The organism is Longimicrobium terrae (assembly GCF_014202995.1).
GTDB lineage: Bacteria > Gemmatimonadota > Gemmatimonadetes > Longimicrobiales > Longimicrobiaceae > Longimicrobium > Longimicrobium terrae.
Genome location: NZ_JACHIA010000006.1, coordinates 173,014 through 350,866, shown reverse-complemented (window position 1 = coordinate 350,866; position 177,853 = coordinate 173,014). Strand labels below are relative to the sequence as shown.

At 69.5% G+C, this 177,853-nt stretch carries 160 protein-coding genes (1 of these 160 cut by a window edge); 94 read left to right on the top strand and 66 right to left on the bottom strand.

What is annotated here, in order from left to right; translation table 11 throughout:
- The first annotated feature begins 793 nt into the window (after positions 1-793).
- The 3 genes from HNQ61_RS13240 to HNQ61_RS13230 all read left to right on the top strand — a co-directional run bounded on the left by HNQ61_RS13240 (position 794) and on the right by HNQ61_RS13230 (position 2,981).
- Positions 794-1,216: an SCP2 sterol-binding domain-containing protein gene (locus tag HNQ61_RS13240; protein WP_170033606.1), complete on the top strand. Its 423-nt coding sequence runs from the start codon at positions 794-796 to the stop codon at positions 1,214-1,216.
- 244 nt (positions 1,217-1,460) lie between these two features.
- Positions 1,461-2,396, top strand: coding sequence for a magnesium/cobalt transporter CorA (gene corA / locus HNQ61_RS13235; protein ID WP_170033604.1), 936 nt, complete (start codon positions 1,461-1,463; stop codon positions 2,394-2,396).
- Between the two features lie 390 nt (positions 2,397-2,786).
- Positions 2,787-2,981, top strand: a complete 195-nt coding sequence (locus HNQ61_RS13230; protein WP_170033602.1) for a hypothetical protein — start codon at positions 2,787-2,789, stop codon at positions 2,979-2,981.
- Here the strand turns inward: HNQ61_RS13230 and HNQ61_RS13225 are convergent.
- The 4 genes from HNQ61_RS13225 to nfi all read right to left on the bottom strand — a co-directional run bounded on the left by HNQ61_RS13225 (position 2,978) and on the right by nfi (position 7,446).
- On the bottom strand, positions 2,978-4,252 hold the full coding sequence (locus HNQ61_RS13225) for a tetratricopeptide repeat protein (protein WP_170033600.1): 1,275 nt from the start codon (positions 4,250-4,252) through the stop codon (positions 2,978-2,980). The genes HNQ61_RS13230 and HNQ61_RS13225 overlap by 4 nt on opposite strands.
- Before the next feature lie 853 nt (positions 4,253-5,105).
- Positions 5,106-6,023: an anti-sigma factor family protein gene (locus HNQ61_RS13220; RefSeq protein WP_170033598.1), complete on the bottom strand. Its 918-nt coding sequence runs from the start codon at positions 6,021-6,023 to the stop codon at positions 5,106-5,108.
- Positions 6,020-6,517 carry an RNA polymerase sigma factor gene (locus HNQ61_RS13215; RefSeq protein WP_170033596.1) on the bottom strand — a complete coding sequence of 166 codons (498 nt, stop codon included), beginning with the start codon at positions 6,515-6,517 and terminating at the stop codon, positions 6,020-6,022. The genes HNQ61_RS13220 and HNQ61_RS13215 overlap by 4 nt, the downstream gene beginning before the upstream one ends.
- 239 nt (positions 6,518-6,756) lie before the next feature.
- Positions 6,757-7,446: a deoxyribonuclease V gene (nfi, locus tag HNQ61_RS13210; RefSeq protein ID WP_170033594.1), complete on the bottom strand. Its 690-nt coding sequence runs from the start codon at positions 7,444-7,446 to the stop codon at positions 6,757-6,759.
- Between the two features lie 177 nt (positions 7,447-7,623).
- Between nfi and HNQ61_RS13205 the strand changes: the two genes are divergently transcribed.
- The 5 genes from HNQ61_RS13205 (at position 7,624) to HNQ61_RS13185 (ending at position 11,768) form a co-directional block, all read left to right on the top strand.
- Positions 7,624-7,989: a hypothetical protein gene (locus HNQ61_RS13205; protein WP_170033592.1), complete on the top strand. Its 366-nt coding sequence runs from the start codon at positions 7,624-7,626 to the stop codon at positions 7,987-7,989.
- Between the two features lie 570 nt (positions 7,990-8,559).
- Positions 8,560-8,829, top strand: a complete 270-nt coding sequence (locus tag HNQ61_RS13200; protein ID WP_170035913.1) for an autorepressor SdpR family transcription factor — start codon at positions 8,560-8,562, stop codon at positions 8,827-8,829.
- Positions 8,826-9,473, top strand: a complete 648-nt coding sequence (locus HNQ61_RS13195) for an SdpI family protein (RefSeq protein ID WP_170033590.1) — start codon at positions 8,826-8,828, stop codon at positions 9,471-9,473. Before HNQ61_RS13200 ends, HNQ61_RS13195 begins: the two co-directional genes overlap by 4 nt.
- Positions 9,474-9,499: 26 nt before the next feature.
- Positions 9,500-10,855, top strand: coding sequence for an alpha/beta fold hydrolase (locus HNQ61_RS13190; protein WP_170033588.1), 1,356 nt, complete (start codon positions 9,500-9,502; stop codon positions 10,853-10,855).
- Positions 10,856-11,009: 154 nt separating this feature from the next.
- A complete protein-coding gene (locus HNQ61_RS13185; protein WP_170033586.1) occupies positions 11,010-11,768 on the top strand; it encodes a DUF2461 domain-containing protein in 759 nt (252 codons plus the stop codon).
- An 89-nt stretch (positions 11,769-11,857) separates the two neighbouring features.
- Here the strand turns inward: HNQ61_RS13185 and HNQ61_RS13180 are convergent, their stop codons facing one another.
- The gene (locus HNQ61_RS13180; protein WP_170033584.1) at positions 11,858-12,172 is read right to left on the bottom strand and encodes a tetratricopeptide repeat protein; all 315 of its coding nucleotides are present in this window, start codon (positions 12,170-12,172) and stop codon (positions 11,858-11,860) included.
- 138 nt (positions 12,173-12,310) lie between these two features.
- Between HNQ61_RS13180 and HNQ61_RS13175 the strand changes: the two genes are divergently transcribed.
- The 6 genes from HNQ61_RS13175 (at position 12,311) to HNQ61_RS13150 (ending at position 16,930) form a co-directional block, all read left to right on the top strand.
- Positions 12,311-12,580 (top strand): hypothetical protein, encoded by a 270-nt coding sequence (locus HNQ61_RS13175; RefSeq protein WP_170033582.1) that lies wholly within the window; start codon positions 12,311-12,313, stop codon positions 12,578-12,580.
- A 10-nt stretch (positions 12,581-12,590) separates the two neighbouring features.
- The gene (locus HNQ61_RS13170; protein WP_170033580.1) at positions 12,591-13,793 is read left to right on the top strand and encodes an MFS transporter; all 1,203 of its coding nucleotides are present in this window, start codon (positions 12,591-12,593) and stop codon (positions 13,791-13,793) included.
- Positions 13,790-14,716 carry a S66 peptidase family protein gene (locus HNQ61_RS13165; protein ID WP_170033579.1) on the top strand — a complete coding sequence of 309 codons (927 nt, stop codon included), beginning with the start codon at positions 13,790-13,792 and terminating at the stop codon, positions 14,714-14,716. Before HNQ61_RS13170 ends, HNQ61_RS13165 begins: the two co-directional genes overlap by 4 nt.
- A gap of 14 nt (positions 14,717-14,730) precedes the next feature.
- Entirely contained in the window at positions 14,731-15,456 is a 726-nt protein-coding gene (locus HNQ61_RS13160; protein WP_170033578.1) for a type II toxin-antitoxin system HicB family antitoxin, read from the top strand.
- Positions 15,457-15,869: 413 nt separating this feature from the next.
- Positions 15,870-16,469: a cob(I)yrinic acid a,c-diamide adenosyltransferase gene (locus HNQ61_RS13155; RefSeq protein WP_170033577.1), complete on the top strand. Its 600-nt coding sequence runs from the start codon at positions 15,870-15,872 to the stop codon at positions 16,467-16,469.
- A gap of 44 nt (positions 16,470-16,513) precedes the next feature.
- Positions 16,514-16,930: a BrxA/BrxB family bacilliredoxin gene (locus HNQ61_RS13150; RefSeq protein ID WP_170033576.1), complete on the top strand. Its 417-nt coding sequence runs from the start codon at positions 16,514-16,516 to the stop codon at positions 16,928-16,930.
- A gap of 294 nt (positions 16,931-17,224) precedes the next feature.
- Here the strand turns inward: HNQ61_RS13150 and HNQ61_RS13145 are convergent, their stop codons facing one another.
- Together HNQ61_RS13145 and HNQ61_RS13140 are read right to left on the bottom strand one after the other, a co-directional pair.
- Positions 17,225-19,207: a glycine betaine ABC transporter substrate-binding protein gene (locus HNQ61_RS13145; RefSeq protein WP_276510204.1), complete on the bottom strand. Its 1,983-nt coding sequence runs from the start codon at positions 19,205-19,207 to the stop codon at positions 17,225-17,227.
- 38 nt (positions 19,208-19,245) lie between these two features.
- Positions 19,246-19,974, bottom strand: a complete 729-nt coding sequence (locus HNQ61_RS13140) for an ATP-binding cassette domain-containing protein (protein ID WP_205761365.1) — start codon at positions 19,972-19,974, stop codon at positions 19,246-19,248.
- A gap of 341 nt (positions 19,975-20,315) precedes the next feature.
- On the opposite strand from HNQ61_RS13140, the gene egtB reads away from it, so the two are divergent.
- From egtB to HNQ61_RS13120, 4 genes are all read left to right on the top strand, one after another.
- The gene (egtB, locus tag HNQ61_RS13135) at positions 20,316-21,635 is read left to right on the top strand and encodes an ergothioneine biosynthesis protein EgtB (protein WP_170033573.1); all 1,320 of its coding nucleotides are present in this window, start codon (positions 20,316-20,318) and stop codon (positions 21,633-21,635) included.
- Entirely contained in the window at positions 21,628-22,590 is a 963-nt protein-coding gene (gene egtD, locus HNQ61_RS13130) for an L-histidine N(alpha)-methyltransferase (RefSeq protein ID WP_170033572.1), read from the top strand. Before egtB ends, egtD begins: the two co-directional genes overlap by 8 nt.
- Before the next feature lie 2 nt (positions 22,591-22,592).
- On the top strand, positions 22,593-23,855 hold the full coding sequence (locus HNQ61_RS13125; RefSeq protein ID WP_170033571.1) for a glutamate-cysteine ligase family protein: 1,263 nt from the start codon (positions 22,593-22,595) through the stop codon (positions 23,853-23,855).
- Positions 23,856-24,394: 539 nt separating this feature from the next.
- Entirely contained in the window at positions 24,395-24,790 is a 396-nt protein-coding gene (locus HNQ61_RS13120; protein WP_183685651.1) for a DUF4870 domain-containing protein, read from the top strand.
- Positions 24,791-24,867: 77 nt separating this feature from the next.
- Here the strand turns inward: HNQ61_RS13120 and HNQ61_RS13115 are convergent, their stop codons facing one another.
- From HNQ61_RS13115 to HNQ61_RS13095, 5 genes are all read right to left on the bottom strand, one after another.
- Entirely contained in the window at positions 24,868-25,038 is a 171-nt protein-coding gene (locus tag HNQ61_RS13115) for a hypothetical protein (protein ID WP_170033569.1), read from the bottom strand.
- 264 nt (positions 25,039-25,302) lie between these two features.
- Positions 25,303-26,058, bottom strand: a complete 756-nt coding sequence (locus tag HNQ61_RS13110) for a CDP-alcohol phosphatidyltransferase family protein (RefSeq protein WP_205761354.1) — start codon at positions 26,056-26,058, stop codon at positions 25,303-25,305.
- Positions 26,055-27,182 carry an endonuclease/exonuclease/phosphatase family protein gene (locus tag HNQ61_RS13105; RefSeq protein WP_170033568.1) on the bottom strand — a complete coding sequence of 376 codons (1,128 nt, stop codon included), beginning with the start codon at positions 27,180-27,182 and terminating at the stop codon, positions 26,055-26,057. Before HNQ61_RS13105 ends, HNQ61_RS13110 begins: the two co-directional genes overlap by 4 nt.
- 248 nt (positions 27,183-27,430) lie before the next feature.
- Entirely contained in the window at positions 27,431-29,431 is a 2,001-nt protein-coding gene (locus tag HNQ61_RS13100) for a S9 family peptidase (RefSeq protein WP_170033567.1), read from the bottom strand.
- A gap of 333 nt (positions 29,432-29,764) precedes the next feature.
- Entirely contained in the window at positions 29,765-30,223 is a 459-nt protein-coding gene (locus tag HNQ61_RS13095) for a hypothetical protein (protein WP_170033566.1), read from the bottom strand.
- 587 nt (positions 30,224-30,810) lie between these two features.
- Between HNQ61_RS13095 and HNQ61_RS13090 the strand changes: the two genes are divergently transcribed.
- From HNQ61_RS13090 to HNQ61_RS13055, 8 genes are all read left to right on the top strand, one after another.
- The gene (locus HNQ61_RS13090) at positions 30,811-32,124 is read left to right on the top strand and encodes a S8 family serine peptidase (RefSeq protein ID WP_170033565.1); all 1,314 of its coding nucleotides are present in this window, start codon (positions 30,811-30,813) and stop codon (positions 32,122-32,124) included.
- A gap of 180 nt (positions 32,125-32,304) precedes the next feature.
- Complete coding sequence (locus HNQ61_RS13085; RefSeq protein WP_170033564.1) at positions 32,305-33,630, top strand: APC family permease; 1,326 nt, start codon at positions 32,305-32,307, stop codon at positions 33,628-33,630.
- A gap of 254 nt (positions 33,631-33,884) precedes the next feature.
- Positions 33,885-34,355, top strand: coding sequence for an AAA family ATPase (locus HNQ61_RS13080; protein WP_170033563.1), 471 nt, complete (start codon positions 33,885-33,887; stop codon positions 34,353-34,355).
- Positions 34,356-34,387: 32 nt separating this feature from the next.
- Positions 34,388-35,158 carry a L,D-transpeptidase family protein gene (locus tag HNQ61_RS13075; RefSeq protein WP_170033562.1) on the top strand — a complete coding sequence of 257 codons (771 nt, stop codon included), beginning with the start codon at positions 34,388-34,390 and terminating at the stop codon, positions 35,156-35,158.
- 45 nt (positions 35,159-35,203) lie between these two features.
- Positions 35,204-35,755, top strand: coding sequence for an RNA polymerase sigma factor (locus HNQ61_RS13070; protein WP_170033561.1), 552 nt, complete (start codon positions 35,204-35,206; stop codon positions 35,753-35,755).
- The gene (locus HNQ61_RS13065; protein ID WP_170033560.1) at positions 35,756-36,109 is read left to right on the top strand and encodes a hypothetical protein; all 354 of its coding nucleotides are present in this window, start codon (positions 35,756-35,758) and stop codon (positions 36,107-36,109) included. It begins immediately after the preceding gene.
- Between the two features lie 31 nt (positions 36,110-36,140).
- The gene (locus HNQ61_RS13060) at positions 36,141-36,548 is read left to right on the top strand and encodes a hypothetical protein (RefSeq protein WP_170033558.1); all 408 of its coding nucleotides are present in this window, start codon (positions 36,141-36,143) and stop codon (positions 36,546-36,548) included.
- A 35-nt stretch (positions 36,549-36,583) separates the two neighbouring features.
- Entirely contained in the window at positions 36,584-37,018 is a 435-nt protein-coding gene (locus HNQ61_RS13055; protein WP_170033556.1) for a DoxX family protein, read from the top strand.
- Positions 37,019-37,147: 129 nt separating this feature from the next.
- On the opposite strand, the gene HNQ61_RS13050 is transcribed toward HNQ61_RS13055, so the two are convergent.
- Positions 37,148-37,558 (bottom strand): hypothetical protein, encoded by a 411-nt coding sequence (locus HNQ61_RS13050; protein WP_170033554.1) that lies wholly within the window; start codon positions 37,556-37,558, stop codon positions 37,148-37,150.
- A gap of 348 nt (positions 37,559-37,906) precedes the next feature.
- A complete protein-coding gene (locus tag HNQ61_RS13045) occupies positions 37,907-38,968 on the bottom strand; it encodes a ligase-associated DNA damage response exonuclease (protein ID WP_170033552.1) in 1,062 nt (353 codons plus the stop codon).
- A 208-nt stretch (positions 38,969-39,176) separates the two neighbouring features.
- Between HNQ61_RS13045 and HNQ61_RS13040 the strand changes: the two genes are divergently transcribed.
- On the top strand, positions 39,177-40,481 hold the full coding sequence (locus HNQ61_RS13040; RefSeq protein WP_170033550.1) for a hypothetical protein: 1,305 nt from the start codon (positions 39,177-39,179) through the stop codon (positions 40,479-40,481).
- Between the two features lie 32 nt (positions 40,482-40,513).
- Positions 40,514-41,707: a tail fiber domain-containing protein gene (locus HNQ61_RS13035; RefSeq protein WP_170033548.1), complete on the top strand. Its 1,194-nt coding sequence runs from the start codon at positions 40,514-40,516 to the stop codon at positions 41,705-41,707.
- A 287-nt stretch (positions 41,708-41,994) separates the two neighbouring features.
- Here HNQ61_RS13035 and HNQ61_RS13030 read toward each other — a convergent pair whose 3' ends face one another.
- Positions 41,995-42,288, bottom strand: coding sequence for a hypothetical protein (locus HNQ61_RS13030; RefSeq protein WP_170033546.1), 294 nt, complete (start codon positions 42,286-42,288; stop codon positions 41,995-41,997).
- Between the two features lie 448 nt (positions 42,289-42,736).
- Between HNQ61_RS13030 and HNQ61_RS13025 the strand changes: the two genes are divergently transcribed.
- Positions 42,737-43,006, top strand: a complete 270-nt coding sequence (locus HNQ61_RS13025; protein WP_170033544.1) for a hypothetical protein — start codon at positions 42,737-42,739, stop codon at positions 43,004-43,006.
- Between the two features lie 45 nt (positions 43,007-43,051).
- Here HNQ61_RS13025 and HNQ61_RS13020 read toward each other — a convergent pair whose 3' ends face one another.
- The gene (locus tag HNQ61_RS13020) at positions 43,052-44,098 is read right to left on the bottom strand and encodes a 5-methylcytosine restriction system specificity protein McrC (protein ID WP_170033542.1); all 1,047 of its coding nucleotides are present in this window, start codon (positions 44,096-44,098) and stop codon (positions 43,052-43,054) included.
- Complete coding sequence (locus HNQ61_RS13015; protein ID WP_170033540.1) at positions 44,095-46,341, bottom strand: AAA family ATPase; 2,247 nt, start codon at positions 46,339-46,341, stop codon at positions 44,095-44,097. Before HNQ61_RS13015 ends, HNQ61_RS13020 begins: the two co-directional genes overlap by 4 nt.
- Before the next feature lie 235 nt (positions 46,342-46,576).
- Here HNQ61_RS13015 and HNQ61_RS13010 point away from each other — a divergent pair, with 235 nt between their 5' ends.
- From HNQ61_RS13010 to HNQ61_RS12970, 9 genes are all read left to right on the top strand, one after another.
- Positions 46,577-48,496, top strand: a complete 1,920-nt coding sequence (locus tag HNQ61_RS13010) for an ABC-F family ATP-binding cassette domain-containing protein (RefSeq protein ID WP_170033538.1) — start codon at positions 46,577-46,579, stop codon at positions 48,494-48,496.
- A gap of 771 nt (positions 48,497-49,267) precedes the next feature.
- Positions 49,268-52,435 (top strand): lantibiotic dehydratase, encoded by a 3,168-nt coding sequence (locus HNQ61_RS13005; protein ID WP_170033536.1) that lies wholly within the window; start codon positions 49,268-49,270, stop codon positions 52,433-52,435.
- Positions 52,432-53,481, top strand: a complete 1,050-nt coding sequence (locus HNQ61_RS13000) for a thiopeptide-type bacteriocin biosynthesis protein (protein ID WP_170033534.1) — start codon at positions 52,432-52,434, stop codon at positions 53,479-53,481. Before HNQ61_RS13005 ends, HNQ61_RS13000 begins: the two co-directional genes overlap by 4 nt.
- 32 nt (positions 53,482-53,513) lie before the next feature.
- Positions 53,514-55,574 (top strand): lanthionine synthetase LanC family protein, encoded by a 2,061-nt coding sequence (locus HNQ61_RS12995; protein WP_170033532.1) that lies wholly within the window; start codon positions 53,514-53,516, stop codon positions 55,572-55,574.
- A 102-nt stretch (positions 55,575-55,676) separates the two neighbouring features.
- The gene (locus HNQ61_RS12990; RefSeq protein WP_170033530.1) at positions 55,677-55,832 is read left to right on the top strand and encodes a hypothetical protein; all 156 of its coding nucleotides are present in this window, start codon (positions 55,677-55,679) and stop codon (positions 55,830-55,832) included.
- A 169-nt stretch (positions 55,833-56,001) separates the two neighbouring features.
- Positions 56,002-57,855: an ABC transporter transmembrane domain-containing protein gene (locus tag HNQ61_RS12985; protein WP_170033528.1), complete on the top strand. Its 1,854-nt coding sequence runs from the start codon at positions 56,002-56,004 to the stop codon at positions 57,853-57,855.
- Positions 57,856-57,868: 13 nt separating this feature from the next.
- Positions 57,869-59,068 (top strand): HlyD family secretion protein, encoded by a 1,200-nt coding sequence (locus HNQ61_RS12980; RefSeq protein WP_170033526.1) that lies wholly within the window; start codon positions 57,869-57,871, stop codon positions 59,066-59,068.
- 5 nt (positions 59,069-59,073) lie between these two features.
- A complete protein-coding gene (locus HNQ61_RS12975; RefSeq protein ID WP_240978652.1) occupies positions 59,074-59,853 on the top strand; it encodes a S8 family peptidase in 780 nt (259 codons plus the stop codon).
- Between the two features lie 249 nt (positions 59,854-60,102).
- Entirely contained in the window at positions 60,103-60,675 is a 573-nt protein-coding gene (locus HNQ61_RS12970; protein ID WP_170033522.1) for a DUF2721 domain-containing protein, read from the top strand.
- A gap of 600 nt (positions 60,676-61,275) precedes the next feature.
- Here the strand turns inward: HNQ61_RS12970 and HNQ61_RS12965 are convergent.
- The 5 genes from HNQ61_RS12965 to HNQ61_RS12945 form a co-directional block, all read right to left on the bottom strand.
- Positions 61,276-62,091 carry a helix-turn-helix domain-containing protein gene (locus HNQ61_RS12965; protein ID WP_170033520.1) on the bottom strand — a complete coding sequence of 272 codons (816 nt, stop codon included), beginning with the start codon at positions 62,089-62,091 and terminating at the stop codon, positions 61,276-61,278.
- A 124-nt stretch (positions 62,092-62,215) separates the two neighbouring features.
- A complete protein-coding gene (locus HNQ61_RS12960; protein WP_170033518.1) occupies positions 62,216-62,950 on the bottom strand; it encodes a nuclear transport factor 2 family protein in 735 nt (244 codons plus the stop codon).
- Positions 62,951-63,426: 476 nt separating this feature from the next.
- Positions 63,427-63,693 carry a hypothetical protein gene (locus HNQ61_RS12955; protein WP_170033516.1) on the bottom strand — a complete coding sequence of 89 codons (267 nt, stop codon included), beginning with the start codon at positions 63,691-63,693 and terminating at the stop codon, positions 63,427-63,429.
- 72 nt (positions 63,694-63,765) lie between these two features.
- Positions 63,766-65,502, bottom strand: a complete 1,737-nt coding sequence (locus HNQ61_RS12950) for an alpha/beta hydrolase (protein WP_170033514.1) — start codon at positions 65,500-65,502, stop codon at positions 63,766-63,768.
- A gap of 114 nt (positions 65,503-65,616) precedes the next feature.
- A complete protein-coding gene (locus HNQ61_RS12945; RefSeq protein ID WP_170033512.1) occupies positions 65,617-66,363 on the bottom strand; it encodes a metallophosphoesterase in 747 nt (248 codons plus the stop codon).
- 472 nt (positions 66,364-66,835) lie between these two features.
- Between HNQ61_RS12945 and gcvP the strand changes: the two genes are divergently transcribed.
- From gcvP to HNQ61_RS12930, 3 genes are all read left to right on the top strand, one after another.
- Positions 66,836-69,703, top strand: coding sequence for an aminomethyl-transferring glycine dehydrogenase (gene gcvP, locus HNQ61_RS12940; protein ID WP_205761352.1), 2,868 nt, complete (start codon positions 66,836-66,838; stop codon positions 69,701-69,703).
- 447 nt (positions 69,704-70,150) lie between these two features.
- A complete protein-coding gene (locus HNQ61_RS12935; RefSeq protein ID WP_170033510.1) occupies positions 70,151-70,453 on the top strand; it encodes a type II toxin-antitoxin system MqsR family toxin in 303 nt (100 codons plus the stop codon).
- 6 nt (positions 70,454-70,459) lie between these two features.
- The gene (locus HNQ61_RS12930; protein ID WP_170033508.1) at positions 70,460-70,873 is read left to right on the top strand and encodes a type II TA system antitoxin MqsA family protein; all 414 of its coding nucleotides are present in this window, start codon (positions 70,460-70,462) and stop codon (positions 70,871-70,873) included.
- Positions 70,874-70,959: 86 nt separating this feature from the next.
- Here the strand turns inward: HNQ61_RS12930 and HNQ61_RS12925 are convergent, their stop codons facing one another.
- From HNQ61_RS12925 to HNQ61_RS12910, 4 genes are all read right to left on the bottom strand, one after another.
- On the bottom strand, positions 70,960-71,595 hold the full coding sequence (locus HNQ61_RS12925) for a hypothetical protein (protein ID WP_170033506.1): 636 nt from the start codon (positions 71,593-71,595) through the stop codon (positions 70,960-70,962).
- A complete protein-coding gene (locus HNQ61_RS12920) occupies positions 71,592-73,394 on the bottom strand; it encodes a BamA/TamA family outer membrane protein (protein WP_170033504.1) in 1,803 nt (600 codons plus the stop codon). The genes HNQ61_RS12925 and HNQ61_RS12920 overlap by 4 nt, the downstream gene beginning before the upstream one ends.
- A gap of 169 nt (positions 73,395-73,563) precedes the next feature.
- Entirely contained in the window at positions 73,564-74,928 is a 1,365-nt protein-coding gene (locus HNQ61_RS12915) for a sigma-54-dependent transcriptional regulator (protein ID WP_170033502.1), read from the bottom strand.
- A gap of 1,023 nt (positions 74,929-75,951) precedes the next feature.
- The gene (locus HNQ61_RS12910) at positions 75,952-77,205 is read right to left on the bottom strand and encodes a sensor histidine kinase (RefSeq protein WP_170033500.1); all 1,254 of its coding nucleotides are present in this window, start codon (positions 77,203-77,205) and stop codon (positions 75,952-75,954) included.
- A gap of 107 nt (positions 77,206-77,312) precedes the next feature.
- On the opposite strand from HNQ61_RS12910, the gene HNQ61_RS12905 reads away from it, so the two are divergent.
- Positions 77,313-77,990, top strand: a complete 678-nt coding sequence (locus HNQ61_RS12905; RefSeq protein WP_170033498.1) for a class I SAM-dependent methyltransferase — start codon at positions 77,313-77,315, stop codon at positions 77,988-77,990.
- Between the two features lie 433 nt (positions 77,991-78,423).
- On the opposite strand, the gene HNQ61_RS12900 is transcribed toward HNQ61_RS12905, so the two are convergent.
- The gene (locus tag HNQ61_RS12900; protein WP_170033496.1) at positions 78,424-79,602 is read right to left on the bottom strand and encodes a M20/M25/M40 family metallo-hydrolase; all 1,179 of its coding nucleotides are present in this window, start codon (positions 79,600-79,602) and stop codon (positions 78,424-78,426) included.
- 84 nt (positions 79,603-79,686) lie between these two features.
- Positions 79,687-80,286, bottom strand: a complete 600-nt coding sequence (locus HNQ61_RS12895) for a hypothetical protein (RefSeq protein WP_170033494.1) — start codon at positions 80,284-80,286, stop codon at positions 79,687-79,689.
- 206 nt (positions 80,287-80,492) lie between these two features.
- Here HNQ61_RS12895 and ispG point away from each other — a divergent pair, with 206 nt between their 5' ends.
- Positions 80,493-81,734: a flavodoxin-dependent (E)-4-hydroxy-3-methylbut-2-enyl-diphosphate synthase gene (ispG, locus tag HNQ61_RS12890; protein WP_170035910.1), complete on the top strand. Its 1,242-nt coding sequence runs from the start codon at positions 80,493-80,495 to the stop codon at positions 81,732-81,734.
- Between the two features lie 472 nt (positions 81,735-82,206).
- On the opposite strand, the gene cax is transcribed toward ispG, so the two are convergent.
- A complete protein-coding gene (cax, locus tag HNQ61_RS12885; RefSeq protein WP_205761348.1) occupies positions 82,207-83,334 on the bottom strand; it encodes a calcium/proton exchanger in 1,128 nt (375 codons plus the stop codon).
- Positions 83,335-84,264: 930 nt separating this feature from the next.
- On the opposite strand from cax, the gene HNQ61_RS12880 reads away from it, so the two are divergent.
- The 3 genes from HNQ61_RS12880 (at position 84,265) to thiO (ending at position 86,871) form a co-directional block, all read left to right on the top strand.
- Positions 84,265-84,822, top strand: a complete 558-nt coding sequence (locus HNQ61_RS12880; protein ID WP_170033492.1) for an FHA domain-containing protein — start codon at positions 84,265-84,267, stop codon at positions 84,820-84,822.
- A complete protein-coding gene (locus HNQ61_RS12875) occupies positions 84,819-85,571 on the top strand; it encodes a protein phosphatase 2C domain-containing protein (protein WP_170033490.1) in 753 nt (250 codons plus the stop codon). The genes HNQ61_RS12880 and HNQ61_RS12875 overlap by 4 nt, the downstream gene beginning before the upstream one ends.
- Before the next feature lie 148 nt (positions 85,572-85,719).
- Positions 85,720-86,871, top strand: a complete 1,152-nt coding sequence (gene thiO / locus HNQ61_RS12870; RefSeq protein ID WP_170033488.1) for a glycine oxidase ThiO — start codon at positions 85,720-85,722, stop codon at positions 86,869-86,871.
- Between the two features lie 508 nt (positions 86,872-87,379).
- Here the strand turns inward: thiO and HNQ61_RS12865 are convergent.
- Entirely contained in the window at positions 87,380-87,766 is a 387-nt protein-coding gene (locus HNQ61_RS12865) for a winged helix-turn-helix transcriptional regulator (RefSeq protein WP_170033486.1), read from the bottom strand.
- Positions 87,767-87,806: 40 nt separating this feature from the next.
- On the opposite strand from HNQ61_RS12865, the gene HNQ61_RS12860 reads away from it, so the two are divergent.
- From HNQ61_RS12860 to HNQ61_RS12825, 8 genes are all read left to right on the top strand, one after another.
- Positions 87,807-88,616, top strand: a complete 810-nt coding sequence (locus tag HNQ61_RS12860; RefSeq protein WP_170033484.1) for an SDR family NAD(P)-dependent oxidoreductase — start codon at positions 87,807-87,809, stop codon at positions 88,614-88,616.
- A gap of 108 nt (positions 88,617-88,724) precedes the next feature.
- Positions 88,725-88,946 carry a sulfur carrier protein ThiS gene (thiS, locus tag HNQ61_RS12855; RefSeq protein ID WP_170033482.1) on the top strand — a complete coding sequence of 74 codons (222 nt, stop codon included), beginning with the start codon at positions 88,725-88,727 and terminating at the stop codon, positions 88,944-88,946.
- Positions 88,943-89,728: a thiazole synthase gene (gene thiG, locus HNQ61_RS12850; protein WP_338088119.1), complete on the top strand. Its 786-nt coding sequence runs from the start codon at positions 88,943-88,945 to the stop codon at positions 89,726-89,728. Before thiS ends, thiG begins: the two co-directional genes overlap by 4 nt.
- On the top strand, positions 89,725-90,300 hold the full coding sequence (locus tag HNQ61_RS12845) for a thiamine phosphate synthase (RefSeq protein WP_205761345.1): 576 nt from the start codon (positions 89,725-89,727) through the stop codon (positions 90,298-90,300). The genes thiG and HNQ61_RS12845 overlap by 4 nt, the downstream gene beginning before the upstream one ends.
- Positions 90,301-90,444: 144 nt before the next feature.
- Positions 90,445-93,840: a type I restriction-modification system endonuclease gene (gene hsdR, locus HNQ61_RS12840; RefSeq protein ID WP_170033480.1), complete on the top strand. Its 3,396-nt coding sequence runs from the start codon at positions 90,445-90,447 to the stop codon at positions 93,838-93,840.
- A 16-nt stretch (positions 93,841-93,856) separates the two neighbouring features.
- The gene (locus tag HNQ61_RS12835; RefSeq protein ID WP_170033478.1) at positions 93,857-95,296 is read left to right on the top strand and encodes a class I SAM-dependent DNA methyltransferase; all 1,440 of its coding nucleotides are present in this window, start codon (positions 93,857-93,859) and stop codon (positions 95,294-95,296) included.
- Positions 95,289-96,755, top strand: coding sequence for a restriction endonuclease subunit S (locus HNQ61_RS29565; protein WP_170033476.1), 1,467 nt, complete (start codon positions 95,289-95,291; stop codon positions 96,753-96,755). The genes HNQ61_RS12835 and HNQ61_RS29565 overlap by 8 nt, the downstream gene beginning before the upstream one ends.
- Positions 96,756-96,836: 81 nt before the next feature.
- Positions 96,837-97,865 (top strand): restriction endonuclease, encoded by a 1,029-nt coding sequence (locus tag HNQ61_RS12825; protein ID WP_170033474.1) that lies wholly within the window; start codon positions 96,837-96,839, stop codon positions 97,863-97,865.
- A 69-nt stretch (positions 97,866-97,934) separates the two neighbouring features.
- On the opposite strand, the gene HNQ61_RS12820 is transcribed toward HNQ61_RS12825, so the two are convergent.
- The 7 genes from HNQ61_RS12820 to HNQ61_RS29560 all read right to left on the bottom strand — a co-directional run bounded on the left by HNQ61_RS12820 (position 97,935) and on the right by HNQ61_RS29560 (position 107,611).
- Complete coding sequence (locus HNQ61_RS12820; RefSeq protein ID WP_170033472.1) at positions 97,935-98,741, bottom strand: L,D-transpeptidase; 807 nt, start codon at positions 98,739-98,741, stop codon at positions 97,935-97,937.
- A gap of 340 nt (positions 98,742-99,081) precedes the next feature.
- Positions 99,082-101,649 carry an ATP-binding protein gene (locus HNQ61_RS12815; RefSeq protein ID WP_170033470.1) on the bottom strand — a complete coding sequence of 856 codons (2,568 nt, stop codon included), beginning with the start codon at positions 101,647-101,649 and terminating at the stop codon, positions 99,082-99,084.
- A 436-nt stretch (positions 101,650-102,085) separates the two neighbouring features.
- Complete coding sequence (locus HNQ61_RS12810; protein ID WP_240978644.1) at positions 102,086-102,889, bottom strand: lytic transglycosylase domain-containing protein; 804 nt, start codon at positions 102,887-102,889, stop codon at positions 102,086-102,088.
- A 498-nt stretch (positions 102,890-103,387) separates the two neighbouring features.
- Entirely contained in the window at positions 103,388-103,774 is a 387-nt protein-coding gene (locus tag HNQ61_RS12805) for a hypothetical protein (RefSeq protein WP_170033466.1), read from the bottom strand.
- 135 nt (positions 103,775-103,909) lie between these two features.
- A complete protein-coding gene (locus HNQ61_RS12800; RefSeq protein WP_170033464.1) occupies positions 103,910-104,692 on the bottom strand; it encodes a hypothetical protein in 783 nt (260 codons plus the stop codon).
- Positions 104,693-105,020: 328 nt separating this feature from the next.
- Positions 105,021-106,976: a DNA topoisomerase (ATP-hydrolyzing) subunit B gene (gyrB, locus tag HNQ61_RS12795; protein ID WP_170033462.1), complete on the bottom strand. Its 1,956-nt coding sequence runs from the start codon at positions 106,974-106,976 to the stop codon at positions 105,021-105,023.
- Between the two features lie 320 nt (positions 106,977-107,296).
- Entirely contained in the window at positions 107,297-107,611 is a 315-nt protein-coding gene (locus tag HNQ61_RS29560) for a DciA family protein (RefSeq protein ID WP_170033460.1), read from the bottom strand.
- 248 nt (positions 107,612-107,859) lie between these two features.
- On the opposite strand from HNQ61_RS29560, the gene HNQ61_RS12785 reads away from it, so the two are divergent.
- Positions 107,860-108,363 (top strand): hypothetical protein, encoded by a 504-nt coding sequence (locus tag HNQ61_RS12785; RefSeq protein ID WP_170033458.1) that lies wholly within the window; start codon positions 107,860-107,862, stop codon positions 108,361-108,363.
- Positions 108,364-108,498: 135 nt separating this feature from the next.
- Here HNQ61_RS12785 and recF read toward each other — a convergent pair whose 3' ends face one another.
- The 6 genes from recF to HNQ61_RS12755 form a co-directional block, all read right to left on the bottom strand.
- Positions 108,499-109,626 carry a DNA replication/repair protein RecF gene (gene recF / locus HNQ61_RS12780; protein WP_170033456.1) on the bottom strand — a complete coding sequence of 376 codons (1,128 nt, stop codon included), beginning with the start codon at positions 109,624-109,626 and terminating at the stop codon, positions 108,499-108,501.
- A gap of 80 nt (positions 109,627-109,706) precedes the next feature.
- A complete protein-coding gene (locus HNQ61_RS12775) occupies positions 109,707-110,099 on the bottom strand; it encodes a DUF5615 family PIN-like protein (RefSeq protein WP_170033454.1) in 393 nt (130 codons plus the stop codon).
- Positions 110,081-110,779 carry a hypothetical protein gene (locus HNQ61_RS12770; protein ID WP_170033452.1) on the bottom strand — a complete coding sequence of 233 codons (699 nt, stop codon included), beginning with the start codon at positions 110,777-110,779 and terminating at the stop codon, positions 110,081-110,083. Before HNQ61_RS12770 ends, HNQ61_RS12775 begins: the two co-directional genes overlap by 19 nt.
- Positions 110,780-110,856: 77 nt before the next feature.
- Positions 110,857-111,390 (bottom strand): methylated-DNA--[protein]-cysteine S-methyltransferase, encoded by a 534-nt coding sequence (locus tag HNQ61_RS12765; protein ID WP_205761343.1) that lies wholly within the window; start codon positions 111,388-111,390, stop codon positions 110,857-110,859.
- Between the two features lie 69 nt (positions 111,391-111,459).
- A complete protein-coding gene (locus tag HNQ61_RS12760; protein ID WP_170033450.1) occupies positions 111,460-112,266 on the bottom strand; it encodes an enoyl-CoA hydratase-related protein in 807 nt (268 codons plus the stop codon).
- A 100-nt stretch (positions 112,267-112,366) separates the two neighbouring features.
- The gene (locus tag HNQ61_RS12755) at positions 112,367-113,872 is read right to left on the bottom strand and encodes a deoxyribodipyrimidine photolyase (RefSeq protein ID WP_170035905.1); all 1,506 of its coding nucleotides are present in this window, start codon (positions 113,870-113,872) and stop codon (positions 112,367-112,369) included.
- A gap of 250 nt (positions 113,873-114,122) precedes the next feature.
- Between HNQ61_RS12755 and HNQ61_RS12750 the strand changes: the two genes are divergently transcribed.
- On the top strand, positions 114,123-114,452 hold the full coding sequence (locus HNQ61_RS12750) for a hypothetical protein (RefSeq protein WP_170033448.1): 330 nt from the start codon (positions 114,123-114,125) through the stop codon (positions 114,450-114,452).
- 348 nt (positions 114,453-114,800) lie between these two features.
- Positions 114,801-115,130 (top strand): hypothetical protein, encoded by a 330-nt coding sequence (locus tag HNQ61_RS12745; protein ID WP_170033446.1) that lies wholly within the window; start codon positions 114,801-114,803, stop codon positions 115,128-115,130.
- Positions 115,131-115,281: 151 nt separating this feature from the next.
- Here the strand turns inward: HNQ61_RS12745 and HNQ61_RS12740 are convergent, their stop codons facing one another.
- Positions 115,282-115,653, bottom strand: coding sequence for a VOC family protein (locus HNQ61_RS12740; protein WP_170033444.1), 372 nt, complete (start codon positions 115,651-115,653; stop codon positions 115,282-115,284).
- Between the two features lie 91 nt (positions 115,654-115,744).
- On the opposite strand from HNQ61_RS12740, the gene HNQ61_RS12735 reads away from it, so the two are divergent.
- The 10 genes from HNQ61_RS12735 to HNQ61_RS12690 all read left to right on the top strand — a co-directional run bounded on the left by HNQ61_RS12735 (position 115,745) and on the right by HNQ61_RS12690 (position 124,287).
- On the top strand, positions 115,745-116,167 hold the full coding sequence (locus tag HNQ61_RS12735; protein WP_170035904.1) for a MarR family winged helix-turn-helix transcriptional regulator: 423 nt from the start codon (positions 115,745-115,747) through the stop codon (positions 116,165-116,167).
- Positions 116,168-116,439: 272 nt separating this feature from the next.
- Positions 116,440-117,009, top strand: coding sequence for a hypothetical protein (locus HNQ61_RS12730; RefSeq protein WP_170033442.1), 570 nt, complete (start codon positions 116,440-116,442; stop codon positions 117,007-117,009).
- Between the two features lie 276 nt (positions 117,010-117,285).
- Positions 117,286-117,954: a hypothetical protein gene (locus HNQ61_RS12725; RefSeq protein ID WP_170033440.1), complete on the top strand. Its 669-nt coding sequence runs from the start codon at positions 117,286-117,288 to the stop codon at positions 117,952-117,954.
- Positions 117,955-118,063: 109 nt separating this feature from the next.
- Complete coding sequence (locus HNQ61_RS12720) at positions 118,064-118,714, top strand: hypothetical protein (protein ID WP_170033438.1); 651 nt, start codon at positions 118,064-118,066, stop codon at positions 118,712-118,714.
- Between the two features lie 208 nt (positions 118,715-118,922).
- Positions 118,923-119,486, top strand: a complete 564-nt coding sequence (locus HNQ61_RS12715; RefSeq protein ID WP_170033436.1) for a hypothetical protein — start codon at positions 118,923-118,925, stop codon at positions 119,484-119,486.
- A gap of 160 nt (positions 119,487-119,646) precedes the next feature.
- Positions 119,647-121,089, top strand: a complete 1,443-nt coding sequence (locus HNQ61_RS12710; protein ID WP_170033434.1) for a S1C family serine protease — start codon at positions 119,647-119,649, stop codon at positions 121,087-121,089.
- Positions 121,090-121,348: 259 nt separating this feature from the next.
- The gene (locus HNQ61_RS12705) at positions 121,349-121,504 is read left to right on the top strand and encodes a hypothetical protein (RefSeq protein WP_170033432.1); all 156 of its coding nucleotides are present in this window, start codon (positions 121,349-121,351) and stop codon (positions 121,502-121,504) included.
- Positions 121,501-121,944, top strand: a complete 444-nt coding sequence (locus HNQ61_RS12700; RefSeq protein ID WP_205761337.1) for a hypothetical protein — start codon at positions 121,501-121,503, stop codon at positions 121,942-121,944. Before HNQ61_RS12705 ends, HNQ61_RS12700 begins: the two co-directional genes overlap by 4 nt.
- A 147-nt stretch (positions 121,945-122,091) precedes the next feature.
- Positions 122,092-123,450, top strand: a complete 1,359-nt coding sequence (locus HNQ61_RS12695) for a DUF2254 family protein (protein WP_170033430.1) — start codon at positions 122,092-122,094, stop codon at positions 123,448-123,450.
- 33 nt (positions 123,451-123,483) lie between these two features.
- Entirely contained in the window at positions 123,484-124,287 is an 804-nt protein-coding gene (locus HNQ61_RS12690; RefSeq protein WP_170033428.1) for an SDR family NAD(P)-dependent oxidoreductase, read from the top strand.
- 532 nt (positions 124,288-124,819) lie between these two features.
- Here HNQ61_RS12690 and HNQ61_RS12685 read toward each other — a convergent pair.
- The 3 genes from HNQ61_RS12685 to HNQ61_RS12675 form a co-directional block, all read right to left on the bottom strand.
- Complete coding sequence (locus HNQ61_RS12685; protein WP_170033426.1) at positions 124,820-126,211, bottom strand: CHAD domain-containing protein; 1,392 nt, start codon at positions 126,209-126,211, stop codon at positions 124,820-124,822.
- Complete coding sequence (gene sixA, locus HNQ61_RS12680; RefSeq protein WP_170033424.1) at positions 126,208-126,720, bottom strand: phosphohistidine phosphatase SixA; 513 nt, start codon at positions 126,718-126,720, stop codon at positions 126,208-126,210. The genes HNQ61_RS12685 and sixA overlap by 4 nt, the downstream gene beginning before the upstream one ends.
- A gap of 622 nt (positions 126,721-127,342) precedes the next feature.
- Positions 127,343-127,618: a CPXCG motif-containing cysteine-rich protein gene (locus HNQ61_RS12675; protein WP_221239685.1), complete on the bottom strand. Its 276-nt coding sequence runs from the start codon at positions 127,616-127,618 to the stop codon at positions 127,343-127,345.
- Positions 127,619-128,065: 447 nt separating this feature from the next.
- Between HNQ61_RS12675 and HNQ61_RS12670 the strand changes: the two genes are divergently transcribed.
- Positions 128,066-128,680: a DUF2911 domain-containing protein gene (locus HNQ61_RS12670; RefSeq protein WP_183685657.1), complete on the top strand. Its 615-nt coding sequence runs from the start codon at positions 128,066-128,068 to the stop codon at positions 128,678-128,680.
- A gap of 8 nt (positions 128,681-128,688) precedes the next feature.
- Positions 128,689-129,300, top strand: a complete 612-nt coding sequence (gene pdxH / locus HNQ61_RS12665; RefSeq protein ID WP_205761335.1) for a pyridoxamine 5'-phosphate oxidase — start codon at positions 128,689-128,691, stop codon at positions 129,298-129,300.
- Positions 129,301-129,661: 361 nt separating this feature from the next.
- Here the strand turns inward: pdxH and HNQ61_RS12660 are convergent, their stop codons facing one another.
- From HNQ61_RS12660 to HNQ61_RS12640, 5 genes are all read right to left on the bottom strand, one after another.
- Positions 129,662-130,222, bottom strand: a complete 561-nt coding sequence (locus HNQ61_RS12660; RefSeq protein WP_170033418.1) for a flagellar biosynthesis protein FlhF — start codon at positions 130,220-130,222, stop codon at positions 129,662-129,664.
- 109 nt (positions 130,223-130,331) lie between these two features.
- Positions 130,332-131,276 carry a MaoC/PaaZ C-terminal domain-containing protein gene (locus tag HNQ61_RS12655; RefSeq protein ID WP_183685659.1) on the bottom strand — a complete coding sequence of 315 codons (945 nt, stop codon included), beginning with the start codon at positions 131,274-131,276 and terminating at the stop codon, positions 130,332-130,334.
- Entirely contained in the window at positions 131,273-131,671 is a 399-nt protein-coding gene (locus HNQ61_RS12650) for a secondary thiamine-phosphate synthase enzyme YjbQ (RefSeq protein ID WP_170033416.1), read from the bottom strand. Before HNQ61_RS12650 ends, HNQ61_RS12655 begins: the two co-directional genes overlap by 4 nt.
- A gap of 325 nt (positions 131,672-131,996) precedes the next feature.
- The gene (locus tag HNQ61_RS12645; RefSeq protein ID WP_170033414.1) at positions 131,997-132,410 is read right to left on the bottom strand and encodes a DUF6941 family protein; all 414 of its coding nucleotides are present in this window, start codon (positions 132,408-132,410) and stop codon (positions 131,997-131,999) included.
- A 16-nt stretch (positions 132,411-132,426) separates the two neighbouring features.
- Positions 132,427-133,536, bottom strand: a complete 1,110-nt coding sequence (locus tag HNQ61_RS12640; protein ID WP_184430735.1) for a hypothetical protein — start codon at positions 133,534-133,536, stop codon at positions 132,427-132,429.
- Positions 133,537-133,677: 141 nt separating this feature from the next.
- On the opposite strand from HNQ61_RS12640, the gene HNQ61_RS12635 reads away from it, so the two are divergent.
- Positions 133,678-134,559 (top strand): LOG family protein, encoded by an 882-nt coding sequence (locus HNQ61_RS12635; RefSeq protein WP_170033410.1) that lies wholly within the window; start codon positions 133,678-133,680, stop codon positions 134,557-134,559.
- A 52-nt stretch (positions 134,560-134,611) separates the two neighbouring features.
- Here the strand turns inward: HNQ61_RS12635 and HNQ61_RS12630 are convergent, their stop codons facing one another.
- Positions 134,612-134,974: a four helix bundle protein gene (locus HNQ61_RS12630; RefSeq protein ID WP_170033407.1), complete on the bottom strand. Its 363-nt coding sequence runs from the start codon at positions 134,972-134,974 to the stop codon at positions 134,612-134,614.
- 108 nt (positions 134,975-135,082) lie between these two features.
- Between HNQ61_RS12630 and HNQ61_RS12625 the strand changes: the two genes are divergently transcribed.
- Together HNQ61_RS12625 and HNQ61_RS12620 are read left to right on the top strand one after the other, a co-directional pair.
- On the top strand, positions 135,083-136,246 hold the full coding sequence (locus tag HNQ61_RS12625; RefSeq protein WP_170033405.1) for a homospermidine biosynthesis protein: 1,164 nt from the start codon (positions 135,083-135,085) through the stop codon (positions 136,244-136,246).
- 179 nt (positions 136,247-136,425) lie between these two features.
- On the top strand, positions 136,426-137,562 hold the full coding sequence (locus tag HNQ61_RS12620; RefSeq protein ID WP_170033403.1) for a tetratricopeptide repeat protein: 1,137 nt from the start codon (positions 136,426-136,428) through the stop codon (positions 137,560-137,562).
- Positions 137,563-137,768: 206 nt separating this feature from the next.
- Here the strand turns inward: HNQ61_RS12620 and HNQ61_RS12615 are convergent, their stop codons facing one another.
- From HNQ61_RS12615 to HNQ61_RS12605, 3 genes are all read right to left on the bottom strand, one after another.
- Complete coding sequence (locus tag HNQ61_RS12615; protein WP_170033401.1) at positions 137,769-138,404, bottom strand: phosphatase domain-containing protein; 636 nt, start codon at positions 138,402-138,404, stop codon at positions 137,769-137,771.
- A complete protein-coding gene (locus tag HNQ61_RS12610; RefSeq protein WP_170033399.1) occupies positions 138,404-139,129 on the bottom strand; it encodes an SDR family oxidoreductase in 726 nt (241 codons plus the stop codon). Before HNQ61_RS12610 ends, HNQ61_RS12615 begins: the two co-directional genes overlap by 1 nt.
- A gap of 251 nt (positions 139,130-139,380) precedes the next feature.
- Positions 139,381-140,025, bottom strand: a complete 645-nt coding sequence (locus HNQ61_RS12605; RefSeq protein ID WP_170033397.1) for a radical SAM family protein — start codon at positions 140,023-140,025, stop codon at positions 139,381-139,383.
- 568 nt (positions 140,026-140,593) lie between these two features.
- Here HNQ61_RS12605 and HNQ61_RS12600 point away from each other — a divergent pair.
- Positions 140,594-141,325: an SIMPL domain-containing protein gene (locus HNQ61_RS12600; RefSeq protein ID WP_170033395.1), complete on the top strand. Its 732-nt coding sequence runs from the start codon at positions 140,594-140,596 to the stop codon at positions 141,323-141,325.
- Between the two features lie 115 nt (positions 141,326-141,440).
- Here the strand turns inward: HNQ61_RS12600 and HNQ61_RS12595 are convergent, their stop codons facing one another.
- The 3 genes from HNQ61_RS12595 to HNQ61_RS12585 form a co-directional block, all read right to left on the bottom strand.
- Positions 141,441-142,385, bottom strand: coding sequence for a DUF4249 family protein (locus tag HNQ61_RS12595; RefSeq protein ID WP_170033393.1), 945 nt, complete (start codon positions 142,383-142,385; stop codon positions 141,441-141,443).
- Positions 142,386-142,473: 88 nt separating this feature from the next.
- Entirely contained in the window at positions 142,474-143,271 is a 798-nt protein-coding gene (locus tag HNQ61_RS12590) for a hypothetical protein (RefSeq protein WP_170033391.1), read from the bottom strand.
- 195 nt (positions 143,272-143,466) lie between these two features.
- Entirely contained in the window at positions 143,467-145,935 is a 2,469-nt protein-coding gene (locus HNQ61_RS12585; RefSeq protein ID WP_170033389.1) for a TonB-dependent receptor, read from the bottom strand.
- A gap of 195 nt (positions 145,936-146,130) precedes the next feature.
- Here HNQ61_RS12585 and HNQ61_RS12580 point away from each other — a divergent pair, with 195 nt between their 5' ends.
- From HNQ61_RS12580 to HNQ61_RS12560, 5 genes are all read left to right on the top strand, one after another.
- The gene (locus tag HNQ61_RS12580) at positions 146,131-146,457 is read left to right on the top strand and encodes a hypothetical protein (RefSeq protein WP_170033387.1); all 327 of its coding nucleotides are present in this window, start codon (positions 146,131-146,133) and stop codon (positions 146,455-146,457) included.
- Entirely contained in the window at positions 146,454-147,008 is a 555-nt protein-coding gene (pyrE, locus tag HNQ61_RS12575; protein ID WP_170033385.1) for an orotate phosphoribosyltransferase, read from the top strand. The genes HNQ61_RS12580 and pyrE overlap by 4 nt, the downstream gene beginning before the upstream one ends.
- Before the next feature lie 326 nt (positions 147,009-147,334).
- Entirely contained in the window at positions 147,335-148,393 is a 1,059-nt protein-coding gene (locus tag HNQ61_RS12570; protein WP_170033383.1) for an isocitrate/isopropylmalate dehydrogenase family protein, read from the top strand.
- 96 nt (positions 148,394-148,489) lie between these two features.
- Positions 148,490-149,563, top strand: a complete 1,074-nt coding sequence (locus HNQ61_RS12565; protein WP_170033381.1) for a nucleotidyltransferase domain-containing protein — start codon at positions 148,490-148,492, stop codon at positions 149,561-149,563.
- Positions 149,563-150,267 carry a TIM barrel protein gene (locus tag HNQ61_RS12560; protein ID WP_170033379.1) on the top strand — a complete coding sequence of 235 codons (705 nt, stop codon included), beginning with the start codon at positions 149,563-149,565 and terminating at the stop codon, positions 150,265-150,267. The genes HNQ61_RS12565 and HNQ61_RS12560 overlap by 1 nt, the downstream gene beginning before the upstream one ends.
- A 91-nt stretch (positions 150,268-150,358) precedes the next feature.
- On the opposite strand, the gene HNQ61_RS12555 is transcribed toward HNQ61_RS12560, so the two are convergent.
- Positions 150,359-151,030 (bottom strand): TetR/AcrR family transcriptional regulator, encoded by a 672-nt coding sequence (locus HNQ61_RS12555; protein ID WP_170033377.1) that lies wholly within the window; start codon positions 151,028-151,030, stop codon positions 150,359-150,361.
- Positions 151,031-151,112: 82 nt separating this feature from the next.
- Between HNQ61_RS12555 and HNQ61_RS12550 the strand changes: the two genes are divergently transcribed.
- A complete protein-coding gene (locus HNQ61_RS12550) occupies positions 151,113-152,261 on the top strand; it encodes an FAD-dependent oxidoreductase (RefSeq protein WP_170033375.1) in 1,149 nt (382 codons plus the stop codon).
- Between the two features lie 52 nt (positions 152,262-152,313).
- On the opposite strand, the gene HNQ61_RS12545 is transcribed toward HNQ61_RS12550, so the two are convergent.
- Complete coding sequence (locus HNQ61_RS12545; RefSeq protein WP_170033373.1) at positions 152,314-153,507, bottom strand: TCR/Tet family MFS transporter; 1,194 nt, start codon at positions 153,505-153,507, stop codon at positions 152,314-152,316.
- Between the two features lie 346 nt (positions 153,508-153,853).
- Between HNQ61_RS12545 and HNQ61_RS12540 the strand changes: the two genes are divergently transcribed.
- Together HNQ61_RS12540 and HNQ61_RS12535 are read left to right on the top strand one after the other, a co-directional pair.
- Positions 153,854-154,492 (top strand): TetR/AcrR family transcriptional regulator, encoded by a 639-nt coding sequence (locus HNQ61_RS12540; protein WP_170035900.1) that lies wholly within the window; start codon positions 153,854-153,856, stop codon positions 154,490-154,492.
- Between the two features lie 295 nt (positions 154,493-154,787).
- On the top strand, positions 154,788-155,735 hold the full coding sequence (locus tag HNQ61_RS12535) for a DUF4394 domain-containing protein (protein ID WP_240978640.1): 948 nt from the start codon (positions 154,788-154,790) through the stop codon (positions 155,733-155,735).
- Positions 155,736-156,222: 487 nt separating this feature from the next.
- Here HNQ61_RS12535 and HNQ61_RS12530 read toward each other — a convergent pair whose 3' ends face one another.
- The 3 genes from HNQ61_RS12530 to HNQ61_RS12520 form a co-directional block, all read right to left on the bottom strand.
- Positions 156,223-156,402: a hypothetical protein gene (locus HNQ61_RS12530; RefSeq protein WP_170033367.1), complete on the bottom strand. Its 180-nt coding sequence runs from the start codon at positions 156,400-156,402 to the stop codon at positions 156,223-156,225.
- Positions 156,403-156,455: 53 nt separating this feature from the next.
- The gene (gene uvsE, locus HNQ61_RS12525; protein WP_170033365.1) at positions 156,456-157,439 is read right to left on the bottom strand and encodes a UV DNA damage repair endonuclease UvsE; all 984 of its coding nucleotides are present in this window, start codon (positions 157,437-157,439) and stop codon (positions 156,456-156,458) included.
- A gap of 96 nt (positions 157,440-157,535) precedes the next feature.
- Positions 157,536-157,925 (bottom strand): PAS domain-containing protein, encoded by a 390-nt coding sequence (locus HNQ61_RS12520; protein WP_205761333.1) that lies wholly within the window; start codon positions 157,923-157,925, stop codon positions 157,536-157,538.
- A gap of 288 nt (positions 157,926-158,213) precedes the next feature.
- On the opposite strand from HNQ61_RS12520, the gene HNQ61_RS12515 reads away from it, so the two are divergent.
- From HNQ61_RS12515 to zwf, 7 genes are all read left to right on the top strand, one after another.
- Positions 158,214-159,317 (top strand): PRC-barrel domain-containing protein, encoded by a 1,104-nt coding sequence (locus tag HNQ61_RS12515; RefSeq protein ID WP_170033361.1) that lies wholly within the window; start codon positions 158,214-158,216, stop codon positions 159,315-159,317.
- 93 nt (positions 159,318-159,410) lie between these two features.
- Positions 159,411-160,901, top strand: coding sequence for a gluconokinase (locus HNQ61_RS12510; RefSeq protein ID WP_170033359.1), 1,491 nt, complete (start codon positions 159,411-159,413; stop codon positions 160,899-160,901).
- Between the two features lie 368 nt (positions 160,902-161,269).
- Entirely contained in the window at positions 161,270-163,354 is a 2,085-nt protein-coding gene (gene tkt / locus HNQ61_RS12505) for a transketolase (RefSeq protein WP_170033357.1), read from the top strand.
- An 89-nt stretch (positions 163,355-163,443) separates the two neighbouring features.
- Complete coding sequence (tal, locus tag HNQ61_RS12500; protein ID WP_170033355.1) at positions 163,444-164,613, top strand: transaldolase; 1,170 nt, start codon at positions 163,444-163,446, stop codon at positions 164,611-164,613.
- 533 nt (positions 164,614-165,146) lie between these two features.
- The gene (locus HNQ61_RS12495; protein WP_170033353.1) at positions 165,147-165,959 is read left to right on the top strand and encodes a DUF4097 family beta strand repeat-containing protein; all 813 of its coding nucleotides are present in this window, start codon (positions 165,147-165,149) and stop codon (positions 165,957-165,959) included.
- A 379-nt stretch (positions 165,960-166,338) separates the two neighbouring features.
- Positions 166,339-167,262 (top strand): phosphogluconate dehydrogenase (NAD(+)-dependent, decarboxylating), encoded by a 924-nt coding sequence (gene gnd, locus HNQ61_RS12490; protein ID WP_170033351.1) that lies wholly within the window; start codon positions 166,339-166,341, stop codon positions 167,260-167,262.
- Positions 167,259-168,890 (top strand): glucose-6-phosphate dehydrogenase, encoded by a 1,632-nt coding sequence (gene zwf, locus HNQ61_RS12485; protein ID WP_205761328.1) that lies wholly within the window; start codon positions 167,259-167,261, stop codon positions 168,888-168,890. Before gnd ends, zwf begins: the two co-directional genes overlap by 4 nt.
- A 144-nt stretch (positions 168,891-169,034) precedes the next feature.
- Here zwf and HNQ61_RS12480 read toward each other — a convergent pair whose 3' ends face one another.
- Entirely contained in the window at positions 169,035-170,615 is a 1,581-nt protein-coding gene (locus HNQ61_RS12480; protein WP_170033349.1) for a multicopper oxidase family protein, read from the bottom strand.
- A gap of 282 nt (positions 170,616-170,897) precedes the next feature.
- On the bottom strand, positions 170,898-171,371 hold the full coding sequence (locus HNQ61_RS12475) for a Clp protease N-terminal domain-containing protein (protein WP_170033347.1): 474 nt from the start codon (positions 171,369-171,371) through the stop codon (positions 170,898-170,900).
- Positions 171,372-171,484: 113 nt separating this feature from the next.
- Here HNQ61_RS12475 and pgl point away from each other — a divergent pair, with 113 nt between their 5' ends.
- From pgl to HNQ61_RS12445, 6 genes are all read left to right on the top strand, one after another.
- Positions 171,485-172,216 carry a 6-phosphogluconolactonase gene (gene pgl / locus HNQ61_RS12470; RefSeq protein ID WP_170033345.1) on the top strand — a complete coding sequence of 244 codons (732 nt, stop codon included), beginning with the start codon at positions 171,485-171,487 and terminating at the stop codon, positions 172,214-172,216.
- A 510-nt stretch (positions 172,217-172,726) separates the two neighbouring features.
- On the top strand, positions 172,727-174,937 hold the full coding sequence (gene glgB / locus HNQ61_RS12465; protein WP_170033343.1) for a 1,4-alpha-glucan branching protein GlgB: 2,211 nt from the start codon (positions 172,727-172,729) through the stop codon (positions 174,935-174,937).
- A 49-nt stretch (positions 174,938-174,986) separates the two neighbouring features.
- A complete protein-coding gene (locus HNQ61_RS12460) occupies positions 174,987-175,844 on the top strand; it encodes a hypothetical protein (RefSeq protein WP_170033341.1) in 858 nt (285 codons plus the stop codon).
- Positions 175,845-176,070: 226 nt separating this feature from the next.
- Positions 176,071-176,607, top strand: coding sequence for an RNA polymerase sigma factor (locus HNQ61_RS12455; RefSeq protein WP_170033339.1), 537 nt, complete (start codon positions 176,071-176,073; stop codon positions 176,605-176,607).
- Positions 176,604-177,464, top strand: coding sequence for an anti-sigma factor (locus HNQ61_RS12450; protein WP_170035898.1), 861 nt, complete (start codon positions 176,604-176,606; stop codon positions 177,462-177,464). The genes HNQ61_RS12455 and HNQ61_RS12450 overlap by 4 nt, the downstream gene beginning before the upstream one ends.
- Positions 177,465-177,664: 200 nt before the next feature.
- Positions 177,665-177,853, top strand: partial view of a hypothetical protein gene (locus tag HNQ61_RS12445; RefSeq protein ID WP_170033338.1) — the 5' portion only. It continues 78 nt past the right edge of the window; 189 of the gene's 267 nt are visible here — the first part of the coding sequence; the start codon lies at positions 177,665-177,667; its stop codon lies off the right edge, out of view.

Here is a 177,853-nt window from a genome sequence, read left to right as displayed (position 1 = left end):
CAGATCCTCAGCGTCACTCTCTTCGAGAAAACCTCACTCGAACAGGCCTTTTCAGCCCCCGATTACACTATCCCCGTCCGCCCCGCTCCTAACCAATTGCAACTGTTCGACTTGTAAGCCGGACAGTAGTGGGGGGAGGGTTGGGGTGGCGGATGGTTCGGTGCGCGTGGGGGAGAGTGCCCGGAGTGAGCCGAATCCGTTGAGCGAATGAATCCGCCGCTCGAACCGCGGGAACCCCCGACTCACGGCCGCTGTCGCGTCCATGATCGGGGCTTCACCTGCATCGCGGGATCACGCATCCGGCGGTCGCCACAGTCCGCGGAGGCAGACTTCGTGTGTTTCGAGGCGCGGTTTCAACCGCCGGACGGAACATCGGGGCCGACACCTCGATCCACCTCCATCCACCTCCATCCACCTCCCCCACCGATCTTCATCAACCGTGGCCGCCTCTGCCATCCCTCCGCCACATCGATCGCGTCGTCCTCCGTCTCACCTCGACCTGCATCGGCCCGGGTTGATCTGCTCGACCTGCTGATCGCGCCGCCTGCATCGATCCGCGTCGTTCCTCATCGCCCACGTTGATTCCCTCAACCGTCGAGCGCATCCCTCGTCGCCATCGACCTGCATCGGCCTGCGTCGAGCCGCGGCGGGTGGCATCGGCGGCACTCCATCGAACGACCCTGATACGCAATCCCGCACCACGAACCTCGTCCCTGGGCTTTCCTTTCCGGCCCGGACCGTGTAGCCTGTCCGCTCCAGCCAGAGATCATCCTCACGAGTGACGGGAGCGAGCATGGAGGTGTTCACCGAGGCATGGTGCGTGGCCTGCTGCGAGCGGATGAACGAGAGCGAGGCGTACCGCCAGGCCGCCGCCACCTGGGAAGGGAGCGCCGTGCTGGTGATGACGGCGGACGCGACGCAGGGCGTTCCCGAAGAGCGCGCCGCCTGGCTGGACATGCACCACGGCGCCTGCCGGGGCACCCGCATGGCCACCGACGCGGACTTCGACGACGCCGCGTACGTCTTTGAGTCGGACCCGGCCACCTGGCGCCGGCTGCTGTCCGGCGACACCGACCCCGTGGCCGCGGCCATGGCCGGCAAGCTGCGGCTGACCAAGGGCAACCTGTTCACGCTGGCCAAGTACGCCCAGGCCGCCCGGGAAATGGTGGTCGCCGCCGGGGCGGCGGGCGGTACCTTCCCCGCCACGGCCGGCTGACCCACATCACTCTCCCGCCGCGGCGCCGCGGCGGGACTGCGCAGGAAGGTGCGTTCTGACGCTGCATCGCAGGGACCTGTTCCGACTGCCGCTGGAGCGGCTCACCTCCGGTCTTCACCTTCCGCACCGGCCCCCGCGCCGCGCGCCGGGGTCGGAGCCCGGGCTGCTCATTTCCGCGCCCGACGCCACGCCGCCGCGCATCAGCGTCATCGCCTACGGCCCGCTGGAAATCACCGAGTGCCCGGTGGACGAGTTGGGGCTGCTGGAGCGCATGCGGGGCAACTGGCCCGTGCTGTGGGTGAACGTGGACGGCGTGGCCCACGCGCCCACCATCGCCGAAATCGGCAGGATCTTCGGGCTGCACCGGCTGGCGCTGGAGGACCTGGGCGACGTGCAGCAGCGCCCCAAGGCCGAGGTGTACGACGACGAGCACCTGTTCATCACGGCGCGGATGGCGCGCATGACGCCGGCGCTGGACCTGGAGCAGATGGGAATATTCCTCGGCTCCGACTTCGTCATCACCTTTCAGGAGCGCCCCGGCGACCCGCTGGACCCCGTGCGCCAGCGCATCCGGCAGAACCGCGGCCGCATTCGCCGCTGCGGGCCGGACTACCTGGCCTACGCCGTCCTGGACGCCATCGTCGACAACTACTTTCCCGTCGCCGAGGCGTACGCCGACATGCTGGACGACCTGGAAGAGGAGGTGCTGGGCACGCCCACCCGCGCCACCATGGGCCGGCTGCACGGCACCCGGCGCGAACTGATGTCGCTGCGGCGCGCGGTGTGGCCCATGCGCGACGCCATCACCGTGCTGAGCCGGGACCAAGTGCCCCTGTTCACCCCCGAAACCCTGGTGTACCTGCGCGATACGCAGGACCACTGCATTCAGGTGATGGACCTGCTGGAATCCTACCGCGAACTCGGCTCGTCGCTCACCGACCTGTACCTGTCGTCGGTCAGCAACCGCATGAACGAGATCATGAAGGTACTCACCATCTTCGCGGCCGTGTTCATCCCCCTCAGCTTCATCAGCGGGATCTTCGGGATGAACGTGGACCACCCCGACCCCGTCTGGTGGTGGAACCTGCCCTTTGCGGCGGGGGTGATGGCCGGCACGGCGGCGCTGGTGCTGCTGTGGGTGGCGTCGCGCGGATGGATCGGGGGCGGCGGCCGGGAGTGACGGAACGGTGGGGGATGAAAAAAGGGGGGCGCACGGCGGTATCCCGTGCGCCCCCTGCCGTTCGGCCCCGCTCACGCCTCACGCCTCGCGGCTGTCCGTTTTACCGCTCCGGCCGCGCCGCGCTGGGGCGAAAGTTGGGAATTCTGCGCTCCCGTGGCCACTTTGTACATGTCCGGGTACCCGATCGGAGCGCATCGAATGTATCCTCACCCGCATCAACAGCTTACGACATTTCTTGCCGGAAGCTCCGATCCGGTGCTCCGCGGCGCGATATGTCTGGAAACATGCGGAAAGTGGTTGATTGTGTATCAGTAGCAGATGTAGCAAACGGTAGCTTTTGCCCAATGGCCCGCTGTAAGGTTTTTTGGCACTCCCTCCCAGAGCCGTCCCATGAAGATCCGCGCCGCTCTTTCGCTGCTCGCCGTTGCCGTCACCGTCTCGCTGGGTGCCTGTTCCGGATCGGTCACCGCGCCCGAGGTTCGCCCGGATGCACGCGTGGCGCTGGACAGCGTCGCTCCGCTGCTGGACAACACCGCCGGAGACTCCACCGGCCGCACCGGCGGCCCGATCGGTTCCGGAAACTAGGCGGCTCCCGCCGGCTGGCTGGTCCGCGTCAGCGCTGCCACGAACAGGTCGGGCAGCGGGGTGAACACGTCCCTGTTCGCCCGCGCTTCCAGTTCCGCCCGCCGCCGGATGGAGTGCAGCACGGATTCCGTGGCGGCGATGATCTTGCCTTCGCGCCGCTCGGTCGCGGAGCGCAGGGCGCGGTCGCCGTATTCTTCGGCCATGGACCAGTCCGACAGGCTCGCCGCGCCGTACGCAATGCCCAGCAGCGCGCGCGGCGCGGAGTCTTCCGCCGCGCCGCTGGCGAGAATGTCTTCCATCTGGTCCAGCGCGCGGTTGAACGCCGTGCCATCGCCCGCGCCGCCGGCCGCGCGGGCCACCATGCTGAGCACCAGCGCCTGCTCCGGAGCCCCGGTCAGGTGATCCAGAAGCACGGTGGCGACGCGCAGCGCCTCGGAAAAGCGCCCCTGCAGGATCCAGTAGTACGCCACGTCAAACGCCAGCCGAACGACTCCGGAGGTGTTGGAGTCGTACGCCTCCAGCGAGCTCTGGGCGAGCTGTTCGGTGTCCGGCCCCACACCCGTCTCCAGTTCGGTAATGAACAGGTCGTGGTACGCGCTCCCCTGCAGGTCGCTCAGGTGGGCGCGGCGCGCCGCGCGCAGGCACCGCATGTAGGCGCGCTTGGCCGCGGGGAAGTTGCCGCGCTGAAAGAACAGGTTTCCCACGCCGGAGTAGGAGCGCGCGTAGATGCGCGCGTCGCGGTTGCGGCGGGCCTGCACGATGGCGCGGGCATACCAGCTTTCCGCGCGGTCGTACTCGGCGCGGCGGCGGGCCAGGCGGCCCACGGAATACGCCAGCGCCGCGCTCTGCGGGGCCGCCTGCGCCGCCGCCTGCATGAACTCCAGCGCGGTGCCCAGGTACCCACGCTGCTCCGCCCACAGCGCCACCCGCCTGCACGCGTTCACCAGCCGCGCCGTATCCATGGCCGCGGGCGACTCCAGCAGCCGCTGCAGCACGGAAAACGGGGCCACCAGCTCCGTATCCAGCTGCAGCCCCGCAAGCTCCGCCTCGCGCGCGCCCGCCGCCGACCCGGCGAACAGCCCGCCGCGGCGCGAGGGCGGCGTGGAGGCCCACGCCGTCACGTTGCGCACGCACTTCCACAGCACCACGCCCAGCGGGCCGCGCACCTCGTCCAGAACCTCGAGCGCGGCCATGGGCTCCACGCCGCGGGTGATGGCGGGGGGCACGCGCGTGCGGCGCGAGGCGGGCTTGGCGGATTGGGACGCGGGCATCAGCAGGCTACCGGTGAGCGCATTGCAAGGGATACGGCCGGAAATGATTGCGCATGAGGTTCACCCCGCGGGGCCGAACGCGCAAGCCCGCGGCACGGCGGCAGCGCGGTTTTCCCCCGGTGGAGCGTGATCCGCGTGCTTCGCGGGCCAAAACCTGAAGCGGCACTCATTCCGCCGATGGACCGCACGTGGAACGTGGACGCCGTGGAAGACGGGCTCGTGGCCGTGGTGCGCGCGTTCGCCTGAACCGGGCGGCCAGCGAACATGTCTCGAGCGCTCCCGAACCGCGCGGCGTTGCAGGATGACGGCGGCGATCTGCATGTGTAACGACGATCCCCCTCACCGCGTCACATCGGACTGTCGACAAATTTCGCACCTCCACATCCGCTGAGTGCGGCAATGCCCGCAACCGGCGCTGCTGCATGCGGATGCGCTTGGGCGAGCCGGGCCGATCCGGCGCATTCAGGTGCGCCGGAAAGGGGTCATCGCCCGCTCACGCCGGCGGTCTCACGGCTGCGGGATCGATGGGGATGAACAGCGCGCGGCGGCATCCCCGATCGCGTCTTTTGATCGGTGGAACCGGCTGATCTGGATCCGCGGGACGACCGGATGGGACGCCGATGGACGGACCAGGATGACGGATCGGCCCCGGCGCCTTGTCGACGAATTCGCCGGGCGGGCTGCGATCCAGTTGTTTGGTCGAAAGCTGGATGGAAACGGATCGATGTGTGGGCGGCGCCGCCCCTCCTCAGGACCGACGGGCGGACCTGATCGGCGACGCACGAAGCTGATGTACGCCGGAGGGCGGAGAAGCGAGAAGGGCGCGCGGAACCGATCCGCGCGCCCTCCCTGTTCAGCGCTCCGCGGGGATGGCGTCCGCGGCGTCCAGGCTGACGGTCCACAGCCAGTCGCGTTTGGCGCGCGAGACGGCGATGACTGTTTCCGGCTCGTCGCCAATGCGCACCCGCACGAAGCGGTAGCTGGTAGGGATGGTGATGGTGTAGTCCGCCCGCGACGTGATGGAGTTGCGCACCAGCACGCCGTCCGCGGTGGGCTGCAGCACCTCGCCGCGGCGGCCGGACACCACCTGCCCCTCGCCGCTCGCCGTTTCGCGGATCCAGATGGCCGCCGAGCCGGCGCGCTGCCGCGAGGCGAAGCGCACCAGCACGTAGTTCACCGCGGGCCGGAACTGCACCGGCGCCGAGGTGCCCGGAGGCGGCCCCGGACGCGCCGTGGTGATGGCCGGATCGCGGCGGCGGGCCTGCGGTTCCGCCACCGCCTCCGCCGCGGGAGGGGCGGCCGGAGCCACGGCGGGCGCGGCGGCCACCTGCTCCTTGCGGCCCAGCATGTCCAGCAGCCCCCGCGCGAACGGGCCGGGGCTGTCGCCGGACAGGCGCTCCACCGCGCCGCCCACCCAGGCGCGCCCCGGCGGCGTGCCGAACGACACCGTCAGCAGCAGCGCCACGATGGCGGCGGCCTGCAGCAGCGCGCGCCGCTGCCCGCCGCCGGACCGCGCGCGGAAGCGGGCCGCCTGCACGGCGGCCAGCGCCTGTTCGCGGCGTTCCGGGTTCACCGGCACGTCCACCGCCGGCAGAAACGACGAAACATCCCGCGCCGTCCGCTGAAAGGCTTCCAGACGGGCGGCGCAGTCGGGGCAGGTGTTCAGGTGCGCCCGGGCCAGGCGCTGGCGATCACGATCCAGCCCTCCACCATCATATCCGGCAAGGTCGGCGTCTTCCAGATGGGAAGGCGACCCGATCCCGAAACTCATCGCAGACTCTCCGAGGTTGGGGCGAGCTCAACGGACAGCTTGTTGAGCGCGCGCGCCAGCATGGTGCCCACCGATCCCGTCGTCGTACCGACCGCCGACGCGATTTCGTGGTGGGCGAACCCCTCCTCTCTCATCAGCAGAACCGTGCGCTCCTTGAGGGAGAGACGGTCCAGGGCGGCGCGCACCACGGCGCGCCGTTCCGCGCCCTCCGCCGCGGCGTCGGGCGCGAGCGGCCGGTCGCCCATGGGGGCGCGGTCCGGCGACCCGCTGAGCAGCTTGAACCAACGCGAACGTGCACGCGCGTTGTCGCGCACCACGTTGGTGGCCACCGCGAACAGCCAGGCGCGAAGGTGCCTGTCCTGCGGCGGCCGCTCCACAAGGCGGACGAAGGCTTCCTGCGCGGCATCAGCCGCCAGGTCGCTGTCGCCCGTCAGGCGGACGAGATAGCGGAACAGCGCGTCGTAGTGCTCATTGAAGAGCTGCGTGACGTTCATGTGCTGTTCCGGTGAGGGCGAAGCAGGCGACAAGACGTTCCGTCCCTGAGCCGTGCGCTCACTGGTTCGGGTGGGAAACGATTGGACCGGCCGACTTCTGACCGGCGGGCGGACGGCGGGGAGAATTCCGGGGCATGTATGGCGCGGCCGGGAGGCCGCAACCCACGCTGTAACCTACGCGGACGCGGGCCCCGGCGGGAGGGGGCGCGGGGCGGTATTCCGAAAACTTTCCGGCCGCCTCACTCCGTCTTTCGGGCGCGGCGCAGGTCGTTGACCACCGCGTGCGCGTGGCGCGTCGTTTCCGGCAGGCGAAAGCGCGACAGGCGCAGCACCCACTCCACGGCCGTGGCCAGGTCCATCCGGTGCCCGGCGGAAACGTAGACGGGTTTGGTTCCGTCCCGCGTGCGCACGGCCATCCCAACCACTTCGTCCTTGTGGATGAGGGGCGCCGTATCCCCGCGTTCCATCCCCAGCTCGCCGTGTTCCCCCACCAGCAGCGTCTTGGCGCACCCGATGGTGGGCACGTCCCACAGCACGCCGCCGTGGCAGGCCAGCCCGAAGCGGCGCGGATGCGCGTAGCCCTGCCCGTCGAACACCACCAGGTCGGGTTTCGCCGCCAGCCGCTCCCAGCACGCGTGCAGCGGGGGAAGTTCGCGAAAGCTCAGGTAGCCCGGCACGTAGGGAAAGCGCAGTTCTTCTTCCGCCGTGGCGGTTTCGGCGACGGCGAGGGTCTGCGCGTCCAGCACCACCAAGGCGGCGTGGCCGAAGTGGCTGAAGCGCTCCATGGACACGTCCGCGCCGGCGATCCACCGCGGCGCAAAGCCGGCCGGTGGATGGGCGATCAGCCGCTCGCGAAGCTCCTGCTGCACGGTGCGCGCTTCTGCCACGGTCATCTCCCACCGGGGCGGCGTCGTGTCGTCGTAACTCATCGATGGATATCAGGTTGCGTGGTGCGTCCATTTTGGGCCAGCCGTGTGCCGGCGGGTACCGGGCTGGCCGCTTTCGCGCGCGGTGTAGACGCCCGGCGCGGGCGCGCTATCTTGCGGAAATCACCTGTCGCGGAGGGCCCCATGGCCTTCCTCTCACCCCTCGTCCGGAGCCGACCAATGGAGCGCACCCGCTTTGTGGACCACAAGGGCAAGCGCATCCTGCTGCTGGATTACTCCGGCATGACCAGCCCGGAGGACGAGATCACGGAGATCCGCCACTCCATCGAGGTCGTGGCGGGGCAGGCGCGCGACTCGCTGCTGGTGCTGACCGACGTGTCGGACGCGCGGTACAACGCCGCGTCGCTGCAGGCGCTCAAGGAACTGGCGGCGCACAACGCGCCGTTCGTAAAGGCCAGCGCGGTCGTGGGGATTACGGGGCTGCGGCGCATTGCCTACCAGGCCGTGATCGTATTTTCCAAGCGCAACATCAAGGCGTTCGACACGCGGGACGCGGCCAAGGACTGGCTGGTGACGCAGGGCTGACGGGCTCGCACGTCCCGCGCCTCGTCCGTAGGTCGGGTGAGATCACGTGCGTCACGCGAGGTTGGCTTGGCGGAAAGTAGATCCTTCGTCGGCGCCAGAGTCCGGTGTGGCGGAAGGTGCGTCCGGCGCCTCCTCAGGATGACATGGCTGGGAGCCGCTGCGGCGAACCGTACGCCCGCACGCCCGCACGCCCGCACGGCGTGAGTGGGGCTGTAACCTGATGCCGCACAAAACCATGTCATCCTGAGGGAGCGTGCGCCGCTCTCTCCGTTGCGTCGAACCGTGCGCGACCGAAGGATCTACCATGCGCCAAGCCAACGTGGCGCCACGCACGGCAGTTCTCACGGGAAAGTCGATCTTCCGTCGCCGCGAAGGTACGGCGTACCGCTGCGCGGCTCCTCACGGGCGGCGTGGGGCGTCGTGGCACCATCCAACGAAATTCATCGGCTGAATCTGACCCCGCGGGCCGCACAGGGCCGCGGGGTTGACTTGCATCATCCCCATCCCTGATATTTAGACCATCGTCTAATAGACGATTGGCTAAACGACGAACGAGGGTGCACCGGGATGCTGGACGCCACGCTGCGCGCACTGGGCGACCCCACCCGCAGGGAGATCCTGCGGGCGCTGCGCGCGGGCGACCTGACCGCGGGGGAGATTTCGTCGCGCTTTCCCATGACGGCCGCATCGGTTTCGCACCACCTGTCCGTGCTGCGCGAGGCGGGCCTGGTTCGCAGCGAGCGCAGCGGGCGCAACCTGGTGTACTCGCTGGAAACCACGGTTTTTCAGGATTTTCTTCAGCAGATGATGACCATGCTGGGAAAGGAAGGCGAGGAATGAGGAGCCGGTGGACGGCCGCGGCGCTGGTGGCGGCCATGTGGGCGATGACGCTGGCCGTGTACTCGCGCCTTCCCGCACGGATCGCGACACACTGGGACATGCACGGCACCGTGGACGGGTGGATGCCCCGCATGCCCGGCGCCTTTCTGCTCCCCTTCATCGCGGCCGCGAGCCTGGGGCTGATGCTGGGCCTGCCCCGCCTGGACCCGCGCCGCCGCAACGTGGAGCGCTTTGGCCCCGAGCGCATGCTGCTGCTGAACATGACGGCGCTGTTCATGGCCGCGGTCCACACGGCGACGCTCGCGTTCTCCCTCGGCTATCCCGTCGATATGCGGCGCGTGACGCTGGCCGCCGTGGGCCTGCTGTTCGTCGGGATGGGCAACTACCTGCCGCGGATAAAGAGCAACTACTTCATCGGAATCCGCACGCCGTGGACGCTGGAGAACGAGAACGTCTGGCGCCATACGCACCGCGTGGGCGGACGGGCGTTCGTGGGCGCCGGCCTCCTCTTTATCGTCGCGGCGATGCTGCCCGAGGCGGCGGGAATGGTGCTGGTGATGGCGGCGATCGCGATCGTGGTGATCGTGCCGATGGCGTACTCGTACGTGGCGTACCGGCGCGAGATGGCGGGCGGCTCGCGGTGAACGGCGGACTTCTACCGATCAGAGAGATGATGAACAGGGACGGATTCCGGCTCGCCGCGCGGGCCGCGGCGGTGATGATGGCGTTCGGCGCGGCGATGCCGCTGCGCGCGCAGGTGGACACCGCGGCGGCGGTGCGGGCCGCGACCGCGTGGGCGCAGCTGGTGGACGCGGGACGCTACGAGGACAGCTGGAACGCCGCCGCGCCGACGGTGCGCGAAAACGTTCCGCTCGCCGCGTGGACGTCCAGCCTGCAGCGCGCGCGCGCCGCCGTCGGCGCGGTGAGCGGGCGGACGCTGCAGACGGCCGCCGCCTTTGCCGCGCCGCAGGGCGCGCCCGCGGGGGAGTACGTGCGCATTCTGTTCGCGCTCACGGGCGCCAGCGGAAACGGCACCGAGACCGTGGTCATGATGCGCGACACCGGCGAATTCCGCGTGGGCGGCTACTTCGTGGCGCCGCGCGCGACGGAGCGGGCGGACTACTCGGCGCCGGCGGGCGCGCCGTACACGGCGGAAGAAGTGACGGTCACGCTGGCCGGGCGCACGCTGGCGGGAACGCTGACGATGCCGTCCGCGCGGCGGGGGCGGGTGCCGGCGGTGGTGCTCATCACCGGCTCGGGGCCGCAGGACCGCGACGCGGCATCGCCCGCCATCCCCGGCTGGCGCATGTTCCGGCAGATCGCCGACACGCTTTCGCGCAGAGGGATCGCGGTGCTGCGGCTGGACGACCAGGGCACCGGCGCCTCGCGCGGGATGGCGGCGCGGGTGACGACGGAAAGCTTCGCGGAAGACATCACCGCCGCGGTCGCGTTTCTGCGCGGCCGGGCGGAGGTGGACCCGGCGCGGGTGGCGCTGGCCGGACACAGCGAGGGCGGCCTGATCGCACCGATGGTGGCAGCTTCCGATCCCCGCGTTCGCGCGGTGGTGCTGATGGCGGGACCGTCGTGGAGCGGCGCGCGCGTGCTGGACTACCAGACGCGCAACGGGCTGGCGGCGGCGGGGCTGAGCGGCGCCGCGCTGGATTCGGCGCTGGCGGCGGCGCGGGTGCAGCGCGACTCGCTGGCGGCAGCGACGCCTTGGCTGCGGTGGTTCATGGATCACGATCCGCTGCCCACCGCGCGCCGGGTTCGCGCGCCGGTGCTGGTGATGCAGGGCGCCACGGACCGGCAGGTGACCCCGGAGCAGGCGCAGGAGCTTGCGGCGGCGATCCGCGCGGGCGGCAACCGCGACGTGACCGTGCGCGTGTTTCCGGAGACGAACCACCTCTTTCTGCACGATGCGGACGGGACGGCGGACGTGGCCCGCTACGCCGCGCTGCCGGACAAGAAGGCGTCGCCGGAGATCCTGGGCGCGCTTGCGGACTGGCTCGTCCTGAAGCTGCGCTGAGGGAAGAACAGCCGTTTCACACGGAGGGCGCGGAGGATGCACGGAGGTCACGGAGGAGTCGCTCCGTGGCCTTTCGCCTTTTCGGGGAAGCCGCGGTCACTGTTCATCCCCGGCGCGAGCGAGCCGTGCTTCAGAATGCAGACGGAGTGGATGGATGATGGACTTCCCCAGCCTGACGACCTTCCTGGCCGGCCTGGCCGAGAACAACCGCCGCGAGTGGTTCGAGGCGAACCGGCCGGAGTACCAGGCGCTGCGCGAGCAGTTTACCGCGTTCGTGGGCGAGGTCATCGAGCGCACCGCGGATTTCGATGACCGGGTGCGGTGGAAGAACCCCGCGGAGTGCCTGTTCCGCATCTACCGCGACGTGCGGTTCAGCAACGACAAGCGGCCGTACAAGACCACGTTCAGCGCGTACATCAGCGAGCAGAACCGCCGCCAGGCGCCGCCGGGGTACTACCTGGAGGTGGATGAAGGCGGGACGATGATGGCGGCGGGCGGCATCTGGCTGCCTCCCGCCGAGCCGCTGGCCCGCATCCGCGCCTACATCGCCGAGCACCCCGAGAGGCTGCAGAAGGCGCTGCGGTCGCGCGGGTTCGGCAGGATGTTCGGCGAGCTGCAGGGCGACTCGCTCACCCGCCCGCCGCGCGGCTACACGGCTGACACCCCGCTGATCGAGCACATCCGCCGCAAGAGCTGGATCGTCTGGCGCGAAACGGATGCACGCACGCTGGCCCACGACGACGCGCTGGCGTGGGTGACCGAGACGTTCCGCACCGCGCTTCCACTCGTGCGATGGGTGCGCGGCGCACTGGAGAGGCCCCCGCGGACGAGACAAACTGAAGGGCCTCCCGCAGAGACGCAGAGAAAAGAGGAAGACGGGTCTCACACAGAGTCAGCAGAGTTAACAGAGTGATTCTCTGTTGACTCTGTTAACTCTGTGTGAGGCTTTCTGTTTTCTGTTCTTTCTCTGCGCCTCTGTGTCTCTGCGTGAGACCCTTCTTTTCAGAAATCGTCGAGGATGTCTTCGAACTCGCCCGCCATGGTGGGGTGCCCGTGGCGCGTGGCGGCCTCGATGCCGCGGCGGTACGCATCCGCCGCTTCCTCGTGGCGGCCCAGGTGGCGGAGCGCGACGCCAAGGCGGCCCCAGGCGTTGCCCTCGTCGTCGGCGCGGGCCAGGTAGTCGCGCAGGGTCTGGGCGGCATCCTCCCACCGCTCCGCCTTTTCGTACTCCAGCGCCAGGCCGAACCGCGGGCGCGGGTCGTCGGGGTGGGCCGCCATCATCTTGTTCAACGCTTCGATCCGCGCTTCGGCACTCACGGGCTTTCCTCCAGGCTGGGGATGATGGTGATCGTCATCGCCCTACCCGCGATCCTCGTTCCGCGACGGCGGCGCGTTGTGGCCGGGAGCGCGGGGCGGTATCTTGTGGACTTGCAGAAACCCGTCCCGGAGAGGCACATGGCGCGTCCGCGAGAGCACATCGTCGCGAATCTCGAAGCGCTGTACCGCGAGGCCCATGGCCGCGCGCAGGCCGTCGCGGACCAGGCCGAAATGGCGCGCCTGGACTTCGGATTCCGCCGGGACCAGCTTTACCTGGAGGTGCTCCTGGACGTGCGCGAGCTGCTCGCGCCGGCTCCGGCGAGTCCCGAGGTGCAGAAGGGGGACAAGTCGGTCCTTGAGCAGATCAGCAATCTCCGCGACCTCACGCGGCTTCCGTTCGGACGCTGACCATCCGCGGTTGAAGCGGCCGGCCGGCACCGGGGGACGCTCGCCGCTGGCGGTGGTGTTCCTTACCGTGTTTCTGGACCTCGTGGGGTTCGGAATCGTCATTCCCCTGCTGCCGCTGTACGCCCAGCGGTTCGGCGCGGGGCCCGTGGCGGTCACCTGGCTGGTGGCCGTCTATTCGCTCATGCAGTTCTTTTTTGCGCCGTGGTGGGGGCGCCTGTCCGACCGCGTCGGACGGCGCCCCGTTCTGCTGGTGGGGATCGCCGGCGCCTCCATCTCGTACCTCGCCTTCGGCCTCGCGGGCTCACTGACGGTGCTGTTCATCGCCCGGGCAATCAACGGCGTGATGGGCGCAAACGTGGGCGTGGCGCAGGCCTACATCGCCGACATCACCCCGCCGTCGGAGCGCGCACGGGGGATGGGGCTGATCGGTGCAGCGTTCGGAATGGGCTTCATCTTCGGCCCGGCTATCGGCGGCGTGCTGTCGCGGGTGGATCCCGCCGCGCCCTTTCTGGCCGCGGCCGCGCTGGGCGCCTTCAACGGCGTGCTGGCCTGGTTCCGCCTCCCGGAATCGCTTCCCGCGAGCGTGCGCGCGACGATGCCGCCGCGCGAGACCGGCCTGCGCGCACGGTTTGCGACACTGACGGGCGCGGGCCCCCGGCTGCGCGGCCTGTACCTGACCTCGTTCATCACCACGCTGGGGCTGGCGGGAATGGAGGCGACCTTGGCGCTGTGGGCCGACCGGCGCTGGGGATTGACGCAGGAGACGGTCGGCTACGGCTTCGCGGTGATGGGCGTGGTGGCCGCGATCGCGCAGGGGCTGCTCGTGGGCAAGCTGGTGAAGCGCATCGGCGAGCGGCGTTCGGCGCTGCTGGGGCTGGTGCTGATGGCGGTGGGGATGGCGGGCATTCCGCTGGCGCCCTCGCTTCCGCTCGTCCTCGTGGCCGCCGCGGTGTTCGCCATGGGGCAGGGCGCCACCGTCCCCTCGCTGACGGCCATGATCAGCCACCAGGGCGGCCCGGCGGAGCAGGGAAAACTGCTGGCCGCGTCTCAGTCCCTTTCCGCCATGGGCCGGGTGCTGGGCCCGTGGCTGGGCGGGCTGGCCTTTGCGCACGTGGCGATCGCGGCGCCGTACCTGGCCGCTGCCGCGCTGGCGCTCTTTGCCCTCGTCGTGCTTTCCGCGACACTCAAGACGACCACGGAGGCTGCCGCATGATCCGTCCTCGCGCGCTGCGCGCCGGCTCCCGCATTGCCCTCGTCGCCGGGGCGGGGCCCATCCCACAAGGCAGCCTGGCCCGCGCGGTGGACCGCGTGCGCGGCTTTGGCTGGGAGCCGGTTCCCGGTGCATCGGCGGAGGCGCGCCACGGCTACCTGGCGGGCCCGGACGAGGCGCGCGCCGCGGACCTGAACGCCGCGCTCGCCGATCCCTCCATCGACGCCATCTGGTTCCTGCGTGGCGGCTACGGGACGATGCGCATCCTGGAGGCGGTGGACTGGACTGCGCTTTCCCGCCATCCCAAGGCGCTGATCGGCTTCAGCGACAACACGGCGGTGCACCTGGCGGCGCAGCGTGCGGGCGTCGTTTCGTTCCACGGCCCGCATCCGCACACCCCGGAGTTTCCCGACTTCGCGCGCGACACCTTTTATCCCATGATGACGCGAGCGGTGGCGGCTGGCGTACTGCCGTTTCCGGCAGACAGCGCGGGCGCTGCGGAAACGGTGACGGGCGGCGTGGCGGAGGGGCCGCTGGTGGGCGGAAACCTGGCGCTGCTGACCGCCACGCTGGGAACGCCGTACGCGGTGCGGGCGGAGGGCGCGATTCTGTTCATCGAAGATGTGGGCGAGCATGCGTTCCGGCTGGACCGCATGCTGACCCATCTGCGCCTGTCCGGCGTGCTGAAGCGCGTGGCGGGGATCGCGGTGGGCGCCTTTTCGGAGCAGCCGGACGCCGGGGACCAGGACGTGCCGCTGGCGCTGGAACTGGCGCGCGAGCGGCTGGGCGACCTGGGCGTGCCGGTGGCGATGGGATTCCCTTTCGGCCACGTGGATGACAACTGGACGCTGCCGCTGGGAGTGCGCGCGCGGCTGGACGCGGACCGCGGGACACTGGAACTGCTGGAACCGGCGGTGGCGGAGTGAGCGAAATGGATGGGATGACGAGGATTTCGGTCGGCTTGGAGCAGGGCGCGGACGGCGGATTGATGGCGTATGCGCTCTCGCTGCCGGGATGCGCGGGCGTGGGCGCCACACCGGAAGCCGCCATGGCCGCGTTCGAACGGTCGCTGGTGGACTGGCTGCGCTTTCTGGCCTCGGCGGGGGAGCGCGTGCCCCCGGCGGACGCGGAGCTGGAGGTGGCGGTAGACGAGTGGATGGAGACGGATGCCGCCGTCCTGTCCGGTGAAACCGCGGTGCTGTTCGTGGACGATCTGCGCCCGCTCTCGCAGGAAGAAGCAGAGGCGGGCGTGCAGCGGCTGGGCGACCTGCGCGGGCGAATGCTGGCGCGGGTGCGGCGGCGGCGCGACGTGAACCTGGACGTGCCCGCCGCGCCGGGGATCAGCGTGCGGCAGGTGCTGGAGGAACTGGCGCGCGCGCACTGGTGGACGCTCAGCCGGCTGGGGGCGAGCCCCATGGCCGGCGCGCCGGACCACACGCTGGCGCGGCTGGACACCTCCGCCGCGCTGGTTGTGGACCGCATGACGAGCCTGTCGGACGACCAGCGCGGGATGCGGATCGAGCTGGACGGCGAGGAGTGGACGGCGCGCAAGGTGCTGCGCCGGCTGCTGTGGCTGGAGTGGACGCTGGGCGGGATGGCGCTCGCGGGGCTGGCGGCCGCCGCGCCGGCGGAGCAGGCGACGACCGAGGCGGCGGAGAGCGCCTGAGCGGGGCTGGGCGTCAGGGCGGCCCCCATTCCGCTGCGAGAGCGGATAAATCCGCCGCTCCAAAAGCGGGAACCCCCGACACGGCGCTATTCGCGCGCCGTTCGGGGCTTCAACCGCATCGGAACCAGGCTACCCGCGCCGCAATCGACGCGGCGCTGAGGTCTCCCCTCTCCGTGCGGCTGTTTGCACGGGGAGGGGCCTCCCGGCCGCGGACACGCACCAAAACCTCCGTCCCGCACGATACTGGGGTGTGCTCCCTCTCCCACATCCGTTCGTGGGAGAGGGTCGTCGCGCGGAGCGCGCGGGGTGAGGGCCACAGCCCGCGGCCGCACGCCCATCCGCTGATCGAACGAAGCTCCATTGTCCCTGGTCCGTCGCACTAACGCACCCAGCACTCACGCACTTCCGTTCCCGTGACCCTTAAGATCTACACCAAAACCGGCGACCGCGGCGAAACCGGGCTCTTTGGCGGGCAGCGCGTCCCCAAGGACCACGACCGCGTGCAGGCGTACGGAGACGTGGACGAGCTCAACTCGCTGCTGGGCGTCGCCATCGTGCACCTGGAGGCGGACGGGCAGGCGGAGATCGCCGCCGGGCTGCGGGCCGTGCAGTCGGACCTGTTCACCGTGGGAGCCAACCTGGCCACGCCGGCCGTGGAGGACGGCGGGCGCGAAAGCGCGTGGATCCCCGTCCTCCCTCCAGGCCGCACGGCGGAGCTGGAGGCGTGGATCGACGCGGCCGAGGGTGAGCTGGAGCCGCTGAAGTCGTTCGTGCTCCCGGGCGGGGCGGCGGGGGCGGCGTATCTGCACCTGGCGCGTACCGTGTGCCGGCGGGCGGAGCGGCGCGTCGTTTCCCTCTCGCACATCGCGCACGTGGGCGAGGAGTGGATCATGTATCTCAATCGCCTGTCAGACCTTCTGTTCACGCTGGCGCGGCTTGCGAACCGGCGCGCGGCGGTGGATAATGTTCCGTGGGTACCGAATCCGCGCGGCGGTGTACAAGCGGGAAGTTGATCCACCGCGCGTGCGGTGACGCCACATAAAACGGAGAAAAAGCGATGCCGTATCCCGAGATGATGATCGCCCCCATGCGCCAGGAGCTTACGCGTCTGGGCGTGCAGGAGATGAAGTCCGCCGACGAAGTGCGCACCACGCTGGGCGAGGCCGCCGAGCCCACCCTGCTGGTCGTCAACTCCATGTGCGGATGCGCGGCCCGCAACGCGCGCCCGGCCGTGGCCATGGCGCTGCAGAACGACCGCAAGCCGGTGAAGCTGACCACGGTGTTCGCCGGCCAGGATCTGGATGCGACGGCCGCCGCGCGCCAGTACATCCACGGCTATCCGCCGTCGTCGCCATCCATTGCGCTGCTCAAGGACGGGGACGTGGCGTTCATGCTGGAGCGCCACCAGATCGAGGGCCGCTCCGCCGACGCCATCGCCGAAGACCTGGTGAACGCGTTCAACCAGTACTGCTGATCGTTTTTGGACGATGATGAACGCCCCCGCTCCGGATCTGGAGCGGGGGCGTTTTTCGTGGATGAACGGCAACACCGTTTCACGCGGGGGACGCGGAGGGAGCGGAGGTGCGCGGGGGGAACAGCGTGGGGAACAGCGGGAAGGACGGAGGACGATCACCCTGAATCTCCTCCACCTTCCCGTCCTCCGCGCCTCTGCTGCTCTGTGTGAGGCTTTCCGTTGGCTGTTCTCCGCGTTCCCCCGCTCCCCCCGCGTACTCCGCGTGAAATGGTGTAGGGCAGCCGCCACACGGAATCAGCCAAGGCCGCGCGGGCGGACGGCGCGCTCCACTATCGCCAGCATCGCATCCACGAGGAGCGCGAGCAGGGCGGCGGGAATGGCGCCGGACAGGATCATCCGCGTATCGCTCAACGCCAATCCCGCCACGATGGGATCGCCCAGCCCGCCCGCGCCGATGAACGCCGCCAGCGTCGCCGTCCCCACCGCGATCACGGCGGAAGTCCGCACGCCGGCCATGATGGACGGCGCCGCGAGTGGAAGCCGCACCTGCCGCAGCACCTGGCCGCCGCTCATCCCCAGCGCACGCGCGGCTTCCACGGCACGCGGGTCGGCATCGCGCACGCCCGTGTAGGAATTGCGGATGATGGGATACAGCGAGTACAGAAAGAGCGCCGCCAGCGCCGGCGCCGTCCCGATCCCCAGCAGCGGGATCATGAACGCCAGCAGCGCGATGCCGGGAATGGTCTGCAGCAGCCCCACGCCCCGAACCGCGCCCTCCGCCGCGCCCGCGTGCGCCCGCCCCAGCAGCACGCCCGCCGGAACCGCCACCGCCGCCGCCGCGGACAGCGACACCAGAACGAGCATCAGATGACGGAGCGTGAGGCGCCCCAGTTCCCCGCGCCGCGCCCACAGGTACGCGCCGAACGACCCCCGGCGCGCCGTCGTCTCTGTCCGCGCGGTGGCGGATGATGCGCTCCCGCCGAGGCCAAGCGCGCGCAGCGCATCCGCCGCCACCCGCGCCACCGGAACGCCGTCCACCTCCACGCGGCGGTTGAGGGCGCGCATGGTCGCCACGTCCAGGCGCCCGCTCAGCAGCGTCAGCTGTGCGACGGCATCGGGCCGTTCCCGCCACAGGCGCGACGACACCATCGCCGCCGCCTCGTACGGGGGAAAGAACGCGCGGTCATCCTCCAGCACCGTCAACTGGTAGCGGTCGATCATCCCGTCCGTGGAGTATCCGTCGATGACGTCCACCGCGGATTCCGCCAGCGCGGGGTATTTGACCGCTTGGACGAGCGGCCGGACGGAGCGCAGCCGCAGCCCGTACGCGGCCTGCAGCCCCAGAAGCCCGTCATCGCGCCCGATGAAGTCCGGCGTGAGCCCGGCCGTAAGCTGCGGCGCCGCACGGGCCAGGTCGCTGAGCGTGCGCAGCTTGTACTTCGCCGCCGTCTCGCGCCGGACGGCGATGGCGTACGTGTTCTCGAAGCCCAGCGGCGGCAGCCAGTGCATGTCCCACCGCGCCGCGAATTCGCGCGACACCCGGCCATAGACGGCGCCCGCGTCGCCCTCCGGCTTCTGGTTGAGGATGGCGAGCAGCCCGGTCCCCGTGTACTCGGGATACACGTCCACCGCGCCGGTGCGCAGCGCGCCGAACGCGATCTCCGTCGCGCCCAGCCCCGGCCGCCGGTCCACCGCAATCCCGCGCGCCTCCAGCAACTGCGCGAACATCTCCGCCAGGATGTACGACTCCGCGAACGGCTTGGACGCGATTACGACGGGGCGGTTGCGCGTCGCCGGAGCGGGGCGGGCCGATCGGGATGATGGAGCGGGACCACGGTTCTGTGCGAGCCGCGGGCTGTGGCCCTCACCCCGCGCGCTCTGCGCGACGACCCTCTCCCACGAACAGATGTGGGAGAGGGAGCACACCCCAGTATCGTGCGAGACGGAGGGCTCGGTGCGCGTCCGCGGCTGGGAGGCCTCTCCCCCGGCCCCTCCCCGTGCAAACAGACGCACGGAGAGGGGAGAACTGACACCGGGGCCTCCCGCCTCGCCGCGGTTGAAGCCCCGAACGGGGCGCGAATAGCGCCGTGTCGGGGGTTCCCGCTGTTTGAGCGGCGGATTTATTCGCTCCAGAGACTCTGGCGCCGCACCAATCCTTGCGCCCGCCACCAAACCATCCGCCCCGACCAACCCTCCCCCAGTCTTTTTTGGGGGAGGGTGGGCCGGTGGTGCCGGCCCGGGTGGGGGCCGCCCGTGAGATTCGCCCGCCGCGCTCATCAATCCCGCAATCACCATCGCCCCAACCAGAATCCGCCTCATCCGCCCCCCAGCCGTGCGCGCGCCACCAGCCCCGCCACGTACTCCGTCTCCGGCGCGCGGATCAGCGTGTCCGCGTCCCCGGTCTGCTCCACGCGCCCGCGGCGAAGGACCACGATGCGGTCGGCCAGGAGCGCGGCCTCGTGCAGGTCGTGCGTGACGAGGACGGCGGTGATGCCCAGTTCCCGCCGCAGCTGCGCGAACGCGGTCTGCAGGTCCGCGCGGGTGATGGCGTCCAGCGCGCCGAACGGCTCGTCCAGCAGCACGATCCCCGGCCGCGCCGCCACCGCCCGCGCAATCGCCACCCGCTGCCGCTGCCCGCCGGAAAGCTCGCGCGGCCACCGCGTCCCGAACTCCCCCGCGTCCATCCCCACCCACGCCAATGCCGCCGCCCCGCGCGCGTCCGCGTCCGCGTCGCCCGCCAGGCGCGGGACGAGCGAGGCGTTGCGCAGCACCGTCCAGTGCGGCAGCAATCCGCCATCCTGCTGCACGTAGCCGATCCGCCGGCGCAGCGCCACGGGATCCGCGGTGGCGGCATCCGCTCCGTCGACCATCACATTCCCGCCATCCGGGTCCGTCATCCGGTTGAAGCAGCGCAGCAGGGTGCTCTTTCCCGAGCCGCTCTCGCCCACCAGCGCCACGCACTCCCCCGCGCGCACCTCCACCGACACGCCGTCCAGCGCGCGGACGGCGCCATAGCGCTTCACCACGCCGTGGGCGGCGAGCATGGGACCAGCGATGTCGGAAGATGAATGCATGTCGGCCACGGCGAGAGATGAGCGTGAGCCCACACACTGGCGACGAACCGGGCCCGGCGGCAAGCGCCCGCGCCGGATTCCGTCCATCGGCGAACAACAATCGTTACCCGCCACACACCCGTTTCGGCGCGCATTGTGCAATTCGGCGCGCCGGCTGAGAGGGAGACGGTCATCCATCGAGAAGATTTGACAAACCTTCTCGCATCCCGTTCCTTGCAGTCAGCCGGAAAGCCTGCGCGGCATGGCGGAGACCCATTCCGCTGTGCCATCTTTCGCGCGCGGTCTTTCATCCTCTCGCCCCATCTCGCTCCATGGCCCAGTCCGAACCGATCACTCCGCATGAGGCGGCGGCGCTGCTGGCCGACGCCCGCGAACGCACGCTGCTGCTGGTGTCCGCCGTCCCCGAAGACGAGCTGATGAACCAGCACAACAAGCTGATGAGCCCGGTGGTGTGGGACATGGGCCACATCGCGCACTTCGAGGAGCTGTGGCTGGTCCGCAACCTGGAGGGGCCGGTGCAGTTCGGCGAAATGCCGGGAATGTTCAACCCGTTCGAGAACCCGCGCTCCACCCGCGGCGAGCTGGAACTGCCACGCATGGCCGATACGCTGGACCACATGGCCAACGCGCGCCGCATGGTGCTGGACCGCCTCCTGGACGGCGACTTCAGCGAGGCCGATCCGCAGCTGCTGGACGGCGGCTACATCTTTCGCATGGTGGCCCAGCACGAGTACCAGCACAACGAAACGATCCTGCAGGCGCTGCAGCTCAAGGACGAGGGCGTGCGCTACCGGGCCCCGCGCGCGCTGGCCACGCCCTCCGGCCGCCCCGTGCCCGCCGACGCGGACGGCATGGTGCGCTTTCCCGGCGGCCGCGTCGTCATCGGCACGGACGACCGCTCCGGGCCGTACGACAACGAGCGGCCCGCGCACGCCGTCGACGTCGCCCCGTTCCGCATCGGCGCGTGGGCGGTGACCAACGGCGAGTACGCGCGCTTCATCGAAGAAGGCGGATACGAGGACCGTACCTTCTGGAGCGAGGCGGGATGGGCGCACAAGGAGCAGGCGGGGCTGGTGGCGCCGCAGTTCTGGTCGATGGAAGACGGGCAGTGGTGGACGCGGTCGATGGACCGCGACATGCCCGTCGATCCGTATCGCCCCGTCTGCCACGTCTGCTGGTACGAGGCCGAGGCGTACTGCAGCTGGGCGGGCGGGCGCCTGCCCACGGAGCACGAGTGGGAAGCCGCCGCGTCGTGGGACCCCGCGACCGGCACCAAGCGCACGTATCCCTGGGGGGAGGAGGCGCCGACGGCGCTGGACGCCAACCTGGACCAGCTCTCGTTCGAGACGGCGCGCATCGGCGCGTACCCCCGCAACGTGTCCCCCATTGGCGCGTACGGGATGATCGGCGACGTGTGGGAGTGGACGTCCAGCGATTTCACCCGGTGGCCGGGATACCAGACGTTTCCGTATCCGGAGTACAGTGAACTGTTCTTCGGCCCGGACTACAAGGTGCTGCGCGGCGGATCGTGGGCCACGCGCCCGGGCGCCATCCGCAACACGTTCCGCAACTGGGACTACCCCATTCGCCGGCAGATCTTCAGCGGCTTCAGGATGGCGCGCGATGACTGACGCGCAGACCGTCACCGTGGCCGCCGACCCCGCCGCCGCCCGCGAGGTGGCGGATGGCCTGCGACGCCCGCAGCCGGAACTGCCGCCCAAGTTCTTTTACGACGAGCGCGGCTCGCGGCTGTTCGAGGACATTACCCGCCTTCCCGAGTACTACCTGACGCGCACGGAGCGTTCGCTGCTTCAGCGGTGGATGGCGGCATGGGTGCGTCCGCTGGCCCCGCGCGCCATGGTGGAGCTGGGCGCCGGGAGCGCGGAGAAAACGACGCTGGTGCTGGACGCCATCGCCGCCGCGTCGGAGTCCGCCGTGTACGTGCCGGTGGATGTGAGCGGCGACTTTCTGGATGAAACCGCCGCCCGCATCGGAGCGGCGTATCCATCCATCGACGTCGTTCCCGTGGTGGCGGATTTTACGGAGGCGTTCGATCTGCCGGACGGCGTACAGGGCCCCGTGCTGCACGCGTTTCTGGGCAGCACCATCGGCAACTTCGCGCCGGACGACGCGGTGCAGCTGCTGACCCGGGTGCGCGCGCGGATGGCGCCCGGTGACCGCTTTCTGATGGGCGTGGATCAACGGAAGAACCCGGAGCGCATCGAGGCCGCGTACAACGATGCGGCCGGGGTGACGGCGGAGTTCAACCTGAACATGCTGCGCGTCGTCAACACGCTGGCTGGAACCGATTTCGTGGTCGATGGATGGGAGCACCGCGCCTTTTACAACGGCGTGGACCACCGCATCGAGATGCACCTGGTTTCGCGCGCGGAGCAGACGGTGCGCGTGCCCGGCGCAGGCGCGTTCACCTTTGCCGCCGGGCAGACGATCCGCACGGAAATCAGCGCCAAGCACGACCGCGGCAGCGTGGAAGCCATGTTCGCCGCGGCCGGCCTGCGCACCGAGCACTGGGTGACGGACGCGGACGGCCTGTACGCGCTCGTACTGGCCAGCCCGGCGGACTGACCGTGATTGCCCGCGAAACCCTCCGCGCCGACCTCCGCGAGCACGTGTTCGGGCTCGGCCCCGCGCGTGCGGACGGGCCGCCTCGCATCGGGGCGGAGGTGGAGCTGATTCCGGTGGATGCGGACACCGGCGCGCAGGTGCCGATCCAGGCGGAAGAGGGACGGCCCACGCTTCCCCTCGTCCGCGCGCACGCGGCGCGAAACGGGTGGACGGAGGAGCCGAGCGACTACGGCGTGCCGCGCTGGATTCTGCCGGACGGCGGCATCGTGAGCTACGAGCCCGGCGGGCAGATCGAGATCAGCGCCGCCGTGTTCCCGGCCGCGACGGGGCTGGTCGACAGCCTGCGCGGCGCCGTCCTTCCGCTTTCCGCGTCGCTGGAGGACGCCGGCATCCGCCTGCTGTCTGTGGGGATCGAGCCGCGCGGCGGGATCGAACGCGTCCCCCTGCAGCTTCCCGGCGAGCGCTACGTGCGGATGACCGGCTTCATGCGGGCCATCGGCACGGGCGGCACGCGGATGATGCGGCAGACGGCGGCCATGCAGGTGAGCCTGGACTTCGGTGCCGATCCGCTCGCCCGGTGGCGGTTGTGGAATGGGATGGCACCTTACGTCACCGCGATCTTCGCCAACTCGCCCGTGTACCGCGGCGCGCCGACGGGCGATCGCAGCTTTCGCGCGCGCGTCTGGCGCGAACTGGATGGCGGGCGCACGGGCTGCTTCGCCTGCGCCGATCCCGTGGAAGAGTATCTGGATTTCGCGCTCGGCGCGCCGGTGATCCTGGCTCCGGCGCAGGCGGGCGCGACGTCGTTCTCCCCCTTTGCGGCGTGGAACGAGGCCGGATGCGTGTCGCTGGATGACTGGCGGCTGCACCTGACGACGCTGTTTCCCGAGGTGCGGCCCAAGGGCTATGCCGAGGTGCGGTCTGCGGATGCGGTGGATCCGCGCTGGTACGCCGCGCCCCTTGTTCTGCTCGCCGGCATCGCCTACCACACGCCGTCGCTGGCCGCCGCCGCGGAGCTTCTCGCCGCGTCCCCGGCGGATCTGCTGGTGGCGGCGGGTCGCGACGGCCTTTCCGATCCCGCCATCGCCGCGACCGCGGTGAGCCTCGCGGAGCTGTCGCTGGCCGGCGCGCGCGCGCTCCCCGGCTTCTTTTCGTCATCCGACATCGACGAGGCGGCGGAGTTCTTTGACCGCTACACGCGCCGCGGCCGCTCGCCCGCGGACGACACGCTGGACGCGCTCGCGAACCCGGCGCACGCGGGCTGACGGGAGTTGGGCGGATAAAAACTTGGGGCGATCGGAATCATCCGGTCGCCCCGATTTGTCGTATGAGGCTGATTGCGGATTGCGTCGAGTTCAGGGGAGCGGGGGACTGGGGAGACCATTCCTTGTTCATGCAATCGCTGGTGCGGCCGCGGGCAGCCCTCACCCCCCGGCCCCCTCTCCCGCAAGCGGGAGAGGGGGAGACCTGCGCGCCGGGGCAGCGTGCGGTTCGCTTCTGCCGCTCCGATGCAGTTGAAGCCCCGAACCGGACGCGCCAGCGGCCGGTGTCGGGGGTTCCCGCTGTTTGAGCGGCGGATTCATTCGCTCAGGAGGCTGGCGACCCGCGCCGGATTCCTCGTCCCGGTCCGGATGAAACTGCCCTCACGCGGGAGGACGCGGAGGCTTCGGAGGTACGCCGGGGTGGCGTTGGGTCGCATGACCCGTTCGCCGCGGCGGGGATGCCGGTTAGCATCATGGCGAACGTTTTCCGGCCGATGCGGGGCGGCCGAGCAACCGAAATCGTACGTCACAGCGAGGCATAGATGTCTGAGCAGATCCAGTCCCGGAGTGTCATGCAGCCCAACGTCGCCGCCACGATCGCCGCGGCCATGCCGCCCATCACCGGCGCGATCTTCTTTTTCGGCATGCGGGACCAGAGCCGGCTGGTGCGCTTTCACGCCGCGCAGAACATCGTTTTCGGCGTGGCGTGCATCGGGCTCAACATCGTGCTGTCCATCGTCTTCGGCGTGCTGATCCGCGTTCCGGCGCTGGGCGTGCTGTTCGCGCTCATCTCCATCCCCGTGTGGATCGCCTTCGCCGTGGCGAGCTTCGGCATCTGGCTGTACACGCTCATCAAGGCGTACGGCGGGGAGGAGTGGCAGATTCCCGTCATCGGCGCGCAGGCCCGCAAGCTCCTGCTCACGCCCGCCGCTGGCTGAAAACGGAAGCCCGCGCCCGCATCCTGGATGCGGGCGCGGGCTCGTTTGCGGGATCCCGACGGTCCCCGCGGACGGAATCAGCAGATGATCAGCGCGCAGGTGATTCCTTCGCAGGTGATGTCGGGGCACGACGGCGATCCGCTCGGCAACAGCGCATCGTGGGCGGCCACGGTGCCGATGGGGCCCGCGGCGCGCTGCGTGGTGCCGAACGTGGAGACCTTGATGTCGTCCAGCTTCAGCTTCTTCATGATCTGCCTGCCTTTCCGGAGAATGGGCTCAGCCTTATCGACCACCAGGACAGGCCGAACCTGTTGACGGTGACGTGAACTGCACGCTAAGACCTCAATGCTCCGTTTACAAGGACAAAATATCTTGTAAGGAGCGCACAAAATTGTATGAATCCCAGGCGTGCGGGTCATCGCCCACGGAGGACACGAATGCGGCGGGAACAGAACGGCGGGCAATCGGATCAACCGATCGCCCCCGTTTCGCGCCTCATCCGGCCTGAAACCTCAACTTCGCGCGGCTGAATCCGCGCGGCGCTTCAGGTAAAAGGACGCGAGCGTGTAGATGGCCGGGTACACGAGCGAGAGCGCGACGGCCCACTCCGGCACGTCATCCGGATAGCGCGGCAGAAAGGCCAGCAGCAGCACCAGCCACAGCGCCGCGCCCGCCAGCAGCGGCATCTTCCACGGCCGCGGCGCCAAGTTGGGATAGATGAACCACACCGGCGACACCGTCAGCACGGCCAGGATCACGAACATGGCCGCGTTGCCCCACGGCGACAGAAACGCCGCGTAGAACGCCGCGATGTTCCAGTAGCTGGGAAAGCCGCGAAAAAACCCGCCCGCCTCGTCCTTGGCCCCTTCGTTGGCGAACCCGAACAGCGAGGCCAGCAGCGCCGGCGCCAGCCACAGCCATCCCGGCTCCGGAATCCATTCCATCCGCCACACCAGCAGCAGCGGAAGAAAGGTGAAGGTCAGAAAGTCGACGATGTCGTCAATCGTACGGCCGTTGATGGCGGGCGCCGTCCGCTTGACGTCCCACATCCGCGCCAGCGGTCCATCCGTCGCATCCACCAGCACCGCCGCGACCAGGAACGCGAACACCCGGCGCGGGTCCGGCCGCGGCGCGCAGATCTCCGCCGCGGCAATGAACGCCAGCACCACGCCAGACGCCGTGTACAGGTGCACGGCGTGGCCGCGCACCCGCTCGCCGCGCGTCACCGGACGCGCGGGGTCCTTGGCCGGGGCGGGCGCGGCCTTCACTCCCGGCCCGGGCGGTCGTCGCCGGTCTGCGCGGCCTCGGCCTGCAGCTCCAGCTTTTCCTCCGCCTCTTCCAGGTCCTCGGCCTCCGGCTCCGGCATGGCCTGCTCCTCTTCCGCGTCCGGCTCGTAGCTGAGCTCGATCAGCATGGGGAAGTGGTCAGAGCCGATGCTGGGGCACCGCCGCAGCTCCACCAGCCGGAAGTGGCTGCTGTGAAACACGTGGTCCAGCGGGTAGCGCAGCAGCGGGTTGTTGGCGTTGTAGCTGTTGAACATCCCGCGCCCCACCCGCGGATCCAGCAGCTGCCCCAGCCGCACGAACAGTTCGCTGGTGGGCGACCAGGCCACGTCGTTCAGGTCGCCGGCCACCAGCGTCGGCACGTCTTCGTCCTCGCCGATGGCGCGGCCCACCATCACCAGTTCGGCGTCGCGCGGCGTGCTGTCCTGGTCGCGGATGGGCTCCGGCGGACGGGGATGCAGGCCGTGAAGCACCACCTGCGCGCCGCCCGGCAGCTCGATCCCCGTGTGCACGGAGGGAATGTCGTCCTGCACCAGGAACTCGATGCGCGGCTCGATCAGCGGCAGGCGGGAAAAGAGCATCATCCCGTAGTAGTTCTCCTGCGGCTGCCGCACCACGTACGGATAGGTCTCGGCCAGCGGCTCCAGCGCCTCGGCCCACCGCGCGTTGGTTTCCACCGCCATCACCACGTCCGGCTGCGCTTCTTCCACCAGCCGCAGCAGGCGCTCGTGCTGCGTGTTTTCCATCAGCACGTTGCTGATCAGCAGCCGCAGCGTGCGCGCGTCGGGGCGGGGCCGGTCGCGCGATGGCTTGACCCTGCTGCGCTCCACCTGCACGGGAACCAGCGCCGTGTAGGGGAGGATCTTCTTGAGCTGCCACGCGGCGGCGGCGGCCGTCATGGCCGTGAACGCCCAGTCCGCGGGGCGCCCGCGATGGTACCGGGCCGCGTGCACGCCCCCCGCCAGGGCGGCGGCGGCGGCGATCTGGATGCGGGGAAAGTCCCACATCCGCACCGACCAGTGCGGCGAGGAACTGAAGCCGACCACGGTTCCCACGCCGGCCAGCAGTCCTGCGGCGAGTGTGATGTCCTTCCCGGCGGGCTGTGCCACGCGCGTGTTCCTGTGTCTGAAGGAGAAGGTGGTTGACCCGCGATATGCGTAGCTCGTGCCAGAGTACCTTTGACAGAGGTTCGCTGCTGCCCCGGCGGCACGGCACTCGTTTCCGCGACGGTCGATCCTCGTCCCATCCGGACGGAGCGAACGGGCGCCGCAGCGTCTTCTCCCCGGAGTGGCCGGACGGGCCGCGGCGGGGGAGGGATCGAATCCGCCGCGGCATGTCGCCCCGCGGCGGATTCCGGTTACCGCGCGGGCGCGCCGCCGTGCGCGTCGAACCAGCCGATCATCCGCTCCAGGTAATCCTGGTGATGGCGCGGGCGAAAGTTGATGCTGTGCCCCTCGCCGGGGTAGCGCACCATCCGCGCTTCCACGCCCATCTTTCGCAGCGCCATGTACATCTCCTGCGCCTGGGTGATGGGGACGTCGTTGTCCGCCTCGCCGTTCAGAAACAGAACGGGCGTGCGCACGGCGGATACGTGGGCCAGCGGCGACCACTGCCACAGCAGGTTCCAGTCGTTCACCGGCACGCCGCCGAACTCCGTCTCGATCAGGTCCGGATACACGGACGTGCCGTAAAAGGAGACGAGGTTGCTCACGCTGGCGCCCGCCATGGCCGCGCGGAACCGAGGGGTGCGCGTCACGATCCAGTTGGTCATGAAGCCGCCGTAGCTGTGGCCGGCCACGTACAGCCGCGTGCTGTCAATCCACCCGTTTCGCGCCAGCGCCGCGTCCACCCCGGCCATCAGGTCGCCGTAGTCGCCGCCGCCCCAGTTGTTCACGGTGCCGTCGGCAAAGGTCTGCCCGTACCCCGTGCTGCCGCGCGGATTCAGGAACAGGACGGCGTACCCGCGCGCCGCCAGCAGCGGAAACGCGTCGATGAAGTTGTAGCCGTACATCCCGTGCGGGCCGCCGTGAACGTACAGCACCATGGGATACGACCGCCCCGCCGTCCATCCCGCCGGCTTCATCAGCCAGCCCTGCACCGGGGTGCCATCCGCGCCGCGCACCCAGATGGAATCCGCCACCGGAAGCTCCACCCTGGCGTGCAGCTCATCCTGTTCGCGGCTCACCTGGCGCGCCGCGCCCCCGTCCGCGCGCGCCGTCCACACCTCCGCCGGGTGCGACAGGTCCGTGCGGATGAAGGCGATGGCGGATCCGGCGCGGTCCATCGACACGGAACGCGCCTGAAACGGCCCGCGCACCACGGGCGTGATGCGCGCCGAGCGCGGGTCCACGCGGTGGATGGCCGTGGCGCCCTGGTCGTTGATGACGAAAAGCAGCGTCCCGCGCGGCTCCCAGGCCAGTTCGGTGACGCGGCGGTCCAGCGGCCGCGTCAGTTCGCGCCCCGTGCCGCCGGTGGCGGAAATCACGTACAGGTGCGTGTCTTCCGGCGCGCTGTCCTTGGTGTTGATCGTCCGCACGTTGGCCAGATACGCGATGCTGCCCCCGTCCGCCGACCACGCCGGCTGAAACTCCGTTCCCGCCGTGTTCGTCAGCCGCGTCTCCCGCCCGGAGTTCGCGTCCACGATCCACAGGTCGTCGCTGTAGTTGGCGTCCGGGTCCGCCGAGCGGTTGCTGATGAACACCAGCCGCGAGCCGTCCGGCGACCACGCCAGCGAGTGCTCGTCGTACGTGCCGGAGGTGAGCTGGCGGGGCGCGCCGCCCCCCGCGGGCACCACGTACAGGTGCGTGCGGCGGTCGTCCGAAAGGCCGGTCCGCGTCAGGTAGAGGATGCGGTCCACCACGCGCGGATCGGTGGGCGAGGCGGCGCTTTCCTCGTCCGCGCTGGTGTAGGCGATGCGCGACCCGTCCGGCGACCAGGCGAATCCCTTGACCGCGCGGTGGCCGAGAAAGTGTTCCGAGGTGCGCACGCGGGCCACGAAGCGCGCGCTGTCCGCGTCCAGATCCCACACCCAGATGCCGCCACGCTCGCCGCGCCCGCCCATGAAGGCGATCCGCCGCCCGTCCGGCGACCAGCGGGGCATGGAGCCGCGCGTGAGCCGCCGCGCCGCGCCGCCCGCCGCGGGAACGAGGACGATTTCGCCGCTGGTGCTGTCGGCCGCGTAGTCGAGCGTGGACGCGGTGTAGGCGATCCAGCGCCCGTCGGGGGAAAGGCGCGGGTCGTTCACGCCGCGCACCAGCGACAGGTCCGCCGGCGTCATGGGGTGCCGCTGCGCGGACGCGCCGGTTGCCGCCACGGCCAGCGCCGCCGCGAGCGGAAGAATGCGGAGAATCGGATTCATCAGGGGGACGTGTCCGGGGGTGGAGGCGTGCGCCGTCCGGCGCGGGAGGGGAATGCCGCTTTCACGCTTCTTCTCTGGATGACAGGCGCTGCACGCGGAACGTTGCGGGATGATGATGACGGGAAAGTGTAGCGGTGGCTAGCCCGCGAGACGGATGGCTGGCTCGGCCAGGACGCGGTGAGGTCTCCGGGTAGCCGCGGCAGAGGATTTCAGGCGAGTGCGGGTACAAATTGAGCCTCCCTCATTCCGGTCGGCACGAGGGAGGCTCAAATCTTCATCAAGCAGAACCAGGGCCGCGCGGACGCGCGATCTGCCTGCTGGGTTGCGAAGGCGTCACGCCATGAACCTGCCGACCAGCCGGAAGTCCGCGTCGTAAATGTCGACTGAGCTGTGGCCGTCGAAGTGGACGGTGCCGGTCACCTCGCGATGCCTGCTGACCGGAACGAGAAAGCGATTTCCTGAACGATAGAACGAGATCCGATCCTTCTCCGTCAGATTCGCGCCGCTCTCCACGATCGCGGTCCGCAGGGAGTCACACGTTCTCCGGTCGCACTCGTCCGTCAGCAGCAGCACGGTGTCCGCGGTCGCGGTACCGAAATCGTATCTCGCCCGCAGATCCGCGATCAGTGGCGTCGTGAGCAGACGACGGATGCGCGCTTCGGCATCCGTCTCGGGGGCCGGGCACCCGCCTTCCGCGACTGCGGGCGCCTGGGGAGCATCGGTGAATCCGGATCCCCGCGCGACATGGGGGCTGACGCTCAGCAGCACAAGAAGCGGTATGACGGTTCCCATCGTGCCACTCTGCTCTGGATGCTGTGAAGGAATGGGGATCAGTATCCGCAGCGGCCCTTCCGTGACACCGCTTCCCCGCCGGAAGGTGAATCCTGCATCAGCGATGAAGCCGCGGCCGAAGCCGAGGGTCTGGAGTCCGCGCTGATCGTCGATAGTATCGAACCCAGGGTACAGCCCGGAAGGAGTGCCCGGCTTCGCGCCAGAACACCGCCACCGCATGCACACATTCTCAGTCCGCACACGCTCCTTCCGACCGGAGCACTCCGAGCAACCTTCCACAGCCGAAGACGCTCTTTTCCGACGCGAATCAATCGACCGTCTCCCGTTGGCTGTCTGCACCGGGACGTTGCGGCCCATAGCCCTGAGCAGTGCACCATAACGGTGCGCACCGACTCGTTTCAGTGCCGGAAACCAGAATGGGGTGTAACGTTAAATGACCTATTAGCAAGCATTTACAAGGAAACAAATAGCGTACGGAACGTGGCGCGGTCGTTGCCTTATCCCACCGCGTCACCTTCGAACGGACGTTCCACCACTACGGCGTGGTTCTCTGCTCGCGGATGCCGCACCCTACTCAGGAGAAGTCGATGTCTCGTATCCGTTTGGCCGCCGCGGGAGTGCTCTCGCTCACCGCCGCCGCATGCTCCGACTCGCCGAACACCCCCGAGGCCGCTCCGATCCCGGTGCAGGCTGTCCGCGCCGTTGAGTCGGTGGTTCCGGGCGAAGTCATCGTGCAGATGAAGGCCAACTACTCGCTGAGCGTGCTGACCAGCGCCGCCAACGGCCCGCGCTTCAGCCGCTCGGTGGACGGCGCCAGCCGCGTGGCGGTGCTGAACGTGAGCCGCGGCATGGAGCGCGCCGAGGCCCTGCGCCTTGCCGCCGACCCGCGCGTGGAATACGCTGAGCCCAACTACCTGCGCCAGCCGACCGCCATCGACCCGCGCCTGTGGGCCTTCTACAACGCCGGCGGCCAGACCGCGTTCTTCAGCGATCCCACGCAGACCAACTACGGGCAGCCGCTTCCGGCCACCTACGGCTCCACGTCGGACTCGGACCTGGACGCCATCGCCGGCATCGGCGCCGGCGGAGCGCCGGTGGTCATCGGCGCCATCGACACGGGCGTGGACACCGACCACCCCGAGTTCACCGGCCGCCTGATCCTGGGCCGCGACTGGGTGAACAACGACGCGCTGCCGGAAGACGACGACGGACACGGCTCGCACACGGCCGGCACCATGGCCGGCCTGACCGTCGGCGTGGCCGGCGTGACCGGCGCCGCGCCCAACGTGCGCATCCACGTGCAGAAGGTGTGCGGACCCGTGGGCTGCCCCACCTCGGCCATCGTGAGCGCCATCCGCGCCGCGGCCGACTACCCGGGCATGGTGGCCATGAACCTGTCGCTGGGCGGCACCACCGAGTCCCGCGCCGAGAAGGACGCCATCGCGTACGCCAAGAGCAAGAACGTCCTGGTGATCGTGGCCGCCGGCAACAGCGGCTCCAGCAAGGTGGGCTGCCCCGCCTGCGACCCCAACGCGATGTCGGTGTCGGCCACCACGTGGCGTGACGGGCTGGCCGTGTACTCGCAGTACGGCAGCGGCCTCGACATCTCCGCCCCCGGCGGCGAAGTGTACAGCAACACCACCGACGAAATGGGCATCTACAGCGCCTACCTGAACGGCGGCTACACCTACATGCAGGGCACGTCGATGGCGACCCCGCAGGTGACCGGCGCCGCCGCGGTGGTGGCCAGCAAGACCGGCCTGCGCGGCGCGGCGCTCACCAACCGCCTGCTCACCACCGCGGATGACCGCGGCGTGGCCGGCTACGACACCAAGTTCGGCAACGGCCGGTTGAACGTGTACCGCGCCATCACCGGCACCTCGCTGGGCGCCGGCCTGTAAGCTCCGCCCCACGCAGGGCGGGTTGGCCGGGGCTCCACCCTCACGGGTGGGGCCCCGGCCCTTTTCGTCCCCCTCCGTTCCCCATCCCCGGTTGAACGCCGTCCTTGCGCGGCGCGGACGCGGGCGCGACGTTGCGCGTTCCATCCCATCATCGGCACCACACTCCCGGAATCCCCTCCCATGCCGGACCAGCAGACCAGCGCGGCCGACGCGCGCCTCGTACGCGCGCTCGGCGTGTGGGGGCTCGCGGCCAACATCGTCAACGTCACCATCGGCGGGGGCATCTTTCGCCTGCCGGCCGGGGTGGCGGCGCAGCTGGGCGGCGCGGCGCCGCTGGCGTACCTGGTGTGCGCGCTGGCCATGGGGCTGATCGTGCTCTGCTTTGCCGAGGCGGGGAGCCGCGTGGCGCTCACCGGCGGGCCGTACGCGTACGTGGAGGTGGCGTTCGGCCCCTTCATCGGCTTCATGGCGGGGGTGCTGCTGTGGACGGTGGGCACGCTGGCGCTGGCCGCCGTGGCCACCATCTTCGCGGATTCCATCGGCGCGCTGATTCCGGCGCTGGGCGGAACGGTGGGACGCGCGGCGGTGCTGATCGGCGTGTTCGTGCTGCTGGGCGCAGTGAACGTGCGCGGCGTGCGTCAGGGAACGACGCTGAACGCCGTGGCGACCGTTGCCAAGCTGATGCCGCTTCTTCTGCTGCTGGCGGTGGGCGCATTCGCGGTGCGCGGCGCCAACCTGGCGTTCTCGGCGCCGGAGTCCGCGGGCGACCTGGCGCGCAGCAGCATTCTGCTGATCTTTGCGTTCGCGGGGATCGAGAGCGCGCTGGTCCCCAGCGGCGAGGTCAAGAACGTGGCGCGCACCATTCCCCGCGCCATCGGCGTGGCGATGGTGACCATCACGGGGATGTACATCGCCCTGCACCTGGTGGCGCAGGGCGTGCTGGGCGCGGCGCTGGCGACATCGCAGGCGCCGCTGGCGGACGCGGCGGCGGTGGTGCTGGGGCCGTGGGGGCGCACGCTGATCCTGGTGGGCGCGGCGATCTCCATGTTCGGCTACGTGAGCGGCATGACGCTGGCGGTGCCGCGGGCCCTGTTCGCGCTGGGCCGCGACGGCTTTCTGCCGCGCGGGCTGGCCTCGGTGCATCCGCGCTTTCACACGCCGCACGTAGCGATCGCGGTGCAGGCCGTGGTGGTGCTCGTTCTCGCGCTGAGCAGCGGGTTTGAGCAGTTGGCGGTGATGGCGAACGTGTCGACGCTGCTGCTGTACGCGGCGTGCGCGCTGGCATCGTGGCAGCTGCGTCGCAAGGGCGTGGAGGCGGGCGGCATTCCCTTCCGCGTTCCCGCCGCGGGCGTGGTGCCCATCCTGGCGCTGGCGGTGATCGCGTGGATGCTGACCTCCATCAACGCGCAGGAATGGCTGGTGATGGCGGGCGTGCTCGTGGCGGCCGGCCTCATCTATGCCGCCACGGCCCGCAGCCGCTCGGCGAATCCCGTGGCGCAGCGCTGAATCCGTAAACTGCCGTTTCACACGGAGGGCACGGAGGAGGCACGGAGGTCACGGAGGACGGGAACTGACTGGATCACGCAGAGGAGCAGAGCCGCAGAGGAACAGCAGGAACAACATCAACAATGCTCTATGTGTTCTCTGCTTCTCTGCTGCTCTGCGTGAGGATCTTCTGTATCTGTTCCTCCGTGTCCTCCGTGCATCCTCCGTGACCTCCGTGTGAAACGGCAGTTCATCCGTCGCAGGGAGATTGCTGGATGGAAGCGGTGATCCTGGTGGGCATCCAGGCCTCGGGAAAGAGCACGTTCTACAAGCAGATGTTCTTCGATACGCACGTGCGCATCAGCCGCGACCTGCTGCGCACGAAGAATCGCGAGGCGCGCCTGCTGCAGCTGTGCCTGGAGACGCGCCAGCCGTTCGTCATCGACAACACCAACCCGCTGGCGGAAGAACGCGCGCGCTACATCGGCCCGGCGCGCGCGGCGGGGTTCCGGGTGACGGGGTACTTCTTCCGCACGGAGCCGCGGGCCGCCATCGCCCGCAACAACCTGCGCGAAGGCCGCGCCCGCATCCCCATTCCGGGCCTGCTGGGCACGTACAAGAAGCTGGAGGAACCGCGCGTGGACGAGGGATTCGACGAACTGAACCGGGTGACGCTCACGGCCGATGGACGGTTCGTGGTGGAGCCGCTGCATGGCCCCGGTCCCGCGGCCGACGGCTCCGCGTGAACTCCAGGCGTTTCCGCGCGTACTATCCGCCCATGCGCACTCTGCTCCCCCTTCTGGCCCTCGCCGCGATGCTTCCCGCCACGGCTCGCGCGCAGTCCGGGTACGTGTTTCCCTGGTTCGGCACCCGGCAGGTGATCGTGTCCACCACCGCGGACTGGGATTCCACCGCGGCCGTGCTGCAGCGCTATGAGTCCGACGGGGCGGACGGCTGGCGGGCCGTGGGCGAGCCGATCGCGGCCGCGGTGGGGCGCTCCGGGCTGGGGTGGGGTGAGGGGATGCACGGCGGGGTGGAGGACGCGGACGGACGCGCGCCGGCGGGGCCGCACCCCGTGAAGCGTGAAGGGGACGGGCGCGCGCCGGCCGGCGTCTTTCCGCTCAGCTCGGCGTTCGGGTACGCGGACGCGGCGGAGGCGTCGTGGATCCGCATGCCGTACGTGCAGTCCACCGCCGCCATCGAGTGCGTGGACGATGGGAATTCGCGCTTCTACAACCGGCGCGTGGACCGCGACACCGTGGCCGCGCCGGACTGGGCCAGCCACGAAGAAATGCGGCGGGAAGATCACCTGTACCGCTGGGGCGTGTGGGTGGACCACAACTCCTACCCGCCGCGCGCCATGGGCGGATCCTGCATCTTTCTGCACATCTGGTCCGCCCCCGGCGCCCCCACCAGCGGCTGCACCGCGATGGCCGAAGAAGATCTGCGCACGGTGCTGGCCTGGCTGGACCCGCGCGCCCGGCCGGTTCTTGTGCAGGTGCCGCGGGCGGAGCACGCGCGGATGCGCGGCGTGTGGGGCCTGCCGTGACGCGGCGCCAGCGTTTCGCCGCGCCCGCGTGTCATAGGGCGTGGGATGACTGACGACGCCGCGCGGCTGGTGGAGCTCGCCCTTGCTGGCGACGCCGACGCGGCCGACACCCTGGTGCGCCGGCACATGGGCGCCGCCTACGCGGTGGCGCTCGCCATCACCCGCAATCCGCAGGACGCGGAAGACGTGGCGCAGGACGCATTCGTGCTGGCGCTGGAGCGCCTGGCCGAGTGCCGCGACCCGCGCCGCTTCGCCGGCTGGCTGATCCGCATTGTCCGCAACCGTGCGTTCAACCACCGCCGCTACCTGGGCATCCGCGCCGCCGAGCCGCTGGACGAAGCGTTCCAGTCCCCCGGGGGCGCATCGCCCGCGGACGACGCGGAGCGCGCCGACCTGCGCGACCGGCTGAACGCCGCCGTCGCCGAACTTCCGCAGTCCCAGCGCGAAGTGCTCCTTCTGCACGACCTGGAAGGGTGGAAGCACCGCGAGATCGGCGAAGTGCTGGGAATGCCGGAAGGAACCGTACGCTATCACCTGTTCAACGCCCGGCGCGCCGTTCGAGGCCGCCTTCAGGCGCTGGTTCGCGAGGAGGACTGAATGCAGCCGGAGCCGTTTGACATCACCCCGCTGGACCTGAGCGCGCTGGCACTGCCGGCGCGGCGCCACGACCGCCTTTCCGCGGCCGTGCTGGCCCGCGCGCGGGTAGGTTCCGCGCCGCGCTCGCCCCTGGTGGAGCTGGCCGGATGGGCGCGCCCCATGCTGGCCGCCGCCGCCATGGTGGCCGCCGTGAGCGTGGGCTCGCTGGTGTGGTACGCCCGAACCCCCGCCACCCTCAGCGAGCCGCTGACCGTGGCCGACGCGCTGCGCATTCCCGCGCCGGTGGACGCCTGGGTGGTGGACGACCGCGCCCCGGCGGAGGCCGACCTTCTGGCGCACTGGGAAGACCGCTGACGTGCCTGACCATCACACCGGGAGACCGTCCGTGAACGCACCCCGACGCAGCCGCCTGGTGGGCATCGGGCTGCTGGCGCTCACCTTTACGGTGGGCATGCTGGCCGGCGCGGCCGGCTCCCGCGTGCTCAACGCGCGCGAGCCGGCCCGCGCCCAGGCCGAGCAGCCCAAGCCGGGTCCGCACTACCTGTTCGACGAGCTGGACCTGCAGCCCGGGCAGCGCGCCGCCATCGAGGGGATCATGTCGCGGCGCCGCGTGCTGATGGACTCCGTGTGGAAGGAGCACGGCGCCCCCATCCGCGCCGCGTACGACAGCACCCGCGCCGAAATCCGCACCGTGTTGACGCCGGAGCAGCGCGCGGAGTACGATGCACTGCGCGCGCGCCGCGAGCAGGAGCGCGAGCGCGAAAAGCAGGCGGCCCCGGCCGCGCGGCGCTGACCCTTTTCCCATCCACACCACTCCCGCGGAACACCATGGCTCGCACCTTCTTCATGCAGCGCTTCGAGGAGCCCGCGCTGGCGCTGCTGCGCATCGTCGCGGGCGGAATGCTGATGCAGCACGGCGCACAGAAGCTGTTCGGGGTGCTGGGCGGGTTCGGGGGCACGCCGGGAGCCAGGGCGGAGCTTGCATCGCAGATGGGGCTGGCGGGGGTGATCGAGTTCTTCGTGGCGCTGCTGGTGCTGCTGGGGCTGTTCACGCGGCCGGCGGCGTTCCTGACCTCGGGGATGATGGCGGCGGCGTATTTCATGGCGCACGCGCCCAACGGCTTCTTTCCGCTGGTGAACCAGGGCGAACTGGCCGCGCTGTACTGCTTCGTGTTCCTGTACCTGTCCGCGCGGGGCGGCGGAAAGTTCAGCGTGGACGCGATGCTGGAATCCCGCGCCGCCGTACGCCGCACGCGCATCTGATCGCGGATTCGCCGCACGCTCCTGGTCACTGACAACCACTGTCCGTACGTGTGGGCGGGACGAAGATAGACGAGGCCGGACGCATCGCGCGTCCGGCCTCGTTTCCGTTCATCCGCCGATGGATCGTCGTCAGCCGCCGGCGGGAGCGGGGTTGGGGGCGGTGGCCGCGTGGTAGCGGGCGTAGATCAGCATCAGGCGCTGGCCGCTGACGGGCGCGGCGCGGGCCAGCAGCGTGACGATTTCGTCGCGCTGGGCCAGGATGGCGTCCATCTCCTTCTGCTGCGCGGCGGGCACTTGGCCGCGAAGCTGTTCCAGATCGGCGAACACCTGCGTCATCAACTGGCGCGAGCGCTCGTAGTTGCTTCGCGACGCCTCGGTGAGCGCGGCGCCCATCTGCCCTTCCACGCGGGAGATGCGCAGTTCCAGCCGGGTCTGGCGCAGGTCCTCGCGCACCCCCCGCCCGATCATCCACTGCGGAAAGAACCCGATCAGAAAAGCCGCCACGGCGGCGGCGAGAATGAGCGTACGGCTGCGGTTCATGGGCCGGGAGCGGAGAGGGATGCGTGACTGCATGCGACCATCATGACGCCGCGAGCCGGGCAGCGGCAAGTGGCGGCGGACTTTCGTGTGTCATCAAGCTTTTACGGCATCTCACGCGGGGGCCGCGGGGGTCGCGGAGGTCGCGGGGAAAACAACGGATAAAAGGAGGAGGGAGAATTGCCGCATTCTCATTTCATCTCTCCCGCTTCTCTCCCTTTCCCTCGTTCCTTCTCTGCGGCTCTGTGTCTCTGCGTGAGGATCTTTCTGTTGCAGTTCCCCCGCGACCTCCGCGACCTCCGCGACCTCCGCGACCCCCGCGGCCTCCGCGTGAGATGCCGTTGCAGTTCCTCACTCTGCCTCCCGCTCAGTCTCCGCCACCGGAGCGGACGCGGGCGAAGCGGCATCCTCGGGAAGCACGTCGGCCTCGTCGCTTTCGCCCTCCCAGCGGCTGGCCACGGACTGCGCCTGCAAGCCATGCTCACGCAGCCACCGCACGACCGGTTCGCGGTATCCGTGCGTCACCCACACGCACTCGGCGCCCGTCGCCTGCACCGCGCCCAGCAGCGACGGCCAGTCCACGTGGTCCGAAAGCACGAAGCCGCGGTCCACGGACCGGCGCCGGCGCTGGCCGCGAACCCGCATCCATCCGCTGGCGAACGCTGTGGACCCCGCGCCGAAGCGGCGCATCCACGGGGTTCCCGCGGCGGAGGGCGGCGCCACCACGAGGCATCCGCCGAACTGCGTGCCCTTGGGCGCCGCCGCGGGATTGCGCGTCTCCGGCAGGGGCACGCCGCCCGCGCGGTAGTCCAGGTTCAGCCGCTCCACCGCGCCATGGGCGTAGATGGGGCCGATGGACGGATCCACTCCCGCCAGCAGCCGCTGCGCCTTGCCCAGCGCGTAGCCGAAGAGGAGTGACGCCCGCCCGGCTTCGGCGTTGGAGCGCCACCACGCGTTGATGCCCGCGAACACCTCCGCGTCCGGCACCCAGCGGTAGATGGGGAGTCCGAAGGTGCTTTCCGTTACGAAGGTGTGGCAGCGCACCGGCTCGAACGGCGTGCAGGTGGGGTCCGCCTCGGTCTTGTAATCGCCCGAGACCACCCACACCTCGCCCCCGTGCTCCACCCGCACCTGCGCGCTCCCCAGGATGTGCCCGGCGGGGTGCAGGCTGATCCGCACCCCGTTCAGCATCACCGTTTCGCCAAATTCCACCGCGCGGATGCGGGCGTCGGCGCCCAGGCGGGTGCGCATCACCCGCTCGCCCTCGCGCGAGCCCAGGTACGCGCGCGAGCCCCAGCGCGCGTGGTCGCCATGCGCGTGGGTGATGACCGCCCGGTCCACCGGGAGCCACGGGTCGATGTAGAAGTCACCCGCCTCGCAGTACAATCCGCGTTCGGTGCTGCGCAGGAGCATGGGAGCCGCGATGGATGGGGGAAAAGAAAAAGCTTGTGGAATGTTTGCGTAGCAGTATCTTGCTTCCCTCCAGACCCTGCTTCTGCTACACGGGCAGCGGGTGGGGCTTGTCGGCGCCGGTTTTCTGGCGCGTCCTTCCGCCGGTGGCGGCGCACTCCGCGCCGCCGGCCCCGGTTTCCTGCCGGGTCCACGCATTCCGCCCGACCTGATGACAACAAGAAGCCGCCTTGGGGCGTGCATCGCCGCCCTGCTGTGCATGACCGCCGCGGGGTGCACGGACCATTCCCAGAATCCGCTCACCCCCACGCCGGGCACCGAAGGCGGCGGCGAAGGCGGGGTTCCGCTGCGGGTGGCGCTGGACTGCCGGGCCAGCATGACCGCAGGCACCATCACCTGCGGCCCCGAGGCGCCGGAGACCGGCGGCGCGGCGGGCGACATCATCGTGGGCGGGCAGAACACGTTCGTCACGCTGGCCAGCAGCAACCTGGCCTACAACAGCGGCACCGGGCAGCTGACCTTCAACGTCACCCTGCGCAACCTGATCGAGCAGCCGATGGGGACGGTGGACGGCACCACGGTGTCCAACATCCGCGTCTTCTTTCACGTGTCGCCCACGGTCACCGGCGGAACCGGAAGCGTCGCGGTGATCCCCGACGGGTTCGGCGAGTTCACGGCCCCCGCGCAGCCGTTCTACAACGTTCCCCAGATCCTGGACCAGAACGAGACGTCGGCCACGGACACGTGGAGCTTCATCGTCCCGCCGACGGTGCAGACCTTCATCTTCAAGCTGTACGTCTCCGCCCCGGTGCAGTGGCCGGACGGATACGTGACGCTGGACGGCCTGCTTCCCGGCGCGGACGGCGGCGACCTGCGCCCCGGCGTGCCGCGCGCCACGGTGGCGGTGGTCAAGGACAAGGTGGGACGGGTGATGGCCGGCGCGCCGGTGACCTTTGGCACCAGCGACCCCGCCTGCGCCACCGTGGACGCCGCGGGCGTGGTGACCGGGCGGCGCGCGAGCACCTGCCAGGTGACCGCCACCTCCGGATCGCTCCCCGGCGGTGTGCGCGTGGACGTGACGGGAATTACGCGCCTGTGGACGGGCGCGGTTTCCACCGACTGGTCCGTGGACGGCAACTGGGCCGAGGGGTTGACCCCCGCCACGGTGGACTCGGTGAGCATTCCCGCGTCTGCGGCCAACATGCCCGCCCTGAGCACGCCGGTGACCATCGCCGGGGTGCAGGTGGCCGACGCGGCGACCCTGACTCTGGGCGCGCAGACGCTGACGGTGAACGCCGACCTGTTCACGGGCACCACCGGAGGCGTGCTGGGCGGCGGAGCCGGCGTGCTTGCGCTGGCCGGCACCGGCGGCACCGTGCAGGGCGTGGTTCCGGTCACCCTCGTCACGGGAACGTACGGCCTGAGCGGCGACCTGCGCGTGAACGGCGCTCCGCAGACCATCCGCGCGGGAGAGCTGCGCGGGCGTGGATACCAGCTTCGCATCGTGAACCAGTGACGTTTCCCTTTCTTCAGCCCCGGACCCGTGTCATGAAACTCCGTTCCCTTCTGCTGGCCGCCACGGCCGGCGTGCTCGCCTCCGGCGCCGCGGCGTCGGCGCAGTCCCCCGTCCTGCTGCGGCTGGAGTCCGGCGGCACGCTGAGTGACCGCTTCCGCGTGGACAGCAGCGGCACCTTCGTGGCGTTCGGCTTCGTGCGCGACGTGGGCAACACCACGGGGTGCGCGGCCCAGCTTCCCGCGACGGGCGCGGGCACGCGCTTCATGTGGCTGCCCTGCCGCGGCTCGCTGCGCTTCGGGCGTGTACCCATCGGGCAGACCAACTGGGACGACAGCAACCTGGACGACTTCACCTTCGCGGGCGGCAACCAGGTCACGGCCAGCGGCTACGGCGCCTTTTCTTTCGGCGACCAGGTGAACGTGTCGTCCACCGTGGGCGTGGGCTTCGGCAGCGGCGTAACGGTGAGCGGCACGGCCGGCTTCAGTGCCGGCGCAAGCAACGTGTGCTCGGGCTTTGCCTGCACCGCGATCGGCTACACGGTGCGCGCGGGCGGGCAGGGTTCCGTGGCTCTCGGCTACCGGACGACCGCCAACAACGACTACTCGGTGGCGCTGGGGTACCGGGCCAGCAACAACACCCACACCGGCACCATGGTGATGGGTGACGAGTCGACGACCGACTCCGTGCGCAACCAGGCGGACAACGAGTTCCGCATCCGCTACAACGGCGGCATCCGCCTGCGCGTAAGCACGGCGGCCAACGGCAACACGCCAGGTGCCGGCGGCAACGTGGGCTGCGACCTTACCGTCGCCGTGCCGTCGTGGACCTGCGCATCCAGCCGCACGCTCAAGGAGAACTACCTGAACGTGGACGGCGAGTATGTGCTGTCGCGCATTCGCGCCATGCCCATCACCACCTGGAGCATGATCGGGGCGGATGCGCAGGTGCGGCACCTGGGGCCGGTGGCGGAGGACTTCTATCGCGCGTTCGGTCTGGGCATCGGCGAGACGACGATCGGCATGGGTGACATCGACGGCGTGAACATCGCCGCGGCCAAGGCGCTGGAGGCGCGCACGTCGCGCCTGCGTGAGGAAGTGGAGATGCGCACCGCGCAGGTGAACACGCTCCAGGCGCAGGTGGCCGAGCAGGCGGCGCAGCTGCAGGCCGCCAAGCTGCGTTCGGACGCGCTCGAGGCCCGGCTTCAGGCGCTGGAAGCCAAGCCCTGACCGTTGCTCCTGAACGCTGAAAAGGCCGCCCTTGCTTTGGGGGCGGCCTTTTTCGTGTGCTCCGTCTCTGAAAACTGCCCTCACGCGGAGGCCGCGGGGGTCGCGGAGGTCGCGGGGAACTGCAACAGATCGGGATCACAGAGTCAGCAGAGTACAGAAACTTTACGGTTGACTCTGTGTGAGCCCTCTGTGTGTCGCTGTTCCTCCGCGACCTCCGCGTACCCCCGCGACCCCCGCGTGAGATGCGGTAGAAGCATCGGCGCGGACCGAGGCAGAGGATGCGGCGATCAGCGGCGGGCCGGGCTGGGCGGATCGGTGAGCGGCAGGGCGGGAGCGGGCGCGTTTCCGTCCGTGCGCGTCATGCCTTCCCATCCGCAGCGCGGGCACCAGCGGCGCTGCAGTTTGCCCATCATCATGCGCGACATCGTGCGCCCCGCCAGACCCATGCGGACGGGAAGCGTTTCCGCGTCGCACTCGTCGCAGGTGCGTTCGGCGGGAAAGATCAGGTAGCACATCGCTACCGCCAGCAGGAACTTGGAGACGAACGCGACGAAGATGAACGCGATCCAGAGCAGCAGCATCGGGTACCACGGTCCTGCGGTGATTGCGAACGGCGGAAGCGCCGGCCGGGGCGCATTCCTCATGCCGCCGGGCGTTTCCGTACGCCGGGGCGGAGCGATGGTTCCGGCAGCGCTCCGCCGCCGAATTGCATCCATCCCGGGGCATCACCAGCTTTCTGCCATCCACCGGCGCAGCCCGGACCCGTCGCCCCAGCCCCGGAGAGGAATGATGCCCCGCGTACGGCAAGCTCTGCTCGTTCTGGCGCTGGCGGGAGCCGCCGGCTGCGCGGGGAACCGCGCCGCGCGTCCCGGAGAGCCGGATGCGGCGTCCAACAGGTGGCGTGATCTGGCGGGGTGCTAAACCCTGGGCAACGAGCAGGTCGTACTGACACCGTGCCCGAAACGCGGCTCAACGCCGGGCGTCCCGGAATGCGCATCGCCCGCTTCGCGCCCACGGCGGCCGGCCGCCGTGGGCGCGTACTGGTACGTGTCGCGCGGCGGGGACGTGTGGCTGCTGCGCAACGACGGCCTGTGGGGGATGTCGTTCCAGTTCCGCGCGCGGAACGACAGTCTGGTGGGCACGCGGTGGATCGGCACGGACGTGCCCGGCGCCCGGCCCGAGCCCGCCGTCGCCGTCCGCACGGCATCCTGCCCGCGCCGGATGCTCCACCGTCCTGATCCGCCGCGACCCGCACGGCGCACCCACGGCGTCCGAACAGCGTCCGGGCGTCCGCGATGATTTCGGGATGAAAGTCCGGTTCGCGCCAGGCGTGGGTCCGGCCCGCTACGCCGCCGCGGAGGCTTTCCGGTTCGCGGGGGGCGGGAGCATTCCGAGCAGCTCGTTGTGAATCCCCTCCCACGGCTGGTTCAGGTTCAGCGAACGGATCGTGATGGGAAACCCGTTCAGCTGGTAGTTGAGCGCAATCCGCTCCGTCACCATGGGATACAGCAGAAAGCCCTCGTACGCGGCCTCGCCGTCAGCGGCCGCCGCATTCGCCAGGTAGGCGAGGAGCTGGTACAGGTGGCTGGAATTCACCGTCCCGCTCTTCAGCGGCTCGCCGTAGAACTTGCAGTCCAGAATGATGCGGCGCCCTGAGCCTTGCAGAACCAGGTCGGTCTTCATCTTCGGCAGACAGGCCCGGCTGGCGGGCGTTCCCCCCGCGTCGTGCCAGTCCAGGTGGGGCCGGGTGGGATCGTAGGCGCTCTGCTCGCGCTTCAGGAAGTTGAAGATGAACGCCTCAAACAAGCTTCCCATCTGCTGCGGGGTGGCCTGGAACCCGCGGAACTGGAGCGCCCCGCCGCGTCCCACCAGCAGATTGTCGTGCACGATGCGGCAGATTCCCAGCGCGAAGTCGTACGCGGAGTTGTTCCCGTGCAGCTGAACGCGGGTAAGGTCGCGGCCGGTGACCCTGACGTGCGACACCCCGCCCATCCGCTGGTCCAGCACCCTGAGCCGCTTTCTGTTCCTGTCGTCGAGTTCCGTGTCCAGCAGCAGCCGGATCGTCGCCCGGACGATGCGGTTGTGGAGCACGTCGTCGGTAAGCTCGTCAAACTCGCACCGCGTACGGCCGCGCGAATGCAGGTTCGATCTGAGCGTGGAGCCCAGGTCCAGCCTGCCGCGCACCCCCGCAACCTCGTCGCTCCGCAACTGGTAGCCGCGGTCCAGCCCGCGGGTCACCAGCGGGGTGACGGAATCGGCCAGCACGTGGGCAAACAGATCCTGATACCGGGTATAGCCCCGCCGCGACACCGCCTCCGTGTCCGCGTCGCGAATGCGGTCCCACGCGTACAGAAGCAGGTAGTACACGTTCTCCACCGGTACCGTGGTCACGAGAGCAGCCGCGCTACGTGTGCCTCCACCTGGTCCGGCTGGTCGAACCAGTATTCGCGCAGCAGAGGGCGGATCTCCTGCCGCACGATGTGTTCGTACCACGCGCCGTCCAGCTGCTCCGTTCCCTCCGCGGGGACGAAGTAGCTGTGCCCGATCTGGAAGCCCGGCCCCAGGTTGCGCTGGTCGTCGCTGATCACCTGGTTGAGTTCCACCAGCCGCCGGTTCACCCGGCGCACCATGTCCTCCTCCATCCCCCTGGCGATCAGGTGATTGATGAAGCGTTCACTGCCGAACGCCGGCTCCATGCGGATGAAGCTGAACCGGCGTCGCAGCGCGTAGTCCACCATCGCCAGCGACCGGTCGGCCGTGTTCATCATCCCCAGGATGTGAACGTTGGCGGGCACGTGAAACCGCTCGTCGGGCGAGTTGGCGAGCGTGGCGGTGAACTCGGGACCGCGCTTGTCCGCCTCGATCAGCATCAGCAGTTCGCCGAAGATCCTGCTCAGGTTGCCCCGGTTGATTTCATCAATGATGAACACGTACGGCCGGTCCGGGTCCGCGGCGGCGCGCGCGCAGAAACGGTGAAAGATCCCGTCGCGCAGCTCGAACCCGCCCGCGGCCGGCCGCCAGCCCTGCACGAATTCCTCGTAGCCGTACGATTGGTGAAACTGCACCAGTTCCACGCGCGCACCGTCTCTGGTCCCCATCAGCGCCCACGCGATCCGCCGGGCCGCGTAGGTCTTGCCCACGCCCGGCGCTCCCTCCAGGATCACGTTTTTTTTCCGCGCCAGGGCGTCCAGAATGGACGTGAGCACGTCTGCCTCGAGGAACACATCGCTCTCGGCGTCCTCGCGGGTGTAGGGCAGGGGCTCCGGCGGACCGGCGGAAACCTCGTGCCCGCCATCGACGGGCGCGACCGGCCCGTCCATCAGCCTGAACGCGGTGTGCACCCACTCCGGATACGGCGTGTACTCCGTGAGCGTCTTGGGTACCACGCCGTGCTCCGGCGGAAGCGTCCACGAGCCGAGCCGGCGCCAGTTCACGGACCTCGTGTGCTGATACTCCGACCGGCCCTCATCAAAGCGGTAGTCCGAGGTGACGATGCCGTAGCCCAGCAGGGTCTGCCGCCCCTTCTTGACGACCACGACGTCGCCGCGACGGACATCGTGGGAAAACTGCCAGCAGGCGTTGGCGTTGTTGGACGGATTGCCCCCTTCCTCCGCGCGGATCGCGGCGAGGACATCTTCGTGGCTGGCGAAGGACGAAAGGTCGCCCAGGTAGTCCCACCCGATGGCGACGATCCCGTTCTCGACGAACTCCGGCCACAGCCGCGCGCCCTCGCCCGCCGCGATGACCCACACGCGCACGTCGTAGGAGGCGGGAACCGGCTGGGCCGCGGGTTCGGCGGGCGTCACGCGCGCGCTGGCCGGGGGCCGGACCTTGGGGGCGAGCCACCGGCTGCGCAGCGGCTCCGTGTAGTAGTCCATCTCCGGGCCGTAGCGCTGCTGGAGGTCAGGGCGCAGTTCGTAGAGCAACTGATCCACCGCGGCGCGGTCGGCGAAGTTGATGTCGGCGTTGATGTGGCCGGTTTCCGGGAGCAGTTCATGGATGATCAACTCCTTGTGGCTGCCCGTGACCACGCGCTCAAAGTGTTCCGGAAAGAGCAAATACAGGAGCATGTGGCGGAACTGCCGCCCGCGGCTGGACGGAATGCTGTCCACCCAGCGCGCGAAGCTCCAGGGATCCTCGATCAACACACGCTGCACCGGGACCGGTTGGCGCTTCCAGCGCTGCGCCAAGTCGATGACGAACACCAGTTCGCGCCACCGGTGCGTCTGAAAGCCCGTTCCGGGGTTCGCCACGCCTTGGTCGAGAACTTCGCCCAGCACGGCCGGGGCGTGGGGCAGCGGCTCGCGGGACCACTGCCACGCGTCGCGGATCTGCAGCCGCTTGGTTCCGCCCCGCATGGAGGTTTCGCTTACACTCAGGTACAGCAGCCACAGCATCTCCGCGGCGAGCTGCTTGGCTTCGGGGGGAGCGGGCGCGAGCTGTTCCTGCAGCTTCTCCAGGAAGCGACCGGTTCCGGTGTCCAGGTTGCGGGTAAAGTACTGCTCCAGGTACGCCAGATTATCCAGTGTCCACAGGCTGCGGCCGGACAGGATGGAACCGTCCTGCATCAGACAGCGGTCGCGCCACTCGGCGGCAGCCTCCAGTACCTGCGGTGATCTGTGCCAGCGAGCCATGATCAACAGCCTTGATGAACGTTCGTGATAAACACGGATTCGGACACGTCTGGATCATTTACATCGCGGCAGATCGGGCGTCAACGGGCGGGGCCCGGATTCCGCCCGCGCCGACGGCTGCCCGGCTCCTCGGTGCCATGCCCGACGACGCGCCGCACCCCGTCGTCCGACCCGTCCTGTCCTATTCCCCATTCCCTATTCCCTATTCCCTGCCGTTCCGGTTAGTTTCGCCCCCATGAACGTTCTCAACGTACAGGAGCTCCGAAAGAGCTACGGCACCCGCGTCGTCTTCGACGGCGTCTCGTTCGCGCTCGACGAGGGCGAAAAGGTCGGCTTCATCGGCGTCAACGGATCGGGGAAGAGCACCCTGTTCCGCATCGTCGCCGGGCTGGAAGGGCACGAGGGCGGCACGCTGGCGTTTCAGCGCGGCATCCGCACCGGCTACCTTTCGCAGGAACCCGAGTTCGAGCCCGGCGCCACCATCCTGTCCACGGTCGCGGGCGGCAAGCCGGACCTGCTGGACGCCATCCGCGAATACCACGCGGTGGGCGAGGCGCTGGCCGCTGGCACTGGCGACGTGGACCGGCTGCTGGCCCGGCAGGAGCGCGCCGCCGGCCGCATCGACTCGCTGGGCGGGTGGGACTACGAGCACCAGATGGAAAACGTGCTCACCCGGCTGGGCGTGGAGCAGTGGGAGCGGCCCGTGGAAGGGCTGTCCGGCGGCGAGCGCAAGCGCGTGGCGCTGGCCCGCGTGCTGCTGCAGGCGCCGGAACTGCTGCTGCTGGACGAGCCCACCAACCATCTGGACGCCGACACCACCGCGTGGCTCGAGGAGCACCTGGAGTCGTATCCGGGCGCGGTCATGCTCATCACCCACGACCGCTACTTTCTGGACCGCGTGGTCACCCGCATGCTGGAGGTGTCCACCGGCGAGCTTGTGGGCTATCCTGGCGGATACACGGAGTACCTGGAGGCCAAGGCGGAGCGGATGGAGCGCGCCTCGGTGGAAGAAGCGAAGCGGCAGAAGCTGATTGCGCAGGAACTGGCGTGGGTGCGCCGCTCGCCCTCCGCGCGCACGGGCAAGCAGAAGGCGCGCATCGGGCGGCTGGGCGGGCTGGAGGCGGAGCAGAAGGAAAAGCGCCTGCCCAACCGCACCACGGTGGAAATGGCGATGAACGAGGCACCGCGCCTGGGCCGCACCGTCCTCAATCTGCACCACGTCCGCAAGAGCTTTGGCGAGCGCACGCTCATCCGCGATCTGGATACGATGCTGTCCGCCGGAGAGCGCATCGGCATCATCGGGCCGAACGGGGCGGGAAAGACTACGCTGCTGCGCATCATCCTGGGTCAGGAGCCCGCGGATTCCGGCGAGGTGGAGATCGGCAAGAATACGCGCATCGCCTACTTCGACCAGCGCCGTGAGGACCTCAATCCCGAGCACAGCGTCTACGAGGCCGCCGCGGATTCCGACTGGGTGATGGTGGCGGGGCAGCGCACGCACCTGCGCAGCTACCTGGAAACGTTCCTCTTTCCGCCGGAGAAGCAGCGGCAGGTGGTGCGCTCGCTGTCCGGCGGAGAGCGCAACCGGCTGCTCCTGGCGCGGCTCTTTCTGCAGGACGCCAACCTGCTGATGCTGGACGAGCCCACCAACGACCTGGACCTGGTGACGCTGCAGGTTCTGGAGTCGGTGCTGGCGGATTACGGCGGGTGCGTGGTGGTGGTGACGCACGACCGGTTCTTTCTGGACAAGGTCGCCACGGGGCTCATCGTCTTTGAAAAAGACGGGGCCGTCCGCCGCCACGCGGGCAACTACGACCTGTACCGCCGCCTCAAGGAGCAGCGCGAGGCAGAGGCCGCCGAGGCCGCGCAGGCCCATACGCAGGCGCGAAAGGCGACGGCCGCGACCGCCGCGGCCAAGGCGGACGGCGGAAAGAAGCTGAGCTGGAAGGAAAAGAAGGAGCTGGACGGGATGGAGGCGGCCATTGAAAAGGCCGAGGCGCGCAAGGAAGAACTGTCCGCGCGGCTGGCCGATCCCGCGCTCTACACCGGCCCCGCCGATGAACTCGCCCGCGTCACGTCCGCCTTTCGCGAAGCCGGCGAGGCGGTGGACGTCCTCTACGCCCGCTGGGCCGAGCTGGAGGAACTCGCGGGCTGACGCCCCACCGACGTTATCCTGATGAGAAGGCGCCGGATGATGGGTCTGTCGCGCCGCGGTCTGGCGCCGACGAAGGATCTGTTCTCCCCGCGAGAACGGGCGTGGGATACGCGACGCCGGCTCGGCGGATAGCAGATCCTTCGGTCGCGCGGCACTCGGCGGGGTGGAGAGGGCGGCGCACGCTTCCCTCAGGATGACGCCTTGCGGCGTTGTTCGGGAGAACGGCTGGCAGTTTGGGGAACGATTGGCGCCCGGGCAGGACCGGTGTCGGGAAAGGACCAGCGGTTCGGGAACGTCAGCGTGGACGTACGACCAGCGTGCGGCTGCGCGTGCCCACGCGCTCCGGTGCGCCGCGGCTGCAGGCGCCAGGCCGCGCTCACGCGAGGGCTGGCGTTCCGCGTAACCGCGGCGCAGAAAGACGCGACAGGAACGCGCTGGCAACCCTCATCCTTTTCCCACGCCCACCCTCAGTTCCGCCCTCCCGGTTCGCGTCCACTTCGGTCACGGGCCGCGCCCTTTCAGGAACCCTGCTGCAACACACCGCGTAGCACTGGAAAAGTGGCGGCTCGCGGGCTTGCGGGGCCGCGCAAATGGTGATTAGGTTCGATCAAACGCGCATGTTTTCCCTCCGGCTTCCTGCGCCGGAGGCCGCATCGCGCCACGCCGCGGGAACCACGGACCCCGATCGGCGCGCGGGTGGGCACTTTCTTCTTCCGCCGCTTTCCACGCCGGGCACCCGGCTCAGCCGCACCAAGCCACATGGAACCCTGGATGGATGACGCCGCGCAGTCCGGCGCGGATTCCCTCTTTTACCGCTTCGTCTGCCGGGTGGGCGGCGCCCCCGTCGACACGGTCGATGAACTGCGCGCGGCGGAAACCCTGCGCCTGACCGCGGAACTGGCGCAGGTGGAGGCCCGCATCGCCGCCGGCCGCGAAGCCGTGAGCCACCGGCTGTTCACCGCCATCGGCACCGCGCCCGACAAGCCCGCGCGCAACCGGCTGATCGCCCTCAAGCGCGACCTGTACAACGGCAAGGCGCCCACCCCCGCGCGCATGGCCGAGGCCGAAGCCGCGCTGGACGCCGAGGCCGTGGAGCAGGTGCGCGCCGCCGCCGCCGACCTGGAGCAGGGCCGCGAACTGGAGGCCCGCGTCCGCGCCGCGTACGACAGCGAGACGGCCGCGCTGCGCTCGCGCTTTGCCGCCCTCGTGCGCGACTCCGACTTCCGCAAGGGCGTTCTGGTCAGCAGCCGCGCGCTGTACGGGCACCTGGACCGCTACGCCAGCGCCGCCGCCTCCGGCAGCCTCACTGGCCGCGACGAAAAGACGGAGCGCGGGCTGCTGCGCTACTACACGCGCATGGCCGCCAAGGCCACCCCGTTCGCCACCTTCTGCGCCATCATCCCCGGCACCTTCGTGGAAGGCCAGGCGGAGGGCGGCGAGGGGGAGACGCGCTTCAGCGGCTCGCCGCGCGCCAAGCGCAGCTTCGTGCGCATCAACAAGTTCCTGTACGGCCTGCTGTTCGATCACCTCAAGACGCGCTCCGGCGTGCGGCACGCGCTGCGGGTGGAGCGCAATCCCACGATCCGCGCCGAGAACGAGCGGCTGGTGTTCCTTACCGCCATCGACGGCCGCGAAGTCTTTCAGCGCCTGGCCGACAACGAGGTGCTGCAGCTGATCGCCTCGCGCTTCCAGGACGGGCAGGCACCCACGCTGGGCGACCTGATCAGCGCCCTCAGCAGCGACCCCGAGATCGACGCCACGCCGGAAGAAGCAGAGGCGTACCTCAACAAGCTGATCGAAATCGGCTTCCTGCGCTTTCACACCGGCATCCGCGAGCAGGACGCGGACTGGGACCTCCCCTTCCGCGAGCTGCTTCTGGCGATGGACGACGAGCACGCGCACCGCACGGCCGAGCTGCTGGCCGGGCTGCGCGAGCGCGTCGCCCGCTACAGCGAGGCGGGGGTGGAGGAGCGGGCGGCCATCATCGACGACATGCACGCCGTCATCCTGAGCGCGCTGGAGGCGATGGAAATCACCGGACGGCTGCGCAGGGACATGCCGTTCTACGAGGACGCCACCAGCGACGCGTCCGCGTCCATCGCGCTCACGCCGGGGGTGCGCCGCGCCTTCAGCGATCTGGACACCTGGGTGCGGCTGACGGCCCGCCTTGCGTGGCCTCGCGCGGAACAGGCCACCATGCGGCATTTCTTTGAGTCGTACTACGGCAGTTCCGCGCCGGTGCCGCTGCTGAAGTTCTACGAGGACTTCTACCGCGAGCACTTCAAGGCGCACGTGGAAAAGGAGCAGCAGCGCGGCCGTCCGCCCGCCGAGGGCGAGGCGCCGTACGACGTGGGCAACCCGTTCGGGCTGGATGTGATCCGCGAGATGGGCAAGGTGCGCACGCGCATCGCCGAGCTGTACCGGCAGGCGTGGAGCGCGGCGCCGGACGCCGAAACGCTGGACCTGACCACGGAGCAGATCGAGGCGGCGGTGGCCGGCGCCGAAACGGTGAGCGCCGTTCCGCGCTCCATGGGCGCGTTCGCCCTGCTCGTTCCCGGCGGCGCGGCGGACGGCGATCCGTCCGTGGTGCTGCAGTCCGCCAGCTACACGGCGGGGTACGGCAAGTACTTTTCGCGTTTTCTGTACATGCTGCCGGACGACGTGCAGCAGGACGTGCGCACGGCCAACGCGGCGCTCAGCAGCGACCTGGTGGCGGAGATCTGCGGCGACGCCCAGTTCAACGCCAACCTGCATCCCCCGCTGCTGGAGTGGGAAATCAGCTACCCCACCGGCGAGAGCGGCGCGACGGAGCAGCAGCTTCGCAGCAGCGAAATCATGGTGCAGCCGGATCCGGAAGATCCGCAGGCGCTCTGCCTGATGCACGGCCCCACCGGGCGGCGCGTGCTTCCCGTGGACCTGGGATTCCTGAACCCGCGCATGCGGCCGCCGCTGTACCAGCTTCTGTCGCGCTTTACGCCGCCGGTGATGTTCGCCCCGCCGATCCCGGACACGCTGGAAGCGCCGCGTCCCCCCGCGCCTTCCGCCGCCCTGGTGGCGGAGGCGGACGCGGGTCAGGTGGATGCAGCCCAGGCCGATGCCGTGCCTCAGGCGGACGCCGTCCAGAATGCCGAAGCTCAGGCGGACGCGGGTCAGGCGGACGTGGTCCAGGCCGATGCCGTGCAGGCGGATGCGGGTCAGGGAGCCGCGGCTCCGGCGGATGCAGACCAGGCCGGAGCCGCGCCGGTGGCCGAGGGCGCTCCGGCTGACGCCGCCGTGCCGGAGGCGCCCGCGCCGCGCATCGTGCACCGGCCGCGCATCACCTTCGGGCGGCTGGTGCTGGCGCGCCGGCGGTGGACGATCCCGAGCGTGCTGTTTCCGCAGCGGCGGCCGGAAGAAAGCGGCGCCGACTTCTTTCTGCGCGCCAACCGCTGGCGGGCGGAGCAGGGGATTCCGGAAACGGCGTACCTGCGCATGCAGCCGCTTCCCGACCCCAAGCCCGCGCAGCCCGGCGCCCCCGCCCAGCCGGAACCCGCGGCCGACGCCGCCGCGGAAATCCCCGGCTACGAGGGCCATGCCGAGGAAGAGGTTGCCGATCCGGTGGAGGAGGCGGGCGAAGAACCCGCCGCCGCCGAGGGGCAGGCGCCCGACGCCGCCGCGCAGGCCGCGGCGGCAAAAAAGGTCACGCAGCCGTCGCGCGACTTCTACAAGCCGCAGTTCGTGGATTTCGGCAACCCGCTGGTGGTCGCGCTTCTGGGCCGCGTGGCCACGGGGCTCAAGAACTTCACCGCGGTGCTGGAGGAGCGCTATCCCGACCGCGGCGCCCTCGCCCGGCACGACGGCGAGGCGTACGCCACCGAACTGGTGGTGCAGCTGTACTATCCCGGCGGCACCGCCTCCACCCCCGCCGCCGCGGCGGAGGAAGTGCTGGCCGCGTCATGAGCGATCCCGTGCAGACCCCGGAACTGGCGGAATTCCAGGCCCCGGCGCCCACGGCGCCGCCCCAGCCGGAGTTCGACCCCGCCGATCCCTGGTTGAGCGTCTACCTGTTCCTGGACGGGTGGATCTACACCGCCGACTGCGACCGCATCGTCGTGGACGTGGTGGAGCCGTTTGTCCGCCGCGTCATGGCCGAGAGATGGGCGGACGGGCACTTCTTCATCCGCTACAGCGAGTTTGGCCCGCACGTGCGCCTGCGCCTGCACGGCGACCCGCGCGTGCTGCAGGAAACGGTGTGGCCCGCGCTGGTGGAGCACGTGCGCCAGTCCAATCCCGGCGTGGTGCTGGACGCGGTGCCGGGCGTGATGCCCGCGCCCCGGCCGGAGGGCGAGCCCGTGCGCGTCACCCACCTGGCCCGCGTCACGTACGAGCGCGAAACGGAGCGCTACGGCGGCGAGGACGCGCTCCCCATCGCCGAGCAGCTGTTCCAGGTGTCCAGCGACGCGGCGTTCGACCTTACCGCCAAGCTGGGCGCCGAGCGGTCGTCGCGGCTGGGCAAGGGGCTGCTGTCGATGGTGGTGCTGGTGCACGTCTACTGCGGCGACCGCGAGCGCGGCGCGGCGTGGGGGCACATGTACTCCACCAGCTACCTGCGCTCCCTGGCCTCGGAAGACGGCGGCCGCGAAAGCTACCTGAACGCATTCGACCAGGGATTCCAGCAGCAGTCCGGCACCCTGGCCGAGTACGTGGACGAGGTGTGGGCGCGGCTGGACGAGGACGAGGAGATCAGCGACACGCTGGACGCGTACGCCGCCGGGTGCCGCGCCCGCCGCGACGAACTGCGCGCGCTGGTGGACGCCGGCCGCGTGCGCGTGGGCGGCGCCCCGGCGGAAACGTGGGAGCGCGTGGTGCAGGGGATCGTGCCCAGCTACGCGCACATGATGAACAACCGCCTGGGCATCACCATTCAGGAAGAAAGCTACCTGGCCTTTCTGGTGAACCGCGCCCTGGTACGCCCCCTGGCCGCGGTGGAGGAGGAGACGGCCTGACCGCCGCCTCCGCGCCGCCCGTTCCGCATCCCGTGTCCGAGCAACCCGAGCCGATCATGACGATGGACCCCAGCACCGCCACCGACACCCAGCCGTTTCTGAACGCCGCCACCGCCATCGCGGGCCGGCTGGTGCAGACCGCGCAGTGGACCGGCGACGCGGCCACGTGGACGGTGATGCAGCCGGACCGCGAAAACCCCGGCACCCGCCGCGCCGTTCCCGCCCTCGCCTCGGGTACCGTGTACGAGGGAACGGCGGGGATCGCGCTGTTCCTGGCCGAGATGTACGCCGTCCGCGGCGGAGAGGACCTGCTGCGCACCGCGCTGGGCGCCATCCGCACCTCGCTGGACACGGGCGCGACGCTTCCCGAAAACAGCTTCGGCTTTCACAGCGGCCGGCCGGGGATCGCCTGGGCCGCCGTACGCGTGGGCGAGCTCACCGGCCACCCGGAACTGTTCGCCGAGGCCGAGGCCCTCCTTCGCCCGCTGGCGGGCAAGGAAGCGCACGACACGGGGCTGGACGTGATCGCCGGGGGCGGCGGCGCGCTTCCCGCGCTTCTGCAGATCGCGGGGCGGGTGGACCGGGATCTGGTGATGGGGATGGCCGTCGCCATCGGCGAGCACATGATCCAGACGGCCACGCGCGACGCCGACGGGTGGAGCTGGGCCACCATGCGCAACTCCAGCGTCCGCAACCTGAACGGCTACGCGCACGGCGCCGCCGGCATCGGCCACGGACTGCTGGAACTGTACGCGGCCACCGGCGACGGGCGTTTCCGCTACGGGGCCGAGCAGGCGTTTCTGTACGAGCGGCGCTTCTTCAACGAGACGGAGTGCAACTGGCCGGACCTGCGCCACTCGGAACTGGGCGAGTACCAGTTCGAGGGGCGGCTGGAGGAGCTGCGCGACCTGCTGCGCGCCGGCGGCACCCTTCCCGTGCACGAGGGCAAGTACATGAGCGCCTGGTGCCACGGCGCGCCGGGCATCGGGCTCAGCCGGGTGCGCGCGTGGCAGCTGCTGGGGGATCCGCTGTACCTTGCCGAGGCGCGCGCCGCCTTCACCAACGTGGAGCGGTCGCTGGCCTCGGAGATGGCCGGCAACTATTCGTACTGCCACGGCCGCGGCGGCAACGCCGAAACGCTGGTCTACGGCGCCGCGGTGCTGAACGAGCCCGCGCTGCTGGAGCCGGCCCGCGCCGCGGCCCTCACCGGGATCGCGCGGCACGAAAGCGAGGGCGGCACCCCCTGGCCCTGCGGAACCATGGGCGCCGTGTCCGACCCCGGGCTGCTGCTGGGCGAGTCCGGCATCGGCATGTTCCTGCTGCGCCTGGCGCACCCGGAAGTGCCCACCCCGCTGCTGGTGACCGCGCCGGACGCCACGGCCGCCGCCGCCGAGGGCGGCCGGGCGGGCGCGGAAGGGTACGCGGAAATGCGCGAACGCTCCGTGCGCGAGCACTTCGGCGACACGCTGCGCGCCTGGACCGCGCTGGGGGTGGACGTGGACGCCGTGCTTCCGCACGAGCCCATGGGCGCCGCGCCGGTGCGCTCCGACGTGGAGCGGGCGTACGACGCGCTGGCCGCCTACGCCGCCTCCGCGGGGGAGCAGAGCGAGCTGCTGGAGGATGCCTTTCTGGTGGACCGCACCCGCTACGAGCTGGCCGCCACGGTCACGGACTTCACCCGCGAGTACACCGACGCGCTGGCGCGGCTGGCCCCGGACGAGGTGGAGTGGAGCGAGGGGCGGCTGGAGCTGTCGGCGCGGGCGCGGGTGGTGGCCACCCGCTGGGACTGGGACCCCTGGCTGGACGGGGACGCCAGCGGCGCGCCGGAAGAGGACGAGGTGTATTTTCTGATCCAGTTCACCAACGGCGCCGTGCAGGTGCGCAAGCTGAGCCCCTTTGCCGCCGTGGTGCTGCAGCGCGTGCGCGAGCCCTCCACGGTGGACGAGGTGGTGGAAACGGTGGCCGCCGCGGTGTCGGGCGGCGCCGGCGAGGTGGACCGCGGCTGGCTGCAGACGCGGGTGATGGAGCAGGTGGGACAGGCTTACCGCGCCGGCTTCCTGGGCGTGCAGCGCGAGCTGGCGCCCGCGGCGTAGGCCGGGAGGTGCGGGGCGCGTCCGGCGGACGCGGCTCCGTGTCGCGGAGTCCCGGCGCACCCGCGCCGGGAATGCGGGAACCGAGTTGACCGGGGGATGAAGATGAGGACCATGCGACTGGATGTGGACCAGCTGTCGGTGGAGTCGTTCGAGGCGGCGGAAGCGCAGCTCCCGGTGGCGGAGATGATTCTGCGCACGCCGATGTGCTCGGCGATCGACGCGTGCCCCACGCGGCTGTGCGAAACCAGCACCTGCTGAGCCGCACGTGAGCGCCGGGCCGGGGCACCCGCCCCGGCCCGGCGACGTCCTCCCTCCGGCAGCTCCACGCGCGCGACCGTCCCGGTGGTTCACGTGGACGCCGTGCCCGGTGCGGGAAGCCGGTGTCCGCATTATATTTAGATGATGGCCGGAAACGAAGCGCCGGCCCGTGCAGTCCGGGGCATGCCCCGCCAACCTGAACGCCGCCATGGCGCCTCCGCGCGCAGATATTCCGCCTCTTCGCGAGGCGTTTCAGCAGTTCATGCGCCTTCTGCGGCTCATCCGGCCGTACTGGGGGGCGCTGGCCAAGGGCATGGCCCTGGGGCTGGTGCTCGGTGTGTTCGGGATGGTGACCCCGTACCTGAGCAAGCTGCTGATCGACGAAGTGTATCCCACCCGCTCCGTGTCGCTCATGCAGGTGCTGGTGGCGGGGATCATGGCCGTGTCCGTCGCCCAGGCGGTGATGGGGGCCATCCGGGGCTACTTCAGCAACTACACCACCTCGCACCTGGGCAACGCCACCTCGCTGCTCTTCTTCAACCACCTGCAGCACCTGCCCGTCCGCTTCTTTGACGAGCACCGGGTGGGCGAGATCATGAGCCGCTTCGGCGACGTGCGCAGCTCGCTGACCACGGTGTCGCGCGTGTTCGAGACGCTGTTCGTCAACGGCGCGTACCTGGTGCTGGTTCCGCCCTTCCTGTTTCTGCTGCAGTGGAAGCTGGCGATCGTGGCGCTCATCACCATTCCCGCCACGGTGCTGCTCACGACGATCAGCGCGCGGGTCATGCGGCGCTACTGGAAGAAGAGCGCGGAAGCGTACGCGGAGCTGGGCGCGTTTCAGGTGGAGGTGCTGAGCCACATCCGCAGCCTCAAGGCGATGGCGCGCGAGCACTACGTGTACTCGCACGCCGAGACGCAGATGCGCGGCGCGCTGGCGGTGCAGCTCAAGGCCGGCGGCTACGGGCAGTTCTTCAACGCCATCAACTCCGTCATCCGCGCGGGGGGCACGGCGCTGTACACCTGGTACGCGTGGAAGCTCATCATCAGCCAGGAGCTGACGCTGGGCTCGTACATCGCGTTCAGCGCGTACATCGGCTACCTGTACAACCCCATGGCCCAGATCACCGGGCTGTTCGGCGAGTTCCAGCAGTCCGCGGTGAGCCTGGGGCGCATGTTCGAGTACCTGGACAAGCCCACCGAGCAGGACCCGGCCACCGCGTACGTGGCCCCGGAGCCCATCCGGCACTTTCTGGAGGGCGACATCCGCATGCGCGACCTGGGCTTCGGCTACTCGGCCGAAAAGCAGGTGCTGCACGACATCGACATGCACTTTCCGCCGGGGATGATCACCGCCGTCGTGGGCCACAGCGGCGTGGGCAAGTCGTCGGTGCTGCGGCTGCTGACGCGCATGGAGGAGCCCACCAGCGGGCAGGTGTTCTTTGACGGGATCCCCGCGCAGTCCATTCCGCTGCCGGACCTGCGCCGCCAGATTTCGGTGGTGTGGCAGGAGTTCAGCATGCTGCAGGGTACCATCTGGGACAACCTCACCCTGGGCGCCGAGAACCCCGCCAAGTCCGCGGTGGACGACGCCGTGCGGCTGTGCCGGCTGGAGCCGCTGATCCGCGGGCTTCCCGAGGGGTACGACACCCCGGTGGGCGAGTGGGGAAGCACCCTGTCCGGCGGGCAGCGCCAGCGCCTGTCGCTGGCCCGCGCCCTGATCCGCGACACCAAGGTGCTGCTGCTGGATGAGGCCACGTCCAACATCGACATGGCCACCGAAACGGAGATCCTGCGCGACCTGTTCGCCCGGCTGGAGGGAAAGACGGTCATCTTCGTGACCCACCGGGTGGCCACGGCGTCGCTGGCGGACCAGATCATCGTGATGGACGCGGGGCGGGTGGCGGGCACGGGGGCGCACGCCGACCTGGTGCGCGACTGCGAGCCGTACCGCGTGCTGCTGGGGCTGGATACGCCGGCGGATGACGGGCGCCGTCTGCGCGCCGTTGCCCCGGCCGCGAGCTGAGGAGACGTCTGCCATGAGCGCGGCACCCGACAACAACAAGGTCATTCCCCTGCGCCTGCCCAACCTGGGCGACGACGGCCAGCCCGGGGTGGGGCTGGTAAAGCGCAGCGTGAGCATTACGCTGGGCACCATCGCCCTCCTGCTGGTGGTGGCGCTGGTGGTGGCGGCCACGGTGCGCATGGACGTGACGGTAAAGGCGTCGGGCGTGCTGGAGCCGGTGCGGCTGTGGCCGGTGCGCGCGCAGGCCGCCGGCGTGGTGAGCCGGGTTCTGGTGCGCACGGGAGACACGGTGCAGATGGGGACGCCGGTGCTGGAGCTGGACGGCTTGGCCATGCGCACGCAGCTGGCGCAGCTCGAGGCGCAGCTGCGTTCGGCCAGCATCGACCGCGAGCGCTCGGCCGCGGCCACGCCGCTGGAGCAGCAGCAGCAGTCGGAAAAGCTGGCCGGCGCCCGCGCCCGCCTCACCACCGCGCGCGCCACCCTGCTGCAGCGCATGGTGGAGCACGACGTGGGCGAAAACGTGGATTCGCTGCTGGCGGCCTGGCGCCCGGGGCAGCACGTGACGCTGGACCTGGCGGTGGGCGCGGTGCGCGCGGCACAGGCGGAAATCGCCATGACGGGAACGGAGTCGTCCATGCTGGCGCTGCGCGGCTACGACGAGCGCAAGACGGGTACGGAGATGGACCGGCTGCAGGCGCAGATCGCCGAAACGCGCGAGCGGCTGGGGCGCACCGTGGTCACGGCGCCGGCGGCGGGGGTGGTGCTGACGGACGAGGTGGAGCGGCGGCTTCCCGGCTCGCTGATCCGCGAGGGCGAAACGCTGATGGAGGTGGGCGACCTGGCGGACTGGCGGGTCACCATGCTCATCCCCGAGCGCGACGTGAACAAGATCAAGCGCGGCGACCGGGTGCGGCTGGAGGTGCAGGCGTTTGACCAGGCGCACCGGCGGCAGCTGGAGGCCAACATCACCTCCATCGCCTCGGAGCCGGTGAGCGCCGGGTCGCCGGCGGAGGGCGGCGGCGCGGGGGCCACGGCGCCGGGCGGGCCGGGGCTGTACCGGGTGATCGCCGCGCTGGACCAGAAGCAGGCCGAGCGCGCGGAGCTGGAGCAGTTTCGCCGCGGCTACAGCGTGCAGGCCAACATCGTCACCCGCAGCGGGCGCATTCTGGAGCTGGCGTGGATGTACGTAATGGACAAGCTGGAGCGCAAGTGACGGGTATGGAGATGCTGGATGAGCCGCCGGTGCCCGCGGCGTGGGTGCGCGACGTGCTGGGCGGCGCCACGGGGGCGGGGATCCGCGTGGCCGTCATCGACAGCGGCTACGACCGCGCGCTGGGCGACGCGCGGGTGCTGCCGGGGATCTCGTTCGTGGACCCCGAGGACGACTTCGCCCTGGCGCAGAACGACGACGACAGCGACGTGCTGGGGCACGGAACGGCGTGCGTGGACCTGGTGCTGCGGGTGGCGCCGGACGCGCGGGTCATTCCCGTCCGCGTCTTTGGCAAGGTGCTGGAAACGTCGCCCGGCACGCTGCAGGCGGCCATGCTGTGGGCCATGGAGGCCGGCGCGCAGGTCATCAACGTAAGCCTGGGAACGCGGCTGGAAAGCGCGCTGATTCCGCTGTACGCCGCGTGCGAAAAGGCCCGGCGCGCGGGGATCATCGTGGTGGCGGCGGACGACAACGGGGGCGGCGCCAGTTATCCCGCCATCTTTGAGAACGTGATCGGCGTGTGCGCCGGCCGCTTCGACTCGCCCTTCGACTTCCGCTTTCACACCGGGGACGAGATGAAGGTGGAGGTGGAGGCGTGGGGGGTGGAGCAGCCGGTGACGTGGATCGGCGGGCGGCGCGTGGTGAAGCACGGCACCAGCTTCGCGGCGCCCAACGTGGCGGGAATCGTGGCGCTCATTCTGGAGCGGCACCCGGGCGCCACGCTGGAGGAGGTGCGCGAGATGCTCGCCGGCTTCGCGCTGCCGAACGCGGACGCGCCGGGCCGCTGAGCGGACGGCCATCCCTGGACGTACGATCATCCATCGGCGGACGATCAGCTCTCGACGGACAATCATCCCTCGGTGGGCGATCATCCACTGACCAACGATCAGCCCTCGGCGGACGATCAGCCGGGCCTCCCACGCACTGCGCGGGAGGCCCGGTTTTCGTTCATCATCCACCGAAGCCCTTGACCCCGGGCGCGCGCGCCGCACGTTGTGGGGGATACGGAGCATTGTCATTCACGCCGGCGGACCCGGATGCAGAACACGTTTGAACTTTCGTCCACGCTGGCCGCACTGTCGGCCATGGTCACGCCCGCGGTGCTGATCCTGGCGAGCAGTTCGCTGGTGCTGGCCACCAGCAACCGCCTGACGCGCGCCGTGGACCGCACGCGATCCATCACCGAAAGCCTGGTGGACCTGGCGGACGCGGACGAGGACCGCACCATGCTGGGCGAGGAGCGCGAACTGCTGCTGCACCTGCTGGAGCGCACCGCGCGGCGCACCAAGCTGCTGACGCGGGCGCTCACGCGGCTGTACATGGCGCTGGCCATCTTCATCGCCACCAGCACCACGCTGGGGGTGGTGGCTGCGCTGGGCACGGGGTACGCGTGGATCGCGCTGGTGCTGGGGATGACGGGCGCGGCGCTGCTGTTCTGGGCCAGCCTGCTGCTGATTCTGGAGTCGCGGCTGTCGCTGCGGTCGGTGTACGAGGAGATGGAGTTCGTGCGGCGGATCGGGGAGCACTACGGCCCGGCGCTCACCCCCGCCACTCCGCCCCGCCGCACCTTTCGCCGCTGGCGGCGCGAGCGCGGCGACCCGGCCGAGTGACGTTCGAGCCACGGCGGAAACAGCGTGCGGTCCTCCGTCGTTGAACCGCACACGCCGGGCCGGCAAACCCGGCGCGGCCGCCGTCCAGGAGCGAATGAATTCGCCGCTGGAACAGCACGAAGTCCGCCTTCGCGGACTGCGGCGGCCAGCGGTTGCTGGTCCGCCGAGCCGCCCCCGTGGGCTGGATGGAGCTGTTGCCGATGCGCATCACGTGGCCGGCGGCGGCCAGAGGTTAGTCAGCACAACACCATGTCATCCTGGGATGACATGATGTTGTCCCGCGGCCACTTACAACCCACACCATGTCATCCTGAGGGAGCGCGCGCCGGCCTCTCCGCCGCGCCGGCTCATGCGCGACCGAAGGATCTACTTTCCCGCCGAGCCAACTTCGCGACACGCACGCCCGTTCTCGCGGGGAGAGCAGATCCTTCGTCGGCGCCAGGGTTCGGCGCGGCGGCCGCATCGTCCGGCGCCTCCTCAGGATGACGCCGACGGCGTCTGGCATCATGCGGCCCCACACCATGTGATCCTGAAGGAGCGTGTGCCGTGGCCTCCGGTGCTGTGGGCGTCGTGCTCGACGCAAAAGGAGAGGCCGGAACCTCAGCTCTCGAGGGGCACGGCGGCCATGCCGCGCAGCCGTTCCGCGGTCGCGGCATCGGCGGGAAAGAAGCTTTCGATGGCCAGTTCCGAGACGGTCACGTCCACCGGCGTGCCGAACACCGTCGTCGTGCTGATGAGCGAGAGCACGCCATCCTCCGTATCCAGCTGCATGGGCACGAACACGGCGGCGCTCCCCGGCGCTTCCGCGGCGGATCTCGCCACCCGCGGCGCGGGATAGCCGGTCAGTTCATCCAGCAGCTCCGACAGCACCGGATCGGCGCTCGCCTCGATCTGCCGGGCGAGCCGCTCCAGCAGGTGCGCCCGCCACTCCGCCAGGTTAACGATGCGCGGCGCCAATCCATCCGGATGCAGACTTAGACGCAGCACGTTCACGGGCGCCTGCAGCAGCGGTTCCGCCACGCCGCGCAGCAGGGGAGCGATGGCCGCGTTTGCCGCGATCAGGTTCCAGTGCCGGTCGATGGCCAGCGCCGGCAGCGGCTCGTGCGCGCGCAGCACCAGCGCCACCGCGTCGCGCACGGCGGCGAGCGCGGGGTCATCCAGCGGGCGTTCCGCGAACACCGGCGCGTATCCCGCCGCCAGCAGCAGCCCGTTTCGCTCGCGCAGCGGAAGCTGAAGGTGATCCGCCAGATGCAGCACCATCTGCCGGCTGGGCCGCGCGCGCCCGGACTCGATGAAGCTCAGGTGCCGCTGCGACGTATCGGCCTTGAGCGCGAGCGCCAGCTGGCTCAGGTGCCGGTGCGCGCGCCACCGGCGAAGGATCGCGCCGAACGGTGATTCGGCCTCGGCGACGGTCATTGCGAAGTACGTTCGTGGCGGATGATGGTCATCGCGGGCAGCGCGATGGCGAGATGAATCCCGGAACTCCGCGATTGCAGGAGTCCCGGGATGAGCGTCATTTGATCCGCAAAACGCGGCGAGATCAGGCCGCGGCGACTTCCCGCACCAGCGGGTGATCGCAGAAGATGCGGTTGCCCGTCACCAGCCCGTCGCGGTGCCGGACGATGTCCACGCCGGTGAACTCCAGCGGCTCTCCGGCGTCGGTTCCACGCGCGATCCAGCGGATGAACACGGCGTCGCCGTTGCTGGCGTGTTCCGCCACTTCCAGGCGAAAGTCGGGAACTCGCTCCAGCAGGGCGCGCAGCGGGCGGGCGTAGTTCTCGCCGCCGCGGATGGGCGTGTCGCGGCCGGGCCAGTACGCCACCGCGTCGTCCGCCACGCCCTGCCCGATGAGCGAAAGGTCCGGCGCGCCCCAGAACCGGGCGAAGTCATCCACCGTCCATCCCGCGTCGGCCGTGGCGGGAACGGTGTCCAGAAAGCCCGTCACCTCGCGAAAGCGCCCGTCCTCGCCGATCACCGCGATGTCCGTCCCGTACGCTACGGGGGCCGCGCCGGCCGCGGCAAGCGACCACGAGAAGCGCACGCGGCCGTTGTGGCCCTCCGGCGTGCCCCGCACGGTGAAGCGGTGCCCCGCAAACTGCTGCTGCGCCCCGCCGATCATGGCGTCGATGGCGTCCGCGCCCTGCGCCTGCATCATCGGATCGGCGTAGCTCGCATCCTCCGCCCAGGTGCGGGCGATCAGCGCGCGCCTGCGATCGCCATCAACCTCGTTCCACGCTTCCAGGTACTGCTCGGCAATCCGGGTGGCATCCATCATCGTCACGTCTCCGGCGAGGGGTGTCTTGATCCACGTGCGGCGGCTTTCGTGCGCCGCCGTGGGTCAACCTTACCGGGTGGGATGGATGCGCTCAATTACGCGCCGGGTAATGGGGATGATGGATTCGCATGTCCGGTGGATGGCGGGATTGGAGCTGCACGGGAGCACATGGATCTGCCGCAGCAACCGGAAGCCCGCACGACGTGCTGCGAAGCCTTATCCGATCCCGGATTGCGGACGCGGAGTAAAGCCTGCCCCCACGCTGAGGTCTCCCCCTCTCCCGCTTGCGGGAGAGGGGCCCGGGGGGTGAGGGCTGCCCGCGGCGGCGCCAAAGCCTGCATGAACGAGCGACGGGCCGCCCCAACTCCTGACGGAGCAGATGAATCCGCCGCGATCCTCTTCAACTCGCCCACGCGCAGAGCCCCGGGACCGATGCGCGGTCCCGGGGCTCTCGTCATCAGACATGGCGCGGACGGTCAGGCGCCGGTTTCCAGGCCGCGCGGCGAGGTCGCGGAGTGGTCGGCCACGTCCTCGGCGCCGGACGCGCGGGCGCAGTGCGCGCAGCAGTAGAACGTGCCGTTCGCCTCCACGCCGTGCCCCAGCACCTTGCATCCGCAGTGCGCGCACACGGGTGCCAGCTTGTGGATGGCGCATTCGAAGCTGTCGAACACGTGGCGATTCCCCGCCGTAATCACCTCGAACGAGAGATAGTACTCGTTCCCGCACACCTCGCACTTCGCCATCGTCGCCTCCGCGGATCGTGGTGGGCCAGCCCGGAGCGCGCCTCCCTCCGCATCCGCCGCGCCACGATCCTTTCAGCGCCGGGGCGACATATGCATGGGCGGCCTGTCCGGCGTGGTGACGGTGACCCCGCGCATGAAGCCGTGATGCAGCATGAAGCTCAGTTCCACCCCCGGAGCCCCCTCGATCGCAAAGCGCGTGGCGGAAATGGGGATGAGGGACATCGGCGGATTGCCGCCGCTGAACGTCACCCGCAGCCCGCCCCGCAGCTGGACGATTTCCATCTCCAGCGGCGGCTGCGCGGATACGAACACGCCCGTCAGCCGCGCCAGCGACAGGGAATCCACCTCCACCGGCCGCGGCTCGTCCACGATCCATGCCGGCCGCCGAACCCGCGCGATGCACGACGTGTCCAGCCCGCGCGCGCTGCCCGCCCGGATGAACTCCACGACCAGCGGGTCGATGCAGTCCGCGCCGGGCATGCCGTGGTACGCGTGCGCGGCGCGTGGCACCACGATCCGCACCGCGTTGGGCAGCCCCGCGACCGCCGAGTCAGCCCAGTGCGGCGGCGTGGCGGGATCCATCTCCCCGGCCAGGATCAGCGCGGGCACGGCGGAGCGCACCGGATCGCGGTAGCCCGCCGGAAGTTCGCCGCGCGGCCAGCCGCGGCACGCGTCCACCTGCTGCCGCACGCGATAGGCGCCCAGCAGCGTCGTGGATTCCGTGGCACGCGCGGCGAGCGTATCCAGATACGGCACGTCCTCCGTGCAGGTGACGGACAGAAACAGCCCCCATCCCGCGTCGCTCATCATCCGCCGGTCCGACACGGCGGCGCTCGCCAGCGGCGTCCAATCTCCCCCCGCCGCGCGGTGGATGACGAACGGAAGACGGCTGGCCGTCCCCGGCGCGTACAGCATCTTCCGCACGGTTTCCGCCACGGTGCCGCGCGACAGGCTCAGCGTCACGCGCCCGGTCTCGGCGTCCACGTACGAGACTTCCACCGGGCCGCGCCGCACCCGCGCCGCCACCGTCCGCACCTCATCCTCCAGACGCGGAAAGGCGGCGGCGCACGCGGGATCGGCCATGCAGTCGCGCACGGTTCCCGCCAGCGCTGCCTCCGCATCCCGCGCGTGCGCCTGCGGCGTGGCCGCGCCGGGAAGAACGACGCCGTGCAGGACGACGCTGCGCACGCGGTCCGGGTACATGCGCAGATACACCTGTGCCGCGCGCGTCCCGAACGAGGTGCCGTGCAGGTTCAGGCGCTCGTAGCCGAGGGCGGCGCGCACGTCGTCCAGGTCGCGCGCAAACTCGGGGAGCGTGTACCGCGCCAGGTCCGCCTGTCCGGACAGCCGCTCGCGGCACCGCCGCACCGCCTCCACCGGGAGAAAGTCGCCCGCCAGCGCTCGCGGGTCCGCCGGGTCGCGCATCTCGCAGTTGAGCGGGGCCGACGCGCCGGTGCCGCGCCCGTCCATCAGCACGATGTCGCGCGTGTCGCGAAGCGCGCCGAACTGCGCGTTCAGCCACGAGGCCATGGGCGTGGCGGCCTGCCCCGGCCCGCCGGACAGAAAGGTGACCGCGTCCGGCGCCCGCTCGCCGGAGTGCGCCGGGAGCACCACCACATTCAGGTCCAGCATGCGGCCGCCCGGAAGGTCCCGGTTCTCAGGGACGCGCAGCGTGCCGCACCGCGCCTCTCCCGCCACGCCCGGCAGCGTGCACGCGCGCAGAACGAGTCCGCCGCCCTGCGCGTCCACGCGCGTGGACGCGAGCGAGAGCAGGAGCAGCGCGAGAAGACGGAACGGTCGCTGGATCATGGCGGGGAGTGGTCGGGGACGGGTGCGGCGGCGTCCAGCCGTGCCGGTCCGCTCCGCAAGAAGCGGGCGGAAATGAGGAGGGAAGAAGCGCGGCTCGGGATCGTCCCCCGCCCGTTACGCGACGTCCACGACCAGTGCGGGATCGAAGTCCTCTACCGCGTCATCGGGATAGCCGCGCTGATTGGCGAGAACGCGCGTTCCGCCGTGCTCGAAGTCCACGCAGAAATGCGTGTGGCCGTGAATCCACAGCGCCGCGCGGCCATCCATCATCCCCTCCAGATTGCTGGCGTAGGCCGCGGTCACCGGATCGTTGCGATAGCGCGGGTTGACACCGCGCAGACTAGGCGCGTGGTGCGTCACGATGACCGTCGTTCCGTCGAACGGCTCATCCAGCTGCCGCGCTAGCCAGCGGACGCTGCGTTCGTGCAGCACGCGTGCGTCTGTTGGCCGGAACCGGCGGTACTCCGGCAGCATGCGGATGGTGCGGAAGTCGTTCATGGCGGATTGCGCCTCACCCATGCAGCGCAGGGGATCGCGATACAGATCAAAATCCGTCCACAACGTGCATCCCAGAAAGCGGGTTCCGTGCAGCACCACGGCCCGGTTTTCGAGGACGTGGATGGACGTGCCTCCGGCCTCCGCCTCCAGCTTCTCCGAAAGCCGCGGGATGGATTCGCGATAGAACTCGTGGTTTCCCGCCACATACACGACGGGCCGCTCCGGAAACCACTCGCGGATGAGCGGAATCCCCCGTGTCCCCACGCCGATGTCGCCGGCCAGCACGATGACGTCGGCATCCACCTCCGCCGGCGTGAACGGCGCGAACTCCGTGTGCAGATCGCTCAGAACGTGGATCTTCATGGGATTGCGATCGGTGGATGAGCGGCTGGCCGTCCCCGGAAACATTGCGGAGCGGATGGATGGGCCGCAACGGCGGACGATGATTCGGCAGACAAGCTGAAGCGTGATCGCTCGGCGTTCAGGGCGGCCCCCACCCGGGCCGGCACCACCGGCCCACCCTCCCCCGCTTGCGGGGCGAGGGGGCTGGGGGGAAGGGGGGAGCCCGCCGCCACACCGAACCATCCGGAACGCACGGCACTGGGGTGTGCTCCCTCTCCCACATCCGTTCGTGGGAGAGGGTCGTCGTGCGCAGCACGCGGGGTGAGGGCCCCGGCCCGCGGCCGCGCATCGAACCTCGTCGCCCGCTCCTTTCCGCACCCCGCAAACCCCTCCCGCGGCGCCGGTGTATACGGGATTCCGCACCCTTTGCCTTGGGACCCGAATCCGACTAGATTCACGCGGCTTCCCCGCAACCTGCGAATGGATGTAGATCGTGGATAGATCAGCACTTACGCACACCGACACGTTTGTCCGCCGCCACATTGGCCCCGATGACGCGGAAACCGGGCGCATGCTGGCGACGCTGGGCTTCGGCACCATGGACGACCTGGTGAACGCCACGGTCCCCGCGTCCATTCGCCTGGACCGGCCCCTGGCCCTGGGCCCGGAACGCAGCGAATTCGAGCAGATCCGCGAGTTCCGCGAGATGATGTCGCGCAACCGCGTGTTCCGCAGCTACCTGGGAATGGGCTATCACGACTGCATCACCCCGCCCGTCATCCAGCGCAACATCCTGGAAAATCCGGGCTGGTACACGCAGTACACGCCCTATCAGGCCGAAATCGCGCAGGGCCGCCTGGAAGCGCTGCTCAACTTCCAGACGATGGTCATCGACCTCACCGGCCTGCCCATTGCCAACGCGTCGCTGCTGGACGAAGGCACCGCCGCCGCCGAGGCGATGGCGGTGGCGTACGGCGTGTCGGGAAGCGACAAGCGCAACACCTTCTTCGTGTCGTCGCTCTGCCACCCGCAGACCATCGACGTGGTGCGCACCCGCGCCGCCGCGCGCGGCATGGACGTGGTGGTGGGCGACCACGAATCATTCGATTTCACGCAGCCCGTGTTTGGCGTGCTGCTGCAGTATCCCGCCACGGACGGCGAAGTCATCGACTACCGCCCGTTCACCCAGCGCGCGCGCGAAGAAGGCATCGTCGTCATCGCCGCGGCGGACCTGCTTTCCCTCGTCCTCCTGTCGCCTCCGGGCGAGTGGGGCGCGGACATGGCGGTCGGGACCACGCAGCGCATGGGCGTGCCCATGGGCTTCGGCGGGCCGCACGCGGCGTACTTCAGCTGCCGCGACGAATACAAGCGCCAGATCCCCGGCCGCATCATCGGCGTGAGCGTGGACGCGGACGGCGGGCGGGCGCTGCGCATGGCGCTGCAGACGCGCGAGCAGCACATCCGGCGTGAAAAGGCCACCAGCAACATCTGCACGGCGCAGGTTCTGCTCGCCGTGATGGCGGGGATGTATGCCGTCTACCACGGCCCCGAGGGGCTGCGCGCCATCGCCACGCGCGTGCATGCGCTGGCGGAACTGCTGGCCGCGGGCGCGGAGCGGCTGAACTACCGCGTGGTCCACGGTGCCTTTTTCGACACCGTGCGCATCGATGTGGGCACGCGCGCCGGGGGCATTCTGGCCGCCGCGCGCGACCGCGGCATCAACCTGCGCGGCATCGACGACAGCTCCGTCTGCGTGGCGTTGGACGAAACGACGGGCGTGGAGGACGTGGAAGAGGTGCTCGTCGCCCTCAACCGCGGCACGGCGCTCCCGTTTTCCATCGACGAACTGGTGGATGGACTGACGCCGGAGATCGCCGATGGGTTCGCGCGCCGCAGCGACTTCCTCACGCATCCCGTCTTCAACCGCTACCACAGCGAAACGGAGATGCTGCGGTACATCCGCACGCTGGAAAGCCGCGACCTGTCGCTGACGCACAGCATGATTCCGCTGGGATCGTGCACCATGAAGCTGAACGCCACGGTGGAGATGATGCCCGTGACGTGGCCGGAAGTGAGCAAGCTGCACCCGTTCGCTCCGCCGGAGCAGACGGCCGGCTACCTGGAGATGTTCCGCCAGCTGGAAGCGGACCTGGCGGAGATCACCGGCTTTGACGCGGTGTCGCTGCAGCCCAACGCCGGCTCGCAGGGCGAGTTCGCCGGGCTGCTGGTGATCCGCGAGTACCTGGACAGCATCGGCCAGGGCAAGCGCACCATCTGCCTGATCCCGCAGTCCGCGCACGGCACCAACCCGGCGTCGGCGGTGATGGCGGGGATGAAGGTCGTCGCCGTCGCCACGGACGCCAGCGGCAACGTGGACGTGGAGGACCTGCGCAAGAAGGCCGACCAGCACGCGGACGACCTGGCCGCGCTGATGATCACCTATCCGTCCACGCACGGCGTGTTTGAAGAGGCGATCCGCGAAATCTGCGACATCGTCCACAAGCGCGGCGGGCAGGTGTACATGGACGGGGCCAACATGAACGCGCAGGTGGGGCTGTGCCGCCCGGGCGACTTCGGCGCGGACGTGTGCCACCTGAACCTGCACAAGACGTTCTGCATTCCGCACGGCGGCGGCGGCCCGGGCATGGGCCCCATCTGCGTGGCGAAGCACCTGCAGCCTTTCCTTCCCGGCCACCCGGTGATCGCGGTGGGCGGCGGCGCGGCGGTTTCGGCGGCGCCGTGGGGCAGCCCCAGCATCCTTCCCATCAGCTACATCTACATCCACCTGATGGGTGCGGAAGGGCTGAAGCGCGCGACGGAAGTGGCGATCCTGAACGCCAACTACATCGCGCGGCGGCTGGAAGAGCACTACCCGGTGCTGTACCGCGGCGCCAACGGCACGGTGGCGCACGAGTGCATCATCGACCTGCGCCAGCTCAAGGCGTCGGCGGGGATCGAAGTGGAAGACGTGGCCAAGCGGTTGATGGACTACGGCTTCCACGCGCCCACCGTCAGCTTCCCGGTCGCGGGGACGATGATGATCGAGCCGACCGAGAGCGAGGCGCTGAGCGAGCTGGACCGCTTCTGCGAGGCCATGATCAGCATTCGCGAGGAGATCCGCGAGGTGGAGCTCGGCATCATGGACCGCGCCGACAACCCGCTGAAGCACGCGCCGCACACGGCCGCCACGGTGATGGCGGACGAGTGGTCGCACGGGTACAGCCGCGAGCGCGCGGCCTTTCCCAAGCAGTTCGTGCGCGAGCGCAAGTTCTGGCCGCACGTGGCGCGGGTGAACAACGCCGCCGGCGACCGCAACCTGGTCTGCAGCTGCCCGCCGATGGAGATGTACGCCGAGGTCTGACCCCGGACGTTCGTCCCCCGCAACACCGCCGGCCCGGCTCTCACCATGAGAGCCGGGCCGGTTCGCTTTCCGCCACGCTGAACCCGTCAGCACCCGCTGTCGCTGACTCCTTCCCGTACATCCGCAGCCCGCGCTTGGATCGCCGATCGCGCGCGATTTCACGGTCGAAGGGCCCCTGCATCTCACGCCGACGCTCGTCTCCCGCCACCCGTGATCCTCACCCAGCCGCGCAGGTCTCTGTTGGCTGATCGCGCCACCACACCGTTGCCGCCGCGGGACGGAATACCGTACTCCAAACGCGAGGGAGTTTGTTTTTAACTCGCGTGGCGGCAATGGATTGCACGAAATCAAACATATTGCGCATACCTCGTCCACTCCGCAAACCTTCCCGCACTGGACGCTTGTGCGAGCGTCTGAAACCTGCTACTCTTTACAGGGTCGGGACGGGTGCGCGGGACACCAACATACGATCTGCAGGAGATTCAGCGGCTGGTCGCGGCGGGGCCGGGGAGCTACCGCATCACCGACGCCGCGCGAATGGGCGCTGCCGGATTGAAGTGCCGGGAGCCCGAAATTCTGGACGGGGTTCGGTCACTGCGTCCGGAGCACTTCTACAAGAGCATGGAATCTGAGCAGTTGGACGGGTATTGGCAGGATGTGTATCGCCTGCCGTTCGCCGGCTCACTCGTCTACCTGAAGGTGCAGATCTACCGGAACCGCGCCGTCGTTATCCAATTCAAACGCAAGTGAGATCCGATGGAGTACTGTCATCTGTGTGACGGCGAAGCCCCTCTCGTGACGGTTCCACGTACCTTCGAGGCTTCTGGTGGACCCTCGGTTACCATCAACGACACAGCTTACCAGTGTGCTCGATGTGGAGAGGTATTCTACGGTGGCGGGATGATGGATGAATCGCTGCGGAGGGTTGCGGCGGCGGTTCGTGTTCGGGACGGTCTCCTTGGCTCAGAAGAACTGGTCGCGGTTCGGGAATCGCTCCGTCACACCCCTGCGCGGATGAGCGAGATACTCGGGGTGGCCGAGGATCTGATCAGCAAGTGGGAACAGGGTCTGTTCCCCCAGCCCGCCAAGGTGGATCGTGCGTACCGCAGGCTGCGCGGCGAGCCTGACCGGCTGCCGAAGGGAGTTCCTCGCTCCCGCGAAGCTGCGTGAGCACAGCCTGTCGGAGGCAGGCGGGAGAAGAAAGAAGAGCCCCGCCGGACTGGCGGGGCTCTTCTGACTTCGGGAGATGACGGGCGCTATCTCACGCCGAAGACGCCGGTGCGCGCCTCGTAGCGGCGGGTGGGCAGGCCGAGCAGGCGCACGAACACGCGGCGCAGCCCCCGCTCCACCGCGCGCCCCACGGGCGCTTCCCCGCTGACCGCCGGCCCCGCCTCGCCCCGCAGCCAGCGCCGCAGTTCATCCAGGTCCGAAAGGGAAAGTGTTTCCACCTCCAGCCGCACGATGTAGTAGTAGCGGCCGCGCACGGAAGGCCGCAGCCCGGGCGCGAACGCCGCCTGCAGCCCCGCCTCGGCGGCCGCGAGGGATGCGTAGCGGCGCTGCACGCGGCCGTCCTCCACCGTGTACCCGGCCCCGAGGGGCGCGCGCAGCACGGCGCGGGAAATCTCCTGCGCGCCGGCCAGCTGGTCGAACGGCTCGTCCTTGCGCCACAGTTCGGCGCGCAGCCGGAAGCGCAGGGGCAGGCCGCTGTCCAGCGCCTCGCGCAGCCCGCTGTCGCGCAGCACGCCGGGCGTTTGCACCAGGGCGCGCCACTGCTGCTCCGCGCCCGCGGCGCGCACGCCCAGCGGACGGCGCCCCTGCGCCGTCGCCGGCAGCGCCAGCGTCAGGCAGAGGAGCAGGGGAACCGCGGTGCGGAGCCGGGTGGCGAAGCTCAAAACCGAGGCGCCAGCCGGACAAAGACGTTCATGCCGCCGCGTCCGTACTTTTCGCGGACGGGGATGGCCGCGTACACGCCGAAGTCGCCAAAGGTGATCCCCGCGCCCACGTCGATGGCCGTGTCCTCGTCGCGGTAGCTGGCCTCCTGGCTCCATCCCGCGCCCAGATCCACGAACAGCACCCAGCCCAGGTCCGCCGCAAAGGAGGGCAGTCCGCGCGCGGACCATTCCCCGTCCGCGCCGGCCTCCGCCGTCTCATCTCCGTCGCCGCGATAGTTCACGCCGAACGCAAGGTCGCCGCGCCACTCCGCCTGCAGCGTCAGAAAGCGCGAGCAGCCGTAGCGCAGGTACCACGTAGGCGCGTCGTCGCCCGTGCCGCGCTGCACCGTGCTCTGCCGCGCGCCGCAGTCCAGTTCAAAGAGCCCGAACCCCGGAAGCGAGCCCTCGCCGCCCATGGCGTGCTGCCGCTGCGCGGGAAGCGGCAGATCCGTCAGCGTGCCGCCCGCCGCCAGCCGCAGGTTGAGCCGCGACGACGGGCTGATGCGGTTGTAGCGGCGGATATCCACCGTGGCCGCCGTCCATCCCCGTTCGTAGTCCACCGCATCGGGGATGTCGGATACGTCGCTCGCGGCCAGCACCTCGTCCACCCGCAGCGTGCTGCTCAGCGTCTGCTCCACCGAGCCGCGCACCAGCCACCCGGCGCTGGGGTCCCACGATTCGCTGCGCGTGTCGACGGTCGCGGACGCCACCAGCGTCTTCAGGTGCCCCGCGGCGGCCAGCGGCTGGGGGCGCCAGGGTTCCGCGTTCTTGTACAGGGTAAAGGGGCTGCCCGTGGCCACCGGACGGTGGCGTTCGCTGCGGTACTCCAGCGTGGCGCGCACGGGCCCGCCGTCTCTGCCCCAACCGGCGAACGCGCTCCACCCCTGCCGCTCGTAATGGTCACGAAAGTCGCTGTGCAGAAACAGCGCGGCCAAGCTGTTCTCCACGTCCGTCAGGTGCCAGTCCTCGATCGGGTCGATGACGGAAAACGCGCGCGCGCCCAGGCGAACCCGCTGCGTGCCGCCCACGAACTGCTCGCCGCGCAGGTCGTATCCCCAGCGCTCCGGGCCCAGCTGCGGTCCCTCTTCGCTGCGGGTGATGATGACGGCGCGCAGCCGCGTGGGGTTGGTGCCGCCCCGCCGGTACCGTCCGCCGACCCCCAGCGTGAGGCCTTCCACGCGGTTGTAGCTGCGCCCCGCCTGAATCACGTATCCAATCGTATCCCGCCGGCCGGCGCCCGCGTCCGCGCCGGCCTCCTCGAACACCACCGAGTCCGCCGCGGCGCCATCCTCATCCACCGTCCCGGCCTGCGCGGAAGGCGCCGCGGCCGTGCGCGGAGTGCGGCATCCGTCCGCGCTCACGTCGATGCGCACGCCCATCTGGCAGTAGGCCACCGGGTCGGCGAAGGTGGCGATCTCGCCGGACACGCGGGAGCCCGGCGCCTGCTGCACCCCGCCGCCCACCACCACCACGCGGCCGCCCACCCGCGCCCCGGCCTGCAGCGTCAGCGCGCCGTTCAGCACCACCACGTCGCCGTCCACGCGGCCGGCCAGCTCCAGGTTGCCCTCGATGACGGCCAGGCTGCCGGTGAGGATTTCCGTCGCGCCGATGCGGGTATCGCCGCTGCGGCGGTCGGTGCCGGCATCGTTGAGCGTGGCGTTGACGCGGGCCGCCACCTCCGGCGGCAGCGCCTCCTGGGCGCGCGCGGGCGCGGCGGCCAGCAGCAGGGTGGCGGCAAGGATCAGCGCGGGGAGGCGCATCGGGGCTCCAGAAAGGGTGTGGCAGGGTCGTGCGGTGGCGTCCCGGAAGGCACGTGCCGTACCGGGGCGGAAAAAACGGGCAACCTCCTGAACGGCGGGAGGTTGCGTGAATCCGGGATCCGGGCGCCGCGCCGCGTGTGTGTCGTTGCGACGCGGGGGAGGACGCGCTTTATCGAACGATGTCCAGGCGGCGCATGCGGCGGTACAGGTTGCCGCGGTCCGTCTGCAGCTTGCGCGCGGCCTCCGCCACATTGCCCTCGGCGGAGTCCAGCGCGCCGGTCAGCAGCTGGCGCTCGTAGTCGTCCAGCCGCTCGTTCAGGCTGCGCTCGTCGTCGTCGCGGTACGCGGGGGCGTCTTCCGGCATCGGGCCGGCGCCGGCCAGCACGGCGCGGATCTCCGCGGCGCCCACGTCCGTGCCCGCGTACAGAATGCAGATGCGCTCCAGGATGTTCGCCAGTTCGCGAACGTTTCCGGGCCACGGGTGGCGGATCAGGGCTTCCAGGGCAGCCGCTTCCAGCCGCGGCGGGCGCAGCGCGTGGCGCCGCTGGTTGTGCGCCATGAAGTGATCCACCAGCAGCGCCACGTCGCCCGGCCGCTCGCGCAGCGGCGGAAGGTGCAGGGGGATGACGTGCAGGCGAAAGTACAGGTCTTCGCGAAAGCGGCCGGCCGCCACCTCGGCGCGCAGGTCCTTGTTGGTGGCGGTGAGGATGCGCACGTCCACGGTGATGGTTTCGGTGCCGCCCACCCGCTCGATCTCGCCCTGCTCCAGCGCGCGCAGCAGCTTGGCCTGCGCGGCCAGGCTCAGGTCGCCGATTTCGTCCAGAAAGAGCGTGCCTCCGCTGGCGACCTCGAAGCGGCCGCGGCGCCGTTCGGTGGCGCCGGTAAAGGCGCCGCGCTCGTGGCCGAACATCTCCGACTCCACCAGGTCCTTGGGGATGGCGGCGCAGTTCAGCTTGATGAACGGCCCGCCGGCCCGCCCGGAGCGGTAGTGGATGGCGGAGGCGGCCACCTCCTTGCCTGTCCCCGACTCGCCGGTGATGAGGACGCGCGCATCGGTGGGCGCCACGCGCGCGATCATCTGGCGGACGCGCTCCACGCCGGGGCTGCGGCCCACCATCTCGTCGCGGTCGCCCAGCTCTTCGCGCAGCGCGCGGTTCAGGTCGCGCGCCTTGCGCAGTTCCAGCGCGGACCCGAGGGTCAGCAGGACGGCTTCGGGGGAGAGCGGCTTTTCGATGAAGTGAAAGGCGCCCAGCCGCGTGGCCTTGACCGCGTCGGACAGCGAGGCGCGGCCGCTCATCATGATGACGGGGAGCTCGGGCGCGGCTTCACGCAGGCGGGGAAGCGCGTCCAGCCCGCTTTCCGAGCCCATGTACAGGTCCATGAGCACGGCGTCGGGCTCCTCGGACTGCACTTCGGCCAGGGCGCCCAGACCACTTCCCGCCTCCCGCGTGCGGTAGCCTTCCGCGCGAAGCAGGCTGCCCAGCATGCGGCGGATGTTGGCTTCGTCGTCGACGATCAGGATGCTGGCCGGCATTGCGCTGGGTGCGGAGAAGCGGGAGCGGACGCGAGTGAACGGGCCGCCTTCTACGCCCCGCGCCGCTTGATGTTTCCCCGTTGACGGCTTTCGCGCGATGCGCGTTTCGGGGGCGGATCGCGCAACCGGATGCGCGGGAACGGCTTGGATGATTCGCCCGCTGGATGCGCGTCGTTCGATTATCTGCTGATGCGCCCCGCGGCGCCCTCGCGCGTTCAACCCGCGGCGGACGCCAACTTTCTTGCCCACCACGTCGTGCGTGGCGGATGGATCGGCATTCCGGAGGCGAGCCGGCGTGCGGGAGGCGACGTTGGCTCGGCGGATGGCAGATCCTTCGTCGGCGCCAGAGTCCGGTTCGGCCGATGCTTCGGCCGGCGCCTCCTCAGGATGACATGGTTGGGCGCGAGGGCGGGGTGCCAGCACTCATCAGCCAATGTCAGCGATCGACCTCGCCATCACCGCCAACGACCCATCCGCGCACGCGCGGACTCCAACATCCACCGCGCAACGCGCGGATTCCAACATCCACCGCGCAACGCGCGGACTGCAACATCCACCGCGCAACGCGCGGACCCCAACATCCACCACGCAACGCGCGGACTTCAACATCCACCGCGCAACGCGCGGACCCCAACATCCACCGCGCAACGCGCGGACTCCAACATCCACCGCGCAACGCGCGGACTCCAGCATCCAATGCGCAATGCGCGGACTCCAGCATCCACCGCGCAACGCGCGGACTGCAACATCCACCGCACCACCCCACACCATGTCATCCTGAGGGAGCGTGCGCCGCTCTCTCCATCACACCGAACCCGTGCGCGACCGAAGGATCTACTTTCCGCCGAGCCAACTCCGCGCTTCTCACAGACGTCCGCCCGCGGATAGCAGATCCTTCGTTGGCGCCAGAATGTGTGCGGCGGATGCTTCCGCCGGCGCCTCCTCAGGATGACGCCACGGGCGCCGAAAAGAGCGCAGGGCGAAGCACTCGAAGCACTTCCGCTCGAGCAGCCGGTGCGCCCGTCACTCGGCGGAGCGGGAGGAGGCAGCGAGGGCGGAGAGTGCGTCCGCGTCCGCGGTGACGGGGAGCGCGACGCCGAACTCGGCCCCGCCTTCCGGCCGGGTTCGCGCCCACACGCGCCCGCCGTGCGACTGCACCGTCTGCTGAACCAGCGCCAGACCCAGCCCGGTTCCGCGCGCCCGCGTGGTGAAATCCGGCTCCCAGATGCGCTCCACGATCTCCGGCGCAATCCCCGGCCCGGCATCCATCACCCGCACCTGCACCTCCCCATCCAGCATCCCCAGAACCACATCCACCCGCGCGCCCGGCCGCCCCTGCACCGCCTCGCCCGCGTTCAGCAGCAGGTTGCCGAACGCGCGGGACAGCGCGTCGTGGTGGCCCTGCACGCGCGGCAGGTCGTCCGGCGCGCGCAGCGACGACGGGAGCTCCGCGGGCAGGTGGCTGCGGCGCAGGTAATCCAGCATCTCCACCAGATCGATCTCGCTGGGCGGGCCCTCCGGCATGCGGCCCAGCTGCGCAAAGGTGCGCGCCAGCTCCTCCAGCCGCCCGGACTCCGCCGCCAGCACTTCCAGCGCTTCGCGGGCGTCCTCGCGCGGGGGCGCGGTCCTCTCCAGCGTGCGCAGGGCAAAGCGGATGGGCGTGAGCGGGTTCTTGAGTTCGTGCGCCACGCGCCGCGCCATGCCGATCCACGTGCGCGCCCGCTCGGCCTCCAGCGCCCGCTCGCGCGACGTTTCCAGCTCGCTCGCCATCCGCCGCAGCGCGTTGCGAAGGACGGCGAACTCGTCGGACTTGGATCGGCCGTGCGGAGCGGGAAGCGGTTCGCCCTGGCCGATCATCCCCGCCCAGTCCGCCAGCTCCTCCACCGGCGCGGACAGACGCCGCCCGATGCGCCGCGACGCCCGCAGCGCGAGGACGGCGAGCAGCGCGCCCGCGGCCAGCCCGGCCAGCGGGATGAGGACCAGGCCGCGCTTGAGCAGATATTCCCACCGCCGCGCGTTGGTGATGGATTCCTCCAGCTCCGCGCGGTGGACGGCGGCGGCGCGGGCCAGCGCCGTGTCGCCGGACTGCTCCGCGCGCGAAACCAGGTCGCCGCCGCTGCGTCCCACGCGCTCCCACGCGCCGACGGCGTCGTTCAGGCGCACGGATCGCGACAGCATGAACGTCCCCACGCCCACCAGCAGAAGCGAGGGAAGCACGCTGAACAGCAGCAGCGCCTTGCGAAGGCGGCGTTCGAATGGCTTGCGCCGAGGAGGCATCACCAGCGGGTACGGTTGACCAGGGAACGCGCGGCGGCCAGCTTGCCGCGCCGCGAAAGATGACCCCGATCACGCGGGGGAGCAAGAAAACGACGGATGTTGCAGCGATGTCGCACACGCACGAGGCCGGACTGCGGGCCCGCTACGCCGTCCGCGAGGAGGACTTCACCCACGCGGACTGGACGGTGAGCGTGCTCCTTCCGCGCGCCGCGGACGAGCTGATCGACGAGGGCGAATACGCGGTGGATGAACGGCTTCCGTACTGGGCGGATCTGTGGCCCAGCGCCCGCGCGCTCGCCCGGCACCTGCTGGACGGCGGGGCGGATGCGTGGCGCGGCACGCGCGTGATCGAGCTTGGATCGGGCGTGGCGCTTCCCTCGCTGGCGCTGCTGCGCATGGGTGCGGATGCGCTGGCCACGGACTGGTACGCGGACGCGCTCGCCTTTGCGCGGACCAACGCGTGGCGCAACGGGCTGGGTGAACTGCGCACCGATCCGCTGGACTGGCATCATCCGCCACCGCATGAGCAATTCCCCCGCCTGATCGCCGCCGATGTGCTGTATGAAAAGCGCAACGCGGATCTGTTGATGGATCTGCTTCCGCGCATCCTGGCGCCCGGCGGAGTGGCGCTGATCGCCGATCCGGGGCGGGTGTACGCGGGCGGGTTTCTGGATGGGATGCGGGCGCTGGGATGGGAGGTGGATGTGGCGGATGAGCGCCGCGAGCCGTCCGCCGCGCAGGCGGAAAGCCTGGTGCGCATCCACCGCCTCCGCGCGCCGGAGTAGGCGTCGGATCCCAGGCTCCACGGCGGCCCCCACCCGGGTTCGCATGACTCACCCACCCTCCCCCAACACAGACTGGGGGAGGGTTGTTGGCGGGCGGACAGTTCAGAGTGCGAGGCGTGGATCGTCGCGTGAGCGGATTGTCTTGAGCGAATAAATCCGCCGCTCAAACAGCGCGAAGCCCCGACACCGGCCGCTGGCGCATCCGGTTCGAGGCTTCAACTGCCCGCGTTTGTGAATCGGGCGCGAATTCTCCCTCTCCGTGCGTCTGTTTGCACGGGGAGGGCCGGGGAGGGGCCCGCGAGGTGTCAGGCGCGAGCCGAACCTCTCGTGGCGCCAAACGGCGCCCCCTCTCCCGCTTGCGGGAGAGGGGGCTGGGGGGTGAGGGCTGCCTCGGCATGCGCCACCCCGTCCGGGACGCGTCCTGTCAACGTCTCTACGCGGCGCGTCCCGGCTCGGACGACCCGCCGCAGAACGCCACGGCCGTGCGCGCCAGGATCTGCGCCGTCTGATGCACCGAATCCAGGTCCACCCACTCCTCCGGCGCGTGCGCCCCGCCGCCCGCGGGGCCCATCACCACCGCGTCGATTCCCGCCGCGCCGATCAGCGCGGCGTCCATCCAGTACGGCGCTCCACCCCGTGCCGGCCGCGCGCCCAGCACCTGCGCGGCCGCCGCCTCCACCGCGGCGGCGATGGGTGAATCCGCGTGCGCCGCCCACGGGTCGCGTGTCAGCAGCGGGCGCACCTCGGCGCGAAAGGTGGCGTCCTCCGCCGCGAGCGCGTCCAGGATTTCGCGCACCTCGCCGACGACATCCGCCTCTGTTTCGCCCGGAACCGTCCGCCGCTCGATCTGCAGCACGGAACGCGCGGCGTAGGTGCTCAATCCCGTGCCGCCCTGCAGCGTCGCGGCGTGCAGGGACGGCGGGCCGACGACGGGGTGCGGCGGACGGGCGAGCAGCCGCACGGAAAGCGCCTCCAGCCCCGCGAGCACGCGCCCCATCCGCAGGTTGGCGTCGATCCCCTCCGCGAACGCGCTGCCGTGCGCGGCGCGGCCATGGACGACGACCTCCATCCAGCAGAACCCGCGGTGGCCCACCACCAGGCCCACCTCCGTAGGCTCGGTGAGGATGCAGGCGTCCGCCGTGTGGTGGCGCAGCACCTCCGCCATTCCCAGGCTCGCCTCCTCCTCATCCGCCACGGACGCGATCAGCAGGTCGCCCGCGAGCGGCGCGCCGGACGTGACGACGGCCTCCACCGCGGCCAGGCAGGCGGCCAGGCCGCACTTCATGTCGTAGGCGCCGCGGCCGTACATCCGCCCGTCCTCCACCCGTGGCGTAAAGGGGTCCGGCATGCCGTCCACGCCCACGGTGTCGTGGTGCGCGTACAGCATCAGCGAGCGGCCGCCGCCTGTTCCCGGCAGCCGGCCCACGACGCTCACGCGCCCCGGCCGCGGCTCGTGCGCCCGGGTGTGCATGCCGAGCGTGTCCATCCGCGCGCGGACGTATGCGGCCACCTCGCGTTCATCCGTCGTCCCGCCGCTGAAGGCGGCGTTGATGGACGGAATCCGCACCAGTTCCGCCAGCGTGCGCCGCACCGCGGCCTCGTCGATCCGCATCCTCGTCATCTCCAGAAAACACGAGCCGGCCGAAGAGCACCCTGCTCTCCGCCCGGCCGAAAGTCCAGCGCGTTCGTGGCGCAATCAGAAAGCGTAGCCCACGGAAAGCCGCAGGGTGGGAAGCACGACCTCCGCGTCGGAAAACAGCGCGTCGTCGTCACCGTTGAAGAAGACTCGCTTGAGCCCGGCACCGTAGGCGTAGTAGAAGCGCCGGTCCACACCCAGAAGCTGGCTCTTGGAAATCTCGAAGCCGACCCCCAGCCCGGTGATGCTTTCCCGGCGCTCCTCCGTGTCGCCATCTTCGTAGTTGTACTCGCGGTCGGAGAGCATCGTGGGTCCCGCGGTGACGCCGAAGGAAAGGCCGCGCAGCGGATCGCCGGACGGGTAGTAGCGCAGCTTGGCTTCCACCGTGGAGTAGCGCAGGTCGTCCAGGGAGAAGTAGCTGCCGCCCACACCCACGGTGGTGGTGTTGTTGATGGCGCGCTCGTAGTCCCCGGCGTAGAAGCCGAAGGCGGCGTGCAGGGGAAGGATGGAGATGGCCTGCGTGCGCACGACGGCGCTGTCGGCCGCGGGCTCCGGCGCCGGGGTCTGCGCGATGGCGGAATGCGAATGGAACGCGAGCGCGCACAGGGCAAGGGCGGGCGCGATCAGCGCGCGGGTCCGGCGCGGGGTGGTGTGGCTCATGGATGGCGGATCAGGTGCGGGACAGGAGGGATGGACCGGAAAGGTGGCGGTCTGGTAGTGGGAAAGACGTTTCAGTGTTCCCTTTTCGGACCGACGGCGCGCGTACAAAGGTGCGACGCGGCGCGCCATCTTTGCCGAAGTGCGCGCTTTGGTTAGATTTGCGGGCTTTCTGGCGATCCACGGGCACCCTGATTTATCCGCAGATGATGTCAGCGATCCGGCGCAGGCCGACGGCAACGGTTCACGTGGGCGGCGTTCCCGTGGGGAGCGCGGCGCCGGTGGTGGTGCAGTCCATGACCAACACCGACACGGCGGACATCGAGGGTACGGTGCGGCAGGTGGCCGCGCTCTGGCGGGCGGGCAGCCAGATCGTGCGCGTGACGGTGAACAACGAAGAGTCGGCGCGCGCGGTGCCGCACATCGTGGAGTTTCTGCGGATGCGCGGCGTGGAAGTGCCCATCGTGGGCGACTTTCACTATAACGGGCACCTGCTGCTGCACAAGTATCCCGATGCGGCGCGGGCGCTGGCCAAGTACCGCATCAACCCCGGCAACGTGGGCGCCAAGCGGCACGACGAGAACTTCGCGGCCATCATCGACCGGGCCATGGAGTTCGGCAAGCCGGTGCGCATCGGCGTGAACTGGGGCTCGCTGGACCAGGCGCTGCTCACCGAGATGATGGACGCGAACGCGCGCTCGTTCGCCCCGCTGGACGCCAAGGAAGTGATGCTGAACGCCATGACGGAAAGCGCCATGCGATCCGCCGCGGCGGCGGAGCGGCTGGGGCTGCCGCACGACCGCATCATCCTTTCCGCCAAGGTGAGCGGCGTGCAGGACCTGGTGGCCGTGTACCGCAAGCTGGCGCCGCTGAGCGACTATCCGCTGCACCTGGGCCTCACCGAGGCGGGCATGGGCACCAAGGGGATCGTGTCGTCCGCGGCCGGCCTCAGCATTCTGCTGCAGGAAGGCATCGGCGACACCATCCGCGTTTCGCTTACGCCCAAGCCGGGCGGCGACCGCACGGAAGAGGTGCACGTCGCGCAGCAGATTCTGCAGTCGCTGGAGATCCGCTCGTTCAGCCCGCAGGTCACCAGCTGCCCCGGCTGCGGCCGCACGACCTCCACCTACTTTCAGCAGCTGGCGGAGTCGATCCAGAACTACCTGCGCGACCAGATGCCCGTGTGGCGCGAAACGCACCCCGGCGTGGAGGAGATGAAGGTCGCGGTGATGGGGTGCGTGGTGAACGGGCCGGGCGAAAGCAAGCACGCCAACCTGGGCATCAGCCTGCCGGGGACCTTTGAGGAGCCCAAGGCGCCGGTGTACATCGACGGCGAGCACGCCATCACGCTCAAGGGTGACCACATCGCGCAGGAGTTTCAGCAGATCCTGGAGGAGTACGTCGCCTCGCACTATCCCAACCGCGTTCTGGAGCCGGTGCTGGCGGGATAAGGGACGCGATCAGGTGGATAATGGCCGCGCCCGTCCGGCGCGCGGTCCCGCCAGTTGTCGTCAGGCGTTGTGGATGATGAGCTTCTGAGGAAACGCCGACGTCTGGATGTCCGCCGATCGACGTCGTGCGGTTGACGTCCGGAGACTGACGTCGGGCGGTTGACGTCCGGCGGTTGACGGCCGGCGGTTGAAACCGCACCTCGAAAAACACGAAGTCCGCCTGCGCGGACTGGGCCGGAAAGGTTCGGGGGGAGCGCGGGATTCCGCGCGGCACCATCCGGATCGAGTTGAGTCGTCGTTCTCCCCTCCGTGCTACTGCTTCGGCCGGGCGGGGAGCGGGGAGGGGCCTCCCCGTCTGCGGACGAGCAACACCTTCCGCCGCAGACGACGATCATCGACCGATAACGAAAAAGATGCGCAGCCCGCCCCGCGGACTGCGCATCTTTTCGTCGTCAGCCGAAGCCGACCGGGGTCAGTGTGCCCCGGCGGTGGCGGCGGCGGGGAGGAAGTAGAACGCGATCCCCAGGATCACGTACACCGCCAGCAGCTGCACGCCCTCCATCCAATGGCTTTCGCCGTCGTTGCTGCAGAAGGCCATGATCCCCACGCACAGCCCCACCGCCAGCACCTCCAGCGGGGTGAAGATGAGGTCCATGGGCTGCGGCGCGATCACGTAGCTCAGAAACACCAGCAGCGGCGCCACGAAGAGCGCCACCTGAATGCTGGAGCCCACGGCGATGTTGATGGCGGCGTCCATCTTGTTCTTCATCGCCATGATGATGGCGGTGGAGTGCTCGGCCGCGTTGCCGATGATGGCTACCACGATCACGCCCACGAACACCTCGCTCCATCCCAGCGCCTCGGCCGTTTCCGTGGCCGCGCCCACCAGGAACTCCGCCATCACCGCCACGCCGATGGTGGCCAGCACCAGCTTGCCGATGCTGCGCCCCATGGGCTTGGCCGGGCCGTGCGCCACCTCGGCATCCGTCCCCGCGTCGCCCATGTACAGGTGGCGGTGCGTCTTGAGCGTGAACACCAGGCTCAGGATGTACGTCACCATGAGCACCACCGCGATCTCGGTGCTCAGGTTGCGCTCCGCGCCCGGCGCCGTGGCGCCCACCAGCATGTGAAAGATGGCGGGCACGACGAGCCCCACGCCGCTCAGCACCAGCAGGGTGGATCCCAGGCTGGCCGCCGTGCGGTTGAAGCGCTGCGTCTCGTACTTGAGGCCGCCCGCCAGCGCGCTCAGGCCGAACACCAGAAGCACGTTGCCGATGATGGATCCGGTGATGGACGCCTTTACCAGGTCGAACAGGCCGGCCCGCAGCGCCACGATGGCGATGATGAGCTCCGCCGCGTTGCCGAAGGTGGCGTTCAGCAGGCCGCCCACGCCTTCGCCCACGCGCTCGGCGATTTCCTCGGTGGCGTGGCCCATCTGCCCGGCCAGGGGGATGATGCCCAGGCAGGCCACCACGAAGATGGCGGCGGGGGAGGAGTGGAACACCCACTCCATCAGCATTGCCACCGGCACGAAGACCAGCAGCAGGTTCATCACGTTTGCGGCCGTGAACAGGCCGGGTTTGGACGCGGTCGTCGCCAAGAAACGTACTCCGGACAGGGGAGGTGCGCGGCAGGCGCGGATGCGCGCAGAGTAAGCCGCGGGCCCGCCGCGCGCAACGGAGGAAGGAAGGGAAGTGCGTGAGTGCGGGGTGCGGGGTGCGTGAGTGCGACGGAAAGGAAGGGCTCAGGGCCGGGTGCTCAGTGCCCAGCGGGTCGGGGCGACCGCATGGCCGCGAGTCGGCCGCAACCGCAGCGTTTCGGGCGGGGTTGTGGGGGTTGTGGGGGTTGTGGGTTCGGGCCCGGTCGCGGGCATCCGGTGTGAGAGCGAATGAATCCGCCGCTCCAGAAGCGGAAACCCCCGACTCGCGGCCGCTGTCGCGTCCACGATCGGGGCTTCAACTGCATTGGGGTGTGATGCCGTTTCCTGCCACGACACTCGGCGCGGCACAGGTCTCGGCGCGGAATCGCGCCCGAACGACGGGGCCGCCGGCTGCGATCATCCATGCGGTTACGCGAGGTACGCAGTTGAAGCCCCGAACATCGCGCAGAGCGCCGTGTGTCGGGGCTTAGCGCTGTTTGAGCGGCGGATTCATCCGCTCAGGAGAGTCGCGCCGTGGTGATCTTCGCGCCTGTCCGCGCCGCTGCCTTCGCCCGCGCTGAGGTCTCCCTTTCTCCCGCGGAGCGGGGGAGAGGGCCGGGGAGAGGGGGCCTTTCCGCACGCACCACCCCATCCGAAACGCACTGACCTTCCCGCACGGCCCCTCCCCACGCGCACCGGTCCTCCTCCTGCTCATCAGCCATGAAGGCGCCGCTTTGAAACAGCCCGTCCCGGGACATCGGACACGGCGATCCTCCATGATTCGCGTGTGCGCGCGACTTGCAGGGACCCCGGCCCGGCCCTACCTTCCGCCCCGCGGGGGCAACCCGTTGCACCGCAATCCTTTCATCCCAGCCAGGAGACGCTGCGCCGATGTCCAGCCTTGTTCCCTCCGGGCGTTCGGGAGCGCTCGCCAGCCTCGCCCGCGTGGCCGGCCCGCTTCAGGGTGAAGAGCTCGCCGTCCCCGCGCCGGTGGTGACGCTGGGCCGCGCCGCCGCCTGCGACGTGGTCATCGACGACGATTCCGTGTCCGCCCGCCACGCGCGGCTGGAGTTCGCTTCCGGCGGGTGGAGCATCACCGACCTGGGCAGCGTCAACGGCACCGCGGTGGAGGGCGCGCGCCTCGCCCCCGAGAAGGCCACGCCCCTTCCGTACGGCGCCACCGTGCGCCTGGGCGGCGTGCAGTTGCAGTTCCGTGAGGTGGAGGCCGCCAACGTCGAGGCCGCGCGCGCCGAGTACGTGGCGCCCGAGGCGCCGCTCACCCTGCGCGAAGAGCGCAAGCGCGGCGGCTTCCCGGTCTGGCTCGCGGTGGTGATCCTCGTCATCCTGGCCGCCATCGCCATGATCGTGTACTCCATGACGCAGGGCACGCCGGTGAGCACCGGCATGCTCCGCGTGCCCATCCCCGTGCTGGCGGTGGCCTACCCGTGAGGCTTCGCTGGCGGGCCGCCGGGGCCACGCACGTGGGACGGGTGCGCAAGGGGAACGAGGACAGCTTCGTGATGGATGCCGAACGCGGCGTCTTTCTCGTGGCCGACGGAATGGGCGGGCACGCCGCGGGCGAGGTCGCCAGCGGCATCGCGGCGAACACCATCGGGGGGGCGCTGCGGGCGGGGGTGGATGCCGCGATGGATGCCGACGCCCTCGCGCAGACCATGATCGACTCCTTCCGCGCCGCGGACCGGGCGATTCTGGACCGCGTGGAAACGCACCCGGAAACGTTCGGGATGGGAACCACGTGCACGGCCATCGTCCTGTGCACGGACGGCACGTACCGCATGGGCCATGTGGGCGACAGCCGCGCGTACCTCATGCGCGACGGCATGCTGGCGCAGGTGTCGCGCGACCACACCTGGGTGCAGCGCGAGGTGGACGAGGGGCGGCTGACCCCGGCCGGCGCGCGCCGCCATCACCTGTCGCACATCCTGACGCGCGCGCTGGGCGCCGACCCGCTCGACACGCCGGAGGTGCTGGCCGGCACGCTCATCCCCGGCGACCAGCTTCTGCTGTGCAGCGATGGACTGACGGGGATGTTGACGGACCGCGACCTGGGCCGCGTCCTCGCGATGAAGATGACGCCCGAGGAGCGGGTGGCGCGCCTCATCCGCGGGGCCAACGTCAAGGGCGGCAAGGACAACATCACCGCCCTGCTGGTGGAGATCGACGACGTGGTGGATTGACGGATCCGCATCGTCTTCCGCCATCGTTCATCCGATCGATCGTCGTTCATCCACCGATGCAATCCTTTCCGATTCCGACACGCGCGCGCCCGGCTGATCATTCGCCGGGCGCCGTTCGTCGTATCCACCTTTCTCGCCGGATGTGCGGATGACGGACGTGCTGATCGTCGGGGGCGGGGTGATGGGGCTGGCCATCGGGTGGCGGCTCGCGCGGGCGGGGGTGGAGACCACCGTCCTCGAGCGCGACGTGGCGGATTGTGATCGTCCCAGCGGCGCGTGGTGGGCCGCGGCGGGAATGCTGGCGCCGCTTTCCGAGGCCGGCTTCGACGATCCGCACGCGCTCGCGTTCGGGCGGGCGTCGCTGGACCTGTATCCCCGGTTCGCGGCGGAACTGGAGGAGGATGCGGGGCGGTCCGTCGGGCTGCGGACCGAGGGGACGGTGATCGCCGCGGCGGACCGCGACGAGGCGGCGTGGCTGCGGCGGCAGTGGGTATATCACCAGGAGCTCGGCCTGCCCACGCAGTGGATGGGCGGCGACGAGGCCCGCGAACGCGAACCGCACCTGGGCCCGCGCGTGCCCGCCGCGCTCTTTGCGCCCACGGACCACCAGGTGGACAGCCGGCTTCTGGGCGCGGCGCTGCGGCGGGCGTTTGTCGCGCGCGGCGGCGTGTTGCGGGAGGGATGGGAGGCGTCGCGCATCGACGTGGACGGCGGCCGCGCGGCGGGCGTGTGGGCGCGGCCCTCCGGCGCGGAGGACGGGGCGGAGGAGCGGATCGGCGCGCGGCGCGTGCTGGTCTGCGCGGGATCGTGGACGCGGCTGCTGCTGGCGGATGGAGCGACGGCCACGGCCGCGCCGCCCGTCCGCCCGGTGAAGGGACAGCTTCTGGCGCTGGAGATGTCGCCGCTGCTCACGCTTGCGCACGTCGTTCGCACGCGGCGCGTGTACCTGGTTCCGCGCGAGGACGGCCGTCTGGTGGTGGGCGCGACGAGCGAGGAGGCGGGGTTCGACGTGCGGATGACGGCGGGCGGGGTGCTGGATCTGCTGCGCGATTCGTGGGAGGTGCTGCCGGGGATCTACGATCTGCCGCTGCTGCAGACGTGGGCCGGGCTGCGTCCCGTAAGCCGCGACGGGCTGCCGGTGCTGGGCGCCACGCCGGTGGATGGGCTGTATCTGGCGACGGGCCACGGCCGCAACGGCATCCTCCTCACCCCCGCCACCGCGCTGGCGATGGCCGACCTGCTCGCCACCGGCCGTGCGCCGGACGCCATCCTCCCCTTTGCGCTCTCCCGCTTCGGCTGATCGGCGGGCTGATCGGCGGCCCCCGCCCGGGCCGGCACCACCGGCCCACCCTCGGCCAAAAAAGAGGGGGCGGGTTGTTCAAGGCGAGAGTTCGGTGCGGGGAGCGGAGTGCCAAGCGTGCCGCATCTATCCTGAGCGAATGAATCCGCCGCTCCAGAAGCGGGAACCCCCGACTCGCGGCCGCTGTCGCGTCCACGATCGGGGCTTCAACTGCATTCGGGACGCTTGTACCCAGTCCGCGCAGGCGGACTTTGTGTCTTTCGAGGCGCGGTTTCAACCGCCGGACGAAAGTCGCGGACGGGCTCCGAAGCCTGCCGCCAGGGTGAGGTCTCCCCCTCTCCCGCTTGCGGGAGAGGGGGCCGGGGGGAGAGGGGTGCCCGCGGCCGCACCGAATCATCCGAAGCACACGAATCCGCCGTTCTCCGCTTCCTCGTCGAACCCCGCGCAAGGCATCATCCTGATGGAGCAAGTGGCGGACGGTGCGGGCATCACCGCTACTGACCGCCCCTCAGCGTCCTCCAGGATGCCGCCGTGAGAACTCCCTCACCGACATCAGCACCGGCATCAGGCTGCGCCCTGAATCCGTCAGCTCGTACTCCACCCGCGGCGGCTGCTCCCCGAAGTCGCGGCGGGCGACAATCCCGTCGTTCTCCAACGCCCGCAGCTGCTGCGTAAGCATCTTCTGCGAGATGTCGGGAATGTCCCGCAGGAACTGCGAACTCCGCATCGACGGCTCCGCGAACAGGCGGAACAGGATCGGCAGCTTCCACCGTCCGCTGATCATGCGCAGCACCCGAGTCACGTGCGCGACCGATCCGTCCGCGCCCAGACAGGCATCTCTCTCCTCGCGTTCCACAGGCACCTTTCCGTGCGTAGTTGCCTGATCCGCCGTCATCTCCTCATATCCAGCCCTGACACCAACAGGGAGTGACGCAGTGGATCTGAAACTGGATGGAAAAGTTGCATTGGTCACGGGCAGCAGCAAAGGGATCGGCGAAGGGGTGGCCCGGGGACTTGCCCGCCAGGGCGCCATCGTCATCATCCACGGACGCGACCGGACCCGGACCGAGGCAGTGGCGCACGACATCGTCGCCCAGGGCGGACGCGCGCACGCGGTCACCGGCGATCTGACGAACGACGACGACGTGCGGCGCCTCGTGGATGAAGCGCGGTCTTTCGCCAGGACCATCGGCATCCTGATCAACAACGCGGGCGGGTCCGGCGAGACGGAGGACTGGGCCACGACGCGCCCCGGGACCTGGGCGGCCGGGTACGACCGCAACGTGCTCGCGGCGGTCAGGGTCACGTCGCTCCTCCTCCCCGGCATGCGGGAGGCGAAGTGGGGAAGGATCGTCAACATCTCCAGCCTCGCGGCGCTGATGCCGCCCGCCAGGCGCCCGGACTACGCCGCGGCCAAGGCGGCGATGATCGCCATGACCGCCTCTCTTGCCAAGGCCGTGGCGATGGATGGGATTACGGCGAACACGGTTTCTCCGGGAACGATCCACAGCATCAGCCTCGACCAGGCCTTTCGGGACGCGGCTGTCACTCGGGGGATTTCGGCGGATGCACCGTGGGCCGAGATCGAGCAGGCGGTGCTCCCGGTGTTTGCGCACGTTCCCATGGGCCGGGTGGGAACGCTGGAAGAGATCGCCGACGCGATCGCCTTTCTCGTCAGTCCCCGGGCCGGCTACATCACGGGTGCCAACCTGAGGCTCGATGGCGGGATGTGGCCCGGGCTCTAGCCACGCCGTGGTGCACCGGCGCAAACGCCGTCCATGCATTATCTTTGGACACATCGCGCGGGCCGGAATCCGGGGCCCGCCACAGTCTTCACGGAAGGTCATTCATCGATGGAAAGCATCCTGATCCCCATCCGCCTGAACGGCGCGCCGGCCCAGGTTCCCGCCGGCACGCTGGACGTGCTGCTCGCGCACCGGGGCGTGGCCGCGGACGCCACGGCGGCCGTCGCCGTGGCGCAAAACGGCAGCGTGGTGCCGCGCCGGCAGTGGTCCGCCACCGCGGTGCAGCCGGGCGACGAGGTGGAGATCGTCACCGCGCTGCAGGGCGGGTGAGCGTGGCCGAACCCTGGCTTCTGGCCGGGCGCGCATTCACTTCGCGCCTGCTGCTGGGCACCTCGCGCTATCCCGACGCCGCCACGCTCCTGGAGGCGATCGATGCGTCCGGCGCGGAAATCGTCACCGTCAGCATCCGCCGCATGCGGCTGCAGGGCGGCACCGGCGAAAGCATTCTGGAACTCATCCCCCGCGACCGCCTGGCGCTGCTCCCCAACACCGCGGGGTGCATGACGGCAAAGGATGCGGTGCTGACCGCGCACCTGGCCCGCGAGGCGCTGGAGACGGACTGGATCAAGCTGGAGGTCATCGGCGACGACCGCACGCTTTTTCCCGACGTGGAGCAGACGCTGCGCGCCGCGTCGGAGCTTGTCCGTGACGGCTTTCAGGTGTTCGCGTACACCAATGACGACCCGGTCGCCTGCCGCAAGCTGGCGGATCTGGGGGTGGCCGCCGTCATGCCGCTGGGTGCGCCCATCGGCAGCGGGGCGGGGCTGCGCAATCCGTACAACCTGCGCATCATCCGCGAACTGGTGCAGGACGCGCCGGTGATCGTGGATGCGGGGATCGGCACGGCCAGCGACGCCGCGCGCGCCATGGAGTTGGGGATGGACGGCGTGCTGCTGAACACCGCCGTGGCGGAGGCGCAGCGTCCCGCGCAGATGGCGCGCGCGATGCGCCTGGCGATCGAGGCGGGGATGCTGGCGCGCGACGCCGGCCGCATTCCCGAGCGGCTGTACGCGCAGGCCTCGTCGCCCACCGAGGGACTGATCGGCACGTGAGCGGCGGGCCGGGCGCGCTGCCGTTCCGTCTGCTGGCGATCGGCGGCCGCGCGCAGGCCACCCCCGCCGCGGTCCGCCGCCTTCTCGAATCCGCCAGCTCCGCGGCCGTCCTGCTCCGCGAGCCGGGCATCTCGCCCGCCGATCTGGTTGTCTGGGCGGAGGAGATTCTTCCCCTCTGCCGCGCGGCGGGTGCGCTCCTCCTCGTCCATGCGGATGCGGAGGCCGCGCGCGTGTCCGGCGCCGACGGCGTGCACCTTCCCGAGCGCGGCGACGTCGCGGCCGCCCGCGCGATTCTGGGCCCCGCCGCGCTGATCGGCGCCTCGCGCCACGACGCGGCCGGGATCCACGCCGCGGCGGCCGCCGGTGCGGACTACGCCACGTTTTCCCCCATCTTTCCGGTCGACGGAAAAGGCCCGCCGCTGGGCCTCGCCGTGCTGGCCGAGGTCTGCGCCGCCGCGCCGATCCCCGTCGTCGCGCTGGGCGGCGTCACGCCCGCGCTCGCCCCCGCCTGCCTCCGCGCCGGAGCCTGTGCCGTCGCCGCCATCCGCGCGGCGTGGGGCGGGGGATGCTGACGATTCCATGTCCGCTTCAGCGGTGCGGCCCCGCCCACCGGGCCGTCAGCAACTTGCACGCGCGATTGCGGGAACTGTTGCGTTCCGGCTAGAATTCTTGGCCGCTCGCTCCCGGTTCGCCTCGCTCACGCCCCGCTGTCTTTCATGAAGTCCAATTCTCCGAATTTCGCGTTTCTGAACGTCCACGATCCGCTGCTTGCCACGCTGGGCTCGCTGGCGGAACTCTACGCCGTCGACGATCCCAACACCGCGCTGCTCAAACTTCGCCAGTTCGGCGAGGCCCTGCTTCAGCGGACCGCGTTGGAAGGCGGTGTTCCCGCGGGCGCGGGCACGACGCAGTTCGGGTTGATCAACCTGCTGGCGGGCGACGGTCTTCTGCCCCGGGACGTGGCCGACCAGTTTCACGCCCTGCGGCAGATAGGGAACGACGCCGTCCACGCGTTCCAGGGCGATCTGGGCCAGGCGGTCCACATGCTCAAGGTGGCCCGCGAACTGGGCGTCTGGTTTCACCGCACGTTCAAGGATGCACAGTTCAGCCCTGGCGCGTTCGTGCGGCCCCAGCGGCCGGGCGATCAGGCCGCGGAACTGCGGGACCAGGTTGATCAGCTGCGCCGCGAGGTCGATGAACAGCGCCGCCGCGTGGAAGAAGCGGGGTTCGCGGCGGAACTGGAGGCCGAACTGCGGCGCGAAGCGGAGAACCGCGCTCAGTCGTCGACATCCGACCGCGACGCCGCGCTGGAACTCGCGGCCGAGCTGGAAGGGTTGCTGGCGGACGAGCGGGCCCGCCTGGCGGCAGAACTGGCCGCGGCGGCCGCGGCTCCCGCGCCCGCGGACGAAGCGACGGAAGCCTGGCGCAACCGTGCCCGTGCGGCGGCTTCGCTGATGAGCATGGGGGAGGCGGAAACCCGCGAGCGCATCGACCAGCAGCTGCGCGACGCCGGATGGGAAGCCGACACCCGCGTCCTGCGGTACGGCGCGGGAACCCGGCCGGAGCGGGGCCGCAGCATCGCGATCGCCGAGTGGCCCACGGCCAGCGGACCGGCGGACTACGTCCTGTTTGACGGCCTCGTCGCGGTGGCGGCAGTGGAGGCCAAGCGGGCCGGCGTCAACGTACCCGGAGCGCTGGAGCAGGCCGCCCGGTACAGCCGCGACTACTCGCCGGGCGCCCATGCGCAGCCAGCGGGCGGTCCCTGGGACGGGCACCACATTCCGTTTCTGTTTGCCGCCAATGGGCGCGGGTACCTGGCCCAGGTTCAGGAGCGCAGCGGAGTGTGGTTCCGCGACGCGCGCCGGCGCACCAACCATCCCCGGGCCCTGGCGGGATGGTACAGCCCGGAGGGCCTGCGAAACCTGCTTGCGCAGGACGTCGCCGCCGCGGAAGAAGCTCTCCGTGCCACGGACCCGCACGGGCCCGACCTTCGTGAGTATCAGGTGCAGGCCATTCAGGCAGTGGAGGCCGCCCTGCTGCGGGGCGAGCGCCGCGTGATGGTGGCCATGGCGACCGGCACGGGCAAGACGCGGGTCGCCGTCATTCTGCTGCACCGCCTGCTGGAGTCGGGGCTGTTTCGCCGGGTGCTGTTCCTGGTGGACCGCAACACGCTCGGCGAGCAGGCGCACGGCGTGTTTTCGTCCGTCACCGTGGAGGGAACGTACACCTTCACCAGCGCCCACGAGGTCGCCCGGGTGGACCGCCCCGCGGATGAGGACACCGTGGTGGACATCGCCACGGTGCAGGGGATGGTGAAGCGGGTGCTGTACGCGGACGGTGGCGCCCCGCCGGTGGACGCGTACGACTGCGTGATCGTGGACGAGTGCCACCGCGGGTACACGCTGGACCGCGAGATGAGCGCGGCGGAGCTCCTGTTCCGCAGCGAGGACGACTACATCTCCAAGTACCGCCGCCTGATCGAGTACTTTGACGCGGTAAAGATCGGGCTCACCGCCACGCCCGCGCAGCACAGCACCGAGATCTTTGGCCGGCCCGTGTTTCAGTACAGCTACCGGCAGGCGGTGGTGGACGGCTACCTGGTGGACCACCGTCCGCCCACCCGCATTGTGACGGTGCTGGCGGAAGACGGCATCACTTGGGAGCGCGGCGAGGCGGTGCAGGCGCTGGATCCGTCCACGCAGGAGATCGAGGTGTTCGAGGCACCGGACGAGATCCGGATGGATGTGGAGAAGTTCAACAGCAGGGTTGTTGTCGAGGACTTCAATCGCGTGGTGTGTGACGAGCTGGCGCGGCACATCGACCCCGCCGCGCCGGGAAAGACGCTGGTCTTCTGCGTGAACGACGCGCACGCGGATCTGGTGGTGCGGCTGCTGAGGAGCGCCTTTGCCGAACGGTACGGCGACGTGCCGTACGACGCGGTGGCCAAGATCACCGGCGCGGCCGAGAACCCGTCCCAACTCGTCCGCCGCTTCCGCAACGAGCAGCAGCCCGTGGTGGCGGTGACGGTGGACCTGCTGACCACGGGGATCGACGTCCCCAAGATCGTGAACCTGGTGTTTCTGCGCCGCGTGCGCAGCCGCATTCTGTACGAGCAGATGCTGGGGCGCGCCACGCGGCTCATGAAGGATCTGGACGGGCACGGGCTGGTGAAGGAATCGTTCACCATCTACGACGCGGTGGACCTGTACGCCTCGCTTCAGGCCTACACCGACATGAAGCCGGTTCTGCCCAACCCTTCCATCGGCTTCGAGCAGCTGGCGGCGGAACTGGCCGAACTGGCGGACGATGACCTGCGGGCCGCGGTGCGCGACCAGATCGTGGCCAAGCTGCGGCGCGGCGGTGCCCGGCTGCAGGGCTCGCACGGCGACGACGTGGAGGCCCTGACGGGGTTGGACATCCGCCACCTGGCCGACCACCTTGCCGGGCTGGCTCCGGCGGAGGCGGCCGGCTTCATGGCCGCGCACCCCGGGCTTCCGGGACTGCTGGACGAGTTCCGCGCGGGAGGCGGGACGCGGCTGCTGGTTTCCGACCACCGCGACGAGGTGCGCCGCGTGGAGCACGGCTACGGAAACGGCCAGCGCCCGGCCGATTTTCTGGAAAGCTTCGCCGAATACCTGCGGACGCACCTGAACGAGATCCCGGCGCTGACGGTGGTGCTGCAGCGGCCGCGTGATCTTACCCGGCAGCAGTTGAAGGAACTGGCGCTGGAGCTGGGGCTGCGCGGCTTTACCGAGGCCAACCTGCGCACCGCGTGGCAGGACGCCACCAACCAGGACATCGCGGCCACCATTATCGGGTACGTGCGGCAGGCTGCCCTGCGCGAGCCGCTGGTGCCGTACGAAGAGCGGGTTGGCCGCGCGCTGCGCAAGATTCTGTCGTCCCGCGCGTGGCTCGCGCCGCAGCGCCAGTGGCTGGAACGCATCGGGCGGCAGATGGTGCTGGAAACGGTGGTGGACCGCGCGGCGCTGGATTCCGGGCTGTTCCTGGAGCAGGGCGGCGGCTTCGATCGCATCAACCGGTTTTTCTTTGACGGCCAGCTCGAAGAGGTGCGGGCCGAGCTTCACGACGAGGTCTGGCGCGCCAGCGCCTGATCCTACCCAAGGCAGCATGACCGACACGCGCGAGATTGTTCAGAAGCTGTGGGGACTGTGCCACGTTCTGCGGGACGACGGCATCACGTATCACCAGTACGTCACCGAGCTCACGTACCTGCTGTTCCTCAAGATGGCTCGCGAGACGGGGCGCGAGGAGCAGCTTCCCGAGGGGTACCGCTGGGAAGACCTCACCCGGCTCAAGGGCGTGGGCCAGCTTCACTTCTATCGCGAGCTGCTGGTGCGGCTGGGCGCGCACGGCTCCGCGCGGGTGCAGTCCATCTACACGGGCGCGTCCACCGCGCTGCGCGAGCCGCGCAACCTTTCCAAGCTGGTGTCCAGCATCGACGAACTGGACTGGTACAGCGCGCGCCAGGAAGGGCTGGGCGATCTGTACGAGGGGCTGCTGGAAAAGAACGCCACGGAGCAGAAGAGCGGCGCGGGCCAGTACTTTACGCCGCGGCCTCTCATCGAATCCATCGTCGCGTGCGTGCAGCCGCGGGCGGGCGAGGTGGTTCAGGATCCGGCCGCGGGGACGGGCGGGTTTCTGATCACGGCCGACCGGTACATCAAGGACGCCACCGACGATCTTTTCACGCTGGATGAAAAGGCGGCGGCGTTCCAGCGCGAGCAGGCGTTCTGGGCCATGGAGCTGGTGCCCGACGCGCAGCGCCTGCTGCTGATGAACGCGCTGCTGCACGACATCGACGGGCACCTGCTGCTGGGCGACACGCTCTCCGAACAGGGCAAGGCGCTGCAGACGGCGGACGTGGTGCTCACCAATCCGCCGTTCGGCACCAAGCGCGGCGGGGGCGCGCCGGCGCGCGACGACTTCACCTTTCCCACGGGGAACAAGCAGCTCGCGTTTCTGCAGCACATCTACCGGGTGCTCAAGCCGGGCGGCCGCGCGGCGGTGGTGCTGCCCGACAACGTGCTGTTCGAGGAAGGCGTGGGCACGCGCATTCGCGCCGACCTGATGGACAAGTGCGACCTGCACACCATTCTGCGCCTGCCCACGGGGATCTTCTACGCGCAGGGCGTCAAGACGAACGTGCTGTTCTTTCGGCGCGGCGCCACGGACGCGGGCAACACGCGGCGGGTGTGGATCTACGATCTGCGCACCAACATGCCGTCGTTCGGAAAGCGCACGCCGCTTACGCGGGAGCACTTCGCGGAGTTCGAGGCGGCGTTCGGCGCGGATCCGCTGGGTGGGGCGGAGCGGCGGGATGAGGGAGCGGAGGGCCGCTTCCGCTGCTTCTCGCGCGAGGAAATCGCGGCGCGGGGCGACAACCTGGACATCTCGTGGCTGCGCGATGAAAACGCCGAGCGCCACGAAGACCTTCCCGAGCCCGACGAGATCGCCGCCGAGATCACGCTCCGTCTTCAGGAAGCGCTGAGCGAGATGGAAGAACTCACCGCGCTACTGGCGGGTGAAAGGCAGTTCTCGAGTGAGTGACGCCACAATTCCTCCCGGGTGGGCCGCGGTTCGGCTCGGCGAGGTAGCAGAGTTCGTCATGGGACAGGCTCCACCCGGCGATACCTGCAATCGCTCCCAAAATGGCACCGTTTTCGTGAAGGCGGGTGAGTTCGGCAGTTTACATCCACTGATAAGAGAGTGGACGACCAAGCCTCTCAAAATGGCCCGCTCAGGTGACGTGTTGGTGTGTGTTGTAGGTGCGACTGCCGGGAAGCTCAACTTAGCCGTCGACGCGGCAATCGGCCGGAGTGTAGCTGCGATCCGGCCCACGTCGGCTTTGGATACAAAGTTCCTCTACTATACCCTGCTTCCTAGAGTCCAGGAACTGCGCCGTGGATCTGCGGGCTCGGCTCAAGGTGTAATCAGCCAAGCGGATCTCGGTGCGATTACACTCCTCCTGCCGCCAATTGCGGAGCAATATCGGATTGTATGTGAGGTTGAAGAGCTGCGCGCCAAGGCAGGCATCGCGCGGACTGCTTTGGCAAAAACTCCCGAGTTGCTGGATCGCCTGCGCCAGTCCGTGCTCGCGAGCGCCTTCCGCGGGGACCTGACCGCGGGCTGGCGCGCGAACAATCCCGACGTGGAGCCCGCGGCGAAACTCCTATCGGAGATTCGCCATCAACGGCGCGCCAAATGGGATGCCGGGGTTCAGGAAGGAACCAACAAACGGCGGACGTACCCAGAACCACGGGCGTTCTCCTCAGCGGAAATGCCAGACCTGCCCGTTGGCTGGGAGTGGACCACAGTTGAGCACCTCTCGACGAAGGTTACAGATGGCGTTCACAGCAAACCTGTGTACGTCGACGCGGGTGTGCCATTCATAACGGTAAAGAACCTCACTGCGGGACCCGGGCTATCGTTTGAGAACACAAAGTATATCTCGGAAGATGACCATCGGGAGTTTACGCGACGCACCGCTCCTGAGAAGGGGGACATTCTGGTTTCCAAAGACGGAACTTTGGGAGTCGTACGTCGGATCGAATCGGATTGCCCCTTTTCAATCTTTGTTTCGGTGGCGTTGATCAAGCCCGTCAGTGATCTCATCGGCGAGTACTTGGCGCAAGCGCTTACCTCACCTCAGGTTCAGGCTGGAATGAAGGCAACTGGGACGGGCTTGCAGCACATCCACCTCGTCGATCTACGCGCTACACCCATACCCCTCCCTCCTGAGAAAGAGATCCCGGTCCTTTTGGCGCGTTTGAAGGATCGGCTGGAACTCACAGCACTCAGAAAAGCACAACAGGGAGCAACGGAAGGCATGTACGCTCTTGAACAGGCGATCCTCGCCAAAGCCTTCCGCGGGGAACTTGTGCCGCAGGACCCGGATGACGAGCCGGCGAGCGTGCTGCTGGAGCGGATCCGGGCGGAGCGCGAGGCGCAAGGCGAGCGAAAAGGCGGCCGCCGCAAGCGCGCGACCGCGGCTTCCGGGCAGGGCTGACGGCGGGCCCGGACCCGCGTCATGGCGGGCCGGCCGCGCATGGCGGCGCACATGTCGTAGAACCCGTTATCTGGCATTTTCATGGCTCTGTGGCTGGTCCGCGCCGGAAAGTATGGCGAGCACGAAGCGCGCTTTCTGAACGAGAACCGCGTCTACCTCACCTGGGACGATCTCAGCTACGATCTCTCCGCGCTCCGCGATCGCGGTGAGCTCGATGCTGTTCTGCAGGCCACCTACACCGATGCCAAGGTAGGCACGCTCCGGAACTTCGCCGCGCAGATCTGGTCCTTCTCGCACCGGATGAGTCAGGGCGACTGGGTGGTGGTGCCCAGCAAGTCCAAGCCGGTGTTCAACATCGCCGAGATCACGGGTGCGTACGCCTTTCACTCCCAGGCTGAGAACCCCTACTACCACTCCCGCCCGGTGCGGTGGGTAGCCCGCGACGTGCCGAGGGCAGCGGTGCCGCAGGATCTGCGGTACTCGCTCGGAGCCATCATGACCATCTGCAAGATCGAGCGGAACGACGCCGAGCGGCGCATCCGCGAACTGCAGGCGATCGGGTGGAACGTGGAGAGTGCGGTCCGGAGTGCAGGCCCGAGCGACATCGCCGATCCGGACGAGGATGTGGATCTGGAGCAGTTGGCGCGCGACCAGATCGCCGCGCTGATCACCCAGCGCTTCAAGGGCCACGCACTGGAGCGCCTGGTGGAAGCGGTCCTGAAGGCGCAGGGTTACGTGACGTACCACAGCCCCAAAGGACCCGACAAGGGCGTGGACCTGCTGGCCGCACCGGGGCCGCTGGGCTTTGGAACGCCGCGCATCTGCGTTCAGGTCAAATCCGGGGACACCCCGGTAGACCGTCCCACGCTGGACCAGTTGGTGGGAACCATGCAGAACGTGCACGCCGAACAGGGGCTGCTGGTATCCTGGGGCGGGTTCAACCGGAACGTGGAAAAAGAGGTCCCGCAGCAGTTCTTTCGCGTGCGCATGTGGAACCAGGTAGACCTGATTGCGCAGGTGCTGGAGCACTACGACAAGTTTGACGAAGAGATCCGCGCCGAACTGCCTTTGAAGCGCATCTGGACTGTAGCTGGGCCAGAGGAGGATTGAAGAAAGCGGGGCGCCCGGACATGTCCGGGCGCCCCGCTTCTTCATCTCGATCCAACCCGCCGCGCGTCGTTACCGCAGCCCGCCGGCGAGGGGCATGGCGGCCAGCGCGGTGGCGGGTGCCGGCGTGATCTCGGGCGCCGCCACCCGGGGCAGGCGCACCGGGGCGGAGGGCACGCCCGCGGCGGCCAGGTGCTCCAGCGCGGCGGCCGGATCGGCGCCGGCGGTGCTCAGGTCCTGCCGCACACGGTCCTGGTACTGACCGCGCGCCCGGGCGTACACGTCCGGATGCAGCGTCACCGATTCCGCATCCGCCTCGGCCAGGCGGTACTCCACCCGCACCCGAACCCGGCCCGCCAGCGCCAGCTCCCGCGTCTGCCGCGGGTTGTCCACCAGGCGCTGCACCGTCTCGTCGCTCACCGCGGCGCCATCCGCCCGCAGCACCAGCTGGGCCAGTTCCATCACGTCCGCGTTGCGCATGCGGATGCACCCGTGCGACGCCGGCTGCCCCAGAAGGCGCTCGTTGCGGGCCGGGGTGCCGTGCACGTAGTAGTCCTCGAACAGGTGGATCTTCACGCGGCCCATGGGGTTGCCCCACCCCGGCGACGCGGGCTCCTCGTCGCGCGCCCACGCGGCGTCCGGCGGCGTCCACGACGGGTTCCACACCATGCGGCGGATGGACGCCTGCCGCGTGGGCGTCGCGTGCCCCGCCGTACCCACGGAGACGGGATACGAGCGTACCCGGGCGCCGTCCTGAATCACGTCCAGCCGCCCGGCGGGGACGTTGACGACGATCTCCATCGATCCCTGCGCGGCGGCGGGAGCGGTGGCCAGGGCGGCGGCCAGCAGCGCGGGGACGGCGTGACGGATCGAGAACATGGCGCGGCTCGGGGCTGAGTGTCGCGGCCCGCACGGTGCGCCGGACCTTCCGGCGCGGACTGCGGACCGCTGGGATGAGAGGCGGCTCGCCGCCTCGTCCTCTGCTCGCCGTGGATTACGCGTGAATCATAATCCGTGTTTCGGCAAACACTTAGGTAAGTTGACCCAGCTTCAACGATCCGTCCCAAAGGCAAACACCGGGCCCATTTCCATCTGCCACGCAAAAGGGGAGCACCTGTCCGTCTCCGGACCGTGCTCCCCTCTGTCCATTCACCCACTCCGTTCGATCCGTCACTGCCCGCCGCGCCGCCCACCGTCCATCTCCGCGCCCCGAAAGCGTCTACGCGGCGGGAAGGGTGAGGGTAAAGGTGCTCCCCACGTCGAGCGTGCTTTCCGCCGTCAGGTCGCCGCCCATTCCGCGCGCCAGGTCGCGGCTGATGGCCAGCCCCAGCCCCGTTCCCTCCGCCGTGCGCGTAAGGTCCGCGCGCACCTGCACGAACGGCTCGAAGATGCGGTCCAGCTGGTTGGCGGCGATGCCCATTCCCGTGTCGCGCACATACACGTGCACCTTGCCGCCTTCGCGCGTGCAGCCCAGTTCAATGGCCCCGCCGGGCGCGGTGAACTTGACCGCGTTGGACAGCAGGTTCACCAGAATCTGCCGCACCTTGTCCGTGTCCGCGCGCACGGTGAGGTCCGGATCGCAGGGGACGATGGTGAGCGCCAGCTCCCGCGCCTGCGCCTGCGGCGTCACCAGCGCCTCGGCGATGGCCAGCGCGTCGCGCAGCCGCACCTCGGCGATCTCGTAGTGCACCGTCCCCGTTTCCAGCTTGGCGTAGTTGAGCACTTCGTTGATGAGGCCCAACAGGTGCCGCTGGCTGGTCTGTACCCGGCGCAGGCTTTCCCGCTGCTGGGGGGTGATGGGGCCGTGGATTTCCATCTCCATCAGTTCCGCGTACCCGCCGATGGCGTTCAGCGGGGTGCGCAGCTCGTGGCTCATCACCGCCAGAAATTCGCTCTTGGCGCGGTTCGCCCGTTCCGCTTCGGCGCGTGCCGCGTGCTCCGCCGCAAAGAGCCGCGCCCGCTCCACCGCCAGCGCCGCCTGCTGCCCCAGCGCCAGCAGAAACGCCTTTTCTTCCGGCGGAAACACGCGCGCCGCATCGAACGAAAAGGAGATGACGCCCACCGCCTCGCCCGCCGCGATCAGCGGGATGAACGCCGCGGCCCGCACCCCCAGCTCATCCCACACCGGCGCGATGGGGGGAAAGCGGGCGTCCAGCCCCCGCGGCCCCTCGCGCGTTTCCACCCACACCGGCGCCCGGGTCAGAAAGCACTCCGTCAGCGGGCTGCGAAAGCTCAGCACCTGGCGGCGCACGCCCGCCTTGAGCGGCTCGGAAAAGCCCACCGTGCGCAGCAGCACCAGCGCCTCGCCGTCCGCCGACCGCCCGGCCAGCGCGCCCGTCACCGCGCCCAGCGCCACCACCATGTCGGCCACCACCACCGTGGCCACCTCGTCCAGCGTGCGCGCGCCCGCCAGCGCGCCGGTAAGCGCCTGCAGCCGCTCGGCCCGGTCGCGTGCGCGCTCCGCCTCTTCGCGGCTGCGTACCTGCTCCGTCACGTCCGTGCCCAGCACTACGATGCCGCTGCGCTCGCCGTCCGCTTCCGTCAGCGGCACGTACGACACGTCGATGATCCGCTCCTCCGCCGGCTCGCCCGCCACCCGGACCAGCCGGAGCGGAAGCCCGCGCCCCACAAACGGCTCTCCCGTATCCATCACGTGCCGCAGCGCCTGCTCGAAGCCCTGCCCGCGCGATTCCGGCAGCGCATCGAACAGCGGCCGGCCCACCACGTCCCGGTGGCCGATCAGCCTCAGAAACGCGTCGTTCACCCGCTCCAGCGTGTAGCTGGGCCCGCGCAGCACCACCATGAAGGCGGGCGCGCGCTGAATGACCTCCACCAGCCGCGCGCGCTCCACCGCGAGTTCCTCCAGCAGCCGCTCGCGCTCCGCCGCCGCCAGGCGCATCGCGCTCACGTCGCGAAAAAGGACGGCCACGTGCCGCTCCTCCGGCCGCCCCATGCGAAAGGCGTACACGTCGTACCATCGCCCCAGCCCGGCCGCCCCGGCGTCGAACCGCACCGGCTCGCCGGTCAACGCCACGCGGCCGTAGATCTCGAACCAGTGCGTCTCGAGTGTCGGGACGAGGTCGCGGATGCGCCTTCCCACCGCGTCGTGCAGCCCGGTCTGCTGGATGAACGCGGGGTTGGTTTCCAGAAAGCGGTAGTCGATGGGGCTGCCCTGCTCGTCGAAGATCACCTCGACGACGCAGAAACCCTCGTCCAGCGAGTGGAACAGGGCCTGGTAGCGGGCTTCGCTTTCCCGCAGCGCCGCCTCCGCCGCGGCACGGTCGCGCAGGCGGCCGGCGCGCAACTCGATCTCGCTGAGCGCCCAGGCGCCCAGGTCCGTCAGGAGCAGCACCTCGCGCTCCGTCCACGGCCGGGGCTGAAAATCGACCACGCACAGGGTGGCCAGCGGGGCGGCCGCGCGGGGGGAAAGGATGGGGACGGACAGGTAGGCGATGATGCCGGATTCGCGGGTGGCCGCGTTGTCAGCCACCGCGGGGTGCACGCGTGCGTCCGGCACCACCAGCGGCTCCCCGCTGCGGATCACGTGCTGGCAGTACGAGCGGTCCAGGTGCACCGCCTTGCCCCACGCCTCGCCGCCCACGTGGCTGACGGGGATCTGCCGGTCAGCGGTGATCACGTTCAGCTGCGCGACGGGAACGCCCATCAACTCGGCGGCGGCGCGCACGACGCGGTCCAGCGCGGGAATGGCTCCGCTCGCGACCAGGTCCGCCTCTGCGATCGCCGCGAGCCGGTCCGGCTGCCTGAGGGTGTCGTTCGGGTCGGGCACGGTGCACGGCATGGAGTTCGGGAGATGGCGCGCCGCACGGCTCCGCGGGCGTGGCGCGGCCCGTTCAGCCGCGCAGACGGGCGCTGCGGACAAGTTCCGCGCCATGCGTAGAGATGGCCGGCTCCCCACGAGGGAACCGACCACCCAGACCCCGCGTCAGCGTACTTTCCCCCCGGCCAGCCGCGTGCACCCTGCGGCTCCGCCGCGCGGGCTCCAAGCCGGAGATGCTGCCGCAACGCGCCTGGTCCGTAGCCGTGGCGAGCCGCGGCACGCCATCCACCGATCATCCACAACGATCACCCCGCTTACCGGACGCGGCGCATCCACCACCGATCGAATCGAGATGCGTCTCATCCTCACGCTGGCGATGCGGACCGGCGGGGCAGCGGATCGGCCGGGAGATGCAACTGCGGCCCATCATCCCATTTCGTCGCGCTTAGCGGGCCGAGGCGGGGGGCGGAGGCTCGGGCGGAGCGGGCGTCGAGGACGTGTCCGCGGAGCTTCGGATGCCGTCAGAAGGCTTCTGCGTTTCGCGGCCCAGCACCTTGGCCGCGTAGCCGTTGTCGGGGTTGCCGCCCTTCTTGAGCACGCGGTCCACCGTGCCCGTGCCACGGTTGTAGGCGGTGAGCGCCAGTTCCACGTCGCCCTCGTACCGGTCGATCAGCTCACGCAGGTAGCGGAACCCGATGCGCAGGTTGGTACCGGACTCGCGCAACTCGATCTCCGTAATCCCCTTCTTGAACCAGTTGGCGGTGGGGAGCATGAGCTGGGTGAGGCCGATGGCGCCCACGCGGCTGGTCGCGTAGTCCTTGAACTCGCTCTCCGTGCGCACCAGGCCAAAGGCGAGTTCGGGATCGATCCTGGCGTCAATGGCGGCGGCGTAGATTTCCCTGGCCAGCCCGTCGGAGATCTCGTACCCCATCGCCCGGTACTTGTCGGCCAGGGCGAAGGCCGGGGCGTCCTTGCCGGGCGCCACCGTTTCCACCAGGGCCAGGGGCGCGCGGACCACGTTGGCCGCCATCTTCACCGCCACGCCGTCGCGCACGGCCTGGCCCACCACGCCGCGACGCACCTTGCCGCGGCTGTCGTGCATGCCGCCGGTGAGGACCGCGCCCGACTGCACGGCCAGGGTGCCCAGCAGCAGCGCCTGCACCCCGCGCGAGCGGAGGATGGATCGAAGGTCGTTGGGACGCGCGGCGTGCCTGTTGGTAACCCGGCGGGGACCGCGGCTCTCGTCCATGCTCACGATTATCCTTCTCCTGCCGATTCACGTGCGGGTTTCGCCAGACTTCGGCGCTGCCCCCGGAGCTGTGCGGGGCCGTCCGGCACTGGGTGGAGACAAATTTTCAACCGTCGCGGCGACCGAAAACCCTGCATTCCCGCCGTGGATCTGCGCGGCACACACCGCGGCGGGGGTGAACCGCCGATACAAGGAGCATGCCCCGCAGCGTGGAGCGAACGAGGCTCACACCAATCCATCTCCCCGCGCGTGTCCCGCCGCATTCCACGCCAACCCCGGTGCACCACTGCTGACGTCCCTGATTCCGCCGCGGCCTCGTGCCGTTTGCCGCCTATCCACCTCGATCCATGCGCTCCAACGGTGCTTGGGTGCCCCAACCCGTGCGTGCCGGCACCTGCAACGGAGGTTGGCCTCTGGAGCAGTGCGTCCGAGTCAACCACTGTGCAGAAGGCTGGTTAAACCACTACGGCTCGGCAGCGGTTCACACCCCACTGCGGATTACGAAATGCCTTCCGTCAACTGCCGCCATCCCTCACCTTCCGTCCACCAGACTGCCGCCTGAACGAGCATCGCGGCATACCATGCGGGATGGATTGAGGCGAGTCCGATAAACGGGTCAGTTCCTGGAAGACGAGCAACCACGGCCAGACCGGCGAGTCCGCCGCTGAGGAGAACGCCGGAGACCGGGTAGGCCCAGTCCGGGTTGACCGACCAGAAGAGCAGATAAAGCCCAAGTACAGCAACCGGAAACACGATGAGGACTTGCAGGAGGGAGGACAGCGAAGCGTGGGGCCAAGTCGCGGTGTAAGCGGCAGCTATCAGGGCTGCAGTGAGAATCCGGGGCACGATACGAGTGGCTGTGAGCAGGCGTACAGCGTCGAGCATGGCAGACTCCAGGCAGTGGGTGCGGATACGACGATCTCCTTGGTGATACCCCGCAACACAGTCACCGCTTTTGTCGAAACGGGACACTGATCCGCTGGTGAATCCGCGATCATCGGCCACCCCTTCGCACAGATGTCAGATACGGCCTGCGCAGCGCCGCAGATATCGGCCGAACACCGGCTCGAAGTAGTAATCCGGTGGTCCGTGGTCGCGCAGCACGGCAGCCGCTCGGTCCGACATCCACTCGAGCAACTCGAGACTGTCGTCGCGCACCTGCTCTGGACGTAGCGCCGTGTTGCTGTAGTCGTCCCACGGGGTGATCCGCTCGTAGTGCATGACGCGATTTCGTACCACGAGCAATCGTCTCAGAGTCTTCCTCACGTCGACGACTCCGGCGCCTGTACGATTCGTGAAAACCTCCGCCGAGTAGCGTGGCCAGAGGATTCCAGGCTGCCCGCGGCCGCCACCGACATACTCCGGGTCGAACAGGTACACCCAGAAGCTGAAAGGCAGCTTGGCGACCAGGCGGCCCGGAGTGAATCTGTGGCGCGCCCGCCCGTCCCGATCGCCGAAGCGACGCCGCAGATCTCGCATCACGCTCCGCTTGGCCGCTTCAACCTCCTGCTGGTGATTCGGAATCAGAATCGTGGAGGTTGCATCGAGCCAACACGGGAACTCGTTGTACAGATCAGGCCGGTCGCGGTCGATGGGGTGGTCACGGGCAACCGCCTCATTGATCCGGTTCCGAAGCACCACCTCCACGGCATGGAGGTAGGGATACAGCGCCTGTGAGACCGCGACGTTGCGCAGGTAGCGGCCAAGGAGATCGCGATCGGTGTTGGGACCCGATCTGACGTAATATCCCCCCAGCCGGTCAGTGGACAGGAGAGCGAGTGCTTCCTCGAATCGGGGCTGCATAACCGCTTGCGGTCTGCGTGGAAGTGTGGTAATGTAGGAGCGGAGCCTGAAGGGATCCCCGGCGAAATCCGGCATCTCCCTTGGGACGTCGCGCGGCCCTGCCCACCTCGGTTGGCAGGGCCGCGCTGTTTTGGGATGGGTACGAACCTTTGTGTACGCTCCGGCCATTTCGGCGCGGAACGGCAAGGTAATCGGAGCGTTCTCCGGGCGAAACCCCACATAAAGAACAGGGCCGGGAGATGATCTCCCGGCCCTGTTCCGTTGTCGCGAATCCTGTTTCCTGTCAGCCGCGAACCCTAGAGCAACGCCGCGGCACCACAGCTGTGCGTTACACGTCCAGGAAGCGCACGTACTTGGCGTTCTGCTCGATGAACAGGCGGCGCGGCTCCACCTCTTCGCCCATCAGCTTGGTGAACACGGCGTCGGCCTCCACGGCGTCATCCATGGACACCTGCAGCAGGGTGCGGACGTCCGGGTCCATGGTCGTCTTCCACAGCTGCTCGGGGTTCATCTCCCCCAGGCCCTTGTAGCGCTGCACGTGAATGCCGCGTTGCTCCTTGCCTTCCTCGGCGCCGCCCTTGTAGCGCGCCAGAATCACGTCGCGCTCGGCGTCGCTGTAGGCGTACTGCTCCTGCTTGCCCTTCTTGACCAGGTACAGCGGCGGCTGCGCGATGTACACATAGCCGTTGTCGATCAGTTGCCGCATCTGGCGGAAGAAGAACGTAAGCAGCAGGGTGCGGATGTGGCTGCCGTCCACGTCCGCGTCGGTCATGATGATGACCTTGTGGTAGCGCGCGTTCTTGAGGTCGAACTCGTCCTCGCCGATGCCCGTGCCGATGGCGGTGATGATGGCGCGGATTTCGTCGTTGCTCAGCACCTTGTCGAAGCGCGCCTTTTCCACGTTCAGGATCTTGCCCTTGAGCGGCAGAATCGCCTGGAACTCGCGCTTGCGCCCCTGCTTGGCGCTGCCGCCGGCGCTGTCGCCCTCCACGATGTACAGCTCGGTGAGCTCGGGATTGCTGCTGGAGCAGTCCGCCAGCTTGCCGGGCAGCACGCCCGTTTCCAGCGCGCTCTTCTTGCGCGTAAGGTCGCGCGCCTTGCGGGCGGCCTCGCGGGCGCGGGCGGCGGACACGGCCTTTTCAATGATGGCGCGCCCCACGCCCGGCGTTTCGTCCAGAAACTCGCTCAGCTTCTGGTTGACCACCGTTTCGACGGCGCCCTTGATCTCGCTGTTGCCCAGCTTGGTCTTGGTCTGCCCTTCGAACTGCGGCTCGCGCACCTTTACCGACACCACCGCCGTGAGCCCCTCGCGCACGTCGTCGCCGCTGAGCGAGTCCAGGCCGCCCTTCTTGAACAGGCCGGTCTTGCGGGCGTAGTCGTTGATGCTGCGCGTGAGCGCGGCCTTGAACCCCGTGAGGTGCGTGCCGCCCTCGTGGGTGTTGATGTTGTTGACGAAGGTGAACGTGTTTTCGTTGTAGCCGTCGTCGTACTGCAGCGCCACTTCGATCTCGGCTTCGGGACGGGTGGCTTCGATGTAGATGACGTCGGCGTGCAGCGGCTTGCGGTTGCCGCGCAGGTGCTCCACGAACTCGCGCAGGCCGCCCTCGTAGTGATAGTCGTCCTTGCGCGGCTCGTCGCCGCGCTCGTCGGCCAGCGAGATGCGGACGCCCTTGTTCAGAAACGCCAGCTCGCGAAGGCGGTTGCTGAGCGTATCGAACGAGTAGACCGTTTCCTCAAAGATCTGCGCGTCGGGCTTGAACGACACCGTGGTGCCGGTGGTGTCCGTGGTGCCGGTGACGGTCAGCTCGCTGGTCTTGTCGCCGCGGCTGAAGGCGATCTCGTGCACCTTGCCGTCGCGGCGCACGGTGACGCGCAGCCACTCGGAAAGCGCGTTCACCACGCTGACGCCCACGCCGTGCAGGCCGCCGGACACCTTGTAGGAGCCTTCGCCCTCGTTGTCGAACTTGCCGCCGGCGTGCAGCATGGTGAGCGCCATTTCCACGCCCGTCATGTGCTCGGTGGGGTGCACGTCCACGGGAATGCCGCGTCCGTCGTCCACCACGGTGATGCTGTCGTCGGCGTGGATCGTCACGTCCACCGAGGTCGCGAAGCCGGCCATTGCCTCGTCGATGGAGTTGTCGACGACTTCGTAGACGAGGTGGTGCAGGCCGCGCGTGCTGGTGGACCCGATGTACATGCCCGGGCGCTTGCGGACGGCCTCCAGGCCCTTGAGCACCTGGATCTGTCCTGCGTTGTAGTCCTTCTCGGCGCCGTTGGTAGACATGGCCTCTGGTTGTTGCGGTTGGGGCGGCGGCCGCTGCGGGCCGCCATCAAGCTCTGTTCAATACCCCGAAGCTGTCCCGAATGTTCACGGACAGACCGGGAAAAGAAGTGCGTTAGTGCGGGGTGCGTGAGTGCGGAAGTGGCCTTGGTCCGGCGGACGTTTCAGCGCGGAGGGGGCGGCACCGCCTCAAGTGCCCGGTGCCTGGTCCCTGCGACGATCCCCGTCGATCAACGATCCCGGAAGCGCGCAGAGGTCAGCGGGCAGGCACGGGTTGATGCGTGCTCGCACTCACGCACCCAGCACTCACGCACTTCTGTCCCTCATCCTCCCATCACGAACACGATCTGCTTGATGCGTCCGTCCGTCTTGCCGGCGTTCACGTGCCGCATCAGGTCGGCCTTCATCATGTTCAGCTCCATCATCCACGCCGAGGTGCGCACGGCCACGATCAGCGTTCCCTCGTTCACGCGCAGGGGCTCGGTGACCGCGGCGATGGCCGGGCCCACGCGCTCTTCCCACTCGGGGATGACGGACGCGGCCTCCACCTTGGGCCCAAGGCCGCTGCGCACCAGATAGCGCGACAGCAGATCGCCCAGGGCCTGCGGATTTCCAGCATTCGGATCGCGACGGGTCACGGCAGTCGGGCAACGGGCGGGCACTGCGGGCGGACCGGTCAATCTACCATCCCGCGGCCCCCGGCGAAACCATTCCGGGCGGCGCGGCGGATGCCGGCCCGTCACCCGGGAGGCGCATTCCCCCGCGTCGTGCACAGCGTACTCCTGTAACCATCCGCGAACAGACTCGTGGATCTGTTGACCATTCATAATCCGACATGTTACGCTCAATCTCCGCGATGGCAGAGACGACAACGGGCGATATGACCATGATCAGACACAACCGAACTGTTCGGGCTGCACAGGCCGTCATCCTGGGCAGCATTCTGCTGCAGGCGTGCAGCGACACCCCCACCACGGCCGATGGGGCGGGCCGGAGCAGCGCGGTCCCGCGAGCGACCGCTTCGTCCCTGCAGTCGGGGGTGGATCTCAGCGTTACCTATCCCGGTGGGACGCCGACGCTGGACTGGACCACGGTGTACTCCGGCGACCATGACGTGTACATCCTGCGCGAGGAGCAGATCCAGAACCCCGCCGGTGATTCCTACAGCGAATCCCTGCAGTACCTGGGAACCACCTCCGCCACGACGTTCGCGGATCTGACCGAATCCTACACGCAGGACACCGCGTGGACCTGCGTGACGTCTGACGGGGATGGCGGCACGCTCACCGTGCGGAAATTCTACGTCGTCGTGCCCGCGGCGGCACCCGCCGACGTCTCGAACCGCGCGATGTCCAAGACCATCGACATCGGCGGCTCCTGCTATTCCTGAGATGAACGCCGGGCGTGATGGTGGATCATTCCCGGCAGTTCCGGCCACGATGGTTACGTGAACAGCTGATACCGAACGCCTCCCGCGCACGAATGCGCGGGAGGCGTTCTTCGTCACGAGGACGGGTTTCGGCGATCAATCCTGCAGGATCACGCCGTCGCGGATGCCCCAGCGGGGAAGTGTGTCGCCGCGGACGTGGAAGTCGGTGGGCTTGGGGGAGGTGAGGATGACCTGCCCTCCATCCTCCGTCTCGATCCAGTCGATGATGCGCTGCGAGCGCCCGGGGTCCAGTTCGGCGAACACGTCGTCCAGCAGAATGAGCGGCTGGCGGCCGCGGGCCTCGTGGATCGTTTCCGCCTCCACCATCCGCAGCGCAATGGCGCCGGTGCGCTGCTGGCCGCCGGAGCCGTAGGTACGCAGTTCCAGCACGGCGCCGTCCGCAGACAGCGTGGTGAAGCGCAGGTCGTCGCGGTGCGGGCCCACGAGCGTCATTCCGCGCCGCTGCTCGCGGTCCGCGGCGCGGGCCAGGGCGCCGCGAAAGGCCTCCTGCACCTGCGCCTCGCCCTGCGCCTCGGCCATTTCCGGCGCGGAGGGCGCGTATCCCAGCCGCCCGGGCTGCCCGCCCGCGACGCGCTCGTAGTGCGCGGCGAAGCTGTCCGCCCGCGCCGCCACCCACCGCTGCCGCGCGGCGATCACCCGGCTGCCGGCCAGCACCAGCCCCGCGTCCCACACCTCCACCAGCGCGCGCGAACTTCCCTTGCGCAGCAGCGTGTTGCGTTGGAAGAGCGCCTGCCGGTAGCGCTGCACCGCGCTCAGGTAGCCGGGCTGCGCCAGGGACAGCACGATGTCCAGAAAGCGCCGCCGCCCGCCGGGCCCGCCCGCCACGATCTCCACGTCCGACGGCGAAAAGATCACCGCGCCCACCTGCCCCAGCGCATCGCCCAGCCGCTCCGGCTCGGCGCCGTTCAGCGCCACCTTCTTCTTGCGCGCCCGCCGGTCGAACGCGGCGGAAACGGTGCGGTCGCCGCCCAGGCCGTCGGACAGGCGGGCCTCGGCGCGGAACACCTCTTCGCCGAAGCGCACCAGCTGTTCATCCGGCGCGCCGCGAAAGGAGCGAAAGATTTCCAGGTAGTAGATGGCTTCCAGCAGATTGGTCTTGCCCTGCCCGTTGTCGCCCACCAGCGCCGCGCCCTGCGGCGGAAACTCCACCACCTGCTCGGCGAAGTTGCGGTAGTTGCGAAGATGGAGGCGGGAGAGGAACAAGGGAGGGAAGTGCGTGAGTGCGGGGTGCGTGAGTGCGTGAGTGCGGTCGCGCCTGAGGCGGGGAATGCGTTCCAGTCGGATCAGCGGAAACGCTTGATGCCGCGCTCGCCGATCTGGTACTGAAACGGGCGCGCTTCCGACGCGGCAAGCCGCTTGATCTCCGGCCAGTGCCGGATGGTGGCCTGAATGATCTGGCACAGCCGCGGCGAGCGCTTGCCGGGGAGAAGAAAGAACGCGCCCACGCCGCACTCCCGCAGCGCGGCCGCCTCGTGCGCGTTGCGGGTGATGTTCACGTCGCGCGAGACGATGCACCAGTTCCGGTCGCCGGCGTAGCGGATCCACGTCTCGTCCGGAGTCCCCGGCGCAAAGATCTGGCTCACGTGCATGACCGGCTCGCCCAGGCTGGTGAGCGCGTCCACCAGGCCGGGCGGGAGGTTGGCGTCAAACAGCAGCGTTACGCGGCCCTGCGCCACCGCTCAAACTCCACGGCCAGCTGCACCTGCCGCTCCGGCACCTTGTACAGCCACGAAACACGCCGGAACGCGTCGTCGCCCGCGTAGCCCCGCTCTGCTTCGTACACATCCGCCAGCGTACGCGTGGGAATGCCCACATCCGCCAGAACGGGCGCGCCGAACGAAACCGCGGGATCAACCACGACGCGCGCTTCCCGACCCATGGGCCACCACCGCGTGGGAAGCTCGCGCGGATCGAACTCCAGCTGGCCCAGGTAGGGCTGCACGATGGGCGCGAACGCGTGCTGCCCGTGACCCACCAGCCGTACCAGCGATTCTCTGCCCTCGCCCTCGTCCATGAGCGCGTAGATGCCCTCCGGATCGGCAAAGAAGGTGCGCATGGCGAACGGATGATCCGTATCCAGAATGCGCGCGGCGACTTCCGCGGCTTCGTGAATCAGCTTCCACGGCGCTCCGGCCCTGCGGAAGCCCTTGATGAACATCAGCTCGACCAGTTCCACAAAGGTCAGCGCGCGCTGGCCCTCCCTCTCCGGAAGCTCCGTGCGGATCAGCGGCTCGTACGCAACCGTGGCGCCCTGCCGCAGGCGCGAGTAGCCGAAGGCCCAGCGCCGGACCTCGTCCGGCGGGGTCTTGAGCAGCGCCGCGGCGTCCGCGGGGGAGTAGATGCCTGTTCCGAGCATGCGGATCTCCGGACGGGGGACAGGCCAAAGGTAACCCGAAGGGGATCTCCGGAAAAGAATGTCGTATCCGGCGCCCGTCAGATGTCCACGCCCTCGTGGCGGAGCAGCCAGCGCTTGGTGTCCAGGCTCTTTCCCTCGCCATCCTCGCCGCTGTAGCCGCCGATGCCGTTGGACGCCAGCACGCGGTGGCAGGGGATGACGATGGGGAGCGGGTTGTTGCGGTTCGCCTGGCCGATGGCGCGCGCGGCGCGGCACTCGATCGCCTCCGCCACTTCGCCGTACGTGCGCGTCTGGCCGAAGGGAATCTCGCGCAGCGCCTGCCACACGCGCCGGCGGAACTCCGTGCCCTCCGGCGAGAGCGGCAGGTCAAAGTCGCGGCGCGTGCCCGCGAAGTACTCGCGAAGCTGCTGCGCGATGCGCCACCCCATGGGATCGTCGCGCGTGGGCTCCATCCGCGTGCCGGCCGGCGGGTGCGAGCCCTGCGGCCAGTAGTGAACGCGCCGCAACGCGTCATCGTCGTACTCCACGAACAGCGGGCCCACGGGCGAAGGCAGCAGCAGCCGCCGCACCGCGGACGACGGCTCGAACCGCCGGACGTGCGTCATCGTCATCGACCGAATCTCCTTCTCCGGGATGGATGCGGGGCGACAGATCCGCGCCCCGCATCCGTACACCCGAGCCTACTTTCCGGTGAAGGCGGCGGTCCGCTTCTCCAGGAACGCCGTCATCCCCTCGCGCATGTCGCTGGTGGCCGCGAGCAGGCCGAACAGGTTGCTTTCCAGCGCCAAGCCGTCATCCACCGACATCTCCATCCCGCGCGTGGTGCACTCGATGGCGAGGCCCAGGGCGATAGGGCCGTTGGCGAGAATGACGGACATCATCGCCCGCGCCTCGGTCATGAGCGCGTCCTTCTGCGAGCCCTCTTCCGGCTTGCGCACCACGCGGTTGACGAGGCCGATGCGGTACGCCTCATCCGCCTTGATGAACTGCGCGGTCAGCATCAGCTCCAGCGCGCGGCCCTTGCCCACGATGCGCGGCAGGCGCAGGGTGCCGCCGTAGCCCGGGATGATGCCCAGCTTGACCTCGGGAAGCCCGAACTGCGCGTTCTCGCTCGCGATGCGAAGGTGGCAGGCCAGCGCCAGCTCGCACCCGCCGCCCAGCGCGAACCCGTTGACCGCGGCCAGCACCGGCTTGCGCGAAAGCTCGATCTGGCGGAACACGCGCTGTCCCAGGCGGCTGACCTCGATGCCGTCCACGGGACCCATCTTCGCCAGTTCGGCGATGTCCGCCCCGGCGACGAAGCCCTTTTCGCCCACGCCGGTAAGGATCACGCCGCCCACGTCGTCGCGCCCGGCGATTTCGTCCATCGCCTGGCCCAGTTCGCGGATGGTCTGCTCGTTGAGCGCGTTCAGCTTGTCCGGCCGGTTTACGGACAGCGTGGCGATGCGGTCCTGAACCTCGAGCTGGACGTTCTGGTAGTCGGCCATGAGGGAAGTGCGTGAGTGCTGGGTGCGTGAGTGCGTGGTGCGCGGGCACGGGTGCGGGCACCAAGGTACGCGGGCGCGGGCGGGAGTGCGAGAGGGGCGCTCAGCCGGGCACGCGGGTGGGCGCGTCCGCCGGCTCGTAGCGCGCGATGTAGTCGCCCACGCGCACCTTTCGCGCGGTGTTCGTGCTGGACACGTAGCGCACGGTGCCGTACACGGGCCGTTCCGGACCCCATGCGCGGTCGTAGCGGCCCATGCACCAGAAGATGCCGCTGGCCGAGTTGGGATTGCGCCCGTCCAGCGCCCAGCGGTTGTTGATGTGCAGCATCATCTCCACCGCCTCGCGCGGCGTCCGGGTCCACTCCAGAAAGCGCTTGCCCCACAGGATGCGCAGGTAGTTGTGGATGCGCCCCTCCGCGCGAAGCTGGCCCTGCGTGGCGTTCCACAGCCGGTCGTAGCTGTGCCCCAACTCCAGCTGCTCCCTTGAGAACAAGTGCGGACGCGGATCGCCGGCGTGCTTCTTCAGCGTCGACAGCGCCCACGCGGGGAGCGAGTCGTACTGGTCGTGGCCGTTGATCCAGAACGCCGTGTTGTACGACACTTCGCGCCACGTGATGAACTCCTCCAGGAACGCCTCGGAGTTCGCGCTTACGCCCCACCATCCCTCGCGTTTGCCCGTCGCCTTTTCGCCCAGCCGCTCCGGCGACCACTCTTCGCGGGTGAGCACGTCGTGCAGCACCTGGTGCGGGGAGACGAACCCCCAGTGCAGGTACGGCGACAGCCCGCTGGCGGCATCCTGCTGCGGCTGGTTGCGGCCGTTGGCGTAGCGGTCCAGCCGGTCATCCACAAAGCTGCTCAGCACCTTGCGCCCGTGCTCCGGCCCGCCGCGGAAATCGACGGGCGTCACGTCGTGGTCGATGGGAAGCGCGGCGAGCGAGCCCGGCGTGCCGCGCAGCAGATCGTCCGAGGCGGCGGGCCAGCGCTGGAGGATTTCGGCCGGGAGCGCGTCTAGCCGGGGCAGATCCAGCCTGCGCAGCGGATCGCCGACCGGCGCGCGCGTCAGGTGCGGGCGCAGTTCGCGCTGGAGGAAGCGGCGAAAGTGGTGCGCGTGGCTGAACGGCTTGGGCGCGGCGCGCAGGGGAAGGATGCCGTTGCCGTCGATGGCCTCCACGCGGACGGGCAGACGGGGAGCCGCCGCGGCGAGCATGCGGGGGAGAAAGAAGTCGGGGAATTCGTCGGTGACGACGACGCACGCGCGCGCGGCAAGCGCCTGCAGCAGCCCGCTACCCGCGCCGGGCGACGGTTCCACGTACGGGTGGTGCGTCACGCCGGCCTTGGCGAAGCGCTTCGCGTTGTCCGCCATCGCATCGATCGCGAAGCGGTGAAAGCGGTCCGACGCCCAGGGATACGCCACCCGCAGCGCTTCCAGCACCACGAGCGGCTTGCCGAGCGCGCGCGCCCAGTCGATGGCGCGGTCCAGCGCCCAGCTGTGGTGCGTGCGCCGCGCCATCACCATCCAGTACAGCACGAAGTCGCCGTCCGCGCGCACTTCCGCCTCATTGGCGGCCACGACGCGGGACTCGGGGACGGCGGATTTCAGGTCGGTCATCATGGGGACGGGCGGCACGGGCGACACAAGTGTATCAACCCTGTCCAATCTTTCCGCCGCCGCTCCATCCCGCCAGCCTTGCGCGGCGCGAGGCGAAAACAGCGACTCCGCAGAGACTGCCGGTATACGTTTGTTTTCGAGTGGAAGACTGGCACGTGGGGAGCGACGAGCAAAGAATGTTCTGGCTTCTGCCGGGAAAGTTCCGTACACTGGCTCCGCAGGTCACTCCTACTCCAGCGGAAAAGCGTTCATGTCCAAGGTTGTCATCCAAAAGGCCGGACCTCTTCCCATCTCGGTGAACCTCCCGTGGCCCAGCACCAATACCGTGCTGGTGGCGGTGTCGGGATCGGTGTGGAGCAAGGTACCGAATGCCATGGTGGGCATGAGTGTCACCATTCACGGCGAGATGGCCGGCAAGATGCAGCTCTACGCCAACGATGCTCTCATGCACGTGGCGCTGCCCACGGGCTTCTATGCCGTCCATGGAGATTTCAGCAGCACCACCATCACGCTGGCCGCGGCCAACCCCAATACCGTCGGTGATTCGAACGACACGTTCACCGTCGCGCTGATCTACTGACGGCGTTTCACGTGTGACGGAAAGCGGGAGGATGCTCAGGTTTCCTCCCATTCGCCGGATCTGAAAACAGCGCGGCCCGGACATCGTCTCCGGACCGCGCTGTCGCTTGTTCCCCCGCGTGACGCCATCGCGAGCCCGCGGCTGGCGCGGCTTCGGAGCCGCAGTCCTCGCTGGGGCATCCTCCGCGGGGCTGAAAACCTTGAACCAGCACGCAACGCCGGGATACGTACGTTTCCGCGCGGAAGACTGGCACGTGCAGAGCGATGAGCAGAGAATGTTCTGGCTTCTGCCGGGAAAGTCCCGTACACTGGCTCCGCAGCTCACTCCTACTCCAGCGGAAAAGCGTTCATGTCCCAGGTAATCATCCAGAAGACCGGACCCCTTCCCGTCTCGGCGGTCGTTCCGTGGCCCAGCACTGATACCGTGCTGGTAGCGGTGTCGGGATCGGTGTGGAGCAAGACGCCGGCAACCATGGTGGTCATGAACGTCAACATCAACGACAAGACGATCGGCACGATGCAGATCTGGGCCAACGAGGCCTCCATGCACCTGATGCTGCCCACGGGTTTCTTTCCCGTCACCGGAGGGTACGGCGACACCACCGTCACGCTCAGCGCCGCCAACGGCACGACCGTTTCCGACTCGAACGACACGTTCACCGTCGCGCTGATCTTCTAGACAGCGCCTCATGTGTGACGGGAGGCGGCAGGATGTTCGGCCTCCCGCCCGTTCGCCGGATCGGAAAACAGCGCGGCCCGGAGATGATCTCCGGGCCGCGCTGTTGTTCGTCCCTCGGACTCACGACGTCCGGCTCGTCATCCACGCACGCTCAGGACAACCCGACCGTGTGAGGGGTGATCGTGTAGCCGAACGGGTCGCGGAACGCGAAGTACCGGCCAAACGGCCCGTCTTTCGGCGGAAAGACGATCCGGGTTCCGTGCGCGACCAGATGATCGTGCAGCGCGTCGGCGTCGTCGCAGCCGAACCATATGGCGATTCCCTCGCCCAGCGCGTCCGTTCCCTTCCAATCACCCAGGGGTGTGCGCACGGCGAACGGGATCGGGCTGGTATCAAACACGACGGCGCCGGGAGGGCTGTGGGCGGCGGCTTTCAGCCCGACGACCTCGGTGTAGAAGGTCCGCGCTGCATCCAGATCCTCGGCCTGAATGCCGATGAAGTCGGGTCCGATCAGATGGGGCATTGCGTGTCCTTTCGCGGCATGCGACGTTGATATCAGTGTACTGATGATAATATCAGGGCACTGACACGTCAAGCCACGGGGTAGCCGCATGATGGACGATCCGTTCGCCACGATCGGGTTTGCGCTGAAACTGGCTCAGCAGGCGCTGCGCACCCACATGGACGCCGCGCTGCAGCAGATTGGTCTGACCACGCCACAGTACGCGGTGCTCACCTTTCTGGAGGTGGAACCGGGCGCGTCCAACGCCGCACTCGCGCGCCGCGCCTTTGTGACGCCGCAGACGATGCAGGCCATTCTGGTGGCGCTGGAGCGTGCAGGCCTGGTCTCGCGCACCCCGCATCCTGAACACGGGCGCGTTCAACAGACCGAACTGACGGCGAGTGGCCGCGATGCGCTGAAAGCGGCTTCGGGGATCGTGGCCGATGTGGAAGCGCGCCTGCGGGATGCGTCGGCGCCTCTGGATCCGCGGGATGTGGCTGCGATGCTGTTCCGGCTTGCGGAGGCGCTCCGGTGAGGGCCCTGTACTTCCTGCCCGCGCCAGACGTCATCCCCCGTTGGGCGCTACTTCCCCGCGGCGGTTTTCTGTGGGAGGCCCATTCACCGGCCAGTGCTGCCGGACCGGGCCTCGCTCCAATTCCTTTCCTCCGAATCCCTTTCGGGCGGGGATCGCGGACGAATGGGTCAGGTGACGGAAGCCCGGAATTCCGCATCGGGGCAAGTTGATGGCGTCAGCGGAGCCGCGAATCTGCGCGCACCCGGACACACACATCCATCAACGTTGCCGCCATGAAGAATATCCTTCGCCCCGCGTTCGTCCTGGCCCTGGCCCTCACCGCCGCCTGCGGTGACGGCTCGCCGACCGAAACCACCACCTATCCGTCGGGCTCGCTCTCGTTCAGCTACGCGAGCGACAACTCGCCGCTCAGCGGCAACTTCGCCGCGGTGGGCGCCATTTCGGAGGACGCCGACAACGAGACGTGGGCGGCCGCGGTGCGCCAGGACGGCGGCGCGGTCATGATGGGCAGCGAGGTGTCCGGCTCGGCCGAGAGCGTCGCCATCGTCAGCCTGCCGAACGCCGCGGTCGGCGACACGCCGGTCACGGAGGAGTGCGACACGGCCTGCGCGAGCGTGTCGTTCATCCTGGAAAAGACGGTGGGCGGCGCGACGCGCAACTACATGTGCGACATGACGAGCGGCACCATCAGCGTGAGCACGCTGTCGGCATCGCGCGTGAAGGGCACGTTCTCGGGCACGGGCTACTGCTCGTCGCTGGAAGATGACAACGAGCCGAACATCACCATCACCAACGGCGCGTTCGATACGCCGGTCGTGCTGTCGCCCGTCATCGGCGACTGATCGGCGAACCAGATCACGACGCCCCGCGTCCGCCACCCGGCGGGCGCGGGCGTCGCGCATCCGCCAGAACCACGGACTTCACCAAGCCGGTCGCAAGCGGCTTTCTCTGGCACGCTCTTCGTATTATCCTGCCGTCCACCACGCTCTGTTTGACGAGGCGCCCCGGCGCGGATGCCTGGATCGTGCACCCCATCTGTCCACCAGCGGCGGAAAACGAGGTAACTCGTGCGGCGCGCGTTCTCGTCCGCGGACAGCCACCGTTCCATCAACCGATCGATGAACATCAACAGCAGCGTTGACGCGATGGAAAGCCCCTCGCCCGAGGACGTGGTGCGGACGGTGTTTGCCCTGCTGGAGGCGGGACGCTTTGACGAAGTGGCGGCGTACGTGGACGCGGATGACCTGAAAGGATTGCACCGCGACGCCGAAGCCGCGGCGAACGCACCTCCGCCCCAGCCGTGGACGACGGAAGAGTACATGGCGGGGGAGCCCGGCCTGCCGCGCGAAATCGCCGAGTACTACGCGGAAAGGGACAGGAACTCGTCCCGGCACGAGGTTTCGGTGCTGTCGACGACCTTTGCCCGCGTGCACACCGCCGCCGACCTGCAGGCGCTCGATACGGCGCAGTTGCTCGGCCGGTGGCTGGAAGCGCGCAATCCGCGGCTCATGATCCCGCGCGTGGAGGAAAGGCCCGGAGATCCCGTTCCGGAGACACTGAACGCGCTGCAGGGCCGTCGCGCTGTCATTGGTGCCGCGCTGGAAGACGAGGACACCGCGCACGTGGTCTACCGGACGGCGTTCGCCACGCTTCCACCGGACGAAACGCTGCATGCCGCATCGCTCCGCCGCACGTCCGAGGGGTGGCGGATGCGGTTTCATCCGTACGACTTTCTGGGGGCCGCGTCGTGGAGCGTCAGCTTCAGCCCGGCCGACGCGGACCAGTAGCCTTCGCGCCCAGCGGGCCGATGACCGGCAGCGATGATCCGCCCCGCGCGATTTCCATCATCCGCGACACCCATCTCGCCTCACTCACAACCGCGATCCGGAGATGACGATGGACAGCAGCGCCCCCGCCGCCATGCTCTCGCCCCAGGACGTGGTGCGGACCGTGTTCGATCTGGTGGCGGCGGAGCGCTACGACGAGGTGGCGGCGTACGTGGACGCGGAGGACCTGGAGCGGCTGCGCCCCGACGCGGAAGCCGCCACGCGTGTGCCGGAGCTCATCCCCAAGACGGCGGATGACTGGATGCGGCACGATCCCGAACTGCCCCGCGCCGTGGCCGAGTACTACGTCCGCCGCGCCGGACCGGCCCGCGCGGCCTCGGCCCTGTCCCGCACCTTTGCGGGGGTGGACAGCGCGGAGGAGCTGCAGGCGCTGAGCACGGCGCAGCTGCTGGGCCGGTGGCTTCAGGCCGCCGATCCGCGCTGGATGCTGCGGCAGATGCTGGATGAAGACGCGCGCTCGTCGCCGGAGGCGGCGGACATTCCCGCGGTCCGGCGCGTGGTGGCGGGAGCCACGCTGGAGGAGGACGACACCGCCCACGTGGTGTTCCGCAGCGGCTTTGGCTCCGACCTGCTTCCCATGCTGGAGGTCGCCTCGCTTCGCCGCACCGCGGGGGGTTGGCGAATGCGGTTCGGCAAGCACAACTTTCTGGGAACCATGGCCTTCGGCATCAGCTTCGGCCCCGGCCCGGGCGAGGAGTAGCGGTTCAGCGCCGTCCGGCGCGGCCGCCGTTCAAAGACCAACGGGGAATCGGCTCTCTGCGGCGGCGTCCACTCGGGATCTGCAGGCTTGCAGGCGGTAGGCTCGCGCCCCACCATGAACGTTGGTGATCCGGATCTTGGTCCAACCCGCGATTCACCGTCCTCGGGACAGCAACTCTCCCCGCTGCACATTCAATAGGAGTATCACAATGGAAGACGCACGCCTTCATCATGCCCCGCAACGGCGTCCGAACCCCGTCGTTGCACTCGTGCTCGGCGTAGTTCTGGTGGTGCTGATCGTGTTCGGGATCGACTATCTCACGATCGGACGGCCTGCGGCGGAAGCACTCAATACAGATCCCAGAAACGCGGGCTTCAAATTCTCCGTGCATCGCGAGTACCGCGTCGTACCGGGAGTTCTCGTCATTGATCTTCAGAAAGCCACGGACGTGGCCCCGGTCGACCTCATGCGTGGTTTGTTCATTACCGCCGCGACGCTGCAGAAGCGCGGGGCGGCGTTCGACAATGTGGTTCTCTCCCGCCATGGCACTGAGGTTTTCACTCTCAGCGGTCCAGAGTTTACGAGTATCGGAAAGGCCTATGAAGCGGGGGAGAATCCCGTCTACCTCATCCGCACACTCCCGGAGAAGCTCAGGACGCCCGATGGGGAACCGGCTTTTGGATCCTGGACGGGAGGCTTGCTCGGCGTTGTCGGGCAACAGATGGGTGATGTGTCGACAGCAATGAACCGCTGGGCCGGATTGGCCGAGTAGGTGCCCATCATCGGTGAATCATCCACGTCGCGCGTCCGGCCCGCCAACCCTGGCGCGCCGTGCCGCATCCAAGGCTGAACGCAACCCGCGGGGCGGCTCCGGGTACGCAGGCGCCTGAATCCGCCGTCCGCTCTTTCCTGCATCGACACTCAGCGACCGCATGCATCGCACGATTCCCTTCTGCGCGCTGCTGGCGTCCGCGGCCCTGGCCGCGTGCGGCGGCGGCGCGGACGCGCGCGAAAGCCCGCGCGCCAGCGAACTCGCCGTTCTGCGCCAGACCCCCGCCGTCCTCGCGCCGGAAACCGGGCGGCTGGCGAGCGCCGTCCAGGACTCGCGCCGCACCGCCATCGTGGCCGCGGCGGAGCGCGTTTCGCCCGCCGTGGTGAGCGTGAACGTGGTGCGCCGCGAGCGCGTGGTGCCGCGAACCGTGTGGGAGGAGATGATGCTTCCCCCGGGCGCCGAGCGGCAGGAGGCGGGGCTGGGCTCCGGCTTCATCATCAGCCGCGAGGGGCTGGTGATCACCAACGAGCACGTGGTGCGCGCGGCCACCGAGGTCGTGGTCACCCTCCCCGACGGCCGCGAGTTCGACGCCGAGGTGGTGGGATCGGACGAGGTGAACGACCTGGCGCTCATCCGCATCCGCGGGGGCGCGGACCTTCCCGTGGCGCCGCTGGGCAACAGCGACGGATTGATGATCGGTGAATGGGTGATCGCCATCGGCAACCCGTTCGGATTCCTGCTCAGCAACCCGGAGCCCTCGGTGAGCGCCGGCGTGGTGAGCGCCATCGGCCGCAACATCGTGGGCGGCAGCGGGCAGCGCAGCCTGTCGCTGGACCTGATCCAGACCGACGCCTCCATCAACCCCGGCAACTCTGGCGGCGCGCTGGTGAACGCGCTGGGCGAGGTGGTGGGCGTCAATTCGTCCATCCTCAGCAGCAGCGGCGGCAGCGAGGGGCTGGGCTTCGCCATCCCCATCAACCGGGCGCGGCGGATTGCGCTGGACCTGGCGGATGATGGCAAGGCGCGCCGCGCGTGGATCGGCGCCGAGGTGGAGCCCGTGCGCGCCGAAGGTCCGCGGCGGCTGGCCGGCGTGCGCATCGCCAGCGTGGTTCCCGGCTCCCCCGCGGAGCGCGGCGGCCTGCGCGCGGGGATGACGGTCGCCACGGTAGGCGCCAAGCGCATCCGCACCACGCTGGACTGGCAGGCGGGGCAGCTGAACGCGGCGTACGGCGAGCCGCTGGCGATCCGCGTGGCGGAAAACGGGCGCGAGCGCACCCTCACCATCCGCCCGGGCGACCTGCCCTCGGCCAACGCGGCGCGCATTCAGGCGCTGCGCGATTTTCAGCTGGTGACGCTCACCCCCGCCATCCGCGGCGAGCGCGGGCTGCAGAGCGAGCAGGGCGCGCTCATCGTGGGCCTGTCGGACGCGGCGCGGCAGCTGGGGCTGCGCGAGGGCGACCTGATCCTGCAGATCAACCGCGAGCGCGTGGCCAGCGCCGAGGAAGCGGCGGCCCTGCTGCAGCAGCTGAGCGGGCGCGCCGTGGTGATGTACGTGGAGCGCGAGGGCCGCATCGCCGGCACGCAGTTCATGCTCGGCGGCTGATTGTCCTTCCCGGGCGGAATACGATGACGGGGCGCACAGTGGATGTGCGCCCCGCTTCTTTTCTGTTGATGTCGCGAAATGGAGCGTACAACACGCGCGTGACAACACGCATATCAGCAGTGACCGCAAGGGGATGCATCGAAAAGAAAATGCTTGACCTTGGAAAGCGGCGGATATAGTGTGCGTGGGACCGCGATCCGCGCCGCACCCCGCGGCGGGACCGCGCGCCTTCTCCATCCCCCCGTTCCGGAGTCAGACGATGCAGGCAAATCCCACGATCGTCCCCATCGAAGGCCTGGGCGAAGCGGCCGCGCAGGCGCAGGCGCTGGCCGTTCAGCAGCAGTCGCTGCTGGGCTCCATCGACCCGGGCACCACCTGCGGCATGTACCCGCCGGCGCCGACCTTCGAGCCGTGAGCACGGCCGTGGTGGACCGGCATGCCTCGCCGCCGCTGTGCCCCAGCGCGCCCGCCCGGCTGGACGGGGCGTTCGTGTTCGGGGTGGTGGGCGGCACGCCGGAGGAGCGGCGGGTGGGATACCTGAACGGTCGCGTGCCCGTGACCGACGAGGTGCTGGCCCTGGCCGGCCCCGTGAATCCCGCGGAGGTGTTCCGGTTCGCCGCGCCCTGCGCGGGAAGCGGGTGCTCGCACTTTGACGGCAGCGACTGCCGCCTGGTGACCAAGCTCGTACAGATGACGCCCATCGCGAGCAGGGCGCTGCCCGCGTGCCAGGTGCGTCCGGACTGCCGGTGGTGGAAGCAGGAAGGCAAGTCGGCGTGCATGCGCTGCCCGGCCATCGTCACCGAAACCGCCGGCCGCCCCGAGGCCGAGCGCATGGCCTGCGACCCCGCCGTCTGACATCCCGCCGCATTCGTGCTTTTCGTGGTGCCCGGGACCGCTGGCGGTTCCGGGCACCGTCGCGTCCGGGACCCCGCCGCGCCGGCGATTCTCATCCACGGACCCGGGCTTGCGCAGGGTGGGCAGAAACCCTGACCCGGAGCGGACGTGAGACTCAGGCTGGCGCACCTGTGGGAATCGCTGCGAGCCACCTACTGGTTCATCCCTTCGCTGATGGCGGTGGGCGCGGCCGCGCTGGCGCTGGGGCTGGTGCAGGCGGACCACATGCTTTCCGCGCGGCAGACGGCGGCGCTGGGCTGGGTGTTCAGCGGCGGGCCGGAGGGCGCGCGCTCGCTGCTGGCGATGGTGGCGGGTTCGGTGATGGGCACGGCCGGGGTGACGTTTTCCATCACCATCGCCGCGCTCACGCTGGCCAGCAGCCAGCTGGGCCCGCGGCTGCTGAGCGGCTTCATGCGCGACCGGGGCAACCAGTTCGTCCTGGGAACGTTCATCGCCACCTTCACCTACTGCCTGCTCGTGCTGCGCACCGTCCGCGGCGATGAGGAGGTGACTCGCTTTGTTCCGGCGCTGGCGGTTACCGGAGGGCTGGTGCTGGGACTGGCCAGCCTGGGCGTGCTCATCTACTTCATCCACCACGTGGCGGTCAGCATTCAGGCGCCCAACGTGGTGGCCTCGGTGGGGCGCGAACTGGCGCGCGAGGTGGAGCGGGAGTTCGCCATTCCCGACGGGTCCGAGCCCTCGCTGGACGCCACGCTGCCGGATGGCTTTGACGAGCGGGCGGACGCGGTGCCCAGCCCCGCCGACGGCTACGTGCAGGCGGTGGACGACCGGGGGCTGCTGCGGTTCGCCGAGCGGACGGGAACGCTGCTGGTGGCGGAAATGCGTCCGGGAAGCTTCGTGATCGAGGGCGGGCCGCTGGTGCGGGCCTGGCCGCCGGAGTCGCTGGACGACGAGGGGAGGCGGGCCCTGCGCGCCTGCTTTGTCATCGGCTCGCAGCGCACGGCGGAGCAGGACGTGGAATTCGCGGTGGACCAGCTGGTGGAAGTCGCGGTGCGCGCGCTATCGCCGGCCATCAACGATCCCTTTACCGCCATGGGCTCGCTGGACTGGCTGGGGGCCGCGCTCTGTCGCGCGGCGCGGGGGCGGACGCCGTACTCCTTTGTTCGCGGGGCGGATGGCGAGGTGCGCGTGGTGCAGCGCTGCCCCATCCGCTTCGTCGGCCTTGTTGACGCGGCGTTCAACCAGATCCGCCAGTTCGGGGCGCGGTCTCCGGCGGTGGTGCTGCGCATGCTGGAAACGATTCATGCGGTGCTCCGCTGCACGCGCGGCGATCCGGACGAGGTCGACGCGCTGGTGCGCCACGCGGAAATGGTTCACCGCGCCGGAATGGACGGCGCCGCGGAACCCCGCGACCGCGCCGACATCGAGGACCGCTACCGCGACGTGCTCTACGCCGCGCGCGACCTGCTGGCCCGCGTGACGGCGGGTGCGGCCGCGGATGGATGATGGTTCATATTGCCTGAACAGCGTGGGAGCACGATGACGGACAGGGGAACCGCGCTGGTCACCGGCGCGTCGGGCGGCATCGGGGCGGAGCTGGCGGAGTGCTTTGCCCGCGACGGGTGGGACGTCATCCTGGTCGCGCGCAGCCGCGAGGGGCTGGAGCGCGTGGGCGAATCGCTTTCCGCCCGATACGGCGTGCGGCACCATGTCGTTCCGGCGGACCTCGCCAATCCCGCGGCACCGCCCGCGCTGCTGAACGCCGTGCGGCAGATCGGCGTGCCCGTGGACGCGCTGGTGAACAACGCCGGCTTCGGCCTGGCGGGGACGTTCGTGGATGTCGGAGAAGGGGAGCCCACGGCGCTTCCGCGCGAGTTGGAGATGCTGCAGGTGAACATCGTGGCGCTCACGCATCTCACCAAGCTGTTTCTGCCCGGGATGGTGGAGCGGCGGCGCGGATACGTGATGAACGTCGCCTCCACCGCGGCGTTCCAGCCGGGGCCGCTGATGGCCGTGTACTACGCCAGCAAGGCGTACGTGCTCAGCTTTTCCGAGGCGCTGTCGGTGGAGATGGAGGGCACGGGCGTGTCGGTGACGGCGCTGTGCCCGGGCGCCACCCGCACCGAGTTCCAGGTGGCGGCGGGGATGGAGAACTCGCGCCTGTTCCGCGGCGCGCAGGTGATGACGGCCGGCGACGTGGCCCGGGCGGGCTACGCGGCGATGCGCGCGGGAAAGCCGCTCGTCATCACCGGCGCCGTGAACCGGGTGATGGCGTTCGGCACCCGCTTCATTCCGCGGCGGCTCGCGGCGCGCGTGGCCAGGCTGGCGCAGCAGGACGCTTGACCGCGGGCTCTCGTCTGGCGGCATGCGCGGTCAACTGCCCTCACGCGGAGGTCGCGGGGGTACGCGGAGGTACGCGGGGGAGTGTGGGGGCAATACGTCGGAGCCCGGCTGCTCTGCGCCCTCTGCTCATCCCCCGAATACCATTCTGAGGAGCGTGTTGAGAACTCTCGGTGCAGTCAACGGTGTGGCCGAAGCGTCCGCGTCGCCGCTCGCTCAGGAGGGCACAGGCGACTGTTCCCGGCGCAAGCGCATGTCATTCTCAGGGAAGCGTGCGCCGCCTTCTCCGCCGCGCCGAACTCTGTGCGATCGAAGGATCTACTCGCCGCCGAGCCAACGTCGCGTAACGCACGCCCGTTCTCGCGGGGAAAGCAGATCCTTCGTCGGCGCCAGGATTCGGCGCGGTGAAAAACGTGGCCGGCGCCTCCTCAGAATGACGCCTTGCGGCGTCAGCCGGCCGTTGGGCCGAATCTGAGCCAGAACAGACGGGGGTTTCTCAACACCTCTGTCCGGCGCGGCGCTCGGCGGATGACGGTCAGCGGGCCAGGTTGATGTTCACGTACTCCGGCTCGCCGGTGACGTCGCGATCCACGCAGTCGCGCAGCCAGTCGGGGAGAACGACCTCCGTGTCCTCCGACGGAAGCTCGATCTCCGCCAGATACAGCTCGCGGTCGCGGAACTGGTCGATCTCCCACGTGAAGTCGCCCTGCTGCACCCGGTAGCGGATCTTCTGCACCCGCCGGCCGCGCGTCAGGGACCACAGGCGGCGGAAGATGAGTTCCGTCGTCTCTTCCTCCAGTTCCATCCGGCTGATCCCCGACCCCATCTTGATCGTCCGGTAGAACCGCGACTTGCGGTCGCGCCGGACGCGGCGGACGCGCTCGTTCAGCCGCTCGCCGGGAACGTAGCCCTGCGCGATGTCGGTCTTGATGGCGCCTTCCGGAAGCACGGGCATGGTGTGCAGCAGGTACTTGCGCTCGATCTCGCGGTCGTCGCCGCCCGCGCGAAGGCGCGCCACCAGCGCTGCCACCTCGGTAAAGAACGGCTGCGCGTTCTCGCCCAGCCACTCCGATTCCACCTCGGCGTAGCGGGCGTGCACCTCGGCGTCCGCCACGCCGGCCAGCGCTTCAAGGCCCGGCCGCGCCTCGTCGTCATCATCATCCAGATCGCCCAGCGCGTCGGCGATAACCCCGGCGGCCACGTGGGCGTCGTGCATCTGGCCCAGCACCTCCTGCAGCGCCTTGATCCGCTTGACCAGCGCGGAGGCACCGGGCATCTCGCCGGAAAACGGCTCCACCAGGTAGCGCAGGCGCTTGGCGGCGATGCGGCCTTCGTGCGCCACCTCCTGCATCTCCACGCCGCGCACCTCGCCCAGCCGCTCGCGAAGCTGCGCCGCGTGCAGTTCCACCAGATCGGCCAGCACCAGGCTCATCCGCGGAAGTTCGCGCGGGTCATCGAGCGAGACGTGGCTGGTGTAGTGCTCCAGGCGATCCTGAAGCCGCCGCCGCTCGCGCGAAAAATCGTGCGCCACCTCTTCGCGCAGCGCGGTGCCGAGCCTGGCCTGCCGCTTCCGCAGGCGCCTGTCCAGCCACTCCGCGCCCGCCGTCCCGTCCTCGCCAATGCCTTCGCGGCGCGACTCCACCCATTCGATGAGGACTTCGCCGTCGCGGCTGTCGCCGGTGGCGTGGGCCAGCTTGCGCAGGCGGCGCCGGTCGCGCCCGCCGATGGACTCGTCCACGTGGTCGGCGTATGCACGCAGGGTGCTGCGCAGCCGGCGGATGGCGACGCGGAAGTCGTGCAGCGCCTCGGCATCGGCGGGGTCGTCCAGGCGGACGCGCGCGGCATCCGCCTCCTCCAGAAAGTGCAGGGCCAGCCAGCGCGCGGCGCGGGGCGCGGACAGGTCCAGCAGCGCGGCCGCGCCCTTCATTCCGCCTCGCCCAGCGTGCGGAGCATGCGCGGCGTAAGCGCCCACGAGAGCACCGCGTTGCCACCCGCCGGCGGATCGTCAAAGTCCAGCAGGACCGCGCCGCCCTTGCGGAATTCCACGAACGAGTCGTTGCGCCCCGTCAGCAGCCATCCGGCCAGAAAGCCCAGGTGCGGCTCATGGCCCACCACGGCGACGGTGGTGCCGGGCTTCTGCGAGCGCAGCCAGCCCAGCAGTTCATCCGGCCGCCGCTCCGGCGACAGTTCGGCGAGCGTGTCGATGCGCAGATCGCTGTATTCCGCCGCCACGATTTCCGCCGTCTGCGACGCGCGCACCAGCGGCGACGAGGCCAGCACGTCGATGCGCGGCACCACGGCCGCAAGGCCGCGCGCGGCGCGCTTCATCTTCTTTCGCCCGTCGTCCGTCAGCGGGCGCTGCGTGTCGGGCCTGCCCGTTCCCGCCCACTCGTCGCGCGTGCCCGCCACGCCATGCCGAATCACCAGCAGCTTCATTCCGTGCTCCTCCTCGTCATCCCCACCACCCGGCTCCTGTTACGCGCGCCGGCCTGATCGTTACACGGTATTGCAGGATTCGTCCCGAACGCGCGGCGGTGGACTTTCGGTGTGGATGGTGTGCATCACGGTGGCCCCCACCCGGGCCGGCACCACCGGCCCAACCTCCCCCAAAAAAGACTGGGGGAGGGTTGGGGCAGGGCAGAAAGTCCGGCAGACATCGCGAGAATCAGCGCGGGCGCGATTGTCTTGAGCGAATGAATCCGCCGCTCCAACAGCGGTAAGCCCCGACACATGGCCGCTGTCGCGTCCACGTTCGGGGCTTCAACCGCGTATCGGCAGACGGCCGGCATCCGCGCGACCCGCCAGCCGCGCCCGGGGAAAGCAGATCCTTCGTCGGCGCCAACGTGCGGCGGGGCGGAAGGAGCGGCCGGCGCCGCCTCAGGATGACGCCGGGGGGCGTGTCGTTCGGGATGGGGTATGCCGGAGAAGTGTTTATCCGCGGCGGGGCTGCGATCCGCGTCACCTCGACACGATGACGCGTACGACGAAGGGTCGGTGTCCGCACGATGGTGGCGTGCGGCGCGACGACATGGCGGTGGGGCAGTGCTGCCGATCGCGATCAGTCGTCCCAGGCGTCGTCGGCGGCGTCGAGAGTGACGTCGGCGGCGCCGTCCGGGCCGTAGGCGACGTGGACGGTCCACGGGCGGCAGCAGACCTGGCAGTCTTCCACGTACTCCTGGCGCGGCCCGCTCCCCGGATCCAGCGCGATCTCCATCTCCTCGCCGCAGTAGGGACAGGTGACCGCCGCGTCCATGTCCGCCGTGCCGTCGCCGAGGGGAAAGTCCGCGTCCAGCTCGGGATCGTCCTCGTCGGGCGGAATCTGAATGAAGATCATCGATCGGATCAAAGGTCAGAGAAACACATCGTCCGCACGCGCCAAGCTGCGCGACCCAGACCGAACCCGCCGCCGCAGTCCGCGCAGGCGGACTTCGTGTTGTTCCAGCGGCGGATTCATTCGCTCCTGGACGGGCGGACGCTCCGATGTTTGCCGGAACGCACGACTTCGGCTCCGCGGCCGCGTGGCTCCGCAGACCGCGCCCATGCGTCGGTCCCACTCCGCGCAAGCGGACTTCGCGCCGTTGTTGCCGCGACTTCCGTCGCCCCGGCGCGCCCACGGACGGTCCAATCCCCATCAACATAACCCGCTCGCCAAGCCCGCCGCGCTTGCCGGGGCGGCACCACGGTGGGTACAATCCGTGGGTCCGGGTTGATGTACGGCTCCGCGCCGCCCATCGCCCGGACCTCCGAAGCACGATCCCGATCCACCCCGCTGGAGGTGTTGATGACCGCATTCCGCCTTTCCCCCGTGTTCGCCACGCTGGCCCTCGCCGCCACGCTGGGCGCCTGCGGCCAGCAGCAGCCCGCGCCCGAACAGACCCCGGCCGCCGCTCCGGCCACCGCCCCCGCCGCGACGCCCGCGGCCGCCCCGGCCGGCGCCCCGCGCGCCGTGGCCAGCCCGCGCGACACAGCGCGCGCCTCGCTCGCCGGACACATGGTGATGGTGGACTACGGCCGTCCGTTCATGCGCGGCCGCGCCATCATGGGCGGGCTGGTTCCGTACGGGCAGGTGTGGCGCACGGGGGCCAACGCGGCCACCACGCTGGTGACCGCCCGCGACATCAGCATCAGCGGAACGCGCATCCCGGCCGGCACCTACACGCTGTACACCCTTCCGGGCGAGCGCGACTGGCAGCTGATCGTCAACCGCCAGACGGGGCAGTGGGGCACCGAGTACAAGCAGGAGCAGGACCTGGCCCGCATCCCCCTGCGCATGGAGCGCACGGCGGCGCCGGTGGAGCAGTTCACCATCCAGCTGCAGCCGTCCGGAACCGGGCTCAACCTGGTGATGGAATGGGAGAACACGCGCCTGGTGGCCCCCGTCCAGCCTGCCGCGTGACGGACCGCATGGAAACCGCATATCGCACCGCGCCCCACGCGGAGCCGTTCCGCCGCTTCGGCGAGTGGATGGAGCGCGTGGTGGCGGCACAGGTGAAGGAGCCGACCGCCATGTCGCTGGCGACGGCGGACGAGCGGGGCCGTCCGTCCAACCGCATGGTGCTGCTCAAGGGATTCGACGAGCGCGGCTTCGTCTTCTACACCAACCTGGAAAGCCGCAAGGGGCGGGAACTGGCGGCCAACCCGCACGCGGCGCTCTGCCTGTTCTGGCAGCCGCTGGAGCTGCAGGTGCGCATCGAGGGCGCGGTGGAGTCCGTCACCGCGGACGAGGCGGACGAGTACTACAACTCGCGCGCGCGGGGCAGCCGCATCGGTGCGTGGGCCAGCAGCCAGAGCCGCCCGCTGGCCTCGTACGACGAACTGATGCAGCGCGTGCACGACTACGAAGCGCGCTTCGCGGAAGGCGACATCCCGCGTCCGCCGCACTGGTCGGGGTTCCGGGTGGTTCCGGAGCGCATTGAGTTCTGGCAGGGCCGCGCCAGCCGCCTGCACGAGCGCGAGCGGTTCGAAAAAGACGCGTCGCAGCCGGACGTATGGCGCGTGCAGAACCTGTATCCGTGAGCGGTTCGCCGGCAGGGTTCGGGAGTAAAGGGCGCGCACTCACGCACTGACGCACCCAGCACTCACGCACCCAGCACTCACGCACTTCTGTTCCGGGCGTGTCCCCGCTGCGCGGGGTCGGGCTTCGCGCGCCGTAGGCAACGATACAGCTGTTGCCAACGGCGCCGAGCCCCCGGTTCGCGCCACGGTTGATCTCGTCGAGCGAAGTCGAGGCACGCGCGAACCGGGTTCTCGGCCCTCCGGGCGCGAATCCCTCACGCGTGGCGCCACCCTCGCTCGCGTCCGCCCGCCCCGCATGACAACAAGAAGCGGCCCCGCGCATCCGCGCGGGGCCGCTTCTCATCGTCCGCAAACCGTGGTGTTACTCGCCCAGCACCGTCGTGCCGATGGTGCGGATGACTTCGCGGGCGCGGGCCACGGCGGCGCGGGTGCGGGCCAGCAGCGCCGCCTCGGACTCCGGGAGCGCCGCGATCACGTCGGCCGCCGCGCTGTTCCCGCCCGTGCCCTCCGCCGGCGCGGAACGCGTGCGTGCCGCGGCGGATTCCGTGCGCGCCTCCTCGGGAACCGCGGGGCGCACGATGGTTTCCCCGCGATCCGCGGCGGAGGATGCGGCCAGCGAGGTCAGGTTGGCTGCATGGCTCGCGTTGGCGGCGTCGGACGCGCGCGTTTCGCTGGGCGAAGGACTGTCGCGGGGCGTAACCTTGCCCGAGTGCGCGGCCTGCCGCAGCCAGTTGGCCATTTCCTGGTCCGGCGCATCCTCCCACCCATGAGGAATGGGCCGCAGGCGCAGCCGTCCCCCGGTGCTTTCAAACGTCAGCCATCCGCCGGCAAAGGGCGCGCGGACGTTGGCCGTATCGCCCGGCCGCGTCTCCCACACCTGCCAGAAGACGCCATCGTCGTCCGTGAATTCCCGGTACGCCATCCGTAGCTGCCGATCTGCCTGTTGCGCGATGATGAACGGCCGCGGACGCGGCCGCCAGTATGTCCTGCAAGGATCGCTTCTTCTCCGGGATCCGGAAAGGCCCCGGCGGCTACTCGTCCGCCACGCCGCAGCTTCCCTCGGCGTAGACGGGCCCCTCGCCGGGTCCGGCCACGCGAAACCAGCGGCGCGGCCCCTGGTCGTTCACCAGAAAGCAGACGCATGACGGCAAGGGAAGCGGCGCGCGAAAGTGGATGTGCATCCGCCGCAGCGCCGCCGCGTCGCCGTGCAGGCAGTGCTCGATGAGCGTGTGCGCCGCCCGCGCCGCCGTGGCGTACCCGTGCAGGATGGGCGCGCGGAACCCGAACGGCCGCGCCGTGACGCCCCACAGGTGGATGGGATTGTAATCGCCCGAGACACGCGCGTACCGCCGCCCCGCGCCGCCCGGCAGATCCCAGCGCACCAGTTCCACCCATCCCGATTCCGGCACGTCCGGCACCGGCGGGGCAGGGCGCGGCGCCTCGGCGGGAAGGCCGTGCGCGTCGCTGCGCACTTGGAACACGGAGGTGGACTGCGAGCACAACTGCCCCGCGCCCAGCCAGTTGCGGGCGAGCACCGTCAATCGCAGCCCGCGCCGCACCCGCTCCACGCGCTCCAGTTCCACGCGGCACTTCACCACGTCTCCCGCCAGCAGGGGCCGCGCGCACACCAGGTCTGTGGACACGTGCACAAAGGCGCCCAGCGGAAGCGGCCGCTCCAGCCCCGCGAACATCTCCAGAGACAGCGCCGTCTCCCACGTGGCGGCAAAGAAGGGGGGCGCCGCCGGGCGCGCGCTGCCGAACGCCTCAATCCCGTCGCCCGCGGTGGCCCGGGCATACGCCTGCACGCGGCGCGGGTCGATGGCGATATTCGAGCGTTCCAGCGCCACCTTGCGGCGCGGCGTGGCAAAGTCCGGCGAGGCCGCGGTCCCGCGCGCCTGAATGCCGCGCGCCATCATGCGCACCATGGAGCGCAGGGGCGAGGGCGCCTTGCCGTCCGGACCGCGTTCGGCGTTCATGCGCGCAGCAGCTGCACGGCGACGCGGCGGTCGCGCGGGCCGTCGAACTCGGCCAGGTACACGCCCTGCCACGTCCCCAGCACCGGCCTTCCGCCGCTGACGATGACGGAAAGCGAGGGGCCGAAGAAGCTGGTCTTGAGGTGGCTGTCGCTGTTGCCCTCGGCGTGCCGGTAGAACGGCTCGTCTTTGGGAATCAGCCGGTCCAGCTTGGCGAGAACGTCGTGCACCACGTCGGGGTCGGCGTTCTCGTTGATGGTGAGGCCGGCCGTGGTGTGCAGGCTCTGCAGCACCGCCACGCCCTCGTCCACGCCGGAGCGGGCGATAAGGGCGCGCAGCGGCTCAGTGATTTCCACCAGGTCGCCGCGGCGGTGGGTGCGGACGCGGATTTCTTGCATGGCGGCCGGTTCTTTCGTTTCCCGACGTTCGCGGGCGCGGAGCAACTCTGGAAAGATGCCCGTCCGCCGCGGCCGGGCGCAACACCGCAGTTCTACACCGTTTCACGCGGAGGACGCGGGGGGTGGCGGGGGAACGCGGGGAAACGAAAGGGAAGGGCATCACGCAGAGTCACCAGAGTTAGCAGCAAGAGATCGGGGAATGACGGAAATCCTCCAATCCTGTCCGTTCTTTTCAACTCTGTAGCTGCTTTTTCGCAGTTCCCCCGCGTTCCTCCGCTCCCCCCGCGTCCCCCGCGTGAAACGGTGTAGAACTCTGCCCCGCGCCTCAGTTCAGGGACGGGTCGCCGGTGGGCGTGGCTTCCACGATCAGCGGCGCCTCGCGCACCTCGTTCTCGATGCGCACGATGAACCGGTACACGCCCGGCGCGGGAAACTGGATTCCCACCAGGTTGAACAGCTGGTTGAACGTCGTGAACTCGCCCGCGGGCACGACGGGCGCGCCGATCTCGCCGTTCGCCTCAAAGATCACCGTGCCGTCCGGCGCCTCCATGGTGATTCCGACGGGGAACGTACGCCCTCCATCCGCCGCGTCGGCCTGCACGCGGAACGCAAAAATCAGCTTGGGATGCACAACCGGGAACGCCGCCGCGGCGATCCGGTCAAAGATCCCCAGCACGTTCAGCTTGCCTTCCTGCGAGACGTTGGCTTCGTCCGCCAGGATCGCCATCGGAATCTTCACGAAAATACTCTCTGGTTCAGCGGGCTTCGGGCGCCGGACAGGTGTCCAGCCCCTTTCGCACCCACATGGATATTACGCGTGCCTGCTCGGGAAGCGAGTCGGCGGGGAGCCGCGCGGCCCGCCACTGCGACGTCGCGGCCGTGTCCAGCCCGAAGCTGATGCCCGGCGCGGAGGGCGTCCACACGGCGACCTTGCCTTCGCCCACGCCCGCGCACAGCTGGCCGTAGCGCGCCCGCAGGTCCGCCAGGGTGGCGCCCACCTGCACCCCCGCGCCCGTGCGAAGCCCCGCCGTGTCCACCACGATCCGGTCGATGACTCCGCCCGCCAGGACGAGCGTCACCGGGTTGCCGGCCAGCGCCACGGCCAGCCCGCGCTCCGTCATCCCCTCCGCGCCGCGCCACGAGGTGTCGCGCGCTTCCGGGCAGAGGGTGCGCACGTCCGCGGGCTTCATCCCCAGCCGCACCGGGCCGATGCCGTAGCGGGAGACGGCCACGTCGCGAATCCCTCCGCATCCGCCGCTCACCACGGCGGAGCCGGCGCGGATGCGGATAGTGTCGGCCCGGGCGATGATCTCTCTGCCATCCGCCCCCACCAGCCGCGCTCCGATGGCGAAGCGGCTCACCGAGTCCGCGGCGGAGGCGGGGCGGCCGCGCGGGGCCGGCGGCGTGCGGACGGCCTGCGCAAACTCCGCGCTCTGCCCCGGCGCCAGCGTCCCCACGGTGAATCGGACCGTCGTGTCGCCCGTGGCGGCGCGCGCGGCGGGCTGAAAGCCGCGGCTGGCGGCAAACGCTTCGGCGGCCTCGGCGGCGGAGTCGCGCAGCTGCACCCCGGCGCCGATGGACAGGGCGAGCGTGGCGCCGGAAAGCGGCTGCAGCGTTCCGTTCACCACGGTGACGCGCAGCGTGTCGTCCTCGTTCCACGCCCAGTCGGTGGCCACGTACAGCCGCAGTTCCACCTCGCGCGGCACCGTGCCCAGGTCGTCCGCCGGCGGTGCCTGCGCCTGTTCCACGGCGCGGTCGCGGCACGCCGCGGCGGCCAGCGCCACCGCCGAAACCCGCAGCGCGCGCCGCAGCGCCGCCCTCACCCGCATCATCCCCATCATCATCCGTCCGTTCCGGGTCCGCATTCCCGCGCGTCGCGGCGGGGGGGAGAACATGGGGCGCGGCCGGGCCGTGCGCGAGTCCCGCTTTTGCGTGGCGGCGCGCATCCCTATGTTGTGCACCCGCGCCGGGGCCGCCCGCGCGCGCCACCCGGGTTGAGGGAACCGATGCCGGAGCAGGACAACCCCACGCTGAACGTCGCGCAGCGCACGCGCACCAGCACCGAAGACGAGCGGCTGCTGCAGTCGCCCACCGAATCGCCCAGCACGGACGACTTTACGCGCTCCGACCCGTGGCGCGTGTTCCGCATCATGGGCGAGTTCGTGGAAGGCTTCGACAACCTGGCGCGCATCGGCCCGGCCGTCACCATCTTCGGCTCCGCGCGCACGCCGCCGGACCATCCGGAATACGCCGCCGCGCGTCACACGGCGCGGCTGCTGGGCGAACAGGGGTTCGCCATCATCACGGGCGGCGGGCCGGGCGTCATGCAGGCGGCCAACCAGGGCGCGCGCGAGGCCGGCGCGCTCTCCATCGGCTGCAACATCGAGCTTCCGTTCGAGCAGGGGATCAACCCCTACGTGGACGTCGCCATCAACTTCCGGTACTTCTTCGTCCGCAAGACGATGTTCGTGAAGTACGCGGAAGCGTTCATCATCTTTCCCGGCGGATTCGGGACGATGGATGAGCTGTTCGAGGCGCTCACGCTCATCCAGACCGGCAAGGTGCGCGACTTCCCGGTCATCCTCGTAGGCCGGGCGTACTGGGCGGGGCTGGTGGACTGGATCCGCGACACGCTGCTGACCGAGGGCAAGATTTCGCCGGACGACGTGGACCTGCTGATGGTGACGGATTCGCCGGAAGAGGCGGTTGCGGCCATCGAAAAGTGCTACCTGTCCAACTGCTCCGCCGCCGGCCGTCCCGACCACCGCGCCGCCAAGCCGCGCCGCGGACCCGCGCCCATTGCCGAAGCGAAGACGGATGGCGCCGGACCGCCTCCCGCTTCCCCCGCGAACACCGCGGCGGACCCGGAGAAGCACGACGCACAGTAGGGGAAGTGCGTGAGTGCTGGGTGCGTGAGTGCGTGAGTGCGAGGGATTCGGGCTACGGGCTGCCGAGGGATGCGCGGAGGGCGGCGAGCATGCGGGCGATCTCGCGGCAGTGCGCGTGGAGCGATTCCGCGTCGGCGGCGGTGAGGTAGCCCAGGTCGGACGCCAGGTACACCTGGCTCTGCACCTCAAAGACGGAGCCCCGGGCGATCGCGATAAAGTTGCGCATCTCGGCACGGCTGTAGCGTCCGAATCCTTCGGCGATGTTGGACATCACCGAAACCGATGCGCGGCGGATCTGGTCGCGCAGTCCGAAGTCGCGGGCGAACGGCCCCGCCGTCGTGGAGCGGTACACCATGACGCACAGCTCGCGGGACCGCCGCCACACGACGAGGTCCTCGAAAGAGCGCACAGGCATTGGCAGTCTTCCGGTTGCAGGATGAACGGTGATCGGCTGACCGCGCCACAGTGGCGGCCGGTCGCACTCACGCACTAACGCACCCCGCACTCACGCACTTCCCTTCCTATGTCTCAGAAGAGCAAATTCCTCAGTGGCAAGCGGATCGATCCGCGGCCGATCAAGCCCGGGCTGACCGTCACCGACCTGGTGGACGGGACCTTTCAGGCGTACAACGCCGCGCGGCTGCGGGAAGGCTGCCACCTGCTCACCCGCAAGATGCTGGATGACGATGTCACCGTCGGCCTTACCATGACCGGCGCGCTCACCCCCGCCGGCCTGGGGATGAGCTCCGTCATTCCGCTCATCGAAGCCGGGTTCGTGGACTGGATCATCAGCACCGGCGCCAACCTGTACCACGACACGCACTTCGGCATCGGGCTGGACCTGCGGCAGGGGAACGCGCAGATCTCCGACACCATCCTGCGCGAAGAGGAAGTCGTCCGCATCTACGACATCTTCTTCGACTACTCGGTGCTGCTGGACACGGACGCGTTCTTTCGAAAGATCATCGCCGCGGAGGAGTTCCAGAAGCCGATGTCCACGGCGGAGTTCCACTACCTGTGCGGCAAGTACGTGGCGGCGCGCGAGGCGGAGCTGGGCATCGGCCGCAAGTCGCTGCTGGCCGCGGCGTACGAGCACGCGGTGCCCATCTACACCTCGTCCCCCGGCGACTCGTCCATCGGAATGAACGTGGCCGCCAAGGCGCTGCAGGGAAACAAGCTGATGTTCGACGTCAACGCCGATGTCAACGAGACCGCGGCCATCGTCCTCGAGGCCAAGCGTAGCGGCGGCAAGAGCGCCATCTGGATCCTGGGCGGCGGCAGCCCCAAGAACTTCGCGCTGCAGACGGAGCCGCAGATTCAGGAGGTGATGGGGATCGACGAGCGCGGGCACGACTACTTTCTGCAGATCACCGACGCCCGGCCGGACACCGGCGGCCTGAGCGGCGCCACCCCGGCGGAGGCCGTCAGCTGGGGCAAGATCGATCCGGACCGGCTGCCGGACGCGGTGGTCTGCTACCTGGACAGCACCGTCGCCCTGCCGATCCTGACGGCGTACGCCATGGACAACCACGCCCCGCGCACCCCCAAGCGCCTGTACGACCGGCGCGAGGCGATGATGGACCGCATCCGCGCGGAATACGACAAGAGCGAGCGCAACGAGGCCTCGCAGGACACCGCCCGCGAGCACGCCGTGCACGAAGGCGGCATGCTGGACCGCGATCGCTGATCCGCGCCCCGCGCGATGCACGGAACCCCTGGTCCGCCGCGGCGGATCAGGGGTTCCGCTTTCACGGCGGATGGCGATTGACGGAGCTGGCGGTTTGGGAGAGATTCCAAACCGTTGTTCCCCTTCGATGGGCCGCTTCCGGCGGCGATCCTTCTCTGCTCCCCCCGTTCGCGTTTTCCATGAAGCACCGCATTTTCGCCGCGATCGGCCTCGCGCTGTCGTTCGCCGCCCCGCTCGCCGCGCAGGAGGCGTTTCGCCCCGATCTGCCGCGCAACGCCGACGTCAACGACTGGCAGGCGTACTACGACTACGGCGTGCAGGCCATGCGGCTGGCGCCGGAGCGCTCCGCGGACGCCTTCTACTGGGCGGCCCGGCTGGACCCGTCGCGCGCGGAGCCGCTCTTCGGGCAGTGGGCCGCGTTCTACGCCCGCAGCCCGCAGACGTTTGAAGAAAAGATGCAGGGCATTCCGGAGGTCTGGAATCGCCCGGACGTGATCGCGGCGGATTCGCTGGCCATCCGCGCGGAGTTCCGCAACCCGTTCGTGCACCGCGGGCTGGAAGTGCTGGTGTGGGACAAGGTGCCGGGCTTCTGGAACGCCACGCGCGAGAACATCGCGTGGGCGGCGTACAATGAGAACAACCTGGTCGTCGCGCTCCGCCACTTCAACCGGCTGGTCGCCGGGGCCGGGCCGCGCGACGTGCGCCGCCTGCGCTACTGGCGTGCGCTCACCTACGTGAGCGCCGGGCAGTTCGACAGCGCGCTGGTGGACATGAACTTTCTGCTGGCCAGCGCCCGCTCTGACGAGCAGCGCTACCTGATGCGCGGGGCGGACAGCAAGGAGCTGCTGGAGTACAGCATCGGCATGCTGGAGCTGGCCCGCGGCAACGTGGACGCGGCCAAGGAAGCCATGCTGCGCGCCATGGTGGAGAACGCCGGCTTCTACGCGGCCCACGCGGAGCTCGGCCGCATCGCCATGGCGCAGGGCAACGCCGAGGAGGCGGTGAGCGAGTACAGCCAGGCCGTGGAGCTGAATGGCACGGACGGCCTGATCCGCCACCAGTACGCGCAGGCGCTTTCCGCCGCCGGCCGCCACGACGACGCGGTGCTGGAGTATCGCCGCGCGCAGCAGCTGGAGCCGTACTACGCCGACATCGACCTGCACCTGGCCGTGGCGCTGGAAAGGGCGGGGAAGACGCCGGAGGCGCTGGTTTCCTACCGCCGCTTCGTGCAGCGTGCACCGCGCCGCAGCGCCGAGCAGATCACCCGCGTGCAGGCCCGCATCCGCACCGTGGAAGCCGCCGCCGGCGGGCAGTAGGCAGGCGCGGCCGGGCCGATAATCCGAAGACAAAGGAACCGCACCGGGAGCCTGCTCCGGTGCGGTTCTTTTTTCGTTCGATGGATCTCCGGCGATTCGCCAGCCGGCGTCGCTCGAACGCTCTGGCAACTGCCCTCACGCGGAGGACGCGGCGGTGGCGGAGGTGCGCGGGGGAACGGAGGGGGCCGGCCCTGATTGCTGCCGGGTTACGCGCTCCCGCGCCGCTGCCGGCCGGCGCGCGGATCGCCGCCGGAGGTGAGGTCGTCCTGCCGCACGTCCAGCACCTCCAGCGCCTCGGCCGCGGCTTCGGCACCGGCGCCGTAGAGAAAGACCGGGACGCCGGCGAGGCGAATGGCCTCCGCCACGTCGATGCGGTCCTCAAAGGCGCACACCAGCTCGTACTCGTCCCGCAGCCGGGCCACCGCCTCCACCTTGAAGTATCCCGCCGGCCGCCGCTCCCCCTCGGGACGCATGATCAGCCGGTCGTAGTCCGTGAGCCCGTTCGCTTCCAGCCAGCGCTCGGTCTTGGGCCGGGTGTACTCCGGGCGTCCGGTAAGGAACAGGACGCGGATTCCGGCGGCGTGCATGGCGCGCAGCACCTCCATGCTCGCGGCGATGGGCGGGTCCTTGTCGATGGCGTCGAAGTACGATTCCCAGTCCCGCGCCCGCCCGTGCTCCACCTCCACGAAGTGCGCGCGCGCGGCGTCATCCGACAGGGTTCCGTCCAGATCCCAGATCATGGCGCGCGGAAGGCGCCCGGCCCGCGATGGCGGGCCGGGCGCGGATTCCTCCCCGCCGGACGTGTCCCGCGATTCGTGCGGGTCCGTGCCGGTGGCGGCCATCAGCCCTTTCTGGGCTTGGACGGACGAACCTCGATGCGCGACGGAAGCGTGCGCGGGTTCATGGCCAGCAGGTCCATGACGATCGCCGCGATGTCTTCCGGCTGGATCTTCCACGCGCCCTGGTCCGACGGCTGGTTGCCGTTGAAGTGCGTTTCCACCGAACCGGGCATGATGCAGCTCACGCGGATGTCCTGGTCGCGCAGGTCCAGCATCATCGCCTCGCTGAAGCCCAGCAGCCCGAACTTGCTGGCGTTGTACGCCGCGCCCCCCGCGAACGGGTTCTTTCCCGCCAGCGAGCCGATGTTGATGATCCACCCGCCGCCGCGCTTCTTCATCAGCGGAACGGCCTCGCGGCAGCAGTAGAACACGCCGGTGAGGTTGGTGTCCAGCACGGTGCTCCAGTCTTCCACCGACATCTGGTCGATGGGGCCGAAGATGCCCACGCCGGCGTTGTTGATCAGGATGTCCACGCCGCCCAGCTGGTCGGCCGCGGCGGCCATCACCCGCTGCACGTCGGCGTGCTCGCGCTGGTCGGCGGCGATCCCCGCCACCTTGCCGGAGCCGCAGAAATCCAGCTTTTCCGCGGCGGCGCGCACCTCGTCCTCGTGGCGCGACGTGATCAGCACGTTGGCGTCGGCCTTGGCCAGCGCCTCGGCGATCGCGTAGCCGATCCCCTTGCTTCCCCCCGTCACCACCGCCGTCCTGCCCTGAAGCGCTCCCGCCATCGGTTCTCCACCCGTGTTGCGTGTACGATGCCGGCTCGTGTAGTGCCGGCGACTCGGTTCCGGTCGCGGGTGGGCGCAAGTCGCAGGCCCCGCACCCGGCAACGTGTCCGCGCGCCGCGCGGGATGATGCGGATGTTGAGGAAACGACGAGACCCGCGGCATCATCGGATGCGCGCGGGTCTTTCAGTCGATGATGATCATTTCAAGCTGGAAACGGTGTCCCAGCACCCGGATTCCGCCAGCGACGGCGTTCAGGGGATCCCGGCCACCTTGTGCGTCTGCACCGAAAGCCGCCACGGCGGGCCCAGTTGCATGACCGTGTGGATGACTTCTCCGTAGTTGGGGCCGCCCACCGCCGGGACGTCCACCGCCTGCAGAAAGTAGTGGCCGAAGCGGGTCTCCGAGGCAATCCGCCGCACCGCGTCGGCGTTCGGCGTGATGCCCGCGGTGGACGTGCCGGTAAAGAGCAGCTTCAGTTCATCCCCGTCCTTCTGCGCGAACTCGGGCTGCTTGGGCGACACGGTCAGCCAGTCCACCAGCGAGCGGTCCACCGGGCGGGAGCCGTTGCTTTCCATGCTGATGCGATAGCCGCGGGCCCGCAGCGCGTCGGAAAGCGGGCGGTCGAACTGCAGGCTGGGCTCGCCGCCGGTGGCCACCAGCAGCAGCCCCGGAACTTCCCCGCCGAATCCTTCTTCCGCCACCTGCCGCACCAGCGCCAGCGTGCCCTCCAGGTCCAGCGTGTACTCCGCCTTTACCCAGTCGGTGTCGCACCACGGGCACACGTCGTATCCCAGGTTGCACCCCGCAAAGCGCAGGAACACCGCGGGTGACCCCGCCTGCGCGCCCTCGCCCTGCAGGGTGGCGAACACTTCCTTGATTGCGTACTTCCTGGCCATCTCGCCCCGCTGCGTTGTTCAATCACCCGCGTTCCGCGCCCAAGCTAACACGGCGCGCCCCCGCGCTCCACTCCCGCACCTCTCCCGACACCCCGCAGGCCCGGGCAGGGCGGGGGGCAGATGGGGCGATGCTGTCCCATGTAGTACCCCGGCGTCCCCATCAGATCCCGTCCACACCTGCCGCAAGAGGGGGATAAATCCTGTGCTGGCAACAAATTCATGTTTACGGCGGCCATGGCCCCGCGCTTGCCCGAAACGGCCTGCGCAGACGCCCGACCCGGGCGTGTCTCAAGGGGGGACAGCGAACGGCCCCGTAGTCGAAATCCTCATCCGCAGCACCCTTCCCGCCATACGCCCGCACCACCGGCCTTCCCACGCCGTCCACGCTGCCACCTCCCCCTCTGGGCCCGGAGCCTCCCCGCTCCGGGCCCTGTTTTTTTCTTCCCGATGTAGCAGTCGCGCAACTATCGCCGCATGTGCAGGGTACCAGCGCCCATGCTCCGCGGAACCGACGCGGCGGCATCAAATGCCAATCGTACCTGTGTGGGGAGGGATGAGGATGAGGCCGATGAGAACCAGCATCACCGCGCTCGCGCTTGCCGCGGCCGCTCTGGCCGTGAACGCCCGCGCGGCGGATGCGCAGACCACGCCGCCCGTGCTGCGCGTGACGGGAACCGGTGAGGTGCGTGCCGCGCCGGACCAGGCCGTCGCCGACTTCGCGGTGGAAACGCGTGGTTCTACCGCGCGCGAGGCCGGGGCGCAGAACGCGCAGACCATGGAGCGCGTGATCGCCGCGCTGGTGCGGGCCGGCGTGCCTCGCGACCGCATCGACACCCGCGACTACAACGTGTATCCCGAGTACGATCCCCGGCCGCGTCCGGAGGGCGGCGAGCCGCCCGTGATCGGCTACCGCGTCAACAACACGGTGTCTGCCACGCTGTACGAACTGGACCGCGTGGGCACGGTGATCGACGCGGCGCTGGCCTCTGGCGTGAACCGGGTGAACGGGGTGCGCTTCGGGCTGCGCGACCCGCAGCGCTTTCGCCAGCAGGCCATCGCCGACGCGGTGCGCCGCGCGCGGGCGGATGCGGAGGCCATGGCCGGCGCGCTGAACCTGCAGCTGGGCCTGGTGCGCGAGGCGCAGACCGGCGCGGACGTGTACGCGCCGCCCCCGCCGATGCCGCAGGCGATGATGGCGCGCGCGGAGATGGCGTCCGACGCGGTGACGCCCATCACCCCGGGCGAACTGACGGTGCGGGCGACGGTGTCGGTGGTCTACGCCGTCTCGCAGATGATGTAGCCGTCATCGATGGCGAACAGAAGCGCGGCCCGGGAGCGAGTCTCCCCGGGCCGCGCTTCGTTTTTCATCCACCCGTGCCGTTGTTGCCCGGCGGTGGTTGCCGGCGGGCGCGGGGTCAGTTGCAGATGATAGGGCGCCCGGGCTGGCCCACGTTGAAGGCGACCGTCAGCGGCACGAGAGAACCGAACACGCCGCGCCCGTCGCCCACCACGCTGGAGATGCGCACCTGCCCGGACGGGTTGAACGATCCGCCGCGCGCGCCGTTGATGTAATTGCGGTCCGCCGCGGCGATCACGATTTCCGCGCGCACGCCCGGGGGCAGGCCGGTCTGCAGGTAGCGAAGCAGCCGCTGGTCCAGCGAAAAGCGGTCGAACACGCCGAAGTCGCCGGGCAGCACCAGCGTCGTATCGCCGGACGAAATGGCCAGCCCCGTCAGTTCCAGTTCCGCGGGGGCGCGCAGGCTGTCCGGCGCCACGCGGTCCAGCCCGGTGATCAGGAGCGGCGCCAGGTAGCCGTACGCGCCGCGCGACTCGGTCCACACCACCGGCAGCGCCTCACCGCCGGGAATGGTGCACTCCCTGGGTCCGTCGCGCAGACGCGAGCGATACGGAAACTGCAGGATGGCGAACGGGGTGGGAACGTGCGTGCGCCCCCGCGCCGTCTCGCCGCCGGTGGTGATGACGGTGAGGTCGTACACGGAGTCGGGGAGCACCCAGTAGCCGTCCGCGGAGGCGGAACGGTAGCAGGTGGCCTGAATATCCACCGAGTCCGCCGTGGCGTACAGCGGGTCCACCGACAGGCACTGGCTGGTGGGCACCATCTCAAAGTCGTGCCGCGCGCCCGCGTTGCCCGTGACGAACACCTGCGCGTCCGGCTCGCCGGGGGACAGGGCGCCGCGCACGGAGCGGTGTAGCAGAATGCGCTGGTCCGGGCGGTCGCTGCGCAGCACGCCCTCCACGATCAGCACGTCGTCGCCGCCGGCTTCCGTCACGTCGGCGATGGTGCAGCCGGTGCAGGCCAGCGCGACCGCCGCCACGATCCATCGGTGTACAATCCGCATCAGCATCCTTCTGGTACGTCATTCGAGCAGAACCGGCGGAGCGCGTCACGCCGGTCATCATCATCCATGTTGCGACAGCGCTGGACGATTACGCCGATTCGGTCAGCGTGTAGTCGTACGGCCAGCGGTCGTCGTCCCGCTGCGTTCCGGTGATGAAACAGCGGTGGCGCAGCAGTTCGTCGCGCTCCGCCGCGCCCAGGCCGGGGTCCGCGTCGGGCTGATGGCGCGCGGCGCCCGCGTTGTAGTGCAGCGCGCCATCCAGCGCGTAGTCGCGGCGGAACGCGGTGCGCCACTGCGAGTTGGAGCCCCAGCCGGCGCTCAGGTCGGTGGTGGGGCGATGGTTGCGCGCGAACGCCCAGTACAGCGTGGACCGCGCCGCGCGCACCGGATCCACCCTCGCACGTCCCGCCACGATCGCGCATCCCGCGCGGGAGATGAGCAGCGGCCCCAGCATGCATCCCGGCCAGTAGATCCGCTCCACGCGCGGCGGATCGTCGTCGTCCACGGCCGGCTGCACGCTCACGATCTCGTGATGGAAGGGATGGAAGTCATCCCGCTCCACCCTTTGCAGCCCGAGGCCGTCGAGAAACGCGGCGTACTCCTCCGCGCTTACCGGGGCGATCTTCCACGCAGGATGCGCCACCGGCGGTGCAAACGAGAGCTGCAGCAGCTGGATGATCCGCGACAGCGCGTACAGCCGCCAGGACTCCTCCACGGCCATCGGCGGGATCGGCCGGCCGGGGCGGCGGGCAATCGTCTCCAGCCACCGCCGTTCCGCGTCGTTCGCCGCAAGCCACGGGCGCAGCACCTCACCGAACAGCGCGCCGCCCTCGTACGCGAGCAGCTGATCGTAGAGCCGGGCGTATGTAAGCTGGTCCGCGTGCATCCCGTCATCCGAACGGTTGAGGTTCTCCGCGTAAGCCGCCGTTCATCATCGATCCCGCCGCCCATCCGACGAACGCGCGGTTCATCCAAAGGATCACCATCACCCTCCGCGACATCCCCGATCCGCCATCGCACGGGCGATGTTCATCATCCAATCAAACCGACGGAAGCCCACCATCCGCCATCCGCCGGACGATCAGAAGCTCGCCTCGAAGCCGATGCTGGGGAGCAGGGGGAACATGCTGATCCCGGAGCGCGTGGCCGGGTTCTCGTTGTAGTTGTACGAGTAGAACAGCACGTTCTTCTTGTTGTAGCCGTTCAGCACCTGCAGGTACGGCGTGAACGTGCCCCAGCGCCGCTGGTACGTGCGGCGCACCGTGATGTCCACCCGGTGGTAGGCCGGGTAGCGCTCGCGGTTGCGGTCCGCCAGAACCACGTAGTACGGGATCTCCGGATCGTCCGTCTCCGGCCGGGGCAGCCGGTATCCGCCATTGGCGATGTCCGTGTCAAACCCCACCACCTGCGCCACCGGCCGCGTAAAGGGCGTTCCCGAGCCGTAGTTCCACCGCACGCCCAGCTCCGTGCTGCGCGAAACGTCGTACTGCAGCACCACGTCCACGTCCACGCGGCGGTCAAAGATGGGCGCGTACGTCACCGTCTGCGGCACGCCGTCCAGCCCGGCCGCCTGTGGGTCGGGAAAGGTGCGGCTGGCCTTGAGCAGGCTGATGGTGGTCCACCCGTTCAGCCGGCCGGTGGTGCGGCGCAGAAGCAGGTCGGCGCCGTACGAATCGCCGTCGCCCACCAGCAGGTCGTCGCCAATGAAGTTGGGGTCGTCGCCGGGGTTGAGGTCCGTGACGCCGTCGTAGCCTCGATAGTAGCCTTCCAGCGACGCGAACCACCGCTCGCCCCAGTACTTTTCAATCCCCACCTGCACCTGGTCGCTCACCACCGGCGGCACGTACTCGTCCGCCAGCACCCAGGTGTCGTTGCTGATGGGGAGCGCCTCGTCACGGATGGAGTGCAGAAACTGCACGTAGCGGCCGACCGCCACCTTGACCGCCGCGTCGCGCTCCGCGCCCAGAAAGCGCTTGACCGCCACGCGGGGCGACGGGATCAGGCAGGTGCGGTTGGCGCGCGGCTGCACCGCGGAGGGGTCGTCGGGAAAGTAATCCGGCCGCCCGCCGGACGCGCAGGCGCCCGCGTTGGTCCGCGCCACGTCCACGCGCAGCCCCGGCTCCACGATCCACAGCGGCGACGGCTGCCAGCGCAGCTGCCCGTACGCGGCGGAAAACAGCCCGGCGTTCTTCGCCTCGAAGAACACGGTTCCGCCGGACTGGCCCAGGTTGCTGTAGCTCACCCGGTTCAGCTCGCCGCCGGTCTGCAGCGTGAGCCGCGGGCTGATCTGGCGCGTAAAGTCGCTGCGCAGCGCCGCTTCCTGCACGCTGGAGCCGAAGCGCGTGTCGGCGAAGTCGGGAAAGCCCAGCGTTTCGCCGTAGCGCGACACGCCCAGCCGCGTCTCCGACACCCACCGGCTCCCCAGCGGCTGCGTCCACCGCAGGCCGGCCACGTCGTTGCCCCAGTTCCAGCGGATCTTGAGCACGCTCTGCGCGTCCTCCTCATCGCCCGGCGGATCGAAATCCGACAGGTCCAGCACGTCGCGCCCGCGGTAGCCGGTAAACTGAAGCTGGCCCCCGCCGCGCGTTTCAATGGCGGCGCCGGCCTGCACGTCCGTCAGGTGATACGGAAAATCCGTCACGGGCCGCAGCAGCGCGTCGAAGTACGAGCGCCGGGCGGAAAAGAGCCAGCCGCCCTTCTGCCCGCCGAGCGAGCGCGAGATGGCCCTGGGCAGGTCCGAGTGCACGGCGATGCGCGAGGCCAGGACCGAGATCCCCGTCTCCGCGTGCAGATCGCCCTCGCCCGGCTTGGTTTCGATGGTGAGCACCGACGAAACGCGCCCGCCGTACTGCGCGCCGAACCCGCCGGACAGCAGCTCCGCCCGCGCGATCACGTCGCTGTTGAAGACGCTGAACAGCCCGCCCAGGTGAAACGGGTTGAAGACGGGAAACCCGTCCAGCAGGATCAGGTTCTGGTCCGACGAGCCGCCGCGCACGTTGAACGCGCTGGAAAAGTCCGAGGTCGACACCACGCCGGGAAGCACCTCCACCGCGCGCAGCACGTCCGCCTCGCCCAGCCCAGGAAGCATCTTGATCTCGTCGCCGCTGATGACGCGCGCGGTGACGCCGGCCTCCGTCTCAAAGCGGGTGCGTTCGCGCTGCGTCTCGCGCGGGCTGCGCACTTCGATGGTTTCCAGCAGGATGGGCGCCTCCACCAGCCGCAGCTCCGCCCGGGTGTCCCCGCTGGCGGCGACGGACACGGACTGCCGCGCATCGCCGAATCCCACCCGCGACGCGCGCAGGTTCCACGTTCCCGCGCGCAGCCCGGGGATGCGGAAGGTGCCGTCCGCGTCCGTCGTGGTGGTGCGGCGCCCGTTGCCGCTGGCGGGGCGCGCCTCCACGCCGGCGCCGGGCACGGGGTCGCCCGTGGGGCCCAGCACGCGCCCGGCCACCGCGCCTCCCGGCTGCGCCCACGCGGGGCGCGCCGCCAGAACGAGCAGAAGCACGAGAAAGAGAGAAACCCGCGTCCGTCGCGCGCGGGGAAGGTTCATGCGATGCATCAGGTGGATTCGGCTCTGGGACGCGTTCGTGCGCGGGGCAACCGGGGATCTACGCCGTCCACCGCGAAAAGGTCCGTGAAGGGTCGTGTACCCTTGACCCGCGCGTGCCCGTGACGGAGTTTGGTCACGGCCGACGGCGTTCGCGAAGGCCGGCGCCCCGCGCGCCCTCACCCCGGATCCGAGTTCGTGATGGAGTTGACCCGCAGGCGGCTGGTAAGCATCCGCCGCTTCGTACCCATCGACCGCATCCGCGAATACGCGGAACTGTGGATTGCGCTGCACCGCGCGGCCACGGCCAAGGGCGCGCACGCCTGGCACTTCGCCTCGGCGGACCAGCAGAACGTCTACATGGAGTTCCTGGAGTTCGGCGGCGACGCCGACGTTCGCGGCGACCCCGACACCGTTGCCGCCATCAAGGCGCTGCACGAAGCGTTCGGCGATCCGTATCCCACGCCCATGACGCTGGAAGAATGGGTTGAACTTCCCGCCCCGCCACCAGACCTGCTCCAGTGAGCGACCGCGACCGTCTGCTTCAGCTGCTGCTTGAGCGTTCGTTCCGCACCGGGGACTTTGTCCTCGCGTCCGGGGCTCGCAGCCGCTACTACATCGACTGCCGCACCACCACCACGCACGCCGAAGGACAGGCGCTGGTGGGGCGGATGGGGCTGGACCTGCTGCGCGAGGCCGGCCTGGCGCCCGAAACCGTGGGCGGCCTGACGATGGGCGCCGATCCCATGGCGTACGCCGTGGCGCACGCGTCGTGGCTGGCCGGGGCGCCCGTGCACTCGTTTTCCGTCCGCAAGGAGCCCAAGGCGCACGGCACCGGCAAGCGCGTGGAAGGTAGCTTCGCCCCCGGGCAGCGCGTGGTGATCGTGGAAGACGTGATTACCAGCGGCAAGAGCGCGCTGCAGGCCTGCGACGCCGTGGAGGCCGAGGGCGGCGTGATTCTGGGCGTGATGGCCCTGGTGGACCGCGAGGCGGGCGGGCGCGAGGTGATCGAGGCGCGCTATCCCGTCCACGTCCTCTACCGCGTCAGCGAACTTCTCGCCGCCGTGGAGGGCTGAGAACACCGTTTCACGCGGAGGACGCGGGGACAGAGCGGAGGTACGCGGGGGACTGCAACGGATCAAGTTCCTCAGGCAGAGCCGCAGAGCCGCAGAGCCGCAGAGCCGCAGAGCCGCAGAGACGCAGAGACGCAGAGACGCAGAGGGAACAAAGGGAGAGGGCCGATCCGGGTGGGTCGGCTCTCTTTTTCTGTTCTCTGCTCCTCTGCTGCTCTGCGTGAGATTGTTGTCGCTTGATGGATGCATCTGGCCCCGGCGCACCCCGGCGGGTAGCTTGCCGCCGCTCGAAAGTTCATCAACCTCCCCCGGCACGGAAGCGCACAACGATGGCGAAAGTCGCGGTCATTCCCGGCGACGGCGTCGGCAAGGAAGTCACCCGCGAGGCGCTCAAGGCGCTGCGCGCGGTGCTCGACGGCAGCGGTTTCGACCTGGACCTGGTGGAGTGGCCGCACGGCGCCGACCGCTACCTGGAAACCGGCGAGGCCATCACCGACGCCGAGTTCGACGATCTGCGGCAGAACTACCAGGCCATTCTGCTGGGCGCGCTGGGCGACGCGCGCGTGCCGGGCAACGAGCACGCACGGCAGATTCTGCTGGGCATGCGCTTTCGCCTGGACCTGTTCGTCAACTTCCGCCCCGTGCGCCTGTTTCACGAGCGCCTGACCCCGCTGCGCGACAAGGGCCCGGACGACGTGCAGATGGTCATCTTCCGCGAAAACACCGAGGGCGTGTACGTGGGGATGGGCGGCAACTTCAAGCAGGGCACGCCCGACGAGGTCGCCGTCCAGGAAGACGTGAACACGCGCAAGGGCGTGGAGCGCATCATCCGCGCGGCGTTCGAGTACGCGCGGGCCAACGGCCTCACGCGCGTGACCATGTCCGACAAGGCCAACGCGATGGAGTTCGCTGGCGGGCTGTGGCGGCGCGTGTTCAAGATCGTCGCGGCCGAGTACGCGGACATCGAGAGCGAGGCGCTGTACGTGGACATGCTGGCCATGGACATGGTGCGCCGTCCTGAGCGCTATCAGGTGATCGTGACCGGCAACCTGTTCGGCGACATCCTGAGCGACCTGGGCGCGCAGCTGGCGGGCGGGCTGGGGCTCTCCCCCTCCGGCAACATCCACCCGGGGCGCATCGGGCTGTTCGAGCCGGTGCACGGCTCCGCGCCGGACCTGGCGGGGAAGGACCTGGCCAACCCGTTCGCCGCCGTGCTCACCGCCGGGCTCATGCTGGAGCACCTGGGCCGCCCCGCCGAGGCCGTGCGCATGGAGAACGCCGTCCGCGCCTGCATCGAGGCCGGGGAGACCACCGCGGATCTCGGCGGCACCCTGGGCACCGCCGCCGCCGGAGACGCCATCGTCCGCCGCCTGCAGGCCTCCGCCTGATCCGCTCTACCTGAGTACCGGGACGACAGGCGCCTCCGCCTGTCGTCCACTCCGGCGCGAGCACCGCACCGGTGACGCATTCCGTGAGGGACAGCCATGTCGGAGCAACTCGCGCTTCCCGTCCAGCCGCGTTCGCCCGTGCTCGAGTTGCGGGATGCGCTCGAGGCGGACTGGCCCCATATCCTGGCGGCTCGTGAGCGGGCCGCCAGAATGTATGAGCGTGTCCAGATTCTCTCCTATCCGTTCGTGCCGCGCGATACCTCGCTGGTCCTTTTCGGCTCGCTGGCCCGCGCTGAGTTCACGCACGGCAGTGATGTCGACTGGACACTTCTGGTGGATGGTCCCGCCGACCCCGACCACTGGGACCTGACTCAGCGGCTCCGCTCGAAGTTCACTGCGGCGCGCATCAAGCCCCCCAGCCCCGGCGGACCATTCGGCAGGCTTACCTTCAGCCACGACCTCATCCACAGGATCGGCGGGGACAACGACACGAATCAGAACACGACGCAGCGCCTGCTCCTTCTCCTGGAATCGCGACCGACCAGCAATCGCGATGCGTACGACCGGGTAATTGCGAACGTGCTCACACGGTACGTGGAAGAAGACCTCCTCGGTCCCGCCGAGTCGCCGTTCCGGGTGCCCCGTTTTCTGCTGAACGATTTTGCCCGGTATTGGCGCACGATGGCGGTAGACTTTGCCCACAAGCGCCGGGAGCGGCAGGCGGACCAGTGGGCAGTTCGTACGACCAAGCTGCGGTTTTCCCGAAAGCTTCTTCACACCGCGGGACTGCTGAGCTGCTTTCTGTGCCGGGAAGCGTTTAAGGAGGAGAAATCCGTTGCGCGGTTTCACGACGCGAAGCTTGTGGTAGATTATCTGGCCCGGCTTCTGGGAACTACGCCACTGGACATCGTGGCGCGTGTCGTGCTAGACTATTTCGGGAAAGATTCGGGTGCCGCGAATCGGCTCTTCGGTGCGTACGATTCGTTTCTCGGACTGCTCGACGATGAGGATAAGCGCGAGCGGCTCAAGAACCTCTCCCCCGGCGATGCGGATTCCGACCCGCTGTACAGGGAGGCGAGCGCGCTCGGAAAGGCATTTCAGGACGCTTTGGGAGAAATTTTCTTTTCCGAGCCTCTGAGGGACTTCACTATCCGCTACGGAGTCTTCTGATGGAGACTATCGGTTTCTCCACCGGATCGCTGGGCCGCTCCGACTTTCACGCGGCGCTGGACGTACTGGGTGAGCATCCCGTGGGCGCGGTGGAATTGTCTGCCCTTCGATCGCACGAGCTTCGGCCGCTTCTGGCCGCGATTCCGCGTCTGGACCTGTCGCGCTACTCCCACGTCTCCATCCATGCGCCCAGCACGTTTTCGGCGGATGAGGAGCGCGAGATCGCCATGCTGCTGGCGCCGTGGGCCGCGCGCGGGTGGAGCATCGTCGTCCACCCCGATGCGATCCGGGACTTTGGCCTGTGGGCGGAACTCGGCCCCGGTCTGAGCATCGAGAACATGGATGTCCGCAAGCCGTGCGGGCGGAACACTGGCGAACTTGAGGCGATCTTCGCCCGCCTTCCGGATGCTGGATTCTGCTTCGATATCGCGCATGCGTGGCAGTTCGATCCGTCCATGCGGGAAGCGGCGCGGCTGCTGGAAGCGTTCGCGCACCGGCTGTCGCACGTACATCTCAGCGAGCTGGATGCGCGCAGCCGGCACGTGCGGCTGAGCGATGCTGGCGTCCGCGCCTTTCAGCCGCTGGCGAGCCTGATTTCCCCCGAGGTGCCGGTCATCATTGAATCCGAGGTCGAGGCCTGGGAGGTGGCGTCCGAACTGGGGATGTGCCTGCAGGCCACGGGGCGCGAACTCGCGGTCGTCTGACGCGCCGCGCGCAGACGGAAAGGACCCCGCTCGACCGAGCGGGGCCCGTTCTGCGTTCCGGATGATCATCCGGCTCCCGCCACCCACCGCATCACCTGCTGGCTGCGATGCCGGCGAGGATTAGGTCGATGCCGGCCAGGAACTGCTCGCGGTCGTCGTGCTCCCGCAGCTGCGCCGCCACCCGACGCACGAACGGATACTCCGCGGGCGCCAGCTGCTCCCAACGCTCCGCCATGGTCGCCAGGAAGGCGGACCGGTCCGACTCGCGCGGCAGGAGGCGTGCGCCCGCGGCGTACTGCCCCGACAGGCCGAGGATGTAGTTCACCAGCGCGGACGCGCAGTTGAACTGCTCCCGCTCCGGCACGCCCAGCGCCTCAAGCTGCGCGCCGACGTGCTCAAGGATCTGCATCACCGCCGGCTGCCACGGCTCGCGGGACAGCTGCGTCCCCACCCACGGATGCGCGTCGATCACGTCGAACACGCCCAGCGCGATCGCCCGCACCGCCTCCCGCGGCTCCGCGCCTCTGGCCCCCTCGGTCATCGCGCGGGCGAGGACGTCGCGGGTGGTCGTCGCGAGCAGGTCGTCCTTGTTGGCGACGTGCCAGTAGATCGCGCCGCTCCCCGTTTGCAGCCGCGCCGCGAGCGTGCGAAAGGTCAGCGCGCTCTCGCCCTCCGCGTCCAGGATCTCGATCGCGGCCTCCACGATGCGCTCCCGTGAAAGCGCGTCCGTACGCCGTTCCGCCCGCTGCGCCCTGTCCGCCATGCATCTCCCTTGACAGTCGTGGAACACTGTTCCAACTTAGTTGTGGAACGGCGTTCCATCAAGGCAACGGGAGGGGAACAGGATGACACACGTTACGATCATCGGCGCGGGACTCGGCGGGCTGACGCTTGCGCGCGTCCTGCACGTGCATGGCGTCGGCGCGACGATCTACGAGGCGGAGCCCTCGCCGGAGGCGCGCACGCAGGGCGGCCAGCTCGACATCCACGAGCACAACGGGCAGGCCGCGCTCGCGGCGGCCGGGCTCATCGACGAGTTTCGCGCCATCATCCACACGGGCGGGGCGGCGCTGCGCGTGGTGGATCCGCACGGCACGGTGCTGCTGGACGAGCCGGACGATGGCGCGGGCGGACGCCCCGAGGTGCTGCGCGGCGATCTGCGGCGGATTCTGACCGAGTCCCTTCCCGCGGGGACGATCCGGTGGGGAAAGAAGCTCACCGGCGTCGTAGCATCGGGTGACGGCCGGCATCGGCTGGCGTTCGCGGACGGGTCGGCGGTGGACACCGGACTGCTCGTGGGTGCGGACGGCGCGTGGTCCCGGGTGCGGCCGCTGCTGTCGGACGCGCGGCCCGGGTACGTGGGCACGACGTTCATCGAAACGTACCTGTACGACGTGGACGAGCGGCACTCCGCGACCGCCGCGATGGTCGGCGGCGGCGCGATGTACGCGCTTACGCCGGGAAAGGGGATCGTGGCGCACCGCGAAGCCGACGGCGTTCTTCACACCTACGTGCAGCTGAAGCGGCCCGCGGACTGGGTTGCGGCGATCGATTTCGGCGACGCGGCCGCGGCGGGTGCGCGGATCGCGGCGGAGTTCGAGGGATGGGCCCCCGCTCTCACGGCGTTGATCACCGACGGCGAAACGCCTCCGGTCGCGCGCATGATCCACACGCTTCCCGACGCGCACCGGTGGCCGCGCGTGCCTGGAGTGACGCTCCTGGGCGATGCCGCGCACCTGATGCCGCCCTCCGGCGAGGGCGCCAACGTGGCCATGTTCGATGGCGCGGAACTCGGCCGGGCGATCGCCGAGCATCCCGGCGACATCGAGGCGGCGCTCGCCGTCTACGAGGAAGCGATGTTCACGCGCAGCGCGTCCGAGGCGGCGGACGCGCACCAGATCCTGGACCTCTGCCTGGGCGACCGCGCGCCGTACGGGCTGATCAACTTCCTCATCGGCGCCTTGGACGAGCACGCGGCAGAGGCACGGCGCTGATCGTCATCCCCGAGGCCTCGCGCACTGGCTGATCGTTGTCAGAAACGGCGCGCTACAGGGCCGGGGCCGCCGACGGCTGCGTGACGCGCAGCCGGAGCACCAGGGGCACCATGATCAGGTACACGAGGACGACGGACAGCCAGATCGCGCCGGGCCATCGCTCTCTGACGACGAGGTAGAAGCTGGAGAACACGAGCGGGCAGATGATGGACGCCAGGCTCACGGCCGATGCGAGCACGCCCTGAAACCGGCCCTGCTGGCTCGCGTCCACCTGCCGGGTCGCCAGGGACTGCAGCGCCGGCGCCCCGATGCCGCCCAGGGCGAACACCGGCATGACGGCGAACACCATCCACCCCCGGGTGGCGAACGCCATCACCACCAGCGCCGCGCATGCGCCGGCGACGCCCGTGAGAATGGCCCCCCGCTCGCCCAGCAGCCTGACCGCCGGGCCGGGAAGGAACGCCTGGGCAAGCGCCTGGCACACGCCGAACGCCCCGAGCGAAAGGCCGATCCACAGCCCGTTCCATCGAAAGGTGTCGCTCCCCCAGAGCGCCCAGCAGGTGCCGTACACCTCACCCGTGGCGGCAAAGATGAAGAACAGCAGGGTGATGGGGAGCAGGCTCCTCGCCGAGAACACCCAGCGCAGCGGCCGCAGCGGGTTCAGCGCCGCCACGTCGATCTTTTCCCGCGACGGCGTGCGCGACTCCGGCAACGCGAACCACGCGAGCAGCAGATTGCACCCGTTCAGCGCCGCGGCGGCGATAAAGGGAAGCCGCACCCAGTGGTCGCCCAGCGCGCCGCCGAGCACCGGCCCGATGATGAAGCCGATGCCGAACATGGCGTTGAACAATCCGAAGCGGCGCGCGCGCTGGTCTTCGGTGGAAACGTCGGTGATGTAGGCGCTCGCCACGGAAACGTTGGCGCTGGTCAGGCCGGCGACGGCGCGGCCCAGCAGCAGCATCCAGAGCGCGGGCGCAAAGGCCAGGAACAGGTAGTTGACTGCCGCGCCGGCGAGCGAGATGAGGAGCACCGGGCGCCGACCCAGCCGGTCGCTCAGCGAGCCGAGCACCGGCGCAAAGATGAACTGCATGACCGCATACAGCGCGGTCATCACGCCGATGTACGGGGCCACGTTCTCGGCGTGGGTCACGTCCCGCAGCAGCGCGGGCAGAATGGGAAAGATCAGCCCGATGCCCACGGCATCCAGGACAAGGGCGGTGTAGATGACGATGAGCGGTTTCTTCATGGCGAACGTCGGGTGTGGCAGAGATGAGCGGGAGCGCGATCACATCGTGGGTCTTCTTCGGACGCGGCGACGGAGGCTCAGGACTCTCTGTATTCGTGGATCGAATATGAATATATACTTAGTACATATATGTGCAATCCCGAGTAGTGCGTCAAGGCGGCCGCCGCACGCCCGGGCGGGCGAAGGCGGCGACGAGCGCACGGCGGGGATCGTTGATCGGCGGTTGGCGCCTGATTATGTTTGGCTGCCCGACTGGATGCGGGTTTCCAGTCAGAGAGCGTGCGGCACCTGCGGTGGGGCAGGGTGCCTCATGCTCTTTTTCTTTGCCGACGAACTCCGCTTCCGCATGCCGATTCCGTCCGACCGCCGGTCCCGTAAGCGGCTTGCCACGCGGCAGGCCATCTCCAACGCCGCCACGCTCCTCTTTCTGGAGCGGGGCTTTGACCAGGTGACGGTGGATGAGATCGCGGAAGCCGCCGACGTGGGGCGGATGACGGTGTTCAACCATTTCCCCCGCAAGGAGGACATGTTCTTTGATCGCGAGGAGGAAGGGCGCGAGATCCTGCTCGGAGCCCTGAGGCAGCGCGATCCGGGAGTGAATCCCATCGAAGCCCTGCACCTGCTCGCCCACCGGCTGGTTGCGGAGCGGAGCCCGGCCGTGGAATTCTCTGCCCGGAGCGAGGGCTTTGCCGTGGCCATCGAGCGCAGCGAAACGCTCAAGGCCCGGGCGAGGGCGATCCGTGACGAGATGGCCCAGGCGGTGGCGGCGGGGCTCGCCGAGTCCGCCGGCCGGGACCCCGCGGACGCCGACGCGCACCTCGCCGCCACCCTGCTGTTGGCGGCGTGGAGCGTGGCCCTGATTCAGGCGCACCGGACGTTCCGCGAAACGCGCGACACGGGGCAGGCGAACGCCGCCTTTCTGGCGATCATCGACCGCGGAACCGTGGGCCTGCGGGCCGCCATGGCGGGCACGCCGTACGCCTGAGCCCGGCTGGACCGGATGGAGTTCTGGACGGATGCAGAAAGGCCCCGCTCCGGAGAGCGGGGCCTTTCTCGTTCACGCCTGGAGGGCGCCGCCTGCTCGATCCGTGGACGCAAACAAATGTATGGATCGCCCTATGCATCCAATGTGCACTGCTTGTACGTAGTTGGTACACCACCTGGATGCACCGGAACGGCGCACGTACAGCCGTGCCCGTGATCCGCGCATCCGTCCCGTTGGATCACCACGCCGGAGGACCACAATGATGCAGACCAGACGAGCAAAGAGGTTGAGCGCGATGTGCGCGGCGGTTCTGATGCTGGGCGCGTGCGAGGGCGACCGCGGCCCCACCGGCCCGCAGGGCCCCACCGGACCCTCTGGTCCCGCCGGCCCCACGGGACCGGGCGGCACGCCGGGCACCCCGGGCACGCCCGGAACGCCGGGAACCCCTTTCTCCGGTCGCATCATCTACGGCGTGGACGGCGCCAACAACCTCATCACCTTTGGCGCGCTGAACCCGGCCACGCGGCTGAGCTCCACCGCCATTACCGGGCTGGCCGCGGGCGAGACCGTGGTGGGCATCGACTTCCGCCCGGCGGACGACGCGCTGTACGCGGTCACCAGCAGCAGCCGGCTGTACACCATCACCACGGCGACGGGCGCGGCGGCCCCCGTGGGCGGCGGCACCTTCACTCCCGCGCTCATCGGCTCCAGCTTCGGCATGGGCTTCAACCCGCAGGTGGACCGCCTGCGCATTCACACCGACGCCGAGCAGAACCTGCGCATCAACCAGACGGCCAACCCGCTGGCGGTGACGGTGGACGGCGCGCTGGCGTACTCGGCCACGGACGTCAACGCGGCGGCCAATCCGGAGATCGCGGGCACGGCCTACACCCTGAGCGTGCGCCCGGCCCCGACGTCGACGGAGCTGTTCGCCATCGACGCCGGCCTGGACGTGCTGGCCCGCGTGGACGTGCCCAACGCCGGTACCATGACCACCATCGGCTCGCTGGGCTTCAACACGTCGGCGGACGTGGGCTTCGACATCGCGGGGGACACCGACATGGCGTACGCCACGCTTACGCCCTCGGGCACGGCGGGCGGACCGTCGCGGCTGTACACCATCAATCTGCGCAGCGGGCAGGCGACCATCGTGGGCCAGGTGGGCCACCCGTCGTCGCTGCGCAGCATCGCGGTGGCGCCCGGCGCGCCCCCCGCGCTGAACGTGATTCCCCGCTTCTTCTAGGCGAATCGCGCAACGGATACGGAAAAGCCCCGCCACACGGCGGGGCTTTTTCGTTTACCGATCCCCGGGGGAGAACGGCGGGATCTTCGTTCCAGGGCGGTGTCTCGGCCGCTCGACGCGCCGCACCCGCGCTCCGGTGGGCTCGCCCCGCGCATGCGCGACGGCTTCCTCCAGCGCTTCGATCAGCAAGTCGCCCAACACACTTCCATCCAGACGCGCTTCGTCCATGCAAACCTCCCTCTCACGGTTTCTCTCCACCTGCGCAACCAGCTACCCGAACAGTCCGGACATTCAATATAGACAGACAGGTGGACGGACGGAACGGATAGCGGGCTGGTTCGCAAGACTGGTTCGCATGCTGGCCGTTCAGTGCCGTGCGCTGGATTTCGGAGGTTGGTCCGGAACGAAAAAAGCCCCGCTGCGAAGCGGGGCTTTTTCATCAGAATGCGTTCTCGGGTGGGCCAGGCGGGATTCTGGGGGCGGATCGTTACCACTCCCATTCCGAGTCATCCCAGGAACTGCTTTGGACGTCGCTGTCGAGCAGGCGATCGTCTCCGCGCCGCGCCATGCTCCTGAACGCCTCATCCCAGCCGGCGCGGGTCCGCGGATCTCCATCTCCGGCCACCTTCTCCATCGCGCTGCGGTCTGGATTGCTGGTCATCGCCATTCTCCCTCTGATCTGGACAGAGTTGCCGTCCGGAATGATCGCGGCGAAAGGCCTTATTGCCAAGCCTCTCCCGCAACCCCGGGCGCGGAGGGCTCCGGCCACAGCTTCAGCTTGTCCAGGTCCGCGCGCAGCTTAAGGAGCGCCTCGTCCTTCATCTTGGCTTCCAGCATGATGTCGAACGGCGCGTTGCCCATCTCCCGCAGAAACGCGGCGAACTCCCACGGGTGCACGTAGTCGGCGTGCTGGCTCAGCAGCGGCGCGGCGGCCACCTCCTTCTTGCCGCGCGTCACCATGCGCGAATCCAGCTTGGGCGAGGAGAAGTGGATCTTGGGCTGCACCCCGTCCCTCCACGTGGCCAGCGCCGCGCGGCACGCCTCGCCCAGCGTGAGCGTTCCCGGGTTCAGCAGATGATGCTGATGGTCAAAGATCAGCCGGATGCCCGTCGCCTCGTGCACGCGCAGGCAGTCCTGCACCGTGTACAGCGTCTCGTCGTTCTCAATCACCAGCCGCCGGCGCCCGGATTCCGACAGCCGCGGCCAGTTCTCGATGAAGCGGGCGATGGCGGAATCCTTGTCGCCGTACGCACCGCCCATGTGGATGATGACCACCGCCTCGGGCCCCTGCTCCATGGCGTCCAGCAGCTCCGCCTGCGAGTTGACGTCCCAGATCCCCTTCTCATTGATCTTGGGATCCTGCGCGGAGAGGAGGACGAACTGCGACGGGTGCAGCGAAAGGCGGATGTCCCGCTCCCGGGCCATGCGTCCCAGCGCGGCCAGGTCCGACGAGCACTCGCCGATCTGCCCGTGAAACTGCGGCAGGTCCGGATGGGTGCAGTACGGCACGAAGTCGGATGAGATGCGGTACATGCGGATGTCCACCTCGTCCAGGTACTCGAACACCTCGCGCATGTAGCCGATGGAGGTGCGCAGGTGCGGATTGCTCTGCCACCGCCGCGCATCGTTGCTCTTGAGCCCTTCGCGCCCCACCGCCTTGACCGCGAACCCCAGCCGCCGGGGCCACTCGCGCCTTGCCGCCATCCCTGCTCCTGATTGCCGATTGAGAAACGAAGGCGGGGCGCGGTGCCGTGGCACCGCGCCCCGCGCGCATGTTCAGATCGCGTACCGCCGCGCGGCTCAGGCCTGCGGGCGCTGCACCAGAACCCACACCGTGTCGGTGCTGGCGCTGTAGAACATGGAGATCACCACGTTCTTTTCGCGCCCGTCGCGGAACCGGAACTGGTACGGGAACACCGTGTGCAGGTTGCGCTTCTCCACGCCTTCCACAAAGGCGCCGTGAAACTGCTGAACCTTGGTGCAGGGCGCCACTTCGTCAAAGAAGCTCTTGCCGATGGCGTCGCTCTTTTCCACGCGGGCCAGGCTGGACTCCGTCTGGTTGAACTTCAGGACCGTGCCGTTGCGGTCCAGCTGAATCATTCCGACGGGCAGGTTGTCGAGCTCGTCCTGGGTAAGGACGTCGGCGCGCTCCAGAACCTGGCTGGTGCTCTGCGTGGTGGTGGACTGCATTCGGGGCTCCCGCGGATCAGATATTGGGGGACTCATGGCTGCTGCGTGAACTCGTAACAGCGCAGTGCGAGTTGAGCGAGAATCGTACCGTGTTGTAGACACCTTGTGCAAGGTACGTGCAGCTGTATCCAAGGTTGTGGATGAGGCCGGTTCCGGCCCCCGGCGCGCGGGCGTGGAACGCGGGTTGCACAGCCGGGCCGCCCCGGAGGCGCGGCAAAACGCGGTGAATCATGCGTTTGCGGGACGCCGCTCCGGTACGCACCCGATCCGAAACCAAGGGAGATCCCGATGGCGAACAACGACATGGACAGGGTGGTTCCGCTCGGCCGCCTGAGCGACTACAAGGTGGCCGAGGGCGATCCCGACGTGCGCGGCTGGGAGGTTCTGGCCTCCGATGGACGCAAGATCGGCGAGGTGGAGGAGCTTCTGGTGGATACCACCGCCATGAAGGTGCGCTACCTGGAGGTGGACGTGGACGAGGGGCTGATGGCCGACGCGGGCGACCGCCACGTGCTCATTCCCATCGGCTACGCGCGGCTGGAGCGCGAACGCGACAGCATCACCGTGGACGGGCTGACCTCCACCGACCTGCACGCGATTCCCGCGTACGACAGCGGCACGGGGCTGACCCGCGAGCACGAGACGGCGGTGCGCACCCACTTCAGCCGTCCCAGCCAGACGACTTCGGACAACGTCGATACGTCGGGGATGACGGCGGGCGGCCTGGGCGCGGGCGTGGCGGCCGGTACCGCGGGCGGGCTGGACACGGGCGACGGCATCGACACGGCCGGGCTCAACAACACGCCGGGCTTCGGCACGGGGATGTCGGCCACGCCGCTGGGCGGCACGGGGATGTCGGATACCGCGGCCGGGCTGCGCAACGCCGGCTCGGACCTGGGCAGCACCGGCGGCCTGTCCGCCACCGGCACCGCCGCGGGGATGACGGCGGGCGGATCGTCCACCGGCCTGTCCGGCGCGGGATCGGCCGGCTCGGCGGGCGGCATGTCTGCGGGCGGCCTGGGGAGCACGGGGTCGATGTCCTCCACCGGATCGCAGGACCTGGGGAGCACCGGATCGATGTCGGCCGCCGGGTCCACGGGCTCGCTGGGCGGATCGTCCGCGGGGAGCGAGATCCCCGAGGCGACCGGCCTGTCGGATGCGGCGCGCGAGATGCGCGGCGATGCCAGCCACCGCGCGGGGCTGTCCGGATCGGACTACATGCACAACTCCGACGAGGACTTCTACTCGTCCGACGCGTTCGATGACAACCGCTTCTACGGCGCGCGCCGCGGCGGCATCGACGAAACGCGCGGCGGCACCGCCGAAGAGGCCGCCGAGCGGCTGCGGCAGGACCGGGAGAACCGCGACGTGAGCGGCACCGGCAACCTGTAATCCACCGCCGGTGGGGACGGGGCGCCTTCGCACTGCGCGAGGGCGCCCCGTTCGTCGTAGCCGGCCCGCGCCGCACGGGGTAGATTCCGCACGATGAAGACCTCTTCCCTGCCCGGCGGCGTGGAGCCCTGGGTCCTGTGCGTGGACGCGGGCTCGTCGTCCGTGCGCGCGTGGTGGTACGACGGCGCGGGCGATCCGCTTCCCGGCGAACCCGCGCGCCTGCCGTGCGCGTGGACGGTCACGCCGGACGGCGGACTGACCGCGGACTTGGAGGCGATGCTGGACGCGGCGCTGCAGGCCATCGACGGCGCGGTGGCCGCCGGGCGCGCCGCGGGCGTGCGGCCGGCCGCGGTGGCGATGGCGGTGTTCTGGCACGGGCTGGCCGGGTTGGGCGCGGACGGCTCGGCCGTCACGCCGCTGTACGGCTGGGGCGACGCGCGCGCGGCCATCGCGGCGGACCAGCTTCGCGAGCGCCTGGACGAGGGCCAGGTGCACGCGCGCACGGGGTGCTTTCTGCACTCCCTCTATCCCGCCGCCAAGCTGGTCTGGCTGGGCGCCGCGCCGGACGATACCTTGCCGCGCGCGGCGGTCTGGGGAAGCCTGGGCGAGCTGCTGACGCTGCGCCTGTTCGGCGAGGCGCGTACGTCGCTGTCGATGGCGTCCGGCACGGGACTGCTGGACATTCACCGCCGCGCGTGGGACGGGGAGATGCTGGACGCGGCCGGCATCGGCACGGACAATCTTCCCGTGCTGAGCGACGAACCGCTGCGCGGACTGCGGGCTCCGTTTGCCGCACGCTGGCCGGAACTGGCGAACGTGCCCTGGTTTCCCGCGCTGGGCGACGGCGCGTGCGCCAGCCTGGGGATGCGCGCTTCGGGCGCGCGCGTGGGAATGACGGTGGGCACCTCCGCCGCGGTGCGGGTGCTGCGCGCGGACGCGGAGCCGGTGGTTCCGCCCGGGCTGTGGTGCTACCGGCTGGACGAGCGGCGCACCGTCTGCGGCCGGGCGCTCAGCAACGGCGGCAACGGGTACGACTGGCTGCGGCGCACGCTGGCGCTTCCGTCGGCGGACGAGATGGAGGCGCTGCTGGGGGCGATGGAGCCCGCCGCGCACCGGCTTACCGTGGTGCCGCGGCTGGTGGCGGAGCGGCCGCCGGAGCCCGCGGGCCCGCCCACCGCCTCGCTGGCGGGAATGACGCTGGCCACGGGACCGGTGGAGATCGCCCGCGCGTGGCTGGAGGCGGAGGCGTTCGCCATGGCGGATGCTCTGGACGCGGTGGAGGCCGCGTTCGGGCCGGCGGAGGAGGTTGTGGCGGGGGGCGGCGCGCTGCATGCGTCCCCGGCCTGGGCGCGCATCGTGGCGGATGTGTTCGGGCGGCCGCTGCGGCTGTCCACGGACCCCGAGACGACGATGCGCGGCGCCGCCCTGCTCGCTCTCGAACGGATGGGCGTTCTGAACGACGCGGCCGCGTACGCGCCGTCCGCGGGGGACGGGGACCGCCTGGAGCCGGACGCCACCGCGCACGAGATCTACCGGAACGTGCGCTCCGCGGGCGCGTCCGGCGCCGGCATTCCCGGCGCGTAACGGACGGTCCGGCGCTGGACCTTTCGCGCGCCGGATGGCGTGCCGGCCGCTTCGGCGCGATGCGCGACGTTGGCTCGGCCGGATGGTAGATCCTTCGGTCGCAGCAGGATTCGGCGCGGCGGAGAACGCGGCGCCCGCTCCCTCAGGATGACATGGTTGGGTGGCGTTCTCTAACACCGCTACATGTCATCCTGAGGAGGCGCCGGACGCGGCGGCGGAATGCGCGTGATCATGGCGCCGACGAAGGATCTGCCATCCCCGTTCCAACTCCGGGGATGAGCGCTGAACTCTCCCGTCATCTCTCCCGCGCAGCCGGGGGAGCGCAGACGATCGGTATCGCGGCAGCACCACTCACACCGGAACACCCGATGGCGACTCAGAACGGCGAGCTGGACCAGCTCTGCATCAACACCATCCGCACCCTTTCCATGGACGCGGTGCAGGCGGCCAACTCCGGCCACCCGGGCACGCCCATGGCGCTGGCGCCGCTGGCCTACGTCATCTGGACGCGCCACCTGCGCCACAACCCGCGCGATCCCAAGTGGATGGACCGCGACCGGTTCGTGCTCAGCTGCGGCCACGCGTCCATGCTGCTGTACTCCATGCTGTACCTGAGCGGCTACGACCTCACGCTGGACGACCTCAAGAACTTCCGGCAGTGGGAAAGCAAGACGCCCGGCCACCCGGAGTACGGCATGACGCCGGGCGTGGAAACCACGACCGGCCCGCTGGGGCAGGGCTTTGCCACGGGCGTGGGGATGGCGATGGCCGAGGCGCACCTGGCCGCGCGCTACAACCGCCCGGACCACGAGGTCATCGACCATCACGTGTACGCCATCTGCAGCGACGGCGACCTGATGGAGGGCGTGGCCGCCGAGGCCGCGTCGTTCGCCGGGCACCTGGGGCTGGGCAAGCTCATCTACTTCTGGGACGACAACAAGATCACCATCGAAGGCAGCACCGACCTCGCGTTCACCGAGGACATGGGCAAGCGCTTCGAGGGCTACGGCTGGCACCACCAGCGCGTGGAAGACGGCAACGACCTGGAGGCCATCGACGCCGCCATCCAGGCCGCCAAGGCCGATCCGCGCCCGTCGCTGATCTCCGTACGGACGATCATCGGCTTCGGATCGCCGGGCAAGGCCGGGTCGGAAAAGGCGCACGGCGAGCCGCTGGGCGCGGAAGAAATCATCAAGACCAAGCAGAACCTGGGCTGGCCCACCACCGATTCCTTCTTTGTCCCGGACGAGGCGCTGGCCCACATGCGCCAGGCCGTGGACCGCGGCGCGGAGATGCAGCGCGAGTGGCAGGGCCGCTTTGATGCCTACCGCCAGGCGCACGGCGACACGGCGGCGGCGCTGGACGCGGCCATGAACCGCACGCTCCCCGAGGGATGGGACGCGGAGATCCCGTCGTGGACCAAGGACGACAAGGCGATCGCTACGCGCGCCGCGTCGGGCAAGGCGCTGAACGCCATCGCCAAGAACGTCCCGTGGCTCATCGGCGGCTCGGCGGACCTGGCGGGGAGCACGCTGACGCTCATCGCGGGCGAGGAAAGCTTCGAGCCCGGCTCCTATCAGGGCCGCAACCTGCACTATGGCGTCCGCGAGCACGCCATGGGCGCGGCCATGAACGGGATGGCGCTGCACGGCGGCGTGCGCCCGTACGGGGCCACCTTCCTGATCTTCAGCGACTACATGCGCCCGGCCGTGCGCCTGGCCGCGCTGATGGAGCAGCCCACCATCTACATCTACACGCACGACTCGGTGGGCCTGGGCGAGGACGGACCCACGCACCAGCCCATCGAGCAGCTGCCCACGCTGCGCGCCATTCCGGGGCTGATCGACTTTCGCCCGGGCGACGCCAACGAGACGGCGGAGGCGTGGCGCTTTGCGATGGAGCACAAGGACGGCCCCATCTTCATGGCGCTCACCCGGCAGGCGCTGCCGCACCTGGACCGCGACACGCTGGGCGCCGCGGCGGGCCTTCGCCACGGGGCGTACATCCTGGCCGACGCGGAGGGCGGCGCGACGCCGCAGGTGATCCTCATCGGCAGCGGCTCCGAGCTGTCGCTGGCGCTGGAGGGGCAGAAGCTGCTGGCGGCGGAGGGCATCCAGGCGCGCGTCGTCAGCATGCCCAGCTGGGCTCTGTTCGCGCAGCAGGACCAGGAGTACCGCGACCGCATTCTGCCGCCGGAGGTGCGGGCGCGCGTGGCGGTGGAAGCGGCGCACCCCATGGGCTGGCACCGGTGGGTGGGCGAGGGCGAAGTGATCGGCATCAGCCACTTCGGCGCGTCGGCGCCGGCGACGCGCGTGTTCAAGGAGCTGGGATTCAGCGCCGAGAACGTGGCCGCCAAGGCCAAGAAGCTGCTGGGGATCGGCGACGGCGACGCGGGCGCGGCGGGCGACGACGCCGGCCCCACGGCGCATGGAACGGACGAAAAGAGTGCGTGAGTGCCGGGTGCGTGAGTGCGGGGTGAACTCCCTCGCACTCACGCACCGACGCACACCGCACTTACGCACTTATTCTCTGGAGACTGACGATGGCCGATACCAAGCACCCGACCGACGCCGTGGAGGGCGAGGGCAATCCCCTTCACGAGCTGCACAAGCTGGGACAGAGCGTGTGGCTGGACTACATCCGCCGCGGCATTCTGGTCAACGGCGAGCTCAAGGAGATGATCCGCAAGTACGACCTGCGCGGCATCACCAGCAATCCCTCCATCTTTGAGCAGGCGATGGGGGACAGCGACGACTACGACGACGCGCTGGCCGTGCTCGCCGGCAATGGGGCAAAGGGGAGCGACGCGTACGAGGCGCTGGCGGTGGAGGACATCCGTAACGCCTGCGACCTGTTCCGCGAAGTGTACGACAAGTCGGACGGATCGGACGGCTTCGTCTCGCTCGAGGTGTCGCCCGAGCTGGCGCACGACACGGCCGGCACGCTGGATGAGGCGCGCCGCCTGTGGAAGGCCGTCGACCGGCCGAACCTGATGATCAAGGTGCCGGGGACGGACGCCGGCCTGCCCGTGATCCAGCAGCTGATCGCGGACGGCTTCAACGTGAACGTCACGCTCCTGTTCTCCGTGGCCAACCACGAAAAGGTGATGGAGGCGTACCTGGCCGGGCTGGAGCAGCGTCACGCGGCCGGGCAGCCGCTGGACCGCGTGGCTTCGGTAGCGTCGTTCTTCGTGTCCCGCGTGGATTCCGCCATCGACGGGCAGCTGGCCAAGATGGCGGAGGGCGATTCCGCGAAGCGCGACGGGCTTCTGGCGCTGCAGGGCAAGGCGGCCATCGCCAACGCCAAGCTGGCGTACGCGCGCTTCCTGGACGTGTTCAGCGGCGAGCGGTGGGAGCGGCTTGCCGCGGCGGGCGCGCAGGTGCAGCGGCCGCTGTGGGCCAGCACCAGCACCAAGAACCCGGACTACCGCGACGTCATCTACGTCGAGGAGCTGATCGGGCGCGACACGGTGAACACCATGCCGCTGGCGACGGTGGAAGCCTTTGGCGACCACGGCATCGCGCGCAGCACGGTGGACCAGGGAGTGGAAGGCGCCCGCGCCGACCTGGCCGCGCTGGCGGCGGCGGGGATCGACCTGGACGCGGTGACGGACCAGCTTCAGCGCGAGGGCGTGGACAAGTTCACCAAGTCCTTCCGCGAGATGATCGAGTCCGTGGGCGGCAAGCTGGCGCGCGTGGCCCAGCGCGCCTGATCCTCCGCGTCTCCTTGGACGGAAGCGCCCCGGTCCCGTTCTCAGGGACCGGGGCGCTGTCGCATCCGGCGTCCACTTGCGGCAGCATTCTGCGACGTCCGTGTCGCAAAATGTACCCCGCGTGTCTCAACACACATTGTGACTGCCTCGTCAAAAATCTTGATAACTGTTTGGTGGGAATGGAGTTGGATGGATGGATGCGCGCCGGGTACAATGGTCCGCCGGTTGCTACAGGATACGTATCAGACGGGCATGCGCCGCTCGTCGTGATCGGCTGATGGCGCGAACGGAAGCTGGCTTTCTACGACGGCTTCAATGTGCTGCACCCTTGATGGTTGCTTCTTAAGACCGTTACGCGCCACAGCCGCTCGGCTCCACCGGCCTCATCCGCCGTCGTGAACGGACCGCCCCCGGATCGGGGACGGTCCGTTGCGCTTTCGTGCTTCAAACCTTTCCGGCGCGGGGCCCATCAGAGGACGTGTTGAGCGCGGCGGACGCCGTGCCCCACCCAGACTCGCTCCCGGAGCCGACTCATGCGCAGCGCCGCCCGCCTTCTTCCGCTTGCCGCCGTTCTGGCGTTTGCCGCGCCCGCCCACACCCAGCCGCCCGACGGGTGCCGCTCGTGGGGACGCGGCGGCGACCGCGCCACCTTCTGCGAAATCCGCGAAAGCACCCTTGCCGCCACCGGCGCGCTTAGCGTGGACGCGGGAACCAACGGCGGGGTGACGGTGCGCGCGTACGAGGGGCGCGAGATCCGCGTCCGCGCGGAGGTGCGTACGGTGGCGCCGACGGACCAGGCCGCGCGGGAGATGGCGCGGGGCATCCGGGTGAACGCGGCGGGCTCGCGCATCACCACCACGGGGCCGGCGCAGCGCGGAAACCTGAACTGGGGCGTGAGCTACGAGATCCTGGTTCCGGCCCGCACCGGCCTGACGGTGCAGACGATGAACGGACCGATCAGCGTGGAGGGTGTGGCCGGCACCATGCGGCTACGCACCACCAACGGGCCCATCGGACTGACGAACGTGTCGGGAGACGTGAATGGCCGCACCAGCAACGGGCCGGTGAACGTGACCCTTTCCGGACAGCGGTGGAGCGGTGGCGGGCTGGACGTGGAAACCACCAACGGCCCGGTAAACGTGCGCATTCCGCGCGGCTACGGCGCTCACGTGCGGGCCAGCACCACGCACGGACCCATCCGCGTTCCCGCGTCCATGGGCCCGCGCCAGCGCGACGAGCGTCGTCCGTGGAGCCCGCCGCGCCCGGTGGACATGGACCTGAACGGCGGCGGCCCGCTGATCCGCACCGTCACCACCAACGGCCCGGTGACCATCACCGAAATCTGATCCACTGATCGGCGACATCCGGCGAGGCGCTCCGTGCGGGGCGCCTCGCTTTTCTTTACCCGCCAGCGCTGAGAACAGCCGTTTCACACGGAGGTCACGGAGGATGCACGGAGGTCACGGAGGAAAAATCAACAGACAGCCTCACGCAGAGCAGCAGAGGAGCAGAGAACAACAAGAAAAAAGACGATGGTGTTCCTTCTCGGCTTCTCTGCTGCTCTGCGTGATCATCTTCTGTTGCTGTTCCTCCGTGCCCTCCGTGTTCCCTCCGTGACCTCCGTGTGAAACGGCAGTTCCTGTCGGCGTTCGCAACCACACGGGGCCGGGTTTTGCAGAGCCGCGTTCTCTGGATCTCAGACATGAACACGCGCGGGAGGACCGGATGCGGATCGGCATGGTAGGGCTGGGAAAGATGGGCGGAAACATGGCGCAGCGGCTTACCCGCGGCGGCCATGAAGTCGTGGTGTTCGACCGCGACCCGGCGGTCACGGCGCAGGTGGCCCAGCTGGCCGGCGCCGAACCCGCGGCGTCGCTGGATGAACTGATGCAGAAGCTGCCGGCGCCCCGCGCCGTGTGGGTCATGGTTCCCGCCGGTCACCCGACGGAGCAGGTGCTGAGCGACCTGGCCGACCGCGGCGCGCCCGGCGACGTCCTCATCGACGGCGGCAACAGCAACTACAAGGACAGCCAGCGCCGCGCCGCGGAACTGGACGCGCGCGGTATCGGCTTCGTGGACGCGGGAACGAGCGGTGGCGTGTGGGGGCTGGAAAACGGCTACTGCCTCATGGTGGGCGGCACGCCGCAGTCCGTGGGTGTCGCCGAGCCTGCCTTCCGCACCCTGGCCCCGCAGGACGGCTACCTGCACGTGGGGCCCAGCGGCGCCGGCCACTTCACCAAGATGGTGCACAACGGCATCGAGTACGGCCTGCTGCAGGCCTACGCCGAAGGGTTCGAGATCCTGGAAAAGAGCGGGATGGATCTGGATCTTCAGAAGATCGCCGGGCTGTGGAACCACGGCAGCGTCGTGCGCTCCTGGCTGCTGGAACTGCTGGAGCGGGCGTACGCCACGGAGGGACAGAAGCTGGAAAACATCCGCGGATGGGTGGCGGACTCCGGCGAGGGGCGCTGGACGGTGGAAACGGCGATGGAACTGGACGTCCCCGCGCCCGTCATCACCCTGGCGCTGCAGGCCCGCTTCCGCTCGCGGCAGGACGAGTCGTACGGCGCGCAGGTGATTGCCGCGCTGCGCAACCAGTTTGGCGGGCACGCCATCAAGACCGGCGCGCCGGAGCCGCCCAAGGCATGAGCGAGACTGAACTGGCCGCCCCGCCGGAGGTGCTGGGCGACGTTCCCACCGCCGGGCCGCAGGGCGAAACGCCGCTGCGCACGCCCATGGTGTCGCCGCTGGGCCGGGCGCGCATCCCCGAGCCGCTGGCGCTGGTGGTCTTTGGCGCCACCGGCGACCTGATGCGCCGCAAGCTGATGCCGGCGCTCTGGCGGCTCAAGCAGGAAGGGATGCTGCCGGACGACTTCGCCATCGTCGGCAACGCGCGCGAGGCCACCGACGACGCCGACTTCCGCGAGCGGATGCGCGGCGCCCTGGCCGAATTCGCCAAGGAGCCCGACGCGGCGGAGTGGGAGGCGTTCTCCCACCGCCTGCGCTTCGTGGGCGGCTCGACCGACGATCCCTCCACCTTCGTGCAGCTGGCGAAGGTGCTGGGCGAGGTGGACAAGGAGTGCGGCACGCGCGGCAACCGCCTGTTCTACCTGGCGCTGCCGCCGTCCGTCGTGGCGCAGACGGCGGAAGGGCTGGGGCGCGCGGGGCTGGTCTGTCATCCCGAAGACCGCTGCTACACGCGCATCATCGTCGAAAAGCCGTTCGGGCGCGACCTGGACAGCGCCAAGGCGCTCAACGCGTCGCTGCTCAAGGTGTTCGCCGAGCCCCAGATCTTTCGCATCGACCACTATCTGGGCAAGGAAACGCTGCAGAACCTGCTGGTGTTCCGGTTCGCCAACACCATCTGGGAACCGCTCTGGCAGCGCAACTACGTGGATCACGTGCAGATCACCGTGTCGGAAACGGTGGGGGTGGAGTCGCGCGCCGGGTACTACGACCGCAGCGGCGCCCTGCGCGACATGATCCAGAGCCACCTGCTGCAGATCCTGACGCTCGTCGCCATGGAGCCGCCCGCCTCGTACGACGCGGACAGCATCCGCAACGAAAAGGTGAAGGTGCTGCAGGCGATTCCCCTGCTCCAGGGCGAGGACATCGACCGGTACGCGGTGCGCGGGCAGTACGCGGCGTCGGAGGAGTCGTCCGCGTCGGAAAAGGATGGGGAGAAGGGCGCCTCCATGCCGGCGTACCGGGACGAGAAGGACGTTCCGGAGGGCTCGCGGACGGAAACGTTCGCGGCGCTGCGGCTGCTGGTGGACAACTGGCGCTGGGCGGGCGTTCCCTTCTATCTGCGGACGGGAAAGCGGCTTCCGGCCAAGCAGAGCGAGGTGGTCATCCGCTTTCGTCCCGCGCCGCACCCGGTGCGCGACCAGGTGCAGGACGACACGCCGGCGCCCAACGCGCTCGTGCTGCACATTCAGCCGGACGAGGGGATTTCCCTCTTCTTCGAGGCCAAGGTCCCGGGGATTCGCGGTCCGCTGCGGCCGGTGAGCATGGACTTCAAGTACACCAGCGCGTTCGAGGGCGCGGAATCGCCCGAGGCGTATCAGCGGCTGCTGCTGGATGCCATGCTGGGCGATGCCACGCTGTTCGCCCGCCGCGACGAGGTGGAGGCGGCGTGGACGCTCATCACGCCGATTCTGCAGGCGTGGGAGGCGGGCGGCGAGCCGGATCCGTACCCCGCCAACTCGTGGGGCCCGGAGTGCGCCACGGAACTGCTGGCGCGCGAGGGCCGGAGCTGGCACGAGCCCACGGGGTGAACGGCGGGGAGTGCGGGGTGCGTGAGTGCGTGAGTGCGTGAGTGCGTGAGTGCGACGGCGGCGCGGTGCTCCGGTGAGAAGGGATGGATGACCAGAAGCCCGCCCGGAGTGATCCGGGCGGGCTTTTTTTCATCCATCGAACGATCAGTGGTGGGCGCCGCCGTGCATTCCGCCGGGCGGGCGCGCCTGCCGGACGGGAGTGGTTCCCGCCGCGTAGAGGAGGATGTTCTGCATCATGCCCCCGTCCTCGTGCTCCAGGATGTGGCAGTGATACACGAACTCGCCGATGGAGATGGACTCGCGGAAGTTGATCACCACCTTTACGGTGCTGGGCACGCCGTTGACGGCGTACGGCATGTTCACCGTATCCACGAACCCGGTCAGCGGCTGCTTTACGCCGTTGATCTCGGTGACGATGAAGTCCGTCTGGTGAATGTGAAAGACGTGCACTTCACCCGACGTGTTCACCAGCGTCCACTCTTCCACCGACGGGACGGGGACGTAGGTGGCCACCGAGTCCGGGTTGTACATCGCGTTGTTGATGTAGAACGAGTCGCCGGCCGCGTTTTCCGAGAACACGAAGGTGCGCTGGTTGTTCACGCCGTTCAGGACGGACATCATGGTGTCGGCCAGCGCCTGCTGCGCGGGGGAGATGGGCATCGTCGGGGCGGGCATCCAGCCCTGCCCGCCCGTCCCCGCCGTGGCCAGCACGACGGTCGGGTTGGGATCGCCGGCCGGCCCGGTGTCCACCGTATCGCTGAGGATGTAGTAGGGCGTGCCGCCCCCCTCGACAATGACCTCCGCCCGCGACGACGGGGGAAGAAAGAGCGAGTCGGCGTACAGGTTGTTCACCACGACGGGGTTTCCGTCGCGGGCCAGCACCAGCATGGGGACCAGGTGGCCGTCGCCGTCCACCAGCCTGATGTTGTAGTACGCGTCCGCCCCCGCGTTGGCGAAGCGCCACAGCTGGAATTCGCCGGGAGCAATGGGGATGGAGGAGTATGTCTGCCCGTTGATGCTCTTGATCTTGCCGCCCGCCGAGTCCGCGGGATTCGCGGGGACGTGGTCCTTCAGCACCATCACCCGTTCCCGCACGCCCGTCCACTGGGGAAAATACGTTTCCAGCAGGCCGCGCATCACCAGCGCGCCCGACATGCCGCCCAGCACCTGCGGCTCGCTGTACCCGTGGGGATGGGGGTGGTACCAGTACAGCCCGGAGCGGTGCCACGCGGGGACGGGAAACGAGTACGAGAACGAGTCGCCGTTGGCGATGTGCAGCAGCACGTCGTCACCCGGGGCCAGGGGCGTGACGTTGAGCCCGTGGTAGTGCAGGTTGGAAGGCTGCCCGGTGTTCACCTGGTTCACCAGCGTGAGCGCGATCTGGTCGCCGGGGCTCACCACCAGCGTGGGGGGCACGTACGCGCCGTTGTACAGGTTGTCGTAGAAGCTGGCGCCGCCCAGCGAATACGGGCCCGGCGCCGCCACCAGCCGCGCGTTCAGCACGCCGTTGGAGCTGACGATGCTGTCGGGATAGGGAAGGGGTGGCCCCGGCGGGAGCACGCCCCTCCGGGCGATGAGGTCCGTCAGCGCGCGGCTGGCGACGGGGCGTGCCGGGCCGGGGGACGGAGCCGGTACGCCCGGTGAAACCGGCGGCGCGCACGCCGCCGCGACGAGGAACGCCGCGCCCGCCGCGGTGCGCAGGCGGGTTCTGAGCAAGGAACGCATTGTTGTCTCCGGCGGGCTTGAAGGTGGGAACAAGAAAGGAACGGTCGGGCTGAGGTGAAATCCGGCGCGGAATGATCGATCTGAATGTACGTTTGCTGGCGGCCTGCCGCCATGCAGATCTTTCTGCGGGTATGCAGGTCGATGCACCCGGCAGCCCTGGCCGGAATGGTGGGTGGCCGGCGGCATCGATCGGCGGGGATCGTCTCGCGGCGACGAAAAACGCCCTCTCCCGCCAGGCCGCGGCGGGAGAGGGCGTCGTGTCGTGGAGAAACAGCGGGGCGGCTACTCCGATTCCGCCTTGAGGGCGGCGCGGATGGCGCCGGGGCTCATGTCCATGATCGCGATTACGCGCGCCGGCGCGCCGCGCGGCGACTGCACCACGCCCAGCACCAGTTCCGCGGGGCCTACCTGCGTGCGCGCCGCCGCCCGGGCCTCGATCATCGCGAACTCGATGGCGCCTTTCACGTCATCGGCGAACGGGAGCACGGGCGCGCGCAGCCCCCACGGACGGGGCGGCGCGGCGTGCTCCACGCGCCGGCGCATGTCGTCCACAGGATGGCCCAGCCGCGTAAAGGCGCGCGCCACCAATCCGTCCGGATCGGCCAGCAGCGCCAGCAGCAGGTGCTCGGCGTGCACGGCGGTTGCGTTGGCGGACCTGGCCTGATCCGTCGCGCGGCCCAGGGCGTCGCGGGCCTCCTCGTCAAACGGAAGGTCCGGCGGGCGCGGCGGCGGAATCTTGGGGCGCTTGAAGAGCACGTCAGTCTTCCCGATCGCAGAGGGGCCGCGCCCGGATGCACTCCGCGCGCGTGATGAAAACGTATGCGCACGCCGCATTCCTGTCCAACCACACGCAAGCCGCGGAACGTACGATGATCGATATCCATCCTGATGCCGAAGCCGCGTCCCGCGCGGGCGCCGAGCGCTTCCGCGACCTGGCGCGCGCCGCCGTGGGTGCCTCCGGCCGCTTCACCGTCGCGCTCTCCGGCGGCACGGCGCCGGAACGCATGTACCGCATGCTGGGCGAAGAGCCGTTCCGCTCCGCCATCCCGTGGGAAGGCGTGCACGTGTTCTGGGGCGACGACCGCTGCGTGCCCCCCGGCCATCCGCGCAGCAACTATGCAATGGCGGACCGCGCGTTCCTCCGCTCCGTTCCCATCCCGCCCGCGAACGTGCACCGCATGCGCGGCGAGCTGCCGCCGGAAGAGGGCGCGCTCCGGTACGCGGCGGAGCTGGAATCCGTGTTCGGCCCCGGCACACCGCGGTTCGATCTGATGCACCTGGGCATTGGCCCGGACGGCCACACGGCATCGCTGTTTCCGTTCGATGAACTGCTGCGCGACCGCGACCGGACCGTGGGCACCGCGCTGTTCCGCGAACTGGGTGAGTGGCGGATCTCGCTCACGGTTCCCGTCATCAACGCGGCGCGGGTGATCGACGTGCTGGCGATCGGTGCGGGGAAGGCGGACATCGTGCGCACCGCGATCCGGGGGCCGCTGGATCCGTTCCGCATCCCCATGCAGCTCATCCGCCCCACCGATGGGGAGATGATCTGGACGCTGGACGAGCCGGCGGGCGCGGGGCTGGAGGTGGGAGGGCGGTAACGCGGGGGAGCGCGCAGGCAGGACAGCGCGTAGAAGGAGAAGCTGCGAGGTTCGAACGGATTTGGCGCATGCTGAGGCACCCCTCACCCCCCAGCCCCCTCTCCCGCAAGCGGGAGAGGGGGAGCCGTTCGGCGCGAGATCATGTCCCGGTTCGCGCCCGACGCCAAGCCCCGAACCGCGCGCGAATCGCGTGGTGCCGGGGTTCCCGCTTTCTGAGCGGCGGATTGATCTTGATTCGCTCAACCCGCCTCGCGCGCGCCCGGCACCTTCCGATTCGTGCCGAACCATTCGCCCCAACAACCCTCCCCCAGTCTTTTTGGGGGGAGGGTGGGCCGGTGGTGCCGGCCCGGGTGGCGGCCGCTCTGGACTTCGCCCTCCGCACCGCTCCAGTCCCCCGCTTTCGCACTCACGCACTCACGCACCCCGCACTCACGCACTTCTTCTCCCCCGGCGGCACGATACTTCCCGCAGGCGCGCGCGAACTCTCCGCCGCATATCACAGGGAAGGCGATGGCTTCCGCGACTCTGTTCCATGACGTCCAGCAGATCCTGACGGCCGAGCACCCGGACCCGTTCCGCGTTCTCGGCATGCACACCGTGTCCCTGGGCGGCGAACTGCGCCTGGTGGTGCGCACTTTTCAGCCCGGCGCCACCGCCGTTTCCGTCACCGACGAGGAGGGCGCGGAGGTCGCCGTGATGGAGTGCGGCCACGAGGCCGGCTTCTTTGAGGCCATCCTTCCCCGCGGCACGTCGGCGTTCCCATACCAGCTTCAGGTCACGTGGCCGGAGGCCGGGGAGCCCGCGCTGATGGGCGACGCGTTCGCCTTCGGCCCGCAGATCGGCGAATTCGACCTGTACCTGATGGCCGAGGGCACGCACCTGCGCCTGTGGGACGTGCTGGGCGCGCATCCCATGACCATCGACGGCGTGCAGGGCGTGCACTTCGGGGTGTGGGCCCCGGGCGCGCGCCGCGTAAGCGTGGTGGGCGAATTCAACCTGTGGGACGGGCGCCGCCACCCCATGCGCCTTCACCCGGCCCAGGGCGTGTGGGAGATCTTCATCCCCGGCGTGCAGGACGAATCGCTGTACCGCTACGAGATCCTGCCGCACCAGGGCAGCGCCTTTCTCAAGAGCGACCCGCTCGCCTTCACGGCGGAAGTGCGTCCCGCCACCGCGTCCAAGGTGGCGGACCTGACAAAGTACGAGTGGAACGACGCGGAGTGGATGCGCAGCCGCCAGGAAGGCGACTGGTGCAACCGCCCCATGTCCATCTACGAAGTGCATCCCGGCTCGTGGAAGCGCGTTCCCGGCGAGGACGACCGGCCGCTCACCTGGCGCGAAATGGCCGTGGACCTGGTGGACTACGTGGCCGACATGGGCTTCACGCACGTGGAATTCCTTCCCGTGATGGAGCACCCGTACGATCCGTCGTGGGGATACCAGGTCACGGGATACTTCGCGCCCACCAGCCGCTTCGGCGGGCCGGACGACTTCCGCTACCTGGTGGATGCGCTGCACCAGCGCGGCATCGGCGTGATTCTGGACTGGGTGCCGGCGCACTTTCCCAAGGACGCCTTTGCGCTGCGCCGCTTCGACGGCTCGGCACTGTACGAGCACGCCGATCCGCGCCAGGGCGAGCACCCGGAGTGGGGAACGCTGATCTTCAACTTCGGGCGCAACGAGGTTCGCAACTTCCTCATCAGCAACGCGCTCTTCTGGCTGGACGAGTACCACGCCGACGGCCTGCGCGTGGACGCCGTGGCATCCATGCTCTACCTCGACTACTCCCGCGGCCCCGGACAGTGGGTGCCCAACCAGTACGGCGGGCGCGAAAACCTGGAGGCCGTCGCCTTCCTCCAGCAGCTGAATACGACGGTCCGCGACCGGCACCCCGGCGCGCTGATGATCGCGGAGGAAAGCACGGCGTGGCCCGGCGTGACGCAGCTGGCGCACCTGGGCGGGCTGGGCTTTCATCTGAAGTGGAACATGGGGTGGATGCACGACAACCTCAGCTTCATGTCGGAGCAGGCCATCCACCGGAAGTACCACTTCAACCTGCTCACCTTTTCGCTGATGTACGCCTTCAGCGAAAAGTACGTGCTGCCGCTGAGCCACGACGAGGTGGTGCACCTCAAGGGCTCGCTGATGGGCAAGATGCCCGGCGACGCGTGGCAGAAGGCCGCCAACCTGCGCCTGATGCTGGGGATGATGTGGGGACACCCCGGCAAGAAGCTGCTGTTCATGGGCGGCGAGATCGGCCAGTGGGGCGAGTGGAACGAGAACCGCTCGCTGGACTGGCACCTGCTGGCGGACCCGCTGAACGCCGGCGTGCAGCGCTGGATGCGCGACCTGAACGCCCTGTACAAGCGCGAACCGGCGTTCTGGGAAACGGACTTCAGCCACGAGGGATTCGAGTGGGTGGACTTCCGCGACGTGGAGCAGAGCGTGCTCAGCTTCGTCCGCCGCGGCGGGGAGAGTGGACATGAGCTGCTCTTCGTGTGCAATTTCACCCCGGTGCCCCGCTACGCGTACCACGTGGGCGCGCCGTCCGCCGGGCGCTGGCGCGAGGTGCTGAACAGCGACGCGGAGCCGTACGGCGGCAGCAACGTGGGCAACGGCGGCGTCACCGAGACGGTGCCGCTGGCGGTGCACGGGCGTGAGCAGGCGCTGCCGCTTACGCTGCCGCCTCTGGGCATTCTGATTCTGCAGCGCGAAGACTGAGCGGATCGCACGGCGATCCGCCCCATCCCGCATATCGAGACCGAGAGACATGGCCAGGAAGACCGGAACCAGTTCGTCCCCCGATCCCAAGGACGCCACCGCGGAAAAGCCCGCGCGCCGCGGCAAGGCTCCGCCCGCGCCCGCGGCGGAAACGGGGCAGGCCGCCGCCGAGCCCACGACGGCGGGCGGAAAATCACCGTCCGCGCGCAAGGCGCCCGCCCGCAAGGCGCCGGGCGCGGGCGTCGCCGCCGCGGATACGCCGGCCGTCGGCGAGACCGGCGCCGCCGCGTCGGAGCCCACCACCGCCGGCGGCAAGGGCCGCCGCGCCGCGCCGGGAACGGGCGTGGCGGAAACCGCGTCCGCCCCCGCCAGGAAGACATTGGCCAAGGCTGGCGGATCGGCTGCGGCCAAGGGCGGCCGTTCGTCCGCGGTGAAGAGCGGCGGACCCGCTGCGGCGACGGCAGACGCCGACGGATCCGCGGCGAAGAAGTCCGCGTCGTCGCCCGCCAAGGGGCGCGGCGGAAAGCGCGAAACGTTCGAGGAAACGGCGACGCGCCGAAAGGACGAGCGCGCCAGGGACCAGCTGGCGGAAGACCTGCGCGCTTTTGCCGGTGCGCGGCCCAGCGGGTGGAACCACGACGACTGGGTCGGCTTTCTGACCGAACTGGCCGCCAAGGGCCACGACTGCAGCGACCCGGAGCAGGTCGGCGCGCGGCTGGAGCGCGAGCGGCTGGCCATGTCGCTGGAGGCCATTCAGGGCGTGGAACACGCCGGCGTGGAGGCGCTGGCCAACCGCTTCCAGACGCTGTGGAGCGCGCGGCACGCTTCGCCCCAGGACATCGCGCAGACGGCGGGGATTCCCCAGCCGCAGGCGGAACGCGTGCTGCACGCGTTGCGCGAACTCTGAGGCGGCGCTTTCCGCATCCGCATCCGCTTCCGCCCACCGGGAGCCGTCCTTTCGGGGCGGCTCCCGGTTTTGCGTTACGCGCCACCGCTTGCGCGCGGGCGGCGGGAGAACGCAGGTTGGGGGGATGAATCCACAACGGACCGTGGTCGCGTATCCTTCATCAGATGGAACGACGCGACCGCCCCGCCCTCCGGCGGACGCACGCGACGCGGACCGGGTTCGCGCAATGGCCGCCGGCGACGAGTCGGCGCTGGGCGAACTGTACGACCGCTGGCACCCCCTGCTGTACTCCCTTGTCCTGAGCATTGTCCGGGACGCCCGCGACGCCGAAGAAGTGCTGGAAGACGCGCTCTGGCAGGCCTGGCGCCAGGCCGCGTCATTCAATCCCTCCCGAGGCGGGGTGGGAAGCTGGCTCACGTCCATTGCCCGCAGCCGGGCGCTGGATCGCGTGCGGGCGCGGCGGCGTGCCAGGGACGAGGTGTCGCTGGATGAGCCGGAAGGCGCGCCCACGCTGGCGTCCGCCCAGCCGGGCCCGGCGGACGACACCGAAGCGGCGGACGTGCGGGTGCGCGTGCAGGACGCGCTGGCGCTGCTGCCCCGGGAGCAGCGGGACACGATGCAGATGGCGTACTTCGGCGGGCTCAGCCAGTCGGAGATCGCCACGGCCACCGGGCAGCCCCTGGGGACGGTAAAGACGCGGATGCGGCTCGCGATGCAGAAGCTGCGCGACACGCTGGCAGTACTTCGGGAGGAAGCGCCATGACCGCGCCGATGACGCATGACGAGATCCGGGACCTGCTCGCGGCCGAGGCCGCCGGCGTCCTGGACCCGGCGGAACGCGCCGCGCTCACGGCCCACCTGGAGGGCTGCGCGGAGTGCGTGGATGAACTGCGGGTCTTGAACGATACCGCGTCGCTGCTGGCGTATTCCGCGCCCGTGGCCGAACTCGGCACCGACGCCTCCGCGCGGATGCGGGCGCGGCTGGTGGCGCGCGCCGCGGCGGACCGCGCGCCCGTCGCGGCCGCGTTCCCCGCGCTTCTGGTGAACGCGATGGCGACGGAGCCGGAGAGCGTCATTCCCATCACCCGCGCGCGCCGCGGCGGGTGGGGCGGATGGCTGGCCGCCGCGGCGTCGCTGCTGCTTCTGCTGGGCATCGGCACGTACGCGGGACGGCTGCGCGCGCGCGTGGCGGAGCTGGAGTCGGCCACGGCGGCGCTGCGGTCCGAGCGCGGGCGGCTGCAGGGGCGCGTGGCGGAGAACGAGCGGACGATGGCCTCGCTCTCCGGCCCGGACGTGCGCGTAGTGACGCTGGCTGGCGGGCGGACGGCGCCGAACGGGCGCATGTTCTGGGATCCGCCCACGGGGCGGTGGACCTTCTTTGCCCACAACCTTCCCGCCGTGCGCCCCGGGCGCGAGTACCAGCTGTGGCTGGTTACGGCGGATCACAAGATCAGCGCGGGCACCTTTCGCCCCGGTCCGCGCGGCGACGCGATGGTGCAGGCGGAGTACAAGCTGGACCCCGCCGCGCTGCAGGCCATCGCGGTGACGGAAGAACCGGCGGGCGGGCTTCCGGAGCCCTCCGGCGACATCGTCCTGGTGGGTGCCACGGCCGGCGGCTGACACCCGGCGGCCCACGTTTCCGTACGCACGCTCCCCGTCCACCGCGGACCGGGGAGCGTCGTGCGTTTCGCTCCGGCGGATGGTAGCGTAATGCGTTCACCGCGGGCCGCATGACGTCGGCGTGGAGATGTTGAAGGAATTTTCCTGTCCTCGTCCCGCCACTCGTGGGAAACGGAACGTCTGATGGAGGAACGCGCGTCGTGACCGGAGCCTTGCTCGTGCTGATGGTGGCGGTCCCGTTTCTGGCGGTCAGCGGGTGGATGGTTCTCCACCGGGCGAGGCCGCGGCGGGAGTGGGTCGCGCGCGTCTGGGTGTCCGGCGGAATGCTGATCGCCGCCGCGGCGGCATGCCTGCTCGATCGACTGGGCGGCGAGGTCGCCGGCGTGCTG

What these genes read in the sequence shown, in the direction of transcription:
- HNQ61_RS13045 (WP_170033552.1), bottom strand. Translation starts at nt 38,968, where the DNA reads ATGCTCCTGCGCAGCACCGAACGCGGATTGTACTGCGAGGCGGGTGAC.
- HNQ61_RS12980 (WP_170033526.1), top strand. Translation starts at nt 57,869, where the DNA reads ATGAGCGCGGCACCCGACAACAACAAGGTCATTCCCCTGCGCCTGCCC.
- hsdR (WP_170033480.1), top strand. Translation starts at nt 90,445, where the DNA reads ATGAAGTCCAATTCTCCGAATTTCGCGTTTCTGAACGTCCACGATCCG.
- HNQ61_RS12530 (WP_170033367.1), bottom strand. Translation starts at nt 156,402, where the DNA reads ATGGCGATGACCAGCAATCCAGACCGCAGCGCGATGGAGAAGGTGGCC.
- HNQ61_RS12945 (WP_170033512.1), bottom strand. Translation starts at nt 66,363, where the DNA reads ATGAAGATCCACGTTCTGAGCGATCTGCACACGGAGTTCGCGCCGTTC.
- egtB (WP_170033573.1), top strand. Translation starts at nt 20,316, where the DNA reads ATGGCCCAGTCCGAACCGATCACTCCGCATGAGGCGGCGGCGCTGCTG.
- HNQ61_RS12610 (WP_170033399.1), bottom strand. Translation starts at nt 139,129, where the DNA reads ATGGCGGGAGCGCTTCAGGGCAGGACGGCGGTGGTGACGGGGGGAAGC.
- HNQ61_RS12770 (WP_170033452.1), bottom strand. Translation starts at nt 110,779, where the DNA reads ATGCTCGGAACAGGCATCTACTCCCCCGCGGACGCCGCGGCGCTGCTC.
- HNQ61_RS13205 (WP_170033592.1), top strand. Translation starts at nt 7,624, where the DNA reads ATGGAGCGCACCCGCTTTGTGGACCACAAGGGCAAGCGCATCCTGCTG.
- HNQ61_RS13050 (WP_170033554.1), bottom strand. Translation starts at nt 37,558, where the DNA reads ATGAACCGCAGCCGTACGCTCATTCTCGCCGCCGCCGTGGCGGCTTTT.
- HNQ61_RS13080 (WP_170033563.1), top strand. Translation starts at nt 33,885, where the DNA reads ATGGAAGCGGTGATCCTGGTGGGCATCCAGGCCTCGGGAAAGAGCACG.
- HNQ61_RS13035 (WP_170033548.1), top strand. Translation starts at nt 40,514, where the DNA reads ATGAAACTCCGTTCCCTTCTGCTGGCCGCCACGGCCGGCGTGCTCGCC.
- HNQ61_RS12730 (WP_170033442.1), top strand. Translation starts at nt 116,440, where the DNA reads ATGAAGAATATCCTTCGCCCCGCGTTCGTCCTGGCCCTGGCCCTCACC.
- HNQ61_RS12715 (WP_170033436.1), top strand. Translation starts at nt 118,923, where the DNA reads ATGGAAGACGCACGCCTTCATCATGCCCCGCAACGGCGTCCGAACCCC.
- HNQ61_RS12895 (WP_170033494.1), bottom strand. Translation starts at nt 80,286, where the DNA reads ATGAGCCACACCACCCCGCGCCGGACCCGCGCGCTGATCGCGCCCGCC.
- HNQ61_RS12915 (WP_170033502.1), bottom strand. Translation starts at nt 74,928, where the DNA reads ATGCCGGCCAGCATCCTGATCGTCGACGACGAAGCCAACATCCGCCGC.
- HNQ61_RS13005 (WP_170033536.1), top strand. Translation starts at nt 49,268, where the DNA reads ATGGATGACGCCGCGCAGTCCGGCGCGGATTCCCTCTTTTACCGCTTC.
- HNQ61_RS12990 (WP_170033530.1), top strand. Translation starts at nt 55,677, where the DNA reads ATGAGGACCATGCGACTGGATGTGGACCAGCTGTCGGTGGAGTCGTTC.
- pgl (WP_170033345.1), top strand. Translation starts at nt 171,485, where the DNA reads ATGATCGATATCCATCCTGATGCCGAAGCCGCGTCCCGCGCGGGCGCC.
- HNQ61_RS12565 (WP_170033381.1), top strand. Translation starts at nt 148,490, where the DNA reads ATGTCGGAGCAACTCGCGCTTCCCGTCCAGCCGCGTTCGCCCGTGCTC.
- HNQ61_RS12535 (WP_240978640.1), top strand. Translation starts at nt 154,788, where the DNA reads ATGTGCGCGGCGGTTCTGATGCTGGGCGCGTGCGAGGGCGACCGCGGC.
- HNQ61_RS12805 (WP_170033466.1), bottom strand. Translation starts at nt 103,774, where the DNA reads ATGCTCGACGCTGTACGCCTGCTCACAGCCACTCGTATCGTGCCCCGG.
- HNQ61_RS12920 (WP_170033504.1), bottom strand. Translation starts at nt 73,394, where the DNA reads ATGCGCCTCCCCGCGCTGATCCTTGCCGCCACCCTGCTGCTGGCCGCC.
- HNQ61_RS12660 (WP_170033418.1), bottom strand. Translation starts at nt 130,222, where the DNA reads ATGGCGTACCGGGAATTCACGGACGACGATGGCGTCTTCTGGCAGGTG.
- uvsE (WP_170033365.1), bottom strand. Translation starts at nt 157,439, where the DNA reads ATGGCGGCAAGGCGCGAGTGGCCCCGGCGGCTGGGGTTCGCGGTCAAG.
- HNQ61_RS12740 (WP_170033444.1), bottom strand. Translation starts at nt 115,653, where the DNA reads ATGCCCCATCTGATCGGACCCGACTTCATCGGCATTCAGGCCGAGGAT.
- zwf (WP_205761328.1), top strand. Translation starts at nt 167,259, where the DNA reads ATGAGCGAGACTGAACTGGCCGCCCCGCCGGAGGTGCTGGGCGACGTT.
- thiS (WP_170033482.1), top strand. Translation starts at nt 88,725, where the DNA reads ATGGAAAGCATCCTGATCCCCATCCGCCTGAACGGCGCGCCGGCCCAG.
- HNQ61_RS13230 (WP_170033602.1), top strand. Translation starts at nt 2,787, where the DNA reads ATGAAGATCCGCGCCGCTCTTTCGCTGCTCGCCGTTGCCGTCACCGTC.
- tal (WP_170033355.1), top strand. Translation starts at nt 163,444, where the DNA reads ATGGCCGATACCAAGCACCCGACCGACGCCGTGGAGGGCGAGGGCAAT.
- HNQ61_RS12725 (WP_170033440.1), top strand. Translation starts at nt 117,286, where the DNA reads ATGAACATCAACAGCAGCGTTGACGCGATGGAAAGCCCCTCGCCCGAG.
- HNQ61_RS12755 (WP_170035905.1), bottom strand. Translation starts at nt 113,872, where the DNA reads ATGACCGACCTGAAATCCGCCGTCCCCGAGTCCCGCGTCGTGGCCGCC.
- HNQ61_RS12955 (WP_170033516.1), bottom strand. Translation starts at nt 63,693, where the DNA reads ATGGCGAAGTGCGAGGTGTGCGGGAACGAGTACTATCTCTCGTTCGAG.
- HNQ61_RS12520 (WP_205761333.1), bottom strand. Translation starts at nt 157,925, where the DNA reads ATGCAGTCCACCACCACGCAGAGCACCAGCCAGGTTCTGGAGCGCGCC.
- HNQ61_RS13085 (WP_170033564.1), top strand. Translation starts at nt 32,305, where the DNA reads ATGCCGGACCAGCAGACCAGCGCGGCCGACGCGCGCCTCGTACGCGCG.
- HNQ61_RS13240 (WP_170033606.1), top strand. Translation starts at nt 794, where the DNA reads ATGGAGGTGTTCACCGAGGCATGGTGCGTGGCCTGCTGCGAGCGGATG.
- HNQ61_RS13000 (WP_170033534.1), top strand. Translation starts at nt 52,432, where the DNA reads ATGAGCGATCCCGTGCAGACCCCGGAACTGGCGGAATTCCAGGCCCCG.
- HNQ61_RS13095 (WP_170033566.1), bottom strand. Translation starts at nt 30,223, where the DNA reads ATGGGAACCGTCATACCGCTTCTTGTGCTGCTGAGCGTCAGCCCCCAT.
- HNQ61_RS13225 (WP_170033600.1), bottom strand. Translation starts at nt 4,252, where the DNA reads ATGCCCGCGTCCCAATCCGCCAAGCCCGCCTCGCGCCGCACGCGCGTG.
- HNQ61_RS13055 (WP_170033556.1), top strand. Translation starts at nt 36,584, where the DNA reads ATGGCTCGCACCTTCTTCATGCAGCGCTTCGAGGAGCCCGCGCTGGCG.
- HNQ61_RS12585 (WP_170033389.1), bottom strand. Translation starts at nt 145,935, where the DNA reads ATGAACCTTCCCCGCGCGCGACGGACGCGGGTTTCTCTCTTTCTCGTG.
- HNQ61_RS12910 (WP_170033500.1), bottom strand. Translation starts at nt 77,205, where the DNA reads ATGCCTCCTCGGCGCAAGCCATTCGAACGCCGCCTTCGCAAGGCGCTG.
- HNQ61_RS12675 (WP_221239685.1), bottom strand. Translation starts at nt 127,618, where the DNA reads ATGATCTTCATTCAGATTCCGCCCGACGAGGACGATCCCGAGCTGGAC.
- thiO (WP_170033488.1), top strand. Translation starts at nt 85,720, where the DNA reads ATGACGGACGTGCTGATCGTCGGGGGCGGGGTGATGGGGCTGGCCATC.
- HNQ61_RS12625 (WP_170033405.1), top strand. Translation starts at nt 135,083, where the DNA reads ATGTCTCAGAAGAGCAAATTCCTCAGTGGCAAGCGGATCGATCCGCGG.
- tkt (WP_170033357.1), top strand. Translation starts at nt 161,270, where the DNA reads ATGGCGACTCAGAACGGCGAGCTGGACCAGCTCTGCATCAACACCATC.
- HNQ61_RS12450 (WP_170035898.1), top strand. Translation starts at nt 176,604, where the DNA reads ATGACCGCGCCGATGACGCATGACGAGATCCGGGACCTGCTCGCGGCC.
- HNQ61_RS12635 (WP_170033410.1), top strand. Translation starts at nt 133,678, where the DNA reads ATGCCGGAGCAGGACAACCCCACGCTGAACGTCGCGCAGCGCACGCGC.
- HNQ61_RS12655 (WP_183685659.1), bottom strand. Translation starts at nt 131,276, where the DNA reads ATGAACGCCGAACGCGGTCCGGACGGCAAGGCGCCCTCGCCCCTGCGC.
- HNQ61_RS13185 (WP_170033586.1), top strand. Translation starts at nt 11,010, where the DNA reads ATGATGGACTTCCCCAGCCTGACGACCTTCCTGGCCGGCCTGGCCGAG.
- HNQ61_RS12965 (WP_170033520.1), bottom strand. Translation starts at nt 62,091, where the DNA reads ATGACCGTCGCCGAGGCCGAATCACCGTTCGGCGCGATCCTTCGCCGG.
- HNQ61_RS13150 (WP_170033576.1), top strand. Translation starts at nt 16,514, where the DNA reads ATGCCGTATCCCGAGATGATGATCGCCCCCATGCGCCAGGAGCTTACG.
- HNQ61_RS12495 (WP_170033353.1), top strand. Translation starts at nt 165,147, where the DNA reads ATGCGCAGCGCCGCCCGCCTTCTTCCGCTTGCCGCCGTTCTGGCGTTT.
- HNQ61_RS13075 (WP_170033562.1), top strand. Translation starts at nt 34,388, where the DNA reads ATGCGCACTCTGCTCCCCCTTCTGGCCCTCGCCGCGATGCTTCCCGCC.
- HNQ61_RS12960 (WP_170033518.1), bottom strand. Translation starts at nt 62,950, where the DNA reads ATGATGGATGCCACCCGGATTGCCGAGCAGTACCTGGAAGCGTGGAAC.
- pdxH (WP_205761335.1), top strand. Translation starts at nt 128,689, where the DNA reads ATGGAAACCGCATATCGCACCGCGCCCCACGCGGAGCCGTTCCGCCGC.
- HNQ61_RS12820 (WP_170033472.1), bottom strand. Translation starts at nt 98,741, where the DNA reads ATGTTCTCGATCCGTCACGCCGTCCCCGCGCTGCTGGCCGCCGCCCTG.
- HNQ61_RS13015 (WP_170033540.1), bottom strand. Translation starts at nt 46,341, where the DNA reads ATGGCTCGCTGGCACAGATCACCGCAGGTACTGGAGGCTGCCGCCGAG.
- HNQ61_RS13100 (WP_170033567.1), bottom strand. Translation starts at nt 29,431, where the DNA reads ATGAATCCGATTCTCCGCATTCTTCCGCTCGCGGCGGCGCTGGCCGTG.
- HNQ61_RS13120 (WP_183685651.1), top strand. Translation starts at nt 24,395, where the DNA reads ATGTCTGAGCAGATCCAGTCCCGGAGTGTCATGCAGCCCAACGTCGCC.
- HNQ61_RS12835 (WP_170033478.1), top strand. Translation starts at nt 93,857, where the DNA reads ATGACCGACACGCGCGAGATTGTTCAGAAGCTGTGGGGACTGTGCCAC.
- HNQ61_RS12690 (WP_170033428.1), top strand. Translation starts at nt 123,484, where the DNA reads ATGACGGACAGGGGAACCGCGCTGGTCACCGGCGCGTCGGGCGGCATC.
- HNQ61_RS13175 (WP_170033582.1), top strand. Translation starts at nt 12,311, where the DNA reads ATGGCGCGTCCGCGAGAGCACATCGTCGCGAATCTCGAAGCGCTGTAC.
- HNQ61_RS12760 (WP_170033450.1), bottom strand. Translation starts at nt 112,266, where the DNA reads ATGGCCGACTACCAGAACGTCCAGCTCGAGGTTCAGGACCGCATCGCC.
- HNQ61_RS12905 (WP_170033498.1), top strand. Translation starts at nt 77,313, where the DNA reads ATGTCGCACACGCACGAGGCCGGACTGCGGGCCCGCTACGCCGTCCGC.
- HNQ61_RS12515 (WP_170033361.1), top strand. Translation starts at nt 158,214, where the DNA reads ATGGCGAACAACGACATGGACAGGGTGGTTCCGCTCGGCCGCCTGAGC.
- HNQ61_RS12765 (WP_205761343.1), bottom strand. Translation starts at nt 111,390, where the DNA reads ATGACGATGACGCACGTCCGGCGGTTCGAGCCGTCGTCCGCGGTGCGG.
- HNQ61_RS12570 (WP_170033383.1), top strand. Translation starts at nt 147,335, where the DNA reads ATGGCGAAAGTCGCGGTCATTCCCGGCGACGGCGTCGGCAAGGAAGTC.
- HNQ61_RS12705 (WP_170033432.1), top strand. Translation starts at nt 121,349, where the DNA reads ATGCAGGCAAATCCCACGATCGTCCCCATCGAAGGCCTGGGCGAAGCG.
- HNQ61_RS12785 (WP_170033458.1), top strand. Translation starts at nt 107,860, where the DNA reads ATGATCAGACACAACCGAACTGTTCGGGCTGCACAGGCCGTCATCCTG.
- HNQ61_RS13160 (WP_170033578.1), top strand. Translation starts at nt 14,731, where the DNA reads ATGACGAGGATTTCGGTCGGCTTGGAGCAGGGCGCGGACGGCGGATTG.
- sixA (WP_170033424.1), bottom strand. Translation starts at nt 126,720, where the DNA reads ATGAAGCTGCTGGTGATTCGGCATGGCGTGGCGGGCACGCGCGACGAG.
- HNQ61_RS12620 (WP_170033403.1), top strand. Translation starts at nt 136,426, where the DNA reads ATGAAGCACCGCATTTTCGCCGCGATCGGCCTCGCGCTGTCGTTCGCC.
- gyrB (WP_170033462.1), bottom strand. Translation starts at nt 106,976, where the DNA reads ATGTCTACCAACGGCGCCGAGAAGGACTACAACGCAGGACAGATCCAG.
- HNQ61_RS12865 (WP_170033486.1), bottom strand. Translation starts at nt 87,766, where the DNA reads ATGACGGCGGATCAGGCAACTACGCACGGAAAGGTGCCTGTGGAACGC.
- HNQ61_RS13030 (WP_170033546.1), bottom strand. Translation starts at nt 42,288, where the DNA reads ATGCTGCTGCTCTGGATCGCGTTCATCTTCGTCGCGTTCGTCTCCAAG.
- HNQ61_RS12735 (WP_170035904.1), top strand. Translation starts at nt 115,745, where the DNA reads ATGGACGATCCGTTCGCCACGATCGGGTTTGCGCTGAAACTGGCTCAG.
- HNQ61_RS12640 (WP_184430735.1), bottom strand. Translation starts at nt 133,536, where the DNA reads ATGCGGACCCGGAACGGACGGATGATGATGGGGATGATGCGGGTGAGG.
- HNQ61_RS12810 (WP_240978644.1), bottom strand. Translation starts at nt 102,889, where the DNA reads ATGGACGAGAGCCGCGGTCCCCGCCGGGTTACCAACAGGCACGCCGCG.
- HNQ61_RS12720 (WP_170033438.1), top strand. Translation starts at nt 118,064, where the DNA reads ATGGACAGCAGCGCCCCCGCCGCCATGCTCTCGCCCCAGGACGTGGTG.
- HNQ61_RS12710 (WP_170033434.1), top strand. Translation starts at nt 119,647, where the DNA reads ATGCATCGCACGATTCCCTTCTGCGCGCTGCTGGCGTCCGCGGCCCTG.
- HNQ61_RS12900 (WP_170033496.1), bottom strand. Translation starts at nt 79,602, where the DNA reads ATGCGGATCGACGAGGCCGCGGTGCGGCGCACGCTGGCGGAACTGGTG.
- HNQ61_RS13140 (WP_205761365.1), bottom strand. Translation starts at nt 19,974, where the DNA reads ATGCTCGCCGCCCACGGCGTGGTGAAGCGCTATGGCGCCGTCCGCGCG.
- HNQ61_RS12605 (WP_170033397.1), bottom strand. Translation starts at nt 140,025, where the DNA reads ATGGCCAGGAAGTACGCAATCAAGGAAGTGTTCGCCACCCTGCAGGGC.
- gnd (WP_170033351.1), top strand. Translation starts at nt 166,339, where the DNA reads ATGCGGATCGGCATGGTAGGGCTGGGAAAGATGGGCGGAAACATGGCG.
- HNQ61_RS12880 (WP_170033492.1), top strand. Translation starts at nt 84,265, where the DNA reads ATGTCCAGCCTTGTTCCCTCCGGGCGTTCGGGAGCGCTCGCCAGCCTC.
- HNQ61_RS13215 (WP_170033596.1), bottom strand. Translation starts at nt 6,517, where the DNA reads ATGAACGTCACGCAGCTCTTCAATGAGCACTACGACGCGCTGTTCCGC.
- HNQ61_RS12590 (WP_170033391.1), bottom strand. Translation starts at nt 143,271, where the DNA reads ATGCACGCGGACCAGCTTACATACGCCCGGCTCTACGATCAGCTGCTC.
- HNQ61_RS12975 (WP_240978652.1), top strand. Translation starts at nt 59,074, where the DNA reads ATGGAGATGCTGGATGAGCCGCCGGTGCCCGCGGCGTGGGTGCGCGAC.
- HNQ61_RS12630 (WP_170033407.1), bottom strand. Translation starts at nt 134,974, where the DNA reads ATGCCTGTGCGCTCTTTCGAGGACCTCGTCGTGTGGCGGCGGTCCCGC.
- HNQ61_RS13145 (WP_276510204.1), bottom strand. Translation starts at nt 19,207, where the DNA reads ATGAGCGCGGCGGGCGAATCTCACGGGCGGCCCCCACCCGGGCCGGCA.
- HNQ61_RS13040 (WP_170033550.1), top strand. Translation starts at nt 39,177, where the DNA reads ATGACAACAAGAAGCCGCCTTGGGGCGTGCATCGCCGCCCTGCTGTGC.
- HNQ61_RS12480 (WP_170033349.1), bottom strand. Translation starts at nt 170,615, where the DNA reads ATGCGTTCCTTGCTCAGAACCCGCCTGCGCACCGCGGCGGGCGCGGCG.
- HNQ61_RS12930 (WP_170033508.1), top strand. Translation starts at nt 70,460, where the DNA reads ATGGAGTACTGTCATCTGTGTGACGGCGAAGCCCCTCTCGTGACGGTT.
- HNQ61_RS12555 (WP_170033377.1), bottom strand. Translation starts at nt 151,030, where the DNA reads ATGGCGGACAGGGCGCAGCGGGCGGAACGGCGTACGGACGCGCTTTCA.
- HNQ61_RS13090 (WP_170033565.1), top strand. Translation starts at nt 30,811, where the DNA reads ATGTCTCGTATCCGTTTGGCCGCCGCGGGAGTGCTCTCGCTCACCGCC.
- HNQ61_RS12750 (WP_170033448.1), top strand. Translation starts at nt 114,123, where the DNA reads ATGTCCAAGGTTGTCATCCAAAAGGCCGGACCTCTTCCCATCTCGGTG.
- HNQ61_RS12825 (WP_170033474.1), top strand. Translation starts at nt 96,837, where the DNA reads ATGGCTCTGTGGCTGGTCCGCGCCGGAAAGTATGGCGAGCACGAAGCG.
- HNQ61_RS13220 (WP_170033598.1), bottom strand. Translation starts at nt 6,023, where the DNA reads ATGAGTTTCGGGATCGGGTCGCCTTCCCATCTGGAAGACGCCGACCTT.
- HNQ61_RS13065 (WP_170033560.1), top strand. Translation starts at nt 35,756, where the DNA reads ATGCAGCCGGAGCCGTTTGACATCACCCCGCTGGACCTGAGCGCGCTG.
- HNQ61_RS12540 (WP_170035900.1), top strand. Translation starts at nt 153,854, where the DNA reads ATGCCGATTCCGTCCGACCGCCGGTCCCGTAAGCGGCTTGCCACGCGG.
- HNQ61_RS12455 (WP_170033339.1), top strand. Translation starts at nt 176,071, where the DNA reads ATGGCCGCCGGCGACGAGTCGGCGCTGGGCGAACTGTACGACCGCTGG.
- HNQ61_RS12970 (WP_170033522.1), top strand. Translation starts at nt 60,103, where the DNA reads ATGCAGAACACGTTTGAACTTTCGTCCACGCTGGCCGCACTGTCGGCC.
- nfi (WP_170033594.1), bottom strand. Translation starts at nt 7,446, where the DNA reads ATGAGTTACGACGACACGACGCCGCCCCGGTGGGAGATGACCGTGGCA.
- HNQ61_RS13070 (WP_170033561.1), top strand. Translation starts at nt 35,204, where the DNA reads ATGACTGACGACGCCGCGCGGCTGGTGGAGCTCGCCCTTGCTGGCGAC.
- HNQ61_RS12745 (WP_170033446.1), top strand. Translation starts at nt 114,801, where the DNA reads ATGTCCCAGGTAATCATCCAGAAGACCGGACCCCTTCCCGTCTCGGCG.
- HNQ61_RS12510 (WP_170033359.1), top strand. Translation starts at nt 159,411, where the DNA reads ATGAAGACCTCTTCCCTGCCCGGCGGCGTGGAGCCCTGGGTCCTGTGC.
- HNQ61_RS13115 (WP_170033569.1), bottom strand. Translation starts at nt 25,038, where the DNA reads ATGAAGAAGCTGAAGCTGGACGACATCAAGGTCTCCACGTTCGGCACC.
- HNQ61_RS12800 (WP_170033464.1), bottom strand. Translation starts at nt 104,692, where the DNA reads ATGCAGCCCCGATTCGAGGAAGCACTCGCTCTCCTGTCCACTGACCGG.
- HNQ61_RS13195 (WP_170033590.1), top strand. Translation starts at nt 8,826, where the DNA reads ATGAGGAGCCGGTGGACGGCCGCGGCGCTGGTGGCGGCCATGTGGGCG.
- HNQ61_RS13165 (WP_170033579.1), top strand. Translation starts at nt 13,790, where the DNA reads ATGATCCGTCCTCGCGCGCTGCGCGCCGGCTCCCGCATTGCCCTCGTC.
- HNQ61_RS12460 (WP_170033341.1), top strand. Translation starts at nt 174,987, where the DNA reads ATGGCCAGGAAGACCGGAACCAGTTCGTCCCCCGATCCCAAGGACGCC.
- HNQ61_RS12600 (WP_170033395.1), top strand. Translation starts at nt 140,594, where the DNA reads ATGAGAACCAGCATCACCGCGCTCGCGCTTGCCGCGGCCGCTCTGGCC.
- glgB (WP_170033343.1), top strand. Translation starts at nt 172,727, where the DNA reads ATGGCTTCCGCGACTCTGTTCCATGACGTCCAGCAGATCCTGACGGCC.
- HNQ61_RS12560 (WP_170033379.1), top strand. Translation starts at nt 149,563, where the DNA reads ATGGAGACTATCGGTTTCTCCACCGGATCGCTGGGCCGCTCCGACTTT.
- ispG (WP_170035910.1), top strand. Translation starts at nt 80,493, where the DNA reads ATGTCAGCGATCCGGCGCAGGCCGACGGCAACGGTTCACGTGGGCGGC.
- HNQ61_RS12545 (WP_170033373.1), bottom strand. Translation starts at nt 153,507, where the DNA reads ATGAAGAAACCGCTCATCGTCATCTACACCGCCCTTGTCCTGGATGCC.
- HNQ61_RS12595 (WP_170033393.1), bottom strand. Translation starts at nt 142,385, where the DNA reads ATGCGGATTGTACACCGATGGATCGTGGCGGCGGTCGCGCTGGCCTGC.
- HNQ61_RS13010 (WP_170033538.1), top strand. Translation starts at nt 46,577, where the DNA reads ATGAACGTTCTCAACGTACAGGAGCTCCGAAAGAGCTACGGCACCCGC.
- HNQ61_RS12670 (WP_183685657.1), top strand. Translation starts at nt 128,066, where the DNA reads ATGACCGCATTCCGCCTTTCCCCCGTGTTCGCCACGCTGGCCCTCGCC.
- HNQ61_RS12685 (WP_170033426.1), bottom strand. Translation starts at nt 126,211, where the DNA reads ATGAAGGGCGCGGCCGCGCTGCTGGACCTGTCCGCGCCCCGCGCCGCG.
- HNQ61_RS12950 (WP_170033514.1), bottom strand. Translation starts at nt 65,502, where the DNA reads ATGATCCAGCGACCGTTCCGTCTTCTCGCGCTGCTCCTGCTCTCGCTC.
- HNQ61_RS12550 (WP_170033375.1), top strand. Translation starts at nt 151,113, where the DNA reads ATGACACACGTTACGATCATCGGCGCGGGACTCGGCGGGCTGACGCTT.
- egtD (WP_170033572.1), top strand. Translation starts at nt 21,628, where the DNA reads ATGACTGACGCGCAGACCGTCACCGTGGCCGCCGACCCCGCCGCCGCC.
- HNQ61_RS12615 (WP_170033401.1), bottom strand. Translation starts at nt 138,404, where the DNA reads ATGGCCGCCACCGGCACGGACCCGCACGAATCGCGGGACACGTCCGGC.
- HNQ61_RS13190 (WP_170033588.1), top strand. Translation starts at nt 9,500, where the DNA reads ATGATGAACAGGGACGGATTCCGGCTCGCCGCGCGGGCCGCGGCGGTG.
- HNQ61_RS12650 (WP_170033416.1), bottom strand. Translation starts at nt 131,671, where the DNA reads ATGCAAGAAATCCGCGTCCGCACCCACCGCCGCGGCGACCTGGTGGAA.